Raw genomic sequence first — 230,686 nt, 5'->3', positions numbered from 1 at the left:
AACCAATTTCCGAGCATTAATTTATTGCTTCTAATCTTGATGATTGCAGGATTTCTATTTCCAATATTGATTCTTCTTACTGCATATTTACATTGGGAGAATGAAAAACGATATTATAAAAAATTTATAATAGCAAAAACTGATAAAAATGAAAATAGTTTTGGCTATTCGGAAAAATTAATGAATCAAGACTCAAAATGTTTTTTTGCAACAAAAATATTGTCTAAAAATATAAAGAGTTTTGAAGTTGAAATAAAATTTGAATATAAGGAAATCGCTTTTTATATATGCGCAATAAATAAAGATATAGAAAATGCTAAACTAAAATATTTTGAAAAAAAACTCAAAGAATTAAATTTTGAAAATTTCATTTTTAGGGTATTTGTTTTAAAAATAAAAAGGAAAGAATTTGATGAAAACTCTTTAAAAGATATTGAAATTAAATTAGTAAAGCTTGTTAATTTATTCGAAGAATATGATTACAAACCTGAAAAATAGAAGTGATCTGCCAACACTTGCTACAATAAATTTGGGCAATTGGCTTAATTTAAAAATAGTCTTGTATTTAGGTGCTTAGGTAAATCCGAAAATAAAGCATAATTTAATCCTAAATCTCTTGTAGCAAGCGAAACGTTATAGAGCATTTTAAAAGTACACAACAAACAAATGACGGAACAAAATAGTAAAGACACAATTGTTGAAAAACTAAATAGATATCCTGATATTAAATACTACAAAAAAAATGAATATGAACTTGAAATATTTTGTAGAAACGAAAAGGGTTTTAATATTTTGCTGCAGACAAATCAACGTGAAAGCACACTTCACTTTGGAGCTTTTCATTGGCACTATGACTTTACAGAATATCAAACTAATGAAATGCTAAACCAACTTCTTTTCGGTTTAACAGGTATTACAAGGTTAAAAGTGTTTTCAAAAAAGAACAAAGCATATAAATGGATATTGCAGATTCAAGACAGAGATGAGAATTGGTTTGATAATGGATCAATGGGACTAATAAACTTTAATTTTTGGACAACGGCAGACATTAAATATTTTCAAAATGACCTTTTGCCAAAGAGTTTATTATATTCTGAAGCTGAAAAAACAGAAGCTAACTGAGTAAAAAATGCAATTTCCTTAAAAGCTTTTCTAAGCAACAATTTAAAATAAAATGGAGAATAAAATAAATATTCCTAAACCCTGTAATCAAAATTGGAATTCAATGACACCAGATAAAAATGGTAAATTCTGTAATTCCTGCAATAAAACAGTTGTTGATTTTAGAAAAATGGAGAATCTCGAAATTCGAAAATATTTGGTTGAAAATTCAGGCAACGAAAGTGTCTGCGGGCATTTTAAAGCTAATCAAGTTGAAACCGGAAACAATATCAGATATTCTAATCTGAGAAATCGAATCAGCCGAATTAGAATCAAACCCATTAAAAAAGCGGCATTGTTTTCCCTGAGTATTCTTTTTACTTTATCAAGCTGTATGGGAAAAGCAGCAATAGATGGAGAACCGGCTATTGAAAATGATACAATTAATGAAAATGAAATTCTTAAAAAAGAACAGAATACAGAAAAACAGAATGATTCTATAAAAAAAGAAATTATTCAGAGAAAGCAAAAATAACCTCTGCTAACAGCTATCAAACTAAAATCCATCTGAAACAAAATGAATAAAGGTCTCCAAAATTTCCCAATATTAATAACTGAAAGGCTAACGCTCCGGCAGCTTTCAATTGATGATACTGCAGAAATTTTACTGTTGCGCTCTGACGACGAAATAAATAAATTTTTCAACAGGAAACCAAGCAGAACATTAAACGATGCTTTGCACTTCATCAAAATTATTATTGAAAATGACGATACTTTTTATTGGGCGGTTACAAAAACTGGCGACGAAAAACTAATTGGTACAATCTGTCTGTTTGACTTCGAAGATGATACGGCGAAATGCGAAATCGGATACGAACTAAGAACCGAATACCAAGGACAGGGAATAATGGCTGAAGCCGCAAGGAACGTTATTCAATATGCAGCCGATACACTTGGAATAAAAACAATAGATGCATCAACACACAAAGACAACAAAAGTTCAACAACCCTTCTGCAAAAATTAAATTTCAAAAATTTGGAAAGCATTAACCCTGAAAATCCAAATCTGATTTCATTTAGATTAATCAAATTTAAATAAATATGCGAAGATTTATTTCGTACACAAAGAAGATTAACTAGCAGCAATATGAACGACACGGCAAAACATAAACAAGAACTTTTAGACAACGGATTTTCTGTTATTAACGATATATATTCTATTGATGAAGTAAACAGTATCCTGACAGCTATTAACACTGCTGATACTTCAAAAGATACATTTAGAAAATCATCCGATTTATTTGCTATCAGACAATTTCTAAAAGAACTGCCACAGATAACTGACCTAATTTTTAATGACAAATTAAAAACTATTATCGAACAGATTTTAGGCAGCAATTTTTTTGTGGTCAAAAGCATCTATTTTAACAAACCTGAAACTTCCAATTGGTATGTTTCTTATCATCAAGACTTAACAATTTCAGTTGATAAAAAAATTGAACTTAACAGCTTTGGCCCTTGGACAACTAAACAAAATCAATTTGCAGTTCAGCCGCCAACAGAGATTTTAGAAAACATAACAACCATTAGAATTCACCTTGACGACACAGACGAAAATAATGGCGCTTTGCGGGTTGTGCCTAAATCACATCTAAAGAAAATTTACAGACCCGAGACAATTAATTGGGACATTGAAACAGAAACTGCCTGCTCTGTAAAACAAGGCGGATTAATGCTGATGAAACCATTGACATTACACAGTTCAAACAGAACAACTAACAACAGAAAAAGACGAGTTATACATATTGAATTTTCAAACACTGAATTGCCGAAAGAACTTAAATGGGCAGAACGGATAAACTTAAACTGACTTGACAAACTGCAGACGATTACCACGTAAGTTTTTTATACAGAAAACTATTTTCTTTTATATGACTGTCCGCAAATAATACCATGTGTTTTTTTCGCCATTGATTACACAGATTCTCACAGATTTCAGTACTATTTTTTTAAAAAATCTGTGTAAATCTTTTTAATCTATGTCTAATTCGATCAGTTTGGTACTAGTTAAGGATTGTCATATTCTTTTATTTCAAGAAAATTTTCTTTCCTGTTTCTGCTGCTTTATAAACTGCATTAATAATTTTTATATCCTTTAATCCTTCTTCTCCTGTGATATGATCAGGCAGTTTTTTATTTTCTAACAATACTTTACAAATTTCATCCAATTGTGTTTTCTGCTGATTTATTACAGGAAATTTCAATTCCTTTTCTGATGTTCTGCCAACAAAAGGTCCATAACTCAATGCGGGGCTTAATTCAAAACTGCCCTCATCTGCCGATGCATAAAACCTGTCAATATAGTAACCGCAGGAAGTATTGCAGTTTGCTACAGCACCGCTCGGAAATTCCATCTGCCAGGAAATGCTTTCCTCGGTCTCCGAAAACCTGTCTTTATTGTTCACCGGACCAAATTGTGCAGTAACCGCAATGGGTTCTTCACCTAAAACGTAACGGCTCGCCTGAATACAATAAATCCCTAAATCCATTAAAGCGCCTCCGCCTAATTTCTTATTCAGTCTCCATTCACTTCGGTTATTCTTATCAACAATTGTTTTTTTATCTAGAGTGTCATATGTTTTATAACCTAGCGATGCTTCTATAAACCGCACTTGTCCAAAAACTTTTTCTTGTCCTAATCTTTTAATTTCCAAATGTGTTGGCTCATAATGCAGGCGATAACCAATAGCCAATTGAACATTATTATCATTGCAGGCTTTTATCATTTCTTCACAATCGGCAGGAGAAACTGCCATTGGTTTTTCTGTAATTACATTTTTGCCTGCTTTTGCAGAACGGATTACAAATTCTTTGTGCAGACCGCTTGGTAAAACAACATAAACTAAATCTATATCTTTATTATTGACAATCTCATCGAAATTCTGATAATTATAAATGTTCTTTTCGGGAATATTATACTGTTTCTTCCACTTTACCGCTTTTTCAGGTGTGCCAGTTACTATTCCCGATAAATTGCAGTACTCGGAAGCTTCAATTCCTGCGGCTAACATACCTGCGTAATTTCCTAAACCGCAAAGCGCTATATTTAACTTCTTCCCAGTATATGGTTTCTCAGTCTTTTCTGATGAAGTTATGTAAGAAGGAAGTGTTGTCATAACAGCAGCTGCTCCAACACCCAAACCAAATTTATTAACAAACGTGCGTCGTGAAATGTTTTTCATAAAATATACTTTTAAGTTCGTTCTTGAATTTATTAGTATACTCTTTTTTAAAATGTTACGCTTTTCTTTTTTTTTGAAATACTACTATGCAAGCTTTTGCTTTGTTCCTTGTGCTGACCTGTTTATGTACAAGAAATCCTAACAGGTCTCCAAGACCTGTTAGGTATCAAAAACCCATTTTGCTTCTAAAAAACAATAATACCTAACAGGTTAAAAAAACCTGTTAGGATAGACAAATATCTCATTTTGCAGCATTCCGCGTGAGAGATAGAAGCAAGTTACCGAAGTAACGCGGATAGCCCGACAGCATAAAGAAAAGGAGCCGAATCACCGCTGCGATGATTTGGCTCCTTTTCTTTATGCTGGCACGCCCAAATATTTTTAAAATTTTTATTTGGGACTTGTGGCGATGACAAATTTTAAGTTGTTCTTCACTCCTATCTGCAATACATCGACCAAATCCTGAACCTGGAGATTGAACGGAATCCGGACAACCACGGTTTGGTCTTTTTGGGTATCAATTTTAGACATCAACGTAGTTTCGAGTTCTTCGAAAGCAACGGGCTGTTTGTCGATGAAGAATTTCTTGTCCTCTGTAACTGACAAACTGATGAATTGTTTGTTGGTTTTTTCATGGGATTTTGCCTTTGGCAGTGTCATTTTTATCACGTTTGGATTCGCCAAAGTGGAAATAATCAGGAAAAACAGCAGTAAAAAAAACATAATGTCACTCAAGGACGAAGTGGCGACCTCGGCGTGAAATCTTCTTTTTCTTTTGATGGACATAGTTTATGCTTTTTGGATGATATTTACGAATTCCAATATTTGTTTCTGCACTTTTAATGCATAACTGTCAATTTTTCCGTTGAGTAAATGGTAAGCACTGTAAGCAATGATTCCCACGATAAGCCCGGAACCGCTGCTGATCATTTTCTCATAAAGTCCTCCAGAGATATTCCCGATACTGATGTTTTCGGTCACAGATATGCTGTAGAAAATTTTGATTACTCCAGAAATTGTTCCGATGAATCCAAGTGTTGGCGCAATACCTGCAATAAGTCCCAATTGTCCAAGATGCTGTTCCATTTCGGCGATTTCGATATCGGCGGCGCGGTCCATATTCGATTCGATTTCGGCAATAGGACGGCCAATCAGCGCGATTCCTTCTTTGATAACATTTCCTGAAGCGGTGTTAGAGCGGTCTGTAATGGTAAACGCCAGATCAAATTTTCCCGAAGTCAGGTGATCTTTGACATCGCGCATCATAAGCGGATCTACTTTGGCTTTTTTATTTATGTACAAATAACGTTCTATAATGAGGTAAAAAGTATAAAATAGTAAGATTGCAATAGGTATTAAAAAAAATCCTCCTTTTAGGATGAACCCTAAAACAGAAATTTCGGTAGTTGGCGCAATTTTTTCGACAACAGCACTAGAAGCGGCAGCAAGGGTATCAGCTTGTAATTGTATTAAACTAAACATATTTTATTCTGGGTTTATAATCGTTAATTCTAAAAAATATTTCAATTTTGTAAAAACTATTTTTCACTGTAATATTAAACTAAAAAAAGGGAAAATTATTTCAATTTACAACTATTTTATCAAAAATTAATGAACTATCAAGAAACCACAAACTGGATGTTTAATCAGCTCCCAATGTATCAATTGCAGGGAGCATCGGCTTATAAAAAAGACTTAACCAACATCCATTTGCTGGCAGACCATCTTGACAGTCCGCATAAAAAGCTAAAATGTCTGCACGTTGCCGGCACAAACGGCAAAGGTTCTACTTCGCATATGCTTTCTTCTATACTGCAGGAAGCGGGCTATAAAGTTGGATTGTACACTTCCCCGCATTTAATTGATTTTCGGGAGCGCATCAAGATCAATGGTGCCGAAATCTCTGAGGATTTTGTCTGTGAATTCATAGCGCATCATAAATCTTTTTTTGAAGCCAATGATATGAGTTTCTTTGAAATGACCGTTGGATTGGCTTTTGATTATTTTGTAAAAGAAAATGTAGATATTGCTGTTATTGAAGTGGGATTGGGCGGAAGACTGGATGCTACAAACATTATCACTCCCCTAGTTTCGGTAATAACCAATATCGGGATTGATCATGTTCAGTTTTTGGGCAATACGCTGGAATCTATCGCAGGTGAAAAAGCAGGAATTATCAAACCTAAAATTCCAGTAGTTATAGGCGAATATACTCCAGAAACTCAGCCTGTTTTTTCAGCAAAAGCCAAAGAAAACAATGCCGAAATCTATTTTGCATCGGATTTGATTACAGAAACTCCTCCTTCTGATTTAATCGGCGATTATCAGCAGCACAATAAAAAAACGGTTATAGAGACTTTTAAAATCCTAAACGAACAAACCAATTTTAAAGTGAGTGGCGAAAACATACAATTGGGTTTGATGAATGTCGTAAAAAACACCGGCCTGCTTGGCAGATGGCAGCAATTGGGAGCAAATCCAAAAGTGATCTGCGATACAGCACACAACAAACACGGTCTCGAAATTGTTTTGAAACAAATACAAAAAGAAACTTTTGAAAACCTTCATATTGTCCTGGGAGTTGTCAATGATAAAGAACTGGACGAAGTACTGCCATTATTTCCAAAAAATGCTGCTTATTATTTTTGCCGGCCAAATATTCCAAGAGGTTTGGATGCTGATATATTAAAAGAGAAAGCTCTAATGTTTGAATTAACAGGAAATACATACAGCTCTGTATCAGAAGCTTATGCCACCGCTAAGAATAATGCCGCAAAAAATGATTTCATATATGCAGGCGGCAGTACCTTTGTAGTGGCTGAACTGCCTTTAAACAAAGAGGTTTAATCAATTCCTGTTTTTTCTCCTAAAAAATAAATCAAAAACACATAACTACTTGATTAACAATTTACTAAATTTATATATGTTTTTTGTTAATTAATAATTTAATTTTTGGTTTATTATGAAAAAGAGATTTTTTTTTTCGCTGGGAATGTTAATTTTAACATTCTTTCTAAGCATAAACAGTTATGCGCAGGACCTCCCCAAACAAGATTCCCCAAAGCCTGTATTTATTACAATGACAACCCTACACAGAAATTTAGATACGGATCCTAAAGATTGGAAGGCGACGGAAAAAGAGTATTTTGACAAAGTAACGAGCAAAAATGATTTAATAATCGGCTCTGAAATTCTAACTCATTATTACACTGGAAACAGTACCGAAATTATTCTAGTCAGCGTTTACAAAAACTGGGACGATATAGAAAAAGCAGAAGCCATTTCAGATGATCTTGCCAAAAAAGCCTGGCCCGATGAGAAAGCCAGAACTGCTTTTTTTGATAAACAAAGAAGTTATTACTCTCCTTATCATTCAGACGAAATTTACAGTTCTATTGAAACCATTGGCGTGAAAGAATTCAAAGCCGCCACAAAAGAACCCATGATTGTTTACATCCGAAAATCCCAAATGTCTTTTAATAACAAAGGAAAAGGCATGAAAGAATACAATGAAAAAATCACCCTGAAAGATCCGTTTATCAAAGGTTATTATCCGTTTCGCCACGCTTGGGGATCAGACAGCAGGGATTTTATGGAAGCCTACTTTTATGATTCTTTTGGAGATATTGAAAAATCAAATCTAAAACAAGACGAATTGGTAAAAGCCACATGGCCCAAAGAAGCTGACAGTAAGGCTTTTTTCGATCAGTTAAAATTAGCATTCACAGGTGTGCATGGAGATTACATATACCACAACCTGCCCGAAGCTTCCAAATAAAATAACAAACAGCACAAATTGCGTTCTTACTATGCCGTTTGTGCTGTTTTTTTGCCTCCTTTTCCCAAAATGTAGCAGACTTTAAAATCATAAAACCTCATCTTTCTGTTTATGATTTATTTAAACTTTCTTAATGTAAGATTTATTGTTTATTAACAAGCGATATATAGTATTAGTATAGTTTTGAAAACAAAAAACAATTTATCTACAACATGCAAAAATTTCACTTTTTAATGCTATTTCTTAGCATGAATGCTTTCTCTATGCCTTTTTCAGAGAATTTTATACTTACTAATGATGGATCGAAGATTAATATAAAAGCTAACTTTTTTCGAATTGATAATACTGAAAAGATAGTACTCTACAAACTGCCAAACTCCGATGCAGAAAGCAGAATTAAATTTAAAGACTTTAATTATATCCATATTGGAACAACTAAATTTAAAACATATAAATTAAATAATTCTAAAGAAATAAACGGCTATTTTGTTCTGTCAGAGACACCTTCAAAAACACTTATTTTTACAACTAAACAAAATGATGACGAAGAAAGTTCTAAAATAAACTATGTTTTTTATGTGCTGGATTCAAATAATAATATCCTAGACGGTCTGGAATTTGACAATCTTAAAAGCACTAAATCAACTGCAGTACGAGGTGATATTTTTCCTAAAATTCAATTTTATTTTAAGGGCTGCGAACAATTAATCGCACGAATTGAATCCTATGACAATGTAAATAATCAGAATATGTCCATTTTAGATTTCTTTGATTCGCCGGTGTATATAGAATGTCTAAAATAACAAAGCTTCCAACTGATTGGGAGCTTTGTTATTTTATAATAGAATCAGTTTCAACAAACACGGCATTGGCATTAAAAAAAAGATAAACACGAATTACACTAATCTACACTAATTCTTATCTCAAATCAAGTTTTACAACTTTTTACTGTTTCGAATATTTTGTGTAATTAAACAGCAATTTTAATTCGTGCAGATTAGTGTAATTCGTGTCAGAAACTTTTAAAAGCGAATGCCGTGTTCAACAACTGCTTTTGCTTTCTATTAATTATCTTCTGCATCTTTCGTCTCTTCAATGTCCTGACCCTGACTGCCCATTTTTATTTTTGGTTTGTCCTGAGTTCCGGTAACCGTCAGCGGAATACCAAAAATTCCAAACGGCGGTAATCCCAAACGCATTTTGATATTCAGTTTGCCGTCAAGGCTTGAGGTTCCTTCAATTCTGGGTCTGAATCCAGCATATTTGAATTTGAAACGCTCAATAGTAACTATATTGTTTTTCACCGTGGATTTGATGTCTACCTTGGACAGTTCAGGGTTTTTGATCGATTCATGATTTGTGGTTTTACTCACAGCATTGAACATTTTCATCCCTTTTACTTTCACATCTTTTATCGAAAGTACGCCTCCGCCAATCAGCGAAGGATAAACAGGCATCATCTGCTGGTTCAGTCTTCCTTTTATTTTGTAATCCAATGAAACAATTCCCTGTGCACTTTCGGCTGCGCTGGCCATTTCTTTGAACATTTTTACTTCCTTGTATGCTCGGTGTATATCAAAATCAGTGGCTTTGATCTGGTATTCAAAGACTGCTTTTTTAGGAGTTATTGCCTGATAAGCAGCATTCATCGTAACATTACAGCCAATTAAATTGAAACCAGTATTCTGCATCACAATTTTTCCGTTTTTCATTTTCACGGCACCTTTCCCATCCTGCAGAGTAAGCCCCTGATAATTGATTTTGTGTGCTGTGGCATAAAACTGCAGATCCAGATTAGACGGAATGATAATTACTCCTGTTTCCTGCGTTGCAGGTTTTGGACTATTTTCTGTAGTGGCAGGAATTTTATCAATTGTAGTAGTTGTAGATGTGCTCGACATAAACTCATCAACATTGATGTATTTTGAATTTAACGTAAACGATCCTCTTAAAGTCCCATTTTTGGAAGACATAAAATTAAATACATTCTGCAGATAGCCATTCAGCTTGAAATCAGACTGACCGTAGGAAGCCAAGAATGTATTAAACGACATTTTATCCTGATTAAATTTAAAAATTCCTTCTTTAATCAGCAATGATTTTGGCAGATATTCCGTTTGAACATTAATGTTTCGAAGTTCAAGAGTTCCTTTATTCTTTAATTTACTGTAATCACCTTTTTGTGCATAGCTCTGAATCCCTTTCAGTTCCAAATCGGCTTTGATAAAACCATCCACATCCAGTCCTTTTTGCGAAAATACCTTGTAAATTTTACTGATATTCAGAGTCCCTTTGGCCTTGATGTCATAATTCAAATCATCAAAGTTTTTCATGTCGGCTTTTACCCAAAAAGGTTCTCCTTCAAACGTAAAACCAGCCGGAGCCAGCACTACCGAAAGTCCGTCGTAAGTTCCTTTCGTATTGTTTATTTTGGATACCACATTGATGTTGGTAATCGGATTTGGATAATATTGTGTTTTCACAAATCCGTTTTTCAAGTTCAGTGAACCGCTGGCGTTTGGAAAAAGTCTTTGCTTCTGGTCAAGCTTTCCTTTTGCTTTCAGATCACTTACTAACAATCCTTTTAACTCAACATTCGGAATCCCGAGTGCTTGGTTTAATTTTTCCAGATCAATATTGGAATTCAAAACCAAATCAATGTCGGGCGCAGACAGACCGTCCATTTTCAGCTTCGTTTTAAGATAATTTTTCTCAATGTTTAATGATAGGTTTTTGGCGTCCAGCTGTAAAAGTTCTGGATTCAAAGACGGCACTTTTGTCGCAACATCGATGTTTAGATTTGAAACCGGAAAAGCACTTTTTTTATAATTTATAAATCCGTCTTTTATTTTAAGGTCCATATTCAAGTCTGGTCCAATATTTTGCGAAGCGATGTATCTGCCTTTCAAAGTAAGCAATAAATCAACATTTCCCTTAAGTTCTGTATCTTTTAACCACGTAATGTATTTTGGCGGAAAAGCCGTAAAAAGATCATTCAGGTTACTTTTATCCGACTTAATTTTGAAATCCATATTATAACCATCCTTCAGGAAATCAAATTTTCCGGTAAAATCTACCAGCAGTTTATTGATAAAAAGATCATTTTGCTCAAAAACAAAAGACAGCGAACTGGTATTGATTTTAGTAATCAAATCTCCGTCCACTTTTTTATTCATCAAATAAGGTTCTTTTTGATAAATTACATTCAATTTCCCGATTTTGACTTTGGAATGCAGTGCAAATATGGCTTGGCTAAAATCCCCGTTCCCTAAATAATCAAACCCAAAAGCGTCTATATGGAATTTTGTAGATTGATCATCATAAACGAGCTTACTGTTGTTAATTTCGATTGCTTCCAGTTTCAAGCCTGTGTCGGATGCTTCTTCTGGCTCTTTTTCCTTTTCCTTCTCAGCGATATAGACATTATAATTGGCCTCGCCTTTCTCATTTACTTTCACATTAATCAGTGAATTCGAAAGGAAAATCTGGTCGATTTTAATCGTTTTCCCAAAAACAAGACTGCCCAAATTAATCCCGAAAGCAACCTCATCGGCAGCAATTAATCTTTCATTTTGAAAAGGAGCCGAGCCATTAAGCTTAAAGTCAGTCAAAGAAAGAGTTAATGACGGAAAATGCCTGAAAAAAGAAACGTTAGCTTCATTATAATTCAATTCACCGTTTAATTTTTCATTGGCTGTTTTCTTCACCTGTTCCCTGATTTTATCTGCAAAAATCAAAGGAGTGATAAACATCAGTGCCAATAAAACTGAGAATGTAATTCCTGTATATTTTAGTATTTTGAAAAAAAGTATTTTATAGTTGGTTGCCGCCATATTTTTTATCTGAATTAATAAATAAAATTTAAAGTACTAAAATTTATTATTCCAAAGAATTATTATCCGTGAACTGTTTCATTTTTGCCATAATTGGTAATAATCGAGGTTTCATACTCAATCCATTCCTTCCAGCGCTTGTCTACGTCAAAATTATCTACATATTTTCGGGCAAAGCCAAGGAAAGTAGTGTAATGCCCTGCCTCTGAAATCATAAGATCTCTGTAGAACTTAGCTAATTCCTCATCTTTTATGTTTTCGGACAGCACTTTGAAACGCTCACAGCTTCGGGCTTCAATCATAGCAGAAAACAACAGTCTATCTACCAAAGCATCCTTTCGACTTCCGTCTTTTTTCATGAATTTGAAAAGCTCATTTACATAATGGTCTTTGCGTTCCCTGCCCAAAGTCAAGCCTCGGCTTTTTATCAGATTGTGCACCAATTGCAGGTGATCCAGTTCCTCTTTGGCAATGACCAATAACTCCGTTACCAGCTCTTCCAGCTCCGAATTGTAAGTGATTAAACTAATGGCATTGGAAGCCGCTTTTTGTTCACACCAAGCGTGATCGGTCAATATTTCCTCAATATTACTTTCCACTATATTTACCCAACGAGGGTCGGTTGCTAATTTCAATCCAAGCATAACTGTTGATTTAATCCCGCAAAATTAGTCATTCCCTGCCGATTTTCCTTTAAAAATGATGCTTTAACCGCTCAAAATGCATTATTTTGCAACATTATCATTAATTCTTATGACCCAAATTCAAACGCTTTTAATCATTGGTTTTGTTTGGCCGGAGCCCAATTCTTCAGCTGCAGGCGGCCGAATGCTGCAGTTAATTGAACAATTTCAGCAGCAGGGATTCGGCATAACATTTGCCAGTCCGGCTATGGACAGTGATTTCATGACTGACTTAGCTTCATTGGGCATAAATAAAAAATCAATCGCTTTGAATTGTTCCAGTTTTGACACTTTTGTCAAAGAACTGAATCCTGCCGTGGTTTTATTCGACCGATTTATGATTGAAGAACAATTTGGCTGGCGCATTACCGAGAACTGCCCTGATGCGCTGCGGATATTAGACACCGAAGATCTGCATTGTCTGAGACAGGCGAGACAAAAGGCATTTAAGGAAAAACGAGAATTTGCTCTTATTGATTTACTGAGAGAAGATGTTGCTAAAAGAGAAATCGCCAGCATTTTGAGGTGTGATTTATCACTAATGATTTCCGAATTTGAAATGGATCTCTTGAAAACCACTTTCAAAATAGACGAAAAACTACTGTACTATCTGCCTTTTTTATTGGAACCGATTTCGGAAACCACTTTCGAAAAACTTCCTGCTTTCCAAGAAAGAAAAGATTTTGTGTTTATAGGCAATTTTCTTCACGAACCCAATTGGAATGCCGTTCAGTATTTGAAAGAAACCATCTGGCCTTTGCTGAGAAAACAGCTGCCCGAAACTGAACTTCATATTTATGGAGCATATCCTTCGCAAAAAGTATTGCAGCTGCATCAGCCCAAAGAAGGTTTTCACATCAAAGGCCGTGCTGCTGATGCCGATGAAGTAGTGCGAAATGCAAGAATTGTTCTGGCTCCATTGCGTTTTGGCGCTGGAATTAAAGGAAAACTGATTGAAGCCATGCAGTGTGGCACTCCGAGTATTACAACAGCAATCGGTTCCGAATCAATGCAGGGAGATTTACCCTGGAACGGATTTGTAACTGATGATGTGCCTGAATTCATAAAATCTGCCTCTCAATTGTACCAAGACCAAAAACTTTGGACTGAAGCACAACATAACGGAATCGCTATTATCAACCAGCGGTATTCAAAAGAATTATTTGAAAACGATTTTGCCGAAAAAATCCATTTTTTGATTACGCAATTACCGCAACATCGTTTGGATAATTTCTTTGGGGCATTGTTGCAGCACCACACTTTAACCAGCACTAAATACATGTCCCGCTGGATTGAAGCCAAAAACAAGAAAGTTTAATTATTAAGAGACAAAGAAGCATCATTCAAATGTTTCATTTCTAATTTCTATTGGCTTTACCTGCTAAAATTTTCATATTAAGACATTACTAAAAAAACAATATATTTGTAGCCTATAGAGCTAACCACGAGCTTACTATAGTATTCCATAACAAAACAATTTTTACCTGCAATGACTTCCAATAACAAATTTTCAAATGCTATTGCCTTATTTTCGACAGGTTTACTAGCGGGCACTTTTTTCTATGTGAAATTTAACATATTACCAACTTTTTGGGAAGTCCCTACATTGGTTCATCTCAGTTTTAGGTCTACTCTAATGAAACATAATGATATTGTTTTTCAATCATTAATGATAATTTCAATTATTACCTGTATTTGGTTTACATGGAGAATAAGAACACTAAAGCATATCTGCATTTTGACTGGTTTTGCCGCAATTTTGGCAATAACAACCTATTTAATTACTTATTTCGGGAATTTACCCATCAATGCTCAACTTAAAATCTGGGTACAGACCACGCCTCCAAAAAACTGGGCTAGAATTCTTAAAACTTGGGATTTTTATCATACCTGCAGGACAGCTACCGCCATAGGAAGTTATATAATGATATTAATTGCTACTTTTTTTAAAAAACAATTGTTTAAAAGACAATTGCTCCGCAATAATTAACCTTTTGATTCTTTTTGCGGTTCAATCATCTCCTTGGACAATATTAAAATCAATTTTATTGTATTTTTTTATTTTTTTAAAACACTAAATACCAGCAAACTGAATAATTTTTAAAAATAAAAAGCAAAATTTCTTCGAAAAAGTTTTGCATAAGCGAAAAACCTGCCTATATTTGCACTCGCAATCACGAAATGATAGCAGCCTAGTAAAATAGGGCGATTAGCTCAGCTGGTTCAGAGCACCTCGTTTACACCGAGGGGGTCGGGGGTTCGAACCCCTCATCGCCCACCAAGAAACTCCTTAAGAAATTAAGGAGTTTTTTTATGTCTTTTATTTTTGTTTTGTAACCAAATTAAAAAAGGATCAGGTTCAAAAGTTGGATCAGGTGCAAAAGTTGGGGATTAGGCAAAAATATTAGATAATCTGAATAGAAAGAAATCTATCTTTCTTACACCTCTAAACTGACTTCTAAATGCTTTTATTTTAGCATTAAAAGATTCTGCAGAAGCATTGGTACTCCTGTTATCAAAGTAGTTTAAAATTGACTGATAATTAAGAGTTACCGTATTGAGTAATATATTAAAGTTTTTAAATCCTGATTCTTCTACATTCCTGTACCAATGTGCTAGTTTTGTCATCGCAACGTGCTTGTCGTTGTTGTTATTGTAAACACCTCGAAGTTGTTGACTCAAACCGTAAGCTTTCTTTATATCTGGATATAACTCAAATAACAATTGCGCTCTCTCATTTTGGTGCTCAGTCCATTTTTCGCGAGATTTATAAAGTACATATCTGCTTCTTGCCAAAAGCTGTTTTAAGGAATCTCCATTAGGCAAGAGCTCCTGTATAAATGTTTTATTCTCTTTTTTGGCTTGCATTATCAATTGATTCTCAAGATCCATAGCTTCCCAGCGATGTTTGATTCTGATTTCTTGCATGGCTTCTAATGCTAATTTTTGAACATGGAATCTGTCAGTGACCTGTATTGCTTTTGGGAAGCATTTTTTGGAGATCAGTTTCATAGAATTAGCCATGTCCAGTGTTATCTCTTGAACACCACTTCTTTTTTTATAATCAATCTTACTAATGTGTTCTATGACTTTATCTGCCTTTGTTCCAGCAATAATAGCCACTAAGCGACCTTGTTTGCCTTTGAACTTCTTGTTGGTTACAATGGTGTAAAGCTCTCCTTGAGACAAAGCTACTTCATCAATCGATAAGTGTGTACCTATGTTTTCAGGGTAAAGAATCCATTGATGGGCATGTTCTCGTGGAGCCCAAGTATTAAAGGAGCTCAGGTGTTTTTTATACTGTCTTTGAAGTTTTTTTCCGTTGACCCCGAAAAACCTTCCGATGGTATGGCAGTCGGTGGCGCTGTTATCTATTGATTTCTTTTAAAAAAGCCGCAAACTCTTGAGTCATGCGGGTTCCTTTAGCAACTAAAGTCCAATCTCTTTTAAGGATTTCTCCATTGGTTTTATTAGTCCAACGACGTCTTTTGATATGTAAATACACAAACTTACCTCGTAGAGGGAAATCCTGAATGGTAATTTCATCCACAAATCCCTTTGATACTAATTCAAGTGTATCAAACTCTTTAGGGGCTTTGGCTTTTTCCTCAAAGTATAGGTGTAATATCTCCTGAGTTTCATTAGCAGAAACTACCTCAAAGTGGTCAACTAAAAAATCAGGCAGCATAAATTTCAAAAGGTCTATAGAAGTCATTACAAATTGTTAGAGCGACAAATTTCTAATTTTTTTTCGACATTTCCTCCCCAGACTTTGTTCTTGATCCATTATTCAAGGATCAGGTGCAAGCCTTAATGAATAGAATTTTTGCTAATAAATTTTTGGAATTTGTTTTTGTATTGATCAGCGACAGTAATTCGTTGCTTGTTTATAATAACTTGGTTTCTCTCAATTTCTTCAATTTTGTCTAGTGCTACAATAAAAGAACGATGGATTCTCATAAATTTGGAATCAGGTAATTTTTCTTCCAGAGATTTTAAACTCATTAAGGTCAAGATAGCTTTTGGCTGATTTACAATCCAAATTTTGATGTAATCTTTCAATCCTTCGAAATATAAAACTTCATCAAAATTGATTTTCAATTGTTTGTATTCAGATTTTACAAAAATAAAATCGGCATTTTTTGGATTTTCTGTTGCTTCTTTTCTTTTCAAGACAAACCATTCTTTTGCTTTAGCGGAAGCATTATAAAATTCTTCAAAATTAAATGGTTTCATCAAATAATCTAAAGCATCGGCTTTGAAGCCATCAAGTGCATATTCGCTAAAAGCTGTGGTGAAAATGATTCGAGTCTCTTTTGAAATAGTTTTTGAAAGCTCCAGTCCTGATAATTCGGGCATTTGGATATCTAGGAAAACCAAATCAATTTTTTCGAAATTTAAAATTTCCAATGCATCAAAGGCATTACTACATTTTCCTTTTAATTCTAAAAAGGGTGTTTTTGAAACATAATTTTGAATAAGCTCCAATGCAAATGGTTCATCATCTACAATAATACAGCTGATTTTAGTTTCTTGCATAACCTTTATTTTTGGGTATTAATTTCCAATTCTGCTATAAATAATTCCTCCGAATTCTGAATCTTAAACTGGTGTTTTTCGGGATATAACAATGCTAGTCTTTTTTGAATATTTTTGAGTCCAATACCAGAACCACTTTTATCTGAATCGTTCTTTTTGAAATTATTATTTTTAGTTTCAAATCTAATTTTTTGTCCTTCAATTTGCATTGAAAAATAAATATTGGAATAATCAACAGCCGAAACGCCGTGCTTGAAAGCATTTTCTATCAATGAAATAAATAGTAGCGGAGCGACTAGTAAATCTTCAGTTAGAACAGGAAAATCAGTTTTGACAATAGTCTTTTCAGAAGTTCTTAAATCCATTAATTCAATATAACGTTTGATGAATTCGATTTCTTTTTTCAGACTCCCTTTTTCAGCATTGGATTCATATAAAAGATAGCGCATCAAAATACTCAAGCTATGTATGGTTTCTTTTGCTTTTTCTGGAGAAATATCGACTAATGAATAAATGTTATTTAAAGAATTAAAGAAAAAATGGGGTTGCAATTGGTATTTCAAATGCTGTAATTCTGATTCTAATTGTGAGTTCTTGGATTCTTTTTTTTCATCTTCGGTTTTAACCCAACGTTCATAAATGCGCAACGTGATTGAAAAAATCAGCGGAATGATTAATGAAAGCGTGTCGATATAAACAAAAAATCTTCTGGGTGGAAAATCTGTTTTTTGATTATTTGGCGCAAATTTTTCTCCAAAATAATCCCGAAGTAAAAAGTTCATCCAAATAAAAAAAGCTATAATCAATATGTTGACTATGAAATAAACTATAAGTCTTTTTTTGAACAGAAAAGAATCTATAAAAAAGAAATAATTCAGATAAAAAATAACCGCATAAAAAGCCAATGGAATCCAGGAATGCTCGATTATTCGTTGTAAATCAAAGGATTGACCAGAAGACAAAAGATAGGGAAGGCTAAATAAAACCGCCCATACAGAAACATGGCTGATGACAGCAAACAGGCGGTTATTTTTTATAAAATTATTCATAACGTAAAGCGTTTATTGGATCTAGGGCTGCTGCTTTTCTAGCAGGATACCATCCGAAAAATATTCCGGTAACGGCACAAACAGCAAATGATATCAGAATGGAAAACAAGGTAACGCTTATAGGCCAATTTAAAACATTTGCAATAAAAACAGTCGAAATCAAGCCTAAAGTTACTCCAATTATTCCACCTGTAATACTGATAATGATAGCTTCTGTCAAAAATTGCATTAAAATATCTCTTCCTGTGCCTCCAACAGCCATTCTTAAACCAATTTCGCGGGTTCTTTCCTTAACAGAAACATACATGATGTTCATAATTCCAATTCCTCCAATCAACAAAGAAATCCCTGCAATAGCAACCAAAAGCAAGGTCATCATTTCACTGGTTGAGCTAAACATAGTGATTAATTCTTGTTGAGAAAACACATTAAAATCATCTTCAGCAGTGCCTATTTTGTGGTTTTCTCTCAAAATTTTAGAAACTTCCTCAACCGCTTGAGGGGCTTTATCTTCACTTTTTGCGGATGTAACAATAGATTGTAAATAAGTTACAGCAAGTACTCTTTTTTGGATAGCCGTGTAAGGAGCCAGAATTACATCATCTTGATCCTGACCAAAAGTATTTTCTCCTTTTTCTGAAAGGACTCCAATAATCTTAAACGGAATTTTATTAAAGCGGATGGTGGCTCCAATTGGGTTTTCACCTGCTTCAAATAAATTTTCGACAATTGTTTTTCCAATAACAGCAACTTTTGCAGAAGCTTTTACTTCTTCATCTGTAAACATAGTGCCGTCCTGAACATCTAAAACCCTTACTTTTAAATAATCTGGTGCTACTCCATAAATAGAAGTTGGCCAGTTTTTTGAGCCTTTGATGGCCTGACCGTTTCCGTTTACCACAGGAGACGTATTTTCAACCAGAATTGCTTTTTTTTGTATGGATTCTAAATCTTTAATGGTCAATGTCTGCATACTACTCACGTCCATACGAACACCGCCCTGCATTCCCGCTCCGGGACGAATAGTAAGCATATTGGATCCCATACTGGATATTTGCGACTTAATGCTTTCCTTTGAACCTTCACCAATAGCAAGCATGGCAATAACTGATGCCACACCGATGATAATTCCGAGCATAGTCAGGAAGGCTCTCATTTTGTTAATTTGGAGCGCTTTGAGTGCTATTTTTAATAAACTAGAAAGATTCATAATTGATGTTTTTTAATGCGGTTAATCGTTGTCATTCCCCATGTTTTTCAATGCTTCGGCTGCATTCATAATGTTTTCATTTTTGTAATCTTTGATAATGTTTCCGTCTTTCAGAACAATTGTTCTTCCGCTAAACATAGCAATATCAGGTTCATGGGTTACAAAAACAATCGTTTTTCCTTCAGCATTTAATTTCTGGAAAAGGACCATAATTTCATAAGATGTTCTAGTATCCAAATTTCCTGTGGCTTCATCGGCAAGAATCACTACGGGGTTGTTGACTAATGATCTTGCTATGGCGACACGTTGTTGCTGCCCACCCGAAAGCTGGTTTGGAGTATGATGTAAACGCCCCGACAATCCCACAAGATTCAGGGAAGCTATCGCTTTTTCACGTCTTTCTTCTGTTTGAATTTTTCTGTTGTAAAGCAAAGGCAGTTCTGCATTTTCAATGGCTGTTGTTCTCGGCAAAAGATTGTAAGACTGGAAAATAAAACCGATTTTTTCGTTTCTGATTTTAGCCAATTGATCTTTGTCCAGATTTCGAACAGGAGTATTATCAATTTCATAAAGGCCTGATGAAGGCTGATCAAGACACCCCAAAATATTGAGTAAAGTTGATTTGCCCGAACCTGAAGAACCCATGATAGTCACAAATTCTCCTTCTTCTATTGAAAACGAAATTCCTTTAATGGCGCGGACTATTTCGTCGCCCATTTTAAATTCTCGCTTTAAATCCTGAATTTTTATAATTGAATTTTTCATTGCTTATTTTTTTCCTGGAGGTTTTGGCATGAACGGGCTGGAAGAATTACCAGCAGAACCAGTTGTGCCTTCTTGTTCTTTTTTCAGGACAGTTACCACTTGATTTCCTTTCGTTAAACCACTTATTATTTCGTAATTAATTCCATCGTTCTTTCCTACGATAACTTTTTGCTGATGAATTCCATTGTTGTCTTTTATCCAAATAAATTTGGTGTTTTTATCTTTAGAAGGTACTTCAAACGATACTTGTCCAGTTGTGGTTTTATTCGCATTATATTCAGTTACTAAAGCCATATCAGGTTCAAAAACAAATGCTTTTGCTTCCAGCGTTAAGATGTTTTTTAATTCCATGGTATAAATTGAAACTGTAGCTGTAAGTCCAGGTTTTAATTTTTCATCAGGATTATTGGCTTTTATGATTACAGTATAGGTTACCACGTTTGATGTTGTTGTCGAATTCAAACGAACCTGAGTTACGTAACCTACAAACTCCTCATCTGGAAAAGCATCTACCATGAAAGTTACTCTTTGGCCTTCTCTTACGCTCCCGATATCGGCTTCATCAACATTGGCTTCTACCTGCATTTGTTTCAAATCTTTTGCGATAGTAAAAAGAGTAGGAGTGCTGTAACTTGCGGCAACGGTTTGTCCCTCATCCACATCTTTGGAAAGTACAACACCATCAATTGGGGAATAAATATTGGCATAACCCAAATTGGTTTGTGCTTTTCGCAAATTTGAACCTTGTTGTTGAACAGTTCCTTTGGCAGTGTTTAAGTTATAAAGCGCTTCCTGATAATCGGCTTTGCTGATGACATTTGCTTTGAAGAGTGAATTTTGTCTGTCGAAAATAACTTGCTTGTAATTTTGATCCAGCAATGCCACATTATAAGCCGATTTTGCCTGTTGCAATACTTCCTGCAGATTTTCTTTATCCAGTTCTGCAATAAGCTGACCTGCTTTTACCGTAGAATTATAATCTACATAAATTTTTTGTACCACTCCGGAAACTTGTGTTCCAACTTCAACTTGCTTGGTTGCCTCGATGGTTCCTGTAGCAGTGATTACATTACTTATATTTCCTTTTTTTACTGGGACAGTTTCTATTTGAATAACTGCTTCTTTGTTAGTAAAAGCAAAGATTGAAGTGCCAATGGCTATCGCTATAAAAGCGGATGCTAAGATTATTTTTGTTTTTTTATTCATGACTGTTAATTTAAATTTGAATTTGGTTTCCTTGATAAAATTGAAGTAACTGGTAATACAGTGCCAGCGATAATTTGGCTTGTAAATAAGTTTGTTCTGCATTGAGATACGTGTTTTTACTTACCAATAAATCAGTTGAACTTAATGCTCCCAACTCTGATTTTTTCAGGGACATATCGTAGGCTAATTTGGATGAGTTTTTCAGTGCAATGGCGGCTTCCATTTGGCTTTGACTTGAAATTGCATTTTGCCAGGCACTTTCAATTTTCAAATACAATTGCTTATTTGCGGATTGGACAGAAAGTTTAGAGCTTTCAATTTCAATTTTTGCATTCTCCACTTTTGCTTTGTTTTGATATTTACTAAATATTGGAATGCTTAACGATAGTCCCACACTTTGATAAAAATTACCATCAAATTGATTTAAGAAATTATAAGACTGTGTATTAGTATATCCTGAATTTAGTCCTGCGTTTAAACTCAATGTTGGTAAATAACCTGATTTTGCTTTTGATAATTCTAATTCGTTAATAGAGGTTTGAATAGTAGCACTTTTAATTTCAGGAAGATTTGTAGAAGCATAATTGTAAACTGTTTTCAATTCAGGAATTGCAAATTGTTCAGTAGTCAATTTTGTTGCAACAATATCAAAGGAATCTTCTGGATTTAATTCTAGTAACTGCTTTAAGTTGATAAGCTGTTGATGGTAGTTATTTTGTACCGTTATCAAAGTTACTTCGTCATTTTTAAGCTGTGTTTCTAAATTAGCTGCGTCGATACCTGCAACAGAACCTGCTTTTAATTTAGTGTTCATTTGGTTCAATTGTTCTTTTGAAGAAGCGATGATGTTTTTGGAAACCTCAATTCCTTCTTTATAATAAAGCGCTTGTAAATACGCTTGAGCAACACTCAAAAGAACATTGTTTTTAGCCTCGGAAACAAAAAACTCATTTTGTTTTACTAAAAGTTCGTTCTGTTTAATCGTATTATTGATGTAATTTCCTTTGAACAAAGTTACCGAAGCATTAACTCCAGCACTTGTTGAATGTACTAATTGAGTCACATAACTACTCGTAATTGGGTCAATACTACTTCCATTATTCATGCTTTGAGAAGCATTAGCAGTGATACTTGGTAAACGTTCATATTTGGATTGTTTGTAATTGATTTCACTGCTGTTTTCCGTAAGCTGTGCCTGTTTTACCGTAATGTTATTTTTGATTGCGTATGCAATGCAATCTTCGAGACTCCATATTTTTGAGTTTTTTTCCTGTTCCTGTGCGAAAGCAAGGATAACTTGAAAAGTAAGGAGTATTGTTATGATTATTTTTTTCATTTCTTTGAGTTTTATAGGTCAAAGGAATGATTAATGGGAAGGATAAAAAAAAGAAGTAGAAGTCTGGTCTTATTTTATCTACTCTGATGATGATTTTATCGATGGGAATTTTGAGTACTGCCGATTTCTTTGTGCAGTTTTAAAATTTAATTTCCAAAAGTATAGCGCAAAGTAATTCCTGAAGTAATATTGGTCAATGGGTACGAAGTAGAAATAACAGGTTTAGAAAAAGAATGATTGTAATAAATGACAATGGTTAAGTTCTTGCTTAGGGAATAGTCAGCGGTGGCGTTCAGAGTCCAAATATTTTGACCGCCAACTAATTCATTATTGTCATAATCCAAATAACGTACAATGGTTTGATTTTCTCTCAATGTCAAGTCGGCTTTTATATTAATATCACTTTTGATAATACCCGTTGGATTATCTGCCAGTTTTGATGAAAAAACAACATCTTTTATTCGATATCCAAGACCAACAACATATTCCAATCCTTGTACTTCGGTCAATAAATTATTATCAAAACTCATAGACAAACTTCTGTCTTTATTGATTTGTGTTAATAATTTAAAGGAGTTTTTCAATTCAAGATCTACTTTTATAAGGGGGTTAAATTGTTCTATCAATGCTACATTCGACATTATGGTAAGGTTGTAATAGTTTCCATTCTCATCTACACCCGTTGAATTTTTTGTGTAATTATAATTGGAATTGAAAGCATTAACAGTATAGGATGCCTGGTAATTATGCTGTAGTGAAAAGCGTTTAAATGTTTTTTTAAAAAAATTATACCGCATTAAACCATTGTATTTAATAGACCAGTTTGGAATTGGAAAGCTTCTAAAAATTCCTAACGAAACGTTTTCAGGATTACTTCCTGTATAAGCAGATAAAAAGGAAGATAATAACACAGCTTGGTTTGAACTGCCATATCCTATTGGAAAACCATCGGTCCCAATATTACTTGGATTATTTAAATTAATTCCTCTTCGGGTGGCAAGTCTGTTAGCTATTGTTAATCTATTATTTCTAAAATCATCGAAGGCAGCAGAACCATTTTCATCACTAGTTAAAAAGGCTGTTTTTATCAATACTGTAGAAATTGAAAAAGCGCCAGAAGTATAAGGCGATCTGGAGTTGTAATGACCATTGGTCACATCATATTGCTCCGAGAAATTTTCGGAATAGAGTCTACTGGCTAAAAAATCAATTTTAAAATCAGGAGCTAGTTCTACATTGACAGAACCTTTAAATACTTGATTGTTTGTAGTGGTGTAATTTTGATTAAAATCAGCATAATTGGTAAGCCATCCTTTTTTAGCAGCTTCTTCCCGAATATCGCTTTGACTTCCAAATACAAAACCTAAAGTAGGTTTTGAAAAGCCAAAAAAGTTGGTTGTTGGAAGATAACCAGGCAAAACAGTTCCTTTATTCTCTGCAAAACTTAGATTTACATTTTTGATACTGGTTAATACTCCATATAAACTTTCTAAAAATAAATTACGGTTGTTTTTTTTGTATACATTAGCTTTAAGCATCTTTTCTCCAGGCTTTGGAACTGTTTTTTTTGAGGTTGCTACAGTTGTGTTAGAGCTTTTTGAGATACCAATGTATTTATAAAAGGATTCCATATTTAGAGTCATATTCAAATTGGTGGTACTTGCATTTTGAACCGTGTTTCCTAAATTATAGGTACTATCGTCAACTTCGATTTTAGACAATGCTTCAGAGGATCGTTGCCAATTATAATCTCCAGTGTACGACAAATTAGCTTTTACAAAACTGAATGCAGGAATTTTAGACAATGGAATTTCATAGTTTAAAACAAACTGTTGGGTGTGTTTATTAGGGTCTCCAATATTCCAATAATTTTCAGAAATTTTAAACATATCAATAGGTTCATTGTCATTGTTTAGATAGTTTTTTACAATATTACTAGAAGATGCCATATAATTTAATTTTAAAGATTTGGTCAAATTAAAATTAAAGCCATATTGATAATTGAATTCAAAATCCCTACTGGTCAATGGATCCAAAGCAATTCCTTCGACATCAACTTGTCGGTATTGTTGTCGATTGTAATGTCTTATAATATTGGTATTAAAAGTAATATTGGAAGGTAAATAATTGAAATTAAAATCACTTAATAGTTTCCAATAACTACTTTTTTGCATGAATTTAGTTTTCTTAAAAGGTTCAATATTTTTGGGTTGAGTGCTAAAGTCATAATTTAAAGCAGTACCACTCTTTTGATCTGTATAACTTTCTCTTTCATAATCATGACGAAGTGTTTCACTGTAAGTTTGAGAAAATGAAAAATTTTCTATATCATAAATATGTACTTTCTGGTTTGGACTCCTTTCTTTACGAATACCTATAAAGTTGATACTGGTGTTTTTTTTATAGTCAACTGCTCTGTTTTTAATATTAGCCCTTTCTTGTGCATTTTCGGTAGCATCCAACATGGTTTGAAGGGTAATATCTGGATTTTCAGGATCGTATTTTGGTGTGATAAATTCTTCACCTGATGAATAATTAAAAGGTAAATGAACCCCCCATTTGTTGGGCAATAATTTTCCAAAATTGACATTGGTGACTAGATTATATTGTTCAACATCTTCCTGAGTTCTTTCTGTTGAACTTTGTTCTAAAGACCCAAAACCCATAGTACTCATCTTTCCAGTTGCTGATACAGTTGCAAAATCGGCCAAATTCGTATCGATATTCACCTCTGTCGCCATACCACCTGAATTATCCATTTCTGCCAATCGCAATTCATCAAACCAAACTTCTCCTTGTATATCTTGATGTAGAGCATTACTTTTAATACCAACCATTAAAGTCCGGACTGATCCCAAATTTGGACTCCCTTTTACACCTAATCTTAATTTATTGACTTTGTCTTTGAGAGAGGAATCCAACTTTTCATCATCTTCACTTAGATAATAAACGCCATCAGCAGGTAAATCACTTGTATCTATTTTTTTGTACAGCATTTTTAATTTAGACAATAATTCTAAGGACAAGTCTATTTGATTCTCATCTGGCCATACCACTTCGGCACTTAAAGGAGCACATTTAGATGGTTTTGTAACTTTCAATGGAATTTCTATCTGATAAAAATTTTCTGTAAAATCATTTCCCAAACGAATAAAGCCAACCATTTGATTGTCTGCAAGGGCTATTTCATCTGTTAAAGATTCGGCATGTAAAAACATTTTCAGTTTTTTATATTGACGCATATCAATACTAATGTTTTTATAAACTGCTCTTGAATCATTGGGTTCTAATCCTTTTCCTGAGACTTTTAGACCTAAAGATTGTTCGTCCTGATATATGACGGTGTTGCCACTATAAGATTGCTGTCTCTCTACACTTGGTGGTAGTATGTAATTAATGGGGCATTTCCCATCATTTTCTTCAATGTTTATCGCTAACACATCAAGATTGGTATTGTCATCTGTTACGTTTGTATCATCATAATCTAACGAATTTGTATAGGTTCTCCATTCTCCTCTTTCTAAATCTAAAGAACCAAAACGAACGGTTATCGGCTCACTAAAACCAGTCATAAACATTCGCATAAAACGTATTGATGTAAAATCAGAAATGCTTCCAATTGTATTCTCAGGCTGAGAAACAGGGATTTTAAACTGGATCCATCTGGCTTCGGTTGTATTGCCATTGGGTAATGTTACTTGGGTATTTCTTATATCGGTTATATAATTGGTGCCAATTTCCATATTAGGTTTCATATCAATGCTGTATTCGTAATATGCATTAATGGTATTCATAGTGCTGTCACTATTGATATCTTCAACATTCGGAAGGGTTGTAGATCCTCTATTGGCATCATCTGTGCTAACGGCGGAATTCCCATCGGTACCATTGTATTTTTTATATCGGTCTAAAACGTTTCCCGAAGTATTTAAATAATAGGTGTAATCATCTGCTGCTGGATCGGTTTCGGAAGCAAAATTAGTATATACTGTGGCTTCCTGACTGTTTTTTAAACCATCTAAACCAATATCCTGATTGGCTCGATTTCCTGAATCTGTATCAAAGGCATAAGTCAGGGATTGCGATGCAGGAACGTCGCCCCATATTCCTTGCGGGCTTACTAGTATTTGATCTGGACCGAGTCCGTTTTCATATTGTTTTCTTCCATCTTTGAGAATGTCTTCTGAAATTTCTCCTAAATTGAAATAAATTTTACCGGAATTCTCCTGAGTTGTTTTGCTGTTTCCTACATAGGGATCCAAAACCCAAAACTGGATGTATTGTACGTTTCCCTGCTCAAAATTTGTTGAACTTAATGATCGCATTATTCCTCCGAAATTTTCTCTTGGAGTTGTTGCAAAATCAGAATCATTATTATAAGAACCTCTTTCGGAAGGATAATAACTCAAATCAAAAGTACTGACTACTAGTGTTTGTCCATCAGCAGTACTTGTATTAGGATATAATTCTTCTTTATAAATTCTTCTGGTGGAATTCAGGGAGATATCATCATTTGAAATGCCTGAAGGTTTTGATGTAAAAAAAATAGGATCAATTGTATACCAAGATAATTTTGCTCTTTTGAAACCATAACTCAAATCGTTTGCACTTTCATTAAAACCATAGGTACTTACCGAATTATTTGCGGGTGTTGATGATAAACCCCATGAAGAAGGAGAGCTTAAATCAGTTTCAGAAGCAGCACTTTCAAAATCGTCAACATATATAGTAGATTCCCCTTGAAAATCACTTGCTTTTGAAGTATTTGGCTTTAAAAAAGCAACTTCTCCTTTTACCGAAATATTCGAAGGTACATCGGTATCTATATTAGGCAATTTATTGACTAATCGGGTCAAAAATGGGACTTCGCTGGAAAAATTGGTATTGAATCCAAAAATAGTATTATTGACTGATTCTTGGCCATAACTTGATTTTTGAGTAAAGGGTTTTTCGGTGTATTTTAGATAAGTTGCACCAATGGTAAAATTATCGGATATTTTATGATCTATATTTAATCCTATATAACTTTTGGTTTGCTGTCCAAAAGTTGAATTGTTTTCTAACGTAACCGTAATAGCAGCGTTGGAGGCCAGAAGAGAAGCGTCTAATATATGTACTTTTCCCAATTGATAATCTACACTGTAATCAATTCCTTCCACTAGAGTTCTTCCTTCGGCAGTAACAATAACAGATCCTTTTGCGATATTGGTAGAACCTACAGAAATACCATCTGATCCTGTTGATTTATATTTTCCTTTTAATAAATATTTGTTCTTATCACTATCTAATAATGCTGTGGTTTGAGTATTGCTGTACAGGCTTCGAAAAACATATTTTTTTTGGTTGGCATTGTATGTAGAAGTGTCATTATAATCTTCACCTGTGGTATTTGATAATTTTTTAAAAATGAGTTCGCCAAAAGGTTCTTTGGTGGTAAAAATTATTCTTCCATTTTGTGCATCAATTGTTAATCCTGATACAAAATCAAAATAACCATCTCCGCCAGTTTGCGGGTCATTATTAGAATTCAGACGATCTAAATTAAAAACTTTAAGCAAGGGTGTTTCGGCTACTTTATTTTCGATAGCTGGATTTGATGGAAAGGAAGTTACCGGACTAATATAATTTAAGGGAGAAGGATCAGAGTACAGTATATTGAATTTAAAATCATCCTGCTTCACTTGATAGGCACTTGGAATTTGATAAATATTTTTCATCATCAAATTCCAAACGGGATTTTTTAGATTGACTAAACTGCTTTTTAGCATTTTTAGAACTAAACTTTGTGTTGATACGGTTTCCGAAGTTACTACAGTTGCATCAACACCATCATTTGCGAATTCTCCAACTTGATACACTTCATCGCCTATGGTGTATTGATAGGCTACTGCCAGAACTTCGTCATTTGCAAGTTTCTGTTGCAGAGAAATATAACCCAATTGTTTATTTAAGGTATATTCAGTTGCACTCAATTTTCTTGCATTTTCTAGTTTTGAATAGTCTTGGCCTTCTCTTACTGTCACATTAAATCCAGAATTGGAAGTCGCTATTTCACGTATTTTGCTATTAAGCAGTCCAGTTCCCGATTTTATCTGAGCAGGATCATAATCATTATTTGAGTTGTCAGATGGAGAATTGACAGCATTATTAAACATCCCTGTTGACGGATCTAAAACAACCAACTGACTATCTGTAAGGCCTGTTAATTGGGATTCCCCTAAATCCTGAAGAGCAATAATATTCCTTAAATTATTGGCAGTTGTACTTACCCGGCTTTGTTTGTTGGTGACCCAGACTTCTATTCTGGAGATTTGTATTCTGCTGTCTATTAAAGGATAATTTTTGAGCGACGCATCATATTTATTTCTAAAATATTGGGATAAAAAGAAGTGTCTGTTGCTGTCATAATCTAGAGCATAGATACTAAATTCCTGAACGGCTCCACCACCTTCGGCCGCCACACTTTTGGTTTCTGATTTTTGTTGGGAGAATACACCCGTTACAGTCGTTTTGCCAAATTGTAATTCTGTTTTAACACCAAATAGATTTTGAGCACCAGTAATTAAAGTGCTGTTTAATGGCATACTTACATTTCCAACATCAATTTTCTTAACAATATCGTCTTCATCGGGAGTATATTCTAATTTGAATAAATTTTGAAATGCAAATGTAGATTGAGTATCAAAATTAGCATTCACTTTTAGTCGCGTACCCACTTTACCCATTAAACTCAAATTGATTCTTTGGCTAAAATCAAAAGAAAGATTAGTTCTGTTTCTCGGGGAAAATGAGGGGTTATCTTGTTTGGTGTATAATAAACCCAAGTCAATTTCTACAGATCCTGTGGGTTTAACATCAATAGTATTGCTTCCAAAAATGGATTGAAAAAGACCTGATTTTATATAATATCTGGGCAATAAATCTTTTTTGGTTGCTTGACTACCTGATTTTATTCCGTCTATAGCATCTACTTTTTTCTTGAAATAATCGCTCATGGACTCTTTCAACATTATATCTTCATACTCAGCAGGAGTTAAAATAATTGGATAATTAATATTAAACCCTTCAGCCGAATTGGTGTAAATATACGTATCAGTTGTGGGATCATAAGTGTAAGCTGCCAGTATGGTCTTTGGATTTGCAATTTGAATTTTGCCTACAGCATATCCTTTTTTAATCGTATCCTGAACTTCCTGATTCACTTGAGCTTGTGATACAATAGACCAAGATAATACCACAAAAAAAACAACTATTTTATACATATTGATTTGGCTCCCAGTAACCTTCCTACTTCTTCATTTATTACTTTGCCTATAACAGCTACCAGATGTTTTTATCTTTTTCGGAAGCATACTATGTATTTAGCACAACTCATTTTTTTAATAAATTGTCTGGGGCTAAGCTTCAAAAAGAGAAAATCTTTTTTAGCTTTGATAATAAAGAATTCGTTTTGTGTTACTAAAAGTAGTTGTGTTTAATAAGTCGTATTGGTATTATTTAATGAATAATGTTGAGGTATATATTCTAATATGACATTTGAGTTATATATTTATTTCCTTGTTTTCTTCAAAGGAATAATTAAAGGTTGGGATTAAATAATAAAGTAGAAGTATGGGCTGTTTTGATATACTAAGACAAAGTTTTAATCGATTAAAATTTTGATGAGTGTCAAAATAATTTAAAAAAACATCTAAAATATTTTTTATAAAACGAAAGCAAGAATATATAGCAGTAAATCTGTGGAGCAGTAAAAAATTAAGCATAAATATTAGTGAGCCTAAAAGGAAAAATTCTACATTTCTTACACCTCTCAACTGAGATCTAAAAGCTTTTATTTTGGCATTGAAAGATTCTGCCGAAGCATTAGTACTTCTGTTATCAAAATTTTTTAGCCTATTTATAATCCAGCTCAATATAAACGGGCAAGTGATCTGATGGATATTTTAGATCTTTTGAGTCACTTAAAACAGCAAATTTTTTCACTTTTAATTTGCTGTCATCGGATATAAAAATATAATCCAGTAAAACGGTTACTGGTTCATTGTGCTTAAAACCATTAAATGTGCCAGAAGGTCCAAAAGCTTTTACCTCGGAAAGATCGCGGGTGTCTTTCATCTCCTGTTTTAAAATTGAAATTACTTCAGATGCGGGTTCAGAATTAAGATCTCCCATAAAAACTACTGGATATATTTTTTTGTCTAACTCTTTTATTTTTGAAAGAATAAGCTTTATTCCATTTGTTTTCGCCTGAACTCCAATATGATCTAAGTGAGTATTAAAGACCCAAAAAAGCTGTTTAGTTTTCAATTCCTTAAATAAAGCATAGGTACACACTCTTGCATAAGCGGCATCCCAGCCTTTTGAAATTTCGTTGGGCGTTTCCGAGAGCCAAAAAGTATTGCTCGATAGCATTTTAAAACGCTTATGCTTGTAAAAAATATTTGATGACTCCCCTTTTTCAACACCATCTCTTCCTATACCGACAAAATTATATTGACGAAGAGCTGCTGCAATATCATTTACCTGATTTGGTAACGCTTCCTGAACCCCAAAAATATCTGGGTCATAAAACTGAATCTGGGCAGTAAAAAAATCCTTTCGGTGTGTCCAGTCATTCTCCCTATCACTTGCTAAATCCAGACGAACATTATAAGTCATCATCTTTATGTTCTGAGCATTAATCTGAAATGCCCAAATGAGTAATACCAGCCATTTTATTTTTTTCATGTTCTTAGTTTTATGGTTACTTCGATTGATTTTCAATATTTTAAAATTATTTTTCCTTTAAACAATCTCAATAGGCACTTCCAAAAAAATGCTCATCAAGAAAATCCTTTTTAATATTTTAAAAAACGCTGCTCCAAATAAATAGAACAGCGTCAAAAAAAACTAACTAATTGATTTAAAAAACTTATTGCTAATCAGCTAACAGCCACATCTTTTTATTAATTTCGTCATAACCACCATACTGTCTGTTCAAAGCTTCATTCAAATTTTGACTATTATAATTCAACTCCGAAGATGGATATAAATATCTTACTGGTAAATCAGCAGGACTCTTAACATTTAGATTGGTAACTGGATCAATTTCAAAGTCAGGATATTTTGTTCTTCTATATTCAAAATAAGCCGTTTCAGCATCAACTAAAAAATTAAGGAGGTAACGCTGCAGCCAGATTTGTTTGAGCTGGCTGTCTTTATCCGAAGCAAATGATGCTTTTCCTGCAAAATAGTTATCAATATCACTTTGCATAATTGGATTTCCGTGGGCAAAGGAAGCATCTGTGCTCATAACATTTGTTAGAGCCGCTCTAACTCCATTTTCATAATACTGCTGTGCACTGCCGGTACTTATCCATCCCTTAATACGTGCTTCTGCCAGAATAAGTTCTTGCTCGGCATAAGTGAGCATTCTTCTCGGCTCACTATTCTGTTTTGTCTGATACCTTAAATTTATTTTAGAATAATTTCCTTTGCTATAATTGGCATTCATCAGTCCATAGTCTAATGATGTTTTCACGCCTATGTATGCTTCCATATCATTAGAGGCATATCCGGCAATTAACTGAGAAGCAGAAGGTTCTCCAAAATAAAAAAGACGCTTGTCTTTCAATTCTTTAAGGTTTTTAACAACTGTTGTACTCAAAAGAGTTCTTCCTGTAAACATATCGTTAGTACTATATAAAGGATGTGAATTTATGCTGCCGTACTCCAGACCAAAATAATCAGAAGCTTTTTCCAGTAAGACATTGTCATTAACAATAGCTAAAAATCTTTGTTTAATTTTTAAATCAACATCGTTTTCTTTAGCACTTAAACTCATTAGAACCTTAAGTTCAAATGCATTACAGGCTCTTTTCCATTTAGTTGGATCTCCTTGAAAGACAGTTGGATCTCCTTGAAAAGAAGCTCCTTTAGAAAAATCTGCATTTGCCAATTCTAATTCATTAAGAATGCCAATGAATACATCTTTCTGCAGATCGTACTTCGGTTTATAATTGCCCTGACTTCCTTGGTTAGCCTGACTGTATGGAATATCTCCCATTTTCATGGTGAGCAGGTAAAAAGTATATGCCCGTATAAAATGAGCGACTCCTTTATATGAATTTTCTGCTGGATCCCCTTTCGCAAATTCCAGCATTTTATCAATATCCGGCAAAATTGTCATCTTATTGAAGCTTGAATTTGTTATAAAATTATACTGGGTTCCCAATTGTCCTTCATTCGCATAACCAACATATTTTGGCAAGGCATTTTCAGAAATATATTCTTTCGAATCAGCACCCTGATATTTAGCAATGCTCAGGATAATGTTTGTGCATAACAAAGAAGCACTTACTTGAGTTGGAGTATTGGGGTTTGTATTAATTTCATCAAAATTACTGCAGCCTGCCAATATAAGTATCCCTGCAATAGCGGTGATAATTTTTTTCATATCTATAGTTTTAAATTATTTGTTGCTTTTAATCAATTTAAAATTCAAGTTTAACATTACAGCCTACAAATCGTTGAGATGGATCGCTAAAATTATCAGAGCCTCCGTCAGGGTCTGAATATTTGAAATCTTTGGCCCAAAGAAATAAGTTTTGCCCCACAGCAGATATAGAAGCATTCTTAGCTCTAATAAAATGGCATGCCGTCTGCGGAACATTATAAGTTAAAGAAAGTTCTCTTAGTTTCAGGAAGGTTGTACTGTATGTATCGTAAGGAGAAGGTGTCCCACCCCAAGCATTCCCTTTATGGACTCTTTTAACATAGTTTTCATAAGTTACATATACATCGTTGGCTGCATATTGACGAGTATCACTGGTTATCTCTCCATAAGAATTATAAATTACATTCCCAGAAACCACTTTCACTCCATCGCCCAAATAATTACTTGTACCCGTAGTAGCGTCCTTATATCGAATATCGTTTACCGAATCAGGATGGTTGCCAGATTGCCACATATACATTTCGGTAGTTGTTTGGGCTAAACCTCCAACTCTGCCGTCCATAGAAATGTTTAAAGTAAAGTCTTTATATCGAAGTGATGATGTTAAACCCCATATCCAATCTGGATCAGCGTATCCATGTACTGATTCATACGATGAGTATACAGGCAGTCCGTTTTCATAAATCATGTTACCTTTTCCATCTTTCAGGAATTCATTCAAAACAAATGCATCTGCTCTCTTGCCTACTTTTACCCAAGGCTTATCAGCAGAAAACTGCGGATCTAATTTTGTATAATAACGTGCGTATTTAGACCAATTGGCCGTTAGATCCCATTGCCAGTCTGTAGTTTTTACAGGTGTGACACTTAGTGTAAGTTCAAAACCTCTTCGGGTAATTTCTTCGTTTATGTTAGTATAATTGGAGCTAAAACCAGATGCACTGCTTACACTTGTCGCTTTCAAAAAGTCAAACATTCTTTTGGAATAAAAGGTAAAATCTAAGGAAGCCCGCTTTTTGAACAGATTTGCAGCTGTACCCACTTCCCAAGTACTTGAAGACTCTGGTGCTACTTCATTTCCTCTTACTGTATCTGGATATGAGGCAGAATTAGAACTACCCCAGGCATTTGTTGTTATGTTGTATACCGAATTGGAATCGTAAACACCTGCTGGTGTCTTTGACGATGTCCAAGAACCACGAAATTTCCAAAGAGACAACCAATCGTATTTTGGTAAAATTTCAGAAACCATAAAACTGCTGGATATAGACGGGTATAGGTATGAACGTGTAGATTTTGGCAAAGTTGAACTCCAGTCGTTTCTTAAAGTACCTTCAAGAAACAGTATACTTTTCCATGATCCCGCAAGTCTTCCGTACAAACTATTAACTTGTCTCTTGTAAATTGTCGAATTTACAAGGGCACTAGTAACTGACGATTTTAATGAATAAAAACCTGGGATAGTAAGACCACCTTGGGTTCTGGCTTCAATACCTTGATCTTCGGTATAATAAATAGTCCCTCCAAAGAGGCTCTCAATATCAAAGTCCTTAATTTTTTTATTTCCGGTCAAAATAAAATCGGTGTTTGAACTATAACCACTTCCCATACCTTCATTGTACGAACCTTTTAGCGATTCTCCCCAAATCTCAGAACCGTTTAAAATAACAGTAGAATTACCAGCTCCTTGAAGTGATCCTCTAGATATACGTATAACCTGCTTATTATTGTAAGTATCAAAACCTGTTCTTAAAACAGCATTCAATCCTGGTACCAATTCATAAGTTCCCGAAACAAAACCGTTGAAAACCTGACGATCAATACTATGCAGCCTTTCATATCTGTCAAAATAAGGATTGTTATTTGTACCTGTATAACTATTATTTTGTGTTTCATTTTTCACAAGCCAATAATCTTTGTAATCTCTTAAATCATAATCTGGAGAAGACCAAATCAGTATGCTGTACATTGGGTCATAACCTTTGTAACCATTAAATCCAATATTAGGCGAAGTCTGCTTGTTTATGGATACTGAAGATGATAATTTGAACTTATCCATATCTATATCACCGCCCAAAGTATAAGTGTATTTATCATATTGAGAATTAGGATACTGTCCTTTATTGGATACCCAAGTAGCAGAAGATCGTATACTGCCATGTTCGCCTTGCTGGGTTAAGCTAAAATTATTATTAAGAATATAGCCCTGTTCTAAGAAATTCTTAAAATTATCCTTTCCGGTCGCAAGATATGGCATCTGCTTATTTGCTTTACTAATGGGATCCCACTGGATAACATTCTGCCCCTCCATTGGTACACCCCAAGAGCCAGTTCCTTTATAAATATTAGTGACTGCATCTATCTGTCTTCCAAAAACAGTTTGCGTTTTAGGAATAGCTAAGTAACCAGCAGTGAACATTGTACTGCTGTTTACAGAAACTGCAAGTCCCTTCTTATCTCTGCCTTTTTTTGTTGTTACTACAATTGCTCCACTTGCGCCTCTATAACCGTATAGAGCCGAGGCGGTTGCGCCCTTAAGCACGTTCAAACTTTCTATATCATCAGCAGGAATATCTCTAAGCGTCATATTTCCATACGGCACACCGTCTATAACTAATAATGCATTTTCTCCACGCAGCTCTACTGTTGGAGCTTCGGCAAACTCAGTGCTGTTTTTTACCAGTAAACCAGCAACCCTTCCTGTTAAAGAAGTCGCAACGTCAATCCCTTTGACCGTTTGAACAGAAGAACCCTGTACTTTTTGCATAGCATAACCAAGTGCTTTTTCTTCTCTTTTGATACCCAATGCCGTTATTACCAATTCCTTTAGCATTTCTGCTTCTTCGGTAAGAATTACATTGATTTTATTTTCCTGTCCAACCGTTTTTTTAATCGTTTTAAATCCTATACAAGAGAAAACGAGAATTTGGCCTTCTTCTGCCTCAATAATATAACTGCCATCAAAATCAGTTTGAACTCCAAACGATGTTCCTTCAACAAGGATTGAAGCTCCTGGGATTGGCTTGCCTGAATTATCGGTAACCTTACCTGAAATTTTTATCTGTTTTGCTAAAACAGGCATTGTTTTATCTCTAATGGAAGTATTTGGCTTAAAAGTAATTAAACCATCATTTATTTGATAAACAACTTTGAACTTAGCCGCTGCCTCTTTAAGCAATACTGCTAATGTGTGTGTCCCAGAACTTACAGGAGTCTGCGTTTTTAGTTCTGCTACTTCATCTGTATATAGAAGAGAATAATCAGTTTGACTTTCAATAGCCTTAAACAATGATTTAAGCTCATAAACATTTTTTGAAACTGATACAGGGGTAGATTCTGTACTTTGCGATTTAATTGCTTCCGCAAATGTCAGCTGTGTCAATAAAGCAGCCAATAAAAAGAATAAGACCTTCTTTTTATTGTTATTTTTTTTTGTTACAAGATACATAATTTGAATATATTTGTTTTATGTTAATTATTTTCAATTAATACAACCCGATAATTGGTGGCCGCCATGTTCGGGTTTTTTGTCTTTACATAGTTAAGTAATATTTCATCTTTTCATAGGCATCAGTTTTTACAGGGTTTAAGTCTTATATTTATAGTGTCCTTTTTGGTTATAACAAAATCCATATCGTTAATGAAACGAATAGCATTTAAGATTTTTTCTATATTATTTCCAGAGAAATTACCACTAATGGTATTGCACTGATAAAGAGGTGAATCTAGTTTTAAAACAACATTGTACTTTCTTTGAAGTGTCAGCAGTACTTGATCTATATTGGCATGATCAAAAAAGACCCTGCCGTCTTTCCATGCCAAATAATCTGAAGATTCTATAGTATTGTATCTAACTAAAGAACCTGTCTTATCATCATAAATAACCCTTTGATTTTTAGTAATAATCTCTGAATTTGAAGAATGCAGATCTGTAACCTGAACCTTTCCAGACACTACCGTTACCGAAGGAATCCCTTTTTCGTAATTTGTTACGATAAATCGAGTTCCTAAAACCTGAGTTTTAAAATGATTGGATGAAATTATAAAGGGATGTTTTTCTTTATGCATTACCTCAAAGTAAGCTTCTCCTTTCAAGCTGACAGCTCTTGAATTTTCTCCGAAATGTTCAGGATAGATAATACTGCTCCCAGAATTTAAGTAAACAATTGACGAATCGGGCAGCATCATTTTTTTTTGTTCACCAAATTTGGCAGCAACAGTAATATAGTGGTTGGTATTAAAAACAGAATTGAAAGTAAGCCACAAAGTTCCCAAAAGAATAATAGCTGCTACAGATGCAATCATTCTGTAAAAATTGGTCATCTTTTTTTGTCCTAATTTTTTTTCAATTCTAAATAGGATACGCTGTCCCACAGCATCAGTATCAATATTGGATTCCTTAATACCATACTCTTGTATTTTGGAAAAATAAGTATTTACCGCTCTTGCTTCTTTTTCTGAAGATTTGCCTTCGCTGTATCTTTTAAAAAGATGCCTGTATTGTTTACCCATGTGTACTATTTTAAAATAAGTTCTTTATTAGTATAGTACACGAAAAGGAGCTAGCACCTATAAAATATAATAAGGATTACAATTTGTTAACATTCTTAACAAAAAACAGCAAAAGAGATTACAGCGAAGAACAGACAATAAGCAGGCCTAATAATTTAATGCGGTAATTATCCCCAGCCTTCAATAATTTAAGAGCTTTATTTATCTGATTTTCAACAGTACTGATCGATAAATTCTTTTGTTCCGCAATTTCTTTAATGGTCATATTATCATAAAATCTAAGCGTAAAAATATCAAGGCATTTTTTAGGTAAAATTTCACAAGCCTTTTGTTTCACTTCCTCGATTAATAGTTCTTTTGAAAGTTCAATGGCTGGTTCTTCTTCAATTAACTGTAACACTTCTTCAAAAATCTCTAGCTCAAAAGCTGTTAATTTTTTGGACTTAAGCTTTTTTGCACACTGATTTCTAACAGCCTGAAATAAATAAGCGGTAAAATTTTGTATATCAGTTTCATTCATTCGCAGCCAAAAATCGATAAATATCTCTTGAATAATATCTTCAGCCGATTGTTTATCCTTCATAATATTAAAAGCAAAAACATACAGCGCTTTCCAATTTTGTTCATAAACTTTATTGAAAACAAGTTTTTTATTTATGAAAGTATTGTGTGCCATATTCAAAAGATAAATTTAAAATTACTGCAAAGCTATAAGTCACTTTGCAAATCTCTCCTGTATGAATATGATGTTTTGATTAAATTTTTTATGCCTCGCAGAATCTTATTAAAAAAAGGTGAGCCTCCTTCATTCTAGTACAAATCAAACAGTATAAAATTGAAACCAATAGATTCACTGCAAACTGAATCAGTCTTCTGCTAACTAATAACCTTTTCTTCTAATTCTAAATTAGAAATTGGTTGATACACAATGGAAAGTGCAAGAATTACGCAGAATTTGGCAAAGGCTGGCATGATGCAAGCACAAACGGTCGTTAAGGATGATGTTATGACTATTCTTGGTCGTCCTAGTTTGACAATAGCAGAATGGGCAAAGAAAATTTTAATTTAGTCCTATATTAGTAATCAAATGCATAATTTTATACTTTCAAAAAACATCAAAATAGGTATCAAGTGTTCGATTATAATCCCTGACAGCCCACCAAGAAACTCCTTAAGAAATTAAGGATTTTTTTTATGCTTCATTTTTTCTTTAAACACCGCCCTCTCGGCTCATCACCCTCATGAAGCACAATTTCGGAATGCAGGAACTCTGCTGCATCGGCTGAATCTTTTACTTTGACAGCACTTCGCTTTAACATTTCTGCTTCAAATTCCGTCAGAACACTTTCTCTAATACCCGCTTTCCTCCATTGCGATAAAGGCCGGCATTCTCTTGTGATTGTCCGAGCCAGCATGAGCGCATCCAGTAAGGCCTGATTTGCTCCCTGTCCTTTGAATGGACTCATTGGGTGGGCAGCATCGCCAATTAGTGTAACCTGTCCTGCTTTCTTCAGCAATTCTGGCTTTAGTAATTGCCGGTCATATACCGGATAACCTGAAATCTGAGTTTCTAATGTAGCCTCTAATATCTGTGGTATGGGATCGTGCCACTGGGTTCTGCGGCATGCTTCTTCCTTGAGTGCCTGAGTGCCTTTTGCACTTAATGTCCTGGCTTCTTCTTCGGTCATTGGAAAACTAAGCTGCCACATCACCGAATCTGATGTATAAGGCATCATGTAAATCCTTTCATGACCATTAGCCGTTTGAAATACAGTTGCCGAGTCCAGTAAAGAACTGCTATTATCTTCCAAAGCCTGCAAAGGACAAATACCCAATATTACAATACAGCCAAGGTAACGCAAAGGAGCAATTTCCTCGCCAATCAGCAGTTTTCGCACGGAACTGCGGATACCGTCAGCCCCTACCACAAGATCTGCACTGCAATTTTTTATTTCGCCTTTTACCAAAAAACTTAAATCAACGCCTTCTCCCTCCGATTGTTTCAAATCCACTAGCAGATGTCCCCACTGTACTGCATTATGCCCTCCAAGCTGTTCCAGTAAAGCTAAACGCAAGGACTGCCGTGCGATATGCACATTTGATCTTTTCTGAGATGTTTTCGAATCTGACTGTATCCACTTTCGGACTCCCCATTCCCCAATCACTTTTCCTTCTGTAGTATGTACCAAATGCCTTGTTGAAACCACTCCTTCTTCTAATGAAAAAATCCCCAGTCCTTCAATCGCTTTACTGGCTTGCTGCAAAGTAAGTCCGTAGCCTTGTGACCGGGCTTCGAAATGAGTATCACGCTCAAATAAAGTAAATGGAATTCCTCTGTGCAAACAAGCGACAGCCAGTGCCACGCCTCCTATGCCTCCTCCAATAATTGCAACATGCGGGTAATTTTCTTTATTGGGTACAGGACTGCTGGCAGCAGGAAGCAAACCAGATCCGTTACAATTCAAACATGGGTATAAATGCCCCTTGGGACGAACTGGAAAGGTACCTTCTTTCGTTTTTTCAAATTGATCGACGGCCGTCTGGTAACGAAGTTTCACTTTCTTGCTGAGTCTTTGTCTTTTTTGCCCACGCCCCTGACATTCCTCACAAATAGTCCAGTTCCCAGCTGTATTTTTCATTTTTTTCACTTCCTCTTTATTTAACTTGATTGGCAACATGCAAAAAAACTCTGCCAATACAATTGCTGTCAAACCTAATCATAAAGCAACAATTATACCTTTCATTAGCTCTTTATTTAACATGAAACCTTTGCATTTCAGTGCATGCCACTTGTAGTTGTGCAAATTTAAGACAAAAGATCTGAGTACAAAACGGCTTTAGAATTTTCAGAGAAAATCAAAACTATTAGAATATCCGCTAAAGAATCTCATTGCGTTAAAGTCAATAAAACAATTGCACTTGTTAATAAAAAGTTAATTTTAAGTACTATGTGATACACAATACCTTTTTTAAGACATATATTTGCATAGGATATTATTATATGATCCAAATTATTAATCAATCATCAATCAAAAAAAATTAATTATCATGAAAAAATCAATCGTTTATTTAGGAGTAGCTTTAATCACAGCAACAGGTGTTTTATCAGCATCAAATCAGTATTCATTTTCAAATGGTTTACATAAAACCGAATACACAGAAACAGTTTCTCCCTTGAGTATTGCTATCTGTAAAGGAGATTTAAACAGTGTCAAAAAGTTTATCGAATATGGTACAGATATAAATGAAGTTTCAAACGGAATGACTCCTTTAATGGTCGCAGCCCGTTATAACAAAACCGAAATCATTAAATTTTTATTATCAAAAGGTGCCGTTTCTACTGCAAAAGACAAAAATGGGTTTACTGCTTTAAAATTTGCAGAACTATCTAATGCTCACGAAGCTGCCGAACTTTTAAAAAAATAAACCGAAGAAATTATAAATGAGATATCATTGATAATGGTATCTCATTTTAAAAAATCAATCATCAATCAATCATCAATCATCAATCATCAATCATCAATCAAAAAACATTAATCATGAAAAATTCAGTTTTAATCTTAGGAGTTGTATTAGTATCATTTTCAACTATTTCTAATGCAAAAAACACAGTTAACCTGCCATACCGTTCATTTAAAAACATCACATTATCTGATGATTTTTTAACAGAAACTAATGGTACAGCAAAATTTGGAAAACCTTCTTTGGCAAATAATGCTGAAGTTTTTAATCCTGAAACAGTAATTGCCTATAATCCAAAAACTATAAAAGAAATCATTATCGAAGGCAATAAAATTGTAGAAGCTACGGATTCTGACGAAATAGAATTTTTGGAATATGAAGAATCAATGCGGGAACTAATTGCTCAATCCGATTTAGTTATTGAAAGCACCGTTTCTGATACAATTTACCCGCTTCACATTGAAAGAACAATCTCTGACGAAATAGCCGAACTTGAATTAATTATCGAAAGTAGTGCTGCAGATGAGGTAAAACCATTGGACTTTAAAAAAATCAATGGCGATTCTATCATGATTAATTCCATCAGTACTAAAAAATTTATCGGTATGAATTAAAGATAAAGAAGTAATCTAATATTTAGAGCGTTTTAAAGCATTTTTACGAAAGATGAACTGTAGCTGCAAACGCTGTGATTCAAATTCATGCAGGTACTCGCTGCAAACGAGCTCCAGTGGGGATTTGCGGCTAAATTGAGCCCATTACTCGGATTTGCGCCCCGAGCGGTAGCGGACAGGCGAAGCAAATCTCACAAATACAAAACCAACTTTTTATTAAGCCCATTGTCCAAATCTATTGTAGCTGTTAATGGCGACCTATATTTTCATTTATAACCTTATATCCAGTTTTTCGAATTTTGATTCTATCTGTAATTTCCTTATCAAAATATATTTCATTTATCTCTGGTTTAATCTTCGAATATTTAATTAAATAAAAATGATCTAGTTCAGCAGGAATGCTATTATATCCAACTGAGCTATAAAAAAGTTTACCATTTACAAAATATTTATATCCAATGTATTCATTTTCTCCATATGCCTTTATTGTTTTAGCAATTGTCCATACACAATCACCACCCAAATATTTTTTACTCTCACTCTCATAGTTCTTGAGTGTATATATAAAAAAGACAATGCAAATAAGGAGAACAATTAATTTTCCATATTTCGATATTTCTTTATGAATGAAGTTTCTATTAAGATTCATTTGTTTTCAGGTTACCACTAACGAGTTGCTACTACAGCGGTTTTGGGATTAAATTAAGCCTTATTTTCGGATTTGCCTAAACTTTCCAAATACAAAACCATTTTTAAATTAAGCCTATTGCACAAATCTATTCTAGCAAGTGTTGGCAGTAGTATTTATTTTAAGGGTGATTTAATTTCAAATTCTTTCCTCTTTTTCTTTGATATTTTTGTCGTTACATTATGGCTATTCAAAGGAATCATAATTGGATAATCAGCAAGGTAATTTACATTTACAAATTTTCCTTTAGTGTAGTTATAAATGTTAAAAAGCCAATAATTGTGTTTTCCGAAATTTTGAAAACTTTGAGTTATGATTTCATATTTTCCATCGTTATTAAAATCTCTTTCAAGTCTATTTTCAAAATTCTCATACATATCTGTATAAATAAACTCTTTAAATGTTTGGTCTTTGTTTTGAAATAAAATAGCAGTTTGGCAATAAACATTATAATTTCCACAACCATAATTTGGAAATATTATTTTTAAATCCTTTAAACCATCTCCATTAATATCTTCAACATATATAGGCAAAGGCTCTGAAATAGATTGTGTATTAATTTCAAATCTATTAACCATTCTGTTGTTTCTGTAGACTTTTAATATGCTATATTCGATACTGTCTGTTAAAGAAAAAGCAAACGTTTGTTCAATTTTTAATATTGTTTTTTTAGTATCAAATTCAGAAATTAAGATTTCCCGCAACATTGGTAATGAATCTTTAGGATTTTCTATAGTTTTCCATCCTTTATATTCTTTAAACTTTATCGATTTAATTTTTTCGAATGGATATTGTGCTTTAGTAACTAAAGAGACAAAGAAAAACATTATAATAAGTATGTTACGTCGTTTTTTCATAGTATTGACTCCAACTCCCCTTGCACAAGAGGATTGAGATTTAAATTAAGCCTTTATTTTCGGATTTACCTAAACTTCCCAAATACAAGACCATTTTTAAATTAAACCAAATGCCCAAATGTCTTGTAGCAAGTGTGGCTGTTGCACAACTCAAAAATAAGTAATATTGGTCAAGAAATGCAAAATGCATAAATTGCATTTAACCGACGTATAACATGTTTATAATTAGATATTTGTAAAAATAAATCAAAATTAAACTAAGAGTTAGTTGTACAACAGCCACAAGCGTTATGTGATGCCCATATCTACGATATATTTGTCGATAAAATTAGTTCATCAATCATATGAGTATCTTCGTCTAACTCTTTTGATTTCAAAAATAATTCTCTTGCTTTTTCTATTTCCCCAATATCAAAATGGTAAATTCCAAGATTTCGATATGAATATGAATTATTTTTGTCAAGTTTAATAGACTTTTCTATGTCTGCTAAACCTTCGTTAATTCTTCCTGTTTTAATTTTCGAAAGACCTCTGTTATTATAAGAATAAGCAAAAAATTCATCAACTTCAATTGCTTTATCAAAAAGCGGAATTGATTCTGAATATTTTTCGAGTAAAATCAAGGTAAAACCTTTGTTATTTAAAGAATATACATTTTCAGAGTTTAGTTCGATAGATTTACTATAAAAATATAAGGATTCATCATTCATATTTAGTCTACTATAAATAAGCCCTCCATTTGAATAATCATCCGAAGTTAATTTGAATTCTTGCTCAAAATTATCAAATAATTCTTTTGCTCTTTCAAAATTTTTGATTTGCATATTTGCAATGATATTTAATCGATAAATATTTTCATCTTTTAATTTCATCTTTAGAAAGTAATTAAAAAGATTTATTGATTTCTTGTATTCTTCTTTATTAAATAAATCAATTGCTTCAGCATATTTATTTGGAAATTTTCTGTATTTAAAAAGCTTAGATAATGTGTAACCATCATTGTAAGTTATAGTTCTGTCAAATAACTCAATTGGTTTTTTATCAGGTATTAGATTTCCAAATAAATCTAATATTGAGATTGCGAAAAATATTAGTGCGAAAAGCAAATATAAATCACTAAAACCTTTTAAAAGTGCTACATACAAATAGAGTGTGGCAAAAATAGAAGAACAAATTGGCCCAGTTAAAACATAAATAATTTGTTTATTAATTGAAATATTTTCTGCTGATGGAACACACAAACCATTTTTCCAAGATAGCATTTCATAACTTAACCACACATCCAAAAGTCCAATTCTGAAATTTATACTTTTCTTTGGATTTCCATATGAGCCGATGTATATAGAAACTTTTTGTTTTGTTAATATGATTGCTGGAATTGCGTGTCCAAGTTCGTGTAAAATCACAACTATGCCTCTCACAATTGTTAGTAAAAGAAGTGATTCAATTATAAAAGGTAATTTCATTTACGGATTTTCTTGATGGATATCTCATAACGTCCCCTTGCTACAAGAGGTTTGGGGTTAAATTAAGCCTTATTTTTCGGATTTGCCTAAACATTCCAAATACAAGACCATTTTTAAATTAAACCAAATGCCCAAACCTCTTGTTGCAAGTGTTATGCGACGTTTTTCTTTTTTAAGGTTAATTTCTTTCGAGTAACATTTTAGCACTTTCTATATTCGGCCATTTATCAGCAATCATATGCATCCTAATTTTTTCTATCCAATGTTTTTCATCCGAAATGTCGCTAAATATAGATTCTTGAGATTTGTTTTTGTTGTCAGATTTTGTGACATTTTTTTCTGCTACTAATTTTATAAATGTCTTAGCTAAAACTTCTTTCGTGAGTTTTAGAGATTTTAAATTTTCAGGTAGAATATCTAATGTGCAAAACAATGTATAACACAAATTATATAAATCTTCATAATTCACAGCATTTTCTAATTTCAAATTAAGATAATTAAAAAGCGTTTCAGCATTTTGTATTTCAAATTCGGATTTTGATTCCGATATTTTATCTTGCAATTTACTTTTTTTCATTATCAAGTTGAATATTCTCATTTGGTTAAATGTCGCATAACGTTCCCTTGCTACAAGAGGTTTGGATTTAAATTAAGTCTTTATTTTCGGATTTACCTAAACTTCCCAAATACAAGACCATCATCAAATTAAGCCAAATCCCGCCATATTGCCAAACAACGGTTGGCAGATCGTTATTTTCTCAATTTTCAAATTTCACAGTAATATTTTTTTCAAACGCCCTATTATCTGACGTTTTACAATTAAAAGTTATTTTATAATCATCATTACTAAATACACTTAAGTTTTTGAAATTTTGGCTGAATTCAATTACTCTATCTGCACTACCATTATTAAATGTTTGATAATTTTCAAATATTGATATTTGGTTTTTTATGTCTTCTTAGATTCAAGTAATAAATGCAACGTGAAAAAAAACTCTAGTGTTATTCTTTTGACCTAGGTCAAAAGAATAACACTAGAGTTGGCGAAAAAATCATCATATCTTTGGGTTGCAACACTCAAAATAGATGGCACATTTAACGTTAGAACAAAGATACAAAATAGAAGTATATAGAAATGCCGGTATCAGTATTTCCGAAATTGCTGAATTGGTAGATAAAAACAAATCAGTTATTTCTCGAGAAATAAAACGTAATTCTGATCAAAGAAGTGGTGTTTATAAAGCTGTTTTGGCGGATAAAAAAGCTTTAAACAGGCATAAGGTTAAGATCAAAAAATGCACTTTAACCTCAGAAGTTGAAGCAAATATTTTGTTTTATTTAAAGCAAGATTACAGTCCTGAACAAATTGTTGGCAGAGCAAAAATTGACAAAAGAGCAATGGTTTCTAAAGAAAGAATCTATCAATATATTTGGGAAAATAAACGCAAAGGAGGACTCTTATATAAACATCTTAGAGACAAAGGGTAAAAAGTATAAAAAAAGAGGACATTTAAAGGATAAAAGAGGACTTATTATTGGTAGGGTCGATATTAGCGAGCGTCCAAAGATTGTAGAAAAGAAAAGTAGATTGGGCGATTTAGAGATTGATTTGGTCATTGGTAAGAATCACAAAGGAGCGTTACTAACTATCAATGACAGAGCCTCTGGAATACTTTTTATGGGAAAAGTAGAAAGCAAAGAAGCTAGTGCAATACAGCAGAAAACAATTGAATTATTGAAAGATTGGAAACCAATAATCAAGACCATTACTTCGGATAATGGAAAGGAATTTGCCAATCATCGGGCCATTGCAGAAGATTTAGATATCGATTATTATTTTGCCAAACCCTACCATAGCTGGGAACGAGGAGCCAATGAAAATTTAAACGGATTAATAAGACAATATTTTCCTAAAAAATCTAACTTTGAAAACATCGAAGAACAACAAATAAAAACAGTAGTTAATACATTAAACAACAGACCCAGAAAAAGATTTGGCTATAAAACACCTAATGAAATTTTCGCCGAAAAAATCAATAAATTGAATACTGTTGCATTTATATGTTGAATCCACCCTTCAATTTCTAATAAATTCTGATTTTCGCTTATTATTTTATTGTTATAAGTAAAAGGACGATTTAGTTTTATTGAATATGAACTTTCTAATAAATCATTATCAATAACGCTTCCTTTCGTAAAAGCATAACACTTGTTTGAAAACCCCAAATCAATTCCTGCAATATAATCTGTATGGTATGAGATAATAAAAACAATATCTTTTTTAAATACACTTGTAGGTAAATAATTATTAAATTCTCTTCTATCTTTCCTTTCTTTAATACTTGCACTTGTGAAATCAATATCGGATATTAATAAATGGTCTGGTGTACAACTGTTACTTAAAAAAATTAAAACCAAATAAACACAAATAATTTTAATAATTTTTCTCATTTTTTTGTTTTATGTTTTTCTTTTTTCTGCGATAATGTCTGCAAACGTGTTGCTACTACAGCGGGTTTGGGATTAAATTAAGACCATTTTTCGGATTTGCCTAATCTTTCCAAATACAAGACTATTTTTAAATTATGCCAATTGCACAAATCTATTGTAGCAAGTGTTACCAGCTGTTTTTTATTCTATTATTGGACAATTAATTTCATAAGGTTCTTTTGGGAAACCATATAAAATCATCTTTTCTCTGTCAACATATTTTATTGGAATTAGTTTGTCTAAATAAATATCTGTATAAAGTGAAAGAAATAGTGTTTCATTTAGTTTTCCTAAAATAATTCTGCTTCCTTCCTTATTCAAACGTTTGTTTATTTCTTGTATAATTGGCGAGTCCAAAACTTCATTAAATCTAACATTCATTTTTTCTCCATTCCAATTAAACTCAAACTTTAAATTCTGAATTTCACTTTCTGTTAATTCAGTTTCAGTAGCGTTTAGTTTTTCGTAATCATCTTCAAATATACAATCTTCTGTTGTAGACTTTTCTTCGCTTAAAACTCTATAAATTTTTCCTTTTTTGAAAAATCTAATTCGATTTGGATTAATAAATTTATGATCTATTTCGGTTAGTTTTTCATTTCTATTTTCGTTTTTTATTAAAAAGGTCCCTTCACTTTTTTCAACGTTAAAATAATCAATGTTATCTTCAGTAAACTGAATTATCTCGGGGTTTCCGTAATGGTCTGGTGTTTTAATAAAAAGCCAATTTTCTTTCATATGTGATTTTGTAAAATAGCTGGCAACTCGTTTATACTAGCCACTAAGCAACGACAATCTACTCAAAATCGGGTAAATTGTCGCTGCTTTGTTACGGTTATTAATCAAATATATAAATATTATTTTTATTACAAATTATCAAATGGACTTTTAATTTATCTGCTAAAAACCAGTCAAATTATATAGTTTTTTTGAATACTCAAGTTGTGTCTGTGATGTTTTCTATTTGTTTTCACTTTGATTCAGTTGGGCAGTATTTTACAAAAATGCTTTTGAAAAACTAAAGCAGTAAACCAGCCTCTCTCTTTTTAGACGAGACGCACAGCAGGAATGATGCTGATGAAGAATCGAAAACTGCTGCTCTTAATACTTGTCACAAAAAAAGCGATACCATACTAATAATGATACCGCTTTTCTAGCGCTGCCTAAGCAGGTGTTTATTTTACTAATTCAAAGCTGTCTTTCACACGAATATCTGCAGAAGAGGAACCTATCATTATATCAAAATCGCCTGGTTCTGAAACAAATTCTAATGCATTGTTATAAAATGACAATTTTTGATTGTCTATTGTAAACTGAATGGTTTTGGTTTCTCCGCGGTTTAATGCTATTTTCTGAAAATCTTTTAACTCGATTATCGGGCGCACCACAGACCCAACTTTGTCTCTCAAATACAACTGAACAACTTCCTCTCCCTTTACGCTTCCTGTATTGGTTATGTTTACTGAAACTGTAATGGTTTCGTTATTCTTCATTACTTTTTTGGAAAGCTTCAAATCTGAATATCCAAAAGTTGTATAACTTAAACCGTATCCAAATGCAAATTTAGGCGTAGTTGGCAAATCAATATAAGCTGATTTATAGTTTTTATCTTCATTTACAGAAGGTCTTCCTGTATTGAAATGATTGTAATAAATTGGAATCTGTCCTTCTGTTCTAGGAAAAGTCATTGGCAGTTTTCCAGACGGATTATAATCGCCAAAAAGCACATCGGCAATCGCATTACCTGCTTCTGATCCCAGCCACCAAGTGTAAACAATTGTCGGCATATTATCAGCAACCCAGTCAAAAACCAGCGGTCTTCCTGCATTAATCAGAATAACAATTGGTTTCCCCGTTTTTTGAAGTTCTTTAATCAATTCCACCTGAACGCCTGGCAGCTGTAAATTGCTTTTACTTTTGGCTTCGCCGCTTTTATTGAAATTCTCACCTATGCTTAAAATAATAACTTCAGCCTGGCTGGCAACATTCAGTGCATCTGCAAAACCTTCTTTGCTTTTGTCTTCAACACCGCAGCCTTTGGCATATAAAATTTTAGTTCTTTTGCCTACTTTGTTTTCCAAGCCTTCCCATTGAGAAACAATATAAGTCGAATCCACATCTTTTACATCTACTGCCCAAAATCCGTGGTTGTCTCTTTTGGGCTTAACCATTGGCCCAATAAATGCGATAGTTTTCAGCCCTTTCGAAAGCGGCAGCACATCTCTTTCATTTTTTAGCAGCACAATACTTTTTGCCGCCATTTCTCTAGCTGCTTTTGTATGTTCGGGATTATTTAATGCAGCCTGCTCTCTTTCCGGACTGCAGAATTTATATGGATCATCAAAAAGTCCCAATTCAAATTTCTTGCGCAAAATTCTTTTTACCGCATCGTCGATTAAAGCTACCGGCACTTTATTTTCTTTTACCAATTGCTCCAAATTATATCGATAGGCATTGCTTTCCATATCCATATCACTTCCTGCAGTTATAGATGCAAGAGCAGCTTCCTTGTTGTCTTTTACATATCCGTGATTTACCATTTCACCAATAGAACCCCAGTCGGAAACTACAAATCCCTGAAAGTTCCATTTACCTTTCAGAATATCTCTAAGTAAATAATTATTAGCGCTTGCCGGTATTCCGTTAAGATCGTTAAACGAATTCATAAACGTAGCTGCTCCTGCATCAAGTGCTGATTTGTAAGGAGGCAGATAAGTTTCCCAAAGCATTCTGTTACTCATATCAACCGAATTGTAGTCGCGTCCGCCAACGGCTGCTCCATAAGCTGCAAAATGTTTTACACAGGCCATAACCGAATTCACATCACCCAAATTTCCCTGAAATCCCTTAACTCTTGAAAAAGCAATTTTGGATCCCAAGTAGGTGTCTTCCCCAGCACCTTCCATCACTCTGCCCCAGCGCGGGTCACGAGAAATATCAACCATCGGCGCAAATGTCCAGTGAATTCCAGAAGCCGCCGCTTCGACAGCAGCGATTCTGGCCGAAAGTTCAATCGCTGTCAAATCCCAGCTTGCCGCTTCGGCCAACGGAATTGGGAAAGTCGTTTTGTAACCATGAATGACATCCAAACCAAATAACAATGGAATTTTCAGTCGGGACTGCATTGCTAATTCTTGGTATTGTCTCGTGTATTTTGTACCCATAATATTCAGCATCGAACCAATTAATCCTTTCTTGATTTCGCTTTGTTTATTGGCATTAATAGTAATCGGACCCGTAGCAGTATTGTCACCTGTATATTGATTCATCTGACCGATTTTTTCTTCCAGAGTCATTTTCTTCAGTAAAGTTTCTACTTTTTGATCTATCGTCTGCTGCTGTGAAAAAGCAAAAAAAGAAGCGAATGCTAATATTAGTGTAGCTGTTGTTTTCATTTTACAAATTTTATATTTAATTGAAAATCACTATTTAATTTTAGTGCTTTTTAAATTCCAGAAAATTAAGATTAAAATTTCCTCCTTCAAAGTTAACACGAATTTTATTTATGCCTTTCTTAAGAATAACATTTTTAAGCAAAACAGTTTTCCAAGTTTTTAATCCTCCCGAAACAGGAAGAACGATTGATTCTGAGATTCTCACATTATCTTGTTCCAAATACAATTTTCCGCCCGCTTTCTCGCTGGAATATCGAATTTCGACATCAAAACTGCCTTCTTCTTTTACATCAGCTGTAAACTGTAACCATTCTTTATCTTCGATAAAAGAGACTTGAAAACCGTTGGTGTTTATATCCTTGCAGGATTCAATATCAACTCCGTCATTTCTCATTTTCCCTCCTTTATTCCATTGCGTGAATTTAGTTCCGTTATAATTCGCCACATCATTATCCGAGTATGCATATCCGTTTTGGCCTAAATCAAACTCAGTCGCATATACTCTTCCTGGAAGCTGATGATTTTTATATTTTTTGGTATCATTTGTCTGTACCTGTCTGAACATAGCATCAATTACATCCTGTCTGATAGTTAAATGCTCCATTTTATAATTGGCAGCCATTTGCATCAGTACTTTTTTGGCAAAATCTGTTTTTGGTTTTTCACCTCCTTTTTTCCAATAATCCAGCAGCTTGTCATAACCAGCCGGTTTTGTTACCGAAGTTACTCCTGCTAAATTCTCAATTTTTTTCATTGGCCAAAAAGCCCAGCCGATGTTATTGGATTCCATTAATGAAATGGCTTCTTCAAACCATACATTAGAGTTTTCTCCGCTTTCGCCTAACCAAATCGGCACATTGTATTGTGTTCTGTAATTCAGCATAGTCTGAATTGAAGCCGTATCATTTTTATTCCAATACTTATGAAAACTCAGTGCCATGTTTTCGTCCCAAAGCGGGAATATTCCATTGTAGTTATTCCCCCAGCAATTTCCTTCAATGATAATTAAATGATTGGTATCAATAGCTCTAATAGCTTTTGTAATTCTAAGCTGCAGTGCTCTCAAAGGAGCGTTTAAAGCTTCATCACAGCCGTTTATATTGGCTTCTGTGAAATTCCAATTGGGTTCATTGATAATATCATAGCCCCCAATCCATGGATTGTCTTTGTAACGTTCTGCTAATTTCTCCCAAAATGCTGTCATTTTATCTTGATTTGCAGTACTCTCCCAAAGTGATGGTTTTGAATCATCGTAGTCGGATATTGCAGCATCTTTCCCTTGGCCTCCAGGAGCAGCATGCAAATCTAAGATTAAATGTATTTTGCTGGCAGCGCACCATTTTACTAAATCATCGGTCATTTTAAAACCTTCTTCTAACCAGGTAATCTGCCCGTCTTTCTCATTCTCAATAGCAGGAGTGTATAAGTTGTAATGCATTGGCAGACGAATAGAGTTAAATCCCCAAGCTGCCAAAGAATCAATATCTCTCTTTGTGATTCCGTTTGTTTTGTATGCTTTATAGAATTCATCGGTGGCTTCCTTACCAATTAAATCGGTAATTTTTTGTTTAATTTTGTATTGTGATCCAGCGAATCCTCCAGTTTGAATCATATATCCTTCCTGTACCATCCAGCCACCAAGTCCTAAACCGCGCAAAACAATATTTTTACCGTTTCCGTCTACAATGTTTTGTCCGTCTCTATGCAGGAAACCCTGACCGAATGAAGCGGCGGCAATGCACAAAAAAGAAATTACTATTATTTTTTTCATCCTATTATTTTTAAAATCTTAATATAAAAAGAACTCTTTGGCGTACCTTTAAGTTAAAGACTGAATGATAAAATGATTGCTGATTTTTGATTAACGATTTTTGATTTCAGATGTAAAAAAAACTCATAAAATCGGCAATCTATCATTTAATCACAAATCGTTAATCTTCAATCTAAAATATATTAAATCAGTAACATACCCATCACACATAACTATCAACTTTACGGGATTAATACACCAGAGTCTGTATTGCATTAGGCAAAATCGTAACCTCAGCAGCCTGCGTTCCTATACACAGATTATAGATTACCGCTGCATCACTCTGGTTCATTACAACGGTTACCATTTTTCCGTCTTTGTTCAAGAATGAAGTACTCAAGAGACTGCTTCTGCTCACTGCAGAATTTACTCTTTTGGCTTCAGGGCGAATAAATTTTGAAAAATGTCCTATATAATAATAAGACGGAGTATAAATTAATTCTCCCGTTTTAGTATCAGCATGGATTGGTGCAAAACAAAAATTCCCCACATGATTAGGTCCTCCTTTTTCGTCCAAAAGAATATTCCAGTCTGTCCAGCCCACTGTTCCGTTATTAAAATCATGAATCATTGATGATCCATAACGTTCTCCATTGGCCCAGAATTGATATTTAGCAGCATCAAATTTCTCTATACAGCCTTCTGTAAACATTACGTTTTTATTTGGGAATGCTTCATGAACTTTCCCCACATTTTCAAACATCTGGTCGCCTCCAGCCCATGTTTCATACCAATGAAATCCAATTCCCCAGGCATATTTTGAAGCTTCGGGATCATTGAAAATAATATTGGCTCTCTGCAGCATCAAATCACGGTTGTGATCCCAAACAATTATTTTTTTGTTTCCCAGTCCTTCTTTTTTCATAGTTGGTCCAAGATAATTTTTTAGAAAATCTCTTTCGGCTTCAGCAGAATAAACACATGATTCCCATTTTTGTACTGCCATTGGTTCGTTCTGCAGAGTGATTCCCCATATCGGCATTCCTTCTTTTTCATACGCTTTTACAAACTTTGTATAATAGTCTGCCCAAGGCTGAAAAAACTCAGGCAGCAGTGTTCCGCCTTTCAGCATATTTTTATTGCTTTTCATAAAAGCAGGAGGACTCCACGGACTTGCATATAGAATTATTTTTCCGCCTGCAGTCTCCGTTGCTTTTTTTATCAGCGGTATTTTAAATTCTCTATCATGTTCGATAGAAAAACTTTTCAATTCAGTATCACCTTCATTTATATAAGTATAACTCCCAGAAGCAAAATCGGAACTGTGAATTGTGGTTCGTGCCAATGAATAGCCGATCCCTTTTTCGGCACTGTAATATGCGTTCAGGAATTCCTGCTGTTTTTCTTTGGACAGTTTAGCAAAAACCTCAGCACTTGCATCCGTTATTGCTCCGCCAATTCCAAGTAAGGACTGAAAAGTCTGGTCAGGATTTACAAAAACACAAACCTGTCTTTCTGTAGGCTGCTTCAGTTCTGAAAATTTAAGATCATCTGTTTTAGACAATCTCAAATTAGTGCTTTCGGCTGTAGTGTATACTGTCACTGTTTTATCTTTTGCGGAAAAAGAATTTACAGCTGCTTTATTTTTTTGCTGCGCAAAAACAAAAAAGGATGCCAGTGCTAATGCCGTGGTGGTTATTTTTTTCATAATCTATGAAGGTGATAATTTTTATTTTTTTGATATTCTATTGCCAAATATATGTTCCTACTGCTCCACCTTCCAGTGAAGTAGTAATCCATTTTCCATTGTATTTAACATTAAATAATTCGACAGAGCTTCCATCATTGACAACCAGCAGCACTTTTTTTCCATCCGGAGTTTTGAAAGCAACATTGTGCAGACTGCCTACAACTGCGCTCCCAATTCTGACAGAACCTGCAGGCAAAAACTTGGACGCATGAGCGGCTGCATAATACCCTACATTACGGCTTAATGATTCACTGCTGTTTATTGTTATTGCTCCTTTACAGGTTGTGCATCCTCCTTGTGTATGAGGACCAAAAGTACCGTCATTGGCTAGATTCCACTGCAGAGCGTTTTTACTCCAATTACGCATTGAGCCGATAATTACATTTTTGGTCTGCCACTTTAAATCTCCTGCAAATGCGCCTGTAGATGAGGTGTACTGCTCCGTGAAATAAACATCTCTATCTGGGAATGCATCATGAACGGTTGTAAGCGCACTGATATCACCTCCGTACAAATGAAATGCCGAACCAGTTACAAAAGGGTAAGCTGCCGCATCTTTTAAAACCGTAATAGGATATTGGGGGTTATCACAATTATGGTCATAGGCAATAATCTTTGTCGCAATATTGGCCGATTTAAATGCAGGTCCTAAGTTATTTTTAATAAAATCGGCCTGCTCCAAAGCAGTCATTACCATACTCGGATTGTTACCCTCGTGTAAAGGTTCGTTTTGAGGAGTAACCGCATCGATTACAATTCCTTCAGCTTTCATTTTTTGAATGAATTTCACAAAATACTGAGCATATACTTCATAATATTTAGGTTGCAGACTCCCACCCACAAAATTATTATTGTCTTTCATCCAAAGCGGTGCAGACCAAGGAGTACCCATTATTTTTATATTAGGATTAATCGCCAGAATTTCTTTCAGCAGCGGAATCAAATCGGTCATATCAGGAGCCAGACTAAAATTAGCCAGACTAACATCTGTCTGTCCTGTCGGCATATCGTCATAAGTAAAAGGAGAAGCATTCAGATCAGAAGCTCCAATACTGATTCTCAAATAACTCAATCCAATTGAATTATCACCTGAACCAAACAATTCCTGCAATAATTCTTTTTTCTTTTGAGCAGTCAGCTGATTTATCACTTGGGCACTTCCGCCTGTTAATGTAAATCCAAAACCATCAATTGACTGATACTTTTGAGTATCATTAACTTCAATATTCTGATAAATATTTACCTTGTTCCCAAAGGCTAAAATACCCGTCTGCTTTTGCAAAAGTGCAGATTGATTCCCTGTTGTCAGCCAAAAATCGACTTCATTTTTTACAACAGGAGTTGGCGTAGGTGCTGGTGCTGGCGTATCTCCTCCTTCATTTGAAGAAGAACAGCTGATGTGTATGGCTGAAAATGCTATTATAAAAAACAGCCTGCCTAATTGATTTATTTTTTTCATTATTTATTTATAATTAATTCGATAAAAACCAGATAATAATCTGTTTTGGATTCTGAATTATTGTTATTTGATTTTCTATTCCTGATAATCTCGAGTATTTTTTTTTGAATGACGGCAAAAAAGCATAATGTTTCCTTTTAGCCCCGATTGCAGTGAAAATCCTTTTGTGCCGGTGTTCGGCACAAAAGATTGCAACGGAAAGCGGGACGATGCTTGCTGAAAATGCCTAATTTTTCTGCTCCAAAAATTAATAATCGAGTTCAGACTAATCAATGCTCTCCAGTTTCTTAATTATACACTCTTATATAATCCACCTCAAAAACTGAAGACGTAAAATTTGGATCTACAGTACCTCCCCAAACTCCTCCCATAGCAAAATTGACAATCAGGTAAAAGTTTTTGTTGAAAGGGAATTTATCCGAATTTATAAAAGTGTAATACAGCTTGTCATCTACATAAAACTTTATATAACCTGCTCTCCAATCTGCAGTGTAAATATGGAATTCGGTATTATCATTCGGCACGCTTATAGTTCCAGTATCTGGAGTTGCTCCTGAACGGCCGGGAGAGTGTAATGAGGAATGATTGACATACATCTCTTTTCCAACCGATTCTAAAATATCAACTTCGCCACAGGCAGGCCACCCAGCGCTGCCAATATTACTGCCCAGCATCCAGACTGCAGGCCAAGTCCCAACACCAGTAGGCAGTTTTGCCCTGATTACAATTTTACCATACGTGAAATCGAATTTTCCATTGGATTCCAATCTTCCAGAGGTGAAGTCACCCTTTCCGTATTTTTCTCTGATGGCTTTTATTTTCAAAACACCGCCTTGAACAATTGTGTTTTCAGGACGATTGGTATATGACTGAAGTTCGCTGTTAACGTGTCCCGGATCCCAAATCTGGAAAGTCCATTTGGCTGGATCTGGTGCGCCATCAGTATTAAATTCATCAGACCAAATTAACTTGGATTCTACCAAAACGGTAATAGAGAGCGATGTACTGACAAATTTACCAGCATTATAAGCAGACACATATAACACATAAGTATTAGTACCCGATGCAGTATAAGTATAAGAAAAACTGCCATTTGTCACTTCTTTTGTTTCTCCATTTCCAAGAGTAATTTTATATGATGATGCATTAGCCGCCGATAAAGTAAAATTTACAACACCGGTACCGTCTCCATTTGGATTTTGCGCCGTAGCCCCAACAATTGAAGCTGTAACTTTTAAATTTTCAGGTGTTTGATCTGCTGTTACCGGCTCATCTGAATTTGAACCGCTGCAGGAAATAAAGAGCAGGCAGTTCAGCACAATAATTAAATTAATTCTAGAAAGATATTTTTTCATTTTTTCACTATTCGTTAAAACATTCCATTAAAAAAAATGGCCCATAATCATAGAGAATGGGCCATTCTGCCAACTCAACCTAACTAACTACTAATTAATTTCTTTAATTAAAAAACAATTACAAAGACGGTCTCATTTCAATATTCTGAATTTTGATACCAGCTTTCATATCTTCACCGCCGCCTCTTATTACCAGGTAAGCTGTACCAGTCTTAGCAGCTGTGAATATTCCTAAATTGTTTGCCGCCGAACAGCCCACAGCAGAAATTTTTCCTGAAAAAGCAGTAGTTGCACAACCGTCCCAAGTACTTAATGCTCTTAATTTTCCTCCTTCGGAATAATCAGTTCCAGTTACTGGTGCAGCATAACCGCAATACACTTCAAGCCAAGTATTACTGCAGCCTGTAGTTGAAGAAGTAACCATATCGATTACATATTTTTTTCCTGCTGTAACACTAATTGCCTGATATATTCCGTTACCTGCCCAGCCGCTGGCTGTCAAAGCAGCCGAACCGCTTCCAAAAACAATACTGGCGCTGGAAGCCGGATTTGTAACCGTCCATTTTGCCCAGTCATCACTATTAGCTAGTTTTCCTCCTTTAAGGATATTTCCTTTTACAGGATCTGAAGTTGCTACAACTAATTGCTGTTTAGCTTCAGCTTTTGCACCACCTGCCCCTACAGCTGTATGAGAAATAGTATAGGTTCCTGCATCTGGCAAAGAAATTTCATAAGTCATTTTTCCAGCAGCCAATCCATCACCAGTATCCCAAAGTGATCTTAAAACTCCTTTTGGCTGCGCTGCAAGTTTGTATACATTTACTTTGCCCTCAACTGGAGTTATTGTAAATGATGCATCAACTGCTGTCGAAGTTAAACCATTGTCAGCAAACGAATCTTCAGGCTGACAACTTGTGAAATTTACAATCGCAGCGGCAATAAGCAATAGTAATGCTCCCTTCTTTTTAATTATATGTAAGTTCATAAAATAGGATTTTAACAATTAGTAATTAGGATTTTGAACAATTTTTGTGTTCGGTATGTTATTGTAAGGTATTGGCCAAATTTCATTTTTACCAGGCACAAAACCTTTACTAGCCAGAGCTGCCGGCGCTGCACCTGTACGTACCAGATCAAACCAACGGTGTCCTTCACCTGCTAATTCTTTTCTTCTTTCTAACATTATTGCATCCTTAGAAACAGGTACCGAAGCTAAACCTACTCTCGCTCTAACCGCATCTAATAGTGCTTGTGCTCTGGCTCCTGTTCCTCCAAGTGCTTCAGCCTCCATTAAATAAGTATCTGCTAAACGAATCGCATACACATCCTGTTTGTAATTCAATGCTGTTGCTCCTCCTCCTGTTGAAGTATCAGAATTTAAAGGGGCGAATTTTTTTAAGAAATATCCCGTATCTTGATAATTAGGAGCCCAATCTGCTGTTCCATCAGCTTTCAATGCTTTCATATCTAATATGGTTGCATCAAAACGCGGATCACCTTTTAAAACATTATACAAGGCTGGTGTTACTGTATTAAAACTCCATCCAGAAACATAGTCTGGTGCAGGTGAATTTGTTGGTCTTGTATAACCGCGCGGACCAACCATAATATTTACACTGTTTCCTTCATCGGCACCGCTGCCCCAAAATCCCCAATCCGCATTGCTCTTGTCGGTATGTGTAATTTCAATAATGGCTTCTGAATTAAATTTGTTGCTAATTTTCCATAGGTCAGCAAACTTGCTTAATAATTTATATCCATACACGCTTGTTCCTCCTGGCGTACCGTTTACTTCGGCCAGTTCAGCTGCTGCTAAACTGTTTTTCCCTTCATACAAGTACACTTTACCTAATAAAGCCTGCACAGAACCCTTAGTCAATCGGCCTGCTTCGGTATCAACCGATAACAGTTTATTAGGCAAAACTGCTTTCGCTTCGATCAAATCCTTTTCTATTTGAGCATAAACTTCATTTGGCAAAGCTTGTACAATATTATAAGTTTCTGATGGTGAAATAGAATGCAGAATCAATGGAATATTTTTGAATGTACGCACTAACTCAAAATAATAGTAAGCTCGAAGTGCTTTTGTCTCTGCTGTAAAGCGTGCTTTTTTATCTGCATCCATGCTAGTTTCCGGCAGCCTCTCTAATAAAATATTAGCTCTTGAAATCCCTTGATAAAAATCACTCCAAAAACTTTCTGGTATATTGATCTGATCTAAAGTATAATTATCGAATGCATGAATTCCAGCTCCGTCTCCTGCTCCGCCGCCGGCAGCAAAAAAATCATCTGAACCAGCATTCAGCATACAAATCATGTTTTCAAACCCTCTGGACTGTTTGCCCATAACATCATAAACAGCGACTAAACCAGAGTAAGCCTGATCTTCATTTTTATAATAATTCCCAACCAATTCTAAACCCTTCGGTTCAACATGCAAGAATTCTTCACTACAGGAGGAGACTGTAAAAAGTACTCCAACAGCAATGCCTAAATTTTTTATATTTTTAAGTTTCATAATCTTTTTTTTAAAATTGTAAATTAACGCCCAACATAAATGATTTTGCCTGCGGATAATACCCTCTATCAACTCCAATTACACCACCCCCAATTTCAGGATCGTAACCTGTGTATTTCGTAAATGTGAATAAATTTTCACCTGTTACATAAATTCTAGTTTTAGATAATCCTATTTTACCAATTATATCACTTGGTAAACTATATCCTAATTGAATCGTTTTGAATCTCCAATAATCACCATCTTCTAAATAAAAATCCGATGCATTTGTGAAGTTTTTATTTCCATCTACTGTTGATAATTTTGGATACGAATTACTAGTTCCTTCTCCTGTCCAACGGCCCAAAGCAGATGTCTGATAATTAGCATTTCCAATGTCTAACCTTCTTAACCCTTGAAAAATCTGATTTCCAACAGCTCCTTGTGTAAAGATTACTAGATCAAAATTTTTGAAATCTACATTTAATGTAATACCGTAAGTATATTTAGGAAGTGAATTTCCAATAAAAGTCTTATCATCATCAGTAATTTTTCCATCATTATTTGTATCCTGCCATTTAAAATCTCCTGGCTGAGCATTTGGCTGCACTAAACCTCCTGAAGAATTTGTATAGGCATTAACTTCATCTTGATTTTGAAAAATTCCTTGAGTTTTATAACCGTAAAATGAATTTATTGGATGACCAACTTGTGTTCTAGTGATATTACCCATACTTTGGAAAGAAGCATTTCCATCTATAAACTTGATACCGTTACCTAAATTGGTTACTTTATTTTCGACATAAGAAATATTACCTCCCAATTTAAAATTAACCTGCCCTATTTTTTTTCTATACCCAAATTCGATATCGATACCTTTGTTTTCCATATCGGCAATATTTGCAGAAGGATTTCCAGTAGTACCAACATAACCTGGAAGCTTAATATCTTGTAGAATACCAATAGTTTTTTTATTATAAAAATCAATTGTTAAGTTAAGATCTTTGAAAAATACAGCATCAAATCCGATGTTACTTTGACTGGTTTCTTCCCATTTTAAATCAGGATTTGCCGGCGCATTTGGACTGGTTCCAATAACAACCGATCCTTGATTACCTAAAGTGTAATTTCGTCCGCCGCTTACAGTAGCTTCATATTTAAAATCACCAATTGCATCACTGCCTACAATTCCGTAACCGCCTCTAACTTTTAGACTTGTTACAACATCATTTTGTGGCCAAAAATCTTCATTTGTAGGAACCCAGCCTAAAGAGAATGATGGGAAAACACCATATTTATTGTTGTTACCAAAGCGGGATGAGCCATCACGGCGAATATTACCCGTAAATAAATATTTTTCTTTATAATCATACGTCGCTCTAGCAAACAAAGATGTCACAACATGCTCATATCCATCGTAAGCAGATGCAGTAATATTATCTTTTACAGCACCATAATTGAATGATGCGTCATCAAAATTATCAGCCGGAATATTTTTATAAGTTACATAAGTCCCTGACGAAATATTATCAACATACGCTCCCTGACCGCCCAAAACGGTGAAAGTATGGTCTTCAATTTTTTTGGTATACGAAATCGTATTTTCAACTGTCCATCCAAAACCTTTATTAGTTCCTCTGCCTAAGCTGTTCACAGCATTTATAGTTGAAGAGTTTAGGTATGATACAGGATTAAAGCTTTCAGAACCCCAATATGCTAATTTACCGCCTACAGTACTTTTCAGTTTCAATCCTTTAATCACTTCCAGCTCTAAATATGCATTCCCAACAAAATTATCAGACCATCCGTAATTTCCTAATCGCGTTTGAATATAAGCTAATGGATTACTCATTTCCTGAGTAACTACCTGAGATATACCATATGGATGTCCATTTGCATCTCTAAAAATCCCTGCTTGATTACTATATGGCGGAAGATTAGCCTCTACAGGATCTGTTACAACAAGTGGAGTTGTAGGGTCAAGATTAATGGCAGAACTTAAAGGTCCTCCAAACTCACTATTAGTATTCCCCAATCCGATATTTTTCTCATGAGAATAACCTAATGTCTGACCAAAAGTCAAGCCTTTCATAATTTTGTGCGTAGAATTTAAACGAATATTTTTTCTGTTATAATTAGAAATTGGAGAAGCAACAATCCCTTCTTGATCTAACAATCCAAAAGATGCATAAAAAGTTGAAACATCATTTCCGCCGCTTAAACTTAATTCATGTCCAGTCCGCACTGCACTGTCATTAAAAATGGCATCTTGCCAATCAGTTCCTTTTCCATAAGCAGTAGTAGATTGATAAGGAAGTACAAAAGGATTAGTTGGAGATGGAACATAACCATTAGCATAACGCTCGTTCATTAGTGTAGTATACTGAGTCGCATCCAATAAATTCAGCTTTCTTGCCGCTTGAGAAAAACCTGCATATCCATTATAAGACACGCTCATCTTACCCGATTTTCCTTTTTTGGTAGTAATAAGAATTACACCCGCGGCAGCACGGGCACCGTATATTGCCTGAGATGCTGCGTCTTTCAAAACATCCATAGTTTCGATATCAGCTTGGTTTAAAAAACCAATTCCTCCGTTATCAACTACGACACCATCTACTACCCAAAGAGGATCATTGTTACCAATTGAAGTAATACCCCTTACACGAATTGTTGAAGAAGACCCTGGCTGTCCAGCATTTGCTGCTATAGTAACACCAGAAACTCTGCCCTGCAAAGCTTGTTCTACTCTAGTTATTGGTAAATCTTTAAGCTGAGCAGCTTTAACTCCTGATATTGCTCCGGTTAACACAACCTTCTTTTGTGTACCGTATCCAACTACCACAACTTCATTTAAGTCTTGTGATACAGAATACATTTTTACCTGCACTGATGTCTGACCATCAATAACAGTCTCTACAGTTTTATATCCTACAAAACTGATTGTCAAAACTCCATTTTTAGGAACTTTAATTTGGAACTTACCGTCAAAATCACTGCCGACTGCAGTTGAAGTTCCTTTTAATAATATAGTTGCTCCTGGAATTGGCAACCCCGTTTCGTCTATCACTTTTCCACTTATAGATACATCCTGTGCATACCCATAAACTGAAAATAAGACCGATAAAATACAAAAAACAAATGCTTTTAATAATTTCATTTTTCTGATTATTTTGGTTAATTAATTAGTTATTTGATGCAATAGTATACCTAAAATTTCTAATTTCAGAATTAATAATCACTACAAAATCACATCAATAACGTTATCGCAGTATTACAAAATATTATCAAAAAAAATATAATTATCTGATTACAAATATTTTAAAAACCAAAAAACATTACTTAAAAAAATATTAATTCAAAAAAATCATTACAATTACCATAAATTAGATACTTTAGCTTAAAATCTGCAAAACAGCCGTGAAAATCAGCACAAAAAACATCTAAAAGGCTCTTTACCATACTCTAGATAATAACATCAGATTATTACAATCCGAAATAATAAAAAAGAACTATCCATGAAATTTACCAGACATTTTTTACTATTTATTTTACTTAACATGCCTATACTTTTTTTTGGGCAGGTAAAAAAAATTGGCCTTCCCTTTATTAAAAATTACACGAGAACAGATTATAAAGGAGGAACACAAAACTGGAATATTGATCAGGATAAAAACGGAAATATCTATTTTGGAAACAATGACGGTCTTTTACAATTTGACGGATCGAAATGGAATAAATACAAAGCAAAAAACTCTGATGCTATCAAATCCTTAAAAGTAGATTCATCTGGTAAAATATATGTAGGCTGTTATAATGAGTTCGGTTATTTTAAAGCCAATTCAAAAGGAAAACTCGAATATTTTTCAATTTCCAATTCATTAGATAAAAAAAAATTAGGCATAATTGACTTTGTCTGGAAAATACACCTTTATAAAAACGAAGTAATTTTTCAGGCATTTGACCGCATCTATATATATAAAGACAATAAAATTAAAATTATAAATGCTCCAAAAAAGTTTCAATTCTCTTTTCTAATTAATTCCAAATTATACTTACAAGATATTTCGTCAGGAATTTTGGAATATAAAGATGGTAAACTAAATTACCTTAAAGGATTAAATACTTTGAATAATTCTGAAATTTGGGGCATGATTGAATTGGAAAACAATAAAACCCTCGCAGCAACTTTAGATAAAGGTCTTTTTATAATAACAAATAATCAGGCACTGCCGTGGAATACCGAGGCCAATACCTTTATAAAAAAGAATGGCTCTCTTGGATGTATTCTTTATAAAAATAAATACGTTGTAATCAACTCGGTTCTTGACGGTATTATCATTTGTGATCTAAACGGAAATATAATACAGCACATCGACCGCAGCAAAGGACTTCAAAATAATACGGTTCTTACTTCTTTCATTGACAAAAGCAATAATCTATGGCTGGGATTAGATAACGGAATTGCATATGTAAACGAAAACTCATTTCTTACCTATTTTGGATTCAGCTACAATTTAGGAACCGTTTATTCTTCTGTTGTGTATAAAGGCAATTTATATGTCGCAACCAATCAAGGTGTTTTTTACCATCCCTGGGATACTGATTTCAAAGAAGGATCTTTTAAACTTATTGAAGGAACGACTACCCAAGCATGGAATGTACAGATAATAAACGGCGAATTGATATGTGCCAGCAACAAAGGTGCTTTGCTCCTGCAGAATGGAAAAATGGTTAAAAATCTTGATCCGAAAGGATATTTTGGATTTAAATCAATACCTAATCATCCCAACTATTTTATAGGGGCAAATTACAATGGCTTTTCCGTTTTTGAAAAGACAGATTCAGGGATGAAATTCAGAAATAAAATAGAAGGCATCGATAAATCATCCAATTCATTTGAACTTGATAAAGATTATTTATGGCTAAAAAAAGACCAGTACATACATCAGATTACGCTGAATAAGGATGTAAGCAAAGCCAATACCATTAAAACTTTTACTCAGTTTTCAGAACAAAATTCTGGTACTGGAAGCCTTCAAAAAATAAACGGCAAAGTCTTTTTTCAATCTAATAATATTTTTTACACCTATTCTAAAACTCATGGCACATTTGAAGAAGATGCCGTAATGACCAATATCTTCAAGTCAATTCCAAAAATTAAAAAACTGACAGAAGATGCTAATGGGAATATCTGGTACAATTTTAATGAATCAATGGGAGCACTGATAAAAGTGGGCAGCGGCAAATACAAACATGTTATAACGCCGTTCTCAAACTTAACGGGAAAATTAGTGGCCAACTATATGTCTATAAACACTATAGATTCCAAAAACACTTTTATAGGCTTAACCGATGGTCTTGCACATTATGACGCGGCTATTGAAGCTAAATCCGCATTAAAACCAATTGCTCATATAAGAAGTTTTACATTTCCCGGCGACACTATATATCTCGGAAACAAACAGGATAAAAGTGAAAAATATGAACTCCCTTATTCCTCAAATCAAGTGAAGTTTACATTTTCGTCCCCTTCATACGAAAATCTGGAGAACATAGAATTCTCCTATCAGCTCGAAGGTTTTGATGAAAACTGGAGTGATTGGTCCAACAACACTATAAAGGAATATACCAATTTAAAAGAGGGCAATTATAAAATGAAAGTAAAAGCACGAAACAGCTTTAAGATTCAATCTGACGAAACATCTATTGAATTCAGAGTGTTTCCTCCATGGTACAGACATTCGCTCGCCTACATATTTTACTTAATGCTGGCCGCCGGTTTAGTTTACTACACCCGTTTTAGAATAAGAATGAAAATAAGAAAAAACAAATATGTTGAAACACTGGAACAGCGAAGATTATATTTAGAAAAAGAAACTAAAATAAGGCTGGAACAATATGAATTAGAAAAAGAAATTGAAAAACTGGAAAATGAAAAACTGCAGATAAAATTACTTTCCAAAGACAAGGAATTGGTGAACAATACCTTACAGGTTGTCAAGAAAAACAAGATATTAAACGGAATTATTCAAAGACTGAGAGACATCAATACGAGTTCTTTTGACGAAGCTGCAAAGACTCAATTTGTAAAACTGAACAAAAGTATCATCAAGGAAGTCACCACCGACAAAAGCTGGAAAGATCTTGAAAAACACTTAAAAAATGTTCATTTCGAGTTCCTTAAAAAATTAAAAGAAAAACACCCTTCCATTACTCCTAGGGAAATGGATTTGGCAACTTATTTATTAATGAACATGTCCACCAAAGAAATTGCAGAATTCATGAATATATCAACAGGCGGAGTAGATTTGGCCAGATACCGATTAAGAAAAAAACTGGAATTGAATCAAAAAGAAAACTTAATTGGGTATTTCATGAGCATAAAATAAATAAAAAAGAGGCTGTCTCACTCGTGAAACAGCCTCATGAATTAACTGCAAAGCTATTTCATCCTGATTTGCAGTACTCTCCCAGAGTGACGATTTTGAATCATCTCAGTCGGATATTGCAGCATCTTTCCCTGGCCTCCAGGAGTGACGTGCAAGTCAAAATTAACTATGTCATCCTTGAAAAAATTTACTGCTATTTATAATTAATTTCGGCAAAAACCGGAAAATGATCCGATGGGTATTTCAAATCTTTAGCATCTGATAAAACAGCATATTTATTCACAGTAATAGCTTTTCCTTTGGATATAAAAATGTAATCTATCAAAAGTGTAACTGCTTCATGATATTTAAAACCATTAAAAGTTCCATAAGGACCAAAAGGTTTTTCTCTCGAAACTGTTCTGGCATCATCCATTTTGCTCTTCAATGCAATTATTCGGGCTGTCTCGGGTTCAGAATTAAAATCTCCCATTAAAATTACGGGATACTTCCTGCTGTTCAATTTTTCAATTCTTGACAGAATCAGTTCTAATCCTTTGGTTCTAGCCTGTTCTCCAACATGATCTAAATGCGTATTAAAAACCCAAATCAGTTTATTATTCTTCACATTTTTTAAAAGTGCATAAGTACAGACTCTGTTGCAAGCAGCGTCCCAGCCTATCGAAATAACATCCGGCGTTTCGGATAACCAAAAGGTGTTAGATTCTATTACTTTGAATTTTTCTTTAGCATAAAAAATATTCGAAGATTCCCCTTTTCCAGCTCCTTCCCTTCCTATCCCCACATATCCATACTGCGGAAGCGCCGCCGCTATATCTAAAACCTGATTTGGTTTTGCTTCCTGAACTCCAAAAACATCCGGTGCGTAAAACTGAAGCTGTGCATTAAAAAAGTCTTTTCGATGTGTCCAGTCATTTTCTCCATCCGAAGCAATATCAAGCCGGATGTTATATGTCATTATTTTTAAGGTTTGAGCATTTAAGAGAAGGTTCATTAAACCAAAACAAATTACTAATGTGCTATTTTTTTTAAACATTTATCCAATTATTAAGGAATTATTTTATCCAATAAATTTACGCAATTTATACAGATGAACTTCTAAATCAGCTTTGAGATTTTCAGTTTTTGTCATTCCTTATTTCAATAAAAAATCCTGTTTCAAATCGGCAATCCGAATAGTGAATGTTCCTTTTTCTGAAACCCATTTTAAATCATTGTCTACAAACTGTAAATCTTTTTGGTTTAACGTAAACGTCACTGTTTTGGACTCATTTGGAGCTAAATTGATTTTTTGAAATCTTTTTAATGATTTATATTCGGGGGTTATACTGGCATAATTATCCGTAAGGTATAATAAAACGGTTTCTTTACCAGCTTTACTTCCTGAGTTTGTAACCGTAACCGAAACATTTACATCATCAGAATTTGAAATTTCAGTTTTATCAATTTTTAAGTTCGAATATTTAAAAGTGGTATAAGACAAACCAGAGCCAAATTCAAATTGCGGTGAATAACTTTTCTCGTATTTAGCATCGTTGTTTTGTTCATCTTCAGCAATGCTTTCTGTATATTTTCTATTGTATTTTTCTAATGAATTTGGGTATTTCGGATAATTATAAGGCAGTCTTCCGCTTGGATTTACATCACCGTACAGAATATCAGCCAAAGCTCTTGCGCCCTCGTTACCTGGCAGGTAGCATTGTAAAACAGCACTCATCTGGTCTTCAAACTCACTGATTAATCTTGGTCTTCCTTCATTTAAAACCAAAACAATCGGTTTGTTTAATTTTGCCAATGCCAATGCCAGCTTAACCTGAGATTTACTCATGTACAAATCGCTGATATTTCCAGGTGTTTCTGTATAATTTTTTTCACCAAGACATAATACAATTTTAGATGCATTTTTAGCTAAATCAACTGCTTTCTGAATTTCAGCATCATCTTCAACATCTAAATTAGCTCCTTTTGTATACAATACGTTTTCCTTCCCTAATTTATTCTGAAAAGCTTCCAGAATGGTGAATTTATCTGCTACATAAGTATCTGAGTTTTCACCCTGCCAGGTGTAAGACCAGCCGCCGTTCAAATATTTCATACTGTTGGCGGTTGCACCTGTAACTAATATTTTTTCATTTTTATCTAATGGGAGAACCGACTTGTCATTCTTCAGCAGTGTAATGGATTCCGCAGCTGTATTGTAAGCTTCCGCTATGTGCTCTGCAGATCCGAATTTTGGATAATCTTTTAAATTGGCAACAGTATTTTGGAACAGATTCAATTCGAATTTCATCTTTAAAATACGTGAAACCGCATCATCAATGCGCGACATTGGCACTTCTCCTTTTTGAACCAAATCAATTAAGTCTGTGTAAAATGAATATTCTTCGGGAACCATGCTCATATCAATTCCAGCCATAACAGCCATACGGACAGCATCCCGATTAGTTTCGGCAACTTTATGACGCGTGTGCAGATAAATGATATCCTGCCAATCTGTTACAACTACGCCAGTAAAGCCTAATTCGTTTTTAAGAATATCAGTAATGATATGCTTACTGGCATGTACGGGAGTTCCGTTAATTTCTCCGGAACTTACCATTACGCTTTTTGCCCCAGCTTTGATCGCTGCCTGATAAATAGTCAAATCATATTGTCTTAAAATACGTTCCGGAATAATACTTGGTGTTCTGTCTTTTCCAGATGTAGTGCTTCCGTATCCGATGTAGTGTTTCATACAGGCCGCTACACTATACTTAGAGCCAACATTATTGTCTCCTTCAAAACCATCAACCAATGCAGCAGCCATTTGAGATGACAAATACGCATCTTCTCCAAAAGATTCCCACATTCTTGACCAGGCTGGGTTTCTAGGAAAATCTAAATCTGGTGAAAAAACCCAAGGTATTGAAGAAGCTCTGGTTTCGTAAGCCGAAATCTGAGCACCGCGTTTTACCAAATCAATATTAAAAGTTGCTGCTAGACCAATCTGCTGCGGAAATAATGTTGCTCCTGCTGTATAACTCGCACCATGAATGGCATCAATTCCATATAAAATAGGAATTTTAAGTCTTGTTTTATTTGCTTCATTGGTTATCGTGGTCATGGTTTCCTGCCATTTCTGCAAAGTTGGCGCACCTGGATTTGGCACATTCAATATGGAACCAATATGATGAGTCTGAATACCATCTTTTAATTTTTCGAGATCCAATATTCCTTTCTTGCCGTCTTTTTCAAATATGGTAACGGTAATCTGAGTCATTTGTCCCACTTTTTCTTCCAAAGTCATTTTTGAAATCAATTCAGAAACTTTAGAATTAATTTCGGCTGATTGAGTATTGGACGTTTGAGACCACGATACGCTGTAAAAAGACAAAGCGCAGATAAATAAAACTTTCTTTTTCATTTTTATTATTTTTTAGAAGCTCTTAAGCTTTCTATTTTTTATCTATTAATATATCAATGTTTGAATTCCATGTGCTGGAATCTGGAGTTTCGCTTTTGAATTATTCACATATAAACTGTAATCAATAGAAGCGTCTGTCGCATTCATGATAACTGTTACTATTTTTCCGTCTGTATTGATAAATGAAGTGCTGGACAAAGTAGTTCTGCTTACTGCCGAACTTATTCTTTGGGCATTTGGTTTTATAAACTTTGAAAAATGACCAATATAATAGTAGGAAGGAGTGTAAATTAATTCGCCTGTAGCTGTGTCTGCATGTATTGGAGCAAAACAAAAATTACCTACGTGATTAGGGCCGCCATGCTGATCCAGTAAAATATTCCAATCCGTCCAAGCTGCTGTACCGTTATTAAAATCATTAATTATAGCGGTTCCATAGCGTTCTGCATTTGGCCAAAATTGGTATTTTGCAGGATCAAATTTTTCAATGCAGCCTTCGGTAAACATTAAATTTTTATCAGGATATGCTTCATGAACTTTAGCAACATTAATAAGATTCTGTTCTGCTCCTGTCCAGGTTTCATACCAATGAAAACCTAATCCCCAAACATATTTTGACGCTTCAGGATCAGAATAAATGACACTGGCTCTTTGGAACATTAAATCACGGTTGTGATCCCAGGCAATAATTTTTTTATCTCCTAAACCTTCTTTTTTTAATGTTGGTCCCAAATATTTTTTTATAAAATCCCTTTCTGCTTCTGCTGTATACAAACAGGATTCCCATGTCTGCGTTGCTAATGGCTCATTTTGGGTAGAAGTTCCCCAAATAGGAATTCCTTCTTTTTCATAAGCCTTGATAAACTTGGCATAATAGTTTGCCCATACCTGATTATACTCAGGTAATAAAACACCGCCTTTCAGCATATTATTTGTGTTTTTCATAAAAGCCGGCGGACTCCAAGGAGCTACATAAGTCAGCAGTTTTCCTCCTGCGGCAGTGATCGCTCGTTTTATCATTGGAATGCGGTACTTTCGATCTGGTTCAATAGAAAATGTTTTTAACTCCTTGTCACCTTCTTTGATATAGGTATAACTCCCGCTTCCAAAATCTGAACTGTGAATACTGGTTCTCAATAATGTGTAGCCGATACCTTTATCTGAAGTATAATAAGCGTTTAAAAATTCCTGCTGTTTTTCCTTGGATAATTGTGCAAAAACTTCGGCACTTGCATCAGTAACAGCTCCGCCTATGCCCATGAATTTTTGAAATTTAATTCTTGGTTCCACTACTACAGAAATTTCAGTTTCAACTGGCTGAGATGCGGCTTCAAAAACTATTTCTGCTAAAGGAGATAAGCGATTACTTGAATTTTCAGCAGTTGTAAATACCTGAATTGTTTTACCAATATTAGTTTTTCTTTGCAGTTCATTATCGTTTTTTTGCTGTGAAAAACAATTAAACGCTAACAGGAAACAGAAAATTTTTAAACTATTTTTTTTCATTTCTTATGCTGTTTTTTTTAATTTAAATGCCAAAATCTCAAACCTTTGTTTTCAGCTCACCCCAGCCCTATCCAAAGGAAAGTGATCTAGAATTGGATTACTTTAATATTTCTAAATTGTATTAATTCATAAATAAAATTTCTTCACATATTAGGTTCATATATAGAAATAATTCTCCGCTAGCAATTTCAAATACTTGAAATGCCATAATTTAATGAGGATTAAAAAACACTCACAGAATAAGAATTAGAGAATAAAATTTAAAACTGCAAAAACAAACTGTTCTTGTTTCAATGCTGATTTTTTCATTCTTCGCAAAGGTTTTTATTAACTAACCAAATAAAAACCTTCACTGAAGAACAAACACAAACTACTAACTTAACTTAATCAAAACAATTAATTATAAACCCTTACATAATCAATTTCAAAAGTTGAAGAAGTAAAATCAGATGCAATTGTTCCGCCAAAATTGCCTCCAATTGCACAATTAATAATTATAAAAAAGTCCTGATTGAATGGTGCAGCACTCGTATTAGGAAATTCTATAATTTTTTCATTATCTACATATATTTTAATATAATCTGCTCTCCAGTCCATTGAATAAACATGAAACTCAGATGTAACATTTGCAACGATTTTAGATGCTGTAACAGCATTGCCTCCTGAATGATCTGGATAATGAAATGTTCCATGAATTTTGTTTAACTGATTGTACACATGTTCCATTACATCCATTTCACCACAAGCCGGCCAGCCCGCTGTGCTTATATTATTTCCCAGCATCCAAAGTGCAGGCCAAGTCCCGCCTCCGACTGGAAGTTTGGCTTTAAATTCAATTTTTCCGTATTTGAATGAAAATTTACCTTTGGTTAAAAGCCTTGCAGACGTGTATTTGCTTCCTTGATACGCTTCTTTAATTGTTTTAATTTGTAAAACTCCGTCTTTCACTATTACATTTTCCGGTCTATTTGTATAGTATTGCTCTTCGTTATTTCCCCAGCCGCCTGCTCCTAAATCATACCCCCAATAAGTACTATTTGGTGCACCGTCAACATTGAACTCATCGGACCAAATAGTTTTTGATGCAACAAATAGGGTCATTGGGATTGTGGTACTAATTTCTTTATTTAGATTATAAGCAAAGACACGTACAGTATACGTTTGGGTTCCAGGATTTGAATAACTATAACTAAAACTGCCTCCCTGCACTGTTTTTATTTCACCATTTCCAAAATCAATTTTATAAGAAGTGGCATTATCTGCATTAATAGTAAAATTTACATTTCCGCTTCCGTCACCATTTGGTTTGTCAGCCGTAATTCCCGCAATAACTGCAGTGACATTTAAATTTGCTGGTCCTGTACTTATTACTAAATCTGTTGAATCCTCTGGATTTTTACTGCAGGAAAAACAGATCAGACAATTTAATACCAGTAATATAATTGTAATATTTTTTTTCATTGTAAGAAAGTAAGGAATCAAGGTTTAGATTTTAATATGAAAATAGGATTTAAAAAAGTCTATGCTTTTTTTAAACCTTCATATATGATTAACTGCATTTTTAAAATTTTAAAATCGAAAAAGGAAGCGTTTTTATCTTCCTTTTTCGAAAATAAACTAACTCAAATTATTCTGGTCTGAATACAAATGTCCAACCTGTACCATAAGTTTCACTATTACTTAAATAGAGAACCATTTTATCAGTAGTTAGTGTTACAATAGTGTATACACCATCTTTATTCCCTGCTGCTGATCCTAACATAGTTGTACCTTTAACAATCAGTTTTTTATTTGCTACATCCAAAACAAAACTGCCTTTAACTCCTGTACCGGTTTTAGTTTCATAGTGAGTATAATTTGCTGCTCCAGCTAAATCAAAATGCATTTTTCCATTAGCATCGCTAGGTCCGCAGCAATCACCAGCATTCCACCAAACTGACATAGCACCATCAGGGCTTCCCGGAGGAGACATAAACCACCATAATGAACCGCTTCCTTGGTTATCAAAAACCCAAGTTTTACCCGCTGCTGTATTTGTGCTAACTAAGTCATACCAATCCTGATCTAGTGCATGATCCAGTTTATCTACCTGAACATTTATTGTTTTGGTAAAAAACTCTGCTCCTAAAGTACCTGTATAAGTAAATGTGGCTTTTCCAGGAATAGGATAAATAAACTTTATTTTATTGGTTAAAGCTTTTCCTAAATTATAATCCCAATAGCCTGTAACGCCAGGTGTCATCATGTCGATAGTAATTTCATTTCCACCAGGTGTACTTTGGGTTGCAACCAGTTTAACTCCATCGACATTTGTCGAATTCTCTAAATGATCTTCCTCTACAATTGGTTCGCAGGCTGAAAAAACCAGCATTAACGAAGCAATAATGAGATATGTTATTTTATTAATTTTCATAGTTATAATTATTTATCGTTATCAATTTTACCACCCTGGATTCTGAGTATATGCACCATTAGCTAATCTTATCTCTGTTTCTGGGATCGGCATTAATCCTTTGATTTCTGGTCTATATTTTTGTGTGTAAGTTCCGGTGCTTCCTGAGTTTCTTACTGGAAAAGAACCCGTAAAAGCGGTTTCAACATCGCCCCAGCGAACTAAATCAAACCAATGCAATCCTTCAAAAGCTAATTCATGTAAACGCTCTTCTTTTAAGGCGGCTAATGAATATCCAACAGCACCTAATCCTGCTCTAGCTCTTACAGCATTTAAACCCGTAGCCGTACCTGTAATTTCAGAATGCATTAACAATACATCGGCAAAACGCATGTAAATAAAATCCTGAGCATGCATTAACTGCATATCGGCATTAGACCATCCATACATTTGAACAAACATTCCCTTAACAGTAGTTGTTCCTGGAACATTATGTTGAAGAGAAGCATATTTTTTGTTAAAGTACCCTGTTTCATGATCTCCTTTATCTGCTGCATATCCAGCTGTACCTTGTTCAGCTTTGCCTACTTGAAGGATAGAACCTAATTTTCTAGGATCGGCATCAGCCCAATCATTGAATAGTTTTGGATTTACTGTACACATTCCCCAGCCTTCTCCAAAAGGACTTAAAGAGTTACCACGCATTGAGTTAAATAATGCTAATCTGTTCGTGTATCTAGGACCATTTGTCCAGCCCCAATCTCCAAATGAAAATCGCTGTACAAACATAGTCTCGTAATTTCCTGTACCAAAAGTTGGAGCAGAACCATCTTGCCCAACCCAAGCTAAATTATTTGTAGCTGCCCAAGGCAATACATTCGTTCCTGCACTTTTATTTACGTAAGAATAAGGCCATAAGTTTCTGAAATCCGAAGCTAATTTATATCCACTATTAGCAATACAATCGTCCAAGTAAGTTTTAATATTAGCGGCGCTCAAACTTGCTCCACCTACTGTTGGCAACTCAGTTGTAGCTTTCTTTTCAATATTAGTCATATATCCTGTGTACATTAAATACACACGTGCTAAATAAGCCTCAGCTACCCATTTATTTGCATGTCCATACTCAGCAGTTGGAATACTTGGAAAAGGTTTTGCCGGTAACATAGCAATTGCATTTTTTAAGTCAGTAGCAATTTGAGCATACACTTCTGTATAAGTAGATCTTCCAACAGTTTTTGAATCGCTCACCTTAACGATCAAAGGAACACCTCCAAAAAACTTAGCCAATCTAAAATAGAAAAAGGCTCTCATAAATGTTGCTTCTCCAATTGCATTTTGTTTAAATGCTTCTCCTTCTTCTTTGGTAACAAAGAATTTAGAAAAATCAGCTGTAGCAGTTTTCTCAATAATAGCATTAGCTCTACCGATACCATTATACGATTCTATCCACATATCGCGATACGTATCTTCTTGAGGATCTTCAAAACTATCTGCCCATTTAGCCGCTTTATCATCTGGACCACCGCCACCCAACATCATATTATCCATAAGGTTAGCTGCAATTTGCTCTTCACTTAGAGGCGCGCTAATGTAAATTGCATTATAAACTCCTGACATTGCTTCCGTAATATCAGTTGGAGTTTTATAATAGGTCTCCAAACTTTTACCGTAAAGATTTTCTGTATCCAAGTAATCTGTACAACTAGATGCAACAAAGATTGTTGAAATAGCTATAAAATATTTTATTTTTTTCATTTTCAAAGTTTTAAGATTAAAAGTCAGCACTCATACCAAACATAACTGTTCTTGCTTGAGGGTACAATCCAAGATCAATTCCAGAAGCCCAACTTGCATCATGTCCAAAACGAACTTCAGGATCCATTCCGTTATACTTAGTAAATGTATATAAGTTATTAACAGCCATATACATTTTTAGATTAGAGATAAATTTAACATTAGATAAAATCTTATTAAAGTTATACCCTAATGTTAAATTGTTAATCCTCACATAATCAGCATCATGCATGTAAATATCAGAAATATTTTGAGTGTTTCTATTAGAAACAGAACTTATTCTAGGCAAAGTGTTTGATGTACCTTCTCCATGCCAACGATTAAAAATATCAGAAGTATAATTTTGGAAAGGGCTATCAGCAAATGATCTGTAAGACTGCATTACCTGCATACCAAATTTTCCAGCTAAAGTAGTGTTCAGATACACACCTTTATACTCTAAATTCAACTGTAAACCCAATTCAAAATCAGGATTTGGATTTCCTAAATAAGTTTTATCATTCTCGTCAATTTTTCCATCATTATTTAAATCTACAAAACGAACATCTCCTGGACGTTGATCAGCGAAATACGGTTTCCCATCAGGCCCAACATACGCATCTGCCTCATCTTGATTTTGAATAATTCCAGCAGTTTTAAAACCATAAAAATAACCTATTGGCTGCCCTACTTGTACTCTTGATACTTCTCCAGTTCCTTGTGATAATACATTACTAGGGCCGTGAATTATACCGTCTGTATTAGCAATTCTAGTTACTGTATTTTTATTTTTTGCTCCACTTACAGTCACACCGTATTTGAAATCACCAATTTTATCATTCCAGCTTACTGACAGTTCAAAACCTTTATTTTCAATATCACCTCCATTAATAAACGGAGCACCTGCACCAAAAGTTCCCAAAATTGGAGCTTCAACTAACCAATCTTTAGTAGTTTTTTTATACCAATCAAAAGTCAATCCAAGTTTTGAATTAATAAACTGCGCATCTAAACCAAGATCCAATTGCTCTGAAGTTTCCCAAGTAACATCAGGATTAACTACTTTTTGAGGATATGATGTAGTCCCTGAAACTGGTTTGGTATCTCCGAAGAAATAGCCCGGAAATGCATAAGCAATTTGAGAAGAATAAATAAAATTAGGAATCGATTGATTTCCGTTTTGCCCCCAACTCGCTCTCAATTTTGCGTAATCTAGAAACCCAGAAGTACTGGACATAAAATTCTCTTTAGTCAAAATCCACCCTGCAGATACAGAAGGAAAATACCCCCATCTATTTCCAGCAGCAAAATTAGAAGAACCATCAGCACGCATAACTGCAGAAAGCAAATATTTTTCTTTATAATCGTATTGCAAACGAGCCATAAAAGATTGTACACCTCCACCACCTGCGGCCCAGTCAGCACCATAATTACTTATGTCACCTACTGTTGCCGCGGCTTTAGTATTATTTAGGTAAGCATATTTTGGATCTCCAGGAAATAACAAGCCATTTCTTGAACCTCCAACTTCATTATTTAAAATATTTCGAATTAATTCAGTTCCAATTAAAGCGGTAAAATTATGATCACCAAGTCTTTTATCATAAGAAAGTGTATTAGTCCATGTTGTAGTTGATCCCATATATTGACTTTGGGAAGCACCATCAGTAGTATCATTATATAAAACACCTAAATGATAGGTTGGATTCATTGATCTGCCATGTCCAAACCAAGATGTAAGTCCATAAACTGACTTAAATTTTAAATCTTTAACGGGAACGACTTCAGCATATACATTTGCATTAATATTGTTCCCCTTACCATAATTATAATTATTACGATAATACATAACTGCTAAAGGGTTGGTTTGAGTTGTTGATAATCCATCTAACGTTGGAGAATAACCAAACTCACTGATGTTTTTGTCAATAGAAGTTTGCCAATAGGCTGGCTGCAAAGGATTTTGCACTAAACCGTTATGCAAATCGTTCCAATAAATATTTCCTGCAGCTACACTTCTATTTTGAGTATTTGTATAAGTAAAATTTTCACCAACAGTAAGTATAGCATGATTACTATTCTTTTTTAGAACAATATCTGTATTCATTCTCGCAGTAAGTCTTTTATACCCCGCATCTATAATGTTTCCACCAAGAATACCATCTTGATCATAATACGAAAGACCCATAGAATAAGTTATATCCTGACTCCCTCCAGTAATATTGAATGCATGACTCACAACCGGTGCATCTTTCTTTGTCATTTCATTAATCCAATTGGTACCTTCCCATCCATTTTGAAGTTTATTCCAAATTTCTTCTCCGTACTCAGTACCTGTTCCTGGATAATTAGTATTCAGCCAAGAATTATTAGTAACAATACTATGCCAGTCTTTTGGAGCCAAACCATCATTTACCATTCCCTCATCCAAAATATACATATATTCCTGAGCGTTTAAAGGATCTAAGTTTTTATATATATTTTGAACTCCAAAGAAATAATCATAGCTGATTTTAGCTGGACGATCTTTCGCACCCTTCACTGTAGTCACTAAAACTACTCCATTAGCAGCTCTAGATCCGTAAATTGCGGCAGATGCGGCATCTTTTAATACCGTTATAGACCCAATATCAGAGGGACTCAAATAATCGATATCACCAACAGCTATCCCATCTACAATATACAATGGATTGGAATTTCCAACAGTGCCTAATCCACGAATAGTAACTCTTGTTCCTGCGCCAGGAGCACCGCTATTTCTAGTAACACTAACTCCTGGTGCAATTCCTTGTAATGCTTCCATAGCTGAGCCTGTTTTCAATGCCGCAATATCTTTTCCTTTTAAGCTAAGACTTGCACCTGTTGTTAGCATCTTCTTTTGGGTTCCGTATCCTACTACTACAACTTCATTCAGGTTTTGCGATTCTGGATTCAATTGCGCCGTTATTTGTGTCCTGCCGCTAATTTGTAAATTCAATGTTGTATAGCCTACAAAACTGATTACCAAGACGCCATTAGAAGGAGCCTTAATTTCAAATTTTCCATCAAAATCCGAGGAAACAGCTGTTGGAGTCCCCTTAATTAAAATAGTTGCTCCTGGGACAGGCATCCCTTTTTCATCATTTACTTTTCCATTAATAGTAATGTCCTGCGCCTGCATGACTACCGTAAAGAGTAAAGACGAAACACAAAAAATAAGTAATTTTGTTAATTTCATTTTTCTAAAAATTTTGGTTAATTAATTAGTAATTTGATGCAATAATAAGTTAAAAAAAACAAAATCAATAAAAAAAAAACATGACAAAAACCCATCAAATAGCAAATTGATATATTACAAAAACACATCATAATTTTTCCAAACAACTATAAATCAATATTTTAAAATTAAATTTCAATAGTTATTAATATGTTAATTAAAAAAAATACCCTACATTTACATAAATAATAAACATTAAATATTCACTAATAAAATAATAACATATACGCATTGCCAATGATGCCTAAAAATCAAGACATATTACAGAATAATTAAAAAATTAGATGAAATTTACGAAATCAGCAATACTCACAATATCTCTATTATTAACCATTCTGCCTGCCAGAAGGGCTTATTCACAAGTTAAAGAGTTAGGAATACCAGACATTAGAAATTATAAAAGAAATGAATATAAAGGAGGACCTCAAAATTGGGATATCGATCAAGATAAAAAAGGAAATCTTTACTTTGCCAATGGCAGCGGTCTGTTAAAATTTGACGGAACAAACTGGCATAAATTTTTGCTCCCTAACGCCTCCGTTTTGCAAAGTTTAAAAACCGATGATTCAGGCAGAATCTATGTGGGAGGAAATAATGAGTTTGGATATTTTTTAAACAATGAGAAAGGAAATCTTACTTATCACTCATTATCACAAGGTTTTATAAAAAACAAAAACATTTCAAAAAAAATAAATCTAATTTGGAAAATTCACTGTTACCAAGATGAGGTGATTTTTCAATCTTTTACAAAAGTGTTTTTTCTAAAAAAAAACAAATTACGTTACTATGAATGTAAAAACAATTTCCAGTTTTCATTTTTAGTAAACAATAAACTTTATTTTCAAGACAAAAAATTAGGATTATTATCCTACTCAAAAGAGAAATTCACCCCGTTAAAAGGCACTGCCGCATTAAACAATTCTGAAATATGGGCTATATTTCCTCTTCCAAACGACAAACTAATAATAGCCACTTTAGAAAACGGATTATTTATATATGACAACAATTCAATACAGCCGTGGCGTACTGAGGCTAATGATTATCTTCAAAAAAACTCTTCCTTAGGCGGATGCATGATTAAAAACAAATTCATTGTATTTAATACCGTTCTAAATGGAGTTATAATTTCTGACTTAAACGGGAAAATAATTCAGCATTTAAACAGACAAAAAGGCATCCAAAACAATACTGTCCTAAAATCATTTGTCGACAAAAACAACAATCTATGGCTGGGACTTGATAATGGGATTACATTTATAACCGAAAATTCTCCGTTTACTTATTTCGATTATAGCTATAACATGGGAACGGTTTATGCTTCTTTGGTTCACAAAAACACATTATACGTTGCAACAAACCAAGGTCTTTTTTATCAAAAATATGATGAAATGCGTTTTGACAAACCATTTAACAGAGTAGAAGGCACAATCTCACAGGCATGGAATATTCAGCTTATTGACGGGCAATTACTTTGCGCCAGCAATAATGGAGCATTATTAATAGAAAACAATAGAATTGCGAAGGTACTTAATCATCAGGGGTATTTTGGCTTCTTGAGCATTCCAAATCATCCAGGCTGTATTCTTGGAGAAAACTATAACGGCTTTTCAATATTCAAAAAAAAGAATAATAAATTCGAATTTGAAAATTCTGTAGCAGGTTTTGATGAAGCAGCTAACATGCTGGAAACATATTTAGATGTAGATTTCCTTTGGGTTAAAAAAAATTCCGTTTTATATCAAATGGAATTATCAGACGATTTGAAAAAATTTAAAAAAATTACAATTCACCAAAAAATTAGTGAAAAATACAACGGTATTGAAAGCATCCAAAAACTAAACGGTAAAATATATTTTCAGACAAAAAATCATTTTTTTAGATATTCCAAAGAACAGGAAATCTTTTTTGAGGACAAAAAAATATCATCATTATTCAAGAATACACACCAATTAAATAGAATAATAGAAGATAAAATTGGAAACATATGGTATCGTCATAATACATTATTAGGCGTGCTTGAAAAAGACAAGAATGGCAATTATATCAAAAGAGAAGCTCCTTTCACTAATTTATCAGCTAATTTAGTTACCGATTACATATCCATTAACACAGTAAATCCAAACAATGTTTTCATCGGACTTACGGAAGGTCTAGCACATTTTGATTTTACTATTCCGAACAATTTTATCACAAAACCAAAAGTTTATATAGACAGCTTTAGTACCCTTCAAGATACTATTATAACCGGAAACCTATCTAACAGTAATAAAAATTACAATTTAGCTTACAGTGCAAATCAAGTAAAGTTTACATTTTCGTCACCTATATACGAGAATTCTCAAAACACGGCCTATTCCTATAAATTAGAACCTTTTGAAGAAAATTGGACTAACTGGACTTCTAGTTCAATGAAAGAATACACCAACTTAAGAGAAGGCGACTATGTCATGAAAGTTAAGGTTAAAAACAGCTACGGTGTGGAATCTGAACCAGCAAAATTATACTTTACAATTTCCCCGCCATGGTACAGGCACCCTTTAGCATACTTGACTTATCTCATACTTATCATATTAGCTGTTTATATTGGATACAACAGAATAAAGCTAAAAATAAGAAAAAACAAATACTACGAAACCATCGAACAGCGAAGGCTGTATCTGGAAAAAGAATCCAAAATACGCCAAGGACAATTTGAATTAGAAAAAGAAATTGAGAAGTTAAAAAATGACAAACTGCAGATTCAAATTCTTGCGAAAGACAAAGAACTCGTTACAAACTCATTGCAGGTTGTGAAAAAAAATAAGGTTCTAAATGGAATTTTACAAAAAGTAAAAGAAATTGACACTAAGAATTTAGATGAACCTATGAAATTTCAAGTTAATAAATTAAACAAAAGCATCGTAAAAGAAGTTAATAACGACAAAAGCTGGAAAGACTTAGAAAAACACATCAAAAATGTCCATTTCGATTTTTTAAAAAGACTTAAAGAGAAATACCCTACAATATCACCAAGAGAACTAGACCTATCTACTTATTTACTGATGAATATGTCTACAAAAGAAATTGCAGAAATTATGAACATTTCTATTGGAGGGGTTGAGTTAGCCAGATACAGACTTAGGAAAAAACTAGGATTGAATAAAAAAGAAAATCTAATAGGCTTTTTAATGAGTATTTAAAAAAAGAAAACCAGCGTTTGAATGCTGGTTTTCTTTTTAAATGAATTCTAGAGTACGTTCCAAAGCCATTCCTCTGGATCCTTTAATGAGAATCATGTTATTATCAATTTTTTTTACTTTAATGGCTTCAGAAAAATTTTCAAAATTTTCGAAGAAGAAAAAATTTGATTTTGCTATTTTATTTTGATAAAAATCCTTTCCGATAAAATAACAATCAATCTGATCTTGATTCACAAGCAGCTCTAAGACTCCTTTATGTTCTGCCAGACTTTCATCTCCCAATTCAAACATATCGCCAAGAAAAAGTGTTTTATTCTTTTTATCTAAAAGCACGAAATTTTCAATCGCCACTTTCATACTGCTGGGATTTGCATTATATGCGTCTAAAATAATTTCATTTGTCCCTTTAGTTATTAGCTGCGATCTGTTGTTTTCAGGAATATAACTTTCGAGAGCCTCTTTAATAGAACCTCCTTCAACACCAAAATAATTCCCTATTGCAATTGCTGCATTTATATTATTAGCGTTATACAAGCCAATTAAATGTGATGAAATCTGATTTAGTGAATACGATACAGTTACAAAAGGATTAGCTTCAATATGATCAATATTTATATCTGCATCATTTTTATTTACTCCAAAAGAATACGACTTTAAATCTTTTGTCTTTTCAACCTGGATAGGGTCTTCTAAATTTACAAAAGCTAATTTTTCATTATTTGAAAGATATTGATACATCTCACTTTTCCCCTGAATAACACCTTCAACACCTCCAAAACCTTCAAGATGTGCTTTACCAAAATTAGTAATATACCCATAATCCGGCTGTGCAATTTCACAAAGAAACTCAATTTCTTTTTTATGATTGGCCCCCATTTCTACAATTCCAATCTCTGTCTGTTCATTAAAAGACAACAATGTTAATGGCACCCCAATATGATTATTTAAATTTCCAATGGTTGCTTTGGTTTTAAATTTCTTGGAAAGAACAACATTTATCAATTCTTTGGTCGTTGTTTTACCATTGCTTCCGGTAAGAGCAATTATTGGCAGTTTCAAATAATTCCTGTGAAACTTAGCTAATTCCTGCAGTGCAGCCAGAGAATTATCAACCAAAATAGTTCTTTCGTCAATAAAATAGTCTTTATTATCAATCAATACATATGAAGCTCCTTTATCTAAAGCTTCCTTAGCAAAAGTATTTGCATCAAAATTTTCTCCTTTGATCGCAGCAAAAAATGAATTAGCACCGATTTTACGTGTATCTATTGAAACTGAACTGCATTTCAAAAATAGACTATGAATGTAATTAATATCCATATATAAATATAGTTTAAAAAATAAAAGCCCTAATGAAAGGGCTTTTATTGGTATTAATCTAAAAAAAAATTAATTTCTTGGTGTTTTTTTGGTATTTGATTTAGAACCTACTCTAGACATAGCACATCTGAATCCAATATAATCTGTAGCCATATCTTGTGGGAAGAATCTTCTTTGTGCAGGATCTAACCAATAAGCTCTATCTCTCCAAGAACCTCCTTTGTATACACGAACAGCATCATTTATCAAAGTAGTTCTTTTGTTAGACTTATCGTATTTTCTTTCCATATTACCTAAACTGTCAATTTTTACATTTTGTTTAGGTGAATTATACATGATTTCTTTATCTGATTTCTTTCCATTATCAGCATCTGAACTTGTAAACTTATAATATTTACTAGACTGTTTGTCACCGTCTCTGTAATTGATATTATCACTAGTACTGAAGTTTTGTCTCAAATAAGTTTCATTATCATCAACAGGTACTTGTGCTATTTCGCCTGGTAAATGTTTTGGAACTAATTTACCATTGCTTAATGTATCATAAACAATATCTTGATTAGTGATAATTTGAATTTTTCCGTCTTTACCAATTTTATTTTTGGTATAAACATTCCCTCTAAAATAATTGAAATCATTAGTTTCTACATCAACTATAGGTCTGTAAACATCAGCAACCCATTCTGCAACGTTACCAGCCATATCATACAATCCAAAATCATTTGCTGGATATTGTTTAACCTCATTTGTAATATCAGCTCCGTCATCTGACCAGCCTGCGATTCCGCCGTAATCACCATTACCTTGTTTAAAGTTAGCCAATTGGAAACCTTTATTAGATCTTTTTCCTGAACGAGTGTAGCTTCCAGACCAAGGATATTTCTTTTGACCTTTATAGATATTATACTCTCTTTGTCCTACATCAGCAGCCGCTGCATATTCCCACTCAGACTCAGTTGGCAGTCTGTATTCTGGCAATAAAATCCCTGAAGATCTTTGTGCATATACATTTTTCTCTTCAGCTACATTTCCGTCTTTGTCTGGTTTTGGCGCTTTTTTACGGGCTCCTCTGCCTTTCAAAAGTATTTCTTCGTTTCCTCCATATGTTGATGTTGGAGAAGCCAAATAAGTTTCAGTATTGAAATTGCTTTCAGCAGATACTTCTAATGTTTTAGCATTTTTCTTTAAATATCCATTTTTTTCAAGTACCGCTTCATTTACACGGTCTGTTCTCCATTTACTGAATTCAACAGCTTGCACCCAATTTACCCCAACAACAGGATAATTAGCATAAGCAGGATGTCTTAAATAGTTATTGGTCATAGTTTCATTATATCCCAATCTATTTCTCCATACAAGTGTATCAGGCGAAGCTCCTTCGTAAATGTTTTTATAATTCTCTTCTGTTGGAGGGTATACTTTTTTAAGCCACTCAAGATATTCAAGATACATTAAGTTTGTCACCTCAGTCTCGTCCATATAAAAAGACATTACGTGCTGTTGGCTTGGTACATTGTTCCAATCGTGCATCACATCGTCTTGAACTAGTCCTTTTGTAAAAGTTCCGCCTTCTACAAATACCAATCCTGGACCTGTTTCTTGTGGTTTACCAGCTGTTCCTTTAGCAAAACCGCCTTTGGAACTGCTAACATTCCAACCTGTGCCTCTTGATGCGCTATCGGATTTAGATTTTTTGCTACAACTAGCTAATCCTAATATTAATGCAAGGGATAGCATTACTTTTAGCGGAATAGTCTTATTTACTCTCATAGTTTCTGGTAGGTAATTATTAAAATTTAGGTAGTGCAATGTAATAATTAAAATTAAACTGCAAAACCCTTTTTAATATAATTTTTAACGTTTTTTTAGATGTAATTAAAACGCAAAAATATATTTTTTATTACACAAAACAAGGAAAAAGACTTTTAAAATTTTTTATTTACTTTTAGCAATTATTTACACTCCAAATCGTTATCCATTTTCATGAGAAATCTAGTCTTTTGCTTTATCATACTTTTCCCCCTAATAACGTTTTCTCAGACTAATGGAGATGTTGTTATAGACTGGATTGAAAACAATACTGCGTCATCTGTCGGCAACAAACCTCAAGCCCCAGTTTTTAAAGGGAATAGCTACTTTTATGATCATTTTAACCAAGCAGTTTATTATAATTTAAATCTAAATAACAGCTCAGATTTAGACCCGAATAGTATCCAAATTACTAACATAATATACGAATCTGCATCACCATCTTTTATTGGAAATTTAAATCCAGCAGGCATTCCTCTTACAATAAAAACTAAACTTTACAGCACAAAATCCAGAAACAGTATTCAAAATTTCCTAAAGATTTCTCCAATAATCAGAGAAAATTCAGGGTACAAAAGAATAAAATCCTTTTCATACACTCTTAATAGCGGCTCTGCAAAGAAAAATTCATCAATTAAAAACAGCACCAGCATTACCAATTCAGTTCTGAGTTCCGGAGAGTGGTATCGCTTTTATATCGAAAAATCTGGAGTTTATAAAATTTCTAAAGATTTCCTGCAGCAGCTCGGACTCAATCTAAACGGAGTTAATCCCAAAAGAATAAAGATTTACGGTAACGGAGGCAAAATGCTTCCGCTTGCAAACAGCAGTTACTACCCAGCCGATTTAACTGAAAATGCTATTCAAATTCAAGGAGAAAGCGATGGTGTTTTCAATTCTGAAGATTACATTTTATTCTATGGCCAAGGAATATCAGATTGGAATGAAGAAAGCCAGACTAACCTTAATTTATATGATACAAAATCCTACTATTACGTAACTATACAGGGAGATGACGGTAAAAGAATTTTGGATGTATCACAACCAGCAGCACCAAGCACTATATCACTAACATCATATGATGACCAGCAATTTCATGAAGTTGATTTAACAAATATAGCCCAGCTTGGACGCCAATGGGTTGGAGAATCATTCGAAATTAATGATACTCAGGAATTCATATTTGACTTTCCAAATATTGACTCTTCTGTCCCTGTAACTTCAAATGTTGTTTTAGCTTCTGCAGCTTACACCCCTACTTCTTTTAAAGTTGCAGCTAATGGAGCAGATATTGGCACAGTATCATTTGCTTCATTGAATACAGGTTCTGAGATACAATATTCCAGCAATAAACTGACTAACGCTGCATTTACAGGTTCTTCAACTATAAAAATCAAATTAACCTATAATAATAATGGTGTTCCTGGCTCTAAAGGCTTTTTGGATTTTATACAATTAAAAGCAAAAAGCAAACTGCAGGGATATGGAAAACAATTTCACTTTCAATACGATTTAGCAAATTCAAGTCTTGGTGTTGTTTCATATAATTTCACAAATGCATCTTCTATATCTCAAATTTGGAATATAACTGATATTTATAATGTAACAAAAGCAGAAAACAAGAATGCAAATGCATTTTCATTCAAGGCAAATCTTGGAGATTCGCAAAAATACATCGCCGTTGATCAAAACGATTACTATATTCCTCTAAAAGAAAACAAATCTAAAATAGCCAACACCAATATAAAAGGCACCGTATTTAAAAACGCCCAAGGACAATTTCAAGATATTGATTACATAATTATTACACCTGAATTCTTAAAAATTCAAGCAGAAAAACTAGCCGTTTTTCATCGGGAAAATTCAAATTTGAACACAAAAGTTCTTACTCTGGAATCTATTTACCAAGAATTCTCTTCTGGTAAACAAGATATAGCCGCAATCAGAAACTGTATTAAATACATTTACAATAATGCATCTTCCAGCGATAAAAAAGTACGATATATAAATCTCTTTGGAGATGCCTCATTCGATTACAAAAACAGAATATCTAACAATAATAACATTGTCCCAATTTATGAAGCCCTAATTAGCAACACCATTGGTGAAGATTCTTTTGCATCGGATGATTTTTTTGGATTGATGGACGATTCTGAAGGTAATATTACTAATGATTATGGAGGTATTGACATAGCCGTTGGCCGAATGTTAGTAAGCACTACAGCCCAAGCTGATGAAATGATAAATAAGATTTTCGAATATTATAACAAAAAAGCTTATGGCTCTTGGAGAAATAATTATGTAACTCTTGCGGATGATTCCGACAAATCTACAGATGCCACTTTGCAGTCAAGACAAAATACTCTGGCTGATGAAATTGAAGTTCAAAAACCTTTTTTAAATGTGTCCAAAATATTCCTCGATTCCTACACACAAGAAGCCGCTGCGGGCGGTGAAAGATATCCAGCTGCAAAATCTGAATTTTACAACGAATTTGAAAAAGGAGCATTAGTCTTTAATTATTTAGGACATGGAGGAGAAGACGGACTGGCAAGTGAACGAATTTGGGACAAAACTAACAGTCAAAGCTTAAGTAATCAATACAAATATCCTTTATTTATTACTATAACATGCGAGTTTTCTCGTTTTGATAACCCAAAAAGACCTACCGCTGGAGAGTATATTTATTGGAATTCAAAAGGGGGGGCGATTTCTCTAATTTCAACTATTCGGGAAATTGGGCAATTTAGTGCTGAAAACTTTAATGATGTTTTTGCAAAAAATCTTTTCGCTTATGGTACAAATCAATATGTTTCTATTGCTGAAGCTTTAAGAGTTTCTAAAAATGAAAATCCAAATGCAGCAACGAATGTTGTATTATATATAGGAGATCCTGCATTGTTCCTTGCTATCCCCAAACCAAAAGTAATACTTACAAAAGTAAACGATATCCCAATCAATCAAACAATTCCTGATTTTAAATCATTAGCTAAAATGAAAATATCAGGACAAATAACGGACGAAAATAATATTCCGATGCCAAATTACAATGGTTCTTTGTCTGCAGTCCTGTTTGATAAGAAAATAACAAAAAAAACTTTAAACAATGACGGATACAGCCCGTCGATAAACTTTACAACATTAGGCGAAGCAATTTTCAGAGGAAATGCATCTGTAATTAATGGACAGTTTGAATGTAATTTTATTGTCCCTAAAGATATCCGTATTCCATTAGGCAGCGGAAAAATAAGTTTTTATTCCCAAAAAAATCAATTATCAGAAGACGTCACAGGTTATGACACAACAATAAAAGTAGGCGGAATAAATGAAAATGCTGCCACAGACAATAATAGCCCAAAAGTGAAGTTATATATGAATGATGAAACTTTTGTCTCAGGAGGAATAACCAATGAATCTCCCGTTTTTATTGCGAATATGGAGGATGAAAGCGGGATAAACACCGCAGGGGGAATTGGCCATGATATAGTAGCTGTATTAGACGGTGATGTAAGCAATCCTATTATATTAAATGATTATTACCAAACAGAATTAGACAGTTATATGACTGGGAATTTACATTTTCCTTTAAGAAATTTAAAAGCTGGTCTTCATACAATTACATTTACTGTTTGGGATGTTTATAATAACGCAGCAACTTCTGAAATACAATTTTTAGTAGTTGGCAACGAAACAGTAACATTGACAAATGTATTAAATTACCCTAATCCATGTGTCAATTATACTGAGTTTTGGTTTACCCATAATAAACCTAATGAACCATTAGAAGTCCAAATTCAAATATTGACAATTACTGGAAAAATAGTCTGGACAAAAAACCAAACTATTACTACTCCAGGCTTTCTATCGCGAGATATAACATGGAATGCTCGAGATGATTTTGGAAATAAAATTGGAAAAGGAGTTTATGTGTACAGGCTCACAGTAAAAGCAGTCTTGTCAAACAAGAAAGCTGAAAAGATTGAAAAACTTGTGATTCTTTAATAATATAGTATATTTATACCAATTAATTTTTTTTAAAAGTGATGAAAAAAACGTCCTTATTAATCGTATTCTTTTATATCTTTAATTTTACGTATGCCCAAGAAAGACCTATAACAGTAGCTGTTCCTTTTCTTTTAGTTGCCGCAGACGCTAGGGCCGCAGGTATGGCCGATAACGGAGTAGCCTCCTCTCCAGATGCCTTTTCGCAACAATGGAATCCATCCAAATATGCCTTTGCTACGGATCAGCATGGGTTTTCAGTAAGCTACACTCCCTATTTAACAGCCTTGGTAAATGACATTTCATTAGCGCAGTTAACATATTACAATAAATACAGTGAAAAAAGTGCATTCGCTGCCAGTTTCCGTTATTTTGGTTTAGGAGATATTGATCTAAGACAAGATTTTGACAGTCCAGTGCAAAGAGTATCCCCAAATGAATTTGCGCTTGACTTATCTTATTCGATGAAACTAAGCGAAAAATTCTCAATGGCAGTCGGCGGGCGTTTCATCAATTCTAACCTTAAAGTAGCAACCGATAATAATGATGCTTCTTCTTCAAGCAGTTTTGCTGTAGATGTTGCAGGGTTTTATCAATCTGAAGAAATTGCATATAATGATTTTAATGGAAGATGGAGAGCAGGATTTAATTTTCAGAATATGGGACCTAAAATGAGTTACGACAACGACGACATAAATGCCAATTTTCTGCCTGCAAACATGAGACTTGGAGGAGGTTTTGATTTTATTTTGGACGAATACAGCACCATCGGCGTTAATCTGGAATTTAGCAAATTAATGGTTCCTACTCCTCAAGTTTCATACGATGGCGACAGTTATCAAGGAGTTGACATTAATGGAGACGGAATAATTAACAAAACTGACAGTGATCTTGCTAAAACTGAATACAACTCTACAGGCTGGTTCTCAGGAATGTTTAAGTCATTTACGGATGCACCTGGCGGATTTAGTGAGGAATTAAAAGAAATCACCTATTCTTTTGGAACAGAATATGTTTATCAGGATGCCTTTGCATTTCGCGCTGGATATTTTCATGAAAGCCCAGACAAAGGATCTCGAGAGTTTTTCTCGCTTGGGGCTGGATTTAAATACAGTACTGTCAAAATAGATGTCTCTTATTTATTCTCTACTTCCAAAATTCAAAATCCTTTAGAAAATACTCTGCGTTTCTCATTATCATTCAATTTTGGAGAAAAATATGAAAACTATTAGTAGTTTGAATTTTAATATTTAAAAACTAAAAAAAATCCAAACTTCATTATTTTGAAATTGGATTTTTTTAGTTTTATATTGTTCATTTGTCACTGCAATAATCACAAATCGTAATTCTAAATTATATAGAAATCGTTTAAAATAATATTCGAATGAAAGAAATAACAATTACTTCAAAAATTAATGTTTTTGGATCCATTCAAGAATTACCTGAAGCAGAGCAAAATTTAATAAAAAAAGCAATTGAAATTAGACAAAATGCCTATGCTCCCTATTCTAAATTCAGAGTTGGAGCTGCTATTCTGTTAGACAATGGAGAAATAATTGTTGGTTCTAATCAAGAAAACGCAGCTTATCCCTCTGGACTCTGCGCAGAAAGAGTTGCTGTATTTCATGCTGGAGCACTTTACCCTGAAGCCACTATACTAAAAATAGCAATTTCTGCCGCTTCAGACAATAATCCTACGGTGATTCCTGTTCCTCCATGCGGAGCCTGCAGGCAATCAATATCCGAATATGAAGTACGTCAGAACAGCCCTATAAAAATTTACTATACTGGCGAGACAGGAGAAATTCATCAATCTGAATCCCTAAAAAATTTACTCCCTTTTATGTTTGATAACAAATTACTTTAAAAAAGAAACTAAAAATTAGCTTTTAAATTTTAGTTCTTAGCAGGAATGTCTTATTTTTGCATCCCGACCCCTCTGGGGCGCAAATTTGTGGTGAGGAAACTATTTTGCGTTACTAGGTCATGATTGATAAAACAATAACACTTAAGCAAAAGAATTATTTCAGATGAAAGAAGTTACAAAAGAAGTTTATTTAAAGTGGTATGAAGACATGCTCCTTTGGAGAAAGTTTGAAGACAAACTTGCAGCATTATACATTCAGCAAAAAGTTAGAGGTTTTCTACACTTATATAATGGTCAAGAGGCAGTTTTAGCAGGAGCTTTACATGCAATGGACTTGACAAAAGACAAAATGATTACTGCATACAGAAATCACGTTCAGCCAATTGGCATGGGGGTTGACCCAAGACGTGTAATGGCCGAACTTTTAGGAAAAGCAACTGGAACATCCAAAGGAATGGGTGGTTCAATGCATATCTTTTCTAAAGAGCACCGTTTTTATGGCGGACATGGAATTGTTGGAGGTCAGATTCCATTGGGAGCTGGACTAGCATTTGGAGATAAATACAATGGAACTGGCGGAGTTACTATGACTTATTTTGGTGATGGAGCAGCTCGTCAGGGCTCTTTACACGAAGCATTCAATATGGCGATGTTATGGAAACTTCCAGTAGTTTTCATCGTAGAAAATAATGGATACGCAATGGGAACTTCTGTAGAAAGAACAGCAAACCATACTGATATCTGGAAACTAGGTTTAGGGTACGAAATGCCATGCGGTCCAGTTGATGGAATGAATCCTGTAAAAGTTGCTGAAGCAATGACTGAAGCAATAGACAGAGCAAGACGCGGTGACGGACCTACTTTCCTTGAAATGAAAACATACCGATACAGAGGCCACTCTATGTCTGATGCACAATTATACCGCTCTAAAGACGAGGTTGAAGAATACAAAAAAATTGATCCAATCACACAAGTTTTGGATGTAATCTTAGATTTAAAATACGCTACTCAAGAAGAAATCGAAGTAATCGATAAAAGAGTTAAAGATTTGGTTGAAGAATGCGCTCAGTTTGCTGAAGAATCTCCTTATCCAGAAATCCAGCAACTATACGACGTAGTGTACGAACAAGAAAACTATCCATTCACACCTCATAAATTATAAATCAATTATGGCAACAATTGTAACAATGCCCCGCTTGAGCGATACTATGACTGAAGGAACGGTAGCAGCTTGGCTTAAAAAAGTAGGAGACAAAATCAGCGAAGGAGACATCCTTGCAGAAATTGAAACCGACAAAGCAACAATGGAATTTGAATCCTTCAATGAAGGAACCCTTTTATATATTGGAATACCAGAAGGAGAAACTGCACCAGTAGACTCTTTATTAGCAATTATTGGAAAAGAAGGAGAAGACGTATCTGCTTTAATCGCTGGAGGCACAGCTCCTGCACCGGCAGAATCTGCTCCAGCAGCAGCTGAAGCAAAAGCACCCGAAGCACCTACATCTGCTCCAGCAGCAGCTTTACCAAAAGGAGTAATCGTAGTAACAATGCCACGTTTGAGCGATACTATGACTGAAGGAACAGTTGCTTCTTGGTTGAAAAAAGTAGGAGATAAAGTTGCTGAAGGAGATATTTTAGCCGAAATCGAAACTGATAAAGCTACAATGGAATTCGAATCTTTCAACGAAGGAACATTATTGTTTGTTGGAATTCAAGAAGGAAACACAGCTCCTGTTGACAGCCTTTTAGCAATTATAGGACCAGAAGGAACTGATATTAGCGGAATCGCTGAAAACTATAAAGCAGGCGGAGCTGCTCCATCAGCTGCTGCTGCAAAAGAAGAAGTTAAAACTGCATCAGCAGAAACTGCTCAACCAATTGAAACTGTTGTTGACGGAAAAAGAATTTTAGCTTCACCATTAGCTAAGAAAATAGCTTCTGACAAAGGAATTCAATTAAACCAAGTTAAAGGATCTGGCGAAAATGGACGTATCGTAAAAAGCGACATTGAAAACTTTACTCCATCTGCAGCTGTTCCTGCAGCTGTTGCATCAAAAACTCCAGAAGCTGTAAAAACTGAAGCTCCAAAAGTATTTGTACCTGCTGGCGAAGTTTTTACAGAAGAAATCAAAAATTCGCAAATGCGTAAAATCATTGCGAAACGTTTAGCTGAATCATTATTCACTGCTCCTCATTACAACCTTGTAATTGAAGTTGCAATGGATGATGCAATGCAGTCAAGAGCAGTTATCAATACCGTTCCAGACACCAAAGTATCTTTCAATGATATGGTAATCAAAGCTTGCGCATTAGCATTGAAAAAACATCCAAAAATCAATTCTCAATGGAAAGAAGATGCTATCATCATCAATCACCACGTTAATATTGGTGTAGCTGTAGCTGTTGAAGATGGATTAGTAGTTCCTGTTTTAAGATTTACTGATACAATGAGCCTTTCTCAAATTGGCGCTAGCGTTAGAGATCTTGCAGGCAGAGCTAAAAACAAAAAACTTGGACCTGCAGAAATGGAAGGAAGCACATTTACAGTTTCTAACCTTGGAATGTTTGGTATAACTGAATTTAATTCAATCATCAACCAGCCAAACTCTGCAATTTTATCTGTTGGAGCTATTGTTGAAAAACCAGTTGTTAAAAACGGACAAATAGTAGTTGGAAACACAATGATGCTTTCATTAGCTTGTGATCACCGTACAATTGACGGTGCCACTGGAGCACAGTTTTTACAAACATTAAAACAGTACATCGAAAATCCAGTAACTATGTTGGCTTAATAGCTAGTTAGTTTATAATTAAAAACCCGTTCTGAAAGTTTCAGAACGGGTTTTTAAGTTTTAAGATACTATAAAGTAAAAAACGCTTGTTTAAATGAGTGTCTAAGAAGAGGTGTTTTATTAATTCGAAATATTAAACGAATTATCTTATTCTAAGATTGCTCAAACATTCAGTATTGTTTTTAAATAAAACTTTTTTTAATTTTTGACAAGAACTCATGGGAAACTCCAAGGTATGATGATAAATTTTTGTTATTGATTTTGTGACTTTTCTGGGGGTATTTTTTTACAAACTCCACATATCGTTGTTTCGATGTCTTGTTTAACACATCCAGAAGCCTTTCTTGCATAACAATATTAGTTCTCTCAACCATTAAAGTATGAAATTGAATTAATTTTGGTACTTGTTCAAATAATAAAATTTTATTGACCTTATTGATTACTAATATATCACTGTCTTCGAGAGCTTTTATATTGTATTTAGCTGGCTTTTGATAATAGAAGCTTTCAATATCTGAGAGCCAATCATTTTCAAATGCAAAAAACAAAACGCTTTCAGTTCCATCTTCTTTTAGCATATAAATTTTAAAAGATCCTTTCAAAATAAAACCTTCGTATTTACTATTTGAATCTTGAATTTGTAAAAACTGATTTTTTTTCAATTTAATAAATTCCGTTTTCTCAATGATTGTCTTCCATTCATTGTTTGTGAGTGGAATTTTACGTTCTATATTCTTCCTTAGTAATTCGTACATGTCAGTTGAGTTTTATATGTGCTTAAATTTTTCTAAGTGTTTTTTTATTAAAACATATTGATGCAAAAAATGTAATCGATTACGCAAAAATATAAAAAATTACAATACATGTAAAAATATTGTTAATTAAAAATTAAAACCATAATTTTTTTTACAAAAAGTTGAACTTGTTCAACTTTTATGTCTAAAGTTTTTAACAGATTTGCAGTGTTATAACTTAACATTAACCAAATAAAAAAAAGTATGAAATCAAAATTATCAACCTTTTTACTTGCGATTTTTTTCAGTTTTGCAAGTTGTACTAATGAAGATCTTAAAATAACTGAAGAGAACCAAACTAGTATTTCTAACAATGCCGAAGTGACAACTCAAAAAAGTTTAACTGCAAAAGTTGGAAATTGTTCTGCAGTCCCTGGTTGGGCATCTCAAAATGGCGGAACAACTGGAGGTGGAAGTTCTACAGAAACTGTAGTTACTAACTATGCTCAATTAAAATCGGCTATTGAGAATAGTGCCGTAAAAGTGATTAAAGTTACTGGTACTATTACAATTCCGGCAACTTCCACAGGTAGATTAGCTTTTCAAGATCAATCTGGAAAAACAATATATGGGGCTAGTGGTGCCAAAATTGTTTCAACTGACCAAACGAAAGCTAATTCGGGTATTATATATATTAAAAGATGTACCAATATTATAATCAGAAATTTAATTTTCGAAGGTCCTGGTGCATATGATACCGATGGCTGGGACAATGCTACTTTGGATAATTGCCAAAATGTATGGGTTGATCATTGTGAGTTTAGAGACGGTGTTGATGGTAATTTCGATGTAAAAAACATGTCTGATTATATTACTGTATCTTACACAAAATTCAGCTACTTAAAAGCGCCAAAAGCAGGAGGTTCCGGTGGATCTGACGATCATAGATATTCAAATTTAATTGGTTCTAGTGATGGAGCAACTGGTGATCGCGGCAAATTGAGAATTACATTCGCTCGTTGCTGGTGGGCTAGTGGCTGTAGAGAAAGAATGCCAAGAGTTCGTTTTGGAAAAATACACATTATAAATAGCTATTTCAACAGTACTGTTAGCAACAAATGTATTGCAGCGGGTTTTGAAGCGAGCATCCGTGTTGAAAACAATGTATTCGAAAATGTCAAACAGCCTATTGATCTAATGACTGGTTATACGGCGGTTACTGCTATTGGAAATGTTTTTACAAATGTTACAGGAAATACTGCAGGAAGTAATACTGCTTTTACACCTCCGTACACAATTGTAACTCTTTTAGCATCTGCAGTTAAAGCAGATATTACTGGTGGTGCTGGAGCTACTTTTACAGGTAATACTTGTGGTTCGTTTTAATTGTTTTAAGCTTAAAAAAAAAAGCAGCTCCAATTGGACAGCTTTTTTATGAATGTACATTCTCAAGAAAGAAGAGCGTAGATAATGTTTGAATTATATCCTGATACAAGAACAGCATATAATATGACTATCCGTGACTAATACCAAATCGATAAAATTGACCACAGATTATACAGATTAACACAGATCTCTAAAAATTGCATGTAGAATCTGTATAATCAGTGGCAAAAAAAATATTTAATCTGATAAAATTCTAACAAATTAAAAAGAGGCTGTCCAAAAATGCACTGCCCCCAAAAAGTTAGACACTATTTGGGGGCATTTTTATGGAAAGAAAAGTCAAGTATGATTATGAATTTAAACTTCGATGTGTAAATGAGGTTTTAAAAAAGTATCAAGCAATAACTATTGTCGCAAAAGAAAATGGTATTGGGAAAACCGGTCTTAAAGATTGGATTAGTCGCTATCTTGAATTTGGCAATGAAGGTCTTTTGCCAATACAAAAAAATAAAAATTATAACGCTGAGTTTAAATTAAAAGTTCTGAAAGCTATTAAAAGTAAGTCATTATCTTTGAGTAAAGCTTGTTTATTATTCAATATTCCATCAAGTGCAATGATAAGACGCTGGCAAATTCGTTATATTGAAGAAGGTTTAACAGGTTTAAAACCTAAAGCCAAAGGCAGACCAATTGTTATGAATTTTAAAAGAAAACAAAGAAAAACAGACAAACCTTTAACAAGAGAAGAAGAACTATTAAAGGAATTAGAGTATCTGCGAGCAGAAAACGAAATTCTAAAAAAGTTCAATGCCTTAATTCGAGCCGAACAAGCCAATCAAAACAAAAAGCTAAAACCATAATGGAATTAAGGCATAAATATGATTTAGATCTTTTGCTAAATTGTATGAATATCGGTAGAAGTACATATTATTACTATGAAAAGAAATGTCAGTCAATAGATAAATACCAAGAGATAAAGCAATTAATTAAACAGATTTTCAACCATCATAAAGGCAGATTAGGTTACAGGCGAATTACTTTATTAATCAAACAAAAAGGCATTATAATTAATCACAAAACTGTACTACGTCTAATGAAAATTTTAGGGTTAAAGAGTTTAATACTTGAATCTAAGGAGAATAAAAACTTAATCTAAAAGGAATGAGCCCGATACAATATCGAGCTCATTATTATCAAAATTAATTATAAATTCGTCTAAACTTTTGGGTGCAGTCTATTTTTGGACAGCCTCTTTTTGTACTCAGAGCGGGACTTGAACCCGCACGAACATTGCTGTTCACTGGATTTTAAGTCCAGCGTGTCTACCAATTTCACCATCCGAGCATTTTAAAGTGGTACCTCCAGGGATCGAACCAGGGACACATGGATTTTCAGTCCATTGCTCTACCATGGATCAAGAACAAAGTCTGGGGAGGAAATGTCGAAAAAAAATTAGAAATTTGTCGCTCTAACAATTTGTAATGACTTCTATAGACCTTTTGAAATTTATGCTGCCTGATTTTTTAGTTGACCACTTTGAGGTAGTTTCTGCTAATGAAACTCAGGAGATATTACACCTATACTTTGAGGAAAAAGCCAAAGCCCCTAAAGAGTTTGATACACTTGAATTAGTATCAAAGGGATTTGTGGATGAAATTACCATTCAGGATTTCCCTCTACGAGGTAAGTTTGTGTATTTACATATCAAAAGACGTCGTTGGACTAATAAAACCAATGGAGAAATCCTTAAAAGAGATTGGACTTTAGTTGCTAAAGGAACCCGCATGACTCAAGAGTTTGCGGCTTTTTTAAAAGAAATCAATAGATAACAGCGCTACCGACTGTCACACCATCGGGAGATTTTTCGGGGTCAACGGAAAAAAACTTCAAAGACAGTATAAAAAACACCTGAGCTCCTTTAATACTTGGGCTCCACGAGAACATGCCCATCAGTGGATTCTTTACCCTGAAAACATAGGTACACACTTATCGATTGATGAAGTAGCTTTGTCTCAAGGAGAGCTTTACACCATTGTAACCAACAAGAAGTTCAAAGGCAAACAAGGTTGCTTAGTGGCTATTATTGCTGGAACAAAGGCAGATAAAGTCATAGAACACATCAGTAAGATTGATTATAAAAAAAGAAGTGGTGTTCAAGAGATAACACTGGACATGGCTAATTCTATGAAACTGATCTCCAAAAAATGCTTCCCAAAAGCAATACAGGTCACTGACAGATTCCATGTTCAAAAATTAGCATTGGAAGCCATGCAAGAAATCAGAATCAAACATCGCTGGGAAGCTATGGATCTTGAGAATCAATTGATAATGCAAGCCAAAAAAGAGAATAAAACATATATACAGGAGCTCTTGCCTAATGGAGATTCCTTAAAACAACTTATAGCCAGAAGCAGATATGTACTTTATAAATCTCGCGAAAAATGGACTGAGCACCAAAATGAGAGAGCGCAATTGTTATTTGAGTTATATCCAGATATAAAGAAAGCTTACGGTTTGAGTCAACAACTTCGAGGTATTTACAATAATAACAACGACAAGCACGTTGCCATGACCAAACTAGCACATTGGTACAGGAATGTAGAAGAATCAGGGTTTAAAAACTTTAATATATTACTCAATACAGTAACTATTAACTATCAGACAATTTTAAACTACTTTGATAACAGGAGTACCAATGCTTCTGCAGAATCTTTTAATGCTAAAATAAAAGCATTTAGAAGTCAGTTTAGAGGTGTAAGAAAGATAGATTTCTTTCTATTCAGATTATCTAATATTTTTGCCTAATCCCCAACTTTTGCTCCTGATCCCAAACAAGGTTGCTTAGTGGCTATTATTGCTGGAACAAAGGCAGATAAAGTCATAGAACACATCAGTAAGATTGATTATAAAAAAAGAAGTGGTGTTCAAGAGATAACACTGGACATGGCTAATTCTATGAAACTGATCTCCAAAAAATGCTTCCCAAAAGCAATACAGGTCACTGACAGATTCCATGTTCAAAAATTAGCATTGGAAGCCATGCAAGAAATCAGAATCAAACATCGCTGGGAAGCTATGGATCTTGAGAATCAATTGATAATGCAAGCCAAAAAAGAGAATAAAACATATATACAGGAGCTCTTGCCTAAGGAGATTCCTTAAAACAACTTATAGCCAGAAGCAGATATGTACTTTATAAATCTCGCGAAAAATGGACTGAGCACCAAAATGAGAGAGCGCAATTGTTATTTGGGTTATATCCAGATATAAAGAAAGCTTACGGTTTGAGTCAACAACTTCGAGGCATTTACAATAACAACAACGACAAGCACGTTGCCATGACAAAACTAGCACATTGGTACAGGAATGTAGAAGAATCAGGATTTAAAAACTTTAATATATTACTCAATACGGTAACTCTTAATTATCAGTCAATTTTAAACTACTTTGATAACAGGAGTACCAATGCTTCTGCAGAATCTTTTAATGCTAAAATAAAAGCATTTAGAAGTCAGTTTAGAGGTGTAAGAAAGATAGATTTCTTTCTATTCAGATTATCTAATATTTTTGCCTAATCCCCAACTTTTGCACCTGATCCCCCAATTTCACCATCCGAGCATTTAAAGTGGTACCTCCAGGGATCGAACCAGGGACACATGGATTTTCAGTCCATTGCTCTACCATCTGAGCTAAGGTACCTAAGAATGAAAATATTCAAATCTTAATAAAAAACCCCGTTTCGTTATGAAACAGGGTTTTTATAAAGAAAGGCAGCGACATACTCTCCCACATAACTGCAGTACCATCTGCGCAGGCGGGCTTAACTACTCTGTTCGGGATGGGAAGAGGTGAGCCCCGCCGCAATAACCACCTTAAGGCTGTTAGTCCAAAGTCTAAGGTCATAAAGTCTAAAGTTTTCACTTTATGACTTTTGACTTTCGTCTTTAAGACTGCTCTGCGTCGAGCAAATATCTTAACATACTGAGATAAAGAATATAAAAAGTTTTAGAAAGTTTCTTCTCCCGATTTTCATCGGGAGAGGAGGCGTACATAAGCTTACGGGTTATTAGTACTACTCGACTATGACATTACTGCCTTTACATCTATAGCCTATCAACGTGGTCATCTTCCACGACCCTTAAAAGAAATCTCATCTTGTGGTGGGTTTCGCGCTTATATGCTTTCAGCGCTTATCCCTTCCCAACGTAGCTACTCTGCGGTGCCCCTGGCGGGACAACAGATACACTAGAGGTTAGTCCAATTCGGTCCTCTCGTACTAGAATCAGATCCACTCAAATTTCTAACGCCCACAGTAGATAGAGACCGAACTGTCTCACGACGTTCTGAACCCAGCTCGCGTGCCACTTTAATGGGCGAACAGCCCAACCCTTGGGACCTTCTCCAGCCCCAGGATGTGACGAGCCGACATCGAGGTGCCAAACCCCCCCGTCGATATGAGCTCTTGGGGGAGATCAGCCTGTTATCCCCGGCGTACCTTTTATCCTTTGAGCGATGGCCCTTCCATGCGGAACCACCGGATCACTATGCTCTACTTTCGTACCTGATCGACCTGTATGTCTCTCAGTCAAGCTCCCTTATGCCATTGCACTCTACGCACGGTTACCAAGCGTACTGAGGGAACCTTTAGAAGCCTCCGTTACTCTTTTGGAGGCGACCACCCCAGTCAAACTACCCACCAAGCAATGTCCCCCCGGTTGGGGGTTAGGCCTCAGATAAACAAAGGGTTGTATTTCAACAATGACTCCACAACGCCTGGCGACGCCACTTCACAGTCTCCAACCTATCCTACACATCATTTATCCAAGGTCAATACTAAGCTATAGTAAAGGTGCACAGGGTCTTTTCGTCCCACTGCGGGTAAACGGCATCTTCACCGTTACTACAATTTCACCGAGCTCATGGCTGAGACAGTGTCCAGATCGTTACACCATTCGTGCAGGTCGGAACTTACCCGACAAGGAATTTCGCTACCTTAGGACCGTTATAGTTACGGCCGCCGTTTACTGGGGCTTCAATTCAATGCTTCTCCGAAGATAACATCTCCTCTTAACCTTCCAGCACCGGGCAGGTGTCAGGCCCTATACTTCATCTTACGATTTTGCAGAGCCCTGTGTTTTTGATAAACAGTCGCCTGGACCTCTTCACTGCGGCCCCGATTACTCGGGGCGACCCTTCTCCCGAAGTTACGGGTCTATTTTGCCTAATTCCTTAGCCATGAATCTCTCGAGCACCTTAGGATTCTCTCCTCGACTACCTGTGTCGGTTTACGGTACGGGTACTGATTACCTGAAGTTTAGAGGTTTTTCTTGGAAGCCCTTAGGCGCACTATCTCTTTGTCCGAAGACTCCGAGTACTATCGTATTTCCCCAAAAGATGTGGATTTGCCTGCATCTCTTATAGGTAGGTACTTCAACGAACTATTCCGTCAGTTCGCGGCGCTTTCATCACTCCGTCACCCCATCACAGTAATCACTAGTACGGGAATATTAACCCGTTGGCCATCGACTGTCCCTTTCGGGTTCGCCTTAGGTCCCGACTAACCCACAGCTGATTAGCATAGCTGTGGAAACCTTAGTCTTTCGGTGTGCGGGTTTCTCGCCCGCATTATCGTTACTTATGCCTACATTTTCTTTTCTAACCAGTCCAGCATACCTTACGATACACCTTCAGCCCTGTTAGAATGCTCCCCTACCACTTTACATTGCTGTAAAATCCATAGCTTCGGTAATATGTTTATGCCCGATTATTATCCATGCTCGTCCGCTCGACTAGTGAGCTGTTACGCACTCTTTAAATGAATGGCTGCTTCCAAGCCAACATCCTAGCTGTCTGGGCAGACAAACCTCGTTCTTTCAACTTAACATATATTTGGGGACCTTAGCTGATGGTCTGGGTTCTTTCCCTCTCGGACTTGGACCTTAGCACCCAAGCCCTCACTGCAAGGAAACATTATATAGCATTCGGAGTTTGTCAGGAATTGGTAGGCGGTGAAGCCCCCGCATCCAATCAGTAGCTCTACCTCTATATAACTTATGCCTTGCGCTGCACCTAAATGCATTTCGGGGAGTACGAGCTATTTCCGAGTTTGATTGGCCTTTCACCCCTACCCACAGGTCATCCGAAGACTTTTCAACGTCAACCGGTTCGGACCTCCACACTGTGTTACCAGCGCTTCATCCTGCCCATGGGTAGATCACACGGTTTCGCGTCTAACACTACTGACTAAAGCGCCCTATTCAGACTCGCTTTCGCTACGGATCCGTGGCTTAACCACTTATCCTTGCCAGCAACGTTAACTCGTAGGCTCATTATGCAAAAGGCACGCCGTCACCCCACGAAAGGGCTCCGACCGCTTGTAAGCGTATGGTTTCAGGATCTATTTCACTCCGTTATTCACGGTTCTTTTCACCTTTCCCTCACGGTACTGGTTCACTATCGGTCTCTCAGGAGTATTTAGCCTTAGCGGATGGTCCCGCCAAATTCAGACAGGGTTTCACGTGCCCCGCCCTACTCAGGATACCACTATCCTTTACACTTGTTACCTATACAAGACTATCACTCTCTTTGGTTCTGCTTTCCAGCAGATTCTAGTTCCTTGTGCAAGAAATGTCGTGGTCCTACAACCCCAGAACTGCCGTAACAGCACTGGTTTGGGCTAATCCGCGTTCGCTCGCCACTACTTACGGAATCACTTTTGTTTTCTTCTCCTCCGCCTACTTAGATGTTTCAGTTCAGCGGGTTTGCCCACCTATCGGTGTGCTATGTCTTCAACATAGCGGGTTGCCCCATTCAGGTATTTACGGATCTATCGATGTGTGCTCGTCCCCGTAACTTTTCGCAGCTTATCACGCCTTTCTTCGCCTCTGAGAGCCTAGGCATCCCCCATACGCCCTTATTTTGCTTATTGTACTTACGGTTTATTGCTTTTTTTGTTAATTCTTTATAGTTTTGCAACTATAAAATAAAAACTATTAACAACAAACGCATTTGTTCTTTCTACTTTTTATTATTTCTTATCTCAATATGTCAATGAACTTTCTAAAGCTTTAGGCTTTAAGCAATACGCTTTAAGCTTTTTTAGCTTATGGCCTACAGCCATTTGTGGAGAATAACGGAGTCGAACCGTTGACCTCCTGCGTGCAAGGCAGGCGCTCTAGCCAGCTGAGCTAATCCCCCATTTTTTTAGCTTTCAGTTATCAGCCGTCAGCTTTCAGCGGATTGTTGATAACTCAACTTCTAAAATTTCCTTCTTTTAAGTTAAATAGTAGTCCCGGGCAGACTCGAACTGCCGACCCCTACATTATCAGTGTAGTACTCTAACCAGCTGAGCTACGAGACTCTGTTTTTACTTAATTTTTATTCTTTTTTTTTAAATTAACAGCAAGAGTAATATAATCTTCATATTTGAAACCAAAAGTCTCTTCGTCTTCTTTCTTTGGCGTGCACTTGGCTAACACCAAAGCTCTAGAAAGGAGGTGTTCCAGCCGCACCTTCCGGTACGGCTACCTTGTTACGACTTAGCCCTAGTTACCAGTTTTACCCTAGGCAGCTCCTTGCGGTCACCGACTTCAGGCACCCCCAGCTTCCATGGCTTGACGGGCGGTGTGTACAAGGCCCGGGAACGTATTCACCGGATCATGGCTGATATCCGATTACTAGCGATTCCAGCTTCACGGAGTCGAGTTGCAGACTCCGATCCGAACTGTGACCGGTTTTATAGATTCGCTCCTCCTCACGAAGTGGCTGCTCTCTGTACCGGCCATTGTAGCACGTGTGTAGCCCAAGGCGTAAGGGCCGTGATGATTTGACGTCATCCCCACCTTCCTCACAGTTTGCACTGGCAGTCTCGTTAGAGTTCCCGACATGACTCGATGGCAACTAACAACAGGGGTTGCGCTCGTTATAGGACTTAACCTGACACCTCACGGCACGAGCTGACGACAACCATGCAGCACCTTGTAAACTGTCTTACGAAAGGTCTGTTTCCAAACCGGTCAGTCTACATTTAAGCCTTGGTAAGGTTCCTCGCGTATCATCGAATTAAACCACATGCTCCACCGCTTGTGCGGGCCCCCGTCAATTCCTTTGAGTTTCAGGCTTGCGCCCGTACTCCCCAGGTGGGATACTTATCACTTTCGCTTAGCCACTGAAGTTGCCCCCAACAGCTAGTATCCATCGTTTACGGCGTGGACTACCAGGGTATCTAATCCTGTTCGCTACCCACGCTTTCGTCCATCAGCGTCAATCCACTGGTAGTAACCTGCCTTCGCAATTGGTATTCCATGTAATCTCTAAGCATTTCACCGCTACACTACATATTCTAGTTACTTCCCAGTAATTCAAGTCTGGCAGTATCAATGGCCGTTCCACCGTTGAGCGATGGGCTTTCACCACTGACTTACCAAACCGCCTACAGACCCTTTAAACCCAATGATTCCGGATAACGCTTGGATCCTCCGTATTACCGCGGCTGCTGGCACGGAGTTAGCCGATCCTTATTCTTACGATACCGTCAAGCTCCTACACGTAGGAGTGTTTCTTCTCGTACAAAAGCAGTTTACAATCCATAGGACCGTCATCCTGCACGCGGCATGGCTGGATCAGGCTTGCGCCCATTGTCCAATATTCCTCACTGCTGCCTCCCGTAGGAGTCTGGTCCGTGTCTCAGTACCAGTGTGGGGGATCTCCCTCTCAGGACCCCTACCCATCGTAGCCTTGGTAAGCCGTTACCTTACCAACAAGCTAATGGGACGCATGCTCATCTTTCACCGTTGGAACTTTAATAATGGGCTGATGCCAGCTCATTATACTATGAGGTATTAATCCAAATTTCTCTGGGCTATCCCTCTGTGAAAGGCAGATTGCATACGCGTTACGCACCCGTGCGCCGGTCTCTATCTCCGAAGAAATATACCCCTCGACTTGCATGTGTTAAGCCTGCCGCTAGCGTTCATCCTGAGCCAGGATCAAACTCTTCATCGTATATTATTTAGTCTTGCGACTTATTTATTATTCGACTCAGTCTCTATTGGTCTTTATTCAAATCTTAACGATTCTATTACTCTTATTTTATTTGTTCTGATCTAGTCGTTGCAGTGCAACGCCTCTACCAAAACGGCTGTCAATTCAATATGTCTAGGAACGTGTTCTTCTTTATTTTCTCACTTATCGTTATTGCGATTAGCGGGTGCAAAAGTAACAATTCTTTTTTAACCAGCAAGATTATTTTGAAGTTTTTTTGAAAAATTTTATCTCTCTTTCTTCTCATCTCTTACTCAGTCTATCAAGGAACGTTACGCATTTTGCGGGGTGCAAAAGTAACTCACTTTTTTAAATTCTGCAAGCTTTTTAAATCTTTTTTTCGAAAATGTCTTTCCGTTTTGATCTCTTCGGCCTGTCAGTACTTTAAGGAACGCTGTCGCTGTTGCGGGTGCAAAAGTAGACAGTTTTTCCGTTTAAACAATGCCTTTTCGTGATTATTTTTTGTTTATTTTTTAATACACTGGTAACCTTGGGATTATAATTACCGTTTTTGAGGATTTTTGAATTCTGAAAGGTGATTTAGGCGGGGTTTACCAGTTTTAAAGGGATCCAAGGGGTTTCTTTAGCGATTATTCAATACCAAGGAATAGTCCTGTCCTGCGGGCATCCTCCCTTTGGAGGGGAATCTGAGCCGACTTTACTTGTTTTCCTTTTCAAAATAACATATACGTATATATAAGTACCGACTATCTTCTCTAACACAAAAACCCTAATAAAAGCGGAAATCATTAAAAAACCATAATTCAGCAATCAACATGGAAGCACATAACAGGATCAAGCTATTGATTACTTAAAATCAATCAATCGAATCGAATAGCTTTGACCGGAGAAATTTTTGTGACTATATATGACGGTATCAATAATACAAGTGCGCAAATTGTTACCGTAAGGAAATTTAACGCTAAGATATATCCTAAATCAAGGTATACTGGCGCTTGATTTACATAATAGTTTTCAGGATTTAATTTTATGACTCCAAATTGCTGCTGTAACAGCAACAACGAAATCCCAATGAGATTACCCCAAAACAATCCTTTTACTATAAGATAGAACGCATTATAAAGAAAAACTTTCCTGATTGACCAATTATCCGCACCTAATGCCTTTAGAATTCCTATCATTTGCGTGCGTTCAAGTATTAATACCAATAACGCAACTACCATATTTATGGTTGCAACCAATATCATCACCACTAATATTACGATAATATTAAAATCAAAAAGCTGCAGCCATTCGAATATATAACTGTACTTTTCAATGATTGTCTTGGTGTCCAGATTTGAGGATGTTGATTTATATACCTGCTCCCCTGTTTCTTTTATTGTATTGAAATCTTTTACAAAAACCTCAAATGCACCAATTTGATTTGAACTCCATTTGTTTATCCGCTGAATATGCCTAATATCACCTATTATATAGGTAGCATCAAACTGCTGAAATCCGGAATTAAAAATTCCAGCTATTTTAAATCTTCGAACATTTGGCAATTGATTTTGATTTTCCTTAATAAAAAAGGTATTAAAAAAATCACCAACTTTTAATTGTAAACGATTAGCTAAGAATTGACTAATTACTACTTCTTGAGTAACATTTTTAGACAAATCAGGCAATCTTCCAGAAACTAAATACTCTTTTATGTTCCCCCATTGATAATCATTTCCAACTCCTTTGAAAATAATCCCTTCAAATGCAGTTTCTGTTCTAACAATTCCAGACTTACTTGCTATTGCCTGAATATGACTTACTCCCGGAACAGTATTAAACTTTGGGTAAAAACCCTGATTCTTATCAATAGGCGATAATGTAATTTCGGATTGGTTATTATCGTAGTTCGAAATTATAATATGCCCATTAAAAGCAGCTATTTTTTCTCGGATTTTATTCTGCAATCCTATACCAGTTGCCACTGAAACAATCATCATGACCATACCAATAGCAATAGCCGAGATAGCAATGTTGATTATTGGAGCCGAAATACTGCTTTTATAATCTTTGGCAGTAATAAGCCTTTTGGCTATAAAATATTCTAAATTCAAATCGATTTATTTTGAGGAACTAAGCAAATATACATAAAGTTTTAATTAAGGCCCCGTTAAACCTTTTAAACACTTTGAACTACAAACTTGTTTTATAGATAATACTTAGAGCGGTAATTTTTTTTTCATTTCTTCAACAATATTGAATGCTGCTGGACATATTGCAACATTCTTAAGCGTTAAATCTGTAATCTGCTGAAATTTTTTTCGGTCTGTATGCGGAAACTCTCTACATGCTTTTGGGCGTACATCATAGATCATACAGGCATTTTCAAAATCTAAGAAAGCACAGGGAACTTTTTGCAACACATAATCTCTATCTTCATCTATACGCAAATACTGTTCGATAAACTGTTGTGATTTTAGTCTTAAAAACTTAGAAACTCTCTCAATGTCCGCCAAAGTAAATAGCGGTCCAGTAGTTTTACAGCAATTAGCACATTTTAAACAATCCGTTTTCTTAAATTCGGCTTCATGAATATCCGCCATTATATAATCTAGATTCTTAGGTGTTTTCTTTTTTAACTTATCGAAATACTTTTTGTTTTCGATATGCTTATCTTTGGCAAGTTTTCCTAATTCGTTTAAAGCTGGTTTCAATTTTGAGATTTGATAATGAATACGCAAAAGTAACAAACTTTAAACTCGGAAATTTAAACTGAAACCTAAATTTATGAAAGATCTTTTTGGGAAAGCAATGCTTGACTACCAAACCAATAACGAACCTGAGGATTTAATAACCGAAACTTCCATTTCTGAAGCAGATGAAATGAGCGTCGCTTATCTATTTCGCAGCTATGCCGAAATGCCTAAAATAGAACAAAAAGCATTACAGCTAGCCAAAGGAAGAATCCTTGATGTGGGATGCGGAGCAGGAAGTCACAGTTTGTCTTTGCAAAACGAAAGACAGCTTGATGTTACTTCTATCGATATTTCGGAAAATGCAATTAAAACTTGTAAACTCCGCGGATTAAAGAATGCTAAAGCACAAGACCTAATGACTTTTGAAAATGACAAGTTCGACACCATCATTGTTCTAATGAATGGGCCAGGAATTTGTGGCAAATTAAAAAATCTTTCTAAATTTCTTTTGAAATTAAAATCGCTATTAAATAAAGGGGGGCAGATTTTAATGGATAGCTCAGACATCATTTATATGTTTGACGATGATGAAGATGGCGGGAGATGGATTCCAACAGAAAATGAATATTATGGCGAAACCATTTTTAACATAACATACAAAGGAGAAAAAGAAGATCCTTTGGACTGGTTATTTCTAGATTATAACACATTGCAAAATGCCGCTTTCGCAAATGGCCTTCAATGTGAGATACTCCTTGAAGGAGAGCATTATGACTATTTAGCCAGACTTTCAATCTAAAAAAAAAACCAAATGTTAAACAACATTTGGTTTTCTATAAAAAAAGGTTTCTTATATTTCAAAACTCCAATTAACCTTGACCCGCAATTTTAATAGGCACTTCATATAGAACCCTAACTTTTTTTCCTCTGGTTTCTCCTGAGGTCCATTTAGGAGACTTACTAATAACTCTCTTTGCTTCAGCACCAGTGCCTCCGCCAAGATCTTTTACTACATTAACATTAGTTACACTACCATCAACTTCGATAATAAAAGCAACTTTTAAAGTCCCTCCGGTGCCATCGTATTCCGGCATTTGAAAATTACTGCTGATAAAAGTCAAGAATGCAGCGTTTCCTCCTGGAAACTCTGGTCTCACTTCTACCTCCTCATAACTATAAGGGGCATCATCAACAATAGTGGCAGTTACCTGTGCCGAAGCAAAATCCACAATAAACAAAGTAATTACAGAAAGTAGAAATTTTTTCATGGGCTAATTGAATTATGTTTATAATTATATTCTAAAAGTAGGTTTTGGTAAATATATAAAAAAATATACTTATAAAAACATATTGTGCAAAAATAACAAAAAGAAAACAATAAATTATCATAAAATTATATTTCACACATAACAATTAATGTTTAAAGAAACCAAAGTGCCTAATTTACAGCTAAATAAACAACTACAAATAAATTAAAAAAAATATTGTTAATTACCCGACAAACGTCTTAGTAATTAACAATATCCTAAAAAATGATAAAAATATAAGCTGTAATTATATTTTATGGAATATTCAAATACTTATGTGTCTGCAATGATACACGCCATTTTGGATTATTCATGACATATTCGACAATTAAAGGAGTCATTTCTTCTTTTTTGCTCCACTCTGGCTGAAGAAAAAGAATTGCATTTGAATTAACCCTTTCAGCTTGTTCTTCTGCAAAAACAAAATCATGTTTATTATATATAATCACTTTGAGTTCATCTGCATTATCATAAACTGTTTGTGTTGGTAATTTATTTTTCTTTGGCGAAAGACATATCCAATCCCAAGTACCGCTTAAAGAATATGCACCAGACGTTTCAATATGGACTTTTAAATTATTCTCTTTTAGTTTTTGAGTCAATGAACCCATATCCCACATTAAAGGCTCACCTCCTGTTATAACAATTGTATCAGCATATTTTGCAGCATTCTCGACTATCAAATCTATTTTAGTAGGCGGATGCAGCTCCGCATTCCAGCTTTCTTTAACATCACACCAATGACAGCCAACATCACATCCGCCTATTCTAATAAAATAAGCAGCTGTTCCAGTATGAAAGCCTTCCCCCTGAATAGTATAAAATTCTTCCATTAGCGGAAGCATAGTTCCTTTATTAACTTCTAATTGAACTTCTTTAGATAACATTGTATAAATTTAAGCTACAAATATACGCAATTAAAAGAAACCTAAAGAATCAGCAGAAAACACAACACACCATTCGCTTTTAAAAGTTTCTGACACGAATTACACTAATTTGCACAAATTAAGATTACTATTTCATTACACAAAATATTCGAAACTGTAAAAGTTGTAAAACTTGATTTCAATTTTGATAAGAATTAGTATTAATTCGTGAAATTCGAGTTTATCTTTTTTTAAATGCGAATACTGTGAAAACACAATCAATATTAAGGTATTAATCAATAATTTATAACAAAAAAAAACGGCAACTATTTCTAATTGCCGTTCTTTAAAAAAAAATTAATTATTTTAAAGATTTCAATGAATCCAAAGCATATTGATTTGCTGGATCAATAACTAATGTTTTATTAAAATACTCTATTGCTTTTGTTTTGTCCGAATTTGCATAACTAGCCCCAGCAGTATTATAACTTTCAATTAATTTTTTAATTACAGCAGGTTTTGCTAATTCTTCAGCACCTTTTTCAGTAACTATATTAACATAATCATTATAATATTTTATTGTCATCTCATCGTTCTCCAATAAACTGTTAGTTCTTGCTCTGTACAAGTATGCATCTTGTGTCTTAGGTGATGCCTCAATTACGGCAGCATAAGCCAAATCTGCTCTTTGCAAAGCAACTGGATCTGGTTTCACATCTTTTCTAGTGTTATCAAAATACAAGCTATTTCCCAAATAGAAGTTGTCCAAAGTATAGTTTTTAGATTCTTTATTTGCAACAGCAATTTCATAAATTGTAGCAGCCTGTTTAAATAATTTTAATTCATATAACTTTTTTCCAATATCACTAATGTTCGGAGCCAAACCATTCGCATCCATCTCAGCAGATTTTTTTACATCCAAGAGACCATTATCAAATAAAGCAGTGTCAAGGTTTTTTCCGTCTTCACCTATTGCTTTTTTAATTTTAGAAAAACCTAAAACTTGATAATCAAAAGCAATAACTTTATTAGCAGCATCCGAAATAAAACTTTCTAAAGATTTTATTGCAACCTCATAATTACCATTTTGATATGCTGAAATACCTAAATAACGAAGAATTCTAGGATTCACTTTGTCAAGCTCAACCATTTTATTTGCTTCCGCTTCCAAAGCTTTATACTCGCCCGCTAAAACTAAGAAATCAGCATGACGCATTCTTGAACTAACTGAATAATCTGTCAAACTCAAATACTTTTCATAATTAAGCAAAGCCTTTTCAATATACACTTTATATTTAGAAGGTTCATTTCTTCCCCATAAATAATATGTCTCAGCCAATTCACGATAAACTGGACCATAATTTGCATTAATAGCAATAACCTCGTCATACGCTTTTACTGCTTCAGTATACGCTTTGGCTCCTTTTAACAAAACACCCAGCTGCATTTTTGCTCTGATCATTGTATTATCAATAGTATACGCATTTCTATAAGCTGAATAAGCTTCGTTTTGATTTTTGTCTCCGAAATAAGCATTCCCTAATGCTAAATTTAATTGAGCATCTTGAGGATTAATCAATTTAGCTCTATTTAAATATTCTAATGCTTTTTTATAATCGGGATTATTCGAAAATGTATAAGCTCGACCTATAAAAATATACTCTTCAATATCTTTCTTTCTTATGTCTTTAATAGCCAAAGCAAATTTTTCTTCAGCAGCGGCAGCATTTCCATTGTCTAAATCAATCAAACCTAGACCAATATTATTTAACCTTGCCCCTTCTGATGCAGTAAGCCCTTTTTGGTAATAAATTTTTGCAGAATCTGCGTTATTTTGCAGTAAATAGACATTACCCAAATAAAAATCAGCTGTACCATTTGTAGGTTTTGCTGCAATTATAGATTTTAAAATTGATTTTGCACTTTCAAATTGTTCAGCATCGATTGCTTTCTTTGCTTGATTAAGATCTTGCGCTCGGCCAGTTGCCACAACTGCCAATAAAGCAATACTTAAAAATTTAACTTTATTCATCTTTATTACATTAAATTAATTTCAATTATTTCTTTTCACTATTAGTCTTACCTCGAATAATATTTAATTTTCTTGCGGGTATCTCAAATGGTAACAAACCTGATTTTAGAACAATTCTTTGTCCAATATCACCCGCAACGAATGAAGAGAATCCCATTCCCAAACCAGAATACCCTTGACAATTCACAACATACAAATCCCTCAATAATGGATAAGATCCTTCTGCAAAATTATTCTGAGAAGGAGCGAAATATCCTTCTTTAGCTAACCCTTTAACACTTAGAACATTGATGTTTTTAATAACAGAATCCATTGATGGATTAGGCTGTGACAACCAGTTAACGCCCACAACACCAATCATCCCATTATTTTCAGATACAAATTTCAAAACTTCATTGTTCGTTTTAAAAGTGTACACATCCTTCTCTGGCAAACCATTCAATCCTGATAAATTATTCATATAATTCACAGTGCTTGAATTTGGATTATCAAAAACTAAACCTTTAATCTTAGAACCTCTCTCCCCTTTCATAAAACCAATAACATCTTTCAAGGCAATTAATGTATCGCTGCTAGATTTATTAGAAACAAAAGCTATACCATCAGTAGCAAATTTAGTTATTTTAGGAACTATTTTTCTTTGCTCAAAAAGATTTAACTCTTTTTTTGACAAATTACGGGCTATTACAACAATACTAGCTTTTTTGTTATATAATGAGTTTAAAACTTCAGATTCCGATTTAGAAACTAAAGTAAATTTTGCGTCGTAAGAACCCTCAAACACCATAACTTCCTCTTCAACTATAGGAGTTACAGTTTCATCAACATAAATACTCGCTTTTCCTTTTAAAATTGTCTCATCATTGAGAGCGGCACTTTCATCTTTTTTACAATTAAAAAAAAGAAAAATAAATAACCCCAAAACTAAATAAACATTAAATCTAGACATAATCAATCTTTATTAGCATTATAAACTCGAAAGAACCGAATAATAGCATAAACAATTAATACAACGCCTAAAGCTATTCTATATTGCATCTGCATATTAAATGGAAACTTATCCCAAAAAATAACCATTATTCCTAAAAAAAAATAAGCTAAGAAAACCAATATGGTTATAACAAGAAGAAATCGCTCAATAAGCGATTTCTCCTTCAAATTGTTAAATAAATTATTCAACATTATTCTGCTGATTGAATGGTAATCGGTAAAGAATACAAAACTCTCACTTTTTTACCATTTTGCTCACCTGGAAGCCATTTTGGACATTTATTCAAAACCCTAATTGCCTCTTTTCCTGTACCATAACCAATATCTCTAACTACTTTGATATCTGTTAATGATCCGTCTTTTTCAACAACAAATGTTACATAAACTTTTCCTTTAAGACCTTCTTCTTCAGGAGCTTGATAATTTTTACCTACGAAAGCATAAAATTTCTCAATTCCCCCAGGAAATTCAGGTTTTTGCTCGATACCCGCTAAAGAGTGTACACTAGTATCTTCTGCAATAACTTCAACTACTGGACCATTACCTACTTCTTCAACTGTAAGAGGAGCATCTGGATCTCCTTTGATAGTTTCTGCTCCAGTTTTTTTGTCTTTGATATCATCCATTTTTGGCGGATCTTCAGTAACGTCTTCAGCCTTTGCAACAACAGGTTTCACAAACTTAACCTGATCCTGTTTCGGCGGCGGCGGTGGTGGCGGCGCAAGATCTTTAGGAGCTTCAACTTTCTTCTTAGGAGGAAGCTTCACGGTGACAATCTTTTTATCCATGTCTTCTTCTTCTCCTCCCTTTGGCAAGTAACTTGCAATAAGAGGAGCACTGATAGCTAGACTAAAAAGAACGCTGCCAATGATAAGAGCCCGCATAGAAGTCTTACGATTCGATTTTCTAAGTTCGTATGCACCATAAAGTTTATTACGACCTTCGAAAACGATCTCAATCCATTGATTTTTTATTAAATCTAATTTCATTTTTTATAATTATTAGGTTATTAGTAAAAAAATTATTTTCTCACTTCTAACAATTTTACTTCTTCAGGTGTAAATTCATTCACTATTGCATAAGAACCAGTCTTATTTACACCAACAATTGCCATTTCATCCAAAACGTCCACCAGATTACGATAGGTCGACTTTTTACTTGGTTTGATAATTACAATCATACCATCATTAGGTTTTCCTTTTGCTGTTGAATATTGCTTAACCTGCTCCATTCTAGACAATAAATCTTTACGAATTCCATCTTTACCATATGAGAAATCTTTCGGTGCCACAAGAGGCTTCTCCAACATCCCCATATAACGTACCAATTTGCCATTCTCACCAAGCAATAAAGTTACTGTACGATTTTCATCGACTTTAATGTTATTTGTTGGTTCACTTTTATCCTCCTTATCTGGCAACGTCAAATCCATGGATTGTGGTTTTGACAAAGTAGTAGTAAGCATAAAGAATGTGATTAATAAGAAAGCCAAATCCACCATGGCAGTTAAATCTACCTTAGAGTTTTGTTTTTTACTTCTTACTTTGCCACCTTTTTTGCCACCGCCACTGTCGGTATTTAATTCAGCCATTTTAGTGTATCTTTTTAATTAAAAATTCTTTCCTCTTAAACCTGTAACCAAGTTAAAGCTATTAACCTTTTGATCTTGCAACATATCCATTATTTGTTTTATTGCAGGATACTGCTCTTTCGCATCTCCTTTTATTGCAAAATTTAATTCTTTGTTATTAACCTCAATATTTGCTTTACGAGAATAAAGAATCCAATCTTTCAATTGATTATCTAAAGAATCCTTCGGTATTCCAGGCTGACCTGCTTTACTTCTATCTGACCCTTTCATATTCAAAATTTGTTTTAAATTTTGAATTGGCACACCAAAACTTTCCATTAATGCAAATTCTTCTGACTCTTTTTCAGTAAAAGGAACATTATATTTATCAGACATAAATTCAAGTGCTTTTTTACGAACATCTTTACCTTTTAGGTCAAAAAATACAGCTGTTTTTCCTTCTACCTTACCAATTGTCAACATTGACAGATTATCTGCAGGCAATTTAGTCTGAACAGTAGATTGCGGAGTATCAACTGGTAATACTTCAGGTGTTTTAGCAGTGGCAGTCAAAATAAAGAACGTCAGCAAAAGAAACGCAACATCACACATCGCCGTCATATCGGTAGATGTGGACTTTTTCTTCATTACTATTTTTCCCATTATTTTTATCTTTTATTTGACATTTTTACATATCAAAATTTAATTTATTGTTTTAAACTACCTCTAAAATGTCTGTAAGTATTTACGATTGTAGTTCCTGCTTCGTCAATAGAATAAGTTAAATCATCAATTTTTGAAGTAAAGAAGTTGTAAGCAACAATTGCAGTAATAGAAGTAGAGATACCTGTAGCTGTATTAATCAAAGCCTCAGAGATACCAACCGCAAGAGCTGCTTGGTCTGGAGTTCCAGCAGAAGCCAAAGCACCAAACGCTTTAATCATCCCTGATACAGTTCCTAATAATCCTCCAAGTGTTCCTAAAGAAACTAAAGAAGAAATAATAGTCATGTTTTTTTCTAACATTGGCATTTCAAGAGCAGTAATCTCTTCAATTTCTTTATGAATCGTTTCAGCAGCTTCTTCACTGTTGAATCCTTCTTTTTTAACTTCTTGGTATTTAACTAATGCTGATTTAATTGCATTTGCTACAGAACCTTGTTGTTTATCACATGAAACAATAGCTCCATCAATATCTCCAGATTTAATACTTACTTGAATTGCCTGCATGAATTTATCTAAATTTCCTTTACCAGCAGCTTTTGTAATAACAAAAAATCTTTCGATAGAGAAAACAATAACCATTAATAACATACCTAATAATACTGGTACTATAAATCCTCCTTTGTAAACTTGTCCTAATGTATTTAACGGGTGCCCTTTTTCAATATCCCCTCCTTCAAAATTCGTTGGATCACCCATTACTTGAGACCAAACCAACCAACCAACAAAAATACATAATGCAATAATAATTCCTGAAACCATTCCTCCACCTTTTGAAGTGCTTTCTTTTTTAACTTTAACGTTTGCCATTTTTTTAAATTTTAAATATTTATTTTAGTTTTAATAAACTTGTATAGGAGCAAATTTAATTTTTTAGTTGAAATAAAAAAACTTTTTTTTAAGTAATCTCACAATTTATTTTATTGTTAAAACTGTACTGCATCTTTTTTTAAGAATAATTGAATATTTTTTCTAAAAATACTTTCTAAATTATTCAAAAAAAAAGCGTTTTTAAGCATTCTGGATGTTTTTATTCAAAAAATAATCAAAACAAAAAAAGAGATAAATTCATCAAATCAATGCTTTTTTGTGATATTATTTATAAGAAACACTTGATTATTTCATTTAAAGAATATTTAATACCTTGCAGTTAACATCTAAACCAGCAAAACATGAGCAAAAAGGAAAATTTTATTCAGCAGATAAATGACGGATATTTATCCAAAGGAGAGAGCATAACGCTTGGTGCCGCTATCCTTGACGGCGAAGTTTTACCCAATACTTTTATAAAAATTCCATTAAAAACATTAAACAGACACGGCTTAATAGCTGGCGCTACAGGAACAGGAAAAACAAAAACGATTCAAGTACTTTCTGAACAATTATCCTCATATGGAATCCCTGTTTTAATGATGGATATTAAAGGTGATTTCAGCGGTGTTGCCAAAGAAGGCGAAGAGAAAGATTTTATAAAAGAACGCCATGAAAAATTAAAGATTCCTTATTCTGTATCAAGTTTCCCTGTTGAATTAATGACGCTCTCTAAACAGGATGGCGTAAGACTCCGTTCTACAGTTTCAGAATTTGGTCCTGTTCTTTTTTCCAGAATTTTAGATTTAAATGATACGCAGGCAGGAGTTGTCTCAATTATTTTTAAATATTGTGACGACAACAAAATGCCTCTGCTGGATTTAAAAGACATCAAAAAAGTCATTAATTATATAACTGACGAGGGAAAAGCCGAAATTGAAGAAAGTTATGGCAAGATCTCCACTTCGACTACAGGGACTATTTTACGAAAAATAATTGAACTCGAACAGCAGGGCGGTGATTTGTTTTTTGGAGAATTGTCTTTTGAAATTGATGACTTACTGCGTATTGACGAAAATGGCAAAGGCTACATTAATATTATGAGACTCACAGATATTCAGGATAAACCTAAATTATTTTCAACTTTTATGCTGAGCTTATTGGCCGAAATACACCAGCAGATGCCTGAAAAAGGAGATGCAGACCAACCAGAATTAGTGATATTCATAGACGAGGCACATCTGATTTTTAATGAAGCCAGCAAGGCATTATTAGAACAAATAGAAACCATAATAAAATTAATCCGTTCCAAAGGAATTGGCGTTTATTTTATCACTCAAAATCCAATGGATATTCCAAGCGGTGTTTTGGCTCAGCTTGGACTCAAAATTCAGCATGCATTAAGAGCATTTACCGCCAATGACAGGCAGGCCATCAAACAATCAGCTGCTAATTATCCAACATCCGAGTATTACAAAACTGATGAAATATTGACCAGTTTAGGAATAGGCGAAGCTTTTGTAACTGCCTTAAATGAAAAAGGAATCCCAACACCGCTTGCAGCTACAATGATGCGTGCTCCTATGAGCCGAATGGATATTTTAACTGATGCTGAAATTCAGGAAATCAACGACAAATCTAAATTAGTTAAAAAATACAGCGAAGCCCTTGACCGTGAAAGCGCATATGAAATGCTTACTAAAAAAATAGAATCTGCTCAAGAACAAACTGCCGTTGTTGAAGAAACTAAAAAAACGAGCAATGAACCAAGTACTGCAAGTGTAGTTACAAAATCAGTTTTGAAAGTTGTGACTAGCGCTACGTTTATAAGAGGAGCATTTGGAATACTTTCTAAACTATTAAAAAAATAACTGCAAGATGAAAAAATTCACAAACCCCTTTATCAATATCTTTATTCTTCTGTTGGTTTTGAATAGCTGTTCTCCAAAATCAGAAACAAAAAATCCAGCCTATGTCAAGTTACAGATTGTCAAAACTGAAAAGGACTTTGAAAAATTAGTAGCCGAAAAAGGACCAGCGGAAGGATTTTATCAATTTGCAGATTCCAATGCCGTTATCAAAAGAGAACACGACACTTTAATCATTGGAAAAACCAATATTAGAAATTATTATTCCAATCCTAGATATCAAAACATAACAGTTACTTGGTCTCCTGACGCTGTAACTGTTTCCGATACTGGCGACATGGCTTCAAGCTACGGCAAATACGTCTGGACTTCTAAAGATTCCTCTGGAAAAGCACAAGTTTCAAAAGGTATTTTTCATACTGTTTGGAAAAAACAAAAAGACGGCACTTGGAAATACATTTGGGATTAAAATTAATTTTTTGCAGGATAAAAAACCAGCTTTGTAGAAGACTGTATAATTTCTTTTTTATTCAATTTCATTTTTCTGAATTTTCCTGAATTATACAATTCAGCCTGATCACTGTAATGACTGCTAAACGGGTTCCCGGATTGACCCGTTGGTAAAATTCCCCAGCTATTTTCAATATCTGAGAAATCTATTACTCTTCTGCTTGAAGGACCGCCTTTTACTTTATAAAAACCATTGTCAGCAAAATCAAAAAACTGATTGTTTATCACTTCATTCGATCCTGAAACTTCAAAAGGCCCCGCATTAAAAAATGGTCTTAACACTGCCAATTTACCAATTGGATGCTGATATTCTACTGTGTGAACTTTTTTCCACTTCCAATCCGAAGGTGAATTTCCTAATTGTTTTTCTAAAGCTGTTATTGCTTCTACAAATGATTTTGTTAGTATCTCATTTCTTGTTTCTTTCTTATTTTTGGTTGAAATATCATCCCACCACGGAGAATTTTCAAAGGAAATCTGTCTTGCGGTAATTTGCTTCATAAGATGAGTTCCAAGAAACTGCTTAAACTTTTCATCACCTAATTCATCATGAAAAGTATTCTTTAAATACAGATAGATCCATTTATTATAAATTGCGGGAGCTGCATCATCCAGATTATTGGTTCCTTTCCATGATTTTAAAACCGTTATTGCTTCCATTTCTATTTTAGAAAGTGATTTTAAACTTAAACCTGCAATTAATTTTTTCACCATTTCGGGTGCAACAGCAGATGTATTGTCATTAATCATCTCACCAACAGAATTCTTATCCCAATTGGATTTTGAATCTAATAATTGTGTAATTCTTTTTGCTCTGTCTTCCGGCAGGTAATATCCCGGATAAACAAAACCATCAATGGCGCTGGGCTGATTGTTTGCAGAATAAACATAATTCCACTCTGGATTGACTGCTGAAGGGTTTTTAGAAAAATCTAAATATTCGAGATCATCATCTTTACCATTTGATCCATTCAGTATAAAATTAGTATTTACACCATTCCTGTGTCTGTATAATTTTCCCGTTGCCCACCAGCCCACATTTCCTTTGGCATCGCCATACATCACATTCAGTCCCGGCGCATGTATTAGCGCAACACCTTTTTCAAAATCGGATATAGATTTAGCATGTGACAGAGCATAAATAGCTTCAATATTATGATTGGGATGCTGTGTATAAATCCAGGACATCGCAACAGGTTTATCTTTTTCCAAACCCTCCAATAAATCATTCATAACAGGACCGTGATGACTTATTTTTATATTCAAAACAACATCAGAAGAATCTTTTATTTTAATCGTTTTCTTTCTGATTTCATAATTACGGAATCCTTTCTTGGTTTTATATTGATTATTGTTTTCTGGATTGTTTTCCTCTTGGTAAAAATCTACATCATCATTTTCAAACATCGTCAGACCATAAGCATATTCGTGATTATGCCCTAATAAAGGAAAAGGAGCGCCTGCCAGATAACAGCCATATAATTCGAAATCGGGAGTTTCTATACAAGCTTCATACCAAGTTCCAGGCTGCGAAAATCCAATATGAGGATCATTGGCAAAAATTACTTTTTTATTTTTTGTTTTTGGCGGAGCAATCACCCAGCTGTTACTGCCTACAAAAGGAGCGATTGGCGATTTATCTAATAGTGAAGCGATAGATTGTGATATAACTGCATATTCCTTCTGATATTGCTTAGCATTCTTAATCTGAACTGTATTGAACTGTCCTTCTAAACCAAAGTCTTTAAGATAATTCATTCCAAATTTATTACGGATATCTGTAAGCAAAGGATCCGTTTTTTGAGCCATTGCAAAACTAAAAGACATATAACCAAAAATATTATACACATCCTGCACCGTAAATTTCTCTTTTTTGATTCCTAACAATTGAAACTCCACAGGTGCTGGTCCCTCATCCATATACTGATTAATCCCATCGAGGTATCCCATCATTAATTGATATGCCGGACTCTTTTTATCTAAATCAGCGATTGCTTTTTGAGAAGCTTCTTCAATTCCTAAGCCAGCAAAAAACTTATCATTCTTTAAAGCGACTGAACCAAAAATTTCGGACAATCTCCCGGGAACTATCCGCCTTAGCAGTTCCATTTGCCATAATCGGTCTTGAGCGTGCACATATCCCAAAGCTGTCATTGCATCTTTGGAGTTTTCTGCATAAATATGAGGCACTCCAAACTCATCAAAATAAACTGTAGTTTCCTTTTGAATATTTTTTAAATAAATTTCTCCTTCATATTTGGGCTTTTGATATTCTCTGTACACTGCAAATAAAATCAATAGAGCAATCAGTAAAAAAATAAAAGCAAACAAGATCTTTTTCAATATTTTCATCAGAAGCAATTTTATAGAATTTTTCAAACTTATATAAAATCATTATACTTTACACGTATTTTCTAAAATATCTTTAAAAAATGCAGACAAACCCTTTTAAACATTATTGTCATTTTTTACTTCAAAAAATGAATACAATTAAACAACCGTTCCTTATATTTGTTTAAACACAGAAACACATGAAAAGCATTTCAAAAGAAACCATTTTAAAAATGGATAAGATTGAGAAATTAAATTTAATTAATTCATGTACCGGATTTAAATCTGCCAATCTCATTGCTACAAAATCTATTGAGGGCAATACCAATGTTGCTATTTTCAGCAGTGTCACTCACTTGGGAAGCAGTCCGTCCCTGATTGGTTTTATTGTACGTCCAACCACTACTCCTAGAGACACTTATAAAAACATCATGGAAACCGGCTATTTCACAATAAACCATATTACAATCGATATGATTGCTGATGCACATCACACATCGGCTAATTATGAATCCGGACTCTCCGAATTTGACAAAACCAATCTTGAAGAAGAATATAAAGATGGAATCAGCATTCCGTTTGTAAAAGGGAGTCCTGTACAGCTCTACTGTAAATTTGTAAATGAATACATAATCAAAGAAAACAATACGATACATGTTATAGCATCCATTGAAAACATATTTTTTGACGAAATACTGGAACATAAAGACGGCTGGCTGCAGCTAGACAAAGGAAATATTGTTACACTAAATGGTGCGGACGGTTATTTTTTACCAAAACTTATCGATCGGTTCCAGCAAGCGCAGCAAGACGTTCCAACAAAATCCTTGAGAAGAGACAAAGAATAAAAATTAATTAACCGAAAACGGGAACAGCATTTAGAACTATTCCCGTTTTTTTATTTCTCTAATATCCCTCTTTTCAAAATCTGACCAAAGTGAAACATATCTTCATAGGAAGTATATAATGGAACTGGTGCCAATCGAATTACATTGGGTTCACGCCAGTCTGTAATTACTCCGTTTTTCATTAAATAGTCAAACAGCTTACGACCTTCTCCGTGAAGAAAAACAGATAATTGACATGCTCTTTCAGAAGGGTTTACCGGAGTGATAATTTCAAAAGATCCATGAACTTCTTTGCTGATTTCATTTAGAATAAACTCTAAGTAAGATGTTATTTTATCTCTTTTTAAGATTAATTGATCCATTCCAATTTCGTCAAACATTTCGACAGAAGCTAAATATGGCGCCAAAGATAAAATAGGCAGATTGCTTACCTGCCATCCTCCGGCTCCCTGAACAGGATCAAAAACCGATTCCATCTTGAAACGACGTTCTTTGTTATGACCCCACCAGCCGGCAAAACGAGGCAGTTCTTTATTATTGTGATGTTTTTCATGAACAAAACAGCCCGATGCATTTCCTGGTCCTGAATTCATGTATTTATAACTGCACCAAGCCGCAAAATCAACATTCCAATCGTGCAGTTCTAATTTGATATTTCCAGCAGCGTGAGCCAAATCCCAGCCTACATAAGCGCCTTGTCTGTGACCAGCTTTGGTAATTGTTTTCATGTCAAAAACCTGACCCGTATAATAATTCACTCCGCCTATTAAAACTAGAGCCAGCTCCTCTCCGACTTCTTCAATTTTTGATAAAACATCTTCCTGCCTGATGTTGTGTTCTCCTTCACGGCGCTTGATTTCTACAATAACATCTTCTGGTTTATAGCCGTGAAAATTCACCTGACTCTGAAACATATACTGATCGGAAGGGAATGCTTTTTCTTCGCAAATGATTTTGTATCGTTTTGCTGTTGGTCTGTAAAATGATACCATCAGCAAATGAAGATTCACTGTCAGCGTGTTCATAACAGTAACTTCTGAAGGCAAAGCACCTACTAATCTGCTCAATGGATCTGCAAAACGCTCATGATAGTCCCACCAGGGTTTTTCAGCATAAAAATGGCCTTCAACAGCTAAATCTGCCCAATCATTCATTACTTCATCAACATACTTTTTGGCTCTTTTGGGCTGTAATCCCAATGAATTTCCTGTAAAATAAATCACCTTTTTCCCATTTACTTTTGGAAAAATAAATTCATCTTGGTATTTGTGTAAATAGTCTTGAATATCTAATTTTTGAGCAAATTCCAGAGTGTTTTCGAAATCCATTTTTTTATTATTTATGCCGTAAAAATAGAAAAAATAAAACAAATCAGTCGTTAACAAAGATAATTCAACAAAAAATCAATCTATTTTAAATCAAATTTTAAACTTAAAGCAACAATCTTCTTATGAAAAACAAATTGCGTTAGGCTCATAATTTAGATAACAGATATTAGATGACAGTATTCAGTTTTTTTGTTTTTTGTTTTTTTGAACCGTCTGTTCGCTTCGCTCTATTTGGTACAAAAAAAAATCTCGCCATTGCTGACGAGACTTTGTATTTAATTTTGAATATGCGATTAGATAATCAGCATGGCATCTCCATAAGAATAGAATTTATATCCTTCTTTGATTGCTTCTTCGTATGCTCTTTTCATTAAATCGTGTCCGCAGAAAGCAGAAACCATCATTAACAAAGTAGATTTTGGAGTATGGAAATTCGTAATCATACAAGTTGGAATAGCAAAATCGTGAGGAGGGAAAACGAATTTGTTTGTCCATCCATCATAAGGATTCAGCGTGTTTTGTGAAGAAACTGAACTTTCTACAGCACGCATAGAAGTAGTTCCTACCGTACAGATTCTTTTCTTTGCTGCCTTTGCCGTGTTTACAACATCACAGGCTTCCTGAGTGATTTTCAGCTCTTCGGAGTCCATTTTGTGTTTTGACAAATCTTCAACCTCAACTGGATTGAAAGTCCCTAAACCAACGTGAAGCGTCACTTCTGCAAATTTAACTCCTTTAATTTCTAATCTTTTCAATAAATGTTTAGAGAAGTGCAAACCAGCAGTTGGTGCTGCTACAGCTCCTTCTTCTTTAGCATAAATCGTCTGATAACGCTCAGCGTCTTCTGGAGTCACTTCACGGTTAATGTATTTTGGAATAGGAGTTTCTCCTAGTTCAGTCAATTTATTTCTGAATTCTTCATAAGATCCATCATAAAGAAAACGCAATGTTCTTCCGCGTGAAGTTGTATTGTCAATTACCTCAGCCACCAATGAATCATCGTCGCCAAAGTATAATTTATTCCCGATTCTGATTTTACGTGCCGGATCTACCAAAACGTCCCAAAGTCTTTGTTCTGCGTTTAGCTCTCTTAACAAAAACACTTCAATTCTTGCACCAGTTTTTTCTTTATTCCCATATAAACGGGCTGGAAAAACTTTAGTATTATTCAAAATTAAAACATCACCATCATCAAAATAATCGATAACGTCTTTGAACATTTTATGTGTTATCGTCTGATTCTTGCGGTCTACAATCATCAAACGAGACTCATCTCTGTTTTCGGCTGGATATTCTGCAAGAAGTTCTTTTGGTAAATTGAAGTTAAAGTGGGATAATTTCATTTGCTGTTTTTTAAAAAGTTTAAAAATTCAAGTCACAGACTGTTCAGCCTGAACTTAAAAATCTTTCGGGTGCAAATATACGATTGTGAAACAGGCGTTGTCAAGTGTTTAGGTGTTTATTTTTACCTCACTCCAGCCCTCTCCAAAGGAAAGGGAGTTGAAACTCAACAATCGTCTAGGTAAATGACCATTTTTGAACAACAAAAAAGCCCAGTCTTTTTAAATCATCCCAAAAATCAGGATATGATTTTGACACCACATCGGCATTATTGATAATAATTGGCACTTTTAATGCTAATGGTGCAAATGCCATTGCCATTCTGTGGTCGTTATAAGTATCAATTCTTATTTCTTCATTAATCTTATCTGTTGCCGCTAATGTCAAACTATCATTGGTTACTGATATGTTAGCTCCAAGTTTAGTTAATTCGATTCGGAGTGCTTCCAGCCTGTCAGTTTCCTTAATTTTTAAGGTGTGCAGGCCTGTCAAGTGGCAGCCAATACCCAATCCCAGACAAGTAACTACAATAGTCTGTGCAATATCCGGCGTATTATTTAAGTCGAAAGTAATGTCTTTATAATCGAAACCTTCTTGTTTTGTCAAAATAATTTTATTGCCTTCAAATTGGGAAGAAACCCCCATTTGTTTATAGATTTCAACCAAAGCAGAATCTCCCTGCAGGCTTGTTTCTTTATAACTTGTCAACGAAACAGAAGCTGTTTTTGCCAAAGCAGCTAAACTGAAAAAGTAAGAAGCTGAACTCCAATCGGATTCCACTGTCATTACTTTGGTTTCTACTTCTTTTTTAGGTTTTACTGTAATAACGTTTCCAACGAAACTAGTTTCAATATTTAAATCATTTAGCAGAGCCAAAGTCATTTTGATATATGGAACAGAAGTTATTTCGCCAACCAAAGTCAGTTCAATTCCGTTCTCTAATTTTGGCGCTACCAAAAGCAATGCCGATATATACTGACTGCTTACATTCGCAGGAATGCTGACTTTATTTGCTGTAATTTTCTGCCCTTTGATACGAATTGGCGGATAGCCTTCTTCTTTTTCATATGTTATTTTTGCTCCTAACTGCACCAAAGCTTCTACCAAAACTTTAATTGGACGTTCAGTCATTCTTTGAGATCCTGTCAAAACCACTTCACGGCCTTCGTTTACTGCAAAATAAGCTGTCAAGAAACGCATTGCTGTTCCTGCATGATGGATATCTACAATTTCATCATCGCCTTTCAATGCTTTTTGCATCACTTCACTATCATCAGAATTTGATGTGTTGGCCAAAGTAATATTGGAAAACAAAGCCTGCAACAGCAAAAGTCTATTGGTTTCGCTTTTGGAACCTGTTATTGCAATTTGATCTTGTAAATCGAGATGGGAAGTTTGAACTAGTAAATTCATTTTTGAATACGTTGTAATTGGTCTTTTGGCAAATTTATTTTAAAAAAAGTAACAACCAAAGTTTTGCCGTAACTTATAACATTATTTTAGTTTATCGTTGTTTTTGTGGCGGTCCTTGTCTCTAACTGATTTCAGATCCATTTTTTTATCAAAAGCAGCCTGTAAATCGATTCCTGTCTGATTCGCCAAACACAATACTACAAAAACTACATCAGCCAATTCTTCCCCAAGATCCTTATTTTTATCACTCTCTTTTTCAGATTGTTCTCCGTAACGGCGTGCTATGATTCGGGCCACTTCACCTACTTCTTCGGTAAGCTGCGCCATATTAGTCAGTTCATTGAAATAGCGGACTCCGTGTTCTTTAATCCAGGTATCTACGTCTAATTGTGCATTTTTTAAATCCATTTGTAAATTTTTATGACAAATATACAAACGGGCGAAGTTTTGCTATATTCTTTTAAGAACTATTTTTTCAGTTTCTTTCGTTATCATCTTTTGATAAAAATCTTTGATAGATTCATAAAAATCAGCTGAAACGATAGCCATATTAACCTCTTTGGTCATTAAAATCTGTATCCTATTCTGTTCATAGACGATATTCATCGAAAAAGACAATTCCTTTCCTTCTGTAGAAATCTTGATAGATTTAGGAATTGATTCTACGGTATAACCTTCTGGAATTTCATAACTGACATTATATTTTTCTAATTTGGGATAGCCGAAATAGATTGGCATTTCCCTTTTTTCCTGAACAAAAGGATTATGTGATTCTGTAAAAAACAAAACGGGGTTAAAATATATTTTATCGCCAATAATATCACATTGATTGTTTCCAGAAAAAGCGAATGTTTCTATAATAGGATCCTCAAAACGAGTCTTTTTATTATCAATAACATACCCTTGGATTTTAATTCCATTTAAATTGTTTTCTACTTTTTCGAGATAATTATCAGTATCCATTTCTGCATATTTATCTCTAAATTTATAGGCTTCATAATCTGTCAGCTGTGATCGGCACTTCCCGTCTATCCCGCCAGACTTATCTAATTTTACCATCAGGGTATAATTCTTAATCGAATTCTTTACAGGTACTAATTCTACTTCCTCAGAAATTCCTTCTTGCTTAAGAAGCCTTCCTTTCCAGTTTAGAACATTCAATGGCAAAATATTCTGTGTGGTATATTTATGGGTCGCATCTAATAAAATCTGCTTTCCATCAATATTCACGGAGGCAATAACATAATTAAAAACAGTTCTATTTGGAAAAACAGGCAATCCATGTTCTTTGGTACTTACTAATACAGGATTTGCATCTAGTCCTACTAATTTCAACATTGAGATAAGTATAAAATTTATTTCGGCTACATTTCCCGTTCTATTATTATACGCCTGTTTTACGCCTTTATCTATATAATATCCATAATCATTGTTCCAATGCATACGGTCTTGAACGAATTTAAAAACTATTGCCAGTTTTTCTTCCTTAGAATCAATTCCTTTTAAAATCAATCTAGCATCTTCCAGAAGATAAGAGCTATCTTCTAACTCTTTTCCAAATCCTTTATCTGCATATATAGTTTTGGCTACACCATCCCAATCTTTGGAATAATTCTTTTCTTTTTCATCAGGAAAATTTGTCTTTTCAAGCTCATGATGCAATGACGATTGGTAATTGTGAATATTATCAACAAAATCCTCTTCTTTTAATGCTGGAATATTTTCTGCACTGTATTTATTTTTAATCTGATCAAAACTCAAATTAACTGATTGATGATATTGATTATCATAATTAAGACTTCCGTTTGTAACTTTTGAATCTAATTTAAGATTTACATAACCAACCTGAATAGGTTTGTAAGTAAAAAAGTAAGGGATATTAGTAGTGTATTCAGCTTTATTTACTGGAATTTTATCTTGAAAATAAAAAACCGGAAATTTAACTATGTTCTCCGTTTTCAAAACATATTTAAATTCTATCACTGAGCCTTCTTTTATATTTGGCAATGTTATTGTAGCTTCATTCCAATATTCGTTTACATTTTTCTTAAAACTGCCTTCATTGTTGAGTTTAGTTTTAGCGATTGCACCATTTTCTAAATTATAGGTTACAGCACTTGAAAAAGCGACAACATCGTCATTATAATTTTCGTATCCCACATAATATGGCACAGTAAAATTGGCCCAATTATAACCTTCCTTCTTATAAATTTTAATCCGCATGGAAACTTCAGTGATTGCTGTAAATCCTCTATCTCTGTTGTATTCAAAACTAGTTTTACCGTTCTTATATAATATTGCAGCTGCCGCACTTGAGTCGTTAGGATGCTGCTTTTCTTTTAATTCTGCAATTGATACTTTTCCTAATTCAAAGTTTTGAGCATTTATTTTTACAAATGAAAACAATATCAACAATCCAAGAAAAGTTTTAATTTTTTTCATTATTTACACTTTTTTCAAAACAATTTTTTCGGTTTGTTTGGCAATCATTCCCTGATAATAGTCTTTTATCATAGAATAATATTCTGAGGATATGATTGGAGTATTTATCTGATGGGAAATAATCAGCTGTATTTTATTTTCAGCAGCATTTATTCTAAATTTAAACCCGCCTATATTTTCTTCCATATTTAACTGAGCCGACTTTGGCAATGTTTCTACGACATATCCGTCAGGAATATTAATATTGATATTGTAATTTTCTATAAATGGAAAACCATAATCAATAGGATATTCTCTAGTTTCTTGTTTAAAAGGATTGTGTTCTTTGGTAAAAAACAACAATGGATTAATATATATTTTTTCTCCTATGACTTCACATAGGTTGGTACCTGTAAAAGAACACGTTTCTATAATTGGTAATTTCACATCCTTCTCATTGGTTCTGGTATAATCTGCAATTTCAATTTTTTGATTTTCATTTTCTAATTTTTCCAGATATTCTTCCTCTTTTACATTCTCAATTTTCGCCCTGAAACTCATTGCATTCTGATCGGTTCTCTGTCTTCTTAATTTTCCAGTAATTTTTCCGTTACTCTCGATAGAATACATCATTAATACATTGTCAGTTGAAGCCATTTTAGGCATCAGATCAACATCTTCTGATGAACCATCTTTTCTTATCAATCTACCGAACCAATTTAAATCTCTAAAAGGCAATACATTTGGATTAGAATATTTGTTTGTTGCATCTACCAGTATCAAGCCTTCTGAAGTCTCTACTGCAGCAATCACGTAATTGTAAGCAGTTCTATTAGGAAAAATTGAAATTCCGTTAGATCGGGTGCTTACCAAAACAGGATTTGCCTTTAAGCCAGCTGTACGCAGCATAGCGGTAAGCATTAAATTAATATCGCCTACATTTCCAGTTTTATCTTTATATGCTTTTTTAACTCCATTATCACAGGAATAGCCATAATCTCCATTCCATTTCACTGCAGCTTTTACATAATTTAAAACCGCTAAAACAATTTCATTCTGTGAAGTCAATCCTGCGACAACCGCTTTTAAATCGTCTTCAAAATAACCTGTTTTATTCAGCTCTGGTCCAAAATCATCATATTCATAAATGGTTTTTGCTACAGAATTCCAGTCTGTAGAATATGGTTTAATAGGTCTGTTTGGATATTGTATCATTGATAATTCCTGAGCCAAGCTAGTTGTAAAATTGTCAATATTATTTACAAATGCCTCGTCTTTCATAGCAGGAGCATTTTCGACAACATACGTTGTTTTTGTTTCGTGATAATCAATTTTATCAGATGTAAAACTAGTACTGCTGGCAGTCCATCCCCCTCCTGATCTTTCTTTGCTGTTGATAGTAAGAGACTGATTCGTTTTTTCTATTGTGGTTTTTGGAGTAATAAACCCTTTTAGTTTAGTGTTATATACAAAGTATTCGGGTATGTAGGTTATATATTCTGAGTGATTTACAGGAATATCTGTTTGAAAATCAAATTCTCTCAGCATTCCAATATTATTAGTTCGTATTGCATATTTATATTCTATCACAGAACCTTCTTTTACATTAGGCAAGGTTATTTTTTTCCTATTCCAAAATTTATTAACTTTTTCTATAAATTCACCCTCACTTTTAAGCTTTGTTTTTTCTATTTTACCATCTACTAAATTATAAGTTACCGCATCCGAAAAGGAAACTTTTTCTTTACTAGTACCATTTCCAACTAAAAAACCTACCTGCTTATTTGCCCAATCGTAACCCTCTTTTTTATAAATTTTAATGCGCACGGTAATTTCATTAAGTACATCAAAGCCTTCCTCTTGAGAAAACACAAAACTGGTTACTCCCTTTTTAAACAAAATAGCAGCTACAGCTGAAGAATCTTTTGGATGTACTTTTTGTTCTAATTCTGCAATGGAGACTTTACCTAATTTAAATTCTTGGGCACCTGCATTGGAACAAAATAATGCTAAAAAAAACAGCAGGGTTAAATTTTTAATTTTCATTTGGTTATTAGCTTTTGGTTAAAATTATTTTGGCATTGTCGTTTCTGGAAATCTGTTCCATAAATAGACGGAATTCATCGTATTCCTTATTGGTATATAATCCTTTTTTCAAAAAGAACTTTCGCTTGTAAATGATATTGCTATTGTCTTTTTTTATGATCTCTGTTTTATATTCTCCAAATTTTCCTGTAATTTCAAAATTAGCTGGAAGAAATTCGATAGAAAAATTAACTGGCAAAGCAATTTCAATTTCATCTATATCTACAGATCCTCTTTGAATTTCCAAAGGATTTTTTCTATTTCGGATTCGTTTTACATTTTGGGTCAATGGATTAAAAGCATTTAGAGCAAACATCATTTTATTGGCAGACACGTTTCCATAATTTACAGCTGTTATCTCTGCATTTTCGGTAAAACTTACTTTATCAGTATCGTTTTTAAAAGTGATTTTTTTTATTTTCAGATTATTAATAGTACTCCAATAGTCTTTATAAAAAGCTTCCATTTCTGTTGGCGAAAGCTTATCATTATGAAATTTTTGATTGTACTGAGATCCTTCGGAAACAATTCCAATTTTACCAGAGAAATCACCATTTTCGGCAATAGAATAGGTTCCTTTACTCGTTTGAAGATTATCCAGATCTTCATAAATTTTGGTATGAACAATTTCGCCGCCTTCAGGTTTTACAATCAAAACATTTCTATCATCTGTAAACGTTCCTTGATATCCGAAAGGATCTACCTGACTGGTACACTCCAGAAAAATATACGAATTTTTATTTGGCACTGCCAAAATCATGTGATTTCCCTGCATCGAAACAAAATCAGCTTCAATATCCCTTTTTCTTGGATTTCCGTATAAAATCACATTATAGGAAGAAACATCAACAGCTTTGAGAAGCGCTTTGGTGTAATTACTCAAAGCTTTACAGTCTCCATAACCCAATCGGTCTACATCACTTGCCAGCATTGGTTTCCAACCGCCAATACCAACACTAATATTTACGTATCTCGATTTTTCCTGAACATATTTATAAATGATTTGGGCTTTCTTAATAGGATCGGTTTCGGCACCAACCAAAGCTTTAATTTTTGCTTTCGTTTCTTCTGGCAGATCAGTAGTTCCAGTCAGAATTTTTTCATTGTACCATTTTCCAAATTCAATCCAGCTTTTAGCATTTCCATCAACTCCTTCCAAATGAAACAGCTCTAATCCCATCATTACTCTTGGAAAAAGATAACTCACAGATGGCCCCGCCGTTTCTTCTTTTTGAGCTACTATTCTGGTTGCTTCAAAAGAAAGTCCCGTGGCAGTTTCTCTTGTTTTCTTTATATTAAAATTGGAAAAATTAAATTCTTTGTATTTAAATCCAAGGTTCGAAGGATAATTTATATTGACAATGCTTTTTTCTATACTTACAGCATAATCATTTAGAGGCATCCATTGTGGAATAAAAGCGGTATTAGAAGTTTCTGTTTCACTTTCAAAAACTACTGTGATTGGATACTGTGTAGGTGTATAATCCAAGTAAATATATCGGTTCTCTGAAAAAAGTGTGCTACCGCTTACGGCACTTACATCTCTAAAATCACCTTTTTTTATTTTTTTAATCTCTTTACCGAAACCATCATAAACTATTGCGGATATACTTTCAATTGAACTTGATTTATTATAGTATTCGTAAGCTTCAACAGCTTGAAATCCATTATCATTTAAGACAGTTACGACTCTCTTCGTTTTAATATTCATACTGCGCTGCGATGCAATCATGATATCAGTTTGGTTTAAACGAACAACAGCGTTGGCATTTTCTTTGAGACTATCCGAGATAGTGAGGATGCTGTAATCACTTTTTTGACCAAAAAGGAACGTAGTAGTTAATAATAGAGCAACTGTTAAAGTTGTAATAAATCTGTAAGGCATAAAGTGTATTTTGGTGGTGAAATATAAGAAAATTTAGTTTAAAAGAAACTTAATTTTATTATTTATTTTACAGATCCGCCTCTATTCTAAAATAAATATAATACAGAATTTGAAACAAAAAAACTGCCCTTTTTATGGACAGTTTTTCAATAATTTCTATTATAGGAAATTAATTTTATGCGATTAATAAGAATTCTCGTTTTTTTATAACGAACGAACAATACCTTCTTCTAATCCTCTTAATTCTGCTAAACCTCTAAGTCGGCCGATAGCTGAATAACCCGGATTGTTTTGTTTTCCTAAATCATCTAACATTTGGTGTCCGTGATCCGGGCGGAAAGGAATTGAAGTTTTATATTTTTTCTGAATTAATAGTAATTCTTTCATTACAGCATACATATCAGTATTTCCATCTAAATGATCCGCTTCAAAAAAGTTTCCTTCTTCATCACTGCGTACGTTTCTTAAATGAATAAAATGAATTTTATCATCTAATTTTTTAACCATTTCAGGTAAATCATTTGCTTTTGAAGCCCCTAAAGAACCAGTGCAAAAACAGATTCCATTTGATTTATATGGTGCATTCGACAAGATATAATCATAATCTTCCATTGAGTTTACAATTCTAGGCAGACCTAAAATATCAAAAGGAGGGTCATCTGGATGAATAGCTAACTGCACACCGCATTCATCAGCAACTGGGCAGATCTCATTTAGAAAATAACTCAGATTACTTCTTAAAGCATCTCTGTCAATGTTATCATAAGCCTTCAAGGCATTACGCATCCACTCAACTGTTATCTTTTTTTCACCAGGTATTCCAAACATCACTGTGTCTGCTATTTCCTGTAATCTTTGCTCAGTAATTGTAGAAAAACGCTCTTTGGCTTTGCTAACGATGTTTTCAGGAAAACTTTTTTCGGCATTTTCTCTTTTTAAAATATAAACATCAAAAATTGCCAAATCTACCCAATTAAAATACAATGCTTCTGAACCATCCGGCATCACATAATCAAGCTGCGTTCTAGTCCAGTCATTAACCGGCATAAAATTGTAAGTGATTACCTTGATACCACAGGCCGCAACATTACGGATACTTTCTTTGTATTTGTCAATATATTCCTGATAATTTCCAGTTCTGGTTTTAATAGATTCATGAACTGTGATACTTTCCACTACATCCCAGACTAAACCAGATGCTTCAATTTCGGCTTTTCTTTTATTGATTTCTTCTATTGTCCAAACTTCACCGTGGGGAACGTGATGCAGCGCTGATACAATTCCTGTTGCTCCAGTCTGTTTGATATAGGATAAACTTACGGGATCATTTGGTCCAAACCATCTCCACGTTTGTTTCATTTTATACATAATTTTTCTTTTTAAAAAATATTAAACTCCGCTAAAAATTGTAAAACCACCGTCTAAAGTTACTTTTGATCCAGTTGCAAATTTAGACGCATCACTTAACAGCCAAACCAAACCTCCAATCAACTCTTCTGGATTACCAAAACGTCCGTAAGGAGTATTTTGAATTACCAAATTACCTCTTTCAGTCAGACTGCCGTCAGCATTGGTCAACAAAGTTCTGTTTTGTTCCGTTAAAAAGAAACCTGGAGCTATTGAATTCATTCGGATTTTATCACCATAACGTTTGGCAAGTTCTACTGCAAACCATTTAGTATAAGAATCGATAGCCGATTTTGCTAAGCTGTATCCTAAAACCTTTGTCATTGCTGCAACTGTAGATACTGAAGAAATATTCACAATGCTCCCTTTGCCAACAGTGTCTTTCATAGCTTCTCCAAAAATTTGGGTTGGTAAAAGCGTTCCAAACAAGTTAAGATTTATTACCTGCTGCAAAGCATCCATATTTAATTTAAAAACATCCTGATCTGGCTGTACTACAGCGTCTGGCATATTTCCACCGGCTGCATTAACCAAACCGTCAATTTTACCATATTTAGAAAGGATCAAATCACGAGCTGCAATTAAATCTGCTTCTATGGTAACATCAGCTATCAAAGCAATTGCATTTCCGCCTTTATCAGTAATCTCTTTTGCACGCTCATTTGCTACTTTTTCATTTCTGCCCAAGATTCCAACTGTTGCTCCAGCCTCGGCAATTCCATCCACAAATGCACCGCCTAGAATTCCGGTAGCACCTGTAACTACAATAACTTTATCTTTTAATAAGAAATCTGTTTTCAATTTTGGTTATTTTTAATTAGTATTTTAATTTTAAGTCTCGAAAGATACGGATTTTATTAGGAAAGGAAATTGTTCCGCATAAAAAAGCACGGCATTCGCATTTAAAAAAAGATAAACACGAATTTCACCAATTAACACTAATTCTTATCAAAATTGAAATCAAATTTTACAACTTTTTACAGTTTCGAATATTTTGTGTAATTAAACAGCAATCTTAATTCGTGCAAATTAGTGTAATTCGTGTCAGAAACTTTTAAAAAATGCCGTGATAAAAAAATGCACGCGCACAGCTATAATCATGAAATCTCAACTGAATCGACAAAACAGCTCAGCCATTGTGACTATTAAAAATCTGAAAAAAAACAAAAAGCGGTTATTCCATTAAAAAAACAGTCAGTCCTCTTGCTCCGTGCGCCCCTAAAACTAAAGACTGTTCAATATCGGCCGTTTTTGAAGGTCCTGCGATAAAGGTTCCAAAACCATATTCCTGATTACCAATACGGTCATAAGCCTGATGCATTTTGGCAACAATATCTTTTTTATTAACAACTATTGCTAAATACTGCGGGATAAAAGTCGAAACCCTTTGTCCCATTAAGTCATCTGTAACCCAAAGTGCACTGTTTTCGGCTACGCCAAAATGCGCTTTAACGAGAATAAGTTCGGCATTCTGCAGAGAATGAGGATCGTCGTTGGTCCAATCCAAATTTGCAACTTCAGAAAGTTCTGGAAGAGTCGTTAGTATACGTTTACTGATATCGAAATTTTCTTTAACAAAAGTAACAATTTCAGCATAACTTGATACTTCTTCAAAATCCCCTCCAATGCCTTTTAAAATCGTTTTATACTGCTCTAAAACATCCAAATCAGATTCTTTTAAAGGTTCTAAACTTGGAAGTTCATTCAGCTCTTTTGGCTGATTCTGTTTTATTTTTTGTAAAATAGATTCTTTACTGCTCATCATTTTTCCCTTTAGCTGCTTTACCGTTTTTCTTGTACCATTCCCTAAAAGATTCTTCAGGAACTTTAGGCATTTCCCTCTGGTCGTACCATTTATTCAGTTTATTATTTACCAGACCAGGCAGATTCTTCATTGCAAAACGGCCGGATATACCAGCAATTTCAAATACCGTAGGATTAGCTAAAACTGTTGCCATAGTTTTCATAGCTATCGTTTTGGCTTTTGGAGTATAACCCTCTTTTACTAAAACCTGTCTCCATTTGTATAACTGATCATGAATATCAATTTTTACAGGGCATACATTTGTGCAGGAACCGCATAAAGTACTGGCAAAAGGTAAATCAGCATTCTTTTTCATGTCCAGATTAGGAGCCAAAATCGAACCAATTGGTCCTGCAACTGCATTGTGGTAACTATGTCCTCCGCTTCGTCTGTACACTGGGCAGGTATTCATGCAGGCACCACAGCGGATACATTTCAATGAATTTCTAAAATCTTCTCTTCCTAACTGCTCACTTCTTCCATTATCAACGATAACGATATGAATCTCTTTGCCGTCTCTTGGTTTTTTGAAGTGGCTGGAAAACGTTGTTATAGGCTGTCCAGTGGCGCTTCTTGCCAATAATCGCAGGAAAACCCCTAAATGCTCACGCTGCGGAATTAATTTTTCAAATCCCATACAGGCTATATGAACGTCAGCTAAGTGCGCACCCATATCTGCATTTCCTTCATTGGTACAAACCACGAATTCACCAGTTTCGGCAACTGCAAAATTTACTCCTGTTAGGGCAGCTTTACGCGTCAAAAAAACATCTCTTAAATGATGACGGGCAGATTCGGTTAAATACTGCGGATCAATATTTCCTTTTTCTGTTCCAAGATGTTCATGGAAAGTTTCACTTACATCTTCTTTTTTTAGATGAATAGCAGGCAGAACGATATGGCTTGGCGGTTCGTTACGAAGCTGAACAATGCGCTCTCCTAAATCCGAATCTATAACATCAATGCCTCGCTCTGTCAGATAATCATTCAAATGGCATTCTTCGGTAAGCATCGATTTAGATTTTACCATTTGCTTAATGTTATGCTTTTCTAATATCGAATGAACAATAACATTATGCTCCTCGGCATTGGCAGCCCAGTGAACAATAATTCCATTCTTTTGAGCATTGGTTTCAAATTCCACCAAATAATCATGGATATTTGAAAGCACATTGAATTTTATTTTTGATGCTGTTTCTCTAAGCAGTTCCCATTCCGGAATCTGATGTGCAGATCTATCTCTTTTTTCACGAACAAACCAAAGCGTTTCGTCATGCCAATTGACACGCTCTACATTTTTATTAAAAATGGCAGCGGCTTCACTGTGCGGTATCGTTTTATTTGAACTCATTTTGCCTTTTTTATTCTTTATCAGAAAAATTCAATACGTTTTCGGTAATGTATTTTTTATCAGTAATGGTTTCTGCTTTTACATTTTTTAGAAATATATTCTCTACGGGTAATTCTTTCTGACCTAATATTCGTGCAGTAAATTTCACATTCGCAGCATTCACATTTTCGAGATATACATTTTTTATTGGTGTGAGTCTTCTTTCAATGGTCGGCACCAAATCCCTCCATTGGTACAATACATCAGTCTCAATCCCAAGTATTCCCAGATCGATTTTACCAGAAGCTACATTGCTGACATAAATATTGTTTACAAAACCGCCTCTTCGTTCGTTGGTTTTTATATACAATAGATGATTTAGCTTTGCACCGTCAACTACATTGCATTTATCGATAAATACATTTTCGATACCTCCGGACAATTCACTTCCTATTGCGACCAATTGGTGGCCGTTTTTGACCGTGCAATTTCGGATAACAATATTTTTTGAAGGTGTATTTAATCGCCAGGCATTTTGTCCGCAGCCTGATTTTATAGCAATGGCATCATCCCCCTGGTCAAATACGCAATTTTCGATTAACACATTTTGGGCCATCTCCGGATCGACACCATCATTATTATGTCCGTGTGCATATACTTTAAGGTTTCTAAGCACAACATCTTTGGATAAAAAAGGATGAATGGTCCAAAACGGGCTATTGGTGATTGAAACGCCATCCATCAATATATTCTGGCAGCGGTTAAACTGAATAAACTGAGGGCGAAGATGAGCAGTGTCATTCACCATTAATCTCTCTTCCATCGGCTTTTCATAAGAAGCAAGATAATATAATCGTTTAAGGCTTTCCATGTGCGCTTTAGGGCGTTTAAACCATTCGGTCCAGACATCCATCTTCGCTTTCAATTCTCCTTCACCAGTGATAGCAACATTTTTGCATTGATAGGCATAAATTAATGGAGAATAATTTAAACATTCATAACCTTCCCAAGTACTTTTGACAGCAGGCAGATAATCATTAGGATTTTCTGAAAATAAAAGAACAGCGCCTTTTTCTAAATGCAGATTAACATTGCTTTTAAAGTGAACTTTACCGGTAATCCATTCTCCTTTTGGAATTACTACAATACCGCCTCCCATTTTATTAGCCTTATCAATAGCTTGGGCTATAGCTTCTGAATTTTTATTTTTATCGCCTTGTACCGCACCAAAATCAGTAATGGTTAACTTTTTACAATTCTTAAAATTTGGAATGAAAATTTCAGGCATTTCAAATGGAGCTTTTACTTTTACTCCAATTAAAGTAACTGTATCTTTTTGAGCATTAAATGAAAAAAAACAAAAGGCACAAACGACTAATAAAATTGAGATTACCTTTTTCATCGTGTTTACCTTTTTAAAGTATTTAAAATTTCTGCGATATGAATAGTTTTTATCGGGCTTTGCTGTCTTCGCAGAATCCCCTCTAAATGCATTAAACAGGACATGTCTGCACCGGTAATATAATCAACCTGATGTTTTTCGTGATCTTTGATTCGGTCTTGCCCCATTTTAACAGAAATGGCTTCTTCGGTCACACAAAAAGTACCTCCAAAACCGCAGCATTCATCTTTTCGGGATAAGGATACCAAATCGATCCCTTTAATTTTGGTTAATAACTGTCTGGGTTTTGAAAAGGACGGAGCATTTAATTCACTCATCTGCGAAAGTTTCAGTCCTCTCTGTCCATGACAGCTTTGATGCATTCCTACTTTAAATGGAAAATCACCTTCTATACTTTCAATTTTTAAAACATCGGTAATAAATTCGGTTAACTCGTAAACAGTAGATCGGATTTTTGCAGCTAATTCTTTGTTGGTATCACTGTGCAGATGTTCTTTTACGTGCATCACACAGCTTCCCGAAGGACAGACAATGTAATCAAAACCGGTGAAATTAGCAATAAAATTAGCATCGCATCCTTCTGTTAAATGCTGATAACCGCTATTTGCCATCGGCTGTCCGCAGCATGTCTGCTTCATTGGAAAATCAACATCACAGCCTAATTTTTGCAATAACTCAAGTGTAGCAATACCAATTTTTGGGTAAAATTGGTCTACATAGCAGGGAATGAAAAGTCCAATTCTCATATGGAGATATTTATTTTTTTATTGGTCATATGTAATTCGCATAACTTCATTGGTGTTTCAGATCAATTTTCTGTTCTGCACATTTCATATGGAAATATTATTTTTAAGAATAACGCATCACGATATTCTCAATATTCATCTCATAGAGATTAAAATTTTATTGGTTCCGATATTAAAATAATAAAGGAACCAATTTTTTCATCCTGTAATTTTCTTTAAGAAACTGGGATGTAATTTGTTTTTCTGAAATAACCATTGCTGCTCCTAAAGCGGAACCTAATGGCGAGTGTGTAGATAAAACTTTAAATGAACTGAAATGATGTGACATCAATTTCATAAAAACATCATTATCAGTAAATCCGCCGTCAATAAATATCTTTTTAATTTTACTGTTTCCAATAGCTTTATTGATAGTATCTACCTGCAGTTCCATTAACTCAATCATTAACTGATGATAAGCCTCTTCAAAAGTATCGAATAAATTCAATTCTGTTTTTTGTGGCAGACGCTGCAGAGAAATCCCCTCAAATTTAAAGTAAACTGCTGGTTTTTCAATTAAATTCAAATAAATATTCTGGTCGAATTTTACTTCGCGGTGATAGCCATACTCCTTTTTATAGTATTCGCAAAGTTTTTCAACCTGCAGTCGGTATTCATTACCCATAAAAAAACGGGAAGCTTTAACTCTTTTACCGTCAATACGCAGATAATTCAAACAATTGTTTGAGATATCTTCTTTATTTAAATTTTCGGAATTAAACGGATTCAGCGCAATGCTCCAGGTACCTGTTGAAAGCAGTAAAAATGGTTTCTTTTTACTTAAAACATAAGGCAACAAGGCAGAGGAACTGTCATGAATCCCCACTCCAATTTTTATTTTTTTATTTTTATATATCGTATTAATACTGGCAGAAGTTGGAACAATTGGAGGCAGTATTTTATCAATACCCTCATCATGAACCCATTTATGATACTCTTCGTGCTCATAATTCCATAAATTAGTATGGCATCCAATACTGGTATATTCACTCACAGGAATTCCTGTAAATAAATAAGACAGATATTGTGGCAGATGCAGGCTGCATTTTATCTGAGCAAATATTTCAGGCTTGGTTTTTTTGATCCAGTAAAGCTGCATACCAGAGTTCAACAATCCTGATTGTGGCGGCGAAGCAGTTTCGGCACCAAATGTAAGAGCATCTCCATATTTGCTGTAAAAATCCTCCAGAATTTCCTCTGGAAGCTCTTTTATGTAATTATAAAGCGGCGTTAGCGGTTTTCCTTTATAATCCAGATGAACCAAACTTGCGCCATAAGACGAAAAATTCAACGTTCTGACATCAAATTCTGCGGACTCTAAAACAGAATCAAAAGTATCTTTTATCCAACGTTTCAATGCTGCTAAATCTTCGGTTTCAAAACCGTCTTCATCTACTGTAAGCGGAAGATTTACGTAATCGCGATATACTTCATTATAGTCGTCGTCAAAAAGAAAAAACTTTTTATTCGTTTTCCCAATATCAAATACTGCATTTACCTTAATCATCATAACTTATAAGCCTGTAGCCATTGTTTTAAGTCCTCTTTCACCAATAAGTTCTTTTCTTACATTCAGATTACGGTACAATGCAACAGGATTTAATGCTGCTCCATTGCGCAAACGAGCTTCAGCAACTAATGCGCGAACGTCTGTGCGGAAAGCATTCTGCAAAATTTCCTGAGCTTTTACTACGTCATTTTCTGCTTGTGCAATTTCTAATGCTTTTCTGTCTACCGAAAGTGCTTGCGCATAAGCAATCATAATCGCTTCAACAGACTGCAATAAATCTTCCAAAGGATCTTTGATATTGTGTGAAGCATCTATCATCCAGCCTAAATCTTTGGCGTGATTCATTCCTCTTGCATCCATACCTTCAACCAATTCGTTAAAAATCAAGAATAATTGGTATGGTTTCAAAGCTCCAGCTGTTAAATCGTCATCGCCATATTTTGAATCATTGAAGTGGAATCCACCCAATTTATCTTCCATCAGCAGTAAAGAAACAATCTGTTCAATATTTGCATTTGGCAGATGATGTCCTAAATCAACTAATGTTTTTGCTTTGTCCCCTAATTTTTTTACATACGAATACGACTGTCCCCAATCGGCAACAGTAGTAGAATAGAAATTAGGCTCCGCACATTTGTATTCTAAAAACAGTTTCCAGTTTGATGGAAGAGCTGCATAAATTTCCTGCAAACTTTCTAAAGTATTTTCGTAAGCTTTTCTGAAATTTAATTGACCTGGAAAATTAGATCCGTCTGCTAACCAAACAGTCAATGATTCAGATCCTAATTCAATACCTTGTTTGATAACTTCGATGTTATGATCTACGGCTTGTTTACGTACCGCTTTATTTACATTTTGCAACGAACCATATCTGTATGAATATTCAGAATTAGCCTGATCTTGAAAAGTGTTGGAATTCACCGCATCAAACAATAAGTTATGCTGTGCCGCTAAGCTTTTTATGGCTTTATGATCTTGCGGAATATCCCACGGAATATGCAGCGAGATAGCTCCCGAAGCATTATTAAGTGCATGAAGCAAACCTACATCTTCTATTTTTTCTTCTAATGAGCGCGGCTCTCCTCCTCCGGCAAAACGTCCAAAACGAGTACCTCCTGTTCCTAGTGCCCAAGATGGAATTGCAATTTGAAAATCAATTAATTTTTGAATAATTGCCTCGCTGTCTGCTATTTCAGAAACGGTAAAAATTAATTTATTGGAATGACTTTTTAATAAATCGTCATTATGTGAAGCTATTTTGTTTGATTCTATTAACATAATCTTGTTTGTATTATTAGAGTTTGCAATTTACGTGATTTTAAAGTAAACTAACGTTTGAAACCATCAAACGTTAGCTACTTCTGGTTAAACCAATAAACCAACCAAATCAATATTATCTATAAAAGCCCATTGCTACTCCTCCGTCTACATTCAGAGCATTTCCTGTTGATTTACTCAACAAACCTCCAACAAATGCAAAACAAGCATTAGCAATATCATCTGGCAGTATAATTTCGTTTAATAAAGTACGTTTTGCATAATATGCCGGCAATTCTGCAACCGTAACACCGTATGCTTTCGCACGGCCTTCTGCCCAGCCTCCTGACCAAATGTTTGAATCAGAGATTACAGCATCTGGATTTACAGTATTTACACGGATTTTATCAGCTCCTAATTCAGCAGACATCAAACGTGTTAAATGTGCCTGAGCCGCTTTGGCTGAGCCATATCCAGGATTATTTGGTCCTGCAACTACAGCATTTTTAGATACAATGTTTACGATATCACCGCCAAAACCTTGTTTACGCATTACTTCAATTCCAGCTTTTGAAACAATGAATTGTCCTTTCACCAAAATATCATACAATCTGTCCCATTCTTCAAGAGAATGTTCTGCAATAGATTTTGAAATACTGATACCTGCATTATTTACAACAATATCAACACCTCCAAAAGCCAATGCTGATGCATCATACGCTTTTTCGGCACTTGCTTCATTTGTTACATTTAAAAGAGTACTGGATACTGCATCTTTTCCAAACATTTTAACAAATTCAGCCTTAGCACCTGCTAAACGCTCTTCATCAATATCATTAAGGATAACACATGCACCTTCTTCGGCGAATTTTTTAGCGATAGCTTTACCAATTCCGCCTCCTGAACCAGTAACAAGTGCTACTCTTCCAGACAATGCTTTTGGTTTTGGCATACGCTGTAATTTAGCTTCTTCCAACAGCCAGTATTCAATGTCAAAAGCTTCCTGGCGCGGTAATGAAGTGTATTCAGAAACTGCTTCAGCACCTTTCATTACATTTACAGCGTTGATATAATATTCAGATGCCAAACGAGCCATCGTTTTATCTTTTGCAAAAGTGAACATACCTACTCCTGGGTATAAAATTACCACTGGATTTGGATCACGCATTGCAGGTGAATTCGATTTTTTACAAGTATCGTAATAAGCAGCATACATTTTTCTGTACGCCTCAAAAGCTGGAGTTAATTTAGCTTTGATGGCATTCAAATCAGATAAATCTTCATTTGGATCTAATTCTAAAACCAAAGGACTGATTTTTGTTCTCAAAAAGTGATCCGGACATGAAGTCCCCAGAGGAGCCAATTTCTCTAAATCATTAGAATTAATGAACTCTAAAACTCTTGCATCATCTGTATAATGACCAATCATTTTTCTTTCAGATGAACAGAAACCTCTTAAAATCGGAGCTACTTTCGCAGCCTGCAGCTGACGTGCGTCCGGATTCAAACTCTCTAATTTCTGACCTCCGAAAACAGGACGTTTTTTTCCATAATTGCTTTCTAAATACTCGGCACATTTTTCAATTACCTCAAGTGTATTTATATAACTCTCATAAGATGTATCTCCCCAGGTAAACAAACCGTGAGATCCTAACATTACCCCTTTTAATTTTTTACCGCGGGCTTCAGCTTCCTCTAGGCATGCGCGCATTTGCAGTCCTAGATCAAAGCCAGGACGCTGCCATCCTACCCAGCCAATTTCTCCGTTGAATAATTCTTCGGTAATTTGTTTTCCGTCTTTTGCTGCTGCAATCGCAATAGCCGCGTCCGGATGTAAGTGGTCAATATGTTTAAATGGCAAAAATCCGTGCAAAGGCGTATCAATCGAAGGAGCTTTTGAAGCTAAATCAAAAATACAGTGGTTGAATAATTCCACCATTTCATCTTCAAATTCTATTCCTCTGTATACGTTTTCAAGATTACGAAGTCTTTCTAAATATAAAGCCGCACAGCCTGATTTTGTCAATGTCCCGATGTCGCCGCCCGAACCTTTAATCCACATTACTTCAGATGCTTCACCCGTTAAAGGATCTTTATCAGTAATTTTAACTGAAGTGTTTCCACCTCCATAATTTGTTAATCTTAAATCAGCCCCTAATATATTAGAGCGATAAATAAAAAGCGCTACTTCATCCCCAGCTAATTCTTGTGCTTTAGCCTCATCCCAAAGATAACTTACGTGCTTAAAAGTCATATTCCCAGTATTTATATTTGACATTATATGTGTTTTTTAAATTTTGTTATTGTGTGTTATTATAGTGAATTGCCAATTCCTACTAATACAATCGAAAGCATAATCAATCCAATTCCTAATAAGAAAGTATTAAATGTTTTTTTGGAAACTCCAGACCATTCTTTTAAATAAAATCCCCAGAAGTTAGCAGTCAAAATAATTGTTGCCATGTGCAGAATCCAAGAACTTGCTCCGTTTCCTAATTTGCTTTCACCCATACCATAAAAGAAGAACTGCAAAAACCACATCGTTCCTGCCAAAGCCGAAAACATAACGTTCTTACTTATTGGAGCTGCCGTATTAGTGTAATCACCAAAAGTTTTGTTTTTAAAATTAAGATAGATACACCAAATAAAGTTTGTAGTCAATCCGCCCCAAAGCACAACGATATAAGTTACATTGTTTTGGAACAAAGGATTACAGCCGCTAACCACAGCTGCTTCAGCAAGAGGTTTCCCTACTTCTATTCCAAAATTGAAAAAAGAGCTTAATATTCCAGAAATCACTGCAATAATCAAACCCTTTACTAAACTAAAATCCCTGTCTTTATCCTCATGTCCTACTGCAAAATCTTTCTCTTTAAGCATTCCAGCTTTTCCAGAAATCGCAATTCCAATCAAACAGACCAAAACTCCAAGCAAAACCAATTTACCTCCAGAGCTGGCAAGCATTTCTGTAAAAGAAACTTTCCCTTCTGATGGATAAAAATTATAATAGATTGACGGAACTAATGCTCCAAAAGCAGAACAAAAACCCAATACTATTGAATTCCCTAATGACATTCCCAAGTAACGGACACCAAGACCATATGTAAGTCCTCCAATTCCCCAAATCAGTCCCATCGAAAAAGCAAGCGCTTTTATAGAAGGTGAAGCCACACTAATAATTTCAGCAAAATTAGGTATGGTCAGATAAGCCGCAATCGGCGGAACAATTAACCAAGAAAAAAAACCACCTATCAGCCAATAGCTTTCCCAAGCCCAGCCTTTAACTTTTTTGAAAGGCATATAGAAACTGCCCGATGAAAATCCGCCGATAGAATGAAAAAGAATTCCGAGTATTGATTCCATTTATTAAATTGTTTTTTGGTTAATTGGTTATAGTTTAGGATTGTAAAATAATAGAATAGAAAAAAGATAACTATCCTGTACTATCCTTTAATCTGAATCATTTTTTATCATCATTCAATAAGTTTTTATTTTAAAAAAGTGTTAAGGGTATTTTAAACCTCTCATTCAAAATAAAATACTCCCAAAAAAAAGGGCTTCAACACTAATAATGATATTTTAACCTTATTTTATTTTACTTTAAATTTTTAAGTGTTAATTTTAAATAATCATTAAAATTTTATTCGTAATTATTACGAAATACTAATTTTAAGGTTTATATTTGTGCAATCGATTACATGTTTGATTTTATGCTGATAAGACAATACATTTAATTTAGTTTGCTGCATATTTTTAAAACAAATCGATTATTCAGATAAATCCATAAATACCATTTTTAGCCATTGGCTGACGGGATAAAAAACAAATTTAAAGTTTCGTTTTCTTTATATATTTTTGGAGAAAAAACATCTAAAAGCGAAAGCTATGATAAAGATTATTAACATTGACGAGGACTCGCGCGTACCAAAATACAAGCAGATTGTTGATTCAATTTTAACTAATATTGGCAATGGAAGTTTAAAAATAAATCAAAAAATTCCATCGATTAATAGTTTTAGTGAAGAGTTTTATATGTCTAGAGATACTGTTGAAAAGGCATATAACATTTTAAAAGAACGAAAAATCATTACTTCAATCCGGGGAAAAGGATATTATATTACACAGACCAAACTGGTTTCGAAAGTAAATGTGCTGTTTGTCTATAATAAATTAAGTTCCTATAAAATGGCAACTTATAATTCTTTTATTGACGCCATTGGAGCCAATGCCCACACCGATCTTCAGATTTATCACTGTGATGAAACACTGTTTCTGAATCTCCTTGACAAATACGAAGGTGCATATGATTACTACATAATTACTACTCATTTTAAAACTGACAAATTAAAACACAGCAGTTATACTGATGCGGTTATTAACGCGATTAATAAAATTCCTAAGGAAAAACTGATTATTATGGATAATATCAAGTTGGGAATTAACAATGATGTTATTAAAATTTATCAGGATTTTGAAAATGATATTTACAATGCACTGAAAGAAGGTTTAGACAAAATAAAAAACTATACCCGGATAATTTTAGTATATCCGGAGAAAGCTGTCTATCCATACCCTAGAAGAATCCTGCATGGTTTCAAGAAATTCTGCGTCGAATTCGAAATCAATTATGAGATTTTAGATGAAATATATGATGACATTATTCTTAAAAAAGGAGATTTATTCATCACCATCGAAGAATCAGATCTGGTAAATCTGGTGAAACAGATCAGAGACAACCAAATGAAACTAGGCAAACACATTGGCGTTATCTCTTATAACGATACACCACTGAAAGAACTATTGGGCATTACTGTAATATCAACAGATTTTAAAATAATGGGGGAAACTGCAGCGCAGATGATTTTAAACAAAGAAATCGGACAGGTAAAAGTTCCGTTTAATTTCATCGACAGAAGATCCATTTAAAACTTAAAACAGCAACACTTTACAAAACAATGAAATTTAAATTAAATCAATTATTATTTCTTGCATTTGCAGTCACATTCTCAAATTGCCCCATAAATATTCAGGCACAAAATAATGGTTCGTCAAAAGATTCTTATAGCGGCATTGAATTTAAAATGAACAAAATAAACGAGCCAAAAATTCCAAATAATACTGTAAACATTGCAGATTTTGGAGCTGTAAACGGCGGAACCGTTTTATGTACCAAAGCTTTTGCAGATGCTATTGACGCTGTTTCCAAAAAAGGAGGAGGAAAAGTAATCATTCCTCCGGGAATGTGGCTTACTGGTCCAATTATTCTAAAAAGCAATATCGAACTGCATGCACAAAGAGGAGCACTGATTAAATTTTCGACTGATAAAAATCTGTATCCAATTATTGAAACCAGTTTTGAAGGATTAAATACCTGGCGCTGTATCTCTCCTATTTACGGCAAAAACCTTGAAAACGTAGCTTTTACAGGAAACGGTGTTTATGACGGTTCGGGCGAAGTGTGGAGAATGGTAAAAAAAGGCAAATTGACCGAAAGCCAATGGAATGATTTTGTAAAGTCCGGCGGCGTTTTAAACGATAAAAAAACAAGCTGGTATCCATCTGAGCAATATGTAAAAGGAAACCAAAACGCTGATCAAAATGTACGCGCTGATTTAAAAACCAAAGAACAGTTTGAAGAAATCCGCGATTTTCTTCGTCCGGTAATGGTCAGCATTCAAAACAGTAAACGTGTTTTATTTGACGGACCTGTTTTTCAAAATTCACCAGCCTGGAACATCCATCCCTTGATGGTCGAAGATTTAATTATCCGCAACACAACAGTACGTAACCCTTGGTATTCTCAAAACGGGGACGGCCTGGACGTAGAATCCTGCAAAAATGTATTAGTAGAAAATTCCAGTTTTGATGTTGGTGACGATGCGATCTGCATTAAATCCGGGAAAGACAAAGACGGACGCGATCGTGGTGTTCCCTGCGAAAACATCATTATCAGAAACAACATTGTGTATCATGGACATGGCGGTGTAACCGTAGGAAGCGAAATGTCCGGTGGTGTAAAAAACATGCATGTTTCCAACTGTACTTTTATGGGAACAGATGTTGGTCTGCGTTTTAAAAGTAACCGCGGACGCGGCGGTGTGGTAGAAAACATCTTTATTTCGGATATATATATGAATAGTATTCCATCACAGGCCATTTCATTCGACTTATATTATGGCGGAAAATCGATTGCCGAAAAACTAGCCGAAGGAGAAACAAACACCGTAACTACAGCCATTCCTGTTGATGAAAAAACGCCTCAGTTTAAAAACATCGTTATTAAAAACATTTATATAAATGGCGCACAGCAGGCAGTATTCTTACAAGGATTGCCAGAAATGAATTTAGAAAATATCGAAATTTCGAATTTAACAGGTAAAGCTGACAAAGGTTTTTCTATCATTGATGCAAACGGAATTAAACTTAACAACATCAATTTGGACATTGCAGACAGTACAATTTTTGATATTTACAATGGAAAAAATATGTCACTGAAAAACATCAGTTTCAATTCAGATTCTCCAAAAGCAGTTACGATAGATGGTGAAGCCAGCAAGAATATTGAATTGGTATCGAATGCAAAAACTGACTTTAGCAAAAAAACCACGATTGGTGATAAAGTAGCTAAAAGTGCTGTAAAAATGTAAGCATATCGTTTTTTATAGATTTAAAAAAAAAGGCAATTTTACCAAGCGATAGAATTGCCTTTTTTAGTTATTTTTAAAAAAATTACATTCAGAACTAATGATATTTTATTTGTTTTTAAATAAGAAATGCCGACCAAATCCTATCGATTATTTACGGTTGTTTTTTATACATTAGCAACATAACTGAAATTCTTTTTAACTAAATTTTACAAATTGAATAATTGGCAATAATATTGTCATAAAACTTAAAAAATTATTGTTCATTATGAAGAAAAAAAATATTCGTTATTCCTTTATAACTTTATTTTCAGTCTTTTTATTTTTGTGCTTTAATTCTATTAGTAGTAAACCAAATGGTTATGATACATCTCAACAAAGCATTACTGAAAGTGAAAGTAAAGGAAAATTTATCCCTGAACAAAAAAAAGATTACATCTTCACGACAATAGAAGTGGAAAATCAATTTATCGAAATTACCATTGTAAGTTTATTAATTATAACAGCAATTATTATCATTCGAAAAAAATCAAGAACTAACAAAAATAGGATTTAATTAAATTTCCAGACTTTTACACCTTAAAATATTCTGTTATGAGAAAAATTTGTCTCCGACGTAATTAAACGTTTTATTTTATCAAAACTAAAATATTGATTAACAACTATTCAAAACCTATGCTGGCATTCAACAGAAAATACTTCTTCTTAACAATTCTAATTTTTATCATAGAGGTTTTAATTGCATTATACCTTCATGATGAGATTATTCGCCCGTATATCGGCGATGTATTGGTTGTGATTCTGATTTACTGTTTTATAAAATCATTTTTAAAATTACCTGTTTTACCCCTTGCAATATTCGTTTTACTATTTTCGTTTAGTATAGAATTTCTTCAGTATTTAAATATTGTTGAAAAACTCGGTCTGCAAAAATCAAAGCTGGCCAGAACAGTTATTGGCACATCATTTGCCTGGATTGATTTAGTATGCTATATTGCGGGAATTATTATTGTTCTTATTACAGAGAAAGTTTCTGCAAAAAATTGAAACACAGTATTTAAGAGCTTTCAGAAAAAAAATAAAAAAAATGAAAAAGTTTATTATCATAGTAGTTTTAATTTTAACAGCTAATGCTTTTGGCCAGAAGAAAACTGAAAATTCACAGGCAATTTCGGAACAGGACACTATTATTAAAGTCGTTCAAGTAATTAAATACAAAGGCGGGAAAAAACCTGCTTACTTTTTGAATGGAGAACTTGTCAATCAAAGTATCTCTAATTTTTTAGACCCAAATAAAATTGAAAGCGTCAAAGTTGAAAAAGGAGATATTGACATTAACAACACTAAATATTCCGGCAAAATTACAATTGAAACAAAAAAGGATTACAAGCCAAATTTAATCTCCCTGAACGAACTCAGAAAAAGATACACAACAGTGCAGGAAAACGCCGTAATTTATCAGATTGACAATGAAATAATTGATGCTGACTATGATAAATATGTCATAGACAAAAATTATATCTTAAAAATAACTATCAATAAACTTGAAAATCCAAATCTAACTGTCATAAAAGTAATCAGTAAATCAGAGGAAAACATCAAGAAATCAAACGAAATAATAATTCGAGGCGACAGCATTCGTTAAACTAGCTTTTCCCTAAAACCTTAAAAACTAAACTTTTTGACAAATCTATTTAAACTTCGGATTTGTTTTCACCAGTGCTTTATAACGCATCATCGCTTCTACCAAATAATAATCGCCATACGTGAGCGGTGTATCGATTTCGGTTTTCTTAGGCATGTTCCCTACTCCGTGTTTCAGCAAAAAACCGCCGTTCGTTCCCACTGCCGCAAAATATTCCGGCGTTAATAAATTAGATAAAATTATTTTGGCCGAATCATAATAACGTATTCCGTCTTTTTTATCTGCATAACCGCCTAACTCCAATAAAGCTGAAGCAATTAATGAAGCCGCAGAAGAATCCCGTAAAGCATTAGGAATATTAGGAGCGTTAAAATCCCAATAAGGAATTTTATCTGCCGGCAGATTCGGGTGGCTTAAAATATAATTGGCAATGTTTTTTGCCTGATTTAAATACTTTACATCTTTTGTTTCTCGGTACATTACAACATATCCGTACAATCCCCAGCCCTGTCCTCTCGCCCAAGACGAATCATCGGCTGCACCTTGATTAGTGATTTGTTTGGTAACTTTTCCAGACTCTGTATTGTAAACCACTTCATGATAGGAGCTGTAATCTTTTCGAAAATGATTAACCATCGTTTTATCGGCATGCTGAACAGCAATTTTATAATACGTACTGTCTCCGCTGTGTTTTGCTGCCCAGAATAAAAGCTCCAGATTCATCATATTATCAATAATCACAGGAGATTCTTCATTTGAAGCATGATTCCATGGTGCGCTGTCCCATGATTTGATACAGCCTGTTTTTGGATTGAAACGGCTTGCCAATGATTTGGCACTGTTCATTAATATCGCTTCATACTCTTTACTGGGATGCAGCCTTTCTGCATTTCCAAAACTGCAATACATCATAAAACCCAAATCGTGTGTAGTGGTATTGAACTGTTCTTTTTTCAGATCTTCCATTACGTTTAGTGCTACCTTTTTTAATTCGGGAGCTCCTTTTGCCTCATCCAGATACAGCAGCGTCCCAGGATAGAAACCACTGCACCACCAGCCGGAATCAGATGTTTCCAGTTGATTTTTATCTGCAAAATAAGTTTTAGGATACTTTCCCACACTCACTTGTCTGCTCAAATAAGCATATTGCTGTATTGCCGTCTGCAGTGCCACATTTATTTTTTCTTCTAAATTTTGTTTCCGAAAACCAGCCGAAACAAAAAACACAGCCACAATTATCAATAAGCAATACTTCTTCATATAATTATTTATTTATAGGTATTTTTTTTAATTCAATAACCCGCACGGCTTGAGGTTCTGTATCTGCCAATCCCTCACCATCGGCCTGACTTACATTTTGAGAAAAAATATGCAGCTCTGACTTTTCCTTCCACAATTCTTTATCAAAATTAGGCTCCCACTGCCCTACAGAATAATTGATAACATCCGTAAGTTTCCATTGCTTTTTTTCTAAATTGGCGCTAGCCAAAGTAATTTTATTTGCTCTTTCCTCATCTCTAAAAAGTAAATAAAGCATTGACTTGCTAACCAAAATTTCAGGGCGCGAAATAGGAATTTTTTTTGTTCCTCCTCCTCCCAGCGTAAAAGGTTTGCTGTGAAAATCAGTATCCATTTTATTCCATTTTCCCTTATCCAGATACACCACTTTATACTGAGGAATCCCGTTATCATCCCAATAACCTGCAATATACGGATTTCCCTGCATATCCACTGTCATAGAAGTCTGATTAATTAAACTGCTTTTTTCAGGCACTTTCCAGGCAATTTCTGCGCTGGTTTTTGTTATTGGCAGACTGTATTTTTCGCCGGTAGATTTTTCCCAAGTCTGCCCGCCATCTGCTGAAAAAGCATAACAGATATCATGATTAGTCGAAACATCCCAGCTCTCACGCCAAACCCAAGAAATATAAATTCCTTTTTTGCTCACGAACATCTGCCAATAAGCAGAGCGCTGATTTTCGCCGTCAATAAAATTATTCTGCAGCGGACTCCATTTCTGAGTTTTCACATCATATGTTTTCAAAATCAAATTTCCTCTGCCCGAAGCTCCAGATCGGTAAAAAAATAAAAGCTTTCCGTTTGGCAGATTATGAAATTCGGGATAGGTCACCTTGGCTTCGTCACTGCCAGTCATCGGCTGCTCTTCACTCAATTCCAGACTAAAAGGTGCTTTGCCTTTAGCATAGCGCAGACGGGTATCATGCTGATCCCAGCTTACATGAAGGAAACCGTCAGTGTCAACCGCGATACTTATGCTGTTATGAGCATCTTTAACGTTGCCACCGTATGGAGTAATTACTGTCTGCCATTTTTTGGAACTCAGATTACGCTTTGCCAAAACCATTTTCCCGTCTGGATTGTAATAAGCAGTAAACTGCCAATTTTTAAAAGTGGTCAAAGCACTGTTTCTAAAAATTACAGTGTTAACAGAATTATTGCTCCAGCCCAAACCAATCTCGCTTTCCTCTGTTTTTAACTGCGCATTGCTGTAAAATGTAAACAAAAGCAACATCACAACAAGACTATTTGAAATAACAGCTTTACTATTGGTTTGTTTTTTTAAAATTTTGTCCATGGTTTTTTGGTTAGGTGATTAACTAACAAATGTAATTATAACATTTAAAAACACAGACCTGTACCTACCAGTATTTTATTAGATAGTCTATCTTAAAAAATGGCTGAATTTAGTTTGTCTTTTTATTTAAACAGCTCATTCAAGGATAATAATAACAGATTGTTTTAATCCTTAATCAGTGACAAAGTCAGCTTCCCGTATTGGTTTTGAGAATCATTCGCATTAATTTGATAGGTATAATTTCCAGGTTCAAGAAGTGTCTCTCCAACATAATCTATTGGCTGCAGGGTATATGTTTTTCCATTAATTACCAGCTCAACGAAAGCGTATCTATAAGCTGCCGCAAAAACTTTATAATCCGATTTTTTACCTGATTTTAAATTCTCGAAGCTTACCTCTCCACTGGTAGTATTTACCTTAATGTTTTGAAAATCGAATTGACTGACATTGGACAATCGAATTTTTAATCCAGATGAATCTTCATCATCGTTTGAGCAGCTAATGAATACTGCAATCGAAATAATTAACACTAGTATTTTTTTCATAATCAGAGTTTTATTACTAGATGCTAAAAATGCGACATAGTTGCGTTAATAGATTTAAAATTAAAAGCAAAAAAAAGGCAATTTTACATAGCCGTAAAATTGCCTTTTCCATAATCCTTAAAAAATTAATTTTTAATGTGTTTTTACCAAAACGATATCAGGTTTCGGAGCAGGTTTCATTCCTTTGCCCATATAAAAACTAGCATGTGGCGGCTGATTGTAGCCTACATTCTGCCAGGCAATGCTTAAACGGTATTGCGGATCGTGCATTAAAGTATACTGCCTGATATCCGTTGGAATTGTAGTGCTGTAGATTCTTAATTCAGTATTATCAGTGCTTCGCAAAATTAATTCTTCTCTCCAATCACCTAAAATATCAGCTGACAAACCAGGAGTCGATTTCGTTCCATTATTGGATTGTGCACCTTCGGCTGTAAATAATCTTCCTTTTCCGTATTTGTCAATATAATTAGAGTTGAGAAGTTCACGGGAAGCATCCCCATCCCAATAAATTAAAAAATTAGCAGCTCTTGGAGATTCCCCAATTTCATTTCCTTTTATGTCATACAAAAATTTAGAACCAGACCACCACATTTGAGCTCCAGCTCTGGTATTGTCAATATTATCCGCTACACCTCTGCCTACATCTTCATCATTCATGGCTGTAAATAATGTTTTCCCGTTTGCTGCCGAAAAAAGAGCAACACCTGGACCTTTTGTTCCTTCTTCAATTTCATGAACACCAAAGACTTCCAAACCTGGAATTTCTGGATCCAAATCACTCACATGCAAAGCATCTCCGTGACGATAGCCCGTTGTATACAATCCTTTGCCATTATCATCGACACACATCGAACCATAAATAATTTCATCTTTCCCGTCCGCATCTACATCGGCAACTGAAAGTCCGTGATTACCCATTCCGGAATAAGGACTTTTACCGTCTTTGGTATCAAAAACCCATCGTGAAGTTAATTTCTTATCTTTAAAATCCCATGCTGCCAAAACTATTCTTCCATAATACCCTCGGCACATTACCACACTCGGATGAACGCCGTCCAAATAAGCCACACAAGCCGTAAAACGGTCAACTCTGTTACCACTGGCATCATTTCCTCCGTTACCGCCTCTGCCTCCCCAAGCGCCAATATCTCCTCTTTCGGCAATGTAATCTACGGTTGTAACCGCACTTCCTGTTCTTCCGTCAAAAACAGTAAGATATTCCGGCCCCTTTAAAATTTTACCAAAAGTTCCAGACTTCTCGTCAGTATCTCTCCAGTCTTTTGATGCATCGCCAATTACTTTACCAGTTCCGTCTACAGATCCATCGGCGGTTTTGCAGACAATTTCGGCGATACCGTCACCATCTAAATCGTATACCATAAACTGAGTGTAATGTGCTCCTTCTCTAATGTTTTTACCCAGATTTATTTCCCATAAAAATCTGCCTTCAAGCGTATAAGCCTGCAGAACAACCGGATCTGTCAAACCTTTATGCGAATTATCATGTCCGACTCCCGTCATGTGCACTACTAATTCATATTGCCCGTCACCATTCAGATCACCCACCGAAATATCATTGGCAGTATATCCGTTTATCGCTTTCAGCGGAATAGACAGATAATCTTTTACTGCTGCATTGGCTGTAATAGTAAAACTTCCTTTTTCTTCTTTTTCTTTACCATTTACAACCGTTTTTACAAACCAGGTATTATTTTCATTTGCCTTTGCAGTTTCATCGATGAAATTGGCGGCTCCGGTAATTGGTTTTTCATTAAGCAGAATGGCATTTCCTATTTCACTTTTTCTATATAAATTAAAAGCTAAATCGTCAGGATCTGTTCCCAAAACCCGCCAGCTGATAAAGAATTTTCCATTTTGATTAATGGAAATAATCCCTCTGTCTAAATTTTCCATCTGTCTCTGACCAAAAACAGAAAACCCAATTAGAAACAACAATAGATTCCATTTTAGCGGCTTAACTTTTGACATATTTTATCTTTTAAAACGAATTAGTATAAGAAAATTTATTGTAGTGAAATTTCTCCTTCCATAGAAAGACAATCTTTTATACTAGACTGTTTATTGAATGGATGGTTTAAAACATTTTCTGAAAACCTTCACTTTTTACTTTCCAAGAACCGTCTTTCGGAAATCCCGGATTCGCTTCGGTCGTACCTTCCCAGCCTCCGCACATCATGGCAATAGCCGTCAGTAATCCTCCATTTCCTGGAAGATAAAGCGTCAGTCTTTCTGACTGATAATTGTGTCCGTTTTTTAGATACGTATTGGTAGTTACATTCATAAATAAAGCGTCAATTGCTTTTTCAGGAAGTCCTAAACGAGCTGCTGACATAGCGGTCATAGGGAAATCCCATCCCCACGTTTTTTGCCAGGACCAGGTATCCCAAATCAGATCGAAGGTGTTTTTCATTATTTTTTTATCCAATAAAGACGTTTCAGGGAGCATCCCGAAAGTTCCCAAAACCGATGGATGATCTGTTTTGAATTCTGGATTAGTATACGAATCGGGAGCACTTTCAGCCGCCAGATACACATTGTTTTGAACAGCAAGCGGTGACAAATCTTTTAGTACCGCTTCCCATTTTTCAGGAACAGGCTGATTCATTTTCTTTTTCCATGCAATAGCTGTTTTCAATCCCCAGTTCCAATACGCCAATTCGTAAGTTGGGTTAAAAGTCTGCATCGCTACAAAACGCTCCTGTGCCGGAATTACTCCTGGCCCTAACATATAACGCTTTTTTTCTTTGTCATAAAAAACAAACGAAGCCATAAAATCAGCAGTAGCAAAAACACGTTCGCTGTATTTTTTCAAAGTAGCTTCTGATTGAGATGATTGATACAATAACTCAGCATAAGTAATAAAATGAGGCTGCTGCCAAATCAAAAATGCTCCCACAGACGACGGAGTTTCGTTGCCGTCAGGATCGGTCATTTTCTGCCATCTTGCTCCTTCGAAACCTTGCCTCTGCGCTATTTTTTTGGCTTTGTCAAAAGCGTTTTGGTACCAGCCTAAGGTGTTCTCTAAATATTCCGGTCTGTTCCAAAGCGCGAAATGAACGCCGTGCCACCAGTGCATTTCTAAGTGCGGTTTTCCGTACCAGCTGTTGTAAGTCAGTCCTGTTTCCTGCGGAGGCAGAGAACCGGCACATTGTATTTTGGTCAGGTATTGCGAAAGTACAATTCTGCGCTCCAATTCATTAGCGCGTTTATCGGTGCTTCCTGAAAAATCAACTGCGGCACCGCTTGTCCAAAATTTTTCCCAGCCGGCAATACTGCTTTTTTCAATAGCTGTAAAATCTGGAATGGATTCTTTATTTTTCTCGGTCTGAATAAACGAACAGCTCAATTCTAAACTGCTGCTGTTTGATGGCTCCAGTAAAAAATAATGTTTTGCTTTTTCTTTCACTGATGCTGTTCCTTTCCATTTCAGATTAATATCATACGAAATGCTGTCCATCAAGTGAGTAATAGTGGCTTCCGATTTGTTTTTGATTTTCAGATTGCTTTTATAATCCTGTTTTCCCCCCCATTTTTCCCCCATATCAGTTCCTGCAATAGCAACCGCCGAATTATTTACCTCTTGTTTTTCTTCCCATTTTGTCCCCATATCGCCCCAGAGTCCTGTTGGAAACGGGATGCGGACACGAATTTTCAAACGGCCTTGTTTGATTAAATCCGATTCAACTTTAAAACCCAAAGCATCTTTTTTCTGATCGCAGGCTGTAATTACTTTTACCGAAGTCCCTTCGATTTCAAAATAACTTTCAATTTTTCCTGTCCATAAATTCAGTTTCTGATTGATCGCTTTGATGTCATCTGGCTGAACTAAACTGCCGTCTTTTTTGGTGATTTCAAAACCAATATTTCCCAACTGCAGTAAATGCGGATTCTGACGAAACCATTCGACAGCTTCTTTTTTGTGTGCAGGTTCTTTAATCTGTGTCGAATACGAAACTTTTCTTCCGTACTGATCGACCTCTTTCAAAGTTTCCGAAAACTTATATCCGTTTACATTTTTATAACTGTCCCAGCCCCATTCAGCCTGAGTTCCTAATGGAATTCCCCTTTGATATTTTTCTGGAAAAGTCTGCATTCCTGTTACATCAGCAGTATAGGCAAATTTTCCGTTTCCAACACTCAGTGAAGCCAGAGTATCGATTTGTGAAATTTTGACATCGTGTCTCGTTACCACTGCCTTACGGTCAATTTTTTCTTGAGCGATCATCCCAACAGAAAACAATAAAATGTAAATAATCGAATATTTTTTCATAACTTTTTTATTTTTAAAATAGCACGCAGATTTCGCAGATTCAGCAGTTTTTTTTTAAATCCGTGTATTTCTTTTTTATTTAATTTATCTAATTAATGTCGCGCTCATCAGGCCAATAACTACATCATTGGCAATGGTTTGTATAGAAAAACTTTTCAGTGTTTTAGATGTATTCAAAGGAAGATCCAAAATGGTTCCTGCCCCGCCGTCAATACCATTATTAGCAAATCCTTTTATGGCTTTATAATCGTTGAAAGTGCGGGAAATAATTCCTGACTTCAGATAAACGCGCGGTGGTTTCGGGGCATTGGTAGTAAAAGCCAGTCCGTCAACAAAATAATCCTGCTCAATTGGCCACCAGTTCTCCGGATTTTTCAGTTCCAATTCTTCCGAAGAATCATCGGTATAATTAACGATTACTTTTCCATTTGTCATTCGGCTCTGCATTGGATTAGTAGAACCTGCCAGCATCAGATACAAATGTGAGGCTTTTCCTTTTAGCGGAATTACAGTCTTTTCAGGATAATTGTCCCACATCGATGTAAATACAATATTATTTTTAGCAGCATCCGATGGTGTTTCAAAAACGATTCCTTCCGGAGTCGTAATTTTCTCTGTTGCTTTGGCTTTAGCACGCAGACCGGAATCATCAATTTCTGGATTAATCATCGGATAACACCAGTTCCCAATTCCCTGCAAAGGCAGTTGCAGCGTAGGCGTTTTTGGACGAGGTGATTCATATTTTTGTTTAAAAATATCCGTCACTTTAGCATTAAAAAAAGGAGCTAATGAAACTGTTTCTGCCTTTAAAGTTTTGTTTTCAGGAATGTCCCAGCTGATAAATGAAAATGGATAAACTTCGCCATCAGCAGTTTTCAATTGGAAATTATTAGTTCCTGTAATCAGATTTTTTAATGGAATTGAAATAGTTTCAGTGCTGCTGGCTTTAATTGAAACTGCCTGCTGAATTTCATTTCCAAGCGAATTAAAAAGCATATTTCCATCGCCGGTTTTATTTGAATTATTCTGAACAAAAAGCAGTAAATCATTCGAATTTACTTCTTTTACAGTAACTTCAAATCTTGGTTTGCAGTTAACAGCGACAGGTTTCCACCAAATCATTTCGCCTTGCTGCAACTGTACAAAAAGTGTTTTATCTCCAATGCTGTTTACAATACCGGTAACTTTGTTTTCTGTTTTAGAAATGGAACTTAAAACCTTTTGCGGATCATAAACTTCAATGATTTTGGCATTTTTAGTTCCCAATACAAAAGCGTCTTTCGGATTGAAAATTTCTTTTGTTTTTATTTCTTCTAAAGCCTTAGTATCCCAATTTATTACAATGCTATATTTTTCGGAAAATGGTGTTTCAATTATAATTTCAGGTTTGCCTATTCCGTTTTTTGTAATGGTATAATTGGCTTTATTTCCATTAATGGTTACGCTGTTTATTTTTTCAAAAGCACTATTCACAATGAATTTCAAATCCATTTTTGACGCTAAACGATTCGTAATTTCATAAGAATCGGTATTTTTTTCTCTTTTGAAAGAAAAAGAAATATCAGGAATTTCTAATGAAGCCGAATCCCATTTTTCTGGAAATCCGGGTTTAATGGTGAGCTGATGCGCCAATGCATCCGGCTGAATTCCAAAAAGTCCTTCGACTAATGTTCTCGATGCCATTCCGATTGGATCGGCAAAATCACGGTACAATTCGCCGCGTATTGCATCTTGATGCATCAATTGTTCAAACCCGCCCGGTGAAGGACTTAAGTACATGCTTTCTACCAAGGCGCTTTCCCACATTTTAAACGCTTTTTCAGAATTGCCTCCCTGCCAGTACGCCAGCGAAGTGTGTAATTGTTCTGCCAAAGCCACATTATTGATTGACCAGGTATACGGCTGCCAATTGGTTGTTCCAATAACATACAAATCATTTTTATCCAAACCTTCTGCCTGAATCGGGATATGCGGAATCTGGGTGTCAACATAGCGAAGCATCTGATAATTCTGAAAAGGATCTGCTAATTCGGAATCGATAGTGTGGTAAATGCTCCATATTCCCGGAGTTTCGTGCAATAACTGCCTGCCCATGGCGTCTTTATATTCGGCAAAAATACCTTTCTCGGGAAGCCATAATTTATTGGCTGTGGCTTTGGCAATTTTGTCTGCTTCGCTTGTAAATGAATTTGGATTTTGCTGTAAAGCGGATGCAATTGTTGCTGCAGTTTTATTCGAATAATAATTATATGCTGACGAATGAATCACGCCTCCGCCACTGTACTGCAGGGCATCACTTGCCCAAATGGATGCATACGAATCATATAAACCGTCATTATCCACATCGAAATTTCGTTTTTCCCAATCGAGATGTCTTTGTAGAACAGGCCACATTTCTTTCATGAATTCGGTATCTCCTGTCCATTTAAAATGACGCAGCATCTGATCAAAGAAAACCAGATTCATATCGTAATGATGGGCAATTGTATTATTATCCGGCTTACGGCTGATGTAACCGCTGCTGAACATCGATGTTCCCATTTCTTCTTTTTGACGCGCCATATTCCGTTCGGCATCAAAAACGACAGGACCAGATAAAGGCTGTGTAACCTGCGAATGGCTGTAACTTGTAAAATGAGTTTTTGCTCTGTCGTGCCAGCCCAGAGGATCGGCTGTATAGGCGCCGCGCCAAGCATTTAAGTGCATACGCCAAGCCACCGCACCATGCAGATAAGCGGGACTTTCCCAAATTCCATCAGCTGCAATGGCTAGTGCCGAACCTAACGTATTTATATAAGGATCGGGTGTTGTTACTTTTACCCGGCTTGCTAATTCCTTCATATCCTGTGATGTTTTGGTAAACAGCCTGGCCAAATCGGTTTGATTATTTATTTTAGATTTTGCATCAGCATTCAGCGACCAATATAAATCTGTTTTTGAAATTGAACTGATTTTACCCACAATCAGATTTTGTTTGTCAGGAGCGGATGCAAATAATTCTAAAGGTGAATTTTGCTTTTCTGCATTCGCTAAATGAACTTCAGATGACGGAAACATTCCCAGCAGGCTTTTATCATTTCCTGCCTTTTGTTTATTCACTTCGGAACCATATTCCAATACAAAAGAATCCTTATTTATCGTGTATTGATTATTGGTACAATACTCGGGTTTTAAGTAAAAACCAGATTCCGGATCGGCTCCGATATCACCGTCACGGCTAAATTTTCTGCCACTGGCTCCGCCAAAAGCCCAGATTAAAGAAGCCTTTTTATCAATATCCAAACCAGAAACTTTCAATACAAGACCTTCTTCATCTTTCAGTGCAGCGATTTCAAGTTTCAGTTTTCCTCTGCCTAAAACAGCATCCTGAATTTCATAGTACATTTTTCCATTGGCATAACGCGCAGAAATGGAACTGGCTTCGGTAATCCATTTACTGCTCTTTCCATTGGATAACCCCAACTTTAAATTGCCTCCCATGCCGGGCATATACATAGCAAATTCCGGTAAATCGCCAGTTTCCACTCTGAAAGCAGTATTAGAGCCATACAAAGCACGATTGAATTTTCGGCTGCCATTTTTTAATAGAAAGCCATCACCATCCGGCACATAATGAATTTTGCGCGGTGCAGTTTTCTTTTCGCCTTTTTCCTGTCCAAAAAAGACTGTCGAAAGCATAATAAAAAACAGGCAAAACAGTAAAACAGCTTTAATTTTCATAAAATGTCTATAGGCAATATTAAACTTTTCTACATTTTTTTATTCCTATTAAATATCTCTTTAAATAGAGACTAAAATCAGCTTCCTAATTACTAAAAAGTAAAAAAAACGCACTTTAAATAATAATTAATAACGCAATATTGCTGTTTTTCAAACACAATTCTATCCTGTACCTACCCGCAATTTATATAAAATCAGCACTTTTTTAACGTTTTCGGCTAACCTAATAGTACAGGATAGTATTTATAAAGCGAAAAGTTAGTTTTGAAAATCTATTAACCAAATTTATATTAAATGAAACCTTTTAGAATCTTTACACTGCTTGTATTGGTTTTGTGTTCTTCAAATATTCTTTTATCAATGGGTAAAAATGATGTTGAAACTGTAAAAAATAACAATACAAAAAGCACAGCTGTTCCCGTTGAACCAAAGGTTTTTAATTTTGAATCTTCTAAAAAAAATAACAAATTCACTAATGTACTTACTGCATCAAAATATGAAGAAAGTACCGGATATGGTTTTGATTTTGAAACAGATGCGAATGCAGTCTTTACAGCAACTGGATTAAACATCAGCAAAAGCACTTATTTTTCGGTAAAAATTCCTGAAGGAAATTACAAAGTAAAAATCACTTTGGCCAATAATAGTAATGACTCCAATATTACTGTAAAAGCTGAATCCCGAAGAATAATGATTGACCAGCTTCCTATAAAAAAAGGTAAATCTGCTGTACAGGAATTCAATGTAAACGTACGCAGCAGCTACATTGATGAATCCAATTCGATAAAATTAAAAGACCGCGAAAAAGGAGACCTGAATTGGGATAACAAACTAACCTTAGAATTTTTAGGATCTGCCTGTGTTCAAAAAATTGAAATTATTCCTCTTGAAAAAGTAACCAGCATTTTTCTGGCCGGCGATTCTACTGTAACCGATCAGGATGTAGAGCCTTGGGCTTCCTGGGGGCAGATGATTCCTCAATATTTCGACACGAATATTGTTATTACCAATTATGCCTGCTCTGGCCTTGCTTTAAGCTCTTTTAAAAGCAGTAACCGTCTGTTAAAAATAAGTTCTCAGATTAAAGCTGGCGATTATTTGTTTATTGAATTTGGCCACAATGATGAAAAAATAAAAGGCCCTGAAAATACTGCCTGGAAATCCTACTCCGATTTATTAGCCGAATTTATTCAGACAGCAAAGGACAAAGGTGCATTTCCTGTTTTGGTTACCCCTACACAGCGCCGCGCCTTTAATTCTGATGGAACATTAAAAGAAACACACGGTGATTTTCCTGATGCTATGCGTGCCGTTGCAAAAAAAATGAATGTGCCCCTTATCGATGTAACTAAAATCACAACTGTGCTGTATGAAAAATGGGGAGATGATGTTTCTAGAAAAGCTTTTGTACAATATCCTGCCAATACTTTTCCAGGGCAGACAAAAGCATTAGAAGATAATACCCACTTTAATAGTTTTGGTGCCAATGAAATTGCGCTTTGTATAATTAAGGGAATTCGCGATCTGAATTTACCTTTACAAAAAAATATATTGAAACAGACACCAAAATACAATCCCCAGCAGCCTAATTATATTTCAAATTGGACTCTGCCAATGAGTACCCGTTTTGAAATCGCAAAGCCTGATGGCAATTAATTTTTTTGAATACATTTAAAATGAAAATACAACAAACTTTACAATTTCTTTTTATTGCGGCTGTAACTGCCTTTTCGGCGCAAAACAGTTCTGCACAGCAAACGGAAAAAGTTTTCCTTTCCGGAAAAGATTTTGAACACCCGGTACAATGGGATTTTTATTGTACAGATGGCAATAACAGCAAAAAGTGGACCACGATCAACGTTCCTTCTCAATGGGAATTAGAAGGTTTTGGCGAGTACACTTATGGAAGATGGTATAAAGAACTCAACCAAAAAGAGCCCAGCAAAGAAGAAGGGCTTTATAAATATGTATTTGATGTTCCAAATGATTATAAAGACAAAGAAGTAGTTATTGCTTTTGGCGGAGCAATGACAGACACTGAAGTAAAAATTAACGGAAAACTGGCAGGAGAAATTCATCAGGGCGGTTTCTACGAATTTAAATATGATATTACTTCTTTAGTAAAATTTGGCACCAAAAACACGCTGGAAGTTCATGTATGGAAACATTCGAACAATAATTCGGTTAATGCTGCAGAACGCAGAGCAGACTGGTGGCTTTTTGGCGGTATTTATCGTCCGGTATGGCTGGAAGTATCTCCAAAAACACAAATTCAGCATATTGCCGTAAACCCAAAAATGGACGGTTCGATCACTATTGATATGAACCTTAAAAACATTCCTAAAAACACGGTTGTAGAAGCTGGTTTGAAAGGATTGAACGGTGAAATTTTTCAAACATTCACTTTTCCTGTTAAGGCAAAAAGCATCAAAGAAACCATCGCTGCCCAATGGAAAGATATTAAACCATGGAACCCGGAAACTCCAAATTTGTACAGCTTAGAACTGTCTTTGAAACAAAACGGAACTATACTTCACAAATTGGACAAAAAAATTGGTTTCAGAACTTTAGAATTCAAGAAAAAAGACGGCATTTATGTGAATGGCACCAAAATCATAATGAAAGGAATCAATCGTCATTCCTTCTGGCCGGAAGGCGGACGAAGCACCAGCAGACGCATCAGTGTGTTAGACGGCCAGCTATTGAAAGATATGAATATGAATGCAGTCCGCGGTCATTATCCGCCAGACGAGCATTTCATGGAAGTCTGTGACTCTTTGGGGCTGTTTGTTCTAAATGAATTAGCCGGATGGCAAAACTCTTATGATACCAAAACAGGAACAAAATTAGCTGCCGAAATGATTACCAGAGATGTCAACCATCCGTCTGTAATTATTTGGGACAATGGTAATGAAGGAGGATGGAATTATGAAGTGGACAAAGTATTCGATCAATTCGATCCGCAAAAAAGAATTGTAGTACATCCTTGGTCCGATTTTAATGGCTGGGATACGCACCATTATCCTACTTATTTAACGGGTATGCACCGATTCAACAGCGGAGAAAACGTGTTTTTCCCAACCGAATTCATGCACGGAACTTACGACAACGGACACGGAGCTGCTCTTGAAGATTTCTGGACGCGTTACAAACAAAGTCCTTTGTTTGCCGGAGGATTTATGTGGGCAATGCTGGACGAAGCTGTTTTTCGTTCAGACTGGAAAGGTGATGTAAAATTTGACTCCAAAGGCTCTTTGGCTGCTGACGGAATTTTAGGTCCGCACCGAGAAAGAGAAGGAAGTTATTATACGGTAAAAGAAGTCTGGGCACCTATTCAATTTGCTCCAAAGCAAGTAACAGATGCTTTTGACGGCTCCTTTTTGATAACCAATGATTATCTGTTCAGCAATTTGAATTCCTGCAAAATGGAATATAAAATAATGAAATCGGATGCAGATGTTCTTTATACTGATGGTGTTTCAAAAATACTAAGCTCGGGTAAAATTGAAATTCCAAGCATTGAACCCGGCGAAACCCGCAAAATTAAGTTCGCTGTTCCTGCTAACTTTACAGAAGGTGATGTTTTATCAATTACTGCAAATGATTTATATGGCAAAGAAATCTATACTTGGACCTGGCCTATTCATAAAGCCAGCTATTTTGCTTCTAAATTTTTAGCATCAAAAACAGTTAAAACAAAAGCCACAGCTACCCGAAATGGAAATAATATTGTTTTAAGCGGCGATAATGTTACCGTGACTTTGGACAGTACCACTGGAGAAATCCTGACGGTTAAAAACGGAGTTACCGTAATTCCATTGACAAACGGTCCGCGTCCTATCGGGATGAAATCCAAACTAAAAGAGGTACAGATTTTGCAGGAAGGCGAGAATGCAGTCTGTACAGTTACTTATTCCGGCGGATTAAACTCTATAAAATGGATTATGTGTCCTGACGGAAGATTTAAAATGGAACTTCTTGCTTTGAAAAATGCAGAAAATGCAGGCGGTTTTGACGGCGCTTATTTTGAAGATAAAATTAATTCATTCGGAATCACATTCAGTTTCCCTGAAAAGGAAGTTACGGGAATAAAATGGTTCGGAAGAGGTCCTTACCACGTTTGGAAAAACAGAATCAAAGGAACAACTTACGGTGTTTGGGAAAAGAATTACAACACCACGATAACTGGCGAAAGTTTTGAAAATTTGGTTTATCCGGAATTCAAAGGTTATCATGCCAATTTATTGGGAGCCAATCTAAAAGCAGGTACATCGTCATTTAAAGTTTTTAGCGAATCTGATAATTTGTTTCTGAGATTATTCACACCTGATTTACCGAAAAATGGTTTTCCGGGAAGTAACCCGCAGCCGGATTTTCCGGAAGGAGACATTTCTTTTATGTATGAAATTCCGGCGATGAGAGATTTCAAACCATTGGAACAGCAGGGACCAGAAAGCCAGCCGACAAATATCCGCATCAAAAAAGGAGATGATGGAATATCAATGAATCTTTGGTTTGATTTTAGAAATAATAATTAAGAAATAAGCTGAGTTCAAGAATCTCTGTCTGATATAAATAAAAACAAATACAAATACATTATGAAAATTATACGATTAATGGCTTTACTGTATGCTACAGTACTTTTTTTTAATTTCACCCAAAAAACGGAAACCAAACCAACCATTTTTATAGTCGGCGATTCTACTGTAAAAAATGGAAGCGGAAAAGGAGACGGCGGTCTTTGGGGCTGGGGCGATTTTATTGGCCAATTTTTGGATACCACCAAAGTTGCTATTCAAAACCATGCTTTGGGAGGAACCAGCAGCCGAAGTTTTCAGTACAAAGGATTATGGGAACCTGTTTTTAAACAGCTCAAAAAAGGCGATTATGTCTTTATTCAATTTGGACATAATGATAACGGTACCATAAATGATACAACAAGAGCCAGAGGAACGATTAAAGGCATTGGCAACGAAACCGAAGAAATTGACAATCTGTTAACCCACAAACACGAAATCGTTCATACGTATGGCTGGTACATTCGAAAATTAGTACAGGATGCCAAATCAAAAGGAGCCATTCCTGTGGTTTTTTCACCAATTCCAAGAAACGACTGGAAAGACGGAAAAGTTCTCCGCAACAACGAATCGTATGGTTTATGGGCAAAACAAATTGCTGAGCAGGAAAAAGCAGCATTCATTGATCTGAATGCCGGTATGTCTTCAGCATTAGACAAAATAGGACAAGAAAAAGTAATGGGAACCTATTTTTATGAAAGAGACCATACGCATACCTCGGCAAAAGGAGCTGTTTTATCAGCTACAGTAATTGCAGGTGAACTCAAAAAAAACAATTCATTGAGCAAATATGTTTTAGCAGATCCGAAAATTAAACTTCCAAAAAAGAAAAAAATCTTTTTGATTGGCGATTCTACGATGGCAAACAATGGCAACAATGAAAATGCCGTAGGCTGGGGAGTTGCTTTCCCAAAATATGTAGATACAATGCGTGTCGATGTAATCAATAAAGCAAGAGGCGGACGAAGCAGCCGTACCTATGAATTTGAGGGTTTATGGAAGGAAGTCCGAGAACAATTGCAACCTGGTAATTTTGTAATTATCCAGTTTGGACATAATGATGCAGGTGCTGTTGACAAAGATAAATTCAGAGGTTCTCTAAAAGGAAACGGTACAGAAACACAAATTGTAAACCGTGCCGACAGTATTAAAGAAACAGTTCGCTCTTTTGGCTCTTATATTGAAACTTATATCAAAGAAGCCAAAGAAAAAGGAGCAATCCCAATTGTGATGAGCCAGACCGTACGAAACGAATGGCCGAACGGAAAACCTGAACTTAGAGATGAGAGTTACAACCTTTGGTCTAAAACAGCTGCCGAAAATCAAGGCGCTGATTTTATTGATCTAAATGTGATTATCGCCAAAAAATATGAAGAATTAGGTAAAGAAAAAGTAAGTGCTTTTTTCCCTAAAGACCATACACATACTGGTCCTGAAGGAGCCGATTTTAATGCACTGACCGCAGCTGAAAGCATTAAAAACTTAAAAAAATGTGCTTTGAGGGATTATATTGAGATTCCGAAAAAGAAGGAATAAAAAGCTTTAGACTAGAGCCTTCAGCATTGCGATTTTTTTTACCAGAGATTCACAAATTATACTCTTTTTATAATTTGTAAAACTCTGGTTTGTTTTTTAAAGACTGAAAATTATATTTTCTAAATTTATTATTCTTAAATTCTTTATTTTAAACCGATAAACCATTATTCATGCTGATAAGAAAAATTACGTTTGCGGCTGTTTTATTGCTGAGCTTAAATGGATTTAGCCAGTTACAAATTAAACCAAGTGACAAAAGCATCACTTATATGGGACGTGTAAAGTTAGCACAAGATTCAGCCTGTTTTTACTGGCCAGGAACTTCAGCAGCTATTAATTTTAAAGGATCAAGGATTTCCGCCAGTTTAAAGTCACGTAATGAAGTCGGTTATTTTTATGCCATTATTGATAATGATGCCGAGCACGCATTTAAGTTTAAATCAGATACTATGAAAACAACAGTATCTCTGGCAAGCGGACTTTCTTCTGGAAATCATACTTTGCAGCTTTATAAACTTTCAAACAATACCTCCGAAAATATTTTTTATGGATTTCAAATTGATGGTAAGTCTAAAATCAATACTCCCAATAAACCTCTAAAAAGAAAAATCGAATTTTACGGCAACTCCATTACAGCTGGGCATGGCGTGGATGTTGAAAAAGGAGGTCAGGATTCTGGAAAACCAGAAACTTTCAATAATTATTACACTTATGCAGCTTTGACAGCTCGCCATTATAACGCACAATATTCCTGTATTGCTCGCAGCGGTATTGGCATTATGGTTAGCTGGTTTCCAGAAATTATGCCCGAAATATATGATAGGCTAAACCCTATGGATCCGAATAGTAAATGGGATTTCACTCAATACACTCCCGATGTGGTTGTGGTCAATCTCTTTCAGAATGATTCATGGATTGTCAACATGCCTAAAAATGAACAATTTATTTCTAGGTTTGGCACTTCCAAACCAACGGATGAGTTTACCATTTTGGCGTATCAAAATTTTATTAGTTCAATCAGAATCAAATATCCAAATGCTCACATCATTTGTGCCTTGGGAAATATGGATGCCACAAAAGCGGGCTCCAAATGGCCTAACTATATTAAGCAAGCTGTTGAAAGAATAAATGATAGTAAAATTTATAGTTTGATTTTTCCTTATAAAAATACAGGAGCCCACCCAAATAAACAAGAACAGCAAATGATGGCAGATGATTTAATTGGATTTATAGATAAAAATATTAAATGGTAATCCCTAAATAGTGAATACAAAATATCCTAATCTAAATCCATGAAAAAATATTTAATTCTTGTACTTTCAATTGCTTTAGCTGCCTGCTCCTCCAATTCAAAAGTTGGAAAAACACAAGCATCCGATACAATTCTGACAATACCCGACAGTCTGTATCCTTCGGCTGACTTATCTATTCCAACACATAACGAATGGACCAGCAAGAATTATCCCAAAATGATTAAAAGTTTCAAAGCAAATCCTCTGCAGTTACATGACATTGTTTTTGCAGGCAACAGCATTACTTCGCAAGGAAGAAACTGGGGAGAACGTTTGAATAATAAAGCCATTAAAAACAGAGGAATAGCTGGTGATGTTACTGATGGCCTAATAGCACGACTGGGTGAAATAAATTACATAAAACCAACTGCGGTATTTATTGAAATAGGTATTAACGATTTATTAAACGATACATTATCACCTGAGCGCACCGCGAAGAATATCATTCAAATCACAAAAATAATTCATCAGCAGAATCCAAAAACCAAGATATTTGTACAAACAATTTTTCCAACCAATAAAGTCAATCAGGCAGCACGTATAAAGCTGACGAATGATATTATTAGAAAACATAAGAGAAAGGGCGTATTTACATTAATAGAAACACATATTCTGTTTGCCGGCAAAGATGATTTAATGCAAAAAGAACTAAGTACTGACGGCATACATCTAAATGAAAAAGGATATCAAATCTGGGTCGATTGCCTAAAAAAATATTTCGAATAAAACAGATTTTTAATTCCAATCTACAAATTATTTCATGTATTTTTTCTTGGAAGCAGATTTGTCATAATGCAATAAATACCTCAATTAAATGTTATATAAAAAAGATATAACTGTTTTTAATTAATGGTATTTCAGCTTATGAAAAGGATAATATTCTTGATTGGTGTTATTAGTATTTCTCTTCAGGGATATGCTCAGGATGGAAATAAAACTAAATTCAAACCGATTCCTCCAAAAAATACGGAAGAAAAAATAATTATTCCGCCCAGAGAAATTACGCCAAAAAATGAAGCTGTGGCTGTTGTAAAAAAACCAGATCCTTATCAGATCAATCCCGAAGAGCTTTTTAAAAATCCTTATCTGTATAAAAAACCAAACAATTCTGAAGGTATATTTTACAGACAAAATCAATATTTAGGAAGTTTTAAAACGAAGGCATTTACTTCTACCATCCGATTTCGGGATGCTGCCTTTGTAGACGGTGATAAAATAAAGATATACCTGAATGACAAAATGATTCAGCCCGAAGTCAGCCTGAGCGGTGAATTTCAAAGCTTCAAAATAAATCTGACCGATGGTATAAACAAAATTGATTTTGAAGCACTAAACGAAGGTTTTGCATCTCCAAATACCGCCCAGTTTGAAGTCTATGATGACAAAGGAACTGTTATCACTTCAAGCCAATGGAATGTGGGAACCGGTTATAAGGCCACAATTATATTGATCAAAGAGTAAAAAACAGACTCTTTTTTAAACTCTCAGAACAGCTCCAAAAAAACTTTTATAATTAAAGACAACAAAAACAACAGTGGTTGGTGAGGCAAACACTAAAAAAAGTAATGTCTGCCATTTACATGCTAGAATTATTTTTTTATAATTTGACCATAAAATAATCAATGCAAAAATTGAGCAGAAAGAAATAAGGAACGCTGTAATTAAGTTTACCCAATTTTCATCATATGGCAAGAATTGAGCCTGATAAATTTCATCCCAAATCATAAAAGCTACAAGAAAAAGAATAATCGAATATATAATTTTATAACTATCTCTGACTAATACCATCTATCATAACAAATTAATTCCCGTTTTTTTATAAACGATGTTATTTCTGATATATTTTACCCGTAAACTAAAATTTTGGCTTTATTTACCCGGTCTCTATCTCTGGTTTTAATTTTTCAGCTAAAAATGTCTTTAGAGCGGACTTCAAAATTCAATCTGCTATAATTTTCTTTTTATCGAAATATAGTCCAAAACAATTTCTGTCTGATTTACCAAAACGGTTATATTTTGTTTTTTAGCAGCAGTAACCGAAAATGGAACTTTTACAACTGCACTGTTTCGTAATACATTTTCTTTCCAGATAGTATCGCGGTCTTTGGTATTAATTAAAAATGGTTTCGATTCCTTTCCATTTATTCTGATTACAGCTTCCTGATCAAAGTTATTCGAATGAGTTGGTAAAAAATGTACTTCGGCCTCATAATCTCCCATCTCTGAAACTTCAAATTCGTACGAAACAGCGGGTTTATCTTTCTTAAAATAATGATGGTTTAAAGGAAAAAGTGTCATAGCATTATTACTAAAACCAAGACCATTAATTGACTGCCATTTATAATTTTCAATGCTTTTTGAAGCTGTAAATTGGTTTGCCTGAATTACAATAGCGCTGTTTGTTTTATTGGCTTCATAAGTCTTTGTGTTTTTTGCTACCGAATCAAAAACAGGAAGATTTCGAGGATGCATTGACATCATCTGATTCCATTTTCCGCCGCTCATTTTTGTATTATAAAATGCTGTAAGCTCTTTTATTTTCTCATAAGCTTCGGATGCCTGTTTATGGTATTTTTGTTTTTGAACCTCATCATTGGCTGTCGCTTCCAAATTCCAATACAGAAATTTAAAATTCATGTTGGCTGCCGCTTTTACAGGATACACAACCAATTGAAACCAGGCATCTTTTCGTTCATCAGGTATTAAAGAAGATAAATCATCTGCTTTTTTTACCAAATCCTCATAAGCTTTGATTCTTTCCTCTATTTCTTCTTTTGTAAAGTTAGAAGGCTTAATCTGAGTTGTAGGTTCGGTCTGGCTCCAGCCCATATACTCCGGTTTTCTGATGAAAGCCAAACGGTAGTATTCTGCAATTACAGGACTCAATTCGCTGGCAATTGTTGGCGTAAATTCTCTTGAAATCCATTTTTCCAGATTTTTATTAATCCCATCAAACGGAATACTGTTGATATTCCATGCTAAATCCATGAAAAACTCCATATTATATTCGCCTGGCTTGATATCTCCCACATTTACAATCCACATTTTTTTAGCCCCGTTTTGGTATGCTTTTGACATTTCGCTCCAAATTAATCCAGGCTGTGCAGTACTTAACCAGAGGTAATCATGAGGACGCCCCCAATAACTAAGATGATAATAAACACCGCCTCCGCCGCTTCTTTTTTGTTCATTTTCATCACTTAAACGGCGTATGTAGCCATAATTATCATCGGGCCACACAAGAGTAACATCATCGGGCACTTTGAGTCCGTTATCATACAATTCCAGCACTTCTTTATACGGAACAAAAACCTGCGGAATTTCATTTAATGGCTTTTTGAATGTATTTGAAAGCATTTCGCGCTGTACGCCAATTATCTTATCCACCATTATCTTCGACTCTTCCGTATTTTTGGCGCCTTCCATTTTACTGTCGTGAACGCCTCTCATCCCTAGTGTCATGACCACTTCATTATTAGCTGCTTTTATTTCGTCTAAACGGTCCTGCCAATATTTATTTACTTGATTACTGTTTGTAAAGTAATTATAATCTCCAAAGTCTTTTTTCCATTCATCGACATTATTTCGAAGCATGGGTTCGGCATGAGAAGAACCGATTATCATATGATACTTTTCCGCCATTTCCTTATTTCCGTTAATGGTAAAAAAACCTTTGGTACACGGATGCATCGCAGGCCAGATCGTATTAGCTTTTAATCTCAAAAGCAGCTGAAATATTTTCTCATTCGTTTTTGGTCCTATATCTCCAGTTTCGGGTTCAAAAGTTTTCGCAGCCCAAGGCTGTAATCCCCAGTCTTCATCATTCAGGAAAATTCCTCTGTACTGCACTGACGGCTTTTCGGTTATTCCTTTTGAAGGCAATTGAAGCACCAGTTCTTTTCTGGCAATTGGATTAACATCAGCCCACCATTTCCAAGGCGAAACTCCCAGTCGTTCTGCTGTTTCAAAAATGGCATAAACAGTTCCTCTGACGTCACTTCCTGCAATTATCAGGTTCTGATTTTCTTTTTTTATATAAAATTTCTCCCATTGACCGGCTAATTCTTTTTGAATATTTTTAGACTGAAATAAAGAACTTGAAGCCTGACCAATGTATATTCCGTTTTGAGAAATTTTGTCTGCAGTAACAATACTTAATTTCTTTCCCGTAATTTCTTCCACGTCCGAAACCAGTTCATTGACTGCCCAGACCACTAATTTGTCTGCTTTTGGATCAATAAATATTGCAGCGGTTTCATTGGCTTTTACAATAGAAAAATCAATTGACTTATCATTTTGGCCAAAGGCTGTATCTGTTAAAAAACTAATTACTGCAATTAAAAAAAGGTGTCTTTTGAACATTATATCTGTATTATTTTATTCTGATTTATTCGTCTCTGCTATTTTTGGATCTTTCTTTATTTGAACATCCAGTTCCTGCTTCATTTTCCCGAAGATCTCTTGATTCAGAGGCAGAACATTATTCTTTTCTTCTGGATCCTTTTCTATATTGAACAATTCATAATCTGGCATCCCTTTTTTGGAAGGCAGATTTTGAATCAGTTTCCATGGTTTTTGAATTAAACAGGCCTGTTTATGACCACGGATATAAATCGGCCGTTTTTTAATTTCTTTATTTGCCGAAACTTCATTCCATATATTCTGTCCTTCTACGGTTTTTGGCAATTTTTCAGCACCGGCTAATCCTAAAATCGTAGGCAGAAAATCAATCACTGAAATATAATCTGAGTTTTTATAATTTTTTAAACGGCCTTTCCAATACAGCACACAAGGCACTCTAACTGCTCCTTCATAATTTGAAGTTTTCCAATCACGCAGTGGCGTATTATCTCCCAAAGTTGTATTTGATCTGTGTATTCCTCCATATTCTTTTCTGGAATCCCAGTTTTCCATAGCACCGTTATCACTCATAAAAATGATAAGGGTATTCTCGTCTAACTTTTGCTTTTTCAAATTATCAAGCAAGATGCCGATGCTGTGATCCAAATGCGCCATTGCCGCATCATAATCCCTGCGGGAACTGTCTTTAGCTGTTTTATTATAAGGTATCTTCCATTTCTCTTCTTCCTGCAAAGGAAAATGAGGTGCACTGTATGCTACCTGCAGGTAAAAATTCTCCTTTTTATTGCGGATTTCCGAAAGCCATTTAATCGATTCCTGAGTAACTAAATCGGTAGTATGCCCTTTTTCATCAATAAATTCTCCATTTCTATACCAGCTCTGATCGCCATTTTTGTAGCGGTGAGTGTATTGATCAATCTGTCCGTGCAAAAAACCATAGGAATAATCAAATCCGTATGCTTTTGGGCTGCTGTTTAACTGCAGTCCTAAATGCCATTTGCCGATAAGCGCGGTTTCATATCCGTTTTTTTTCAATAATTGAGGCAGAGTTGGAATTGAATCAGGTAATTTCAATTCACTTTTATCACTTATCGGAGCTAAAATTCCCATGCGGCTGGCAGGTCTTCCAGTGAGAAGAGCCGCTCTTGTAGGTGAGCAGGTAGGGCTGACATAAAAACGGTTAAGCTGCACACCATTTTTTGCCAGATTATCAATATTAGGCGTTTTTATTTCAGAACCATTATAGCCAACATCATTCCAGCCGGCATCATCAGCTATAATCACAATGACATTAGGCTTTTGCTCTTTGGGTACTTTTTTCTGCTGGGCGTATATCACCTGATTGCTTAAAAACACTAGAGCTGTATAAATAAATACTTTTTTAGAATTCATCATCAAAAAATTAAAGTACAAATCAGTTTGCAAAAAAAGCTGTTTCCAAAATGCGAAACAGCCTTTTATAAATTATAATAGTATTAATAAAAAAATGAATATTAATCATAACCCGGATTTTGTTCATACAATCCTGGAACAGCCAATAGTTCCTGCAAAGGTATTGGATATAACAATGAATTATTTGTTACAGTCTGAATTCTGTTTGCTTTATCTTCTGTCGCTCTCCACGCATTCATTGTGGTAACTGCATTACCAGATCTAATCAAATCAAACCATCTTGTTCCTTCAGAAAAGAATTCTTTTCTTCTTTCTGCAAATAACTGATCCAAAGTAGTATTAGAAGCATTAGCTGTAATACCGGCTCTTGTTCTAACTTTATTCATAATTGCATCCACATCAGCCTGAGTTCCGCCGCCGCCATGGAGCGTACATTCGGCCATTAACATTAAAACATCAGTATAACGAATTACCATGAAATCAACTCCCCAGTCTTCACGCCCGCCAGTTCCATATCTTGTAGGATCAATATACTTTTTGAATACAGGAAAAGTATAGCTTCCTTTATAGGTGCCAGATGCTACAGTATAACTTGTTGCGATACCATCAGTTTTTCTTTTATCAGCTGCGTCAAACTTTGCTAAAAACTCTGTTGATACTGGTCTTCCTTCTAACGAACCTTGTGCCGATCCTATTCCAACTGAAGCAAAATAAGGCTCATATCCTACTTCCACCATAAAGTTACCTCCAACAGAAGTAGAAATACTTTGTGTATATGGAATTGTCAATACATTTTCTTTATTGGCAATACCTTCGGTTTTAAAAATCGTTGCATAATCAGTACCAAAAACGAATAATCCGCTTGCTTTAATATCATTTAACTGCTGATAAGCTTTGTCCCATTCATTTACACCAAGCATTGCACCATCAATACCATAAGTTGGACTTGAACGGGTCATGTAAACCAATCCCAATAATGCTTTAGCACCATATTTTGACACGCGACCATAATTTGCTGCATCATAAGACGGACTGAGATCTGGAATTGCTAGTTCTAAATCAGAAATAATTAATTTATAAATATCCGCAATTGGAGCTCTGCCAATTTTGGCCACTTCCTGCGCTGTCATGGTTTTATCAATTAATGGCACTTTACCAAACCAGCGTATCAGGTCAAAATAACAGAATGCTCTAAGAAAGCGTGCTTCAGCAAGCATTGAAGCTTTATCTGCAGGAACTGTAAAAATCTGATCTCCTTTTTCAGTAATTTTTTCAATTAATTGATTTGCCTTATATATGGCGCTATAATTCGTTGAATAAGCCTCTGTCACCATCGAATTGGAGCTGATAGAACTAAAAAAACCATTAATTCCCTCCCAGTCTCTAGAAGCAGTTGTAGTAGCATACAAATTATCTGATCTGGTTTCACTTAAGTTCAGTACTCTATTTGCATACCCATAAGTAGATGCCCCGTGAAAAGCATACGAATAAGTAGCATTTCGAGCCTGAATAAAATCATTTGGAGTCTGATAAAAATTATCTGTCGTCCCTTGAGACAATGGAACCTGATCCAATTGGTTTTCGCAGGATGCCAGTACAAATATCAATAAGGCACCTGCCACTGAATAAATATATTTTTTCATTTTATTTTAATTAAAATTAATGTTAACACCTAAAACAACTGATTTTGCCAAAGGAGCTCCTCCATAATCTACAGGAACAGCAAAATCACTATTTGAACTTCCTGAAGTATTAATCGCTTCAGGATTAAAACCTACTTTATATTTATTTCTATAGAATAAATTTTCTCCTGTAACATAAAGTCTAATGTTATCAATACGCTTTATGTTTTTCACTGCTTCTTTTAGATTATATCCTACAGATATACTTCTAACACTAATATAATCTGATTTATACAGCCAATCCGAATTTGCCTGATATCCAAAAGTAGTTCTCCAGTTTCCTCTTACTGCAGGATCTACGTCTAATGAATTTTCAACCTGTCCCATTCCAGTCCTGTCAATTGCTCTTCCTGTCAGTCCATAAACAGTACCTCCGTTTTGACCTTGAACCAATATGCTTAAATCAAAGTCTTTGTATTTGAAGTCATTCGTTATACCCCAAGTGAATTTTGGTGTCGGATTCCCCAAATCAACACGGTCTCCTGAATTTATCTTTCCATCTCCATTTTGATCTATATATCTAGGATCGCCTAAAACTAAACTTTTACCGCCAATGGTAGTCCCTCCTTTGTCAATATCAGCTTGTGTTATAACGCCATTTTGCTGTAAACCAAAGATGGTATACATTGGTTTACCAACTTCTAATTTTATAAAAGGCACTCCGCCGTCAAAACTATTGCTGATTTCAATTTTAGTTTGGTCTGGACCTAATGCTACTACTTTATTTTCGTTATGGCTGATATTAGCCGAAGTCTTCCATTGAAAATCTTTAACGGCGACATTTACTGTATTTAACTCAAACTCCCACCCTTGATTCTGCACTTCACCAATATTAGTCAGGTAACTAGGGAATCCTGATGCAGTCGGTACAGGAACTCTTAACAATAAATCACTGTTGTCTTTTCTATACATTTCAAAGGTTCCAGAAATTCTGTTTTTTAAGAATGAAAAATCCAAACCAAGATCAATACTTTTTGATTCTTCCCAGTGTAACTCAGGGTTTGCAATTCCTAAAACTCCCTGCCCTATAGCAGCTGCACCGCCAATAGAATAGTTATATGTTGCTAATGTAGAACGCCAGGCGTAGCTTCCAATATTATTACTTCCATTAGTTCCAAGACTTGCTCTCAATTTTAAATCGCTTAACCAATCAACATTATCCAAAAATGATTCTTTCTTGATTCTCCAGCCTAAAGACAAAGAATAAAATGTTCCCCAGCGTCTTTCGCTTCCAAATTTTGAAGAACCATCATTTCTTATACTGGAAGAAAGTAAATATTTCTCTTTGAAATTATATTGTAATCTTGCAAAATAAGAAAGCAGTGTGTTTTTCTCTCCGCTTGTACTTCCAATAGATCCTGCAGGCAGTGTTTCTATACTGGAACTATTATACAAAGCTCCTGATGCCAAAGTAGACTTTGTAATTTCATAAGAGTTGAAAGACTGCCCCAAAAGCACATTAAAATTATGATTCCCAAAAGATTTATCATAGTTCAATGTATTTTCATTTACAATGTTCTGTCTTCTATAGGTATTATAAGTCCCTCTAATACTAGCTATTACTTCATTTGGAGTATATCCTTCAAAAGTATTATCTGAGTTATCAAAGTTAATCGTGCTTTTCCAGGTCAGACCTTTTAAAAATTGATAACTAAGATACGTAGAAATTAAATTTCTATACATTGAATTTCTGCCCGTTCTGTCTAATGCGTTCAGCATATTGGTCGTACTGCTTCCCCATGCATATCTGGTAGTATATTTTTCTCCTGCAGCATTTGAAGTACTTTCAAAAACTGGAGTCGCAGTAAGTGCTTTAAACAAAGTATTATCCTTTCCTTCTACTCCTGGATCATTTTTAACCGAATAGGAAGGGGCTAAATTGATTCCCATTTTAAAATTATCAGACAGCTTAATATCGACATTGGCTCTGGCAGAAAAAACGGTGTAATCTGTACCAACTATATAGCCTGTGTTCTTTTGATAATTAGCAGATACATAATAATTAACAGCATCTGTAGCTCCAGAAGCCGTAAACTGATAGTTAGTAAATTCGCCTGTCTTAAAAACTTTATCCTGCCAGTCAATATAATCTAAGCCTGGATGACCTGGTATGTCCCATCTTGCATCGTAGATATATGTAAAATATTTTGCGTTTGTTTGGTTCAAAGGTGTAGTTGGAAATACTGCATTGTAGGCCGCAATCCTTTCCGGCATTGTCTGTGAAGCCAAAGCCCCTGCAATACCAGAAGCAGCCCATTGTGCATCAAGCATTACTTTTGATCTGTCAATCCATTGCTGGGAAGACAGCATATCTACTCTATTCGCTTCTTTATTAATACCGCCGTATGTATTAAAAGTAAATTTTGTTTTTCCTAATTTTCCTTTTTTAGTAGTAATTAGAATAACTCCATTAGAAGCTCTTGAACCATAAATTGAAGCTGCGGCGGCATCCTTTAAAACTTCAATAGAAGCAATATCATTTGGGTTAATATTATCTAATGGACTTCCGTTTGAAAAACCTCCGTTTGCATTTGATGGTTCTGTATAAATAGGAAATCCATCAAGTACATACAACGGCTCATTTCCAGCCGTAATAGATCCTCCCCCACGAATTTCAACACTAAAGGGCTGACCTGGCAAACCTGATGTCGTTTTTACTCTCACTCCGGCTACCTGCCCGATTAATCCTTGGTCAACTCTTGAAATAGGTCTTTCTGCAAAACTTTCTGTTTTAAGAGATGACATTGCACCAGTAGTCAATTTTTTCTTTTGAGTACCATAACCAATTACGGTTACTTCTTCCAGAACCTGATTATCTTCTGCTAAAACCACATTAATTGTGGTTCTGCCCTGAACAGCCTCTTCTGCTCTTTTAAATCCAATCGAAGTAAAAATCAAGACATGCTGTCCGTTGTCCTGCAAATCAATTGTATAATTTCCTTCCATGTCGGTATCAACTATATTTTTTGTACCCTTTTGAGTTACGCTTACTCCGGGAACAGCTAATCCAGCAACATCCTTAACCGTACCTTTAATCTTATTCTGTGCATGTATGCACCCAAAGGAAAAAAACATACAAAGCAGCAAAACAATTTTACCTGCTGACTCTTGGCAACTAAATTTTAATCTCATAAACATAATTTTGACTTATTAGTTCGTAAAAGAAAACTGTTATTTATTTCATAAAATTATAGAAACACTTTTGACGCCGTATCCTGTAGCATCCTGTACTATGCTATTATTTTTAAATATTCAATAAAAAAAACAAAAATAAACTGCTTAATCCAAAACTGAATAATTCACATTATACTAACCATATAACTGTATTATTTTAAATTTTACACCATTAAAAAACCCTTTACCAAAACTATTACGTTTTAGTAAAGGGCAGTAATTTGAATAAAAACCAAAATTATAAACAAAAAATAATTTTAGCTTTTTTGAATTATTCGCAATGACTAATTTACAGGCTTACCATTAACTTTCACATTCTTAAAAGTCACCCTCTTGATGGCAGTTTTGTCAATTTCACCATTTTTTGATTCAATGTTAAGATTCTCAAAAGCAAAGTTTGTCAAAAATATATTCGGGTCTTTCTGCACTTCGTAAAACTTATCACATTTTAAATTAATATTACGCAGCGTTACATGATCTCCATACGAAGCGGGTGTATCTTTGCGTCCTTTCATATCAAAAAACTGATTCCATTGGTACACTACTAATCCTTTTACGGCAGTGCCTTTAATGTTTTCTACCAAAATGTATTCGTATTTTTGAGGCGTATCTGGCCTCATTTTCAGCCATAATAAACGCGATACATCTGTAACTGAACAATTACGCATAATCACATTTTTGTTATGGATAGATTCACTTCCATTTGTTAATGCCGAATGTGAAAATCCATACGTACAATCTTCAATAATAATGTTCGTATTTTCTCCATTTCCTTCTTCGGTATCTGCCCATGGTCCTTTTCCTCCTTTTAAGGCAATAGCATCATCGTTAACCGACATATAACAGCCTTTTACCAAAAAATTAGAACATACATCAATATCAATAGCATCAGTACTTGGTGCTTTGATTTCTAAATGTGGCGAAAAAATATACAGATCAATCAGTTTTACATTCGAACATTTATAAAAATGATTTGTCCAGAAACCTGAATTAATCAGCTTCACATCTTGAAACTGCACATTTTTTGAATTCCAGACAAAAACCAATCGTGGTCTTGAAACTTCCAAATTGGTACATTTTGGATTTTCTTTACGTCTTGCCCAAAAAGCCTCATAATACTTATAACCATTACCGTTTATCGTTCCTTTTCCAGAAATGGTAAATCCATCCAAATTGTAAGCGTTAACAAGCGCTGGAAAATAATCCAGATTCTGCCCTTCCATACGCGAAGGCATAATTGGATAATTAGAAATATCATCAGAACCTTTCAAAACGCCGCCTTCAGAAACATGCAAATGTGTTTTTGGCTTAAAAAACAAGGCTCCGCTCAAGAACACTCCCTTTGGAATTACAATCACACCTCCGCCATTTTCAGAAGCTTTATCAATTATTTTTTGAATGGCCACAGTTTGGACTACAGTGCTGTCTATTTTTACGTCATAATCGGTGATAACATACTGTTTCCCTAATTTTTCTAATTTAATTTTGGATGCATCATTAAACCAAGCGGGAATTTTTGTTCCGTCAGGAAAAACATTTTTGGCTTTTTTTTGAGCTATCGAAATCTGAGATAATCCGATAAACAAGATAATTAATACGATACCTTTCTTCATTATAATCAATTTAATTTAGTTTTTATATTTTCTGTTCAACCACGATTCCGGTACATTTATAATACAGATATTCATCGTTTTATTATCCTCAGATAACATTGCCGATTCAAATTGTATTTTGGTTCCTTCTCTGTTAAATGTGGGATGAATGTGATCTTTTGCCGTTTCTTTATGACCCGTTGTAAGCATTACTACCTCGCTTGTTTTTCTATCTATTAAATACAGACTTCTTGAAAAATCATCTCCTGCAGCCCATCTGCCATCAGATGAACCGTGAACATGCCAAAAACCACTGCCTGATTTTGTTTGACCAGCAATAATCATTTCCCTTGTTCTAAGATTAACAATTGCCAATCCTGTCGGTTTTTCACGAGTTCCTGTAGCCCCCCAATTACTTTCCTGTCCAGGATTTTCGGGATTTTTAACTTCTTTACTATCAGTAACCTCAGCAGGAGTTTCTTTTTGAATGTCAATTTTTCTATGTCCCATTATCGCCATTGCAACTTCATCTTTTCCAATTACTGCTTCGTGAGTAACCCATTCGTAAGGAGCTTCGGGATATAATGGCCGTAAGCCCGAACCATCGCCCATCACAGTCCAAGTTCGTTGTGGTGACTTGCCTCCTGTTTCCCAGCAAAAAATAATTTCGTTGGGATTCCACGTGTTAGATTGAATATGACCAATTTGAAAACCAACAGAAATTACATGTTTAAACTCACCCGTTTTCAAATTCATACTTGAAATCCCTCCTGGTCCAGCGCCCATATTTCGAGGTCCAAAATTCTTTTCAAGAACTGTGTTCTTATCCAAATATTTTAAGGCTTCTTTTTTACCTACTCTAAAATATACTTTATCTTCATTAGCATCCAAAGCCATATCGCCTGAGGCTTCCATTTCGGATGGAGCTTTTCCACAAATGCGTTCGTAAGCAGACACAGCCTGCATTTTTCCAGATTTACTGTCTTTAAAAACTTTATCCAAATCTACTTCCATGATTTGCATGGCTTTTTCGCCAGCATCACGCATAAAATACACTTTCATCGATTTTTGGGCGATACAGAACGTTCCTGAATAACCGCCTTCGGTAACCTGAACTATGTCACCCGATTTTTCATTAACAGCCATAATCTCTCCCTCAACACGATGCGAACGGAATAATACCCAATTGCCATCCGAAGTCCATTGCGGATGCGTTGGATAAATTTTAGAATCTCCGTTTGGTTTGCTAGTCAAAAAAATGATTTCATAGCCCGTTACTGGGTCTTTGACAATCTTTTTTTCAGATGGGAAACGCTTTCCAATCTGACCAAAAGCAGTAACTGTACAGAAAATATAAAACAATAAACATGCTGATTTTTGCTTCATAAGTAATTAAAATAATTTAATGATACCTTTTTAATGTAATAACCAAGTATAAAATAGTCTGTTATATTTTCCTCACCCCAGCCCTCTCCAAAGGAGAGGGAGCTAAGATTGGAATATTTTATTCTCCTTTGGCAAAAACCATTTATTATCAAAATAATTCGTAATTGTTACTTGTTATCCTTTATTTTTTAATTGTATAGAACTGTCATTGATCTCAAACTGACTGTTATTTAACAGCGTGATCACTTCGGCACCAGCCAATAAAACAGGACCATAACCATGAGCTGCAAATGTGTTTATAGGACGGTAATAGTAAAACGCAGGATCAAATCCCATACCTGTACCAACACAGGTTCCTTCAACCTGACCTTTGTCATTTACTTTTGATGCTACTGCATTCCAAGCCAATAAAACTGTTGGAGCATACGTCATTTTATCCACATATCCTCTATTTATAGCCCTTGCAATTGAATAAGCGTATATTGCTGTCGCAGAAGTTTCAAGATAAGTGTCGTTTCTGTCAATCAGCTGATGCCAAAAACCGGTTCCATCCTGATATTTTTGCAGTCCTGCAATATGAGCCTGTAATTGTGCCAAAACTTTTGGATATCCCGGATGATTTTTTGGCAATGTTTCTAATAATTCCACCATAGTCATAACCGCCCAGCCATTGGCTCTAGCCCAATGAAACTGAGGATGCACCTGCATAGATTCTACCCAGCCGTGCATATAAAGACCTTTTTCGGTATTAAACATTCTTTGTGAAAACTGCGTTACTTGTTTTACAGCATCATCAAAATATTTTACATCACCTGTATAACCGCCCATTTGTGCCAATGCAGGAACACTCATAAACATATCATCAAGCCACAGCGTGTTCATCTGCGGTCTGTTTCGCGCCAAAGTTCCATCACTCAGACGCTGCTGTTTTTGGCTTATGAACGTAATTAAATTATTTATTACTGGGTCTATATTTGATGCTAAACCCATTTTTTTTGCTTTGATAAAAGCAGCACATAACGCTCCGGCATCATCCAAAGCATGTGGCTTAATTACCGAATGTATTGGAGAACCTTCGATGTTTTTTTCATCAGTATTGGCATAAAGATCAGCAATGAGCTTCAGTCTTTTGTTTACATAATCTTCGTAATTTTTATCAGAAGTCACTTGTGCTGTCAAGAGCATACCTGCATAGGTTACTCCCCATTCGTAACTAGTAAGTCTAAATGCTCCTTTATCAAAAGCAATGTTGCCGTCAATTTTCTTAAAATTGGTTACTTCTGAATTATCCTTTTTATTTACAGCTCTTGAAGCGGTATTTGCCTCTAAAAAATTATAGACTTTATCTAAAACTGCTTTTACGTTTTCTTTTTGAGGGATAACATACGGAGTTGGATATACTGGCTGAAGCAGATGCAGTGGAGCAGTAGCGTCATTTGTCTGAGATTGTGCAATTGCAAATGCTCCCAAAAAAAATAAAACGAGAATCTGGTTTGGTTTTTTCATAATTCTTAGATTAAATTATTTTTTTGATTAGTCCATTATTTTATTTCAATACCGATTTTGGCTGAAAGCTGTTCAGCCAGAGCAGTAACATATTTGGCAAAATAAGCTGCGTCTTTAAAATTTGGATCAGCACTTAACTCCCAGCCCGCTACTGCATAATAACTTACAGGCTCATTATTTTTAACCGTTAATTTAGCCAGATAAGAATCAGTTAGCTGTCCTGTTTTAGGAGCTTCAATATAGCCCTTATATAACTTTTTTGGAACTATAATTGCTGTTCCTAATATCCATTGCTTTTCGTAAGTTAAATGCCCATGCTGTATTAAACAGACAAAATCCCCCGACTCAATTTCTTTTAAAGGATTCATGTTATTAATATTGGAAAGAGCTGCCAGAAACACTTCATTTCCCTGAAGCCCGTTTACCTTTACTGTATTTTTATATCCGTACATTCCCGGCCAGATTGAAGTTGTCTCCTGTACCTGATACTTTTTCCCGTTAATATCCCAATTATGATAATTATAACTTAAAACCGAATTCTCCGGTCCTTCACTTACAATTTTAAACGTTGTTGTTTCAATAGTATTTAAAGGCTCTTTTGCAGTAATTCCCAATCTTTTTATTTCATTATTCACCAATAAAGCATAACCTCCTAAACCTGCTGAGTTTCCAACTGGAAAAATATCTCTTCCCCAATCGTACATTTGGTGGTAATTATCTTCTACTGCACCTTTGCTGTTGATACCTACGTTTTCTGGAGTAATGGCTGGAATTTTTTTTCCAAAAACATCTTTAGCATTTCTTCCGTCTAAGTAATGCCTGAATCCTACTTTATCATTTTCCCAGGACGGACCATCTGTCTGATAACGCTGATAACCTAATGCAGTGTGCACTTCATTGGCTGGCATTATTTCTTCGACTGCTGGTTTTACCGGCTCCTCTTTTCCAGCTCTTTTTCCAAAACGAACGCTTGTTCTTATTGTAAATTTTGGATCAGTTACAGACCATTTTAGCACTAATTCTTTTTTCTCTTTGGCGGCAAAATCAGCAACCAGAAATATCTCATCCCATTTCCCGTCTCCATCTAGATCATTTAACTGTGCGGGAATAGTATCCTTTTGCTGCAGCAGAATTGGATAACCAGCTGTATTTTTCACAACAGGAAGAAGGCTTCTTTTAATTTCAACTGCCTTTTGAGGCAGAGCAATATCCGATGTATTCTTCAGAACAATTTTTGAAGCACCTTCACTTTTTTGAGCTTTACAGCTGTTCAATGCAAGTACTGCGGCTGTAATTGTTAAACCAAATTGAATACTTTTTTTCATTTTATTTACTTTTTCTATTAAAAAACATCAGAACTGCTGTTCCAAAATATTTTTTTTACAAACCTGACTATCAATTTCACACAGCAAAAACCTACTGAAAGCCTTCAGTATAATTCTTTAATCTGCTCTAAATTAATTTACAAAAAAAAACGCTAAACCAAAAAGATTATAGCGTTTAACACGGCATTCGCATTTAAAAAAAGATAAACACGAATTTCACCAATTAACACTAATTCTTATCAAAATTGAAATCAAATTTTACAACTTTTTACAGTTTCGAATATTTTGTGTAATTAAATAGCAATCTTAATTCGTGCAAATTAGTGTAATTCGTGTCAGAAACTTTTAAAAGCGAATGCCGTGAGCGTTTAAAAAGAATGTTTTGTAAAAACTCCACTTATAGAATTAACTTTCTTTTTAAAAAAATTTAAAACCACTAACTAAACCAAAACAACTGTAAAGAGTCATTAAAACAACATAGATTCAAATATATCTATTAAAGCGGGTAAGAGTATCCTGTTGTATACTGCTAACTAACTTGTTCCGTTTAATCAATAAATTAATCCAGATGAAAAACTTCCTTTAACGAAGCCGAAAGCGGTGAATTGTCAGGATTAGTCTCCATAATATCCCCCATGTATGCCCACCATTTTTTCACAATTGGATGATTTGGCAAAAATGCTGTATCAAAATCTGGACTTAATTTTTGAACTGCAAAAAGAATAAGTGTTTCTTCATCCAAAAAAATACTATAATCCTGAATTCCTGATTCAGACAGCAGGGATGCTAATTCTGGCCAGATTTCGTCATGTCTTTTTTTATATTCTGCTTCAAAACCTTTTTTCAATTTCATTTTGAAAGCATTTCTATAGGTGTTTTTCATTTTTATGGCTGTTTTAAATTTATATAAACAGGATTATCCCTGTGACAAACAATTTCGTTATTCTCTAATTCTAATTCGGCTGCTTGAATCGAACTTCTTCTAGTCTGGTAATTATCTATTCCTTTGTTTTCGGGAGTTCTTCCTGGATGTGTAAAATAAAAAATATACGCTTTACCATTATTTACTACTACATCTGCATGTCCTCCAATAACCTGATCATCGATTCCTTTACCTGGAATTTCCAGAATATTTTTTGGCTGACGTTTCCAATTAATAAAATCTTCTGACGAATATACACTTAGTCCACGCCAAGTATCACAAATCATCCAATTTTTGCCTTTCCACTGAAAAACTTTTGGTCCTTCGCCACGCTCATTTACAACTTTTTTACCAGCATCTGTCCAATTATATAAATCAGGACTGTCTGCATAATAAATAGATTTTCCGTCATTTTCATTATTGTAATACATGCGCCAAGTTCCATTGGGCAATCTAAAAACAGAAGCATCGATACACCGCTCTGACGCTAATTTTAATTTTGATTCAAATTTCCAGTCTATTAAATTTTTACTCGTCAGATGAATAATAAAACGCGGATGGTACCAGTCTTCAAAAATCCCTGGAACAATCGTTAGATACATATGATACAAGCCTTTATTTTCAATAACATCTGGTGCCCAATGCGTAATTCCTGGCAATTTATAACCAATTTTACAAGTGTCTTTATAAACCCAATTCACTCCATTTGTTGATTCGGCGATTCCAATTCGAGTTCCGTGAACCCAGCTAATACCTTTGGCTGTTGAATCATTAGCCCTGCGATTGGTATAAAACATGAACCATTTTTTCTGTTTTTTGTTCCAAATAATAACTGGATCTGCGGTTCCATCAAAAACAGGATCTCGAAACAATGGTTTACTGGCTAAATTCTCAGATTTTTGTGCTTCTGCAGAGAAACTAAAAATTTGAAAAAACAGAAATAACATCAACAAAAACCTTTTATTTAATGCAATCATAACTGTTTTTCGTTTCTATTGATTTCCCCAATTGTCTGTTCTAAATGGTGAAGCTGGCAAATTTTCGGTATTGAATAAATTTGGATCAGGAACTGGCTTCCAAGCAAAACGAACAGCAATTGGATTTTTTACTTTATCAGAAGAAACAATTACGGTTTTCCCTTTAATTTTAGCTTCAGCTGGATAAAATACCTTGTCTTCGCCAGCAATTTCAAACTCTTTTAATGTTTCTCCTTTTTGAAGAAGACCAGATTCTGCATAATCAAAAAACAATTGTATTTGCTTTTTATCTGCTTTCATGTGATTGTAAATAGGCCCTGAGTAGACCAACTTACTTTCATTGTATGTTCTTGAACGAGCAATCAATGATAATCTATATCCAACAGTCTGCTTATCGATTGGATGAATATTAGTTTCATTTCCAACATCTGTGGTAACCGCCATGCCGCTGTTTTTAATTTTATTCAAAGAAAGAAGCTGTGCTTCACGAATATAGGCATTTTGACCTTTGTGAGGTGCTATCTGAACATAATAAAATGGAAAATCACCTTGTTTCCAGTCGTCTCTCCAGTTTTGCACCATTGCAGGGAACAAGGTTTGATACAGCAATGCTTTTTCGGCATTACTTTCTCCTTGATACCAGATAACTCCTTTCATCGTATAATTAATTACGGGATGCAACATCCCATTATACAAAACATAAGGATATTTATTCTCATCTGTTTTCTTTGGTTTTTTGAGTTCTGCCGTTGCAGTCCCATTTTTCAAATTAGTATAATAAGTTTCTAAATCGGTATAATACTGCTTCTCTTTTTGAGCATTTTCTATCAGAATTGGAACTAAGTCTTTGTTCTCTTCTAAAACTTTTGCCGATGTCCAGGCTTCTGCTTTGGTACCTCCCCATGAAGTTGAGATCAATCCAATTGGCGTTTTAATATTTTGAAACAAATCACGACCAAAGAAGTAGGCAACTGCCGAAAAATCATTGATGCTTTCTGGAGAACATTCTTTCCAACTCCCTTTTACATCATCTAATGGTTTCTCTGAAGCTATAGTTGCTACGGTAAACAATCGGATTAATGGGAAATTAGCATTTTTGACTTCTTCTTCATAATTTTTTACTCCTGTTTTCCAGGTGCCTTCTTGTTTCCCAACAGGAAAGAACATATTGGACTGTCCTGAACAAATCCAGACTTCGCCCAGTAAAACATTATTAAGAACAATTTTATTGGAAGCCTGCAGTGTTATAGTATATTTTTTTTCGTCTGCTTTTGGAGTTGAAACTTCAGTTTTCCAATTTCCTTTGGCATCTGCTTTTGTTTCAACTAATTCTTTCTGCCATCCTAATTGAATTTGAATGTTTTCATTTGGCCCAGCCCAGCCCCACAAATTTACTTTTGCATTTTGCTGCAAAACCATATTATCACTTACAAGAGCCGGTAATTTTATCTGTGCATAAAGGAATTGACAAGCAATTAAAAAACAAAAAAGCAGCAGTTCTTTTTTAACTATTTTCATATCTTCTTTTTTACATTGAGTAGAGGATTTAAAAATACAGGACAACTTTTTAATAAGCGTCCTGTACTCTCCTGATTATAAAAAAACAAACCGCCTCAAAATAGTTATGAGACGGTTTATAGTTATTATAAAAATCAAAGATTAGTTATATCCTGGATTCTGCATTTCTTTTTTCTGAGCTGCTGTTAAAGGAGCTCCATTAGCATATATTCCGTCTAAGAAAGTTTGAGGAATAGGTCTCAAATTATGGTAATCTTTAATATTTGCAGCCGCTTCAATATTATATGCTTTTGCTCTAGCCACCAAAGTTTTGGTTCTGCTTAAATCTTCCCAGCGGTGAAACTCTCCACAAAGTTCTCTAGATCGCTCATTCAAAACCAAACATAACATTCTGTCATAATCACCAGAATATCCTAACTTAGTAATTACTGCTTCATCACTCGCAGGCAAAGCTCCAATACTAGTTATATTCAAACTTGTTGCTGTAGTAACTGTAGCTGCAATATTATTGGACTCGTAGTAAGAACTTTCCGGAATATAAGATATTGGAATTCCTGCCTGTCCAGTTTGTGTATAGGCTGCACTTCCATCTGCATAAAGAGCACGATTTTCTCCACTTTTATAAGCAGCACGTGCACGAACAGTGTTAATATAAGGCAATGCATCTGCAAACGCAGCTCCACCTGCTTTTGCTAAACGTACTTTTGCTTCGGCTGCCATTAAATAGGTCTCTGCCGAGCGCGCTAAAACCACATCACGAGATCCTTTTGTAACACTCAAATCAACTCTATTTCCATCCATATACTTACTTAAAGAAGGAAAACGAACATCCGCCATTAATCCAACTTTATCTGCTGCATAAGCTACATATACACTTGGAATTGTTTTTCCTTTGTAGAGTATCGCTGGATTATCGTTATTTTTAGTTTTTGCAAAACGAGTGTCAGCAGCATTATTAACAATATACATAATACCTAGATCCCCATTTTTATAAACTGCTCCTGAAGCATTATTAACAATACTTTTGGTTTGAAAACTTTTCCAAAAACGAGAATCGTTTACCTGATCGTATATATCATACATAAAATAAGTAGGAGCTAAACGGCTAAATGGTCTTCCGCCTGCAAGATTACGCTTCATTTGAGGTAACTGATCATATGTAGAAAGGAAATACAGGTGTTGCTGATTTCCTCCAGTAGTCAAAGTATTCGCATTAAACTGTGCTGACAAGATTAATTCCGAAACTTTTTCATTTGCACCATCCGCAGCAGTATAATTCCATAAATCTCCAAAGTTTGCTGTCAATGGATGGTGAGAAATAACTTCATCAGATAACGTAACTACTTTTTGCAGATCAGCAGTTTTTGTAGAAGCATTCCAAGAATCATTAATTTCACTAGCACGGGCTAAATAAGCTTTTGCTAAATAATGAGCAGCGGCATCTTTTGTTATTTTAGCAGGAAATCCGGCATTGCTTAATAAATTATACGCTTGAGTAAAATCAGCTATTATCTGATCGAAAACTTGCTGCGGAGTTGCTCTGGTATATTCTAAATTTACTGATGAACTAGTCTTCAATACTAATGGCACACCACCATATTGACTTACTAATTTTAAATAATTAAAAGCTCTTAAAAAATATCCTTCTCCCAATGCCGTTTTCTTAATAGCATCATTGCTGGATACAATTGCTGTAGCGGATTCAATTAACTGATTGGCATTACCAATTCCACCAACATACAAATTGTCCCAATTCGTATTCGCCGCAACAGTATTAGCATTAGACACAGTCACAAAAGCCTGAAAACCTGAAGGAGAATAAGAATTCCAAGTCCAATTCGAAGGATCTCCTCCAGCATGAAATTCATCTGTACCTGACTCATTTGCTGTAAGAGGAACTTCTCCAGCTAATTCGGCTGCAAATGTTTGGTAATAAGCCCCAACTGCTAAAGCCTGAATTCCTGCTTCGGTTTTGTAATAATCCTTGTTATAAGCTGTAGTCAAATCCTCTTCGAGGAAATTATCATTACATGAGCTGCTAAGTACTAATGTAGCCGCAAGAATTAAATGAATATATATTTTGTTATAATTTTTCATAATTTATTTTATTAAAATTCAATTTTAGAATTGCACATTTACTCCCATTGTAATTCCTCTGTTTGAAGCTGTAGTTTGCGTATCCAAATCAGTCCACTTAACTTTTGTGAAAACCATACCAGGATTATTTACTTGAAAATACAATCTCAGTTTAGATAGCCCTATTTTTTCCACCAAGTCATCTGAGAATCTATACCCTAAAGAGATATTTCTCATTTTTAAGAATGAACCATTACGATATCCTAAAGTAGGATAATAGGAATCACCTGTTCCTGCTGAATAGATTGGTTTTTGGTATTCAGAGTTGGTGTTGTTGTCATTGTAATAATTAATTGATCTCTGACTGCCTTTTGCTCCTTCATTTTCACCACCTGTATCATAAATATATCCCATTTTTCCATATACAAAGAAAGACAAATCAAGATTCTTATAATTGAAAGTATTTGTCATACCTACTATAAATTTTGGGTCTTTGTTGCCTATAATCACACGGTCGTTAGTAGCATCAATTTTATAATCACCGTTTTGATCAACAGGTCTCGCACTACCAAATGTAAACGCCCCTGGAGTTATAGCATTGAATTTAGCCATTTCCGCTGCGTCTTCTGGTTTCCAGATTCCGTTGGATTCGAAACCATAAATTGCATTTTGAGATTGACCTATAAAGAGGCTGTTATTGATATCGTTAACTTTACCATTCTGTAAAGTAACGATTTTATTTTTTTGATAGGAACCGCTAAAATTAGTACTCCATTCAAAGTCTTTAGCCTTAACATTGATAGTATTCAAAGTAAGTTCAACTCCATTTGCTTCTGTTTCTCCAACGTTTTGATAAGTGGTACTAACTCCAATAGGAGTAGGAACGCTTCTTTTAAATAATAAGTCAGTAGTATTACTTGTATAATATTCCAAAGCTCCCGATATTCTGCTATTTAACATGGAAAAATCCAAACCATAATTAAACTGTGTAGTTTCTTCCCAACCCAATAATTGATTAGCCAAAGAAGTATTATTAACAACCCCTGAACTCGTACCGTAGAGAATTCCTGTCAATGCTGGATCAGTTGTATAAGCTGGTACAGCGGAATTACCTGTCACACCATATCCTGCTCTCAATTTTAACAAATCAATCCAAGTGGTTCCTTTCATAAATGACTCTTTATCTAATCGCCATCCTAAAGATAAACTAGGAAAATCAGAACCTTTATGCCCAGGTGCCAGCTGAGAAGCATAATCCCTACGCCAAGAAGCAGTAAGCAGGTATTTATCTGCAAAACCATAAGTGATTCTTCCCATATAAGACAATAAAGCTGTTTGATTCAATCCAGAAGAATAACCTGCTAAAGTTACATTGGAAGGAGTTAAAGCATTCCATTTATTCTCAGGATTTGGAATAGAATTGGCAGACATAGAACTTGATTCATTATGGTATTGTGTCTGACTTGCTAATAAAGTTAAACCGAAATTATGATTCCCAACAGTTTTGTTGTAAAAGATCAAATTGTCTAGTGTATAAGAAATAGTTTCCTCCTTTGTTAAGGAAGCAAAACTTGTTCCGGAACGAATAGCTGATTTTGCATCTAAGAAAACTCCATCACGATAAGAACTTAAATCCGGACCAAAATTTATACGGTATTTCAATCCATCAAGTACTGAAGAAATCGCTCCTAAGTCAAACTGAGTATATAAACTAGCAAAAGCACGCAAAGTAACACGCTGATCTTGCGAATATTTATATTCGTCTACAGGAGTCCTAATTGTAGAATCTCCACCTGGGCTATCAATTCTATTTCCATTAGCGTCATAAGGAACTGCATAAGGAAGATTTGTACGAGCTGTAGCATATATACCTGTAGAACTTGTAACAGCCGTTCTTCCTGTGTTCGATTGTCCATACTCGTTAATGGTATAACTAGTATTAAGATTGACTCCCATAGAGAACCACTTGGTTGGCGTGATATCAACATTTGCATTTGCACTATAGCGTTTATAACCCTGACCAAAGAGAGTACCTGTATTATCTAAGTAACCGAAAGAACCATAACCTTTCATTTTTTCAGTACCCCCGCTAACACTTAAATTGTGCTGTTGAGTAATTCCTGTACGGGTAACAAATTTAGTCCAATCAGTAGTAGCAACTTTAGAACCATCCCACACATCATTGCCATTACTATCCTTACTCCATCCTTTTGCTATGTTTGCCCAAGCTGCTGCATCGGCTGAAGCTAAGAAAATAGTTTTGTCATTCGCAATAGTTGGTGCATTTCCACTTGGAAAGCCTGCTGGATTAGTAGCACTAAGAGGGCTAGAATAATATTTACCCCAACGACGAAATTCAATATATTCTCCAGCTGACATCATTGGAGCGTTCTCGTGTATAGTTTCTGTGATGACAGAAGAGTCATAGTTTAATGTAAGTCTTCCATTTTTTCCTTTTTTAGTGGTTATAATAATAACCCCATTGGCTCCTCTAGAACCATAAATAGCCGTTGCCGAAGCGTCCTTTAAAACATCCATTGTTTCAATATCATTAGGATTTAAAAAATCAATCCCCCCTGAATTTGCATCAACAGTGATTTTTCCTGCTGAATCGGCCACCAGTTTTGTATTAATAGGAATCCCATCTACTACATAAAGCGGCGCATTGGTAGCTGAAATTGAACGAGCTCCACGTATAGTAACAGATCCTACCTGTCCAGGGCGCTCATTTGAGCCAACATCTACCCCTGCTGCTTTACCCTGCATAGCCTGAACAGCATTTTGAACGGGTCTGGAAGCAATTTCCTCTGCATCGACACTAACAATAGAGCCTGTTAAATCTTTTTTCTTTCTTACACCATATCCTACAACCACAACCTCATTTAAAGAATTACCCGCTTCCTTTAATGAGACATCATAATTACCTGCATCTCCTACTGTTTTTTCTTCAGATTTGAAACCGACAAAGCTAAACACAAGAATAGATCCCTTTGAGGCCTCAATAGAATAGGAACCATCGATGTCTGTACTTGTGCCTTTTGATGCAACACCTTTAACAAGCACATTCACACCAGGGATAGGAATTCCCGCGGCATCTTTGACAACACCTTTTACAGTTTTATTCTGCGCATAGAGTGATGAATCCAGTAATGAAAGCACCGCAATAATGAGCAGAAGAATAAATTTGTTTTTCATAAAAGTTAAATTTTAGTTAATTAGTTAACTCAAATTTATTTAGAACACTTTCATGCACTATCCTGTACTGTCCTGTATTTCAATTTACAGATTCATAATTATCAGCTATTTATAAAATTATTATTGGGTTTTTATCTTTTATATACTGTGCAATCGATTGAATTGGAATTAAATACTAAAAAATATGTTAAAAAATTGAATAATTATAAAAAATTATGCTTTTTTAAATTATTTATATTTTTTTATTCATAAAAAAATATCATACTAAAAATTACATCATAAAATCATTAAATATTTTAAATTACAGATCAACTTAAAACTATAGCATCTATGACTTTTTAACTTTTACAAACAATTTCAAGCCGATAATTTAATTAGAATTTATAGTCTCCCATCAAATGTATTTTATAGACAATAAAAACAAAATCTTACAGCAATATCAGATGACCTAGTTGTAATATTATCGACATATGCCCTTAGAAGAAATAGAGAAAAGAAAATTATGTTTTTCATGATATTGGGAAGTATTAAAAACTTAACGGCAGTGCTTTGAAGTACACACTGAGAAAAACAATACATTAAATTCCTGATTATAAGCAGAAAAAAAAAGGCTGTCCAAAAATAGACAGCCTCTTCTCATATTTAAAAAACTAAAAAAGATTAATAACCTGGATTTTGCCAAGCCGCTTTTTGTGAAGCTGACAAATTCGATCCGTCTTTATTTAACACACCGTCAATAAACGTTTGCGGAATTGGACGAAGTTCATGCTTATTAGCAGTAATAAATTTAGCTTCTGGATTAAATGCTTTAGCTCTTTTGACTAAAGTTCCTGTACGGGATAAAGTTTCCCAACGATCCCATTCACCCAATAATTCACGAGTACGTTCGTTTAGAATAAAATTCAATGCACGTTCCATATCATTTGAAGCACCAACTTTAGCAATAACCGCTTCGTCTTCTGCAGGTAAATTAGCAGGAAATGATTTTAATGTCAAATCAGATGCCGCAGTGGTAACTGCTACTCCTGGATTAGACAAATAATACGTATTCATATTTAAGTTTGAATTAATATAATTTGTTGCCGCGGCACCTGCATTTAGAGAATTCTTTTCAAATGCCTGAGAACCATCACTATAATAAGACCTATTTTCTCCGCTTTTCCATTGAGCACGGCTGCGAACAACATTGATATCATTCATTGCGCTACCATATTGCCCCAAACGAACATAACATTCAGCACGCAAAAGATAAGTTTCAGCAAGACGTGCCATGATTACGTCACGATGAGCATTTCCTTTTTCGGCAGTACGTGATCCATCATCAGTTTTATTGATACCAGCAAAGAAATTACAAACTGGCTGGTTTTTAAACGTAGGTGCCACATAAACACCATTTTGATATAAAACTGATGCATTTGGAACAAATTGCCCTACTTTACTTGTCAAAGATCCCGATGTAGCTTTTTGGCGTCCAGCAATGCTCCATTCCGGTAAACGACCTGCGTTATCCTTCCATGTCGGGTTTTGGACAAAGCAACCAAAAGTAAATCCATTATAAGTATTATCATTTTTGTCATTTAGAATCATTACAATCCCTGGATCACCCAGTTTTACATTATTTGGATTAGGAGTCTTTACAGTGTTTACACCATAAACAGTCTTAAATGTTTTCCACATACGGGCATCATTTACGTGATCAAAAACGCCATAGCTATACTCAGTAGGACGACAACGCTGAAAATCCATCGATCCAATCCATATACCACGAGCTACCCAGCCACCTGCGAAACTTGAAAATTGAGGAGCAAAATAATTATATGTTTGATTTCCGAAACGGCCTTCTGTCGCGGCATCTCCGTTGAATCCAGCTGCCATCAATATTTCATTCAGCTGTTCATTTGGACAATCGATACCAGTCCAGTTAGCATACAAATCACTATAGTTTGGCGTTAACGCTCCACGAGAACTAATAGCATAGCTGCATGCATCTACTGCTTCTTTATAATCGTCTGTTTTATAAGCACTGTTCCAAGCATCATTGCGTTCAGAAGAGCGGAACAATAATGCTTTTGCCAAGAAGTGAGCTGCAGTAGCTTTAGTCCATGTAATTCCTTTACCATAGGTAAAAACTTCACCTTCAAAAAGATTATAAGCATTACGCAAATCAGATATAACCTGTTTCCAGCAATCTTCTTCACTTGAACGAGTAAAATTACGTACAACCGTTTCAACAGGTACCGTTTGAAGAACAACCCCGCCATACTGAGCGGTAAGACGATAGTAATTATAGCCACGCAAAAAATAAGCATGCGCCAAACAACGATTACGAACTTTTACGTCAGTAATAACAGTTGCTGCTTTTGCAATAATAGTATTAGCAGATGCAATACCAAAATACATCTCATCCCAAAGTGCCCCTGTAGAAGTTGCATTTGCATTGGCAGCTCCTGTCGCCGTGGTTGCTGCTAATGGCCCTAAACGATTATCATAAGTATTCCACATTTCATTTGTCAAGTCATTTGCATTTGTGAACTCATCGGTACCATAAAGATTAATTCCATAAGCCCACTCATACCCAAAATGCCATCTAATATTACCATAAAGAGACTCTGTCAAATCTGTAAGCCCTTCAGGTGTATCAAAATAGGCAGTCGAATATTTATTTGTTTGTTCCTCGTCAAGGAAATCATTTGAGCACGAGGAAGACAATAGTCCCATCATTGCTAAAAAAACTATCCCTATATTTTTAAATTTATTCATTTTCCAATTATTTTAATGTTAGTTTTTATAACTTAATTATTTAAAATCCAACTTCAAGTCCCATAACAAAACTTCTGTTATAGTATGTTGCATCTACATCAAAATCATACCAGCTCAAAGATTGATAAATATTGCCCGGATTTAACGCCTGAGCATATAATTTCATCTTTGCTACACCAATTTTGGAAGCAAGGTCTTTAGGAAAATTATAACCCAAAGAAATATTACGAAGCTTAACAAATGCTGCATCCGTAAATCCAAGACTCCCTGAATATTTATCTTGTGATCCAGATGTTGCCTGCCCAAGAACAGGCTTTTGGAACTCTGCACCTGTGTTTGATGGTGTCCAATAATCCGTTTCACGCTGATTTGCATGAGATGTCATTGCTTCTCCTCCTAAAGATGCAGTATATCCCATACGGCCGTACATTTCAACACCCAATTCAAAACCTTTATAATTAAATGAGTTATTCCAGCCCATTGTCCAATTAGGGTTGCTGTTTCCAAGAATTACTCTATCAGCTTCTGTCATTTTGTAATCGCCATTTTGGTCTTTAGGGCGAACATTACCAACCGTAAATCTATCTCCACCAGGGACAGCATTCCACTTAGCCATTTCAGCAAGATCTTCAGGGGTGTTCTGCCATATTCCAAGGTTATCAAAACCGTATTGAATATTAATTGATTGTCCAATAAACCTTCTATCGTCTACCATGTCATTTTTACCATAAGCCAATTCTTCTATCTTATCTTTTTGCCAAGCACCAATCAAACTAGTTTCCCAGCTAAATCCATTTTCTATCTGTACAGGAATTAAATTAAGCGTGACCTCAATCCCTTTGTTACTTGTCTTGCCAACATTATCATATGTATTAGGATATCCAGTTAATGGAGGAAGAGTAACCAACAAAAGCAAATCATTAGTATACGACTTATAAGCCTCAATGCTACCGCTAATTCTGTTATTTAAGATACCAAAATCAATCCCAAGATTATATTGCGTTGTTTTTTCCCATCCAAGTTCCTTGTTAGCCATTGCAACTAAGTTTGTTGGAGTTGTATAATAGGGTTCATTAGTAGTATAAGTAATTTCGTTAGCCAACCCATTAAAAGGAACGTAGACTGAAGTGATCGGACCTTTTGATGCATAAGGCTTCACACCTGCGTTACCAGTTGTACCAACACCTAAGCGAAGTTTTAGGTTTTGAACCCAATTTACATCTTTAAAGAATTCCTCCTTATTAATACGCCACCCAAGTGCTGCTGACGGAAAAAAGTCCCATTTGAAGCCTTTTGCTAACTGAGAGGCTCCGTCCCAACGCCCTGACATTGTCAATAAGTAGCGATCATCATAACCATAGCTCAGACGCCCCATATAGGACGTAAGCTGGTATTCAGTAAGTCCAGAACTAATAGCTACTTTATTAGCAGCATTAGTAACATCTACAGTACCAAAAGCATTCCATAAAAATTTTGAATTAGGTATATTATTAGCACTCATCGATGTATTTTCAATATTCCAAGATGATGCAGTCTGCAGCAATGTAACACCAACATTGTGCTTCTCCGCTAAAGTACGGTCATACGTTATCATATTATCCAAAGTCCATGAAAAATCACGACGGTTTTGAAGCCTAGCATAATTTGCACCTGCAATTCCACCAGCACTCATCCTATTTACAGATGTTCCATCAATATAAACACCATCTCTCAAATGACGGAAATCAGGACCAAAATTTAACTTATAGCTAAGTCCTTTCAATGGCTCCCACATTTTTCCAAAATTTAGAGTACCTGAGAAATTACCTAAAATACGCATCGTTTGTGACAATTGGGTACTTTTGTCCCATTCATTCATTATTGTATAAATAGTACTTTCACCCCCTGGATTGATTACTAAATTGCCATTTGCATCATAAGGAACTGCCATGTTATAAATTGATTTAGCAGCCGCATAAATTGTATTAGGTCCCGAAGAGCTACTGCTCCCCAAAGTTGACATACCATAACTTTGCTCACTCCATGTCGTATTCAATGAAAAAGCCATTTTGAACCAGTCAACAGGAGTAATATTAGTACTAAGTTTTGCTGTGTAACGTTTATAAGACTGTCCTATTTGAGTACCCTCATTATTCAAATATCCAAATGAACCATAACTGTTCACTTTATCTGAACCACCACTTGCGCTCAAAGTATGTTCAGTTGTAATTCCAGTTTGAGTTACAAAATCTGTCCAATCAGTATTCTTTACCTTAGAAGGATCCCAAGTACCACTGGCCCAGCCATTCAAGACATTATCTCTGGTAGACTGTCCGTCAAGTGCACTGTCAAAAATCAATTTGTCATTTGCATACGTAGGAGCATCCGGACTTGCATAATTTGTAGTAGAACCTGGCATAGAGTTAAGATTGTATGCGGCCGTACGTCTGAAATTTATAAAATCCTGAGCACTCATTGAAGGCGATCTGTCAACAATATTAGATGTAGTAATCGTTCCCGCGTAATTCAAGCTGAACTGTCCTGATTTACCTTGTTTAGTAGTAACAATGATAACCCCGTTTGCACCACGAGAACCATAAATAGCTGTTGCAGAAGCATCCTTAAGGATATCAATACTTGCAATATCTCTTGGATTAAGCGTTTCAATAGAAGAAGCTGACATCAAAGGCACTCCATCAACTACATAAAGAGGATCACTATCAGCAATTATCGAACGTCTACCACGAATACGTACTGTTCCAACTGTTCCCGGACGCTGACTTGTAGTAATATCTACACCGGCAGCTTTACCCTGTAAAGCCTCAATAGCATTATTTACTGGTCTAGAAGTCAAAGCTTCTGCATTGATACTCGATACAGATCCTGTCACATCTTTCTTTTTAACCGCGGCATATCCAATAACTACTACTTCATTAAGAGTAGCTGTTTCTTCTCTTAAAGTCACATTTAAAGCATCTGAAGTTCCAACGACTCTCTCTATTGTTTTTGTTCCTGTAAAACTAAAAACTAAAATGTCGCCCGTCTTGGCATCAATAGAATAATGTCCGTCAAAATCAGAACTTATTCCTTTTTTTAATCCCTTAATCGTCACATTTGCTCCAGGAATTGGTAATCCAGTTGGGTCTGTAATTACTCCCTTTATGGCCTTATTCTGCGCATATGTTACCGTTTGTAACAAAGCAAACAAAACCATAAAAACCCAAAGACTTGTTTTATTTTTCATAAAAAGTTAAATATAGGTTAATATTAATCCTCAAAATTATTTATCATTATGACGCTTACTATCCTGCAGTATCCTGTAACATGACTATGTTTTATTGTATAGAAATCCTTAATAAAAACAAATCTCTTGTTAAAATATTCATAATAAGTTGTTTAGGTGTTGTTAAGAATTATTCAAAAAAAAATATTTTTTTGAAATAATTTCATAAAATATTGATTACAAAAAAATAAAATTTTAAGAAAGTCTCAATTTTAACAAACAGGACGCAACAGGACACCTATTAAAGCACATAATTCTATTTTTACGTTTCTTTATATCCATACTATATCAACAACTAATTAGCCACAAATGATAGTCAAAAAAGCTAGTTTATTTACAGTAATCGCATTAACATTTATTTCTATAACTTCTGCACAAACTGTATCTAAATTTCGTTTGCAGGAAATAAGCAATATCAATCAGCCTTGGGCCCGATGGTGGTGGATGGGAAATGCCGTAGACAAACCCGGCCTGAAAAAAAGTTTAATCGATTTTCACAAAGCGGGAATCGGCGGTGTAGAGATTACTCCCATATACGGTGTAAAAGGCGAAGAAAATAATTTTATAGATTATCTATCGCCAAAATATATGGAAATGTTAGGCTATACTGTAAAAATTGCAGACAGCCTGAAAATGCAGGTCGATATGGTTCTTGGAACGGGCTGGCCTTATGGAGGTCCGCAGGTTACACTTCCTTATGCAGCAACAAAACTAGTTGTAGAAAAATACCAAGTTAAAAAAAACGAACTTTTTAATAAAGAGATAAAAGCCGATCCTGAAAAAGAAAAAATACCAGCACAATTAATATCGGTTTCAGCATATGGAGACGATGGGTCTTATTTTGACCTGACAGACCAATTAAAAACAAATCTGCTGAACTGGAAGGCAAAAAAAACAAATTACACCCTGTATGCCGTTTTTGCAGGTAAAACTGGACAGCAGGTAAAACGTTCAGCACCTGGAGGTAAAGGATACACTTTAGATCATTATTCGGAACTTGCTTTCAACGAATATGTTGTTCCTTTTGACAATGCATTAGTAGGATTTGAAGGAAAGTTAAGAGCCATTTTTAACGACAGTTATGAAGTATATGGAACCGATTTCACTCCTTTGTTTCTTCAGAAATTTAAAAAACGCAGAGGGTATGATTTAAAAATGCATATTCCGGAATTGTTAAGCGAGAACGACAATGAAATAGGCAACAGAATTAAAAGTGATTATAGGGAAACTATTTCTGATTTACTGTTGAATAAATTTGATCTCCCTTGGACAAAATGGGCAAACAGCAAAAATTACAAAACCAAACTGCAGGCACATGGATCACCTGGGAATTTAATCGATTTATACGCTTCTGCCGATATTCCAGAATGCGAAACCTTTGGATCAATGCCTTATGACATTCCAGGTTTTAGACGTGAAAAACAGGATATCCGCGAAGGCGATGCTGATCCGGTAATGCTGAAATTTTCATCATCTGCAGCGCATATTTCAGGAAAACCTTTAGTTTCTTCAGAATCATTTACATGGCTTAGAGAACACTTTAAAACCGCGTTGTCACAATGTAAACCCGAAGTAGAAGACTTATTTTTAAACGGTGTCAATCACGCTTTTTTACACGGTTCTACTTACTCTCCAGACAGAGCTGCGTGGCCAGGATGGAAATTTTATGCTTCAGTAAATTTCAACAGCAACAATACTATTTGGGAAGATGCTCCTGCATTATTTTCTTATATCGCCAATTGTCAATCTTTGCTTCAACAAGGAAAACCGGACAATGAAATTTTATTGTACTGGCCTATTTATGATGTTTGGAGTAAATACGACAAAGGCTCTCTGTTTATGCAGTTCAAAATTCATTCTTTATCCGAATGGCTTTATGGAACTTCATTTTATGACACTACCAAAAACTTAATGAGTAAAGGCTATAGCGTCGATTTTATTTCGGATTCCTTTATAAAACAGGCAGTTGTAAAAGACGGATTAATAGTTTTGCCAGGCGGAAATTTCAAATCACTGGTTGTCCCAGTCTGCAGAACAATGCCATTGGAAACATTAAAAAAGTTAATCGATTTAAAGAAAAATGGAGCTAAAATTATCTTTGAAGGACTGCCGGAATCTGTTCCTGGATTTAATGAATATGAAAAACAAAATTTAGAACTTCAAAAGTTAATTACCGAAAATAAAGATGTAACTCAGACTTCTTCAGATATCTTAAAGAGTTTGAATTCAGAGAATATCAATCCTGAAAGCTTGGTCAATACAGGATTAAAATTCACACGAAGAACTCTTGACAACGAAAAACTATATTATTTAGTAAATCATACCAATAAAACTATTGAAGGAATGATTCCATTACAAATCGGTAATAAAGAAGTAGTCATATATGATCCGTTAACTAATCTGTACGGCAATGCTATTGTGCAAAAATCGAATGATCAGACACTTGTAAAACTACATATCGAAGCTGGAAAATCACTGATACTGATTACAGAAAATACAGCAAGCCAGCAAAAATGGAACTATTGGGAAACAGCATCTGCTACAGTTCCTTTAAACGGAAAATGGCAGTTAAATTTTGACAAAGGCGGACCTGAACTTCCACAGCCTGCTGAAATAACAGCCTTGGAGTCCTGGACAAAAGTATCACCGCAAGCCGAAGCCTTTTCGGGTTCTGCCACTTACACTTTGCAGTTTGACAGTCCAAAAACCACTGCCGAAAATTGGACTCTAAATCTTGGCGATGTCCGCGAAAGTGCCAAAGTTTGGTTAAACGGTACATTTATCGGAACGGCTTGGTCTGTTCCTTATCAATTAAACATTGGCAGATTGAAACCAGGTAAAAACGAACTTAAAATTCAGGTTACTAATCTGGCTGCCAACAGAATCCGCGATATGGAACTCAAAGGAATAGAATGGAAAATATTTTATGAAATCAATATGGTTGACAAGGATTATAAAAAATTTGATGCAACCAAATGGGATCCGACTCCTTCAGGATTGTTAGGTCCTGTTTCTATTACTCCTTTAAAAAACGAAATCACGAAATAAATCAATACCAAAAATGAAGAAATTAATTTTATTTATCACGTCAATTTTAGCCTATACTACTGCGACGCAAGCACAACAGACATTCGACAAAAAAACAGTTTTATCTCAAATGGAATTGGCTAATAAATATTTTATGGACAAATGGCCTGATACTGGCAAAACCATTATTACCAACAAAGAACGCCCAAGCAACATATGGACACGAGGAGTTTATTATGAAGGATTGATGGCTTTGCATGAAATATATCCAAAAGACATTTATTATAACTATGCATATGATTGGTCAGAATTTCATAAATGGGGTTTTAATGGCGGTAACACGACTAGAAATGCCGATAATTATTGTGCTGCTCAGACTTACATCGATTTGTATAATTTAGAACCAGATGCAAAAAAATTAAAAAATACCAGAGCAAATATTGCAATGCTTCTCAATACGCCTCAAAACAATGACTGGTCATGGATTGATGCCATACAAATGGGAATGCCAGTTTTTGCCAAAATGGGCGTATTAGAAAAAGACAATCGTTATTTCGAGAAAATGTATGAAATGTATATGTTCTCCAGAAATAATCATGGAGATCATGGTTTGTTTAATCCAAAAGACGGATTATGGTGGAGAGATGCGGATTTTGATGCTCCATACAAAGAACCAAACGGCGAAGACTGCTACTGGAGCCGTGGCAATGGCTGGGTTATTGCTGCTCTTGCAAAAGTGCTGACGATAATTCCAAAGAACGCTCCGCATAGAGATCAGTATGTAAAAGATTTACAGGCTATGGCCAAAGCCTTAGTGCCAATTCAAAGAACAGACGGATTTTGGAATGTGAGTTTACATGATCCAACTAATTTTGGAGAAAAAGAAGCTTCTGGAACTGCTTTGTTTGTTTATGGAATCACTTACGGAATCAACAGTGGCATCTTAGATAAAAAAATCTATTTACCAGTTGTTGAAAAAGCCTGGAACGCATTAACAGCCGAAAGTCTGCATAAAGATGGTTTCTTAGGTTATTTACAATCTACTGGAAAAGAGCCAAAAGACGGTCAGCCGTTAAATTATGATAAAATCCCTGATTTTGAAGATTATGGATTGGGCTGTTTCCTGTTAGCTGGGTCTGAAATTTATAAAATGAAGTAATACTAATGATTAAATAGTAAAAAGGGAGGTTTAACAGCTTCCCTTTTTAATAAACAATAATCCCATCATTATGAAATATAGAATTTTACTTGTCCTCATTTTTTTGAAAAGCTTTCTTCTGTCAGCTAAAGAATTTTATGTTGCTCCTCAAGGAAATGATACTAATGATGGCAGCATTACAAAACCCGTTGAAACCATCAAAAGAGCACAGAAATTAGCTGATTCTGGAGATATTGTTTATATAAGAGGCGGTATTTACACTATGAGAGAAGACCAAATTGCTGAAAAAAAAGGCATTATGGCTTATGTAACTAAATTGGATAAAAACAACATTTCTTATTTAGCCTATAAAAATGAGATTCCGGTATTTGATTATAAAAATATTAAACCAGCCGGCTTTCGAATAATTGCTTTTTTGGTAAGCGGTAATAATATTCATGTAAAAGGTATTGAAACAATAGACATTCAGGTTACAATTAACTCGCACACGCAATCAGAATGTTTTGAAATCAGAGGAAGCAAAAACATATTGGAACAGCTGAAAATACACAACAATATGGCAATCGGAGTTTATATGCTGAGCGGTTCAGATAATCTGATATTAAATTGTGATGCTTATAATAACTGGGACTCTGTTTCTGAAGCCGGAAGAGGCGGAAACACAGATGGATTTGGTGCTCATCTAAAAAAAGGAAGCGTTAATAATGTTTTTAGAGGCTGTCGTGCTTGGTTTAACAGCGATGACGGTTTTGATTTAATCAATAATGCCGAACCTGTTTTAATAGAAAACTGCTGGGCTTTTTATAATGGTTTTTCATCTGATTTTGTAAGTCGCGGTGACGGAAATGGTTTTAAATCCGGTGGCTACGGTAAAGGCCGAAATCCCTATAGCAACCTTATTGCTAATTACGCTCCAATTCCTAAAAACACAATCCGCTTTTGTCTTGCTGTAGGAAATAAACAAGGCGGTTTTTATGCTAATCATCATTTAGAAGGGAACTATTGGCACAATAATACTGCTTATAAAAACAGAGTAAACTATGATATGCTTAACTGCGTGGCATTTAACCCAAATGATTTTGGAACAGACGGTCCTGGCTGGAATCATGAATTGGCAAACAACTTAGGCTTCGCTGCTAAAGTAAAGGAATTAGGAAATATTGATAAATCCCGCTGTATATTGAAAAACAATTATTTTGATTTAGCAGATATTTCAATTACAGCTGCTGATTTTTTAAGTCTGGACGAAGCTTTACTGACCGCTCCAAGACAAGCCGACGGAAGTCTTCCTAACAACGATTTTTTAAAGCTGGCTCCTTCAAGTAAGCTTATAAATGCGGGAACCGATATTGGCTTCCCTTTCAATGGAGAAGCTCCTGATTTAGGCTGTTTTGAGAAAAAATAAATACTAAAATATGAAAATAGCCTAAACTATTTTTTTTATGTTTCATTATTATTAATTTTCAGTTTTTATGCGCATTGACAAGAATTCTGCAGAAAGAAATACCATGTTAGTTTCGGGTTGAAAATTTAAAACTAAAGACGCCGATGGAGCATACGCAATTAAACTATAGTTACATTGTAGAAATAAAATTTTATAAAAATGACAAATAGAATTAACAAAAGAATACTTTTTGGAACAATACTTTTTTTTGGATTTTCCATTAACGGTTTTTCACAGGAAAGTGCTGCGTTTCCATTATGGGATCAAATTCCGGGAGCTATTAAAAATGACGCTTACAAAGAAGAACCGCGACTGGATGCTCAAGGCAATCGAACAGGAATACGAAAAGTCACAGAACCCACTTTGATGCCTTTTTTGGTGAAAAATGATTCAGGCAAAAACGCTGCAGTTGTCATTTGCCCAGGCGGAGGCTATACCGTTTTGTCGATTGACAAAGAAGGAATCAATATTGCAAAATGGTTTAACTCGATAGGAGTTTCGGCTTTTGTACTAAAATACCGTTTGCCATCAGATGATATTATGACGGATAAAACTGTTGCACCGCTTCAGGATGCTCAGGAAGCCATACGAACATTACGCCGAAATGCAGTAAAATGGAATCTTGATGTTGCTAAAATTGGAATCATGGGATTTTCTGCAGGAGGTCATTTGGCATCAACGGCATCGACTCATTATCTGGATAAAATATATGACAGCAAAGACGATATTAGCGCGCGTCCTGATTTTTCGATGCTGATTTATCCTGTAATTTCTATGGAAGATGGAATTACACATAATGGCTCCAAAGAAAATCTTTTAGGGAAAACCGCTTCTGCAGATTTAATTGCAAAATATTCGAATGAAAAAGTAGTAAACGAAAATACGCCTCCTGCATTTTTAGTACACGCCACAGACGACAAAGCAGTTCCAGTGGAAAACAGCATCAATTATTATTTGGCTTTGAAAAAAAACAAAGTTATTGCTGAGATGCATTTGTATCAAAACGGCGGTCATGGTTTTGGTTTAGGAACAAAAGGAACACAGACGTATTGGTCCGCTGCCTGCAAAAATTGGCTAATCGCGAATAAAATTTTAGAAGAAAAACAAACTTATTTATTTTCTTATTTTAAAGGAAATGGTGAAGACGGACTTCATTTTGCCAGCAGTACTGATGGTTACGAATGGCAGACCTTAAAAAACGACACTTCCTTTTTAACTCCCGAAGTTGGTAAAGACAAGTTAATGAGAGATCCCTGCGTTATTAAAGGCGGTGATGGTTTATTTCATATGGTATGGACGGTAAGCTGGACTGACAAAGGAATTGGCTATGCTTCATCCAAAGATTTAATTCATTGGTCAAAACAGGAATTTTTGCCAGTAATGGAATATGAAGCGGACACACGGAATACTTGGGCTCCCGAAATTACTTTCGACGAAAAATCAAGAACCTATATGATTTATTGGGCAAGTACAATTGAAGGGAAATTTCTGGAAACCAAATCTGAAGAAGAAAAAGGATACAATCACCGAATCTATTATACTACAACAAAAGATTTTAAAAAATTCAGCAAAACAAAACTCCTTTATGAGCCTGGCTTTAATGTGATCGATGCTACTATTTTGAAACAAGACAAAGGGTATGTGATGTTTTTAAAAGATGAAACCAAAGTTCCTGTACAAAAAAATCTTAAAGTTGCTTATAGCGATAAATTGACTGGTCCATATTCAAAAGCAAGTACTCCGATTACAGGAAATTACTGGGCAGAAGGACCAACTGCTATCAAAATTGATGGGAATTGGGTTGTCTATTTTGACAAATATACTTCAAAAAAATACGGAGCTATAAAACAAACCGAAACGGGCTGGGAAGATATTTCAGATAAAGTTTCATTTCCACAAGGAATGCGGCACGGAACTGTTATCAAGGTTGATCCAGAAATTATTGCCAATCTGAAAAAAGAGTAATTCATTTTTCGGGAATTATCGTTCCCTTGCTACAAGAAGTTTGGGGTTGAATTATGCCTTGTTTTCAGATTTGCCAAAACTCCCAGCGACAAGACCATTTTTAAATTAAAGCAAATGCCCAAATCTCCTGTAGCAAATATTGTATTGCAGACAGTAGTTTATTTTGATGTTTTAGATTTCTTAATATTTAAGGTTCTCTGTTTTATCCATTGAATTGAAATATCAAAAGGTGTTGTATCACTGTCAAATACAGTATTGTGACCTAATGCTGAAAACAAAGTATATTCAAAAGGTTTGCCTTGAACTTTGAATGTATTCAATTGTTCTATACACATCTTTACCGGAATCTGTATATCTTTTTCTCCAAATAACCAAAGTCCAGGAATTGAAAGAGTGCTGAGAGATTTTTTTGGGTCAGTCGCCACAAATTGATATCTGTCTGGGTCATTTTTAGTATGTTCACGAGCATCTGTTTCTGTATGATTTTCCCAAAAATTATTATTCCCATTAGTATAAAACTGAAATCGAAGCTGTTCTAAAGTTGTAATTGTTGGACAACTAAACAAAACCATAAATTCTATTTGCGGGTTTTTACTCGCTGTAATTGGGATTATCCATCCTGCTTGACTAAAACCAACTAATCCAATTGGTGTTTTTTTATCTTTCAAATAAGTTCGAAATGTATTTACTGCAGAATTTGCATCCTGCGATAATAAATTAAGATTAGTCGTATCAATATTATTCGTGCCAACAGTTGGCCCTACATACACCCCGCCTGATTCTCCTACTCCACGTTTATCATACGTCAATACAGCAATGCCTTCTTTCGCAAGACGCTTAGCAAATTCCAATTCTCTTTTTACAGGATCTGACCCGTGTACAATTACAACTGCTGCAATTGTTTTTTTAGGCTTTACAATTGAGCCTGCAAGCGTGACACCCTGACTTTCAAACTTTACCTCTTGAATGGTAAAGTCAGATTGCGAAAATGCAATTTCTGGCAATACCATTAATAATAACCAAAAAAATATGCTAGAAAAAAAGTTAGTGCTCATTTTTAGTGTAATTACAATTTAATTTTGATTGGTCTTTGTTAGCATTGCCACAACTATCAGGTAGTTCCCGAATTTTTTATCTGTTACTCCCTATTTTTACTGTCCATTATAATGGTAACAGGACCGTCATTAAGTAATGCCACTTTCATATCGGCGCCAAAAAGACCCGTTTGAACTTTCCTGCCCAGTTCTTTTTCCATCTGACTCACAAATTTTTCATACATCGGAATGGCAATTTCTGGTTTTGATGCCTTCAAATATGACGGACGATTTCCTTTTTTGGTCGAAGCATGAAGCGTAAACTGCGAAACAATAATTATCTCACCGTCAATGTCTTTTACAGAAAGATTCATTACGTCGTTTTCATCTCCAAAAATGCGGAGATTACAAATTTTTTGGCAAAGCCAAATACTATCTTCCTGATTATCGGCATCTTCTATTCCTACTAAGACAAGAAGTCCTTTTTGGATATCGGCTATTTTATTTCCTTCTACAGTCACAGAGGCTGAGGAAACTCTTTGAATAACTGTTTTCAAAATTATTTGTGGTAAAAATTTAATTCCCTAAGTTGGTCAATTAACGAATTTTTAAATTTGATATAAGAGCCTAGTTCTTCAAGCTTTGAAATTTCTGTTTTCTGACCAATAATCTGATACAAATCAGCAATTACCATCCCGTTCTTTCTTTTTTTCTTAACTTGACTTTCTTTAGAAATACGGATTATATTTTCGATTACCGCTTTTGGATTGGCTATTTCTTCGGGTTGTTTATGAATTCCTAAATCAAAATCAGACATTTCTATACCAATTTCATGCTTTAAAAGTTCTTTATCAGCCAACATCCAAGATTCAGTCATTTGGACGGGAACTATTGCAACTATTTTTTTACAAACCTCATTCTCATCTTGCTGATTGACGAATTCTTTTGCTGGTATAATTCTGTTTCTAAAAGCATCCAAATCGTCTGTATTATCCGAATCAGTATGAACAAATAAAATTAATACCCCAAAATCATTTTTTGATTTTTGTGCAGCTTTAAGAACTTGTTCATTAAAACTTAAACCCGCCTTTTCTATTTTGATGATTTGTAATTCGGTTTCAATATCGCCTGAACAATCAAAAGCTACATTTTCTAAAGTTGTTTTTACAACGCTTTCTAAAAAACGAATATCAGTTGTTCCTTCTGTAAAAAGACCTGTTAAAAGAAAATTACTCATATTAAACTATATTATACTCAAAATCAGCTGTTTTTAAATAATCTTGAACAATAGAGAGTGTTAATTTTCGGTCTTGTTCTGAGAAAACTAAATTTAATTGTTGCGTATTTTCTTTAAGCACAGGACTTATTTTTGTTGAATTCAATTTTAATCTTGTCTCATCAATATCAGAAATAGAAGTTCTCATTTGAGCATACAAAATACTTACATTTAAGTTATTTTCCCATTTCAACATATTACCAACTAATACTGGAGAATGTGAATTTACTATAACCTGACGCAGTGGAGTATCTATTTCATCAAAATCAACCGACAAATCTTTTAATAATTCTGTCATTGCCTTTATTCTAAAGGGATGTATCCCGTTTTCAGGCTCTTCAAAACAAAGTAATCCTGTATGTTTTTCATCAAACTCTAATATGCACAGAGCTAAAATTCTTAATGTGCCTTCTGAAAGTACTCTTGAGGAGAATTCTTTCTTATCTTTATCCTTTAATTTTATTAAATATTGTTTGTTTTCTTTATCATCAATAACATCAACTTCAATAAAATTAGGCAAAAAACTATTTAATTTTCTTGAAATAGCAACAAGATTAAATTTATCTTCCTGCTTAATTCGAAATAAAGCAGCGGCTAAATTTTTTCCACTAACCGAAATAATGTCTTCCCCATTATTTTTACTTGTTGCCTGTCTTAAATCTTCAGGATTAAGCTGAAGAAATTTCCAACTTTTCATTTCTTCTTTAGCCGCCAAAACGTGAGGGAAATCAATTGTATCAAAACTACTTAACACTGTTCTAGTAGCATTACCTAAAGGAAATCTTCTTTTATTTCCAGTTGTTCCATCTTGAGAAACTAATATTACAGGTAAATCATTTTCAATTTCAGTTTGAATATATGGAATACCTCTTTTTCCTGTAACCACTTTTGGCCTCCAAAACTCTAATGTCTTTTTAGGAATTAATTTAATCCAATTATCCTCTTGATGATTTAATTTTATCAAATTCTCTTTAGAAACTGTCAATTCCTCAATACCAGATGAATTAGTATATCTTCTAATTGACAATTCATAACGTAATCTAGTATATTTTAATTTACCATCGTTACCCCATGCGTCTTTTACCTTTTTATTAACCAACATTTCAATAATAAATTCTATTTCGTTGGCATAATTATCATCTCCATATTGCGTAAACAACTCAATGAATTCACCCCTTTGCTTGCCAAATTCTCTTTTTATACTGTCAGTTTCTGCTAATCTCGACAGTAAACTTAAAGCATCAAATAAATTGCTTTTCCCAGATGCATTTGCACCTGCAATTACAGTAAAAGGAGTGAACTCCATTTCAAAATTATGGAAGGATTTAAAGCCATTTATTTTTATGTATGTTATCATTTTATAGGCGTTAAATGTTTATAAAATCTAAATGCAATATAAGAAAATTATAAGACTTTAAATTATTTCCTCGACTCATCACTTGCTTTTCTATCCTCGTCATAATTATCAGTGCGGTAATGTTCATCATCACCTTCAAGGATTTTAAGGTAGCTGTTATAACGCGACCAAGCGATTTCATCGTTATCCAATGCAGCTTTTATGGCACAGTGCGGTTCTTCTTTGTGAAGACAGTTATTGAACTTACATTGGTCTTTAAGCCTAAAAAATTCAGGAAAATAACCGCTGATTTCTTCTTTTTCCATATCAACAATCCCAAAACCTTTAATTCCCGGCGTATCAATTATTCGGGCGTTGAAACTCAAATCATACATCTCTGCAAATGTTGTGGTATGCTGTCCCTGTTTGCTTTGTTCTGAAATTGTCTTGGTTTTCAGCTGTAATGTAGGCTCCAAAGCATTGACCAAAGTAGATTTCCCCACACCGGAATGTCCGGAAAACATCGTTACCTGATCAATCATTAGCTGCTTTAACTCTTCTACACCTTTATTTTGGGTGGCAGAAACTCTTAGACATTGATAACCGATTTCCTGATAAATATACTGCAGATACAGCTGTTCATCCAGCATCGCATCATCAAAAGTATCTATTTTATTAAAAACCAAAATCGTTTCTATCCCATAAGCTTCAGCAGTAACCAGAAATCGGTCAATAAAACTGGTCGTTGTGGGAGGATTATTTATCGTAATCAAAAGAAAAACGCGGTCAATATTAGACGCAATAATATGCATTTGATGCGAAAGATTCACAGATTTTCGAACGATATAATTCTTTCTGTCGTGAATCTTGTGAATGGTTCCCGTAACATTGTCCGAGGTTTCTTCAAGCTCATAATCGACAATATCACCTACAGCAATCGGATTGGTACTTTTAATTCCCTTAATTCGGAATTTCCCTTTCATACGGCATTCAATGAAATCACCTTGTTCGGATTTTACGGTATACCAGCTTCCTGTAGATTTATAAACGGTTCCTGTCATAGAGGATTTTTGATTGAAGATTAACGATTTTATATTTATGATTTAAAACCTAAGATTTTGCAAAGATAAAATGATTTTTGATTGAAGATTAACGAATTCTGATTTATGATTGAAAATCTAAGCCTTTTGATTGAAGATTTTCGAAATAAACAAAAAATCCCAAAACCTTAAGCTTTGGGATTTAATAAAATCTAATTTTTCAACTAACAAAATCTGAAATCAAAAATTGTTAAATCTGAAATCATTACGAATTCAAGATTCTCTCTTGGTGTTCGATACTTTCCTGGTGAATAGATTTGAATAATTTAGTGATAAATTCTTCTGTCAATCCTTTTTTAGCACCTTCTGCTACCATTTTGGCTTGAATTTCGTTCCAGCGGTTGTTTTGAAGAATCGCTACGTTATTGTCTTTTTTCACTTGACCAATTTCATCAGCAACTTTCATACGTTTTCCTAGCAAGTCTAACAAATTAGCATCCAAAACATCGATGTTAGCTCTTAATTTTGTCATTTTTTGCTCAAAATCAGCTGTATCTCCGCTCACTTTTCTTACTTTCAAATCTTTGAAAATTTGTTTCAAAGCATCTGGAGTAACTTGTTGTGCGGCATCAGACCAAGCATTATCCGGATCATTATGAGTTTCGATAATCATACCATCATAATTCAAGTCCAAAGCCTCTTGAGTCACTTCAAGAATCATATCACGGTTTCCTGTGATATGTGATGGATCAATGATTAAAGGCAAATCAGGGAATTTATTCTGCAATTCGATAGCAATCTGCCATTCTGGAATATTTCTGTATTTTGTTTTTTCGTAAGTAGAAAAACCTCTGTGGATAACTCCTAATTTTTTGATTCCGGCAGCATATAAACGTTCAACTCCTCCTAACCATAAAGCCATATCTGGGTTTACTGGGTTTTTAATCAAAACGATTTTATCCGTTCCTGCCAATGTATCAGCAATCTCCTGAACCGCAAATGGATTTGCAGTTGTACGGGCACCAACCCATAAAACATCGATATCATTTTCCAAAGCTAATTTACAGTGAGCTGCAGTAGCAACCTCAGTTCCCATAAGCAAACCAGTTTCTGCTTTAGCTTTTTTAAGCCATTTCAATCCAATTTCTCCAACACCTTCAAATCCTCCTGGACGAGTTCTTGGTTTCCAGATTCCAGCTCTAAAAACACTAACATCAGAATCTTTCAATTCATGAGCAATTTTCAAAACCTGCTCTTCAGTTTCAGCACTACAAGGTCCTGCAATTACGAATGGATGAGACAATTTGAATTCGTTCAACCAATCTCTCATTTCTTTCTTGTTTTCCATCTTTTCTAAATTTACTTTTTATTATTTTTATGTGTTGTTATTATTGATATTGCAATTGATTTTTGTAATTGCTTATTTTTTCATTCCGTTTAATATTTCTCTTATTTTATTTACGCTCTGCATTTCATTATAAATCGCTTCGTAATCATCATTCACCAGAAGCTCCTTAAAGTTAGACAAATTTGCGATATATTCCTCTAACGTCTTGACTACCTGTTTTTTATTCTGCTTAAAAATCGGCGTCCACATTGCTGGTGAACTTTTGGCCAGACGAACGGTGCTTTCAAATCCGGAACCTGCCATATCAAAAATATCCTGCTCGTCCTTTTCTTTATTGATTACCGTTTTCCCAAGCATGAACGAACTGATGTGTGATAAATGCGACACATAAGCAATATGTTTATCATGCGATTTCGGATCCATGTAGCGGATTCTCATTCCGATTGCCGAAAAAAGCCACAATGCTCTCTCTTGTAATTTAAAAGCTGTTTTTTCAACCTCACAGATGATATTCGTTTTCCCTTTAAACAACCCTCTGATTGCTGCTGAAGGTCCCGAAAACTCTGTTCCAGCAATAGGATGCGTGGCCATAAAATTTCTCCTCTTCGGATGATTTTCAACTGCTTCACAAACTGGAATTTTAGTCGAACCTACATCAAAAACAATAGCCGAGTCCGAAACCAAATCCAAAACCTTTGGCAAAACCACAATAGCTATGTCCACGGGAACCGAAACAATAACTAAATCTGCCTTGGATAAGTCATCAAAAATAGCTGTATCATCAATAACTCCAAGCGCAGCTGCCTCTTGCAAATGCTTTTCATTAGTGTCAATTCCAAAAATTTTAGCATCAGGATTCAAATCTTTAGCGTCTAGTGCTATTGACCCACCTATTAATCCAACACCTATTACATATATATTCATATTCTAATTTTTTGGAGCTAATCCTGCTATTCGTTGCAATCTTTTATCCCGAAAAAAAATCGGGATAAAAGGATTTCCACTGCTATCAGGGCTAGGAATCCCATTTTCTCAACAACTTTATATTTTCCAATTTTAGTTTGTCATTTCTGATAAACTGCAATCTGAAGTCAGTAATCTAAAATCTATCTATCGCTTCCTGCACTTTCTCTTCTTTCACACAAAGCGCAAATCGGATATATCCTTCTCCATTGCTTCCGAAAATAGTTCCCGGCGTGATAAAAATTGATTTTTCATACAATATCTTATCTATAAAATCCTCAGCCGAATCAATTCCTGCCGGCAATTTTGCCCAGACAAAAAGACCAACGCCTTCTTTGTATACTTCACAGCCTAACTTTTCAGCCAGCTGTTCTGTCAAAATTCTTCGTCTGCGATAAATTTTGTTCATATCTTCAAACCAGGATTTGTCACTATTCAATGCTGCAACAGCCCCTTTTTGAATTCCGTAGAACATACCGCTGTCCATGTTGCTTTTTACTTTCAGCACTGCATCAATAAGACTTGCACTTCCTAAAACCATTCCAACTCTCCATCCCGCCATGTTGAAGGTTTTACTCAAAGAATTCAGCTCTAATGCTACATCTTTTGCTCCTTCCACCTGCAGTAAACTCATTGGTTTATCATTCAAAACAAAACTATAAGGATTGTCATTGATCAATAATATATTGTGTTTTTTCGCAAATGCTACCAATTTTGCAAACAATTCCAAACTTCCTCTTGCTCCTGTCGGCATGTGAGGATAACCCAGCCACATGATTTTTACTTTTGACAAATCCAGTTTTTCCAAAGCTTCAAAATCAGGTTCCCAATTATTAGCTTCTTTCAAATCATAATAAACCGGCACAGCACCAACAAGATTAGTTACCGAAGTATAAGTAGGATAACCCGGATTTGGAATCAGAACATGGTCTCCTTCGTTCAGGAAAGCCATAGAAATATGCATAATCCCTTCTTTGGAACCAATCAATGGCAAAATTTCAACAGCAGGATCCAGCGCTACTCCATAATTGTTCTGATAAAAATCAGCCATTCCTTTTCTAAGTTCCGGCAGTCCCTGATAACTTTGATACTGATGTGCATTTTCGTCCTGCATTGCATTTACAACAGCATCAATAACCACCTGTGATGGTTTTAAATCCGGACTTCCAATTCCCATATTGATAATTGGTTTTCCTTCTGAGGCTAATTGTCTCACTTCTCTCAATTTTGATGAGAAGTAATATTCTTCAACTACATTTAAACGTTTTGCTGTTGTAATCATAATTTTATTTTTTTTGCTTTAGGCTGTACGCCTTACGCTTTATGCTTTCCTATTATAACTTTCGACTTGTGACTTTCGGCTTTCAGACTTATTTACGGTTTGGTATTTTTATATTCTCCTAACACTTTAAAATACTCCGCCATAATTTCTAATAACGATTTGGCTTTGGCAAAATCTTCGTATTTATCAAAAGTTACATCAACGAAAAACGAATATTTCCAAGGCGTTTCAATTTTTGGCAGCGACTGAATTTTAGTTAAATTCAGTTTGCAGTCACTCATTACATTCAAAACTGCTGCTAAACTGCCGCGTTTATGATCCAGTTCAAATTTTATCGAAGCTCTGTTTATTTCATTTTCGTCAACAAAATGATTTTCTCTGTTGATAATCACAAAACGGGTCATATTATTATTTATCGTTTGGATTTCAGGAGCCAGAATTTGCAAATCATACATTTCAGCAGCAGTTTTACTGGCAATCGCTGCAATTCCTTTCAGCTGTTTTTCATGTATTCTTCTGGCTGTTTCGGCAGTATCTTTGTCTTCAACCAATTTTATGTTTGGGTATTTTTTCAAAAACTCCATACACTGCAGCAACGCCATAGGATGTGAATGTACTTCGTGAATATCTTCTATTTTCTGGCCTTTCAGTGCCATTAAATTTTGATGAATGCTTAAATAATGTTCACCAATGATATGTAGATTATTTTTATCAATCAATGCATAGTTTGGAATTATCGGTCCAGCAATAGAATTCTCAATAGCCATTACCGCCTGATCTGATTTTCCAGATAACAGACTAGCTACCAGTTCTTCAAAAGACATGCATTCATCAACACTTACTTTACTGTCATAATATTCCTTAACCACTTGATGGTGGAAAGATCCCTTAATTCCCTGTATTGCAATTTTCGTTTTCATTGGGTCAAAAAAAAATCCTGATTTTCATCAGGATTGTATATTATTTTTATTTGTTTCTTTTATTTTCAAATAACCATAGCACAATCCCTTACTTCCTAAAGAAGAAATAAAAAGAGTTGCTAAAATAAAAACGGTTATTAGACATTGTATTGTATTATTTGTGTTTCAATTATTTGATGCAAATGTATAACATATTTTGGCTCGCCCAAAATAAAAATAATATTTTGTATAACAAAAAAAGATTTCTTTGTGAAACTGCTTATAAAACTACTATTTAATAAAAAAGAAGCTTTATAAGCGAATAAAATTATTGATTTTAAAATGAAAACTCCCCCAGAAATCATGGATTATTCCAAGAACAGCTTTTTTTTGAAATTTTATCCATAAAAATTTTGATAAAAACGATTTCACCTATTACTGAATATCGTTATAACTTCGTAAAGAATAGAAATAAGTTATCGAAATAACGAGTTACCTTGAAAACCAAACTACTATGGACTGAAAGTCCATAGATTTGGTTAGGCAAACAGAAAGTCTGCAAGGTTGGATTGCGAAAATTGATGAAATTTTGCCACAGATTCACAGATAAAAAATGATTTTAAAATCTGTGAATTCTATCTAACTCTTTTTTTAAATCACTGATAAATAATTAGTTTCTATTTTGTATTTTTTTATCATTTTATTTATTTGTAAAATCTTTTTAGTCTTCATTTCTTGAATATATTCTTCTGTATTAACAGGACTATAATGCGTTCTTTTCACAATCATATTCCACATTATGATGGCAATTTTTCGAGCTGTTGCCGTGATTGCAGCCCCTCTTCCTTTTTTGTATGCAACTCTTTTAAAAAACAACATCAAATACCCCTCTTTTTTCCTGTCAATTGAATTGGCTGCATTTCTTAAGGTCAATGCAAATTTATTTTTGCCTTTAGGAGTTTTACTGCTCAATATTTTCCCTCCGCTAATTTTATTATTAGGAGCTAATCGAAGCCAGCTTACAAATTGTTTTGCTGTTTGAAATTTGTAAATATCAGTTCCTACTTCTGCCAAAAAACTTGCAACTGTTCCTTCGCTAATGCATTCGATAGCAAATAAATCTACACCAAATAATTTGCAGCAATGAGATTGAACATCCAGTTGTATTTCTTTTTTTCGACTTCTGTTCTTTTTTACCATTTCGATATTCTCAGGTAAGACAATTTCTTGTGTCTGCTGTTGTAAAACTTCATTTATCTTTAGGCTGTTTTTCTTTATTTTTTCTTGTATAAAAAGATAAATATCAAAACAATCCGATAATTCATGTAATAATTCAGGATTGATTTTTCCTTGTAAAGCATCCGCTATTTCCTCCTTGCTTTTCTTTACTGGTTTGTCGCAATTCTCAGCCAATTTTTCACCAGATGTTTCTCCAGACAAAATAGATTTGATGATTCGAATGCCTGAAACTCCTACAATATCGCTTATAGCAACATCTAATCGAAAATTCATTAAGCGTAATGCTTTTTGCATTTTGTTTACATATTTAACACTTTCTTCCACCAAACTTTCGCCATGTCGATGTAACGTTCGAATTTGCAAAGTACTTTCGCAAGGAAGGAAAGATCCTCTCAATAATCCTAATGAATGCAATTTCTGTATCCATTGAGCATCTTTTACATCGGTTTTTGCTTTCAAGTTTTTTGTTTGGGTTCCTTGAACCAAAATAACTTCAAATCCTTCACTTTGTAATAGCATGAATAAAGATTGCCAATAACTCCCAGTGGATTCCATGGCAATGGTTTTGATTTGATTCGTTTTAAGAAAAACAACTAATTCAGTTAGTCCCGATCGATAAACATTGAACTCTTTAATTTGATTGTCTTCTTGTCCAACTGCAACAAAATGAGATCGGGAACCAACATCAATTCCTGCCGCATTTGTATTTAAAACTTGCATTTTTTTAAAATTTTCCATAAATCTGTTTTTTAAAAATGCGAGGAAATGTAATATCTTTGCTAAAATTATTCTATACGAGATAACAAAATGTTTCATCATTAATTGTCTCAAAGGGCCTCCTACCAGAGGCCTTTTTACATTTCTACCAAAATCTGTGAGGGGATAGATTCACCATTTTACAAATAGGCTTCACACGCTTACACAAGTTAGCAACTCTTTGTCAAAGTCACACCACTTTCTTGAAATCTGTGGCAAAAACTTTTTTAGAAGCTAAAGCAAGATGCACTGAAAGTGCATAGTTTTAAACTCTATTTGAGACCAATAAAAAGCATCCGCAAAAACGGATGCTTTTTTAAAATAAGATAGACTAGAAATTTTTTGAAAGTCCTATATTAAATGACTGTCCAAAATTGAAATAAAAATTACTGTTCTTTCCATTATTTTGATCACTCTTTGTGTTTGAATATGTTAATCCGCCAATACCAAAATTTAATCCAAAATTGTTTTTAATATTTAAAAATAAACCGGGTGCAAAACCTGCATAAACGCCATCAAACGTATTTGTAAAAGTAACTGGATTAGAAAAAGAATTAGTGTTAGTTTCTTTACTGTTCTTGTAACCTGCGCCTAAATCAGCATACAGCAAAAACATTTGACTAAGTGATTTTGAATATCTGACAAAAGCTCCAACTGAGTAGTTTTTACTTATTCTTTCTTGATTATTCATTGCATTTTCTTGATAAGTATATACATTTTTATCAGATGAAAATCCAGATTCAATCCCGACAGTCCAATTATCCTTGAACTGATATCCTATTCTCGGAGAAAAACCGAATCTATCAGTCTTACTTTCACTTGAATTATTAGAATCTTTACTAGACCAAAAGCTCACATTTCCAGATACAAAGTAAGTACCTTTTTGAGCATTTGCAAAGCTTACCACAGCTAAAGCAATAACAAGTAGCATTTTTTTCATAATTTATTTATTTTGTTTGTTAAAAATTAGTAATCTCTTAACAAGAACTGTGCCAGTATTTACTAATTTTCACACAATTAACATCTGTGTAAGCTGTATTGAATAGGTATGTTAGCTGTCAATTAGCATAAATTTTTCCGATTCATAGAGAACTATCTATTTTCTAATTACTTTTGCAGTAAATAAAATTTTATGTCAATAGAAGTAAAAAACATTTCGAAAAGTTACGGTGCTCAAAAAGCATTGGACAATATTTCTTTTTCTGTAAAAAAAGGAGAAATTGTTGGTTTTCTGGGGCCAAATGGTGCCGGTAAATCAACTTTGATGAAAATTTTGACGACTTATATCAATGCTGATTCTGGTGTAGCACTCGTGAACGGATTTGATGTAAACACTGATGAAAAATCAGTACAGCTTTCTATTGGCTATCTGCCGGAACATAATCCGCTGTATCTGGATTTGTATGTGAGAGAATATCTGGCTTTCAATGCTGATGTATATAAGGTAGAAAAATCAAGAATTGAAGAAGTGATTCAGCTTACAGGTTTACAAAACGAAAGCCATAAAAAAATAGGACAATTATCCAAAGGTTACCGTCAGCGTGTGGGACTGGCCAATGCCTTACTGCATAATCCCGATGTTTTGATTCTGGACGAACCTACTACGGGACTGGATCCAAATCAATTGGCCGAAATCAGAAACGTAATTAAAAACGTTGGCAAAGACAAAACGGTTTTCCTTTCGACACATATTATGCAGGAAGTGGAAGCGATCTGCGACCGCGTAATTATTATTGACAAAGGACAAATTGCTGCCGATAAAAAACTGGAAAATTTAATCTCTGCCGATAAAGAACAAGTAATCGAAGTTGAATTTGACAAGAAAGCAGAAGAAGATCTTATTGCTGAGATTCCGCATTTAAAATCTTTCAAAAACACTCATGGGTTTTCTTGGGAACTGACTTTTGTTTCTGAAAAAGACATGCGCCCGACCGTTTTTGATTTCGCTTATGATAATGGATTGAAGACTTTACAATTGAACCAAAAAAATAAAAATCTAGAAGCTGTATTTAGAGAGATTACTAAATAATTGTTGTCGATTTTAATCCTCAGTTTACAAATAAAAAGACAAGCTAATTTACTTTTTTATACAAGCTTGTCTTTTTAGCCGCTAGAAATTAATTTAATTTTTATCTACTGAAATCCATCTCCAAAATTGTTTCTTTTAAAGACTCAATTGCAATCTTCACATCTAACTCTGTCGTTCTCCAATTCACAAACGAAGCGCGGATTCCTTTTCTATTCTGATAAACTGTAGGCGTCATAAATACTTTGCCTTTATCATTAAGATGCGTTAAAAACAAATTTACTTTTTCCTGATTGTGGTCTCCCGCCAAAGAAAAACAAACATTATTCAGACGGGTTGGTGCCAATAATTCGAAATTTTGACTTTGTGATATGAAAGCATCAAACTGTTGTGCCATCTCGATACTGTTTTCTACTATATCCTGAAATCCCTGTTTTCCATACGCTACAAGCGAAAACCAAACCGGCAGCGCTTTTAAACGTCGGGAATTCTCAGGAAGGAAATTCAGGTAATTGAAATTCTCCAAAGGATCACCCAAATAAGGTGCATTTGAGTTTTGAAACGTTTCTACCTGAAGGTTTTTATGCTGCTCTTTTATCAGATAAAAAGCACTTTCGTAAGGAACATTCAGCCATTTATGACAATCGATCGTGATGCTGTCTGCATTTTCCCAGCCGTATACCAAGTGCTGATACTTGGGAGAACAGGCAGCAAAACCGCCAAAAGCAGCATCTATATGCCACCAAAAATTATATTCCTCTTTGAGTTTTGAAATCGCAGTGAAATCATCAAAATCGGCTGTATTTACTGTTGCTGCACTTGATATTAGAATAAAAGGCTGCCCTTTTAAGTTTTTTATATTCTGTTCTAAATCAGAAACATCAATGGCTTCCCGATTGCCTTCAATTGTTTTTATTTTGGTGAAATTCTGGCTTCCGATTCCCAGCATGGCCAAACATTTTATCGAAGAAGAATGCGGTGTAGCGGTAAGAATATTTAGAGGAACTGTAACCCCTTCTTTTGCAAAATCATGCCCTAATTGCTTTCCAAGCCATTGTCGGGCTACCGCCAAAGAAGTGAAATTTGACATTGTAGCGCCAGTTACAAATCCGCCCAAAAATGATTTTGGCAGCCCCAATAACTGCAGCAAAAAATTAATAGTTTCAAATTCTACCAAAGCCGAAACACCTCCCTGAGCTTTTACCGCCTGTGCATTTGGATCGTAAATAGTCGTTAACCAATCACCCGCAATCGAAGCTGGAGTTGCCCCTCCAGTAACAAAACCCCAATACCGAGGTCCTGCCTGCGAAACCATCAAGGGAGCTAAACGCTTTTTGAATACTTCCAGTGCAGCCAATGATCCAATTCCGGAATCATTTAAATTACCAGTCGTATCAATAGTATTTTGGGTGGAAGCTGGAACAGTATCAATAGAATTCAAAAAATCAATTCCATGCTGTTTTACCTGTTCAAGGATATTCTCAATATCTTGTAAATCTTTCTGTAAGGCCGGATTCATTTTAATTTTTAGTTATAAATTCAATCCGCTAATATAACAAAATCACACAACTTAACTTACAGAATTATCTTTTCATGGCAAAATGCCCCTTATATACCTTTCCATTAGCTCTCGTTACAACAAACCAATAATCAGTAGAAGGCAGTTCGTGCCCATTATATGTACCGTCCCAAGCGGAAGCAGCATTTAGTTCTTTAATAAATTTACCATATCTGTCAAATATTTTGACCATGAGTTTGGGCTCAGATGCTGAAAACCGTATTGCCCAGCTGTCATTATATCCATCTCCATTAGGCGTGAAAAATTTTGGATAATTCAAAATATAAACTTCCTGACTGGTTATGCCGCATCCATTTTTGTCTCGGACATAAACCATATAATCTCCGCTTAATAATCCCGAAAAAGTATTACTGTCCTGATACGTAATTCCGTCCAGCGAATATTCGTAGTTCCCTACGCTTGAACTGGAAACATACACAGCAATAACATTTTCGGTATCTGTCCAATCTTGGGTTTCGGTAGTTACTACAGCCACATTAGATAACACTACCATAAAATTCTTAACTGCGGAACAAACTGTATTCCCATGATTCTGAGTTACTGTCACCGAATAAGCTCCCGCATTTGAAATCTTTATAGAAGGAGTAGTTTCCAAAGTTGACCACAAATAACTGTCAAAACCAGTACCTGCATTTATAGTAATATCATAATTTTCGCAGACAGGAATACTGTCGGGTATTGAAATAACTGGCTCATTCACGAGTGTCAGAGTCAGCCTGCCAATTTGATAACATTTATCATTAGAATCAATTCGGACATACACTATTGAAGTCCCAGATGCCAGATTATAATTTGCAGAAGCAGTAATCTGATCGGCTGCAGATTGATTTTCTGCTCCGGACAATGATGTAAAATACGTAAAAGTACAGCTGCTGCAAGAAGCTATTTTTGAATTATAAACCATTAAGTCTACTTGTTCCGAACTGTCGCCTGCGCTATCACAAATAAAATCTGCAGTATCATTTACAGCCAGACTTGGAACAACTATCGATGCCGAAACTGCCAGCCTGCTGATGCTTTCACAGCCGTTAACCGTTTGGCTTGCATAATAGGTTACTCCATTTACTAAATTTGTAGTAACTGGCAGAACTGTTCCGCCTGCTGCCTGATCATACCAGATTATTGATGAGCCCATAACTGCTAAATTAGCAATTGATGGTTTTTGTGTGATACAAAAATTCTGCACTGAATCTCCCGCTGGAACTGGAGTTTTTTGAATGTTCACTACTACAGGAAGACGTAAGCTTTCGCATGTCGTTATTGTCTGAGATGCATAATATGTTTTACTCTGCAGTATTGTTGTACCAGCCAGCAAATTTCCATTGGTAACAGCATCGTACCATTTAACATTTGTTCCGGATATAGCAATGTCGCCAATAGCTGCATTTTGCTGTACACAAAAAGTCTGTGTAGCTGCTGTTGGAAGCGGTTCGGTATTTACAAAAGCTTTGATTTCGACTTCATTTGCCACTAGCGAAATACATCCAATTGTGTTTTTTATCAAAACTGGATAAATATTTGGGACTAAACCCGTTTTACTAGGGCTTGCAGTCCAGTTCTGTCCTCCGTCAAAACTATATGAAGCTGCATTATCTGAAACAATTATAGTTCCTGTTGATGTACTGCAATCTGGCTGTGTAACGCTCACTGTCGGTGTTGGCGGATATCCTGGCGGAACAAGAATCGTGGCGGTGATTGCCGTTTTTTCACATAAACTGCTATTTCGAGTTTTGACCAAATATTCGCCAGGAAGAAATCCTGTCTTTACATTACTGGTCTGCCAAGTTAATCCATCATCAAAACTATACTCAGCATCCAAACTGGTAACTGTGATCGTACCAAAAGGGTTGTTACAAATTACAGGCTGAATAATATCTATCGCAGGGACAGCACTAGAAACAGCTTTCAAATTAATATGAGCCGCAACGGGACTCGAAACACAGCTGGAACTTTTTGCAGTAACCTTATAATCACCGCCAGCCAAACCTGAAAAAGTCATCGATGACTGATAATTTACACCATCCACACTATACAAAAGTCCTGCTGGTGCTGTTACAGTAATCGTTCCCGAAGGCACATCACAATTGGGCTGTATTGTTTCTACAGTGGGCGATATCGGTCCTGATTTTACATTAATCGTTATTTCGTTAGAAAAAACACGGCAGTTAGTCGAGCTGATATTCGAACTGTCTGCAGTTGCCAACCGGTATTTATAAGTACCCACAGCACCTGAGACAAAAGTATAAGCAGCATTATTTGCTCCCGGAATATCAGCCCATGTTATTCCTCCGTCAGTACTGTTCTGCCATTGATAACCAACCGTTGTATAAGCAGAAGATGAGACAGAACCACTAAGTGTTATCGATTTTGATTCACCCTCACATACATCTAAATTAGTTACCGACTGATCAACAATTTCCGAAGTTACAGTAGGCCCGCAGGCTCTGAAAGTAATATCATCCAAAGCAATATCATTCCCCGGAGCAGCACCCGCTTTGTTATTCCGCATTCGGATCACAACAGTATCAACACCCGAAGGAGTCGTAAAAAAAAATCCGTATTGTTTCCATACAGCACTGCTTGACAGCCCAATATTACCTGTATTATATGTACCTAAAATTGTTCCGTCAGCTGATTCAATTGTAAAAGTGATATTAGGCGGACTATTATCCTGGCTTCTCAAAAGATTCATAATCCAGGCGGCAAACTCATAAGTAGTGCCTGCGCACAAACCCGAAACCGTATTTTTATAAAAATAATCAGTAGTCGAAAAACTGGCATTAACCACCATCATGTACCCTCCGCCTGTATGATCTGTGGTTGTCCACCAAGTTCCGGGCGTATTTGTAGTACTTTCGACGGTATAGGAACCATCGCTTGGAAAATTTGCTGTAGTATAAGTATAACTCGTAATCCCTGTCCCTAATGCACTTCCGTGAATCGACGTTCCTGAACCAAAATCTAATTTAACAACAGGGTCACCCAAACTGCCTGTACATAACTGAGCATGCAATTGAGGGAATAAAAAAACGCTAATCAGCAGTGTAATAAGGTATTTGAAATTCAAAACAGAGTAGTTTAATAAAGTAAAACTACCTTATAAGAAATATATTTTCAAAAATCTTATACCAGTCAGTACTATTAATCGATAGAAATTAAATACTTATCTATTAAAAAATAAACTGCGTATGGACTTGATATCAACAGTTTGGTTAGCAGACTTAAAGTTTGTAAGGCTGTTGGGCTTATTTATTTGCCACAAATTGCACAATTAGCAATTTGTGACAGTCTTTTTAAAACCTAAAAAGAAAATACAGTGAAATTACAGGTTCTAGCCTACATTTGAAACCAATAAATCTGCATGACTCTTTTCATTGAAATATTCTCCAAAAACTAACTTTTGGGTAAAGGTGCTCCAACAGCAATATCACAGCGGTGTCCTGGTTTTCCATGTGGTGGATTCATTCCGTCTGCAGTTTCAACATTTGTGGAACTTGTGGATAATAATTCTGGAACTGGAGGCTGAACAGTAATATTTTTACTTACTACACCGGAGGCTGGTGCTGGTGTTACAGCTGTTGATGCCGTTGCAGCAGGTTTTGAGTTTAATGGTGCCCCTACTGGAATATCACAGCGGTGATTTGGCTGTCCGTGAGGCGGATTCATTCCTCTTGGCGTTTTTACGACAGATTGTGTTATAGTCTGAACTTGTGGCTGCATCGGCACCTGATTGGTCTGCGGAGCAGCTGTCCCGTTAACTGGAGAATTCAATGGAGCTCCCACTGGAATATCGCAACGGTGATTTGGCTGTCCGTGTGCCGGATTTACACCTGCTGCGACTGATGGAGTCCCAACAGCGTTATTTTCGTGAAATAAATTATGCTGTTGCGGAGCAGTCTGCTGACTAGTCTGTGCAGTAACAGCTGTTTGCTGCGTAAATGGCGTGATTACTTTTGGAATAGACTTATCCTTTTCTTCATCATTGTTTTTACAAGACGTTATTGTAATTACTGCCGCTAAAAAAGTATAGTAAATAGGTTTCATTGGGGAAAAATCTATGATAATAAAATCAAATATAGTATTTTAATGTGACGCTCCAAAATTAGTCATTTAGCAGTTCTTAAATTATTAATAACAGCTAAAAAACTATTCTCTGCTCCTAGCTGGCCATCAATTGCCTTTGTCTTTTTTAATAAGGAAAGATTTAGGGAAGAGCAGGACTTATATATCCAATTATTTACTGCTTCAAAAAATAATTATTATCCTCAAACCAATCTGTTAATCGCTGCGGCCATGTTTTCAACGCATTGGTTTTCGCTCTTTTGCCCATATTAAAAGCATGTCCGCCTTTGGAATACAAATGCATTTCTACTGAAACATTTGCTTTGCGGTACCCATTCAGCAGTTCTACAATAGGCGAAGAACAGCAGAGATCATCATTTGCTGCACATAAAAATGCAGGAGGAGCATCGGACTTGATTTCTTTAGGAATAAATAATGGACCGGGATATATCAATATTTGAAAATTAGGCTGTGCATCTTGTTTATCGACAGCGTCTGAACCATTTTCTAATGTATTTTTAGAATTATAAGCGACCATGGCTGCTACTTCTCCTCCGGCAGAAAATCCCATTACGCCTATTCTGTTTGGATCAATTTTAAATTCGACCGCTTTGCTTCTTATCAAACGCATCGCTCTTTCTACATCCTGCTTGACATGAATTTCCAATTTATAAGGAGATCCAGCTTCTCTTGCTAAACGGTATTTAAGGACAAAAGCAGTTACGCCAATACTAGTAAAATACGCCGCTGCATCTTTCCCTTCGGAGTTAAAAACCAAATTTTCATGACCTCCACCTGGGCAAATGAGAACAGCCATACCATTTGGTTTTTCTGGAAAATAAGCCGTTATCGATGGATTATGAATGTTTCTTACCCACCAGTCTTTGGCTTGTTCTGGCTCATTTTTACGATTTTCAAAACCCGGAGCACCATTTTCCCATAGAAAAATTTTCAAACCATTTTCCTGAGCAGAACCTTTACAGCAAATAGTTAAAAAAAATAAACAGATATATAGTTTCAGCATTGTTTTCATTCAAGACTTTTTAAAAAATAACAACTCCTAAATATACTACAAAACATTTATAATTTACCGCATCCTAATCACGGCATTCGCTTTTAAAAGTTTCTAACACGAATTACACTAATTTGCACGAATTAAGATCGCTGTTTAATTACACAAAATATTCGAAACTGTAAAAGTTGTAAAATTTGATTTCAATTTTGATAAGAATTAGTGTTAATTGGTGAAATTCGTGTTTATCTTTTTTTAAATGTGAATGCCGTGCATCCTAATTATTTCGATAACTCTCTTAATACCTTTTTAAATTTTAATGGAAGTTGGGTTAACTCGTTGGATAAAATTATTTTTAACCATTTTATGTTTAAAAAAACTTTGATAGACGTTTTACTGTTTCATATATTCAATCTATGTGAAAAATAGAGCTATTTCTATCTATTCTTTGACGAGTGATTAAATCTATGTGTCTATGTGGTTCTTTTTTTATTTCATCGAGCGGTTAGGCTACTAATCTTTTATTTAAGATTAAAAAAATACCCGATCGGTTAATAATAACCAATCGGGTATTCAATTTGAAATTAACAATAATCCTTTATTTAAAAAATCTGGCTCGCTATCTGTCTGATGTTTTCTGATTTCCCCATTGAATAATAATGCAGAACAGGAACTCCCGCCGCTTTCAGTTCGATAGACTGCTGAATAGCCCATTCGATTCCTACTTGACGGATTTCAGCATTGTTTTTACAATTATCAACAGCATTTATCAAATCTTCCGGCAAATCTATTCTGAAAATCTGAGGTAAAATCTGCAGATGTTTTTGTACCGCAATAGGCTTGATTCCTGGAATGATTGGAACTGTAATTCCCATTTCTCTTGCTTTTTTTACAAATTCGAAATATTTAGAATTGTCAAAAAACATTTGTGTCACCACATAATCGGCACCTGCATCTACTTTTTCTTTTAATCTTTTCAAATCAGTCTGCAAAGAAGGGGATTCTAAATGTTTCTCCGGATAGCCTGCCACACCAATGCAAAAATCTGCTTTGTTATCGATATCCATAACATCATGCAGATATTTTCCGCAATTCAGCTGATTGATTTGTGTAACTAAATCCACTGCAAAATTATTTCCTCCCTCTTTTGGCACAAAAGACTGTTCATCTTTCATTGCATCACCGCGAAGCGCCATTACGTTGTTGATCCCCAAGTAATGACAATCCACCAGCATATACTCAGTTTCTTCTTTGGTAAATCCTCCGCAAAGCAAATGTGGCACGGTATCCACTTGGTATTTATGCTTAATAGAAGCGCAAATCCCCAAAGTTCCCGGACGCATTCTGGTCAGTTTTTTGTCCAGCAGACCATTTCCTTTGTCAATGTAAATATATTCCTCACGGGAAGTAGTTACATCAATAAATGGCGGTTTGAACTCCATCAGCGGATCGATATTGTCATACAGTTCCTGAATGCTTTTCCCTTTTTGAGGCGGTATAATTTCGAAAGAAAATAATGTTTCTCCTTTGGCTTTTTCTATATGTTCTGTTACTTTCATTATTAGGTCTTAAAGTTTGAAAGTCGAAAGTCAAAAGTCACTCTCTTTATGCCTTTTACGACTATATTTTTAATCAACGATATTTTTAATCTTAAAGTTTGAATTTCGAAAGCCATATCCTTTGAGACTTTATGACTTTTGACTTTATGACTATTTTTAATCTGCAATATTAGGATTCAGCCATTTCATTGCGTAATCCGTTGGAACGTTTCTTCTTTTGGCGTAATCAATAACTTGATCTTCTTTTATTTTTCCAAGACCAAAATACTTACTGTCAGGATTTCCAAAATAATATCCCGAAACCGATGAAGCCGGCCACATTGCCATACTTTCGGTTAAGGTTACTCCTATTTCTTTTTCTACATTCAAAAGTTTCCAAATGGTTGGTTTTTCCAAGTGATCCGGACAGGCAGGATAACCCGGTGCCGGACGGATTCCTTTATAATCTTCGTCAATAAGTGCTTCTTTGCTCAACACCTCATCCGATGCATAACCCCAGATTTCCTTACGGATTTTTTCGTGCAGATATTCGGCGAATGCTTCTGCGAAACGATCTGCCAAAGCTTTAACCATAATCGAATTGTAATCGTCCAGATCTTTTTCGAATTCGGCCGCCCATTCGTCAACACCAAAACCAGTGGTTACGCAGAACGCTCCCATATAATCCACTTTTCCGCTGTCTTTTGGAGCAATAAAATCGGCCAATGCGATATTTGGAGCTCCTTTTGTTTTTTGTGACTGCTGACGCAAAGTCAAAAATGTCTGTAATGACTTTCCGTTTTCATCTGTCAGCTCAATATCATCATCATTGATTTGATTCGCAGGGAAAATTCCGTAAATACCTTTTGCCTGTAATTTCTTTTCTTTCAAAATTACTTCTAACATTGCCTGCGCATCTTTAAAAACAGAAGTAGCTTGTTCGCCTACAACATCATCAGTCAAAATCGCAGGGTATTTCCCGAACAATTCCCAAGTTCTGAAAAACGGAGTCCAGTCAATATAAGGAACCAGTACATCCAAATCCACTTCGATAATCTGTTCGCCAATCACTTTTGGCTTAACAGGTTCGAAATGTTTCCAATCCAATTGTAATTTGTTTTTACGAGCCTGTTCGATTGTTAGGAAATTCTTGTCGCGCGAACGGTTCAGGAAAGTTTCTCTAAACGCATCGTATTCGGCACGAATATCGCTTGCATATATTTTTCGGTTATGATCCAATAAATTTCCGGCCACGGTAACCGCTCTCGAAGCATCATTTACGTGAATCACAGTCGATTTGTATTGCGGTGCAATTTTCACAGCTGTATGCGCACGCGAAGTCGTTGCTCCCCCAATCATCACTGGAATGGTAATATCTCTTTTATCCAATTCTTTTGCGAGATAGACCATTTCATCCAACGACGGCGTGATCAGTCCGCTCAATCCAATAATATCTACGTTGTGTTCGATAGCAGCTGCAACAATTTTTTCGGGAGGCACCATTACGCCTAAATCTACTATCTCATAATTGTTACAAGCCAATACCACAGAAACAATATTTTTACCAATATCGTGTACGTCGCCTTTTACAGTTGCCATCAGGATTTTTCCGTTACCTTGTTTGTCACCCGCTTGTTTTGAAGCTTCAATAAAAGGCAGTAAATAAGCCACCGCTTTTTTCATAACACGGGCCGATTTTACCACCTGCGGTAAAAACATTTTCCCCGAACCAAACAAATCACCAACAACGTTCATTCCCGTCATCAGGTTGATTTCAATTACTTCGATAGGTTTCGTGGCTGCCAATCTTGCTTCTTCAACATCAACCTCAATAAATTCATCAATCCCTTTTACTAAAGCGTGTGTGATACGTTCCTGAAAAGTTCCTGAACGCCACTCCTGTACCGCTTTTTCATTGGTTTTTCCCTCTCCTTTTACACTGTCGGCAAAATCCAGCAAACGTTCTGTAGCATCATCACGTCTGTCCAAAATTACATCTTCAACATACTCCAGCAAATCTTTTGGAATATCGTCATAAATCGTCAGCATCTCCGGATTTACAATTCCCATCGTCATTCCGTTCTGAATCGCATGATATAGGAAAACCGAGTGCATCGCTTCTCTCACCACATCATTCCCTCGAAACGAAAACGAAACGTTACTCACCCCGCCACTGATGTGCGCGTGAGGCAGATGCTCGCGAACCCATTTGGTTCCTCTAAAGAAATCCAAAGCATTCAAACGGTGTTCTTCCATACCAGTTGCCACTGGAAATATGTTCAGATCGAAGATGATATCCTGCGGAGGAAAACCAACTTTATTTACCAAAATATCATACGAACGCTGGCAGATTTCAACTCTGCGCTCAAAGTTATCAGCTTGTCCTACTTCGTCAAAAGCCATAATAATGGCCGCCGCACCGTAGCGTTTTATTAACTGAGCATGATGGATAAAAGCCTCTTCTCCTTCCTTTAACGAAATCGAGTTAACCACACATTTCCCCTGCACGACTTTCAAACCAGCCTCAATGATTTCCCACTTCGAACTGTCGATCATAAGCGGTACACGCGAAATATCCGGCTCGGCAGCAATCAGATTCAGGAATTTGGTCATCGCATATACACCGTCAAGCATCCCCTCGTCCATATTGATATCGACAATCTGCGCCCCGCCTTCTACCTGCTGTCTCGCAATATCGAGCGCTTCCTCATATTTTTCCTCCTTGATCAATCGAAGGAACTTTCTGGAACCCGTCACATTGGTACGCTCCCCAACATTCACAAATACGCTTTCCGGCGTGATGATTAACGGTTCTAATCCCGACAATACAAGGTTTCTTCTTTTTTCTTTCATTTCTTTTTTGAGTTACTGAGTTTCTAAGATGCTTAGATTCTGAGTTTTTATTCTATGTTTTTTTCAAGGTTTCTAAAG

At 35.1% G+C, this 230,686-nt stretch carries 157 protein-coding genes, 5 tRNA genes, 3 rRNA genes and 1 pseudogene (1 of these 166 cut by a window edge); 48 read left to right on the top strand and 118 right to left on the bottom strand.

The window, feature by feature from the left end:
* The 5 genes from OZP07_RS03400 to OZP07_RS03380 all read left to right on the top strand — a co-directional run.
* Window positions 1–498: the 3' portion of a hypothetical protein gene (locus OZP07_RS03400; protein WP_281637293.1), read on the top strand. The gene continues 114 nt to the left of window position 1, outside the view; 498 of the gene's 612 nt are visible here — the last part of the coding sequence; its start codon lies off the left edge, out of view; it ends in the stop codon at window positions 496–498.
* 168 nt (window positions 499–666) lie between these two features.
* Window positions 667–1,122, top strand: coding sequence for a hypothetical protein (locus OZP07_RS03395; protein WP_281637292.1), 456 nt, complete (start codon window positions 667–669; stop codon window positions 1,120–1,122).
* A gap of 103 nt (window positions 1,123–1,225) precedes the next feature.
* Window positions 1,226–1,636: a hypothetical protein gene (locus OZP07_RS03390; protein ID WP_281637291.1), complete on the top strand. Its 411-nt coding sequence runs from the start codon at window positions 1,226–1,228 to the stop codon at window positions 1,634–1,636.
* A gap of 42 nt (window positions 1,637–1,678) precedes the next feature.
* The gene (locus OZP07_RS03385) at window positions 1,679–2,200 is read left to right on the top strand and encodes a GNAT family N-acetyltransferase (protein WP_281637290.1); all 522 of its coding nucleotides are present in this window, start codon (window positions 1,679–1,681) and stop codon (window positions 2,198–2,200) included.
* 48 nt (window positions 2,201–2,248) lie between these two features.
* Entirely contained in the window at window positions 2,249–2,971 is a 723-nt protein-coding gene (locus OZP07_RS03380) for a phytanoyl-CoA dioxygenase family protein (protein WP_281637289.1), read from the top strand.
* Window positions 2,972–3,188: 217 nt separating this feature from the next.
* Here OZP07_RS03380 and OZP07_RS03375 read toward each other — a convergent pair whose 3' ends face one another.
* The 3 genes from OZP07_RS03375 to OZP07_RS03365 all read right to left on the bottom strand — a co-directional run bounded on the left by OZP07_RS03375 (window position 3,189) and on the right by OZP07_RS03365 (window position 5,825).
* The gene (locus OZP07_RS03375) at window positions 3,189–4,343 is read right to left on the bottom strand and encodes a Gfo/Idh/MocA family protein (RefSeq protein ID WP_281637288.1); all 1,155 of its coding nucleotides are present in this window, start codon (window positions 4,341–4,343) and stop codon (window positions 3,189–3,191) included.
* 390 nt (window positions 4,344–4,733) lie between these two features.
* On the bottom strand, window positions 4,734–5,129 hold the full coding sequence (locus OZP07_RS03370) for an ExbD/TolR family protein (protein WP_281637287.1): 396 nt from the start codon (window positions 5,127–5,129) through the stop codon (window positions 4,734–4,736).
* Between the two features lie 3 nt (window positions 5,130–5,132).
* The gene (locus OZP07_RS03365; RefSeq protein ID WP_194639752.1) at window positions 5,133–5,825 is read right to left on the bottom strand and encodes a MotA/TolQ/ExbB proton channel family protein; all 693 of its coding nucleotides are present in this window, start codon (window positions 5,823–5,825) and stop codon (window positions 5,133–5,135) included.
* 129 nt (window positions 5,826–5,954) lie between these two features.
* On the opposite strand from OZP07_RS03365, the gene OZP07_RS03360 reads away from it, so the two are divergent.
* The 3 genes from OZP07_RS03360 (at window position 5,955) to OZP07_RS03350 (ending at window position 8,924) form a co-directional block, all read left to right on the top strand.
* Window positions 5,955–7,190, top strand: a complete 1,236-nt coding sequence (locus OZP07_RS03360; RefSeq protein WP_194639750.1) for a bifunctional folylpolyglutamate synthase/dihydrofolate synthase — start codon at window positions 5,955–5,957, stop codon at window positions 7,188–7,190.
* 232 nt (window positions 7,191–7,422) lie between these two features.
* Entirely contained in the window at window positions 7,423–8,121 is a 699-nt protein-coding gene (locus tag OZP07_RS03355; RefSeq protein ID WP_194639748.1) for a hypothetical protein, read from the top strand.
* 233 nt (window positions 8,122–8,354) lie between these two features.
* Window positions 8,355–8,924, top strand: a complete 570-nt coding sequence (locus OZP07_RS03350) for a hypothetical protein (RefSeq protein WP_281637286.1) — start codon at window positions 8,355–8,357, stop codon at window positions 8,922–8,924.
* 261 nt (window positions 8,925–9,185) lie between these two features.
* Here the strand turns inward: OZP07_RS03350 and OZP07_RS03345 are convergent, their stop codons facing one another.
* On the bottom strand, window positions 9,186–11,954 hold the full coding sequence (locus OZP07_RS03345; RefSeq protein ID WP_281637285.1) for an AsmA family protein: 2,769 nt from the start codon (window positions 11,952–11,954) through the stop codon (window positions 9,186–9,188).
* Between the two features lie 62 nt (window positions 11,955–12,016).
* Window positions 12,017–12,598: a MiaE family protein gene (locus tag OZP07_RS03340; protein WP_194639742.1), complete on the bottom strand. Its 582-nt coding sequence runs from the start codon at window positions 12,596–12,598 to the stop codon at window positions 12,017–12,019.
* Between the two features lie 109 nt (window positions 12,599–12,707).
* On the opposite strand from OZP07_RS03340, the gene OZP07_RS03335 reads away from it, so the two are divergent.
* The 3 genes from OZP07_RS03335 to OZP07_RS03325 all read left to right on the top strand — a co-directional run bounded on the left by OZP07_RS03335 (window position 12,708) and on the right by OZP07_RS03325 (window position 14,918).
* Window positions 12,708–13,955, top strand: coding sequence for a glycosyltransferase (locus OZP07_RS03335; protein WP_281638445.1), 1,248 nt, complete (start codon window positions 12,708–12,710; stop codon window positions 13,953–13,955).
* A 171-nt stretch (window positions 13,956–14,126) separates the two neighbouring features.
* Window positions 14,127–14,627: a DUF1772 domain-containing protein gene (locus OZP07_RS03330; protein WP_281637284.1), complete on the top strand. Its 501-nt coding sequence runs from the start codon at window positions 14,127–14,129 to the stop codon at window positions 14,625–14,627.
* Between the two features lie 213 nt (window positions 14,628–14,840).
* A tRNA-Val gene (locus OZP07_RS03325) sits at window positions 14,841–14,918 on the top strand.
* A 110-nt stretch (window positions 14,919–15,028) separates the two neighbouring features.
* On the opposite strand, the gene OZP07_RS03320 is transcribed toward OZP07_RS03325, so the two are convergent.
* The 16 genes from OZP07_RS03320 to OZP07_RS03245 all read right to left on the bottom strand — a co-directional run bounded on the left by OZP07_RS03320 (window position 15,029) and on the right by OZP07_RS03245 (window position 40,328).
* Window positions 15,029–15,982, bottom strand: a complete 954-nt coding sequence (locus OZP07_RS03320; protein ID WP_281638444.1) for an ISAon1 family transposase — start codon at window positions 15,980–15,982, stop codon at window positions 15,029–15,031.
* 22 nt (window positions 15,983–16,004) lie between these two features.
* The gene (locus tag OZP07_RS03315; protein WP_281635552.1) at window positions 16,005–16,352 is read right to left on the bottom strand and encodes an ISAon1 family transposase N-terminal region protein; all 348 of its coding nucleotides are present in this window, start codon (window positions 16,350–16,352) and stop codon (window positions 16,005–16,007) included.
* 95 nt (window positions 16,353–16,447) lie between these two features.
* On the bottom strand, window positions 16,448–17,176 hold the full coding sequence (locus tag OZP07_RS03310; protein ID WP_281637283.1) for a LytR/AlgR family response regulator transcription factor: 729 nt from the start codon (window positions 17,174–17,176) through the stop codon (window positions 16,448–16,450).
* A 5-nt stretch (window positions 17,177–17,181) separates the two neighbouring features.
* A complete protein-coding gene (locus OZP07_RS03305; protein WP_281637282.1) occupies window positions 17,182–18,225 on the bottom strand; it encodes a sensor histidine kinase in 1,044 nt (347 codons plus the stop codon).
* Window positions 18,218–19,435 (bottom strand): ABC transporter permease, encoded by a 1,218-nt coding sequence (locus tag OZP07_RS03300; protein WP_281637281.1) that lies wholly within the window; start codon window positions 19,433–19,435, stop codon window positions 18,218–18,220. Before OZP07_RS03300 ends, OZP07_RS03305 begins: the two co-directional genes overlap by 8 nt.
* 21 nt (window positions 19,436–19,456) lie before the next feature.
* Window positions 19,457–20,200: an ABC transporter ATP-binding protein gene (locus OZP07_RS03295; RefSeq protein WP_281637280.1), complete on the bottom strand. Its 744-nt coding sequence runs from the start codon at window positions 20,198–20,200 to the stop codon at window positions 19,457–19,459.
* A 3-nt stretch (window positions 20,201–20,203) separates the two neighbouring features.
* Complete coding sequence (locus tag OZP07_RS03290) at window positions 20,204–21,406, bottom strand: efflux RND transporter periplasmic adaptor subunit (protein WP_281637279.1); 1,203 nt, start codon at window positions 21,404–21,406, stop codon at window positions 20,204–20,206.
* A gap of 10 nt (window positions 21,407–21,416) precedes the next feature.
* Window positions 21,417–22,742 (bottom strand): TolC family protein, encoded by a 1,326-nt coding sequence (locus OZP07_RS03285; protein WP_281637278.1) that lies wholly within the window; start codon window positions 22,740–22,742, stop codon window positions 21,417–21,419.
* A 146-nt stretch (window positions 22,743–22,888) separates the two neighbouring features.
* Entirely contained in the window at window positions 22,889–30,004 is a 7,116-nt protein-coding gene (sov, locus tag OZP07_RS03280) for a T9SS outer membrane translocon Sov/SprA (RefSeq protein WP_281637277.1), read from the bottom strand.
* A gap of 279 nt (window positions 30,005–30,283) precedes the next feature.
* Entirely contained in the window at window positions 30,284–30,655 is a 372-nt protein-coding gene (locus tag OZP07_RS03275) for a transposase (protein WP_281637276.1), read from the bottom strand.
* A complete protein-coding gene (locus OZP07_RS03270) occupies window positions 30,636–31,469 on the bottom strand; it encodes an endonuclease/exonuclease/phosphatase family protein (RefSeq protein ID WP_281637275.1) in 834 nt (277 codons plus the stop codon). The genes OZP07_RS03275 and OZP07_RS03270 overlap by 20 nt, the downstream gene beginning before the upstream one ends.
* Window positions 31,470–31,659: 190 nt before the next feature.
* Window positions 31,660–33,177, bottom strand: a complete 1,518-nt coding sequence (locus tag OZP07_RS03265; RefSeq protein WP_281637274.1) for a SusD/RagB family nutrient-binding outer membrane lipoprotein — start codon at window positions 33,175–33,177, stop codon at window positions 31,660–31,662.
* A gap of 37 nt (window positions 33,178–33,214) precedes the next feature.
* The gene (locus OZP07_RS03260; RefSeq protein WP_281637273.1) at window positions 33,215–36,625 is read right to left on the bottom strand and encodes a SusC/RagA family TonB-linked outer membrane protein; all 3,411 of its coding nucleotides are present in this window, start codon (window positions 36,623–36,625) and stop codon (window positions 33,215–33,217) included.
* Between the two features lie 122 nt (window positions 36,626–36,747).
* The gene (locus tag OZP07_RS03255) at window positions 36,748–37,689 is read right to left on the bottom strand and encodes a FecR family protein (RefSeq protein ID WP_281637272.1); all 942 of its coding nucleotides are present in this window, start codon (window positions 37,687–37,689) and stop codon (window positions 36,748–36,750) included.
* A 118-nt stretch (window positions 37,690–37,807) separates the two neighbouring features.
* On the bottom strand, window positions 37,808–38,272 hold the full coding sequence (locus tag OZP07_RS03250) for an RNA polymerase sigma factor (RefSeq protein WP_281637271.1): 465 nt from the start codon (window positions 38,270–38,272) through the stop codon (window positions 37,808–37,810).
* Window positions 38,273–38,888: 616 nt separating this feature from the next.
* On the bottom strand, window positions 38,889–40,328 hold the full coding sequence (locus OZP07_RS03245; protein WP_281637270.1) for an FAD-dependent oxidoreductase: 1,440 nt from the start codon (window positions 40,326–40,328) through the stop codon (window positions 38,889–38,891).
* Between the two features lie 409 nt (window positions 40,329–40,737).
* On the opposite strand from OZP07_RS03245, the gene OZP07_RS03240 reads away from it, so the two are divergent.
* Both OZP07_RS03240 and OZP07_RS03235 read left to right on the top strand, forming a co-directional pair.
* Window positions 40,738–41,115, top strand: coding sequence for an ankyrin repeat domain-containing protein (locus OZP07_RS03240; protein ID WP_281637269.1), 378 nt, complete (start codon window positions 40,738–40,740; stop codon window positions 41,113–41,115).
* Window positions 41,116–41,228: 113 nt separating this feature from the next.
* A complete protein-coding gene (locus OZP07_RS03235; protein ID WP_281637268.1) occupies window positions 41,229–41,765 on the top strand; it encodes a hypothetical protein in 537 nt (178 codons plus the stop codon).
* 247 nt (window positions 41,766–42,012) lie between these two features.
* Here the strand turns inward: OZP07_RS03235 and OZP07_RS03230 are convergent, their stop codons facing one another.
* The 4 genes from OZP07_RS03230 to OZP07_RS03215 form a co-directional block, all read right to left on the bottom strand.
* A complete protein-coding gene (locus tag OZP07_RS03230; protein ID WP_281637267.1) occupies window positions 42,013–42,414 on the bottom strand; it encodes a hypothetical protein in 402 nt (133 codons plus the stop codon).
* A 155-nt stretch (window positions 42,415–42,569) separates the two neighbouring features.
* Complete coding sequence (locus OZP07_RS03225; RefSeq protein ID WP_281637266.1) at window positions 42,570–43,310, bottom strand: hypothetical protein; 741 nt, start codon at window positions 43,308–43,310, stop codon at window positions 42,570–42,572.
* A gap of 305 nt (window positions 43,311–43,615) precedes the next feature.
* Window positions 43,616–44,776: a tetratricopeptide repeat protein gene (locus OZP07_RS03220; RefSeq protein ID WP_281637265.1), complete on the bottom strand. Its 1,161-nt coding sequence runs from the start codon at window positions 44,774–44,776 to the stop codon at window positions 43,616–43,618.
* Window positions 44,777–44,954: 178 nt separating this feature from the next.
* On the bottom strand, window positions 44,955–45,353 hold the full coding sequence (locus OZP07_RS03215; protein ID WP_281637264.1) for a hypothetical protein: 399 nt from the start codon (window positions 45,351–45,353) through the stop codon (window positions 44,955–44,957).
* 509 nt (window positions 45,354–45,862) lie between these two features.
* On the opposite strand from OZP07_RS03215, the pseudogene OZP07_RS03210 reads away from it, so the two are divergent.
* Window positions 45,863–46,844, top strand: a pseudogene (locus OZP07_RS03210) (IS30 family transposase).
* On the opposite strand, the gene OZP07_RS03205 reads toward OZP07_RS03210, so the two are convergent.
* The 10 genes from OZP07_RS03205 to OZP07_RS03160 form a co-directional block, all read right to left on the bottom strand.
* Window positions 46,775–47,227, bottom strand: a complete 453-nt coding sequence (locus OZP07_RS03205; protein WP_281637263.1) for a hypothetical protein — start codon at window positions 47,225–47,227, stop codon at window positions 46,775–46,777. The pseudogene OZP07_RS03210 and the gene OZP07_RS03205 sit on opposite strands and share 70 nt — an antisense overlap.
* Before the next feature lie 180 nt (window positions 47,228–47,407).
* Window positions 47,408–48,004 carry a hypothetical protein gene (locus tag OZP07_RS03200; protein WP_281637262.1) on the bottom strand — a complete coding sequence of 199 codons (597 nt, stop codon included), beginning with the start codon at window positions 48,002–48,004 and terminating at the stop codon, window positions 47,408–47,410.
* A gap of 437 nt (window positions 48,005–48,441) precedes the next feature.
* Window positions 48,442–50,661 carry a beta-glucosidase BglX gene (gene bglX / locus OZP07_RS03195; RefSeq protein WP_194639722.1) on the bottom strand — a complete coding sequence of 740 codons (2,220 nt, stop codon included), beginning with the start codon at window positions 50,659–50,661 and terminating at the stop codon, window positions 48,442–48,444.
* A gap of 40 nt (window positions 50,662–50,701) precedes the next feature.
* The gene (locus OZP07_RS03190; RefSeq protein ID WP_281637261.1) at window positions 50,702–52,432 is read right to left on the bottom strand and encodes a cellulase family glycosylhydrolase; all 1,731 of its coding nucleotides are present in this window, start codon (window positions 52,430–52,432) and stop codon (window positions 50,702–50,704) included.
* Between the two features lie 229 nt (window positions 52,433–52,661).
* Complete coding sequence (locus OZP07_RS03185) at window positions 52,662–54,119, bottom strand: glycoside hydrolase family 30 protein (RefSeq protein ID WP_281637260.1); 1,458 nt, start codon at window positions 54,117–54,119, stop codon at window positions 52,662–52,664.
* Window positions 54,120–54,156: 37 nt separating this feature from the next.
* On the bottom strand, window positions 54,157–55,620 hold the full coding sequence (locus tag OZP07_RS03180) for a glycoside hydrolase family 30 protein (RefSeq protein WP_281637259.1): 1,464 nt from the start codon (window positions 55,618–55,620) through the stop codon (window positions 54,157–54,159).
* 287 nt (window positions 55,621–55,907) lie between these two features.
* Window positions 55,908–56,975, bottom strand: a complete 1,068-nt coding sequence (locus tag OZP07_RS03175; RefSeq protein ID WP_281637258.1) for a glycoside hydrolase family 16 protein — start codon at window positions 56,973–56,975, stop codon at window positions 55,908–55,910.
* Window positions 56,976–57,093: 118 nt separating this feature from the next.
* Entirely contained in the window at window positions 57,094–57,960 is an 867-nt protein-coding gene (locus OZP07_RS03170) for a hypothetical protein (RefSeq protein WP_281637257.1), read from the bottom strand.
* 18 nt (window positions 57,961–57,978) lie between these two features.
* On the bottom strand, window positions 57,979–59,493 hold the full coding sequence (locus OZP07_RS03165; RefSeq protein WP_281637256.1) for a RagB/SusD family nutrient uptake outer membrane protein: 1,515 nt from the start codon (window positions 59,491–59,493) through the stop codon (window positions 57,979–57,981).
* A 10-nt stretch (window positions 59,494–59,503) separates the two neighbouring features.
* A complete protein-coding gene (locus tag OZP07_RS03160; protein ID WP_281637255.1) occupies window positions 59,504–62,632 on the bottom strand; it encodes a SusC/RagA family TonB-linked outer membrane protein in 3,129 nt (1,042 codons plus the stop codon).
* Between the two features lie 358 nt (window positions 62,633–62,990).
* Between OZP07_RS03160 and OZP07_RS03155 the strand changes: the two genes are divergently transcribed.
* A complete protein-coding gene (locus OZP07_RS03155; RefSeq protein ID WP_281637254.1) occupies window positions 62,991–65,864 on the top strand; it encodes a triple tyrosine motif-containing protein in 2,874 nt (957 codons plus the stop codon).
* Window positions 65,865–66,057: 193 nt separating this feature from the next.
* Here the strand turns inward: OZP07_RS03155 and OZP07_RS03150 are convergent, their stop codons facing one another.
* The 7 genes from OZP07_RS03150 to OZP07_RS03120 form a co-directional block, all read right to left on the bottom strand.
* On the bottom strand, window positions 66,058–66,822 hold the full coding sequence (locus OZP07_RS03150) for an endonuclease/exonuclease/phosphatase family protein (protein ID WP_317174704.1): 765 nt from the start codon (window positions 66,820–66,822) through the stop codon (window positions 66,058–66,060).
* A 177-nt stretch (window positions 66,823–66,999) separates the two neighbouring features.
* Window positions 67,000–69,267 (bottom strand): glycoside hydrolase family 3 N-terminal domain-containing protein, encoded by a 2,268-nt coding sequence (locus OZP07_RS03145; RefSeq protein WP_281637253.1) that lies wholly within the window; start codon window positions 69,265–69,267, stop codon window positions 67,000–67,002.
* 45 nt (window positions 69,268–69,312) lie between these two features.
* Window positions 69,313–70,773 (bottom strand): glycoside hydrolase family 30 protein, encoded by a 1,461-nt coding sequence (locus tag OZP07_RS03140; RefSeq protein ID WP_281637252.1) that lies wholly within the window; start codon window positions 70,771–70,773, stop codon window positions 69,313–69,315.
* A 396-nt stretch (window positions 70,774–71,169) separates the two neighbouring features.
* Window positions 71,170–72,234 carry a family 16 glycosylhydrolase gene (locus tag OZP07_RS03135; protein WP_281637251.1) on the bottom strand — a complete coding sequence of 355 codons (1,065 nt, stop codon included), beginning with the start codon at window positions 72,232–72,234 and terminating at the stop codon, window positions 71,170–71,172.
* 166 nt (window positions 72,235–72,400) lie between these two features.
* On the bottom strand, window positions 72,401–73,186 hold the full coding sequence (locus tag OZP07_RS03130) for a hypothetical protein (protein WP_281637250.1): 786 nt from the start codon (window positions 73,184–73,186) through the stop codon (window positions 72,401–72,403).
* A 27-nt stretch (window positions 73,187–73,213) separates the two neighbouring features.
* Window positions 73,214–74,923 carry a RagB/SusD family nutrient uptake outer membrane protein gene (locus tag OZP07_RS03125; protein WP_281637249.1) on the bottom strand — a complete coding sequence of 570 codons (1,710 nt, stop codon included), beginning with the start codon at window positions 74,921–74,923 and terminating at the stop codon, window positions 73,214–73,216.
* A 16-nt stretch (window positions 74,924–74,939) separates the two neighbouring features.
* Complete coding sequence (locus tag OZP07_RS03120) at window positions 74,940–78,158, bottom strand: SusC/RagA family TonB-linked outer membrane protein (RefSeq protein WP_281637248.1); 3,219 nt, start codon at window positions 78,156–78,158, stop codon at window positions 74,940–74,942.
* Between the two features lie 323 nt (window positions 78,159–78,481).
* On the opposite strand from OZP07_RS03120, the gene OZP07_RS03115 reads away from it, so the two are divergent.
* The gene (locus tag OZP07_RS03115) at window positions 78,482–81,376 is read left to right on the top strand and encodes a helix-turn-helix and ligand-binding sensor domain-containing protein (RefSeq protein WP_281637247.1); all 2,895 of its coding nucleotides are present in this window, start codon (window positions 78,482–78,484) and stop codon (window positions 81,374–81,376) included.
* 36 nt (window positions 81,377–81,412) lie between these two features.
* Here OZP07_RS03115 and OZP07_RS03110 read toward each other — a convergent pair whose 3' ends face one another.
* Together OZP07_RS03110 and gldJ are read right to left on the bottom strand one after the other, a co-directional pair.
* A complete protein-coding gene (locus OZP07_RS03110; protein ID WP_281637246.1) occupies window positions 81,413–82,696 on the bottom strand; it encodes a UDP-N-acetylmuramoyl-tripeptide--D-alanyl-D-alanine ligase in 1,284 nt (427 codons plus the stop codon).
* 69 nt (window positions 82,697–82,765) lie between these two features.
* Complete coding sequence (gene gldJ / locus OZP07_RS03105; protein ID WP_281637245.1) at window positions 82,766–84,466, bottom strand: gliding motility lipoprotein GldJ; 1,701 nt, start codon at window positions 84,464–84,466, stop codon at window positions 82,766–82,768.
* Between the two features lie 213 nt (window positions 84,467–84,679).
* Between gldJ and porU the strand changes: the two genes are divergently transcribed.
* From porU to OZP07_RS03080, 5 genes are all read left to right on the top strand, one after another.
* Window positions 84,680–88,507 (top strand): type IX secretion system sortase PorU, encoded by a 3,828-nt coding sequence (gene porU / locus OZP07_RS03100; RefSeq protein ID WP_281637244.1) that lies wholly within the window; start codon window positions 84,680–84,682, stop codon window positions 88,505–88,507.
* A gap of 41 nt (window positions 88,508–88,548) precedes the next feature.
* Entirely contained in the window at window positions 88,549–89,739 is a 1,191-nt protein-coding gene (porV, locus tag OZP07_RS03095) for a type IX secretion system outer membrane channel protein PorV (RefSeq protein ID WP_281637243.1), read from the top strand.
* 152 nt (window positions 89,740–89,891) lie between these two features.
* The gene (gene cdd, locus OZP07_RS03090) at window positions 89,892–90,374 is read left to right on the top strand and encodes a cytidine deaminase (RefSeq protein WP_194639662.1); all 483 of its coding nucleotides are present in this window, start codon (window positions 89,892–89,894) and stop codon (window positions 90,372–90,374) included.
* Between the two features lie 163 nt (window positions 90,375–90,537).
* Entirely contained in the window at window positions 90,538–91,536 is a 999-nt protein-coding gene (gene pdhA / locus OZP07_RS03085; protein WP_194639660.1) for a pyruvate dehydrogenase (acetyl-transferring) E1 component subunit alpha, read from the top strand.
* A gap of 7 nt (window positions 91,537–91,543) precedes the next feature.
* The gene (locus OZP07_RS03080) at window positions 91,544–93,169 is read left to right on the top strand and encodes a dihydrolipoamide acetyltransferase family protein (protein WP_194639658.1); all 1,626 of its coding nucleotides are present in this window, start codon (window positions 91,544–91,546) and stop codon (window positions 93,167–93,169) included.
* 182 nt (window positions 93,170–93,351) lie between these two features.
* Here OZP07_RS03080 and OZP07_RS03075 read toward each other — a convergent pair whose 3' ends face one another.
* On the bottom strand, window positions 93,352–93,924 hold the full coding sequence (locus OZP07_RS03075; RefSeq protein ID WP_281637242.1) for a Crp/Fnr family transcriptional regulator: 573 nt from the start codon (window positions 93,922–93,924) through the stop codon (window positions 93,352–93,354).
* Window positions 93,925–94,167: 243 nt separating this feature from the next.
* Between OZP07_RS03075 and OZP07_RS03070 the strand changes: the two genes are divergently transcribed.
* The 3 genes from OZP07_RS03070 (at window position 94,168) to OZP07_RS22210 (ending at window position 96,445) form a co-directional block, all read left to right on the top strand.
* Complete coding sequence (locus tag OZP07_RS03070; RefSeq protein ID WP_194639654.1) at window positions 94,168–95,289, top strand: pectate lyase family protein; 1,122 nt, start codon at window positions 94,168–94,170, stop codon at window positions 95,287–95,289.
* 326 nt (window positions 95,290–95,615) lie between these two features.
* Window positions 95,616–96,149: a helix-turn-helix domain-containing protein gene (locus tag OZP07_RS03065; RefSeq protein ID WP_281637241.1), complete on the top strand. Its 534-nt coding sequence runs from the start codon at window positions 95,616–95,618 to the stop codon at window positions 96,147–96,149.
* Complete coding sequence (locus OZP07_RS22210) at window positions 96,149–96,445, top strand: IS3 family transposase (protein ID WP_432419544.1); 297 nt, start codon at window positions 96,149–96,151, stop codon at window positions 96,443–96,445. Before OZP07_RS03065 ends, OZP07_RS22210 begins: the two co-directional genes overlap by 1 nt.
* Window positions 96,446–96,547: 102 nt before the next feature.
* On the opposite strand, the gene OZP07_RS03060 is transcribed toward OZP07_RS22210, so the two are convergent.
* A tRNA-Leu gene (locus tag OZP07_RS03060) sits at window positions 96,548–96,633 on the bottom strand.
* 137 nt (window positions 96,634–96,770) lie between these two features.
* Between OZP07_RS03060 and OZP07_RS03055 the strand changes: the two genes are divergently transcribed.
* Genes OZP07_RS03055 through OZP07_RS03040 form a run of 4 tightly spaced genes read left to right on the top strand, consistent with a single transcriptional unit; the run spans window position 96,771 to window position 98,864 of the window.
* Window positions 96,771–97,118 carry an ISAon1 family transposase N-terminal region protein gene (locus tag OZP07_RS03055; RefSeq protein WP_281635552.1) on the top strand — a complete coding sequence of 116 codons (348 nt, stop codon included), beginning with the start codon at window positions 96,771–96,773 and terminating at the stop codon, window positions 97,116–97,118.
* A complete protein-coding gene (locus OZP07_RS03050) occupies window positions 97,111–98,094 on the top strand; it encodes an ISAon1 family transposase (RefSeq protein ID WP_432419558.1) in 984 nt (327 codons plus the stop codon). Before OZP07_RS03055 ends, OZP07_RS03050 begins: the two co-directional genes overlap by 8 nt.
* A 39-nt stretch (window positions 98,095–98,133) precedes the next feature.
* Window positions 98,134–98,451, top strand: coding sequence for a transposase (locus OZP07_RS03045; RefSeq protein WP_281637240.1), 318 nt, complete (start codon window positions 98,134–98,136; stop codon window positions 98,449–98,451).
* A gap of 8 nt (window positions 98,452–98,459) precedes the next feature.
* Window positions 98,460–98,864 carry a transposase gene (locus tag OZP07_RS03040; protein WP_281638442.1) on the top strand — a complete coding sequence of 135 codons (405 nt, stop codon included), beginning with the start codon at window positions 98,460–98,462 and terminating at the stop codon, window positions 98,862–98,864.
* A gap of 51 nt (window positions 98,865–98,915) precedes the next feature.
* On the opposite strand, the gene OZP07_RS03035 is transcribed toward OZP07_RS03040, so the two are convergent.
* From OZP07_RS03035 to OZP07_RS03000, 8 genes are all read right to left on the bottom strand, one after another.
* A tRNA-Phe gene (locus tag OZP07_RS03035) sits at window positions 98,916–98,988 on the bottom strand.
* A gap of 66 nt (window positions 98,989–99,054) precedes the next feature.
* Window positions 99,055–99,164, bottom strand: a 5S ribosomal RNA gene (gene rrf, locus OZP07_RS03030).
* A 171-nt stretch (window positions 99,165–99,335) separates the two neighbouring features.
* Window positions 99,336–102,217 (bottom strand): 23S ribosomal RNA (locus OZP07_RS03025).
* 195 nt (window positions 102,218–102,412) lie between these two features.
* Window positions 102,413–102,486: transfer RNA gene (locus OZP07_RS03020), tRNA-Ala, on the bottom strand.
* 89 nt (window positions 102,487–102,575) lie between these two features.
* Window positions 102,576–102,649: transfer RNA gene (locus OZP07_RS03015), tRNA-Ile, on the bottom strand.
* A 129-nt stretch (window positions 102,650–102,778) separates the two neighbouring features.
* Window positions 102,779–104,292, bottom strand: a 16S ribosomal RNA gene (locus tag OZP07_RS03010).
* The 16S, 23S and 5S rRNA genes sit together here with 3 tRNA genes alongside, the layout of an rRNA operon.
* Before the next feature lie 860 nt (window positions 104,293–105,152).
* Window positions 105,153–106,388 carry an ABC transporter permease gene (locus tag OZP07_RS03005; protein WP_281637239.1) on the bottom strand — a complete coding sequence of 412 codons (1,236 nt, stop codon included), beginning with the start codon at window positions 106,386–106,388 and terminating at the stop codon, window positions 105,153–105,155.
* A 105-nt stretch (window positions 106,389–106,493) separates the two neighbouring features.
* The gene (locus tag OZP07_RS03000) at window positions 106,494–106,988 is read right to left on the bottom strand and encodes a YkgJ family cysteine cluster protein (RefSeq protein ID WP_194641074.1); all 495 of its coding nucleotides are present in this window, start codon (window positions 106,986–106,988) and stop codon (window positions 106,494–106,496) included.
* Window positions 106,989–107,061: 73 nt separating this feature from the next.
* Between OZP07_RS03000 and OZP07_RS02995 the strand changes: the two genes are divergently transcribed.
* Complete coding sequence (locus OZP07_RS02995) at window positions 107,062–107,769, top strand: class I SAM-dependent methyltransferase (RefSeq protein ID WP_281637238.1); 708 nt, start codon at window positions 107,062–107,064, stop codon at window positions 107,767–107,769.
* Between the two features lie 70 nt (window positions 107,770–107,839).
* On the opposite strand, the gene OZP07_RS02990 is transcribed toward OZP07_RS02995, so the two are convergent.
* The 8 genes from OZP07_RS02990 to OZP07_RS02955 form a co-directional block, all read right to left on the bottom strand.
* Complete coding sequence (locus OZP07_RS02990) at window positions 107,840–108,238, bottom strand: energy transducer TonB (RefSeq protein WP_194641076.1); 399 nt, start codon at window positions 108,236–108,238, stop codon at window positions 107,840–107,842.
* A 293-nt stretch (window positions 108,239–108,531) separates the two neighbouring features.
* A complete protein-coding gene (locus OZP07_RS02985) occupies window positions 108,532–109,164 on the bottom strand; it encodes a 7-carboxy-7-deazaguanine synthase QueE (RefSeq protein ID WP_194641077.1) in 633 nt (210 codons plus the stop codon).
* Window positions 109,165–109,504: 340 nt separating this feature from the next.
* Window positions 109,505–111,175: a tetratricopeptide repeat protein gene (locus OZP07_RS02980; RefSeq protein WP_281637237.1), complete on the bottom strand. Its 1,671-nt coding sequence runs from the start codon at window positions 111,173–111,175 to the stop codon at window positions 109,505–109,507.
* A 25-nt stretch (window positions 111,176–111,200) separates the two neighbouring features.
* The gene (locus tag OZP07_RS02975; protein WP_349293652.1) at window positions 111,201–112,097 is read right to left on the bottom strand and encodes a PstS family phosphate ABC transporter substrate-binding protein; all 897 of its coding nucleotides are present in this window, start codon (window positions 112,095–112,097) and stop codon (window positions 111,201–111,203) included.
* Window positions 112,098–112,356: 259 nt separating this feature from the next.
* Window positions 112,357–113,154 carry an energy transducer TonB gene (locus tag OZP07_RS02970; protein WP_194641080.1) on the bottom strand — a complete coding sequence of 266 codons (798 nt, stop codon included), beginning with the start codon at window positions 113,152–113,154 and terminating at the stop codon, window positions 112,357–112,359.
* 32 nt (window positions 113,155–113,186) lie between these two features.
* A complete protein-coding gene (locus OZP07_RS02965) occupies window positions 113,187–113,756 on the bottom strand; it encodes an ExbD/TolR family protein (RefSeq protein ID WP_281637235.1) in 570 nt (189 codons plus the stop codon).
* 18 nt (window positions 113,757–113,774) lie between these two features.
* Window positions 113,775–114,398, bottom strand: coding sequence for an ExbD/TolR family protein (locus OZP07_RS02960; RefSeq protein WP_281637234.1), 624 nt, complete (start codon window positions 114,396–114,398; stop codon window positions 113,775–113,777).
* A 44-nt stretch (window positions 114,399–114,442) separates the two neighbouring features.
* Entirely contained in the window at window positions 114,443–115,267 is an 825-nt protein-coding gene (locus OZP07_RS02955) for a MotA/TolQ/ExbB proton channel family protein (RefSeq protein WP_194641083.1), read from the bottom strand.
* A gap of 362 nt (window positions 115,268–115,629) precedes the next feature.
* Between OZP07_RS02955 and OZP07_RS02950 the strand changes: the two genes are divergently transcribed.
* Window positions 115,630–117,138, top strand: coding sequence for a helicase HerA-like domain-containing protein (locus OZP07_RS02950; protein WP_281637233.1), 1,509 nt, complete (start codon window positions 115,630–115,632; stop codon window positions 117,136–117,138).
* 7 nt (window positions 117,139–117,145) lie between these two features.
* Window positions 117,146–117,604 (top strand): YybH family protein, encoded by a 459-nt coding sequence (locus tag OZP07_RS02945; RefSeq protein WP_281637232.1) that lies wholly within the window; start codon window positions 117,146–117,148, stop codon window positions 117,602–117,604.
* Window positions 117,605–117,606: 2 nt separating this feature from the next.
* On the opposite strand, the gene OZP07_RS02940 is transcribed toward OZP07_RS02945, so the two are convergent.
* Window positions 117,607–119,997, bottom strand: a complete 2,391-nt coding sequence (locus OZP07_RS02940; protein WP_281637231.1) for a penicillin acylase family protein — start codon at window positions 119,995–119,997, stop codon at window positions 117,607–117,609.
* A 179-nt stretch (window positions 119,998–120,176) separates the two neighbouring features.
* On the opposite strand from OZP07_RS02940, the gene OZP07_RS02935 reads away from it, so the two are divergent.
* A complete protein-coding gene (locus OZP07_RS02935; RefSeq protein WP_194641087.1) occupies window positions 120,177–120,824 on the top strand; it encodes a flavin reductase family protein in 648 nt (215 codons plus the stop codon).
* 50 nt (window positions 120,825–120,874) lie between these two features.
* Here the strand turns inward: OZP07_RS02935 and kynU are convergent, their stop codons facing one another.
* The 17 genes from kynU to rhaT all read right to left on the bottom strand — a co-directional run bounded on the left by kynU (window position 120,875) and on the right by rhaT (window position 144,155).
* Window positions 120,875–122,152 carry a kynureninase gene (kynU, locus tag OZP07_RS02930; protein ID WP_281637230.1) on the bottom strand — a complete coding sequence of 426 codons (1,278 nt, stop codon included), beginning with the start codon at window positions 122,150–122,152 and terminating at the stop codon, window positions 120,875–120,877.
* A 293-nt stretch (window positions 122,153–122,445) separates the two neighbouring features.
* Window positions 122,446–123,495 carry a tRNA preQ1(34) S-adenosylmethionine ribosyltransferase-isomerase QueA gene (gene queA, locus OZP07_RS02925; RefSeq protein WP_194641089.1) on the bottom strand — a complete coding sequence of 350 codons (1,050 nt, stop codon included), beginning with the start codon at window positions 123,493–123,495 and terminating at the stop codon, window positions 122,446–122,448.
* A gap of 175 nt (window positions 123,496–123,670) precedes the next feature.
* On the bottom strand, window positions 123,671–124,906 hold the full coding sequence (gene aroA, locus OZP07_RS02920) for a 3-phosphoshikimate 1-carboxyvinyltransferase (RefSeq protein WP_281637229.1): 1,236 nt from the start codon (window positions 124,904–124,906) through the stop codon (window positions 123,671–123,673).
* Window positions 124,907–124,987: 81 nt separating this feature from the next.
* A complete protein-coding gene (locus OZP07_RS02915; RefSeq protein ID WP_012022600.1) occupies window positions 124,988–125,314 on the bottom strand; it encodes a nucleotide pyrophosphohydrolase in 327 nt (108 codons plus the stop codon).
* Window positions 125,315–125,356: 42 nt separating this feature from the next.
* Window positions 125,357–127,348 (bottom strand): DUF3858 domain-containing protein, encoded by a 1,992-nt coding sequence (locus OZP07_RS02910; RefSeq protein ID WP_281637228.1) that lies wholly within the window; start codon window positions 127,346–127,348, stop codon window positions 125,357–125,359.
* Between the two features lie 3 nt (window positions 127,349–127,351).
* Window positions 127,352–129,373, bottom strand: coding sequence for a DUF3858 domain-containing protein (locus OZP07_RS02905; RefSeq protein ID WP_281637227.1), 2,022 nt, complete (start codon window positions 129,371–129,373; stop codon window positions 127,352–127,354).
* 7 nt (window positions 129,374–129,380) lie between these two features.
* A complete protein-coding gene (locus tag OZP07_RS02900) occupies window positions 129,381–131,297 on the bottom strand; it encodes a DUF3858 domain-containing protein (RefSeq protein ID WP_281637226.1) in 1,917 nt (638 codons plus the stop codon).
* Between the two features lie 204 nt (window positions 131,298–131,501).
* A complete protein-coding gene (uxuA, locus tag OZP07_RS02895; protein ID WP_281638441.1) occupies window positions 131,502–132,656 on the bottom strand; it encodes a mannonate dehydratase in 1,155 nt (384 codons plus the stop codon).
* A 30-nt stretch (window positions 132,657–132,686) separates the two neighbouring features.
* Window positions 132,687–133,505 carry an SDR family oxidoreductase gene (locus tag OZP07_RS02890; RefSeq protein ID WP_281637225.1) on the bottom strand — a complete coding sequence of 273 codons (819 nt, stop codon included), beginning with the start codon at window positions 133,503–133,505 and terminating at the stop codon, window positions 132,687–132,689.
* Window positions 133,506–133,878: 373 nt separating this feature from the next.
* Window positions 133,879–134,469 (bottom strand): LutC/YkgG family protein, encoded by a 591-nt coding sequence (locus tag OZP07_RS02885; protein ID WP_228520842.1) that lies wholly within the window; start codon window positions 134,467–134,469, stop codon window positions 133,879–133,881.
* Entirely contained in the window at window positions 134,456–135,859 is a 1,404-nt protein-coding gene (locus OZP07_RS02880; RefSeq protein ID WP_194641095.1) for a lactate utilization protein B, read from the bottom strand. The genes OZP07_RS02885 and OZP07_RS02880 overlap by 14 nt, the downstream gene beginning before the upstream one ends.
* A 10-nt stretch (window positions 135,860–135,869) precedes the next feature.
* The gene (locus OZP07_RS02875) at window positions 135,870–137,240 is read right to left on the bottom strand and encodes a glycoside hydrolase family 28 protein (RefSeq protein WP_281637224.1); all 1,371 of its coding nucleotides are present in this window, start codon (window positions 137,238–137,240) and stop codon (window positions 135,870–135,872) included.
* A gap of 5 nt (window positions 137,241–137,245) precedes the next feature.
* Window positions 137,246–137,986, bottom strand: coding sequence for a (Fe-S)-binding protein (locus OZP07_RS02870; protein ID WP_281637223.1), 741 nt, complete (start codon window positions 137,984–137,986; stop codon window positions 137,246–137,248).
* Window positions 137,987–138,158: 172 nt separating this feature from the next.
* Complete coding sequence (locus tag OZP07_RS02865) at window positions 138,159–139,532, bottom strand: FGGY-family carbohydrate kinase (RefSeq protein WP_194641206.1); 1,374 nt, start codon at window positions 139,530–139,532, stop codon at window positions 138,159–138,161.
* Window positions 139,533–139,538: 6 nt separating this feature from the next.
* Window positions 139,539–140,813: a sugar isomerase gene (locus OZP07_RS02860; RefSeq protein WP_281637222.1), complete on the bottom strand. Its 1,275-nt coding sequence runs from the start codon at window positions 140,811–140,813 to the stop codon at window positions 139,539–139,541.
* Window positions 140,814–140,928: 115 nt separating this feature from the next.
* Window positions 140,929–143,070 (bottom strand): bifunctional aldolase/short-chain dehydrogenase, encoded by a 2,142-nt coding sequence (locus tag OZP07_RS02855; RefSeq protein ID WP_281637221.1) that lies wholly within the window; start codon window positions 143,068–143,070, stop codon window positions 140,929–140,931.
* A 35-nt stretch (window positions 143,071–143,105) separates the two neighbouring features.
* Window positions 143,106–144,155: an L-rhamnose/proton symporter RhaT gene (gene rhaT / locus OZP07_RS02850; RefSeq protein WP_281637220.1), complete on the bottom strand. Its 1,050-nt coding sequence runs from the start codon at window positions 144,153–144,155 to the stop codon at window positions 143,106–143,108.
* A 522-nt stretch (window positions 144,156–144,677) separates the two neighbouring features.
* On the opposite strand from rhaT, the gene OZP07_RS02845 reads away from it, so the two are divergent.
* From OZP07_RS02845 to OZP07_RS02825, 5 genes are all read left to right on the top strand, one after another.
* Window positions 144,678–145,718 (top strand): GntR family transcriptional regulator, encoded by a 1,041-nt coding sequence (locus OZP07_RS02845; protein WP_194641101.1) that lies wholly within the window; start codon window positions 144,678–144,680, stop codon window positions 145,716–145,718.
* A gap of 29 nt (window positions 145,719–145,747) precedes the next feature.
* The gene (locus OZP07_RS02840) at window positions 145,748–147,439 is read left to right on the top strand and encodes a glycoside hydrolase family 28 protein (RefSeq protein WP_281637219.1); all 1,692 of its coding nucleotides are present in this window, start codon (window positions 145,748–145,750) and stop codon (window positions 147,437–147,439) included.
* Window positions 147,440–147,704: 265 nt separating this feature from the next.
* A complete protein-coding gene (locus tag OZP07_RS02835) occupies window positions 147,705–147,992 on the top strand; it encodes a hypothetical protein (protein WP_281637218.1) in 288 nt (95 codons plus the stop codon).
* Window positions 147,993–148,087: 95 nt separating this feature from the next.
* Window positions 148,088–148,483 carry a ribosomal maturation YjgA family protein gene (locus OZP07_RS02830; RefSeq protein WP_281637217.1) on the top strand — a complete coding sequence of 132 codons (396 nt, stop codon included), beginning with the start codon at window positions 148,088–148,090 and terminating at the stop codon, window positions 148,481–148,483.
* Between the two features lie 40 nt (window positions 148,484–148,523).
* On the top strand, window positions 148,524–149,081 hold the full coding sequence (locus OZP07_RS02825; RefSeq protein WP_281637216.1) for a hypothetical protein: 558 nt from the start codon (window positions 148,524–148,526) through the stop codon (window positions 149,079–149,081).
* Between the two features lie 45 nt (window positions 149,082–149,126).
* On the opposite strand, the gene OZP07_RS02820 is transcribed toward OZP07_RS02825, so the two are convergent.
* From OZP07_RS02820 to OZP07_RS02795, 6 genes are all read right to left on the bottom strand, one after another.
* A complete protein-coding gene (locus OZP07_RS02820) occupies window positions 149,127–150,341 on the bottom strand; it encodes a glycoside hydrolase family 88 protein (protein WP_194641106.1) in 1,215 nt (404 codons plus the stop codon).
* Between the two features lie 4 nt (window positions 150,342–150,345).
* Window positions 150,346–151,677, bottom strand: a complete 1,332-nt coding sequence (locus OZP07_RS02815; protein ID WP_281637215.1) for a BNR repeat-containing protein — start codon at window positions 151,675–151,677, stop codon at window positions 150,346–150,348.
* A 164-nt stretch (window positions 151,678–151,841) separates the two neighbouring features.
* Window positions 151,842–152,222, bottom strand: coding sequence for a hypothetical protein (locus OZP07_RS02810; RefSeq protein ID WP_281637214.1), 381 nt, complete (start codon window positions 152,220–152,222; stop codon window positions 151,842–151,844).
* Between the two features lie 132 nt (window positions 152,223–152,354).
* Window positions 152,355–154,214, bottom strand: coding sequence for a rhamnogalacturonan lyase (locus OZP07_RS02805; RefSeq protein ID WP_281637213.1), 1,860 nt, complete (start codon window positions 154,212–154,214; stop codon window positions 152,355–152,357).
* 106 nt (window positions 154,215–154,320) lie between these two features.
* Complete coding sequence (locus OZP07_RS02800; protein WP_281637212.1) at window positions 154,321–156,516, bottom strand: hypothetical protein; 2,196 nt, start codon at window positions 156,514–156,516, stop codon at window positions 154,321–154,323.
* Window positions 156,517–156,600: 84 nt separating this feature from the next.
* A complete protein-coding gene (locus tag OZP07_RS02795; protein ID WP_281637211.1) occupies window positions 156,601–160,236 on the bottom strand; it encodes a DUF4450 domain-containing protein in 3,636 nt (1,211 codons plus the stop codon).
* 294 nt (window positions 160,237–160,530) lie between these two features.
* On the opposite strand from OZP07_RS02795, the gene OZP07_RS02790 reads away from it, so the two are divergent.
* The 6 genes from OZP07_RS02790 (at window position 160,531) to OZP07_RS02765 (ending at window position 169,102) form a co-directional block, all read left to right on the top strand.
* Window positions 160,531–161,892: a rhamnogalacturonan acetylesterase gene (locus tag OZP07_RS02790; protein ID WP_281637210.1), complete on the top strand. Its 1,362-nt coding sequence runs from the start codon at window positions 160,531–160,533 to the stop codon at window positions 161,890–161,892.
* A 20-nt stretch (window positions 161,893–161,912) separates the two neighbouring features.
* Window positions 161,913–164,774, top strand: coding sequence for a glycoside hydrolase family 2 protein (locus tag OZP07_RS02785; protein ID WP_281637209.1), 2,862 nt, complete (start codon window positions 161,913–161,915; stop codon window positions 164,772–164,774).
* A 60-nt stretch (window positions 164,775–164,834) separates the two neighbouring features.
* Window positions 164,835–166,349, top strand: coding sequence for a rhamnogalacturonan acetylesterase (locus OZP07_RS02780; protein WP_281637208.1), 1,515 nt, complete (start codon window positions 164,835–164,837; stop codon window positions 166,347–166,349).
* Between the two features lie 170 nt (window positions 166,350–166,519).
* Entirely contained in the window at window positions 166,520–167,602 is a 1,083-nt protein-coding gene (locus OZP07_RS02775; protein ID WP_281637207.1) for an SGNH/GDSL hydrolase family protein, read from the top strand.
* Between the two features lie 39 nt (window positions 167,603–167,641).
* Complete coding sequence (locus OZP07_RS02770; protein WP_281637206.1) at window positions 167,642–168,367, top strand: GDSL-type esterase/lipase family protein; 726 nt, start codon at window positions 167,642–167,644, stop codon at window positions 168,365–168,367.
* A gap of 138 nt (window positions 168,368–168,505) precedes the next feature.
* Complete coding sequence (locus OZP07_RS02765; RefSeq protein ID WP_194641117.1) at window positions 168,506–169,102, top strand: hypothetical protein; 597 nt, start codon at window positions 168,506–168,508, stop codon at window positions 169,100–169,102.
* A 486-nt stretch (window positions 169,103–169,588) separates the two neighbouring features.
* Here the strand turns inward: OZP07_RS02765 and OZP07_RS02760 are convergent, their stop codons facing one another.
* The 15 genes from OZP07_RS02760 to OZP07_RS02690 form a co-directional block, all read right to left on the bottom strand.
* Entirely contained in the window at window positions 169,589–172,003 is a 2,415-nt protein-coding gene (locus tag OZP07_RS02760) for a glycosyl hydrolase 115 family protein (RefSeq protein ID WP_281637205.1), read from the bottom strand.
* Between the two features lie 15 nt (window positions 172,004–172,018).
* Entirely contained in the window at window positions 172,019–173,398 is a 1,380-nt protein-coding gene (locus OZP07_RS02755; protein ID WP_281637204.1) for a sulfatase family protein, read from the bottom strand.
* A gap of 98 nt (window positions 173,399–173,496) precedes the next feature.
* Entirely contained in the window at window positions 173,497–175,038 is a 1,542-nt protein-coding gene (locus OZP07_RS02750) for a RagB/SusD family nutrient uptake outer membrane protein (protein WP_281637203.1), read from the bottom strand.
* 6 nt (window positions 175,039–175,044) lie between these two features.
* Window positions 175,045–178,209 (bottom strand): SusC/RagA family TonB-linked outer membrane protein, encoded by a 3,165-nt coding sequence (locus OZP07_RS02745; RefSeq protein WP_281637202.1) that lies wholly within the window; start codon window positions 178,207–178,209, stop codon window positions 175,045–175,047.
* A 326-nt stretch (window positions 178,210–178,535) separates the two neighbouring features.
* Window positions 178,536–179,864 carry a rhamnogalacturonidase gene (locus OZP07_RS02740; protein WP_281637201.1) on the bottom strand — a complete coding sequence of 443 codons (1,329 nt, stop codon included), beginning with the start codon at window positions 179,862–179,864 and terminating at the stop codon, window positions 178,536–178,538.
* Window positions 179,865–179,879: 15 nt separating this feature from the next.
* Entirely contained in the window at window positions 179,880–181,229 is a 1,350-nt protein-coding gene (locus OZP07_RS02735) for a hypothetical protein (RefSeq protein ID WP_281637200.1), read from the bottom strand.
* A 174-nt stretch (window positions 181,230–181,403) separates the two neighbouring features.
* Window positions 181,404–182,735 carry a glycoside hydrolase family 88/105 protein gene (locus OZP07_RS02730; protein WP_281637199.1) on the bottom strand — a complete coding sequence of 444 codons (1,332 nt, stop codon included), beginning with the start codon at window positions 182,733–182,735 and terminating at the stop codon, window positions 181,404–181,406.
* A 35-nt stretch (window positions 182,736–182,770) separates the two neighbouring features.
* On the bottom strand, window positions 182,771–184,060 hold the full coding sequence (locus OZP07_RS02725; protein WP_281637198.1) for a DUF4861 domain-containing protein: 1,290 nt from the start codon (window positions 184,058–184,060) through the stop codon (window positions 182,771–182,773).
* Window positions 184,061–184,619: 559 nt separating this feature from the next.
* Window positions 184,620–184,943 carry an L-rhamnose mutarotase gene (rhaM, locus tag OZP07_RS02720; protein ID WP_194641124.1) on the bottom strand — a complete coding sequence of 108 codons (324 nt, stop codon included), beginning with the start codon at window positions 184,941–184,943 and terminating at the stop codon, window positions 184,620–184,622.
* A gap of 2 nt (window positions 184,944–184,945) precedes the next feature.
* Complete coding sequence (locus OZP07_RS02715) at window positions 184,946–185,929, bottom strand: family 43 glycosylhydrolase (protein ID WP_281637197.1); 984 nt, start codon at window positions 185,927–185,929, stop codon at window positions 184,946–184,948.
* A 45-nt stretch (window positions 185,930–185,974) separates the two neighbouring features.
* Window positions 185,975–187,477, bottom strand: coding sequence for a sialate O-acetylesterase (locus tag OZP07_RS02710; protein ID WP_194641126.1), 1,503 nt, complete (start codon window positions 187,475–187,477; stop codon window positions 185,975–185,977).
* Window positions 187,478–187,618: 141 nt separating this feature from the next.
* Window positions 187,619–189,574, bottom strand: a complete 1,956-nt coding sequence (locus OZP07_RS02705) for a RagB/SusD family nutrient uptake outer membrane protein (RefSeq protein WP_281637196.1) — start codon at window positions 189,572–189,574, stop codon at window positions 187,619–187,621.
* Between the two features lie 24 nt (window positions 189,575–189,598).
* A complete protein-coding gene (locus OZP07_RS02700; RefSeq protein WP_281637195.1) occupies window positions 189,599–192,748 on the bottom strand; it encodes a SusC/RagA family TonB-linked outer membrane protein in 3,150 nt (1,049 codons plus the stop codon).
* A gap of 660 nt (window positions 192,749–193,408) precedes the next feature.
* Window positions 193,409–195,508: a RagB/SusD family nutrient uptake outer membrane protein gene (locus OZP07_RS02695; protein ID WP_281637194.1), complete on the bottom strand. Its 2,100-nt coding sequence runs from the start codon at window positions 195,506–195,508 to the stop codon at window positions 193,409–193,411.
* A gap of 40 nt (window positions 195,509–195,548) precedes the next feature.
* Window positions 195,549–198,731 carry a SusC/RagA family TonB-linked outer membrane protein gene (locus OZP07_RS02690; RefSeq protein ID WP_281637193.1) on the bottom strand — a complete coding sequence of 1,061 codons (3,183 nt, stop codon included), beginning with the start codon at window positions 198,729–198,731 and terminating at the stop codon, window positions 195,549–195,551.
* A gap of 348 nt (window positions 198,732–199,079) precedes the next feature.
* Here OZP07_RS02690 and OZP07_RS02685 point away from each other — a divergent pair, with 348 nt between their 5' ends.
* The 4 genes from OZP07_RS02685 to OZP07_RS02670 all read left to right on the top strand — a co-directional run bounded on the left by OZP07_RS02685 (window position 199,080) and on the right by OZP07_RS02670 (window position 206,365).
* Window positions 199,080–201,818 carry a glycosyl hydrolase gene (locus OZP07_RS02685; protein ID WP_281637192.1) on the top strand — a complete coding sequence of 913 codons (2,739 nt, stop codon included), beginning with the start codon at window positions 199,080–199,082 and terminating at the stop codon, window positions 201,816–201,818.
* A gap of 13 nt (window positions 201,819–201,831) precedes the next feature.
* Complete coding sequence (locus OZP07_RS02680; RefSeq protein ID WP_281637191.1) at window positions 201,832–202,956, top strand: glycoside hydrolase family 88/105 protein; 1,125 nt, start codon at window positions 201,832–201,834, stop codon at window positions 202,954–202,956.
* Between the two features lie 70 nt (window positions 202,957–203,026).
* Window positions 203,027–204,361 carry a right-handed parallel beta-helix repeat-containing protein gene (locus OZP07_RS02675; protein WP_281637190.1) on the top strand — a complete coding sequence of 445 codons (1,335 nt, stop codon included), beginning with the start codon at window positions 203,027–203,029 and terminating at the stop codon, window positions 204,359–204,361.
* Window positions 204,362–204,559: 198 nt separating this feature from the next.
* Window positions 204,560–206,365: a prolyl oligopeptidase family serine peptidase gene (locus tag OZP07_RS02670; RefSeq protein WP_281637189.1), complete on the top strand. Its 1,806-nt coding sequence runs from the start codon at window positions 204,560–204,562 to the stop codon at window positions 206,363–206,365.
* A 158-nt stretch (window positions 206,366–206,523) separates the two neighbouring features.
* Here OZP07_RS02670 and OZP07_RS02665 read toward each other — a convergent pair whose 3' ends face one another.
* The 11 genes from OZP07_RS02665 to OZP07_RS02615 all read right to left on the bottom strand — a co-directional run bounded on the left by OZP07_RS02665 (window position 206,524) and on the right by OZP07_RS02615 (window position 218,478).
* The gene (locus OZP07_RS02665; RefSeq protein ID WP_281637188.1) at window positions 206,524–207,420 is read right to left on the bottom strand and encodes an alpha/beta hydrolase family protein; all 897 of its coding nucleotides are present in this window, start codon (window positions 207,418–207,420) and stop codon (window positions 206,524–206,526) included.
* An 83-nt stretch (window positions 207,421–207,503) separates the two neighbouring features.
* Complete coding sequence (gene dtd / locus OZP07_RS02660) at window positions 207,504–207,956, bottom strand: D-aminoacyl-tRNA deacylase (RefSeq protein WP_281637187.1); 453 nt, start codon at window positions 207,954–207,956, stop codon at window positions 207,504–207,506.
* 2 nt (window positions 207,957–207,958) lie between these two features.
* Complete coding sequence (locus OZP07_RS02655) at window positions 207,959–208,636, bottom strand: DUF4276 family protein (RefSeq protein ID WP_281637186.1); 678 nt, start codon at window positions 208,634–208,636, stop codon at window positions 207,959–207,961.
* Window position 208,637: 1 nt separating this feature from the next.
* Window positions 208,638–210,032, bottom strand: coding sequence for an AAA family ATPase (locus OZP07_RS02650; protein WP_281637185.1), 1,395 nt, complete (start codon window positions 210,030–210,032; stop codon window positions 208,638–208,640).
* 62 nt (window positions 210,033–210,094) lie between these two features.
* The gene (gene rsgA, locus OZP07_RS02645; protein WP_281637184.1) at window positions 210,095–211,072 is read right to left on the bottom strand and encodes a ribosome small subunit-dependent GTPase A; all 978 of its coding nucleotides are present in this window, start codon (window positions 211,070–211,072) and stop codon (window positions 210,095–210,097) included.
* Window positions 211,073–211,316: 244 nt separating this feature from the next.
* Window positions 211,317–212,399, bottom strand: a complete 1,083-nt coding sequence (locus OZP07_RS02640; RefSeq protein WP_194641138.1) for a bifunctional 3-deoxy-7-phosphoheptulonate synthase/chorismate mutase type II — start codon at window positions 212,397–212,399, stop codon at window positions 211,317–211,319.
* 72 nt (window positions 212,400–212,471) lie between these two features.
* Window positions 212,472–213,323 (bottom strand): prephenate dehydrogenase, encoded by an 852-nt coding sequence (locus tag OZP07_RS02635; protein ID WP_194641139.1) that lies wholly within the window; start codon window positions 213,321–213,323, stop codon window positions 212,472–212,474.
* Between the two features lie 175 nt (window positions 213,324–213,498).
* A complete protein-coding gene (locus tag OZP07_RS02630) occupies window positions 213,499–214,644 on the bottom strand; it encodes a pyridoxal phosphate-dependent aminotransferase (protein ID WP_281637183.1) in 1,146 nt (381 codons plus the stop codon).
* A 92-nt stretch (window positions 214,645–214,736) separates the two neighbouring features.
* A complete protein-coding gene (locus OZP07_RS02625) occupies window positions 214,737–215,564 on the bottom strand; it encodes a prephenate dehydratase (protein WP_281637182.1) in 828 nt (275 codons plus the stop codon).
* Between the two features lie 630 nt (window positions 215,565–216,194).
* A complete protein-coding gene (locus OZP07_RS02620; RefSeq protein ID WP_281637181.1) occupies window positions 216,195–217,520 on the bottom strand; it encodes an IS110 family RNA-guided transposase in 1,326 nt (441 codons plus the stop codon).
* A gap of 349 nt (window positions 217,521–217,869) precedes the next feature.
* Window positions 217,870–218,478, bottom strand: a complete 609-nt coding sequence (locus tag OZP07_RS02615) for an outer membrane beta-barrel protein (protein ID WP_281637180.1) — start codon at window positions 218,476–218,478, stop codon at window positions 217,870–217,872.
* A 192-nt stretch (window positions 218,479–218,670) separates the two neighbouring features.
* Between OZP07_RS02615 and gldA the strand changes: the two genes are divergently transcribed.
* The gene (gldA, locus tag OZP07_RS02610) at window positions 218,671–219,567 is read left to right on the top strand and encodes a gliding motility-associated ABC transporter ATP-binding subunit GldA (protein ID WP_281637179.1); all 897 of its coding nucleotides are present in this window, start codon (window positions 218,671–218,673) and stop codon (window positions 219,565–219,567) included.
* Between the two features lie 100 nt (window positions 219,568–219,667).
* On the opposite strand, the gene OZP07_RS02605 is transcribed toward gldA, so the two are convergent.
* The 6 genes from OZP07_RS02605 to metH form a co-directional block, all read right to left on the bottom strand.
* Entirely contained in the window at window positions 219,668–221,083 is a 1,416-nt protein-coding gene (locus tag OZP07_RS02605; RefSeq protein ID WP_281637178.1) for a pyridoxal phosphate-dependent decarboxylase family protein, read from the bottom strand.
* 64 nt (window positions 221,084–221,147) lie between these two features.
* On the bottom strand, window positions 221,148–224,210 hold the full coding sequence (locus OZP07_RS02600; protein WP_281637177.1) for a T9SS type B sorting domain-containing protein: 3,063 nt from the start codon (window positions 224,208–224,210) through the stop codon (window positions 221,148–221,150).
* Between the two features lie 326 nt (window positions 224,211–224,536).
* The gene (locus OZP07_RS02595; RefSeq protein ID WP_281637176.1) at window positions 224,537–225,187 is read right to left on the bottom strand and encodes a hypothetical protein; all 651 of its coding nucleotides are present in this window, start codon (window positions 225,185–225,187) and stop codon (window positions 224,537–224,539) included.
* Window positions 225,188–225,380: 193 nt separating this feature from the next.
* A complete protein-coding gene (locus tag OZP07_RS02590) occupies window positions 225,381–226,238 on the bottom strand; it encodes an alpha/beta hydrolase (protein ID WP_281637175.1) in 858 nt (285 codons plus the stop codon).
* Between the two features lie 581 nt (window positions 226,239–226,819).
* Window positions 226,820–227,776 carry a methylenetetrahydrofolate reductase [NAD(P)H] gene (metF, locus tag OZP07_RS02585; protein WP_194641149.1) on the bottom strand — a complete coding sequence of 319 codons (957 nt, stop codon included), beginning with the start codon at window positions 227,774–227,776 and terminating at the stop codon, window positions 226,820–226,822.
* A gap of 156 nt (window positions 227,777–227,932) precedes the next feature.
* Complete coding sequence (metH, locus tag OZP07_RS02580) at window positions 227,933–230,608, bottom strand: methionine synthase (protein WP_281637174.1); 2,676 nt, start codon at window positions 230,606–230,608, stop codon at window positions 227,933–227,935.
* Between the last annotated feature and the right edge of the window lie 78 nt (window positions 230,609–230,686).

The organism is Flavobacterium marginilacus (genome assembly GCF_026870155.1).
GTDB lineage: Bacteria > Bacteroidota > Bacteroidia > Flavobacteriales > Flavobacteriaceae > Flavobacterium > Flavobacterium marginilacus.
Note: the sequence above shows the minus strand (reverse complement) of the source record. Positions and strands in the feature narration are given on the sequence as shown.

Coding starts and splice junctions, on each gene's coding strand:
- OZP07_RS02875 (WP_281637224.1), bottom strand. CDS start 137,240: ATGAAAAAGGTAATCTCAATTTTATTAGTCGTTTGTGCCTTTTGTTTT.
- OZP07_RS03310 (WP_281637283.1), bottom strand. CDS start 17,176: ATGCAAGAAACTAAAATCAGCTGTATTATTGTAGATGATGAACCATTT.
- OZP07_RS02960 (WP_281637234.1), bottom strand. CDS start 114,398: ATGGGAAAAATAGTAATGAAGAAAAAGTCCACATCTACCGATATGACG.
- OZP07_RS02650 (WP_281637185.1), bottom strand. CDS start 210,032: ATGATAACATACATAAAAATAAATGGCTTTAAATCCTTCCATAATTTT.
- OZP07_RS02955 (WP_194641083.1), bottom strand. CDS start 115,267: ATGGCAAACGTTAAAGTTAAAAAAGAAAGCACTTCAAAAGGTGGAGGA.
- OZP07_RS02745 (WP_281637202.1), bottom strand. CDS start 178,209: ATGAGATTAAAATTTAGTTGCCAAGAGTCAGCAGGTAAAATTGTTTTG.
- rhaM (WP_194641124.1), bottom strand. CDS start 184,943: ATGAAAAACACCTATAGAAATGCTTTCAAAATGAAATTGAAAAAAGGT.
- OZP07_RS02965 (WP_281637235.1), bottom strand. CDS start 113,756: ATGGCTGAATTAAATACCGACAGTGGCGGTGGCAAAAAAGGTGGCAAA.
- OZP07_RS03180 (WP_281637259.1), bottom strand. CDS start 55,620: ATGAAAAAAATAAATCAATTAGGCAGGCTGTTTTTTATAATAGCATTT.
- OZP07_RS03300 (WP_281637281.1), bottom strand. CDS start 19,435: ATGAATCTTTCTAGTTTATTAAAAATAGCACTCAAAGCGCTCCAAATT.
- OZP07_RS02815 (WP_281637215.1), bottom strand. CDS start 151,677: ATGGACAAAATTTTAAAAAAACAAACCAATAGTAAAGCTGTTATTTCA.
- OZP07_RS02905 (WP_281637227.1), bottom strand. CDS start 129,373: ATGAAAATTAAAAATTTAACCCTGCTGTTTTTTTTAGCATTATTTTGT.
- OZP07_RS02945 (WP_281637232.1), top strand. CDS start 117,146: ATGAAAAAATTCACAAACCCCTTTATCAATATCTTTATTCTTCTGTTG.
- OZP07_RS02685 (WP_281637192.1), top strand. CDS start 199,080: ATGATAGTCAAAAAAGCTAGTTTATTTACAGTAATCGCATTAACATTT.
- OZP07_RS02655 (WP_281637186.1), bottom strand. CDS start 208,636: ATGAGTAATTTTCTTTTAACAGGTCTTTTTACAGAAGGAACAACTGAT.
- OZP07_RS02760 (WP_281637205.1), bottom strand. CDS start 172,003: ATGTTCAAAAGACACCTTTTTTTAATTGCAGTAATTAGTTTTTTAACA.
- bglX (WP_194639722.1), bottom strand. CDS start 50,661: ATGAAAACAACAGCTACACTAATATTAGCATTCGCTTCTTTTTTTGCT.
- OZP07_RS03315 (WP_281635552.1), bottom strand. CDS start 16,352: ATGACTTCTATAGACCTTTTGAAATTTATGCTGCCTGATTTTTTAGTT.
- OZP07_RS02735 (WP_281637200.1), bottom strand. CDS start 181,229: ATGAAGCAAAAATCAGCATGTTTATTGTTTTATATTTTCTGTACAGTT.
- OZP07_RS02950 (WP_281637233.1), top strand. CDS start 115,630: ATGAGCAAAAAGGAAAATTTTATTCAGCAGATAAATGACGGATATTTA.
- OZP07_RS02785 (WP_281637209.1), top strand. CDS start 161,913: ATGAAAATACAACAAACTTTACAATTTCTTTTTATTGCGGCTGTAACT.
- OZP07_RS03375 (WP_281637288.1), bottom strand. CDS start 4,343: ATGAAAAACATTTCACGACGCACGTTTGTTAATAAATTTGGTTTGGGT.
- OZP07_RS03205 (WP_281637263.1), bottom strand. CDS start 47,227: ATGAGAAAAATTATTAAAATTATTTGTGTTTATTTGGTTTTAATTTTT.
- OZP07_RS02590 (WP_281637175.1), bottom strand. CDS start 226,238: ATGAAAACAATGCTGAAACTATATATCTGTTTATTTTTTTTAACTATT.
- OZP07_RS03175 (WP_281637258.1), bottom strand. CDS start 56,975: ATGAAAAAATATCTTTCTAGAATTAATTTAATTATTGTGCTGAACTGC.
- OZP07_RS03350 (WP_281637286.1), top strand. CDS start 8,355: ATGCTATTTCTTAGCATGAATGCTTTCTCTATGCCTTTTTCAGAGAAT.
- OZP07_RS03345 (WP_281637285.1), bottom strand. CDS start 11,954: ATGGCGGCAACCAACTATAAAATACTTTTTTTCAAAATACTAAAATAT.
- OZP07_RS03295 (WP_281637280.1), bottom strand. CDS start 20,200: ATGAAAAATTCAATTATAAAAATTCAGGATTTAAAGCGAGAATTTAAA.
- OZP07_RS02860 (WP_281637222.1), bottom strand. CDS start 140,813: ATGTTAATAGAATCAAACAAAATAGCTTCACATAATGACGATTTATTA.
- OZP07_RS02845 (WP_194641101.1), top strand. CDS start 144,678: ATGATAAAGATTATTAACATTGACGAGGACTCGCGCGTACCAAAATAC.
- OZP07_RS02800 (WP_281637212.1), bottom strand. CDS start 156,516: ATGAAAAAATATTCGATTATTTACATTTTATTGTTTTCTGTTGGGATG.
- OZP07_RS02750 (WP_281637203.1), bottom strand. CDS start 175,038: ATGAAAAAATATATTTATTCAGTGGCAGGTGCCTTATTGATATTTGTA.
- OZP07_RS02705 (WP_281637196.1), bottom strand. CDS start 189,574: ATGAAAAATTATAACAAAATATATATTCATTTAATTCTTGCGGCTACA.
- OZP07_RS02670 (WP_281637189.1), top strand. CDS start 204,560: ATGACAAATAGAATTAACAAAAGAATACTTTTTGGAACAATACTTTTT.
- OZP07_RS02805 (WP_281637213.1), bottom strand. CDS start 154,214: ATGTCAAAAGTTAAGCCGCTAAAATGGAATCTATTGTTGTTTCTAATT.
- OZP07_RS02690 (WP_281637193.1), bottom strand. CDS start 198,731: ATGAAAAATAAAACAAGTCTTTGGGTTTTTATGGTTTTGTTTGCTTTG.
- OZP07_RS03065 (WP_281637241.1), top strand. CDS start 95,616: ATGGAAAGAAAAGTCAAGTATGATTATGAATTTAAACTTCGATGTGTA.
- queA (WP_194641089.1), bottom strand. CDS start 123,495: ATGAAATTATCCCACTTTAACTTCAATTTACCAAAAGAACTTCTTGCA.
- OZP07_RS03395 (WP_281637292.1), top strand. CDS start 667: ATGACGGAACAAAATAGTAAAGACACAATTGTTGAAAAACTAAATAGA.
- OZP07_RS02710 (WP_194641126.1), bottom strand. CDS start 187,477: ATGAAAATAGTTAAAAAAGAACTGCTGCTTTTTTGTTTTTTAATTGCT.
- OZP07_RS03340 (WP_194639742.1), bottom strand. CDS start 12,598: ATGCTTGGATTGAAATTAGCAACCGACCCTCGTTGGGTAAATATAGTG.
- OZP07_RS02915 (WP_012022600.1), bottom strand. CDS start 125,314: ATGGATTTAAAAAATGCACAATTAGACGTAGATACCTGGATTAAAGAA.
- OZP07_RS02730 (WP_281637199.1), bottom strand. CDS start 182,735: ATGAAAAAACCAAACCAGATTCTCGTTTTATTTTTTTTGGGAGCATTT.
- OZP07_RS02935 (WP_194641087.1), top strand. CDS start 120,177: ATGAAAAGCATTTCAAAAGAAACCATTTTAAAAATGGATAAGATTGAG.
- OZP07_RS03115 (WP_281637247.1), top strand. CDS start 78,482: ATGAAATTTACGAAATCAGCAATACTCACAATATCTCTATTATTAACC.
- OZP07_RS03200 (WP_281637262.1), bottom strand. CDS start 48,004: ATGAAAGAAAATTGGCTTTTTATTAAAACACCAGACCATTACGGAAAC.
- OZP07_RS03335 (WP_281638445.1), top strand. CDS start 12,708: ATGACCCAAATTCAAACGCTTTTAATCATTGGTTTTGTTTGGCCGGAG.
- OZP07_RS03190 (WP_281637261.1), bottom strand. CDS start 52,432: ATGAAAAAAATAATAGTAATTTCTTTTTTGTGCATTGCCGCCGCTTCA.
- OZP07_RS03245 (WP_281637270.1), bottom strand. CDS start 40,328: ATGAAAAATACAGCTGGGAACTGGACTATTTGTGAGGAATGTCAGGGG.
- OZP07_RS03285 (WP_281637278.1), bottom strand. CDS start 22,742: ATGAAAAAAATAATCATAACAATACTCCTTACTTTTCAAGTTATCCTT.
- OZP07_RS03150 (WP_317174704.1), bottom strand. CDS start 66,822: ATGACATATAACATCCGGCTTGATATTGCTTCGGATGGAGAAAATGAC.
- OZP07_RS02620 (WP_281637181.1), bottom strand. CDS start 217,520: ATGGAAAATTTTAAAAAAATGCAAGTTTTAAATACAAATGCGGCAGGA.
- OZP07_RS02630 (WP_281637183.1), bottom strand. CDS start 214,644: ATGATTACAACAGCAAAACGTTTAAATGTAGTTGAAGAATATTACTTC.
- OZP07_RS02900 (WP_281637226.1), bottom strand. CDS start 131,297: ATGCCTTACAGATTTATTACAACTTTAACAGTTGCTCTATTATTAACT.
- OZP07_RS02665 (WP_281637188.1), bottom strand. CDS start 207,420: ATGAGCACTAACTTTTTTTCTAGCATATTTTTTTGGTTATTATTAATG.
- metH (WP_281637174.1), bottom strand. CDS start 230,608: ATGAAAGAAAAAAGAAGAAACCTTGTATTGTCGGGATTAGAACCGTTA.
- OZP07_RS03330 (WP_281637284.1), top strand. CDS start 14,127: ATGACTTCCAATAACAAATTTTCAAATGCTATTGCCTTATTTTCGACA.
- OZP07_RS02995 (WP_281637238.1), top strand. CDS start 107,062: ATGAAAGATCTTTTTGGGAAAGCAATGCTTGACTACCAAACCAATAAC.
- OZP07_RS03075 (WP_281637242.1), bottom strand. CDS start 93,924: ATGTACGAATTACTAAGGAAGAATATAGAACGTAAAATTCCACTCACA.
- porV (WP_281637243.1), top strand. CDS start 88,549: ATGAAAAAAACGTCCTTATTAATCGTATTCTTTTATATCTTTAATTTT.
- OZP07_RS02775 (WP_281637207.1), top strand. CDS start 166,520: ATGCTGATAAGAAAAATTACGTTTGCGGCTGTTTTATTGCTGAGCTTA.
- OZP07_RS02870 (WP_281637223.1), bottom strand. CDS start 137,986: ATGAGAATTGGACTTTTCATTCCCTGCTATGTAGACCAATTTTACCCA.
- OZP07_RS03215 (WP_281637264.1), bottom strand. CDS start 45,353: ATGAAAAAAAGTAAATTGCAAGATAAAATATCGGAATCAAAATCCGAA.
- OZP07_RS02940 (WP_281637231.1), bottom strand. CDS start 119,997: ATGAAAATATTGAAAAAGATCTTGTTTGCTTTTATTTTTTTACTGATT.
- OZP07_RS02740 (WP_281637201.1), bottom strand. CDS start 179,864: ATGAAGAAAGGTATCGTATTAATTATCTTGTTTATCGGATTATCTCAG.
- metF (WP_194641149.1), bottom strand. CDS start 227,776: ATGAAAGTAACAGAACATATAGAAAAAGCCAAAGGAGAAACATTATTT.
- OZP07_RS02985 (WP_194641077.1), bottom strand. CDS start 109,164: ATGTTATCTAAAGAAGTTCAATTAGAAGTTAATAAAGGAACTATGCTT.
- OZP07_RS03110 (WP_281637246.1), bottom strand. CDS start 82,696: ATGGATATTAATTACATTCATAGTCTATTTTTGAAATGCAGTTCAGTT.
- pdhA (WP_194639660.1), top strand. CDS start 90,538: ATGAAAGAAGTTACAAAAGAAGTTTATTTAAAGTGGTATGAAGACATG.
- OZP07_RS03170 (WP_281637257.1), bottom strand. CDS start 57,960: ATGAACTTACATATAATTAAAAAGAAGGGAGCATTACTATTGCTTATT.
- OZP07_RS03165 (WP_281637256.1), bottom strand. CDS start 59,493: ATGAAACTTAAAAATATAAAAAATTTAGGCATTGCTGTTGGAGTACTT.
- OZP07_RS03185 (WP_281637260.1), bottom strand. CDS start 54,119: ATGAAAAAAATAACCACCACGGCATTAGCACTGGCATCCTTTTTTGTT.
- OZP07_RS02865 (WP_194641206.1), bottom strand. CDS start 139,532: ATGATTAAGGTAAATGCAGTATTTGATATTGGGAAAACGAATAAAAAG.
- cdd (WP_194639662.1), top strand. CDS start 89,892: ATGAAAGAAATAACAATTACTTCAAAAATTAATGTTTTTGGATCCATT.
- OZP07_RS03270 (WP_281637275.1), bottom strand. CDS start 31,469: ATGAAAAAAATAAAATGGCTGGTATTACTCATTTGGGCATTTCAGATT.
- OZP07_RS03140 (WP_281637252.1), bottom strand. CDS start 70,773: ATGAAAAAAAATAGTTTAAAAATTTTCTGTTTCCTGTTAGCGTTTAAT.
- OZP07_RS03230 (WP_281637267.1), bottom strand. CDS start 42,414: ATGAATCTTAATAGAAACTTCATTCATAAAGAAATATCGAAATATGGA.
- OZP07_RS02695 (WP_281637194.1), bottom strand. CDS start 195,508: ATGAATAAATTTAAAAATATAGGGATAGTTTTTTTAGCAATGATGGGA.
- OZP07_RS03305 (WP_281637282.1), bottom strand. CDS start 18,225: ATGAATAATTTTATAAAAAATAACCGCCTGTTTGCTGTCATCAGCCAT.
- OZP07_RS03235 (WP_281637268.1), top strand. CDS start 41,229: ATGAAAAATTCAGTTTTAATCTTAGGAGTTGTATTAGTATCATTTTCA.
- OZP07_RS02825 (WP_281637216.1), top strand. CDS start 148,524: ATGAAAAAGTTTATTATCATAGTAGTTTTAATTTTAACAGCTAATGCT.
- OZP07_RS03130 (WP_281637250.1), bottom strand. CDS start 73,186: ATGAAAATTAATAAAATAACATATCTCATTATTGCTTCGTTAATGCTG.
- OZP07_RS02790 (WP_281637210.1), top strand. CDS start 160,531: ATGAAACCTTTTAGAATCTTTACACTGCTTGTATTGGTTTTGTGTTCT.
- OZP07_RS03055 (WP_281635552.1), top strand. CDS start 96,771: ATGACTTCTATAGACCTTTTGAAATTTATGCTGCCTGATTTTTTAGTT.
- OZP07_RS03240 (WP_281637269.1), top strand. CDS start 40,738: ATGAAAAAATCAATCGTTTATTTAGGAGTAGCTTTAATCACAGCAACA.
- OZP07_RS02980 (WP_281637237.1), bottom strand. CDS start 111,175: ATGAATAAAGTTAAATTTTTAAGTATTGCTTTATTGGCAGTTGTGGCA.
- OZP07_RS02770 (WP_281637206.1), top strand. CDS start 167,642: ATGAAAAAATATTTAATTCTTGTACTTTCAATTGCTTTAGCTGCCTGC.
- OZP07_RS03290 (WP_281637279.1), bottom strand. CDS start 21,406: ATGAATAAAAAAACAAAAATAATCTTAGCATCCGCTTTTATAGCGATA.
- aroA (WP_281637229.1), bottom strand. CDS start 124,906: ATGAATTTACTAGTTCAAACTTCCCATCTCGATTTACAAGATCAAATT.
- OZP07_RS03145 (WP_281637253.1), bottom strand. CDS start 69,267: ATGAAAAAGAAAGTTTTATTTATCTGCGCTTTGTCTTTTTACAGCGTA.
- OZP07_RS03160 (WP_281637255.1), bottom strand. CDS start 62,632: ATGAAATTATTAAAAGCATTTGTTTTTTGTATTTTATCGGTCTTATTT.
- OZP07_RS02780 (WP_281637208.1), top strand. CDS start 164,835: ATGAAAATTATACGATTAATGGCTTTACTGTATGCTACAGTACTTTTT.
- OZP07_RS03250 (WP_281637271.1), bottom strand. CDS start 38,272: ATGAAGGATAAACAATCGGCTGAAGATATTATTCAAGAGATATTTATC.
- OZP07_RS02795 (WP_281637211.1), bottom strand. CDS start 160,236: ATGAAAATTAAAGCTGTTTTACTGTTTTGCCTGTTTTTTATTATGCTT.
- OZP07_RS02810 (WP_281637214.1), bottom strand. CDS start 152,222: ATGAAAAAAATACTAGTGTTAATTATTTCGATTGCAGTATTCATTAGC.
- OZP07_RS03265 (WP_281637274.1), bottom strand. CDS start 33,177: ATGAAAAAAATTATCACCGCTATTGCAGGGATACTTATATTGGCAGGC.
- OZP07_RS02640 (WP_194641138.1), bottom strand. CDS start 212,399: ATGGAAAACAAGAAAGAAATGAGAGATTGGTTGAACGAATTCAAATTG.
- OZP07_RS02625 (WP_281637182.1), bottom strand. CDS start 215,564: ATGAAAACGAAAATTGCAATACAGGGAATTAAGGGATCTTTCCACCAT.
- OZP07_RS03125 (WP_281637249.1), bottom strand. CDS start 74,923: ATGAAAAAAATAAAATATTTTATAGCTATTTCAACAATCTTTGTTGCA.
- OZP07_RS03220 (WP_281637265.1), bottom strand. CDS start 44,776: ATGAAATTACCTTTTATAATTGAATCACTTCTTTTACTAACAATTGTG.
- rsgA (WP_281637184.1), bottom strand. CDS start 211,072: ATGACAGGAACCGTTTATAAATCTACAGGAAGCTGGTATACCGTAAAA.
- kynU (WP_281637230.1), bottom strand. CDS start 122,152: ATGGATTTCGAAAACACTCTGGAATTTGCTCAAAAATTAGATATTCAA.
- OZP07_RS02840 (WP_281637219.1), top strand. CDS start 145,748: ATGAAATTTAAATTAAATCAATTATTATTTCTTGCATTTGCAGTCACA.
- OZP07_RS03135 (WP_281637251.1), bottom strand. CDS start 72,234: ATGAAAAAAAATATTACAATTATATTACTGGTATTAAATTGTCTGATC.
- OZP07_RS03225 (WP_281637266.1), bottom strand. CDS start 43,310: ATGAAAAAACGACGTAACATACTTATTATAATGTTTTTCTTTGTCTCT.
- OZP07_RS02605 (WP_281637178.1), bottom strand. CDS start 221,083: ATGAATCCGGCCTTACAGAAAGATTTACAAGATATTGAGAATATCCTT.
- OZP07_RS03380 (WP_281637289.1), top strand. CDS start 2,249: ATGAACGACACGGCAAAACATAAACAAGAACTTTTAGACAACGGATTT.
- OZP07_RS02715 (WP_281637197.1), bottom strand. CDS start 185,929: ATGTTATTTCTGTTTTTTCAAATTTTTAGTTTCTCTGCAGAAGCACAA.
- OZP07_RS03070 (WP_194639654.1), top strand. CDS start 94,168: ATGAAATCAAAATTATCAACCTTTTTACTTGCGATTTTTTTCAGTTTT.
- rhaT (WP_281637220.1), bottom strand. CDS start 144,155: ATGGAATCAATACTCGGAATTCTTTTTCATTCTATCGGCGGATTTTCA.
- OZP07_RS03385 (WP_281637290.1), top strand. CDS start 1,679: ATGAATAAAGGTCTCCAAAATTTCCCAATATTAATAACTGAAAGGCTA.
- OZP07_RS02970 (WP_194641080.1), bottom strand. CDS start 113,154: ATGAAATTAGATTTAATAAAAAATCAATGGATTGAGATCGTTTTCGAA.
- OZP07_RS03155 (WP_281637254.1), top strand. CDS start 62,991: ATGAAATTTACCAGACATTTTTTACTATTTATTTTACTTAACATGCCT.
- OZP07_RS02700 (WP_281637195.1), bottom strand. CDS start 192,748: ATGAAAAACAAATTTATTCTTCTGCTCATTATTGCGGTGCTTTCATTA.
- OZP07_RS03365 (WP_194639752.1), bottom strand. CDS start 5,825: ATGTTTAGTTTAATACAATTACAAGCTGATACCCTTGCTGCCGCTTCT.
- OZP07_RS02910 (WP_281637228.1), bottom strand. CDS start 127,348: ATGAAAAAAATTAAAACTTTTCTTGGATTGTTGATATTGTTTTCATTT.
- sov (WP_281637277.1), bottom strand. CDS start 30,004: ATGTATAAAATAGTTGTTTTTTTTGTGGTATTATCTTGGTCTATTGTA.
- OZP07_RS03390 (WP_281637291.1), top strand. CDS start 1,226: ATGACACCAGATAAAAATGGTAAATTCTGTAATTCCTGCAATAAAACA.
- porU (WP_281637244.1), top strand. CDS start 84,680: ATGAGAAATCTAGTCTTTTGCTTTATCATACTTTTCCCCCTAATAACG.
- OZP07_RS03080 (WP_194639658.1), top strand. CDS start 91,544: ATGGCAACAATTGTAACAATGCCCCGCTTGAGCGATACTATGACTGAA.
- OZP07_RS02885 (WP_228520842.1), bottom strand. CDS start 134,469: ATGATGAGCAGTAAAGAATCTATTTTACAAAAAATAAAACAGAATCAG.
- OZP07_RS22210 (WP_432419544.1), top strand. CDS start 96,149: ATGGAATTAAGGCATAAATATGATTTAGATCTTTTGCTAAATTGTATG.
- OZP07_RS02820 (WP_194641106.1), bottom strand. CDS start 150,341: ATGAAGAAGTATTGCTTATTGATAATTGTGGCTGTGTTTTTTGTTTCG.
- uxuA (WP_281638441.1), bottom strand. CDS start 132,656: ATGAAACAAACGTGGAGATGGTTTGGACCAAATGATCCCGTAAGTTTA.
- OZP07_RS02615 (WP_281637180.1), bottom strand. CDS start 218,478: ATGAAAAAAATGCTACTTGTTATTGCTTTAGCTGTGGTAAGCTTTGCA.
- OZP07_RS02725 (WP_281637198.1), bottom strand. CDS start 184,060: ATGAAAAAAAGTATTCAATTTGGTTTAACAATTACAGCCGCAGTACTT.
- gldA (WP_281637179.1), top strand. CDS start 218,671: ATGTCAATAGAAGTAAAAAACATTTCGAAAAGTTACGGTGCTCAAAAA.
- OZP07_RS02680 (WP_281637191.1), top strand. CDS start 201,832: ATGAAGAAATTAATTTTATTTATCACGTCAATTTTAGCCTATACTACT.
- gldJ (WP_281637245.1), bottom strand. CDS start 84,466: ATGAGAGTAAATAAGACTATTCCGCTAAAAGTAATGCTATCCCTTGCA.
- OZP07_RS02755 (WP_281637204.1), bottom strand. CDS start 173,398: ATGATGAATTCTAAAAAAGTATTTATTTATACAGCTCTAGTGTTTTTA.
- OZP07_RS03370 (WP_281637287.1), bottom strand. CDS start 5,129: ATGTCCATCAAAAGAAAAAGAAGATTTCACGCCGAGGTCGCCACTTCG.
- OZP07_RS03260 (WP_281637273.1), bottom strand. CDS start 36,625: ATGTATCTTGTAACAAAAAAAAATAACAATAAAAAGAAGGTCTTATTC.
- OZP07_RS03120 (WP_281637248.1), bottom strand. CDS start 78,158: ATGAAATTAACAAAATTACTTATTTTTTGTGTTTCGTCTTTACTCTTT.
- OZP07_RS02765 (WP_194641117.1), top strand. CDS start 168,506: ATGAAAAGGATAATATTCTTGATTGGTGTTATTAGTATTTCTCTTCAG.
- OZP07_RS02675 (WP_281637190.1), top strand. CDS start 203,027: ATGAAATATAGAATTTTACTTGTCCTCATTTTTTTGAAAAGCTTTCTT.
- OZP07_RS03360 (WP_194639750.1), top strand. CDS start 5,955: ATGAACTATCAAGAAACCACAAACTGGATGTTTAATCAGCTCCCAATG.
- OZP07_RS02835 (WP_281637218.1), top strand. CDS start 147,705: ATGAAGAAAAAAAATATTCGTTATTCCTTTATAACTTTATTTTCAGTC.
- OZP07_RS03255 (WP_281637272.1), bottom strand. CDS start 37,689: ATGGGTAAACAATACAGGCATCTTTTTAAAAGATACAGCGAAGGCAAA.
- OZP07_RS02635 (WP_194641139.1), bottom strand. CDS start 213,323: ATGAATATATATGTAATAGGTGTTGGATTAATAGGTGGGTCAATAGCA.
- OZP07_RS02855 (WP_281637221.1), bottom strand. CDS start 143,070: ATGTCAAATATAAATACTGGGAATATGACTTTTAAGCACGTAAGTTAT.
- OZP07_RS02880 (WP_194641095.1), bottom strand. CDS start 135,859: ATGAGTTCAAATAAAACGATACCGCACAGTGAAGCCGCTGCCATTTTT.
- OZP07_RS03355 (WP_194639748.1), top strand. CDS start 7,423: ATGACAACCCTACACAGAAATTTAGATACGGATCCTAAAGATTGGAAG.
- OZP07_RS02595 (WP_281637176.1), bottom strand. CDS start 225,187: ATGAAACCTATTTACTATACTTTTTTAGCGGCAGTAATTACAATAACG.
- OZP07_RS02990 (WP_194641076.1), bottom strand. CDS start 108,238: ATGAAAAAATTTCTACTTTCTGTAATTACTTTGTTTATTGTGGATTTT.